This window comes from Nitrosomonas sp. sh817 (genome assembly GCF_030908545.1).
In the GTDB taxonomy this organism is placed as follows: domain Bacteria; phylum Pseudomonadota; class Gammaproteobacteria; order Burkholderiales; family Nitrosomonadaceae; genus Nitrosomonas.
In genome coordinates this window covers 1787045-2017730 of the sequence record NZ_CP133083.1, presented here as the reverse complement: position 1 = coordinate 2017730, position 230686 = coordinate 1787045, and the positions used below count along the sequence as shown (strand labels likewise).

The following is a 230686-nucleotide window of genomic DNA, read 5'->3' as shown; positions in this document are numbered from 1 at the left end:
GTGATTGCTTGGATTTTTCTGGCTGGCTTATTGATTGGTGAGAACAGAGAAGTGAGAATGCAAGTTGTTGTCGCTGTAGCATTTGCGACTGCAGGTGAACATTTTGCATCTATTTATATGGAAGGGTATACCTATCGGTTTGGCAATGTGCCTCTTTACGTCCCGCCTGGACATGGTATGGTATATTTAACGGCTGTGGCACTTTCGCGCTCACGTTTTTTCTTGATGAATGCCAAAAAACTGGCTATTTTGGTAATTATTGTTGGTGGACTGTGGTCGCTATGGGGCATTAGCGGTATACCGGAACAAGGTGATCAAGTTGGTGCTTTTTTATTTTGCATTTTTGTAATCTGTCTTTTTAAAGGCCGATCACCAATGGTTTATTTAGGAGCTTTTTTTATTTGTACATGGCTCGAGATTATTGGCACGGCGGCAGGTACATGGAAGTGGGCTTCAATTGAACCGGTGTTCAATTGGAGTCAAGGAAATCCTCCTAGTGGGGTTGCAGCTTGGTATTGCTTGGTTGATGCGGTTGCGATTGGATTTTCTCCTAAAATTCTGAGTGCTCTGCAAAAAATGAATAACTGGTATAAAGCGTCCATGATCAAATGATCGCATGACCAAGTGTTTTTTATGAAAATGTGGTTGGTGTTGAATTGTAATTTATTGTCGTAAACGTTTTGAAAGGATTAGTTGTGACTGTTGTTCGTTTACCTGATGGATCAGAACGTACTTATGATGAGCCCATAACAATCATGGATGTGGCGTCATCAATTGGTGCAGGGCTTGCCAGAGCAGCGATTGCCGGGAAAATTAATGGAAAATTGGTTGATGTTTCCAGTCCAATCAATGGAAATTGCGAGCTTTCGATTATTACGGAAAGAGATCCTGAAGGGATTGAAATCATACGTCATTCTTGCGCGCATTTGCTCGCACATGCTGTGAAGGAATTATTCCCCGAAGCGCAGGTTACGATTGGACCTGTCATCGATGATGGGTTTTATTATGATTTTTCATATAAACGGCCATTTACACCTGATGACCTTGCTGCAATTGAAAAACGGATGTCGGAAATCAGTCGACGTGATTTAAGAATTGAAAGAAAAATTATGGACCGCACAGAAGCCATTAATTTTTTTAAGCAACAAGGAGAGCACTATAAAGCACAGATAATTGAATCAATACCAGGAGATGAGCAGTTATCGCTTTATTCACAAGGCAACTTTACTGATCTCTGTCGAGGACCACATGTCCCAGCGACCTCGAAGATTAAAGTTTTTAAGTTGATGAAAGTAGCGGGTGCGTATTGGCGCGGTGATTCGAACAACGAAATGTTGCAGCGTATTTATGGTACTGCGTGGACCAATAAGGACGATCAGAAAGATTATCTGCACAGACTTGAAGAAGCTGAAAAAAGAGATCACCGAAAAATTGGAAAATTGCTCGATTTATTTCATACGCAAGACGAAGCGCCCGGAATGGTATTCTGGCATCCTAAAGGTTGGATTTTATGGCAACAGATTGAGCAGTATATGAGAAACATTCTGAATCAGAATGGTTATCAGGAGATTCGCACACCACAGATTTTGGACAAAGAGCTTTGGGTGAGATCCGGACATTGGGAGAATTTTCGTGAAAATATGTTTACAACAAATTCCGATGAACGGGATTTTGCTATTAAGCCGATGAATTGTCCTGGTCACGTACAAATATTTAATCAAGGTCTACGGAGTTACCGGGAGCTTCCGGTTCGACTGGCGGAGTTTGGTTCCTGTCATCGAAATGAAGCATCTGGCGCATTGCATGGCATTATGCGAGTCAGAGCTTTTACGCAAGATGACGCACATATCTTTTGTACTGAAGATCAAATTCAAGAAGAAGTAGTCCGGTTTATTGATTTATTGAAAATTGTTTATGCGGATTTCGGTTTTGTAGATATCATGGTGAAACTTTCAACTCGACCACTTAAGCGAGTTGGCTCAGACGAGCAGTGGGACAAATCAGAGGCGGCTCTTGAAGCCGCGTTAGCTGAGGCAAAGTTGAATTGGGAATTGCAACCGGGCGAAGGTGCGTTTTATGGTCCCAAAATTGAGTTTTCACTCAAAGATTGTATTGGAAGAGTGTGGCAGTGTGGAACGCTTCAACTGGATTTTTCTATGCCGGATCGTTTAGGCGCTGAATATGTCGCTGAAGATAACTCCCGCAGGATACCCGTTATGCTGCATAGAGCTATATTGGGTTCCTTGGAAAGATTTATCGGTATTTTAATAGAAAATTATGCGGGAGCCCTTCCATTATGGCTATCGCCAGAACAGGTCGTTGTATTGAACATTTCACGTTCGCAGGTTGATTATGCTGAGAAAGTAGCTGAACACTTGAAGCAACATGGCATTCGTGCAAGCTTGGACTTGAGAAATGAGAAGATAACCTATAAAATTCGGGAGCATAGCCTGCAGAAACTTCCTTATCAAATTATTGTTGGGGATGAAGAGGTTCAAGCAAATTTGATTTCCGTTCGAAACCGGGGCGGAGAGAATTTAGGTCAAATGACCGTTAATTCATTGCTTGAGCAACTCAAGAAAGAAATATCATTAAAGCGTTAAAGCGATAGATTGTTTAATAGAATTATCTTGGAGAATTTGCCATAGTTCAGGAAAAATCAGTGCGCATCAATGAAGAGATTGATGTGCCAGAAGTTCGGTTAATTGGGGTCGACGGAGAACAGGTTGGTATTGTTAAGCTTGCCGCTGCGAATGCAATGGCAGAGGAAGCAGGAGTCGATCTTGTTGAAATTGCACCAACAGCACAACCACCTGTTTGTCGTTTGATGGATTATGGCAAGTTCCGCTATCAGGAAAGTAAGAAGAAGCATGATGCAAAAATAAAGCAGAAACAGGTACAAATTAAAGAAATTAAATTTAGACCTAATACGGACGAGGGTGATTACAATATCAAATTGAAAAGTTTAATAAACTTCCTAAATGATGGTGATAAAGTTAAAGTGACCTTGCGTTTCCGAGGAAGGGAAATGGCTCACCAAGAGTTTGGGATGCGCTTATTAGAACGAATTAAACTTGATTTGGAATCTTGTGCCATAGTTGAACAATTTCCAAAAATGGAAGGTCGACAAATGGTCATGGTATTATCGCCCAAGCGCAAAGATATACGGATAGATAAACCTAAATCTGCTGCGAATGATTCGACAATCATTTCATAACTCCGCTTTTTGCTTTTAAATCTGTAAGTGATTTACCTGAAATAACAAGTGATTTTTAGGTCTGGAAAGCTTTCAATATTGAAACACCTAGAATCATATTAAATGAGGAGAATGTATGCCTAAAATGAAAACCAAAAGTGGCGCAGCAAAGCGCTTCAAATTTAGAGCCAATGGGAGTATCAAACGCTCGCAAGCCTTTAAACGTCACATATTGACAAAAAAGACGACCAAAAACAAACGCCAATTGCGTGGGGTTGCGGCTGTTCATGCTACGAATGAAGCTTCAATCCGTGCAATGATGCCTTACGCATAACGAGGAGCGATCATGCCTAGAGTAAAACGTGGTGTTACAGCGCATGCGCGCCATAAGAAAATTTTGGATTTGGCCAAAGGGTATCGTGGTCGACGTAAGAATGTTTACCGGATAGCAAAACAAGCTGTCATGAAAGCGGGGCAATATGCTTACCGGGATCGCCGCCAACGGAAAAGGCAATTCAGGGCGCTTTGGATCGCGCGGATTAATGCTGCGGCTCGCGAATTTGGTCTTTCCTATAGCGTATTTATGAATGGCTTAAAAAAAGCCAGTATTGAAGTCGACAGGAAAGTTTTGGCAGACTTGGCAGTATTCGATAAAAGTGCATTTGAGAAAATTGTGCAGCAAGCCAAGGCCAGTTTGGCTATATAAGTGATTTGCATTTATTTTTGAACATGGGAGGTCGGGTGAAGCCTGAACCTCCCTTTTTCTTGTAGGGCATAATGGAATTTTTACGATTGTTCTTTAATATTGAATTGCTATGAATAATCTGGAAGAAATAATCACAGAAGCATCAAATTTGATGAATAGTACTGAAGATGCGATTGAATTGGAAAATGTCAAAGCACGATATCTTGGCAAAAGTGGCATTTTGACTGATTTGCTAAAAGGTTTGGGCAAGTTACCCGCCGAGCAACGTCCCATGATGGGTAGCCTAATTAACGAAGCCAAGAACCGGCTAGAGACAACGCTAAAATTGCGACGCGAGGCAATTCAGGCCAAAGAGCTAGAAGCAAAACTTACTGAAGAAGCCCTCGATGTTACCTTGCCAGGGAGAGGAACCAGCTTTGGCAGTTTACATCCAGTAACACAAACATTATTGCGAATTGAAACATTATTTCATTCAATTGGATTTGATGTTGCCTCAGGCCCAGAAATAGAAACCGATTTTTACAACTTTACGGCGCTCAATATCCCTGAAAATCATCCTGCTAGGGCGATGCATGACACGTTTTATATAGACAAAAGCAATTTATTGCGTACCCATACCTCTCCCGTACAGATTCACTATATGCAGAACAACAAACCCCCGATTAAAGTCATTGCGCCAGGAAGAGTTTACCGATGTGATTCCGATGTGACGCATACTCCGATGTTTCATCAAGTTGAGGGTCTGTGGATCGATGAAAGTGCGAATTTTTCTTCTTTAAAAGGAGTTTTAGCGGATTTTATGGCGCATTTCTTCGAACAGGAAGATTTGGCCGTGAGGTTCAGGCCATCCTTCTTTCCGTTTACCGAACCATCCGCTGAAATGGATATTGGTTGTGTTATGTGCAATGGAAAAGGTTGCCGCGTATGTAGCCATACCGGATGGTTAGAAGTACTCGGTTGCGGCATGGTTCATCCAAATGTATTAAAGCATGTCGGAATTGATAGTGAACGCTATATTGGATTTGCTTTCGGAATGGGCGTCGAACGCTTGACGATGCTTCGATACGGCGTTAATGATTTGAGATTGTTTTTTGAAAATGATTTACGTTTTCTGAAACAATTCAATTAATCTATCGATTATTCAACAATTATTATCAATCTGAAAGTCTTATGAAATTTTCTGAAAACTGGTTACGCAGTTTTGTGAATCCTCCTTATAGTAGTGCCGAGTTGGCTCATGTGCTTACGATGGCAGGCATTGAAATTGAGAGCATTGTACCGGTAGCGGCTGTATTTAATAGTGTTGTGGTGGCCGAAGTTGTTTCGGTCGAAAAACATCCGACCGCAGATCGCCTAAAAGTTTGTCGCGTGAAGACCGGAAAATCCGATAAGGATTTCTTACAAATTGTTTGTGGCGCTCCCAATGTAGCTGTGGGAGTCAAGGTTCCTTGTGCGCTGGAGGGGGCGAATCTGCCCGGCTTTACTATCAAGCAAACAAAATTACGCGGGATAGAATCTTTTGGGATGCTGTGTTCCGCGAAGGAGCTAGGAATCAGTGAAGCGGCCGAAGGCTTGCTGCTGCTCCCGGAGGATGCGCCGGTAGGTGTTGATTTCCGTAACTATTATGGGCTTGATGATAATGTATTTGAGTTAAAGCTAACTCCCAATCGCGCTGACTGCTTAGGGATTGCGGGTGTGGCGCGAGAAGTTGCCGCTATTACGAATGCGGAGCTGAATTCGAATGCATTAGAACAGTGCCATACACCAGCTGAAATTGAAGAAACGTTAAAGGTGCAAGTGGTAGCGGCAGATGCTTGTCCGCTATATTGCGGGCGGATAATGCGAGAAATAAATCCGGATGTAGCTACGCCGATGTGGATGGCTCAAAGATTGGAACGAAGTGGTATCCGGTTGATTAATGCTATTGTCGATATTACCAACTACGTACTGTTGGAAACTGGGCAGCCGATGCATGCTTTTGATCTTGCTAAAGTATCGGATGCCATTCAGGTGCGATATGCGCACTCTCACGAGAAGATACAACTGCTCAATGGTAATCAGATTGATCTAACTCCTGAAATGTTGCTCATTGCTGATGCGCATAAGCCGCTGGCACTGGCAGGCATTATGGGGGGGATGGACAGTGGTGTGACACAAGGCACGGTTGACCTTTTTCTGGAAAGCGCTTTTTTTAGTCCGGGTGTGATCAGTGGCAAATCGTTTGTACTTGGATTTAGTTCGGATTCCGCTTATCGGTTTGAGCGCGGAGTTGATTTCTCAGTAACCAGGAATGCATTGGAACGCGCTACTTATCTCATACAATCCATTTGTGGCGGTAAAGCGGGCCCTATCACTGAAGTTAAACATCAATTACCGCTGCGGACAGCGGTTAATGTTCGCATTGATCGGATTAAGAGGGTGCTGGGTATTGAATTAAGTAAACATCAAGTTGCTGACTTTTTTGATCGTTTGGGTTTGAAATTTTCCGAGAAAGATAATGTTTTTGTAGTGATACCACCAAGTTATCGCTTTGATTTATCAATTGAGGAAGATTTCATTGAAGAATTGGCACGTATTTATGGATACGATCGTATTCCAAGTTTTAGTCCGCATGCCAATATGGTCATGTTGCCGGCTTCCGAGAAAAAGCTTCCGGTGTTGGAGATGAAGCGATTATTAACGGTTCGTGATTATCACGAGGTTATTAATTATGCTTTTGTAGATGAATCTTGGGAGCGTGAATTAGTCAATAATAGCGATCCTATTGAATTAATGAATCCCATTGCGAGTCAAATGAGCGTTATGCGCAGCACGTTGATTGGTGGTCTCATTTCGAATTTGCAATTTAATTTGAATCGAAAGCAAACCAGGGTGCGTTTGTTTGAAGTTGGCTGTTGTTTTGGCAGAACGGAAGATAACCATTATTGCCAGCTTGAGAAACTTGCGGGACTTAGTTACGGCGATGTTGTTGCAGAGCAATGGGGGATACCGGAAAAAAGTGTCGATTTCTATGATGTCAAAGCTGATGTTGAAATACTATTCAAAGGGCGAAACGTGCATTTCAGCAAATTTTCTCACCCCGCTTTGCATCCAGGGAAAACGGCACGAATCACGATTGATGGTCAATCTGTCGGGTGGCTAGGTGAGTTACACCCGCATTGGCAAAAAAAATATGGTTTGCAAAAAAATGCGGTACTGTTTGAAATCGATCTGGATAGCTTGCTACAAAGAACGATACCAACAGTAACTGAAGTTTCTAAATTTCCACCCATTCGGCGAGACGTAGCAGTTTTGGTTGATAATGATATTAATGTTCAAACGCTCCTTGACGGCATGTATGCAGAAAAATCAGAGATTGTTACCGATATTTCGCTATTCGATATTTATCGCGGGAAAGACATGGGAGATACCAAAAAAAGTCTTGCATTCCGTGTGTTGTTACAAGATACTGAGAAAACATTAACTGATGCGGAAGCGGATTCTGCAGTAACCCAGTTAATTGAAATTTTGAAAAATAAATTCGGCGCAACATTAAGAAATTAATTGTCGCCGGATAAAAAGATATTTCTATTTTTAGTGTCGTTGAATTTTCATCTTGAGCTAACAGGACCATCCTGCTTAAGGTATGAGGTCATTGATCTTTAATTTTAAAGATGTTTTAAATCTAAATGCTGCTATAAGCAAATAATAAAGGACTATAGGGAGTGGAGTATGGCATTAACAAAAGCTGAGCTAGCGGATTTGTTGTTTGAAAATGTTGGGCTAAACAAACGCGAAGCAAAAGATATGGTCGAATCGTTTTATGAAGAAGTGCGTGCCGCCCTACAGAGGGGAGAGGGAGTTAAGCTTTCTGGTTTTGGCAATTTCCAACTACGAGCAAAACCGCAGCGTCCTGGGAGAAATCCGAAAACTGGCGAGGAAATACCGATCACGGCACGACGTGTTGTTACTTTTCATGCCAGTCAGAAGTTAAAAGCATTAGTTGAGAAAAATTATCATGGAAAACAAAAAAACAATTAAAACATTACTTCCAATTCCTACAAAACGTTATTTCACGATTGGGGAAGTAGGTACGTTATGTGGTGTAAAACCCCATGTGTTACGTTATTGGGAGCAAGAATTTGCGCAATTGAGGCCCGTCAAACGAAGAGGGAATCGTCGCTATTATCAGCAACAAGAAGTATTATTAATCCATCGTATTAGAGAATTGCTTTATGAGCAAGGATTTACCATTAATGGTGCGAGGAATCACTTGGAGCAAAATGAAAGCAAACCCGTATTGACCAATGAAAGTATGAATACTTCATTGTTTCCAGTTTCAAGTTTCGGTCATATCAGGCAAGAAATAAATAACATAGTGTCACAATTACGTTCATAGCTGCCATTATCTGCTGGTGTCAGTCTGAGCTGTTTGTTTGTTATAATCCCGAATTCGGGGCGTAGCGCAGTCTGGTAGCGTACTTGCATGGGGTGCAAGTGGTCGGAGGTTCGAATCCTCTCGCCCCGACCATTTGATCAAAGAGTTGTAATTAAATGATAGGATGAATCGTCCCGGTTTTACCGGAGACTATTTGCCTTGTGTCAAACCGCATCGGCTGACTCCGTTAATTGTTTCGGCCAGCGCATTGTCATAAGAATCCCCGATACTATCAACCATTTATGCACCGGTATCGGATGCAACAGGCTAACTGGCTTATCTAGGAGTGCGCTGTTCAAGATGTTGTTGATAGAAATCTGGAATGGCGGTTTAAGCGATGAATCGGCGGAAGACATAGCGAACTCGAATCTGCATGTGATGCGATTCCTGGGTTCGTCGCTGGAAGACGATGTGCCGGATCATTCCGTGTATCGCGTTTCAGAACCCGGCTGACGGCAGCAGGCGCTTGGGATGGGTTGTTAGCCCAAGTGAATGCGCAAATACAAGCGCACGACATCATGGTCAGGCAAGGCTTGCCATGTCGATGCGGGTATTACGCAAAGTCCGCACAAGCCCAGAACCAAACCTGCTTACGAAATCGTGAGTGATTGGGAAGAACGGGACGATGAAGCGGATGCCCGGGCAGCGATGCAAGTCATTGAAGTGGTCCAGCCCGGTGTGGATACTGAAGCACGCTGGGTTAGAAAAGGTGGTCAACCGGTTTTGGCTATAAGCAGCATACGGTGGTCGATGATAATGGTTTAGTGCTGGCGGTTGCAACCACCCCGGCCAATTGCCATGACAGCAAGGCGCTGCTGGATCTGCTCGATAAAGCCGATATCCAGCCGGGAACTCGTGTTCATGCCGACAAGGCTTATAGCAGCCAAAAACATCGCGATGCTTTGAAATCACGTGGTATCAAAAACGGTGTTCAGGATAAGGCTGCCAGGAATAATCCTTTGACGCGGCGGCAGTTAGAAAGCCCGCTACGTCGTGGAGCGCACCTTCGGCAGCCAGGCACATTGGTCCAATGGCAAAACGCTGAGTTACTGCGGTTTGGAGAAAGCGCATGCCTGGCATTTGCTATTGGCGATGGCGTATAACTTAAAAAGACCATCCAAACTCTTTGCTGACCGCCGAATGATTACGCAAACATAGGGATATTACGCTTTCTTGACCGGAAATGCTCGGTTTAAAGTGATTATTCTTGGCTCATTTGCGAAAAAAATGACTACAACCAACCAAATTCCCTCACAGATTAATCCGAAATTACTCTGAAATGGGAAATTTGCGTCATTTTGCAAAGGTCTCGAAACATGTTTTCCAGCGCCATCGGCTGACAACCCCGCCGTCCAGTCTTGGGGTAATGTAGTTCAATTTGCGACAGCAACACTTGCCAGGGTATTACCCCTTCCATCTTGTTTCAGAAAACCTCCCGCCGTGTCCGGCGTTTCTTGTGACTGTAGTCAGGATCGGCAAAGCTCGATTGGTGTGACATGGCGTATCTATAGAGGAGTTGTCAGGAAATACTATTATCCCAAACCCTTCAGGATTTGTTCAGCGTTTCCCGAGGGAAACGCTGATTAATTGGCTATACGAGCGAATCATTTCGTTGCGCGGCACTTGCTTTATCGTCTATCTTGTTGATATATCTAGGTTACTTCGTTTCGTGCGCCTCGTGCTTCATCCCGTTCACCGAATTAATCAGATGGGATGAACACCGCCCTCCTGACAACGGTATTGCAATGTGCCACAGTTGAGATTCACTAAACAACATAAAACGAAGAGGGCACTATCCATGGATAAGATTAGCGTAGTTGGTTTGGATTTAGCAGAGAATGTTTTTCAGTTGCATGCTGCGAATGCAGAGGGGCGAGTGATGCAGAGCAAGCAACTGAAGCGAAGCCAGGTATTGGAGTGGTTTAGTAGGATCGAGCCGTGCACGATAGGGATGGAAGCGTGCGGTGGTATGCATTGTTGGGTGCGCAAATTAAGCGAGCAGGGTCATGCGGTGAAGCCGATGGCGGCGCGGTTCATCAAGCCGTATTTGCAGTCGAACAAATCGGATAAGTTGGATGCGCAAACGATATGTGAGGCCGTGCAACGGCCGTGATGCGTTTTGTTGCAATCAAGTCAGTGCAGCAACAAGCGGTACTGCACCTGCATCACAGCCGCAGGATGTTGCTGGAATTTGGGGGCGTGATTGCTATAGGGGCGAGCATGCTCAGGAAGCGCTTACCGGAGGTGTTGGAAGATGCTGGTAATGAATTGTCGCCGATGGCCCGAGGCCTGGTGGCTGAGTTGCAGGATCGGCTATCGCTACTGGATGAGCGGATAGTGGGGCTGGAGAGGCGGCTCCAGCAATGGCACAGCAATGATGAAGCCAGTCGCCACTTAGCCCGAGATACCTGGTTGGCGTGATGACGGCCACTGCGGTGATTGCGGCGGCAGGCAATCCTCGAACATTTACTAATGGGTGGCAGCCTGGCTAGGGTTGGTGCCAAAGCAAGCTTCCAGCGGAGGCAGGTCACGTCTGCTGGGAATCAGTAAACGGGGCGATCGTTATCTACGTATTTTGCTGATTCATGTGCGGGCGCTGCGATCCGGCATGTGCGCACCCGGCAACAGGCCGGCAAGCCACCGGGCAATACCTGGATTGCACAACTGCTCGAGAGCGATGTCATCCCAATGTCGCCACGGTGGCGCAGGCCAATCACAATGCCCGGGTAGTGTGGGCGTGCTGACTAAGAACGAAACCTACCGCCCAGGATAAGGCCACTTGGCAATGACCTGAACAGATTTGCAGTAACGAGAAAAGAAACGTCATTGACAGGGGGGGCTGCTAAAGATTGCCAGTGCTAATGATATGGAAAAACAGGTCGGACCGCGGCGGCCAAACCCGGGGAAGCGCTCGAAGCAAAGACTTCGCTATTCAGATTGGGACCTGTTAGCGAATATACCATAGGGGCTGGGAGCAAAATGCTCCGATCAAAAGGCCGGATGTAAGTGTGCAATCGAACCTCGTATTTCTATGCATCAGCACTTGCAAGACGGGCGGTGTCCATGTAAGTGCTTCCCTGACAAGCAGCTAACTGAATGTACCAACGACAAAACCAGATACTTTTTACATTGAGCACATTATGAGCTTTCCCATCGAAATCCGTGAAGCAGCCGGGGTACGCAGCCTGCACTTCGGTTCCGATTCGATCCAGGGCGCGATGCGTATTGCCCGCCCCTGGCATCTGGAACTCGATTACACCCGGGAAATGATGACCAGCCTGCTGCTACGAGACGATATTCACTTTCCGCGTAGCGTGTTGCTGATTGGCCTGGGTGCGGCATCGCTGACCAAGTTTCTTTATCGGCATTGCCCGCGAGCCAAATTGACTGTAGTTGAAATCGAACCGCGCGTGGTCGCTGCCGCAAGACAGTTTTTTAAACTGCCGGATGATCCGTTGCGTTTAAGCATCGTCATCGCGGATGGCGCGGAATATATCGCTGGATTCAATGGAACCTATGACCTGATTTTGGTCGACGGTTTCGATGCCAAAGATCGTTCCGGTGAGCTGAGCACGCTGCCGTTCTACCGGATGTGCCGCGCGCGATTGAGCAATGACGGCCTGTTTGCCGCAAATCTGCTGGGCCGCAGCCGCGGTTATCAGGCTAATCTGGAACGCATCAAAGCCGCATTCGACGAACGCGCACTGGCTTTCCCATCTTGCGACAGCGGCAATGTCATCGCACTGGCAGCCGGCGAGGATACAGTCCGGATAACACTGAGCGATCTCAAAGAGCGGATGCTCGAATTGAAAAAGCGAACCGGACTTAATCTGTTGCCGACGCTGACGCGCTTGGAGCAGGCAAAATTTTACCCAGGCGGAATCCTCGCATTTTAGCGAAAGCATAAGCCCCTAATATGAATGATAATTATGCACATTGTATACATCGCTTATCCTTTCAAAATTTCTACGGAAACCTTTTATTGACCCGGATGCAATATTTATGAAGAATCAATACGCTTATCATGTTATAGTTCTAAAGTGACGATCAGTTTCAGGGAATCACGCATTCATTCACTGCACGAGCGAATCGCTTTGTTGCGCATTACCCGCCCCTTCGTCTATCTGATGGATATACTTCGGTTGCTGTGTTCTGTGCGTCTCGCGCTTCATCGCGTTTGTCGAATTAATCAGCGTTTCCTTAACAAGGATTGAGTGTCACAAAAAATATTGGCAGTACTTTTTTAAAATTTTAAGGACATTCTTATAAATGAAACTTTCAGCATTCTTTGTTGCAGCATTTTTCGCATTATCATTAGTTGCATGTGGCAAACCTACAGCGCCGGAAAGCGCAAGTTCCGATAATTACGGTACAACGCATGAAGGCAAACCAGCTGAAGGCCGTAACGAGCTTCCAGCAGAAAAATAGTAATTCTGAAATATTATTTATTATCTTTATCGTTTAATGTCGTAAGACTGAGATGATAACCTTGCAGGAACAATATTTAAGTATATCGAGCCTGCAGGGTCTTAATTCTCCGCAAATAACCTACCCCGGCTAAGAAATACGATTTGTTCCGTTCTGTAATCAGGATTTCAAGCCAAGCTTCTGATCCACGTCACTGCTCACGCAACCTGAGGAAACGCTGATTTATTGGCTACACGAACGAATCACTGCGCGCTCACCTATCTTGTTGATATGCCCCGGTTGCTCGTTCCGTGCGCCTCGTGCTTCATCTCGTCCGTCGAATTAATCAGATGGAATGGACACCCCCCTCCTGACAACGGCATCGCAATGTGCCACAGTTGGCTTTCAATCATCAACTCAAAATTGGAGGGCAGCATCCATGGATAAGATTAGCGTAGTTGGTTTGGATTTGGCAAAGAATGTTTTTCAGGTACACGCTGTTAATGCACAAGGACGGGTGGTTGAGCGCAAGCAATTGAAGCGAAGCGAGGTACTGTCGTGGTTTGCGGAGATCGAACCTTGCCGTATTGGAATGCGCCAGACTTCAGGAATTTACTCCACGCAACAGTACAAATCAGCGGTTTAGAACATTGCAGTACGGTCTTAAACGCTTGGCCAAAGTTGAGCAAGCGATCCAGGATCGCCTCAAGCGTGAAGCAAAACGCTATAACAAAACTTATCCCGGTGAGCTGGTTCACTTTGATACCAAGCGCCTTCCCTTGCTGAAAGGACAATCTGCCAGCGAACCTCGCGAATACCTGTTTGTCGCCATCGATGACTTCTCAAGGGAGTTATATGCCGCGATTTTCCCTGATAAAACCCAATACAGCGCTGCGCATTTCCTCATAGAAACCGTCATCGCCCAGTGCCCTTATCAGATCGACTATACCTACTCCGATAACGGCAAGGAATTTAAGGGAACTGCCGGTCACGCTTTCGTCAAAGCATGCGCGCAACACGATATCGGTCAGAAGTTTACCCGCATCAATCGCCCTCAGACTAACGGCAAAGCCGAGCGCGTGATCCGCACGCTAATGGACATGTGGCACAACAAATTCTGAGACCTTTGCACGGTTACTACGCGGCACGATAATTGCATTAAAAATTCGCGAAAAATGCTCATTTACCCCGTGTAAACTCCGCTTTTTCGCAATTTTTTACCTTATTCTCGTACCGCTCATGACACCGTGCAAAGGTCTCATTCCGTTTTAAAGACACCGCTGACTGCCGTATTCAACTTGTCCGTTTCATTAACTTCTACAACACCGTCAAACCCCATAAGAGTTTGAATAACGCAACTCCTTATGAAATACTCAACGCTTATTTTAATCAACCTCTCTGTAAACAACCCTGGGAGTTCTTACAACTTATGAATTCTTTACTAATTCTTGTAATTTCTCGGGACTGATTATCTTGCTTCCCAATGCCTGGAAACCACCGGGGGTTTTCTTTAATTTTGCCAGAGTAGAGGGGAGAGGAAATAGAAAAGTATCTCCCACAGCAACATCAAATTTGGCATTTTCTGCTTTATTCGCGATTTCTTGATTCAATCCTTTGATCAGATCTCTTAATAGATGACTTAGATTCAGATCGAAAGCACTGGCATAGTAATCCATCAACGTTCTAATAGAAATTCTCTTTAAGCGGCTATTTGTCCAGGTAAGTATTTTCGCATTCTCCGTATTGCTCCATGTGCCGTGGGTAACGGCCGGCTCAACTTCACCGCCTTCCACATCTTGCAGATGAATTTCTGCCAACAGGTCACCCGGTCTGACCGGCGGTTGTAACGCAATTCCTTTCAGCAGCCCCCGGAGTGCTAGCAATTGCTGTCTGTGACCCGCCAATGGAATATTGGCGAACGGTCCTCCTTGCTGTTTTCTAAGATTTACAAGGGCAGCGATGGCTCCCGGTGTCAAATCGGGCAGTTGCTCCAAACTATTCGGATTGCCCAATTGCGGTAATACCAGAGAAATATGTCCGGGATAATTTTTTAGGATATTCTCAACTTCACCAGCTGTTGGCGGATCGTTAAAAGTTTCTGCCAAAGAAATCGCCATCTCTGCTTCCGTGCGGTTTTCCAAACCAAAACCTGAGAAAAGCTGCTCATTTTCTTCATTGTAGCCAACAAATAGCGCATTCTCGCCACCCCAGATTCCTTCTGAATGACGAATGTTATACAACGCATGGTTTTTGATGAAATACCAGCCGCCCAATTTAGCCGGTCTAAATCCCGGTGCGCTCACTGGAACTTCACCATCTTCCTCTTGCTGTAATCCTAAACCACCCATTTCTTCTTTGTCCATGGTGGCTTTCTCATCCGCAAGAAAATGCTTGAGCGGGTTTTTGCTGCTCATTTGAAATTCTATCAATAGCCGTTTTTCATCAGGGAGCGTTGCACCTGCCATGCCAAGTGTCTGATCAAAGCGTCTATCGCCAATCATATTGAGGATAGTATGATAAAAAATAGCTTGTATCGTCGTCTGGCATTCGGCAATAGTTATGCCTGGATTGGCATTCGAGGCATAAGTTGGATTCAGGAAAGCTCGAATCCCGGCCGATGCGCTGATATTCGGAAGCAAACGCCATGTGAATTTCTCTGGCTGCGCAAAAAAACGCGGATCTGCAAATCCAAGCTGCGGATTGACACCCGATCTGATCATATTCCGCAAAGTTTCTCTTCCAACATTATGCAAATATGCAACTTTTCCGGAATGATTTGCTTGTTCCATCAATTCTTGATTGGAATCGGCTATTTTTTCTTTTAATTTGTCTTTTCGAAGAAGCTCGGCCCGCTTATAAAAGAGTGCAGTTCGTTCCTCCTTGTCCAATTCCAAAGTACCTTTGCTTAGCATTTCCATGTAATTCAATACGATCCCAAGATATTGAATCTCCTCAATGTTAATTTCTTCATGTGTCACAGGATCCACAAAACGCTGAATAGGTAAAATAGACCCGCGAGCATCGAATACCGCCACGTTTTGTTGCTGCGATTTCGATTGAAGCGGTTTTTTAAGCGGTACAGCAGGGGTCAATGCACTATCCAAATGCACTTGAGTTTTTACTGCTTTTGATAAATCCAGCTTCGGCATAATCGTACGTTTACTACCGTTATCCAATTTTTCTGAGCCATTGAGCAATGCCTCATGTTGCATTCGTTGCGTTACCATGTGCGGACTGTGTTGTATGCGCTGGTTGATTGCTTTTTGTTGCAATACTCGAGAACTGTTATTGATGATTCCTGATTGCTTGCGCAATACGATTACTTCGGGGCGGTTGTCAGTGAAAGTGATGTTGCTCGTCACTCGTTGCAAACGATCGTCTTCAATGCGGGGATTTTGCAGGGACTGCTTGGCTGGAGCGGCTGAATGTACTTTCATGCGATACGTTTCTCTCGAAAATATGGCGTTGCGCGCTTAAATTTCGTTGTTTAATAAATCAATGTTATCAGTCATGTAGTAAATGATGGTCTTGCCAAATTGCAAGCTATGTTGCGTAGCAATGATCTTATTCACTTACTTTGATGCTTCTTAATGATCGGTTTATCAGTATATTCTTGCAAACCGGTTTCGCAAATCGTTTGCCGGTCATAAATACGCTCCCCGATCGGTACTTCGTAGCCTTTCTCTTTGATCAGAATCGCGCCGACCGGGCAGATAGTTGCCGCCAGGTCGGTAACGGCCATCGGCGTATCGGCCAGCTTGCCGCTGGGCGCATTGACGATCAAATGCGCATCCGTGCCGCGTCCGGCAATGGCGAATACATTCTTTTTATCCACGTCGCGGCTGGCGCGTACGCATAAATCGCACAGAATGCAGCGGCTGCGGTCGAGCAGAATCTCCGGGTGCGAGGCATCGATTTCGCGGCGCTGATAAAACTGCGGAAAATGATCGTCGAGCATGCCGAGGTGATACGCCATCGCTTGCAGCTTGCAATTACCGGTTTTTTCGCACGACGGGCAAATGTGGTTGCCTTCAACGAATAGCATTTGCGTGATGGCTTTACGCGTCGCGTTCAATTCCGGCGTGTCGCTGATAATTTGCTGCCCGGCGGCCGCTGGAGTGATACAAGCGGCAACGCTGCGGTTGCCGGTTTCCACCACGCACAGGCGACAGTTGCCGCTTGGCGGCAAGCCCGGGTAGTGGCACAGATGCGGGATGTAAACACCGGCCGCCAAGGCCGCATCCATGATGGTCTGCCCCGGCGTGAACGGAATCTCTTCGCCGTCGATGCGGATTGTGTCAACGCCGGTTGTCATCATTCATTATCCAAATGCGCGGCGGCATCGTCACGCCGGGTGACTTGCCGCGCGTCCGCCAGTGCTTGATCGAGGTCGAAGCGGGCGGTGAATTGCGATTGCAAACGGTTGGAGAATACTTGCGGAAATTGCCGCAAACCGTCCAGTACATGATTGGTGGCGGTGTGACCCAATCCGCAATGCGATTGGTGCTGCACGATTTGGCCGAGTTGCCGCAGTTCCTCAAGATCGTTTGGTGAACCGCGGCCGGCGGCGATATTATCCAGGTTATTTTTCAATAATTGCGTGCCGATCCGGCACGGTGTGCAAAAACCGCAGCTTTCATGCGCGAAAAACTGCGCGAAGTTACGGTGTATCGCGAGCAAATCGCGTTGTTGTCCAAATACCAATACCGATCCGCCGGTGGCAACATCTTCGAAGGCGATGCCGCGGTTAAATTCGGCCGGGCCGAGCAAAACACCGGCGGGACCGCCGATTTGCACCGCTTGCGCATCCGCAGCGCCGCAATCGTTCAGCACTTGCCGGATGGTTACGCCGAACGGGTATTCATAAATGCCCGATCTTTGGCAATCGCCGCTGATGCTGAGGAGCTTGCTGCCCGCTGATGATGCTGTACCCGAGGCTTTGAACCAACTAGCGCCGTGTAAGGCGATTTGCGCCGCAGCGATGAAGGTTTCGACGTTGTTGACCACGGTCGGTTGTCCCCAATAACCATGCGTCACCGGAAACGGCGGACGGATGCGCGGAATCCCGGGTTTGCCTTCGAGCGATTCGATCAAGGCCGATTCTTCGCCGCAAATATAGGCGCCGGCGCCAACGACAATTGCAATGTCAAAATCAAATCCGGCTTGTCCGAGGATGTTTGCGCCTAAAAGACCCAGTTTGCGGCGATGATTCAGCTCGGCTTGCAGATGTGGCAACAAATAGCGGTATTCACCGCGCAGATAAACAAAACCTTGTTGCGCGCCAATGACAAACGCGGACAGCGTCATGCCCTCGAACAAAGCATCGGCGTATTCGCGCAGCAAATACCGGTCCTTGAACGTGCCGGGTTCCCCTTCATCGGCGTTACAAACGACATAATGCGCATTGCCTGGCGCTTCGCGGCAGAATTGCCATTTCTTGCCGGTATCGAATCCCGCGCCGCCGCGCCCGCGCAATCCGGATTGCCGAATGACCGCCAAGGTTTCACTCGCACCCTGCTGCAAGGCTTGTCGCAGCGCGTTGCCGGGTATCAGCAGGTTGCTCAACAGCAGATCGCGGCGATGCACGGTATCGGACATTTCAAACCATGCGGCAGGCCACTGCGGAACCGGTATTTCGTCTGCTATAAGTTGTGCAATTTGCGTGAGTCTGGCTGCATTCAAGCCGGTCACGGGAGAGTCATTGATCAGCATCGACGGACCATGATCGCACATGCCGATGCACGACGTTTCACCGATGCTGACCAAACCGTCCGCGCGTGTTTTGCCGGGAACGGCTTGCAGTTGCTGGCATAGTAATTCAAGCAAATTTTCACCGCCGGCACGATAACCGCAACTGGTGCAGTTGCTGAGCAATAGATCGAAACGGCCGCGTGGTTGCGTGGAGAAAAACGAATAAAATTCAACCACCGCCGCAACCTGGCTGAGCGGTATATTGAATTCGGCGGCGGTCTGCTGCATTGCTTGCGGTGAAATATGCCGGTGCTGCTGTTGAATGGCGTGCAAGCGATGCAACAAATGCTGGCGCGGTAATGAGCCGAGGCAATTCATCATAATATCGAGTATAGCCGGATTGCCACCGGACCGGTAGCAGCGGCGGCGGGTCTGCGGATATTAGGCAAGCATCGCAGCGACAATGCCGGTAATGAAAATGCCGTCGAATGTGCCCGCGCCGCCAATCGAGGCAAACGGCGTGCCGAGCCGGGAAATATCCTTGATGCGTAACAGATCGGCGCCGATCAATACGCCCAAGGTACCGCTGATATAAGCCAGCGGCGCGCTTTGTTCCGGGCTGATCAGCAGACCCACCAATGCCGCGCTGATGGGTGCAACCAGTATTGGCATGGCAATGCCGAGTCTGGGAATCGGGCGGCTGAAAAAATAGCTGATGATGGTAATGATGGTGATGCCAAGCAATGCCGGGAAGATATCCAGTTCGCTGTGGGAAAACAAAAACATGGACAGGGTCACGGGTATCAGGCAACCGCCGAAGTTGATGCAAATCAGCGTTTCGTTCTGGAAGCGTCGCGCAGGTATTCTAAGGAAACACTGATCTATTCGATCAAATAGATAGACCTGCAAAGGTTAGATAAAATACCTTGCTATTGATAAACATGGAATAGAGCGATGCAATCAAGCTTTTCTGAGCTGGAATATGCGGCAAAGAAGAAACAAACCCGGCGTGATCGTTTTCTGGTTGAGATTGAAGCTGCAACACCGTGGACATCCCTGCTGAATGTTATAGCTCCGTATTATCCGGTTAGCGGTAGGCGAGGTCATCCACCGATTGGTTTGGAACGGATGCTGAGGATGTATATTGTGCAACAGTGCTTTGGTTTTTCGGATGAAGGCGCGGAAGATGCTGTATACGACAGTCAAGCAATCCGCTGCTTTGTTGGTATTGATCTGAATCGGGAAGCAGTACCGGATGCGACGACTCTGCTGAGATTTCGCCATTTGCTGGAAGCGCATCATCTGACGGAATCCATTTTTGATGCAATCAATGCACATTTGGCTGAACGCGGACTATTTCTTCGCGAAGGTACGATTGTTGATGCTACGCTGATCTCAGCGCCTCCTTCGACCAAGAATAGAGAAGGAAAACGCGATAGCGAAATGCATCAAACCAGGAAAGGCAAGCAGTGGCACTTCGGCATGAAGGTACACATCGGTGTCGATGCGCAATCAGGGCTTGTTCATACCCTGATCGGAACGGCAGCCAATGTCCACGATGTTACTCAGGCACAGGCGCTGCTGCATGGTGATGAAACCGATGTATTTGGTGATGCGGGCTATCTGGGCGTTGAGAAACGAGAAGAGAATCTTGAATTGCCCGTAACCTGGCATATCGCGATGCGCCCTTCCAAGCGCAAGGCATTGCCCAAAACAACAGCAGGCGAACTGATGGAGAAGCTTGAACATGCAAAAGCCAGCATTCGTGCCAAAGTTGAGCATCCCTTTCATGTCGTAAAGAATCTGTTCATGCATCGCAAAACTCGCTACAAAGGAATGGCCAAAAATAATGCTCAGATGTTTTCACTGTTTGGGCTTGCCAACTTGCTGCTGGCTCGCCGGTGGTTATGTAGCTCTGACAGCCAGATTGCGTCTTAAAGACAAGAAATGAGCGGAATAAGGCAAGAAATAACGCAATTCAACCCAGAATATGGCAAATTTTAACCCAATATCCCAGAACTGCTCGCTTTGCCCTTGGGGTGTGGCGAATTAATCAGCGTTTCCCTAAGTAACCCCCAGTAAGCCTGCGGCATTAATTCCTGCACCGGCACGTCGCTTTTAATCCGCGTGACCGGCAAGTTGATCGCGCTGCCGAACAGCGAAAGAAACAGCACGATCAAACCCAATTCCGGCGGCAGTCCCAGTTTTTCAAATGCATACGACAATAATTCCAGCTGAATCAGCACCATTAAGGCGCCGAGCAGAAAGACAAAAAGCAGCAAGTGGACCGGGGAATAAAAATTTTTCATTGATGCCTGAGAAATATAGTGAGCGCCGGAATTCTAGGGAAGCGCTTACATGGACACCGCCCGTTTTGCAAGCACTGATGTATAGAAACACAAGGTTCGATTGCACACTTACATTCGGCTTTTGATAAGAGCGTTTAGCTCAGAGCCCCTATGGTGTATTCGCCGGCGGGTCCCAATCTGAATAGCGAAGTCTGGTTGCTTCGAGAGCTTCCCCGGGTTTGGCCGCCGCGGTCCGACCTGTCTTCCCATCACATAAATGCAAGCAATCGTGAATGAATATCCTCCTGTTAACGATGCTTCTGTTTTTTATGAATCGCTCATATCATCATGCTTCAGCAGCGTATCTAGCACGATAGGTTTCATTTTTAGCCAGCAATGCCCAAGCTACCCGGGCATTGTGATTGGCCAGCGCCACTGTTGCGACATTGGGATGACACCGCGCCAGCAGTTGCGCAATCCAGGCATTGCCAGGCGGCTTACCGGCTTGTTGCCGCGCACGTAAATGCCGGATTACAGCACGCGCACCGTGGATCATCAAAGTGCGCAGATAACGATCACCTCGTTTGCTGATTCCCAGCAGACGTTGCCGCCCGCCGCTCGATACCTGGCGCGGCACCAGTCCTAGCCAAGCGGCAAATTGCCGTCCATTGGTAAATGCCCTTGCATCACCTATCGCTGCAGCAATCGCGGTAGCGCTTATGACGCCCACACCAGGAATCCCGGCCAAGCGTTGACTCGCTTCATTGCTGACGTGCCATTGCTGAATCCTGTGCTCCAGTAGCGCAATCCGCTCATCGAGTGCCGATAATTGATCCCGCAACACAGCGGCCAAATCCCGGCACATCGGCGGTAACTCATCGCCGGTATCTTCCAATAGCTCCGGCAATCGTTTTCTGAGCACGCTAGGGCACAGCAATCACAATACCAAATTCCAGCAGCATTCCACGTATGTGGTTGATTAGCGCGATACGCTGTTCAACCAATAGCCGCCGGCTATGATGCAAGTGCAATACTGCCTGTTGCTGCGCGGATTTAACCGAAACAAAGCGCATCCCCGGGCGTTGCACTGCTTCACAAATGACTTCCGCATCGAGCATATCCGATTTGTTCGACTTCAAATAGGGTTTGATGAACCTTGCCGCCATCGGCCGCACCGTATGCCCCAGCTCGCTCAGCTTGCGTGCCCAGTAATGCATGCCGCCACAGGCTTCCAGCCCAATCCGGCAAGGTTCGATCTTTGCAAACCACGACGAGTACCTCGCTTCGCCTCAATTGCTTGCGCTCAACCACCCGTCCTTGTGCATTAACAGCGTGTACCTGAAAAACATTCTTTGCCAAATCCAAACCAACTACGCTAATCTTATCCATGGATGCTGCCCTCCAATTTTGAGTTGATGATTGAAAGCCAACTGTGGCACATTGCGATGCCGTTGTCAGGAGGGCGGTGTCCATTCCATCTGATTAATTGACTATACGAGCGAATCACTTCGTTGCACGGTACTCGCTTTCCCGCCTATCTTGTTGATATGTCTCGGTCGCTTTGTGCCGTGCGCCTCGCCCTTCATCACGTTCGTTGAATTAATCAGCGCTTCCCCAGTGTGTGGCTGTTAAAGAGGAGCACTATAACCGCAGAAACAACGGACGCGCGGATGAAGAATTGCCGGGTTTATCCGCTCACGCAGCGGTTCGCTGCGTGGCCGTCGTTAGAAAGATTGCTTTAGAAATTTTATTTGGGCGGGAAGTGCTGTTTCGCTCTTTCAAATGCTTGCTCCATTGATTTGAAAGATTTTCTCAAGCCGGTTTGAATATCTTCCCATGCGCCTTCCGAGCTGTTTTCGAAGGCTTCCCATTTTTCCTTGGCTTGGCTTAATTCCTGCTCGAGTTCTTCCAAATGCGGCTGCAATTTATCCTGCAATTCCTTGGTGCCCAGATGCATTTGCAATTTGACTTCGTCAACGACTGATTGCAGGTTGGTCAGTTCTTCTTGTAATTTTTCAGGGATGGATTTGTCGGCCATTTTATTATCTCCTTGGTGGTGAAAATCGGATATCAATTACTATGCCATAGTATCAGCAAAAATACTGCATGTATTGTTGCTGATCAAGGAATCGCGATAATGATTGGCAACCGGATGCGCGGCTGTTGTTATGGCACCGGCCGGCGCGCTTCGCGGAACCATTCGCGGTATTGCGCCATCTTGGCGCGTTGTTCCGCAGGTGCTTGGCGGCGGCAAGTTGCATATTCTTCGGTATCCGGTTGCGCGCCCCAGCGTATCTCGGTGCAGTCGTTGGGATTATAAGCAATCTCGAAACCGGGTTTGCGCGCCAGCACCTCAGCGATGGTCAATTCCCATTCGCTGCCATCCGAGCGGATATAGCGAATACTGCGTTTCTGGGCGCGTTTGGCGTGATGTTGTTCAATCGCGGCTTTGGCTTGCTCCGGATTTTGGCCGTTCAGCACGAATAACTCCGGATGTCGCACGATTTTTTCCGGAAGACCGTTCAATACATTGATCGCGATGATCAAACGCATGTCTCGCGATGGCGTGGAATAATCCTCCCAAGGGCCGATCGTTTGAAAAATCGCCGCGCCGCCGGGCATTGCGATCACGCTACGCGGATTTTTGCGGAAATATGCTTCACCGTTTTGCACGGAATTGACGCGGGTTTCCACTTGCTCGACCAGCGCCGCCAGCATGGCTTCATACGCTTGCAACGGGTCCAATCCCTGCGGATTGATCAATTGCGTTAACCGTGCGTAAAAATCATCGGGTGTGAGATAGTCCTGCTCCAAAGAGAAGGGCATGAAATCAGGATGGTCGCTCAATTCCCGGTTTGACAGCATGCGCCCCTTATCCGGTGTGGATAAAACAACCGGGCGGAATGCTTTAAAACCAGGCCCGGCATTCTCCGTGTCGGCGAACAGCATCGTGCCTTCCCAAACGCGTTTACGCGCTACCGAATTATCCGGCTGGGCGTCGACCGCCAACAGCATGCCGGGACGATCGGCGGTTTGCGGCACCCATTCGGCTACTACCAAGATATGTCCATAGGGATCGGCATATACAGTGCCCGGCCAGAGCGTCTCGCGGCTGAGCGGAATCGGGTACCAGTCGGTGTTTTCAGCGGCAAGACCGGTTCGCACCGAGCCGGAATGCACAGTATCCGCCAGTTGCCGGTAGCGCTTGCGGAAATTGGTTTGCGACCGCACGCCGCGCGTGAATTCGCTGACAATGGTGGGCGCGCCGCAATTCGGCGGCGCTTTGGCCGAACCGCGTCCGCATGCGCGAAAAGCCACCGGCAAGCCGGTTTTCCAAGCGAAATAAGCGCGCAGCGTGTAGGGCAAATCGGCGCAATCGGGCGTCAGCGGCAGGTTGCTGTCTTCATTCAGACCGAGATAGTTATGCAGAAAATTGCGCTCGCTGTTGCGCAATACCGGTTCCAGCGAATTGAAACTAAGATTTTCTTCGGGCGGCGCGCCGAATAACTCCTCGATCCATGCGGCATAAAACGCTTCAGCCGCCCGGTTCCATGTGCGCGGATTCGCCGCCGCAACCGTTTGCCCCGCCACTAATTCCTGACAAGCGGTCTGTTTGCCGTCCTGATGCGCCACCGCTCGATACCGGCCGTCATTGAGGTTTGCAAGTTCGGCAGTCAAACTCCACGGCGGCCCGCCCCGCTGACGGGATTGCAACGGCGCGGGCTGACCTTGTTCGTCGATCAATACCAATTCCGCGATTGGTCCGTCAGTGGAAACCGCCATGATCTTGACTGGCTGGCCGGCCTTGGGATTCAGCGGCGAGACCCAGATGCGGGTTGTTCCGGTTTGCTCGCAAGTACTATCACTATCGACAGCCCATGCAGGCACTGCCTGCAATCCTATCCACAGACATACTATTAAATACTCGGATCGAAGCAGATTCATCGGTTGCTCCTGGAAGTTTTATCGGACGTTATCGATCAGCGTACACAGCGGATCAAGCAGCTTTGCTTGGTATTTCTTAAGCGGAAATCCTGCGTGAATGCCTATGCGGTTTTTGCATTGCAGGCAGGTTATCGAAGTAGAACTCATTTGGCGTTTTGCCGTCAAGCGCGGCGTGAGGTCTATTGGGGTTGCAGAGCCTGAAGTATTCCTCCAATCCATCTAAACCCCGCTGCGGGATTCTTTCTCGTTCTTCTCATGCGCTTGCTTCTTTGTTGACCGTCAATTACACGGTTTGAGTTGAGCAAGATTATCACTTAACGGATTGCCTGAATTTGCGAGACCACTTCCGGATGCAATGTCGATGAATTTATAAAATCCTGAAAAAACAGTTCAAACACATTTAATTTAAGCGGTAAGGAAAGCTTCCGTGAAAAAAACCGTTTTTTTTTAAGAAACCTTGATGACTATTTTTCTTAACCATTGCTCAAGGTGAATTTGATTAAATGTGCCCGTGTCAAACATTTGCATCATGTCAGCATAAATAACCATTGGTTTTGAATTGATTCGATAACCGTTAATGCGAAGAAAAATATCTGTTGCCGCGAAAGCGACCCGTTTGTTGCCGTCAATGAATGGATGATTAATTGCTAAACTTTCCATGAGTGCGGCAGCTTCTGCAATTATGTCAGTATAGTAGCCTGACTGAAGACGAAACAGAGCAGACTCAAGCGCGTGATGATCGCGGATACCGTGTGAACCGCCGTAACGTTTAATTAATATCGAATGGATTGCCAGTACATCGGTGACAGTTAAATGATCCCTCACTGCTACTTGGCTAACTCACGGTAAAGTTGATCAAATTCCTTTAAACTTTGAGAGAAAGCATCCAGGGTTTGATAGCGAGACACTCCTTTTTCTTTGCGCTCAATGTATTCTCGGAGCGCTTCATCAAATACAGCTTGCATGGATCGTCCTTCGGATTCAGCGATTTTTTGAAGTGCATTGAGTACTTCGGAGGCTGTTTGAGAAGCGAGGTTTTCATAAGTAATAGGGCACATAATTCTCACCGCATCCTGATATTTCAAAAGTTTTCATGATACACTAAGGTTTATTTTATCATCAATGTATTTGTAATCCCCCGTGTTACTTGAACGGGGGAAAACAAAATGATGCTATATCTAATAATTAGAGGGAAACGCTGATTAATTCGCCACACCCCAAGGGCAAAGCGAGCAGTTCTGGGATATTGGGTTAAAATTTGCCATATTCTGGGTTGAATTGCGTTATTTCTTGCCTTATTCCGCTCATTTCTTGTCTTTAAGACGCAATCTGGCTGTCAGAGCTACATAACCACCGGCGAGCCAGCAGCAAGTTGGCAAGCCCAAACAGTGAAAACATCTGAGCATTATTTTTGGCCATTCCTTTGTAGCGAGTTTTGCGATGCATGAACAGATTCTTTACGACATGAAAGGGATGCTCAACTTTGGCACGAATGCTGGCTTTTGCATGTTCAAGCTTCTCCATCAGTTCGCCTGCTGTTGTTTTGGGCAATGCCTTGCGCTTGGAAGGGCGCATCGCGATATGCCAGGTTACGGGCAATTCAAGATTCTCTTCTCGTTTCTCAACGCCCAGATAGCCCGCATCACCAAATACATCGGTTTCATCACCATGCAGCAGCGCCTGTGCCTGAGTAACATCGTGGACATTGGCTGCCGTTCCGATCAGGGTATGAACAAGCCCTGATTGCGCATCGACACCGATGTGTACCTTCATGCCGAAGTGCCACTGCTTGCCTTTCCTGGTTTGATGCATTTCGCTATCGCGTTTTCCTTCTCTATTCTTGGTCGAAGGAGGCGCTGAGATCAGCGTAGCATCAACAATCGTACCTTCGCGAAGAAATAGTCCGCGTTCAGCCAAATGTGCATTGATTGCATCAAAAATGGATTCCGTCAGATGATGCGCTTCCAGCAAATGGCGAAATCTCAGCAGAGTCGTCGCATCCGGTACTGCTTCCCGATTCAGATCAATACCAACAAAGCAGCGGATTGCTTGACTGTCGTATACAGCATCTTCCGCGCCTTCATCCGAAAAACCAAAGCACTGTTGCACAATATACATCCTCAGCATCCGTTCCAAACCAATCGGTGGATGACCTCGCCTACCGCTAACCGGATAATACGGAGCTATAACATTCAGCAGGGATGTCCACGGTGTTGCAGCTTCAATCTCAACCAGAAAACGATCACGCCGGGTTTGTTTCTTCTTTGCCGCATATTCCAGCTCAGAAAAGCTTGATTGCATCGCTCTATTCCATGTTTATCAATAGCAAGGTATTTTATCTAACCTTTGCAGGTCTATCTATTTGATCGAATAGATCAGTGTTTCCAGAGTTATTTTTTCTTAAGTTGATTAAGTAATAAGGGATTGGGAAGGCTTCACTGAGCCACATGACATTCCGTTCCAGATTATGAAACATTTTACTGGACGCTGCGCAATAAAGCCGCGCAGCGCTGATGACCTCTATGTTAGTCCACACCAAAACTATGAAGGAATAATTCGATGCAAATGATTTCTTATTGGAAAAATTGGGAAAAAATATATGAAGATGACGGATTGGCATTGATTATTGGTTGGTACGATCATAAAAACCAAGAAAATGGAGGAGAAAAGGCTCTCGGGATTCATTGGAATGATGACTACCCACAATCTCGAGGAGTCTTAAGTCCTTGCGTAATCCCATCTGCTACCAGAAATGCAATTCTCTCTGGGTTGTTACATCAAGCTGTTTCAAATAGCCAACCAGAACAAGTTGATAATATTCTCAAAGCAATTAAATTTTTTAATGAATAGAGGGTGCTAACCCATCGGTCAAGCAGGGCGCGCTACCAAGCGCCTCTTACCTCAAACGTTAGATTGCAAGGAGAAAAAATGGAGTGGTGGCAAACATTATTGACTCGGCACAATAATACTTGAAATTTATGAATCGCCCCCCATCTTGTTGAAATGGAAAAAGACGACGCAAGATATTCGACGCTGGAGCAACTGCATGAACGGCGCAAGCAAGTGGTGCGGTTGCATCGCAAGGGCTACGGCGTGATGCAAATTGTTGAGCTCAGTGGGCTTTCGTATCCGACAGTTCGGTTTGCGATAGATCGGTATGAAGAAGGCGGATTTTCCGCCCTGAAGCCAGGGATGCGAGGCAAGCGTACTGGTCAAGGGCGGTCACTGACAGAGGAGCAGGAACAAGCCATCCGCAAGATCATTTGTGACAAGCGTCCGGAGCAACTGAAGATGGAATTTGCGCTGTGGAATCGGGCGGCGGTCATGCAACTGATAGAGCGGGAGTACAGCATCAAGCTGTCGGTGCGCGGCGTAGGCAACTATCTGTCACGTTGGGGTTTCACTCCCCAGAAGCCGATCAAGAAGGCCTATGAGCAGCGGCCTGAAGCCGTACAAGCCTGGCTCAACGAGCAATACCCGGAAATTGAGAAGCGCGCCAAGGCGGAAGGCGGCGAGATTCACTGGGGCGATGAAACCGCCTTGGTCAATACCGATGTGCGCGGTCGTTGCTATGCTCCGGCAGGCAAGACGCCAGTCACCTACGCGGCTGGTGGTACGCGACAGAAGCTATCGATGATTGCCGCAGTGACGAATCAGGGCAAAACACGCTGGATGATTATCGACGAGGCCTTCAACGCCGACAGGCTGATCGAATTCCTCGAAGCGCTGATCAAGGATGCCGGGAAGAAGGTATTCTTGATTCTCGACAATCTGCGGGTTCATCACAGCAAACAGGTCAAGGCATGGGTCGCTGAACGACAAGACAAAATCGAGCTGTTCTACCTGCCCAGCTATAGCCCGGAACTGAATCCGGAGGAACGCCTCAATGCCGACCTCAAGCATGCCATCGGGACGAAAGTGCCGGTGCGCACCAAGGCCAAACTCAAACTCGCTGCCACCGAACACATGGTTAAACTTGAACAATCACCCGAACGGGTCAAAAGCTTCTTTCAAGATCCGAGGGTCAAATATGCCGCTTGAAACTTCAAACTTCATCTGGCCGGATCAATAGTGGTAGCGCTTTTTACTTATGGTTTTACCAAGACCATTGACCATCTGATATCAATCTCCAAAGAGAAGCGCGATTTCAAGAAAATCCGTCGAGAACGCATGCTTCAAGAAATTGAAGACCTGAAAGATGAAGTTGGACGTTATTATGAATTATCCGCAAATTGGAAGGCCCATGAAATGAAGGCAGATAAGTATAATGAAATAATGACTGAAGATGATCATTTAATTGGTAAATACAACAAATACCCAGAAGTTGTTAATGCAGCACGAGACGCAATTCATTGGTGCAAAATTGTAGCTCATGACGAAAGGGAGCATTCAACTCATGTAATAGAAAGTAAAAAGGAACTCTCTGAAAAATACAAAAAGTTCATCAAAGTTTGTGATGAGCAATTGAATAATGCGGTCTAACCAACCAAATCAAGTCGACGTCAAAAAGCGGCGCGGCTGATTTGTGGCATGAGATATCAAACTGAAATCTTAATAAATCAGTTACCAGATTTATCCGCACTGGTGAGCCATGAAGTACTGGAACTAGACTCTTTCATTCACAACTATAAATCATTATATGTAGGCTTTCGTGCTTACTCGCTCCGTCTCCTCCTTCGCCATCTTTTGTTGCAAAATACCAATAAATATTATGGCTTTGGACTATCTATGCCAATTCAACCGTATGAACTTCAATTCCAACGTTCAAACGTGTACGAATCGCATCAAAAATAGCGGCGAGGTTATCCATGCTGGGATTGCCTTTGGGCGATAACATGCGATGCAAGCTTTTGCTGGGCTTATCAGTCAGCATGGCTAGATGCTCAAATCCCACGGTGGCATTGACGAGATCGCGAAGGATAAGGCGTGCTGCTTCCGGTTCGCCACTTAAGAACAAGGTTGCCGCTTCATCAAGAAGCGCTTTTGCAAATTCAGGATCGCGCTCGATGCGCTCAATAACTGTCTGCTTGAAATTCCGGGTTAGTGCCATGTAATTTTACCTCTTCGATTTTTTAGTTTTACTGGCAGCAGGCTTGGCTTTTTTTCGCATCTTGTATTCCTGGAGTAAAGCCTTTGCTCTATCAATATCTTTCTGTTGCCCGCGCTTAGTGCCGCCACCAAATAAAATGATAAGTGTGTCGCCATCCTTGGCAAGGTAAATACGGTAGCCAGGCCCCCAGTTGATGACATATTCACCGATGCCGTCGAATCATTTCACGTTGGATGTATTTCCAAGCTCCAAACGCAACTTAGCTGTAACAATTTTGGCGGCAGCTTGCAGATCAAGGCTGTCAAACCATGCTTTGTGGGGAGTTGAACCATCCAAGCAAATATATTCTTCAGCCTTAATTTTCATTGCCAATGGTAACGTATAGGTGACTATCATTCAAGTGCAGGATAAGCGATCCTTGACATCTCTTACAAGTAATGTTGCCAATTCATCAATATCAAGCTGCGTGGCTTGCTGCGGCTTCGCCAAATCCCTGATAATTTCCCCCTGCCGCTGGCAAGCAACCCCGCCATAGCTCAAAAATGTCGTTAATACTTTTTTATGCCCAGGATTCTGGCTCCAAGCTTTGAATTGTTCAGGAGTTTTGCAGATTTCCTCACCTAGCCGGACGAGCGTATTTCTAAAGCTGTGCGGGTTGAAATAGGGCGGGCCAGCATTGTTAAAAGCTTTGCGAAATATCGTTCGTATCGGTGAGGCATTGCTTCAATGCTCGCGATCAAGCCCATCAGCCGCAAATTGCATGGATGAACCCGGTGCAACACGGGTCGCCGGAAATAGCGGATCGTCGTTACCCCGGAGTTTTTCTTCACGGAATTAAAACGCCGTCTCTAGGACGGCGTTGGATGTTACTGGGGGTATTATTGGTGGGACGGCGACAATCAAATAACTAACATAGAGTCATGTATATTATGTTATTTTAAATTTATAGTTTATTGGTTGCCCCCAAAGTTGCCCCTTGCAATGAAGTGGTACTTTGTCGATTCATAAGTTAAAAAATCATAATCAATCGAACTATAGTACGCATAAACTCTACCACTAGATTCTTTGCAGGCTAATAATGAATGAAAAGAGGTCGTGATTATAAATATATTGAGCTGCTTACCGGAGAAGTGATTTATTTGAAAAGAGACATGAGTTAATGGCGAGGTGGGGAGAATATATAGGTATATCACTCCAATTTTTTCGAAGATCAATGACCACACATTATTTGTATTACTCTCTTTAGATCACTTTGCGCCGTATCACAGCCTTGAAAACATTACCTTCACGATCATCAATGAATTCAATATCCGAATAAGCCTTAATGGCACGTAAAATACCGCTTCCAAGCCCCCGGTAGGGCAAAACGCGCGGTGCAAAAGAGGCTAGAATAGGGTTTCTTACATTGGAATTGCCTAGCTTGATGTTTTCAATAGTCAAGTTATTTGGCAAGTGGCCTGGACTAATAATTTCCACTCGATCAGAAAACACCAATACTTTAACGGGCGCTGAAACAAAATAATCTCTATGGATAAGGGCATTTGCTATTAGCTCCTCTAGGACAATTCTTGGTATTTCAGGTTCGCCTAAGGAATTTACCCCTTGTTCATTTTGTTGATAATGAATATTTCCCAGCACAAAACTTAATGTTTTTTGAAAAACATCAGATAGCTTGCCATTAATATCTTGGCTATCAATATAAGCTGTATCGGTAATATCCTGTCCAGGAAATGCCACTGCTTTAACAATAAACACAGGTAAACGAAGCTGCGGTCTTAAAGCAAATAACAGCGCACCACATCGATTCAGCTCACCCGCTTTCATTAAATTCATATTTTCCATCAGCTGAGCTAATGGGACATCCTGTTCCGCTAAAGTCTCACCAACAACTTCTTCAAAAAATGACTCAAAAAATTCTCTATCGACATCCGCGACAGAAGTACCGGGGACGGGCATTTCATCGGCGTGAACCAGTGCGGCCTCCTGGAACATGCGTTGTAACTCTTCACGAGCTGTTTCTCGACGTTTGTCTGAACCATTTTTTATCCAGATGAAGCCCTGAGTATCCATATAAGGTTTATTTAATCCGGGTTCAATCGTCAACACAAGCACCATTCCATTAGGCAAAACAACGTTTTGAGTAATTGGATTAATTGATGGCTTTATATTATTGGTTGCCGCGTTTGCAATGAGTTTGTTAATCTCAGCGATGTCATTATTGGTTAAACCAGCAATAGCCCCGTCATCATGGACTCCTATAAGTATCTGACCACCCCTTGAATTACTAAAGGCGGTCATTTCTGATGCAATAGCATTAGCATTATTTATATTCGCCTTAAACTGATGAGTACTATCCTCGCCGTTCGCGATAATGCTTAATAATTCTTGGGTTTCCATGCTTCATATACCTGTCTGCGTCTCTCGAAGGCTTCGGCACCGCCTTCCATAATGCCAACGATGCTTTTTTGAATGTCGACACAATCTATACTGCCACTAATGGTAGAAATCTGTTCATCAACATATCGGCACGCTACCACCTGCTCAGCATCACCCAGAACCGGAATATTGGCATTGTGGGTGGCGAAAATGAATTGTGTTTCCGGCTTAAGTGCCCGGATCAGCTTAATCACATCGTCATAAATGGTTTGGTTGTCCAGATCGTCTTCTGGCTGATCGATAATAACGACATCATTGTCTCGTTGACTCAACACAAACAACATCAGTGCCGAGGCTCGCTGACCAAGGGAGTGATGAGCCAAAGCCTTACCGTGAAATTCGATGGTAAACACATTGGGCACCTGCCACGTCAAAAAAGCTTCGATATTGCTATCGAAGTACTGAGAAAATGTTTCATAAGAACTGCCTAACTGGATAGCAATATTTGTTGAATCGCGCCACATTGCGCCAAAGTCACTGTAGTTATCAATTACCCCCTGAAGGGTAGCTTCTCTAATCCGACTACCACGAAAAAGGTCTTGCATATATTTACGCATGGCATCCTTATTCGCCTTGAACTGAGGTACAATTTTCAAAGGTGAATTGGGTCGATTAATACCCGCCAAAATCTGCTCAATGGCACGGTATTCCTCAAGCCAAAGATCATTTAATTTCACCAACTCCACTTCAAGCGTTTTTTTCAACTCGGCATACTGCTGTTCGCTCTTATCCAGCACACCCAACATTTGATCGGCTTGATCTAACAGCGTTTTTAATTGCCGAAATTCCTGCGGACTTATCGCCTGCGCACCCGCTTGTTTCAATTCGCCAGCCAGTTTCCGTTCAATGTCCGCAAACTCCTCCTTAAGCGCCTGTTTTTGCTGTTTAAACAACTCGAGTTTACGTTGTAGTGAAAAGCTTAAAGGCTGCCCTTGGGTTGCAACTTGTTTTATGGTGTCAAACCCTTGCAATACTTGTTTAAACGTTGCAAAAAAATCATCGAAAAAGGCCTGATTATTGGCCGATTTATATAAGAGCTGATTTTTTAGTTCATCTTCAAAGATGGCGACAAATCCAATAAGTTGTTCCAAGTAGTTCTGAGTCTCTTGAATCACTTGACTAGCTTTGCGTTCGTCGCGATCAAAATCAATTTGCTTTTGAAGCTTTTCTTCAACCCCATGCTGCTGATAAAACTTCAATTTGAACACAGCATCCTGCTTCTTTTGCGCCCATTCCTGCTTTTGCTCGGATGCACGCTTGAACCGTTTGATCTGGCCGATAGCATCACGAACAAACTGGCATCTGGCTTCGATTTTTTCCCTGACAGGCGATAACACTTCACCAACCAGCTTTTCGATCAAATCTTTTTCAAAGCCCGCGCCGGTGCTGGAAAGGTCTTTCTGCCCGAAATAAATCGGTTTATGCAAAACCGTTTCGCGAATGGACACGCCCGGCTGCAGTTGTTCATTTACATAAACATCGGGTCGCTCGTTTAAGATCCGACGTATTTGATAAGACTGCCCCCGGCGATCCACCGCATCAACGGTGACCTTGCCGCCACTGCGCAGCAGGTGTTTGACCAAGCCTTCCTTGTACTCCACATCTGAGGCTTTATCGCCAAACGGAATATTAAGGGCGTAGCGAATACCCTCTAAAACAGACGACTTGCCGCTGCCTCTAATGCCAATCAGGGTATTCAGTTCTGGCGATAGGTAAATTTCAGCACCACCTAACGCACCCGCACCCTCAAAACTAATTTTCGTAATATACGAGTGACCATATTTGGGCAGTTCATTGCACACTCGGTTATCGTAATCCTGCAAAGCAAACTTAACTGCTTCAAAACTGTAATCGCCCAGTTTTAAGTAACAAGCTTCCTTTCTGGAAACCATATCTTTGAACTGCTTGGCATCGCAACCTTCAACTTCGGCAGGATAAAGATTACCCAATGCTTGCTGAATTTTTATCCGCTCATCATAGGTTCGCACTTTTTGAAAACCCACAACTCTGCGCCGTACGGTCTCGTTTTCAAATAGCTCGCTAATCCGTCCTGGTTTCAACTCGTTCCATAATCCCTTAGGGGCTTCTACATGAGCAAAGATCAAGAAATAATCTTTGTGGAACTTGTCCAGTTCTCGAACGGTATCCACAATGTTGTGATTGGAAGATGCATTTTCCTGCTCAAAGCTAGCTTGTCCAGCAAACGTCACGCTTAAAAAACTTTGGATATAGTTTGCTTGTTCCTTGTTGCATATCCACTCATCGGAAAACACCACCAGCGTATGTACACCGGCTTGACCGTCATTTATTGACAACTCGACGCCGGGCAATAAACCAACGCCCGCCTTGCCCGCCTTTTTTCTAAGATTCTTAAATTCGCCCAGATCGAATTTATTGTGATTGGTAATCACGCCAAGCTGAATGCCCGCATTTACTAACGCATCGACATAATCGTTCACATAACTATTCTCTTCCCCTGGATAGCTAAACTCCTTGTCGGCGCGAGTATGCAGATGAAAATCCGTTTTCAACCAGCGGCTACCGTTCGAAAATACCTCATTACCCATTGACACATTCCTTTCTATCGTTTGCAGACAAGCTTGGCTTAGGTTTTATCAATCGAGTTTTCCCGGTCAGCAATTCCTGCATCATGCCATGTTTGATTTGGCGGTGGCGTTGTTATGCAGAATCATATTCATTCGTGCCACCGTGCTGGTGGCGTTATCCATTTCCTGATCAAAGATTGTCAATCCATGCGGTGCTTCGTCGTTGGCTTTTAATAACAACGAACCGGAGCCACAAGGTAGGATCGTAAACGGTAGTTTCTTGTGACGTATCCTGATTGATGACAATCACTTTAGATAGAATGCGCGAAACTTATGCCAGGATATAAAACTGACCTTTAGATTTAGCGAATTCCATCGCGAAGTGGCTCATCAGACATTCGTAATGCATCGCCCAACAATTCATCGCCATCAGCGCGGTTGGCAGATAAATCGATCCCTTCAAAAATACCGATTAGATTAGACAAACGGTCGATCATATCTTTGCCTGTACCGAGTTCATCTTCATCGTCAAAGTCGGTAACATCAGTGATGCCTTTCAGATCGTTCTCTTTGACTAAAGCACCGATGATCTTGTTGATCTTTTCACCGATTTCTTTATCGCCCTTTAATACCACCATGACTTCGAAGTTGACTCCGGTTGACACGACGATCATATCGCAAGGATTACCCTTGTACTTGTCGGACACGTATTTCATAAATAGCATCGCCAGTACGTAATTTTGTACTGGCTAGCATCCATTCCGCCGCGCAATTCGTCGCAACCTGCCAAAAAGGAAGAGTAAAGTTCGTTTTTTTAGCCATTTAGAGAGTACTTCGTTACGTTATATGCGTGTATTCCATTAAAGCAAGTCAGTATTTAGGCCTGCTGCCTTTAACCGCTGTGTAAGATTACGCATCTTGCTAAATTCGGTACCAAAGCTTTGGCGAAGACCAACTCCTTCGCAGAATTCTTTAGCTGTGATGTGTTTAAGCCCATCGGCATATTTAATTATTTGTAGATGCAACTCTGCTGTGTATTGATTACGCGGTGCTTCCGCCAAGGTTTTCTTTATGTGATTGTAAATTAAATTTTCATTCATTTTCTATTCCGAAGCGCCCAATTTTTTATATAATTTAGCTAAATTATATATGATAGTTTAAATTGTATGGATATTTTGATGTTTAGCTTGACGTTGCAAAAACTTTTATCTTATTGGTTTAAGCTGGATTCTATAATTTGTCGACATTCTTAATTTCTTAAACAATCATTGGGTTTCCGTATTCCGGCTAATTTTTTAACAATTCCCGAAAAGGCAGATGATCGATGGCTGGTGCGATCTGTATAGAACATAAAAGACTGATTGGCGTGGATGATGTTAAAGCCGTGCTTAATCCAATCTGGAAAGATAAGATGGAAACCGCATCAAGAGTAAGACAGCAGATAGAAGTGGTCTCAGTGGTACATTTTTACACCGCTATTTATATATATCTTCTACCAGACTGTTTTTTCTTCTTGCCATTGCTTTATCTATTACTATCAGATTAGCTCAAATTCTCGATCAATATAGAAAAAGTACATTTCACCTTTCTCTTGTATTAAATTGCTCTAATTGTATTGGTTTCGATCAAAAATATTAAAACTTGAATGACAATCTTTAGGCATTAAATGAATCCTTGATCGGGATTAGATCCTTTCCGCCATCCGCTGGATTTAAATTTACCAAAGCAGAAGCAAATTAGACTTGTCGCTTTTATTTCTACTAACAAGAGCGTAATCATGTCGACTCGCACCTAGCCACTATCTGCGATAAATCTGAAATTGGTGACTCTAAAGCTAATGGTTTCATAATTTATCTTTCTGTTTTTATAGACCAAGTTCTCTTCAATAGATTCTAATACTTAAAATTTCCTCTTAGTCCATCCAAAGTTATATTCTCCGCAATCACGTCATGTGGTATGAGCAGATAAACCCAAGGCTTTCCGCCATAAGTTTTTGCATGATCCGAGGCATTTTGACACCAACGTACCGCCGCGTCTTTCTTGGCGATAACATCGGGGGCTTCTAACTGGTTTCGCGCCTTTGGTTCCAGCATATAGATACAATCTGTCGTTTCGGCGACAAAATCAGGTTGATACTCTTGTTCACCCGTTCCCGTGCGATAATAAATCTGGAACTGCCCGCGCGCAGGCTTGAACCATTTATCGGCTTCACGATCCAGAATAATGGCTAGCTGCCGTTCAGCATCTGAGTCAAACTTCTGGACGGGATACAGGCAATTAGAAAACCCACCGAACAGATACTTCGCCATGTTCGTTTTATCAGTAGGAGATACTCTGAAATTCAATGGCTCTTGCCCTGATAGAGTGCTATATGCGCTTTCTTTCAAAGGCGAGAAACCAGAGCTGACCACCACGTCATAGCCTGATGTTTCTTCCCAATAATGTTCCAACATTTGGGCATGGACAAAACGGGAAATTTCACATTGATGAAAGTGTAAGACTTTTCCAATCTGCTCTTCGGGGAGGTAGAAGCGCATATGTTGGACAACTTGTCCTGCAAGGTCATAGAGCAAATCGGCATTATCATCGTAAGACACATCATCATAATCTATCAGGCCAGCAACCACATGGTTTTCAAGGCGATCTTCCTCGATGCCACCTTCGCCCACGCCCAATTCCATGCTTTTTCCCGTGCGAAGATATTGAACCCATAGTGTTTCTTCTGGGGGCTGAAAGCGCAAACTGTCCAATTTGAGCTGGAAGGGCTTGAAGCCAGACTTCACTTCCCCTTTTGGAACCACGGAAATACGCGGAATATCTATGGTTTGTTGAATAACCAAAGAGGTTGTTTTGGCGACAATCGCTGCAATGTCTGGTTTTTCGACAATGCCCTCTATTTCCAACTGCTGCGGACGATATTCCGCCTGCACCTCGCGCAAAACCTGCTTCCTAATATCTTCATTTTGAAGATAGGAGACACTTGGCAAAAGCGTTGCATCCCGCGCCATTCTCTGGATGGCTTTATGCGTGATCAGCGCAATTTTCTGCTCTTCTGGCGTAGCAAAAAACATTGGCGGCTGCGCGATTGGTGCGACATGAGTTCTAGGGCTTGCCTGCGCGGGAACCACCCCCAACATTTGCGCCAGATTTGATTGTGAAACAACCGTAGTTGTTTTTTGCTTCAAATCTGAATCACTGAGCACCACTTGTTTCAAGTGGATAGCGGAATCCGGTCTATTGGCTTCATCTATGATTTCCTGAAACTTATCGTGTGCCACAATGCTGAGGCGATCAACGGCATCAACACCCGTACGCTTGCCATAGGGCAAACGAAGGCCGCGTCCAATAGATTGCTCAATCAAAATCCGTGCATTTGCAGCGCGAAGCGGCACGATGGTATAAAGGTTAGTCACATCCCAACCTTCTTTCAGCATGTTGACGTGAATGACAATTTCCGTAGGTTCTTCCGTGCTTTCAACAGCCAGAAGACGCTGGATCATTTCGTCTTCTTTTTCACCCGTTTGGCTGGAATCTACTTGAATGACTTTATCTTTATAGCGTCCATCAAAGAAGGCATCAGACTTGATTAAATCCAGCAATTGCCCCGCATGAGTCGTATCCCGCGCAATGACAAGCAGGAAAGGCTTCACAATGCAATTCTCAGTCTCACGTGCATACGTTTCCAGCTCAACCTTTGTCCTTTCATGCAGGCGAATACCATCTTCCAACTTTAACAGTTCAATATCATCAGAAGTCATACCCGCAGGATTGAAGTCTTTACGCGTAACAACGGCGGGTTCTTTGATGAAACCATCATCCAGCGCTTTACCAAGGGCGTAATCAAAAATAATATTTTTAAAATCAACGGCACCACGCCCCGTTTCTACTTTTGGAGTAGCAGTCAACTCCAGTCCCAAAACAGGTTTTAATTCATTGATTGCGCGTACGCCCGCTGAAGCGCGGTAGCGGTGCGATTCATCCATCAGCAACACAAGGTCAGGCAATCCTGCTAGATAATCGAAATAGCTTTCGCCGATATACTCTGCCAGACGCTTGATCTTTGGCAGTTTCCCTCCGCGCACTTCCGAATTGATCTTGGAAATGTTGAAGATATTGATTTTGCAGCGCGCAATCTGGTCAAACATGTTACCGGCCAATAGCTGATAATCATCTCCTGTGATAATAGCAGGAGGGTTGATTGAAAATTCAGAAACTCCCTTGAACACATATTTAGGTGACGCGGGCTGGAAATCCCCAATCAGCTTATTGTAAATGGTTAGATTTGGGGCAAGAACGAAGAAGTTATTGATCCCATGTGCCAGATGCAGGTAGGAAATAAATGCTCCCATCAGACGAGTTTTTCCAACACCTGTAGCTATGGCAAAACAGAGCGAGGGAAATTCCCGTTCAAAATCTGTCACGGAAGGATATTCTGACTTGATAACCTCTAACGCGGCCGCAATATCGGTGTTTTTGCGTGGCGGAACAATTTCTGCAACCCGCGCAAGGATTTCCAGCGAATGTCGCTGTGGATCACGAAGGGAAAGACGACCAGAAATTGCATTTACAAATTTATTCATGGCTTATTCTTCCCCCTCATCAAACAACGTCGGTTGTTTGGATTTTTTTGATTTTGGCTTTTCTTCTTCTCGCTCTGCCATCGGTAGATTCTCGACGTTCAGAGAATAATCATCATGTCCCCATTCGCACTTGGACAGGACGGCGCGCGGGATTTTCTTGACGGTCAAGTTTGGGAAGCGGTCGGCATTGCCTTTGAACGCAGAACACAGGACAAGAAGGGATCTTTCAGACCCGACATCATCATTCAGGGCTTGCAATTGCTCTGTTGTCAGGCTTTGCGTAGTAATATAAATAAAATCTGTTTCGGTGGAATGACCTTGCATCCAATACAGCGTATCGGACGGGGCATAAGTAAAGCCTTCCAGTTTGCACAGGGCTTGCGAAAGCTGATTGGCGTTATACTCCTTGGAGATAACCCAATTACCCCATTTGTCCTTTTCAAGGAGGGACGGCGCAAGGGAATAATAACGGAACCCACCGCCGCCTTGCCAGCCAAGGCTTTCCGTCACGCCGCCTTTATCTTCACCATCAATCACTTTTTGCAGGCGCGGGATAATATGGGTATGGCAGTGTTCACCCAGTTCCACCATGATCCATCGCCGTCCCATTTTGTGCGCGACGGCTCCTGTTGTGCCTGAGCCTGCAAAAGAGTCGAGGACGAGGTCATTTGCATTTGAGGCTAAGGTCAGAACTTTTTGAAGAAGCTTTTCGGGTTTTGGTGTATCAAAAACAGATGTCTCATTAAATCCTTTAATTTCTTTTTTTGCATCTTGATTGTGTCCAACTTCATCATAGAGCCACACAGTCATAGAAACAGAGCCATCTTTTACTTCACTTAAAAACTTCTTCAGTGAAGGAACATTATTTCCAGTTTCTCCAAACCATATTCTATTATCTGCCACCAATTCCTTAAAACGAGTCTCAGAAGTAACCCAACATCTACTCTTAGGAGGATTTACGACACGCCCACTTGGGGTCTTAATCGGGAAATCGTTTGCAGCAGAGTATGTTTTAACTGAAAAATCAGCAGGCTTCCATACACCTCTTGGATCATTATCAGGATTCTTGTATCTGGCGTTCATATCATCTGAACGCGGAAGTAAATTCGGACGCCAAATATTTTTATTTTTTGCGTAAACAATGATATGGTCGTGGTTGTCGCTCATCCATTTTGCGTCATTTTGTGGTGAGTATTTCTTCTGCCAGATTGCATTGGTTACAAAATTCGCCCGACCAAAAATCTCATCGCACATAACCTTCAGGTAATGCGCTTCGTTATCATCAATCGTGATCCAGAGGGAGCCATCATCGGACATCAGGTTGCGGATGATTTCCAGACGGTCACGCATCAGGCCAAGCCAGATGGAATGTTCCAGCCCATCATCATAATGCTCAAACGCACTGCCCGTATTATAGGGCGGATCGATAAAGACGCACTTGACCTTACCCGCAAATTCCTGCTCCAACGCCTTAAGCGCAAGCAAATTATCACCAAAAATCAACCGATTGTCGAAAATATCATTATCCGTTACACGCTGCTTGGCGTGATATGACTTCGTAGGGTCTTCCAGCAAAATTCGCGGTTCCAGCCTCGGCCTTTGCTCCTTCCCAATCCATGTCAATTCTAGTTTTTGTTTTTTGCTCATAATCTTAACTTTTACCTGTTTATAATGTTGGAGGCGAGGAGGTATTGCTCGCCTTGTTTAGATTTGCAGCTTGACTGGGAAGAATGTTCTTTGCCGGGAGCTTTGCCACCACGCCGTCTGCAAGCTCCTGACACGTTCCTATATTCCTGAAAATTGAGAGGTACCCCTTATATGCATTCAAGCTTCTGGATTCTATGAAAATTAATTCGGAAAGCTCGTTAGCCATACGCGAAAAAGCAGTTTTATCGTCTGTCGATAAAACTGGCTCGGCCTTACGCATCAATTCAGGACAGTGATGTGCGATAGTCGCCACGATGAAATAGCGACCATGGCGGAAAAACATTCTGCGCTCGTAATGGCCGCGCTCGGACGCTTCAGATGCGGCCAGAATCAGATCCAGAAAACGGAATGTATTGACTATCCTGCAAAGCTTTATGCCGGAGAGTGTATCTGTGAATAGCTTGGAATAAAATGTACCCTCAGCTTCCCAAATACGACCAATTTCTTTCTTTGCAGCAGAGATATAATCAACCCCATTTTCCTTTTTTTGACCTTGTGTCTGAAGTCGCGCTAAATGATGCGAGTCATAGAGAGGGAATGACATGCAGGCCAAAGCTAGTGCAGCTTCCTCCACTTTAATAGAATCTGTCTTAATGCCTTTCGCTTCGGCAGAAGGGCGGTAGTGGTATCTTATCCCAATGCTGGCCAATTCCTGCCGCAACCGTTCCTGTTGCGGATCAAGTCCTGCAAAATCAATACCCCTAACCACATTCTGATAATTTCGTGCCTTGGTAATACGAATACCTATATCGTCAGAATTCTGCCCTATTTCTATTATGGTCATCATGACGAGGGCATCAGGCGACACATTATTGGATATGGCAATTGATCCTGCTGTTTGGGCGCCGTTTACAATCGAGAAGCCTTCAAGTTGGAATGTGCTTCCGTTACCAGAAACCACAATGCGGGTCGCTAAGGCGGTAATGCCGTTGTTGAGATAAAAAAAGTCTGCGGGACGACGCTGTACGGTTTCCTGAATAGAGGTGTTTACAGCCACCGAACCAAGGTAGTGACGTATATTGCGTTGGAATATCTTCGTACCGTGTTCCTGTACCAAGGCCGCTAAGTCTGATGCTTTAACTTGCCCATAAACTGCCTTTCGTGGGCTAAGTACAATCGAGTTATTGATGAGTGCGATTGTGACAGATGCCGACGCAATGGCCTGTTCTTCATCTAGAAACTGACATAATTTGGTAAGCGAGCAAAGCTCCCAATTCATTCTGTCATTCAGACGATTCAATTCTGCTTTAAGAGTGTTCAGGTCACTCGTTGCATGTGTGCCAAGCTGCTCACCCAAGCAACACATCACCAAATGAATTGTGACACCTGGTGTATCCAGTGCTTCCTCAATTTCATCAAACTTGTCCTGAAATTCACTGTTAAATCCGCTTAGGTCTTTATTTATAAGCTTACGGAGTCCATTAATCGTTTTGAGGGTTTCACCTTGATCGGGTGCGGAACCTCCTGACTTAAATTTAGCCTGCACAATCAATAGCCTTCCATTCCCTCTATCGTAGAAAATAGAATCAATCCCAAAATCATCAGGGGCATCGACAACCGCTGCCGCCCCAATGTCATCTGCAACACAGGCCATGCCAACTATAGTAAAGGCAGCTAAAGATCGAGAAAGTCTATTTTTTTTATGCTGCAAGTCTGTCCAGTTCTCTCTCCCTGCACGATCCACACGCGGAATATGCCTAAAAAAACGCTGCTCCAGTGCGGTGCAAACCCTTGCTTCTTGTTCTTCGCGTGTTGGCATTAGACAAGCCTCCAGCTTATACAGAAAACCGTTTTAATAGATACAATCTGCTGAAGTTTCCCTTCAATCTCAGCAATTAATTCGCCGCGCTTGCTGTCGATTTCATCTTGCGCGTCAAAAAGTCTGCGGCGTTTTTCATTGCGCTGGCTTTCAAGATTTTTGACCTGCTTTTGCCCCGCCAGCTTTTCTTCCAATGTCAGAGCAAGGGTGGCGGCGCGTTTGGCTTCCTTGATTGCTCGATCCATCTCCTTGATTTCACGTTCCAGCGTGACTTTCAAATCCTCCGCCCAGCCATCCAGTTTTTCGGCTTCGGCCTCAAAGAAATTGGCGTTGCGGGTGGAAATATCGCGCTGTATTCTGGCTTGCTCTTGCTCTGTTAGGTTTTTAAGGGTTGCTGCATCAAAACTCACACTCGTTTGCATGGTTTTTACAGGTAGCATGGATAGCCGTTTGGAAAGGTCAGGCTCCAAAATATCGCCATCATCCGTATGTGCGGTAAAAATCAGGTAATCCTCCACCTGATCCAACGCCTCTATGGTCAGCAGGGATAGCGAGAGCTTGCCTGTTTTATCGATATAAGGTTCAAGCGCAGAAACTTTTGGCTGTGCGCCGAAGGCATTGAAGGTGACTTCTGCGCTGTCCAGCGGGTCTGATTTTATGCGCTCCAGCAGCTTTTGCGCCAAGGGGTGGCCAAGACGGTATAAATGCGCATCACCTGTGCGGCGGGGTAGTTCATACAGGCCAAGGGGGATTGAGTCATTTGCACTTTCAAAAGGCTGGGTGTTGAGGTGGAATCTGTCTTTCTTTCCATCTATAAACACAGCATAGCCTTGTAAACCGTAGTGCGTGATATCCATCAGCATTCTCTCATAGCGGTTGAGATTGGCTTGGCTTTCTTCCTGATGGATTTTAAGTTTTTCGATCACCTCGGCATCAAAATTTTCAAGCAACTGCCTGCGTGTTTGTGTCATGGTGTCGCTGATTTGGGCGTTCAACTCAGATTGCAACTGATCAAAATGTCCTTTGATTTCCTCTGGTGTGCGACATTTTTGGTATATGTCCGCGATACGGCGTTCAAAATCTACGCCTGATTCAATAGCACCTAAAACTTCATCACTTGCACCAAACACACCTTCAAACAGGTGAAACTTTTCGGACAAAAGCTGGAAGACGCGCTGATCCGCTTCATTCTTGAGATTTACGAAATTGACGACTACGACATCGTGCTTTTGGCCGTAGCGGTGGCAACGGCCAATCCGCTGTTCGATTCTTTGCGGATTCCACGGCAGGTCGTAATTGACGACAAGAGCGCAGAATTGCAGGTTTATCCCTTCCGATCCCGCTTCGGTGGCGATCATAATCTGCCCTTTATTGCGGAAATAATCAACGAGTGCCGCGCGCATATCAGCGGTTCTTGACCCCGTAACCTTGTCTGTTCCTTCGTGACGCTCCAACCATTCTGCATAAATCGCTTTTGATTTTGGATCATTGTTGGAGCCGTTGAACAGAACAATACCATCTTTATATGTGCTGTCTGCCAGAAGGCGCATCAGATAGTCCTGTGTTTTACGGGACTCAGTAAACACAATCGCCTTGCGCGGGAGGTGTGGCGTGGCGAAAGCCTTATCCAGTGCTGTAATAAGGGCTTTCCCTTTGGCATTGTATGTAATGGATACCGCTAGATCACGGAAAGATTTCAGGTCTTCGATCTCTTTGGCCAGTGCTTTCTGGTCGGATTCGGATAAGATTTCTTCATCTTCGTCATCTTCCCATTCTTCTGCGGTTTCATCTAAGGCTTCGTAGTCTTGATCCAGCTCTTCTTCAAGCGAAACGGGAGGAACTTGCTTTGCCAGCTTTTTTTCAAGGCGGATGATAAGCGTATCCAATGCGCCTGCAATCGCAAATGTCGATGAAGCTAGAAGTTTTCTTAGAACCAGCGTCATTAAGGAACGCTGACTATTAGGCAAGGCCTGCAAATTATCGCGGCGCAGATACTCTGAGACTAGGCTGTAAAGCCTGTCTTCGCTTTCTTCCGGCGTAAACTGTTCCACCATCGGCAGGCGGTTGGTATAGGAAACAGATTTTACCTGCCTGCGAAGTGTCCGGTGGCAAACAGGTTTTAGCCTTGATTTCAATGTATGAAAGACTTGCTCTTCATTGAGATTGATAAATTGCTCCCGAAAACTTTTTAAGTCACCAAAAGTTTGTTCATCCACGAAACTAACAAGGCCAAACAGCTCCAATAAAGAATTTTGTAAAGGGGTTGCCGTCAGTAAAATCTTAGGAGCATCCCTCAACGCATTTTTAAGCGTATTGGCAATTACATTTGAAGTTTTGTAAACATTACGCAACCGATGCGCTTCATCAATAACCACTAAGTCCCAGGGTACTCTATGCACATCAGCCGCTTTGCTTTTGGCAAATTGATAAGAGCAAATAATTATATTTTCTTTTGTCTCAAAGGGTTGAAAGTTACCAGCTTTAATAGCATTGTTATAAACCTTTGCTTCCAAAATTGTGCACGGCAGAAAAAACTTTTCCTGCAATTCCTGATGCCACTGCTTTCTTAGATTGGAAGGTGTAATGATTAGTATTCGGCGTTTTCGTTCTGCCCATTTTTGCGACAGAACAAGCCCAGCCTCAATTGTTTTACCAAGGCCAACTTCATCTGCCAATAAGGCTCCTTTTGATAAAGGTGAGCGAAAGGCAAAAAGGGCGGCTTCAATTTGATGTGGATTTAGATCAACTTGAGCATCAACAAGTGCGCCTGCCAATTTTTCGTTGCTATCGGAAGCAAAGCGCTTTGTTAACTCATATGCATAATATTTTGCTTGGAAAGCTGTTATCACGCGTTATAACCTTCATTTTTACTCAACTCAAAAAAATCTACACTTATTTTCTTAATAAAAGTGCTTCTTCATTAGTCATGCAACAATAATATCGAAGCATTATGCCTTGGGATAAAAGAAAAGCAATTTTATCTCGCTAGCAAGAGCTGAACACAGAAGGATCTCCCTTCCTAAAACCTTTCAGTCACATATACTTTCTCTGAAGCCACGGCAAACATCGCTTTAAAGTGGTTTTGCCACAATCACCAGCTTCAATTCACACGGTTTAACTGATTCTCGTGCTTTCCTCTGATTTTCTGATTTCTCTCCCTATTTTTCGCTAATAAAGCCCTCTTTAAGCATTTTTCATCCATCGAGCATCATCAATGCTCTCTTTCTTGATATTTTTAAGGAGTTTCTATGGCTATTCATTGCCCCAAATGCAGTTCAACCTTGATCACAGCCCGCAGTATGGGCAAAAAAGTCTGTTGCGGCATCGGTATCGTCGCTGGCGGTGCTCAAGGTGTCTCGAATGCACTCAAAGGTGCAAAAATCGGCGGTGAAGTTGGCGCTTTCTTCGGCCCATCCGGTGCGTTCATGGGCCGATTTGCCGGTGCGCTGATCGGCGCCATGATCGGCGGAGTTTCCGGCGGTATGGCGGGCGCGCAAGTCGGCGAAATAATTGACGACCAAGTGCTGGATAACTACGAATGCCTGCAATGCGAGTATGTTTTCAGGATCGATTGACACGCAATCATCCGGTACATCTCGGTTTTAGTCGCTTTTTAGCTTTTCCACTTTTCTCTTTTATTCCCTTTTTCATCAACGCAAGTACCGGTCTATCGTTTTTTCGAAGCGATGGTCTCGTTACGTGCATTTTTATACTTACTCATAAGGAAAAACATACCATGTCACATCTCGTTCAAAATATAGCTTATTCCGGTGAAACACCCTGGCACCAATTAGGCAACCGCTTGCCCGCCAAACAATCGATTGAAGTCTGGGCCGAGAAAGCCGGAATGGATTGGAGTATCTGCGAAGCGCCAGTGCGCTACATGACCGAACAAATCGGATCATTGGGTTCATTGCGGTCGTTTGACGAACAAAAAGTGCTGTACCGCAGCGACACCAAAGCACCATTATCGGTAGTCAGTGAACGCTATCAAGTCGTCCAACCCAAGGCAATTCTGGAGTTTTATCGCGATCTCACCGAAGTATCCGGCTTCGAGCTTGAAACCGCCGGGGTTCTCAAGGAAGGCAAGAAATTCTGGGCTTTGGCTAGAACTGGCAAGGAAACCAGGCTCAAAGGCGACGATGCCGTCAATGGCTACATTCTGCTTGCCACTTCCTGCGATGGAACGCTGGCCACTACCGCAACACCTACCACCATTCGCGTGGTGTGCAACAACACATTATCCATCGCGCTCAATGGTGCTAGCAGCGCCATCAAAGTGCCGCACAGCACCAGCTTCGATGCGCAAGCCGTCAAAAAGCAACTCGGTATCGCCGTATCGCAGTGGGATAGCTTCATGTATCGCATGAAAACCCTATCGGAGCGCAAAGTCAAAAGCCACGAATCGCTGAATTACTTCCTCAAGGTGCTATGCCAAACCGATGATCACGACAATCAACCCTCCGGTCTCAAAAATGAACGAGCGTTGAAAGCCGTGCAATCGCTGTACGACGGTCACGGCAGAGGTGCGCAACTGGCATCCGCCAACGGCACGGCTTGGGGACTGCTCTGCGCAGTCACCGAGTTTGTCGATCACGAAAAAAGAGCCAGAAGCCAAGGGCACAGACTCGATAGCGCATGGTTCGGACAAGGTGCGAGTCTGAAACAACGCGCCCTCGATTACGCGCTGCAACTGGTGGAGTAAGTTCGCTATCGGTTCATCCATCCGGTATGAAGAAACAATAAAACTCAACTATTCAACTCAGCTCAAATATCCATCTCATCCACCCCAGTCAATAGTGCATTGGCTGGGTTTTTTTCATTTTTAAAGAAAGAAAACTATCCACCTGACAGGGAAAATTATGAGCAACTCTCCTAAACCCGAAAGAAAGATAAAAATCCAACCGGCATTAAAACTCATCAAAACCCGCGATCTCAACCGGGATCAGTGGTTGACCGTTCGCAAGAACGGTATTGGCAGTTCCGATGCGGCTGCGGCTGTTGGTCTCAATCCTTACAAATCACAACTGGAATTGTGGCTGGAAAAGACAGGCCGCGATGGCAATTTACCGAAAACCGACCCCAACGACGAATCCAGTCCGATGTACTGGGGGATTCTATTGGAACCATTCGTTGCCGCCCAATACACCAAGCGTACCGGAAACAAGGTCAGACGTATCAATGCAGTATTGCAGCATCCCATTGAACCTTGGATGCTGGCCAATATAGACAGGGAAGTGACCGGTGCGCCGGATGTGCAAATTCTGGAATGCAAAACTACCGGCATCAACGGCGTAAAACTGTGGAAAGAAGGCGTGCCGGAATATGTCCAGCTTCAGGTCATGCATCAACTGGCGGTCACTGGTAAACAAGCGGCTGATGTGGCAGTGCTGATTTGCGGCCAGGAACTACAAGTACACCGTATAGAGCGGGACGAGATGATGATCGAACAATTGATCGAGTTGGAGCGGCAATTCTGGCGTTTCGTGGAACTGGATCAAGCACCGCCTGCCGATGGTTCGGAATCCGCGGAGTTGGCTTTGCGATCCCTGTATCCGCACGATAACGGAAAAACGCTCGATTTGAGCCATGATCCGGAAATGTCACAAACATTCTCCGACTTGCTGGCAGTCAGGCAAACCTTGGCCAGCCATAGCCAGCTCGAATCCCAATTGAAGCAGAAAATCCAGCAACGTCTGGGTGAAGCAACCAAAGCGCTGTTTGAAACCGGCGAAGTCACCTGGAAACGTAGCAAAAACAAAACAGAATTGGATACTGACCGGTTGCTCAAAGATCAACCTGATTTGCTGCAACGCTATGGCTTTACCAAGCCCGGTTCACGGCGCTTTCTGATTCATGAATCAACCTGAATTCCCCTAAAACTAACTGCTATATTGTGCTATAGAAAGGAACCATCATGCTCAAAGGACTTGCATTAACACCGCCAGTGATTGGACGGATAACTATCGGTAAAGTCGTAGAAAAGAACGGTAAACGATTGCCTGAAAAAGACGATGAATTCACGATTACCAGCCAAATACAAAACAAGGACGGCTGGATCAATCATCCATTGAACGAAACCCTGCGTAAAGAACACGGTAACAAGTTGCGCAATATTCCGATAAGGCTGCTGTTTAATGATCCGGATCTCAATTTACGCGCCAATTACACGATGTTCGACCGGCAAACCGGCAGACCTGTCTGTGTTGGCAATGGTGATACATGCCGACGGGCAACTAATACGGGTATTCAATCATTTCCTTGTGCAGCGCCGGAATCGTGCGAGCTGGCTAAGAGCGGCAATTGCAAGCCTTATGGCCGGTTGAATGTTCGTATCGATGATGAGGATGAATTGGGCAGCTTTGTGTTTCGCACTACGGGATTTAACAGTATCCGCACGCTATCCACCCGATTGCGTTACTTTGCTGCGGCATCGGGCGATTTGCTTTCAACATTACCACTGGAACTTCGCCTGCGCGGAAAATCGACCACTCAATCGCACCGAGCACCGATCTATTATGTTGATCTGACGATCAGAACAGGCATGACTATGGCTGAGTCCATCGCCAAAGCCAGAACACTTGCCGATGAACGGAAAGCATCGGGTTTTAATCAAGTTGCTTTGGACGAAGCGGCTAAATTGGGGTTTGAGAATGGGGCATTCGAGGATTCTGAGGAAGAAGGCGTTGCTGTGGTTGAGGAGTTTTATTCTTACGACATTCCCGCAGATGATCGGGATAAATCGGAGAACAAGCGCGATTTGGCAACCAAATTAGGCAAAAAAATGGAGCAGCTCAATTTATCTGAAGCGTCAACATAGAAGTAAAACAGTAGAGCAAAGTATGTTTTGAAGCAACATCGGATTACAAAATCCGATGTTGGAATAGTGTAAAAGGTAATTTTTATTTAACCCCTAACTTATATAAAGTTTCTGTTCTGATTTCCCAAAATTTTAAAAATATGTGACTAATTTTCGATCAGTGATTTGCTTGGAATCCAATTTAATTGACATCTCATTTTTGTTATCAGTCAAAAGAAAAATCATGCTGATTTAATCTGATATACAAAAAAAGGGGATGTACAGCGTTAAGTGTTATTAGGGTATTATTGATGTGCAGAGTTGAGTGTTATTTACTGATTAGAATGTATTTTATTTTTTAAAGAATTTTCCTATTTTCAGCCAGAAAAACAAATAATGAAATCTGATTTCTGAGGTTATCATTGAATCAGAAATCAGGTTTTAATTTAGTGACAGATTACAAATTGAAGGTTAAGTTTAGATGTCATTAGTCGAACTGATTGTTAACTAAAACCCGCTCAAAATTCATTGACAGTAAATTGTATCTTTTGTAGAATTTAACATGTCATAGTTTTTAAAGGGTGTATCTATAGATAAACATATACATTACAAATTGCTTCATACAGAAATTGACTAAGGTTCGTCCTTCAAAAACGAACTACATATACCAGATACGTTGTGACAAAGAAAATCACAGCGATCCAAAATAGCAGTGATAAAAAAATCACAAGCTATCATCTACAAGTGCAAATAATGAAAAAGCTAAAAGCAGCATTCATTAGTTGCAACATCTTATCGGTAGTTTATTTGCATACTTAGCAAATTCTTCAGCTTACTACCCTATTACCCTATATATCGAATTTTTTAGATCTAATTAACTTATCAACTTGGCTCAAGAGCTTTCGTGCCTTGAACATAAATTAAGCTCTTAGCCTCTTTGGAGGATTCTTGATTTTATGATTGAAAAAAATACAAATAATATACTTTTACGACTTCCCGCCGTTTTGCATCGCACGGGACTTAGTAGAAGCACTGTATATCTAAAAATAAATAGCAAATCAAAATACTTTGACGCGTCTTTCCCAAGGCCGGTTCCTCTTTCTTCAGAAATTCGAGGTGGAGTGGCGTGGTCGCTATCTGAAATTGAGCAGTGGATATCATCGCGCATAAACGCACGCGAAAATAGACAAAACTAGCGCTGTAAATCCCACCAGCCTATCAAGGCTGATGGGATAACTCCGTACATTGCATCAATTTTTTTGATCTTGGTATTAAAGGAAATTGATTACATACAACACAGGAACGCTTAGGGATTTCTTAAGCTGAGGATTATGCATTTATATGTTATTAATTAGAGTGTTATAACTTAAGATAAGCTACTGCTCCATAGTATTGGAACAAGAACTACCAATCGATTGGTTACAGGTTGTTAAGCTCATACTTAATGACAAAACTTAATGAAAATCCAATGATTTATTCATAAAACTTAGAAAATAGAAAAACTAAAAATATATTCTATTGATTTTTATTGTGAATATCATTGAAATCTCTAAGCTCTATTAAAGTAAAAACAAATAGAGGTAATATGAAAAAACTAAGTGATGAAGATAAAGCAATACTGCTTAAAGGGCTCTTGAGATTTACAACAGATGAAGAGACACGCACAGTATCCGATTTTACTGGAGAGGATGTTAATCTGTTTTATTCATTGGAAAGCTTATTGGACATATTGGCTACCCAAAGAGATTGTCAGGAAGTAATAAAAAAATCCATTGTCGCAAAATGCAATGACAAGATAAAAAGTAGAAAAGCATATACTGAATATCAGAATTATGTCGACTCTTGGCAGGGAGATTTTGTAAGGATTTTTCCAGATTTTGCTTATCTGATGAGCCGACTTTCAAAAGAGTATGAATTCAGTATACATACAGAAATTTTTAGAGCGCTTTGTCGAGACCGTAGTTTTGGACTTGATGAGTTTTTCTTATCCGATTTTTGCGGTTTGCCTGGATTTTATTATGATCAATATGGTGAAGAAAACGGTGAACGAGCTCGAGTATTCATAAATGATTTTTTTAAAGATTTATGGTTACGGTTGCGGGAACCCAAAACCAGAAAGAAAGTTCTTGATGCAAGAAAAGCGGCAGAAAGAAATGTGAAAGAATATTGCAAGTATGTCAGAAGCCTTTTTGCTGCAAAAACACCGATCAACGCCATCAGAATTGATTTATCTTATAAAGACGACACTCAGGTTAGCCTAAAAGATCTAATTCAAGATCTTAAGCATCTTCATACCAATATGCGCCATAAACCAAAGTTGTTCAAGGGTCTACTTGGCCATGTGGAGAAAATTGAATATGGATTATGCAAAGGTTTTCACGTCCATGTATTATTTTTCTTCTCATCTGAGCGTAGAGCCAATGCCGATGTTTATTTGGCAGAACAGATTGGTCGATATTGGGTTGATCGGATTACGGACGGAAAAGGTCACTACTGGAACGTTAACGCCAACAAAAAGCAATATAAAGACATAGGCCAATTAGGAATTGGTGAAATTCACGCGCACGACGAAGAAACGATCAATCACTTATGCAACAAGGTTGTAACATATATGTGCAAAGTCGAGCAGTTTATTAAGCCCGTAGCTAACCCTAAAACAAAATTGCTTCGTAGAGGTGAAATGCCCAAATTGACTTTTCCTAAGCGAGGAAGGCCACGAAATATAGAGCAAAATACCAATTTACCTAGTGTTATTGAAAAAACACAGGAAATTCCAAATGGATCTGTCTCGAATCAATTGAGATCTCCAGTATCGCAAAGATTTAATAATTCAATTTAATTTTATATGGTGATTTTTTCTGTTGTAACTTTAAATGTAAGTTCTAAAGATTACTTCGGAAAGGATTAAGGCAGTCATTCCCCGGTTCTGCCGGGGAATTCTCGAAGATTTAACCAATGCGATTTGTGGTGATCAGCTAATTTTGGATACAAAGCTAGACTAATATTCTGCTTTGGCTGGAGGTATATCTTTCGTGTATAGTTTCGGTCGGTCTGGTTGTAATAATCTGTTGTATAGCGCATTAGGCATTTTTATGTATAGGAATTATTTCTGCTCCAACTTTTAGCTTGTCAAGATAATCTGCCCATTGCTGCATCATTTTTCTTCGTTCCGGTAAATGAGCTGTGCGATTATAAGCGCGCCCATTAGGGTCACGTACCGCATGAGCTAGTTGGTGTTCAATAAAATCAGGTCGTACACCCAAAACCTCATCAAGAATAGTTCGTGCAACTGCTCGAAAGCCATGTCCACTCATTTCTTCTTTATCAATACCAAGGCGACGCATAGCTGCAAGAATTGCGTTATCACTCATGGGGCGGTGGTGACTGCGTGCACTTGGGAAAACAAAACGACTATTGCCGGTAAGTGGTTGGAGTTCTAGTAATATTTCCACAGCTTGACGAGAAAGTGGGACGATATGTTGTGTACTAGTCTTAGTAACAAGGTAACGCCATTCTGCGGTTTCAAAATCGATATTAGCCCATTCAGCATTACGCAATTCACCAGGTCGGACAAAAACCAGTGGAGCAAGGCGTAAGGCGCAGCGAACCGTCAGAGTGCCCTCATAACCATCCATTGCACGCAAAATTTCAGCTACTCTTTTGGGTTCAGTGGTTGCAGCAAAGTGTGTGCCTTTGACTGGCGGTAATGCGCCACGAAGATCTCCAGACGGATCACGTTCGGCGCGTCCAGTTGCAACTGCATAGCGAAAAACTTGGCTGCAATTGCTCAATGCTCTATGTGCAGTTTCCAGCGCACCACGGCTTTCAATGCGACGAATTACGCTGAGTAGCTCGGGAGCGGTTATTTCTGCAATTGGTCTCCCGCCAATCCAGGGAAAAATATCTCGCTCAAAACGACGAATAATCCGATCGCCATGATTTGATACCCAAGTAGGCGAATATTTGACAAACCATTCTCGTCCTACTACTTCAAAGCTATTTGCTGCTCGATCCATTCTTGTGGATTTTATCGCTTTACGATTTTCACTTGGATCAACACCGTTAGCGAGTAGCTTGCGAGCTTCGTCTCGACGATCTCGAGCATCCTTCAAACTTATATCTGGATAAACACCCAGTGAAATTCTTTTTTCCTTATTATCGAAGCGATATTTTAGGCGCCACCATTTTCCACCTTTGGGAGAGACTTCTAAATATAATCCCCGTTCGTCAAATAACTTAATGGATTTAACGCCAGCCTTTATATTTCGAATTGCTGTATCGGTTAGAGGCATCTGGGGCAACTCCTTGTTGAGACAATTCAGTTATCCCCAATGTTGCCCCCACTTGCCCCTGGATGTCAATACACTTGGTTAGACTATTTTGGACAATTATTCAATGAAAAACCCGATATTACACGGGTTTATTAGATGCGATTGAATATTGTTGGATGGTAAAATGGTGGAGACGGCGGGAATCGAACCCGCGTCCGCAAGCCCTCTACAGGCAGTTCTACATACTTAGCCATGTTATTTAATTTGACCTGGCATCCGCCAACCGGCGGGCTGATGACAGGCGAGTCACCTTGCGTTTAACGTTTTATAAAGTGACCCTATAAAACGCGATCCTCGTTAGTGACTCTGCTGTCTGTTGCCAGACCCGGCGTTGAGGCCCACCGGTGCAGAGGCTAGCCGATTAAGCGGCTAAAGCGTAGTTTTCGTCGTTTGCGACTATAGTTTTCAGATGGATTTACGAGGTAATCTGATCCTCGGTATGCCCTACTCTGCTTTGCAACCCACGTCGAAACCAGATCGTCCCCGGTATTCGTTTTGGTAGTGCATAGATAGTGATGAAAATGAAAAGTTCAAGTCCTATGCGCCGGTTATTTTAACAGAAATAGCGTACGCTTCCTTAGAGATAAACCAGCAGTTCTTCGGGGTGGTCGATCAGATGGCGCGCGCCCCAAGCTTCCGGCGGTTGTTCGTTGCCAAGGTATCCATAGCGAGCCACGACCGGTTGCATGCCGGCGGCGAGGCTGGCTTGCACGTCGCGAATGTCGTCGCCCAGATAGATGCAGTGTGCGGGAGCGATATCGATTTTGCGGCTGGCGGTCAGCAGCGGTTCCGGGTGTGGCTTGGTGTTGGCTATTTCGTCGCCGCAAATGATACAGGCGACGCGTTGCGCTAGGCCAAGCTCATGAATGAGCGGATGCGCGAACCGTGCCGGTTTGTTGGTGACGATGCCCCATGGCAGGCTGCGTTTCTCCAATTGAATGAGCAGCGCATCGACGCCGGGAAACAGACAGGTGTCATGGCAGAGGCGTTCCGTATAAAAATCGAGGAATTCGTCACGCATCGATTCATAGCCATGGTCGCCCGGCTTGATGTTGAAACCCAGCCCCAGCAAGCCGCGGGATCCGGCGGAAGCCAGCGGGCGGATCTCGGCGATGGATAGCTCGGGCAAACCGCGCGCGGTACGCTGCCGGTTCAACGCATGACCGAGATCGAGTGCGGTATCGGCGAGGGTGCCGTCGAAATCGAAGAGTACGGCTTTAATCATAATCAGAGCAGGTTATTGCTAAATTAATGGGAGCCGGACGCGGATTAGCTGCGATACGCCATGATGTAGTTGACGTCGGTATCGTGTTCCAGCGCATAGATTTTGGTGATCGGGTTGTACGTCATGCCGATCAGTTGTTCACCGGTTAGACCGGCGTTGCGGGCCATGCGGGCGAGTTCGGACGGTTTGATGAATTTGGCGTATTCGTGCGTGCCGCGTGGCAACAGTTTAAGAATGTATTCGGCGCCGATGATAGCGAACAAATAGGCTTTCGGATTACGATTGATGGTCGAAAAGAAAATCCAGCCGCCAGGCTTCGCCAACTGCGCGCAGGAGCGGATCACGCTCATCGGGTCCGGCACATGTTCGAGCATCTCCATGCAAGTGACCACATCGTAATGTTGCGGTTGTTCTTTTGCCAGCGATTCCACGGTGATCTTGCGGTAATCAACGCGATGCCCGCTTTCGAGCAGATGCAATTTTGCGACTTTCAACGCCTTGTCGCTGAGGTCGATACCGGTGACATGCGCGCCCATCGAGGCCATGCCTTCGGATAAAATGCCGCCGCCGCAGCCGACATCCAATACGGTTTTGCCAGTCAATCCGCCAGCCAGGTCATTGATGTAGTTGAGACGCAACGGATTGATTTCATGCAGCGGTTTGAATTCGCTGTTGGGATCCCACCAGCGGTGCGCGAGTTGGCTGAATTTTTCCAGTTCGAGCGGATCTGCATTGATGCCGTCATTTTCCATAAATAGTTTCCTTTATTGTTTTTCTGAATTTGCGATACGCTCTTGCCAGAAAGTTGCGCGGTATTTGAGTTCCGATGGGCTGAGTGTCGTCAATTCGCCGTCGTCCAGCAGCATTTTACCATTTACCCAAACGTGACTCACGTGCTCGCGTCCTGCGGTGTAGATTAAATGGGAAACTGGATCGTAACAAGGGGTGAGGTTGAGATCGGAAAAATTGACGGCTGTGATATCGGCGGCTTTGCCGCTAACCAGCGATCCGGTGATGCTTTCCAGTCCGAGCGATCTTGCGCCATTCAAAGTGGCCATTCGCAAAACTTGGTGAGCGGGCAGGGTATCGGCCCGGCGATTGGTGATTTTTGCCAGCAATGCCGCTAGCCGCATTTCTTCAAACATATCCAAGCGATTGTTGCTGGCCGCGCCATCGGTGCCGAGGCCGACATTGATGTCCTGATTCAATAACGCGGCAACCGGGGAAAAGCCGCTGGCAAGCTTCATATTCGATGACGGGCAATGAACGATATTACAGTCATGTTGATGCATCAGCTTAATTTCATAGTCGGTCAGATGCGTCATGTGGACGGCAATCAAATTCGGGCCGAGCAGTCCGAGATGGCGCAGGCGTTCAATCGGCCGTATGCCGGTTGATTCCAGACTCATGCGGATCTCATCTTCGGTTTCGTGCAAATGCGTGTGAATTGGCGCATCCAATTGCTCGGCGTAGGTCAGGATGCGATTGAATGTTTTATCACTGACGGTATAGGGAGCATGGGGCGCAAAGCAGAAAGACAGCAGCGGGTGATTTTGATAATGATCACGCAGCTCAAGGCCTTTTGCGAGATAGTCGTCGGCATCGCTGGCATAGGCGGTTGGAAAATCGATGACCACCATGCCGATAGCCGCACGCATACCGGCATTAATAGCGGCTTCCGCGCTGGATTGCGGAAAAATGTACATATCGTTGAAGCAGGTAATGCCGCCCTTGATCATTTCAGCGCAGGCGAGCTGCGTGCCGTCCAGAACAAACTGTGCATTGACATGCTGATTTTCTGTTGGCCATATGTGCCGGTGTAACCATTCCATCAGCGGCAAATCGTCGGCAAGCCCGCGCATCAACGTCATGGCGGCGTGTGTGTGCAAATTGATTAATCCCGGGATAAGCACATGATCGGCGAGTGTTATCGTTTGCTGCGGCTGGTAACGTTGCTTGGCTTCAGGGAGCGGCAGAATATCCCGGATCATTCCTTGATGCACCGCGATGGCGTGGCGATTGAAGATTGTGTCTGCCGGTTCAACCGGGATAATCCATCGGGCAGAGATGAGGGTGTCGATTTCTATCCGATCATTCATGCAAACATTGCTAGCGAAAACAAAAAGCCCTGTATTTCAACAGGGCTTTAAAGTAAAAATATAAAAGGATATTTCGTGTAATAACCATTCAATCACACGAAGGTGATTGAAGCAGTCTGATTAATTACTGTCCTTAATCGTTCTTCTTGTTCCGGCAACCTCAATTTCAACACGGCGATCAGGCGCCAGGCAATCGATCAACGCTTTGGTTTTTCTGTCGCCGATGCAACTGTTGCCAGTGACTGGATTTGCTTCACCTTTACCGTCGACAAACACGCGATCCGGGCTGATGCCTCTTGAAACGAGGTGAGCTTTAACTGCTTCTGCACGGCGCAACGACAGGTTTCTGTTGTACTCTTCCGAACCAATGCGGTCAGCGTAACCCACTGCGATAATCAGATCATATTTGAGATCGCTGATGCCACCGACGAATTCGTTTAAAGATTGGGCGCCGGCTGGTTTGAGTTTTGCGCTATCAAAATCAAATAATGCATCGGCAGAGAAAGTTATTTTATCCGGAGCCGTGGTAGCAGCATCTGCAGCGGCAGCAGCGGCAGGAGCAGCTGCAACTTCATCCGGTTTTTTAACCAGATCCGGATCACATTCATGGATAGCCATGGCCGGAGTCCAGTAACCCGTCCGCCAGCACAGGCCGGTTGTGTTTCTGGCAACGATGCCGCGATCATCGATACCATACGCTTCCGCTTTTTTGACCGTGCTATCAGCCTCTGTTCCTTGTGCCAAAACAGCACCAGAAAACATTGCTGATGAGAGAATCATTCCGATTAGGGTATTTTTAGCTGATATTTTCTTCATGCTGTTGTCCTTTTAATGAAAACTCTGATTCATAGAGTTCTATTGATTATACAAAAATGTTTTGCAATCATATTCTAAAAGCCTTTTCAATTCTACTACTTCAAGTAAATTCGTGTGTAATATCTCGATTTGATTATTCGGATAACCGAATCAATGTGTTGTGTTAATGCAACAGCCGGGTGTTTAAAATTGCCGATAATATTCCAATGAGATCGAATGAGCCGCGATCGATTTGCATAAAAGAATCGTGATCATGACAATTAACGTTCGTCGCACAAACCCGGTTCCGGGTTAGTCGAGTCGAAACCGGTGAATTGTCGAGTGATCGGACGTATACTTGGATCAGGCCGGGTATTGTCAACTTTGATAAGCCTGGTTCATTGCTATCATGAAATTATTTAATTGCCGGAATGCCGCATGACTGAAACAGTAACCGAAATTACCTTGTCGGCTCGAAATTTATGCCGTGAATATGGTCGCTTTGTGGCGGTCGATCATGTGAATCTGGAGCTGCGCAGAGGTGAAGTGTTAGGATTGCTTGGGCCGAATGGTGCCGGAAAAAGTACGACCATGCGCATGCTCACCGGCATTTTGGCGCCCGGGAGCGGCAGCATACAGATTTGCGGTGTCGACTTATCGGAAGATCCGATAGCAGCTAAGGCGCATGTGGGCTTTTTACCGGAAATACCGCCGCTCTATCCGGATTTGACAGTTGATGAATATTTACGATTGGCGGCCAGGTTGCATCGCGTGCTTAAACAAGCGGTGCCCGCCGCGATGAAAAATGTTAAACAGCGCTGCGGATTGAATGATTGCGGTGATCGGTTAATTGGCGCCTTGTCGAAAGGATTTCAGCAACGTGTAGGTCTTGCGCAGGCCATCATCCATAATCCGGCTGTCATTATTCTGGATGAACCCAGCGTGGGGCTGGATCCGAATCAGATGCGCGAAATCCGTCAATTAATTCGTGATTTGGGCAAAACCAGCAGCGTTATTTTGTCGACCCATCTGTTACCGGAAGTTGAAAGTATTTGTGATCGTGTGCAAATCTTGCATAAAGGTCAAGTAGTCTTCAATCAAAGCATGCCGGAAATACAACAGCGCGATGTGCACCTGGAATCGGTATTCACACAGCTTACCCAATGAAATTAGGAATTGCCTCATGATTGCAATCATCATCCGGAAAGAATTAATGATGCTGTTTATTTCTCCGCTCGCATGGGTATTGCTAGCGGCGATTCAATTGATTCTGACTTGGTTCTTTCTGATCCGGCTCGATGCGTTTCTTGAAATTCAACCGCAGATGCTGCAAATCGCAAATCCCCCCGGCGTAACCGAAATGATCGTGTCGCCTGTTTTCGCCTTAGCGGCCATCGTCTTGATGATGATTGCCCCTATACTATCCATGCGTTTATTCGCGGAGGAACGGCGCAATCACACGCTTGGTTTTCTGCTCGCCGCACCGGTTTCCATTACTGCTATCGTTCTCGGAAAATTTTTCGCGCTCATGATTTTTTTTACCATCATTGCCATCCTGATCGCGTTATTATCCTTGTCCTTATTACTGGGTGGAGTACTGGACATGGGGTTGATCGCGAGTAATTTGCTGGGTTTGTTTTTTTTGACCGCTTGTTTTTCCGCGCTTGGGTTGTATTTCTCAAGCTTGACAGCCCAGCCGGCCATTGCCGCAGTTGCTTCATTAGCGGCGTTACTCGGGCTTTGGATGATCGATCTGGCTGCCAGTGAAACCGAAGGGTGGTTGCATTATTTTTCATTGTTGAAGTATTTCCGGTACTTCAATCAAGGTTTGATCGATACGCTGGCGATCAGCTATTTCCTATTGTTTATGGTTGCATTTCTGGTGCTGACAATCCGCCGTCTCGAAGGGGAACGATTACATGACTAATCTTGTTTGATCGTGAGCCATGACCGGAATTAACCATAAACTGCGCCAGCAACACCGGATTCGTCACGGTGTTTTCGTTATTCTGTTATTAGTGCTGATGGTTGTGCTGGGGTATCTTGCAACGCAATATCGAATGCAATGGGATATCAGCCAAAATCAACGAAACAGCCTCAATGAAGCCAGTATCGACATATTGCAAAAGTTGCCCGGGCCGGTGCAGGTAACTGCCTATGCGACCGAATATCAAGCGGAAATCGGGGACATCCGTAAAGTCATTGCCGATTTTATATCGTTATATCAACGGATTAAACCGGATCTTGTGCTGCAATTCATTGATCCAGTGGAACAACCGTTGCTCGCACAACAAGCAAATGTACAGATCAATGGTGAGATGGTGATTTCCTACCGGCATAAAACCGAGCATCTCGCGGTAATCAATGAGCAGACTTTTTCGAATGCGCTGATGCGATTGGCGCGGCTGGAAGATAAATTAATCATCGAATTAAGCGGACATGGCGAACGTAAGCTGGATGGCCATGCGAATTTTGACTTGGGAGAATTTGGAAAATCTTTGCAAAGATCCGGGTTTAGCAATCAATCGCTGAATCTGGCGATCGAACGGGATATTCCATTGAATGCGGATCTGTTGATCATTGCTTCGCCGCAAGTGGACTTGTTACCGGGTGAAGTGGATAAATTGCTGGAGTATATCGACCGGGGCGGCAATTTGTTATGGCTGGTCGATCAGGAATCGCTGCGCGGCCTATTGCCGCTGACTGAAAAATTACGTCTGACGCTAACGCCGGGTACTGTTGTGGATCCGCATGCCGAGCAGCTCAAAGCGCCGGTGACTTTTTCGCTGGGCGCGGTCTATGGTCAGCACCCGATAACCAGCGGTTTCCAATATATTACGGTGTTCCCTTATGCGCGCCAGATTACCATTGATGACAACGCCGACTGGAATAGTGTTTCGCTGGTTGAAGTGGCGCCGGATGGGTGGGTCGAAACCGGCGATTTGAATGCCGGGATCGCATTTGACGAAGCGGCCGATGTCCCCGGTCCCATCAGTGTCGCCGCGGCACTTTCCCGTAATATCAACGACCGCGAACAGCGTGTCGTGATAGTCGGCAGCGGCCATTTTCTGGCCAATACTTATCTGGGCAATGGTAATAATCTGGATTTCGGCATTAATCTGGTCAATTGGCTGACTGGTGATGAAGAGATGATGGTCATTCAACCCCGCGCAACGATCGATAACAATCTGATGTTGAATCAATCGCAACTGACACTGATGGCAGCGGGGCAGATGGTGGTATTGCCTCTGCTGTTTCTGGCAACCGGGATCAGTATCTGGTGGTATCGCAGGAGAAAAGCAACACCATGACACATCATGCGCGTCTCAATTGGATCATGTTTGCCACCATCGCGGGTTTGCTGGTGTTTCTATATTTCAGGCCGCCGTCACAAGAACTATTGGAATATCCGGTTTTCAATAAACCCGAGGCGCTTGTGCACAGCTTGCGCATCATCCGGCGTCATCAGGAAGAAATCGCGCTTGAACGTTCCGGCGCTCATTGGCGCATGATCAAGCCGGTGGACGCTGCGGTGGATCAGCGAAAGGTTGAAGCAATATTGGAAATTTTGAATGCGCGTAGCGAGCATCAGCTTCCCGCGGCCGACTTGGGTCGTTTTGGTCTGCTGCAACCCAGCATCCGGCTTTTTATAGACGATCAATCGATTGGATTTGGCGGTTTCGCCCCGGTCAAGCATCAGCAATATGTTCAGACGGAGCAACATGTTTATTTGATTTCGCCGCGCTACGGCTTGTTATTGCCGCACAGCGCGGCAGAATTGATCAATCCGGTGATGTTGCAACCGGGTGAAAATCCGAGCAAGTTTGTTTTGCCGCAATTCGAAATTGCGATGCAAGATGATCAATGGCAGGTCGCTTCGCAAAATCAAAGTGAGTCAATCGAGCATGAAACGATTGTGCAATGGATAGAACGCTGGCAATCGTTACCGGCTGCCGAATTGACAATCGGCGGTCCCGCTGAAGCCGGTTCGACTGAAAAAAGTAAAATCGGAATTGAATTACAAGATGGGCGAACCATTGATTTTGAAGTATTGCAAAATGAATCATCCATCATTTTGCTGAGACCGGGCAATGGCATCGGTTATCATTTTTCAATTGAAGCCGGCCGGCAATTGCTTGATCCGCATGCTATCCAGCCGCAATTATCAACACCCGGTCACTGATGCCGGAACTGCCGGAAGTCGAAACAACACGGCGCGGCATTGCGCCTTACTTGCAGGGACAAACCATTGCAAAGGTCATCGTCCGCAATGCAAAACTGCGTTGGCCGGTACCGGATAATCTGCCGTCGCTGGTTAGTGGATTGACCATTCAAGAAATTCGCAGACGGGCAAAATATTTGCTGCTGGATTGCGGGGACGGCACACTAATCATTCATCTGGGCATGTCGGGCAGTTTGCGGGTTTATCCGCTGACGGACGCCGGAAAAGCCGGATTACCCCATCAGCATGATCACTTTGACTTGGTGCTGCGCAATGAAACGGTATTGAGATTGCGGGATCCGCGCCGTTTTGGCGCGGTATTATGGCATGCGGGCGATGCATTGCTTCATCCCTTGCTGGTCAATCTGGGGCCGGAACCGTTGACGCTGGAATTCAATGCCAGCGGATTGTTTGATCAAACCCGCGGCCGCGTTGCCAGCATCAAGCAGACGCTGATGAATCAACAAATCGTCGTGGGTGTCGGGAACATTTACGCCAATGAAGCTTTGTTTACCGCTGGAATACATCCTAAAACCGCAAGCGGCAAAATCAGCAAAATCCGCTATGAAAAATTGGTTCATGCGGTTAAACAGACGTTGCAGCAAGCGATTGAGGCGGGAGGGAGCAGCTTGCGCGATTTCGTCCATAGCGACGGAACGCCGGGGTATTTTCAGCAGCACTATTGGGTTTATGGACGGGAAGGGCAGCATTGTAAAAAATGTGGAAGCATTATTAAACAAATCAGGCAGAATCAGCGCTCCAGCTTTTATTGTCCGGTCTGCCAGCGCTGATGATTGGGTTAAGAGCATCTCTAGAAATTCAAAGTTTTAAACAAAACGAGGCGCGAGCAAAACATATTGACGCGGCATATGATTGATATGTAAGGAAATTTTTTTGCTAGCAACAAAGTGTTGTGACAAAATCTGGATTTTTAGAGGTGCCCTTGAGTTGATGACACGATAAAAGGGTTACTATGAAAATTACGTTTGTTGGCGGCGGGAATATGGCGTCCGCATTAATCAGCGGGTTGTTGAAACAGGGTTTCTCCGCCCGGCAATTGCAGGTGGTTGAAATCAATCCCGGAAGCCGTGAACAATTAAAACTGGATTTCGGCATTGCCGTTTATGAGAGTCTTGCGGATGGCGTTACCGGCAGCGATGTCATCGTATTATCCGTGAAACCGCAGCAATTTCCTGATCTCACAAAAGATCTTGCGCCGTTGTTGAATAATCAATTAGTCATATCGATTGCCGCCGGCATATGCGCCACGGATATCGTGCGCTGGTTAAATGGCCATGATAGGGTCATTCGCGCCATGCCGAATACGCCTTCACTGGTGGGAAGCGGCGTGGCCGGTTTATACGCGGCGCCGGGAATCGATGAGCAAGACAAGAAAAATGCCGAGTCGATTCTGGCAGCGGTTGGTTCGACGCTTTGGGTGGACGGCGAAGAATTATTGCACGCCGTTACCGCGATTTCTGGCAGCGGACCGGCTTATGTTTTCTATTTCATGGAAGCCATGCAGCAAGCGGGCGTAGAGTTGGGTTTAACAACTGAGCAAGCCAGGCGTTTAAGTTTGCTGACTTTTACAGGCGCCAGCAAGTTAGCGGGTTCGAGCGATGATGATGTGACGCTTTTGCGAGCGCGCGTGACCTCCAAAGGTGGTACCACCGAACAGGCAATTCAAACAATGGAAAAAAATGAGATTAAGTGTAAGATCATAGCCGCTATTCATGCGGCGAATGATCGTTCCCGTGAAATGAGCGATGAATACGGCAAGATATAAGCGTGATGTTGTCAGTGAGTCATTGCATTAACTAACAATTCGTTTTCTGGAAAATTACTATGTCTAATCAGATCCTGGTTTTTCTTATTGATACCCTGCTGGGCTTGCTTTCTTTAGCATTGTTATTGCGGTTTTATTTTCAACTGCTGCGAGTGCCTTATTACAATTCAGTTTCGCAGTTTTTAATTGCGGTTACTGATTTTATGGTCAGACCGGCGCGCCGATTCATCCCAGGATGGGGCGGCATGGACATGTCAACTTTGGTGCTTGCCTGGCTGCTGGAAAGCATCATTTTGACCAGTGTCTATGTCATGCAAGGTTATGACTTCGATGCCAATATTATTTTTTCGCTGGGCGTGATGGGGCTGCTGGGGATGGTTTCCATTGTCAAAACGACGCTCTATATCATTTTGGTCATGATCATCATGCAAGCGGTATTGTCTTGGGTTAATCCGAATAGTCCGCTGGCGCCGTTACTCGACAGTTTTACCCGTCCATTTCTGATGATTTTCCGCAAACGCATTGCGCCGATTGCGAATGTCGATTTATCACCGTTATTCGTGCTCATTGTGATTCAAGTACTGCTCATGATTGTGGCGAGTTTCCACATGGAGATTTCGGCACTGCTGCATTAAACGCTTGCTCGAATGGCTCCCTGGTATCACTATGATAAAGTGAATAATCTGGTGTTGACACTGCATATTCAACCGGGTGCGAAAATGACCGGAATAACCGGACTATACGGCGATGCATTGAAAATCAGGCTTGCAGCCCCACCGGTCGACGGTAAAGCCAACACGGTGTTGCTGAACTATCTGGCGGATCGGTTTAATGTGCCGTTGAGCCAAGTGATTCTGAAACAAGGTGAAAAATCACGCCGCAAGGTGGTGGTGATTCAGCAACCAATACAGAACCCGGAGCAACGATTGAACGAACTACAACATTTTTTGTAAAACGTCAGGAAGATCAAAATACCATGGAATTAATTTTATGGCGGCATGCCGATGCTGAAAATAGTTACCCGGATGCGCCGCGCAAATTGACAAGCAAAGGGTTGGATCAAGCGCAACGGATGGCTGATTGGCTGCGAGCGAAGCTTCCGGAGCACACCCGAGTGATTGTCAGCCCGGCCGTGCGGACACAGCAAACAGCGATCGCCTTGACTGAACATTTCACAACCGTTGATAGCATCGGGCCGGGTGCAAACGTGCAAGCGGTGCTTAATGCGGCCGGCTGGCCGGCTGCATCCGGCGCAGTCGTGGTTGTCGGACATCAGCCGACGATCGGCGAGATTGTCCGTTATCTGATTCCGGTCGTGCCGGCGGGACTGAGTGTGAGAAAAGGATCGGTTTGGTGGATCCGCTGCCAGGAAAAGGATAACGGGATCGAACCGGTATTGCATACCGTCATGTATCCAGACATGCTATGAAGATTCGCATGGATGGTTTTAGCTATTTTGGTTGATTTAGAGTAATTCTGAAATATTTTAGCTTTTATTCAAGCATTTATCCCAATAAGGCAAACCTTCGAACCGTTTAACCATAAAATCCACGAATGCCCGGACGCGCTGTGACAAATGGCGAGTTTGCGGGTAGATGGCATAGGCGGAGAGCGGCGGGCAGTGGTAATCGGTTAATAGCGGCACCAGCGCGCCGCGTTCGATTTCTTTGTAGACAATAAACGTCGGTATCAGCACGATACCCAATCCCGCAACGGCGGCATCGCGCAGGAATTCGCCGTTGCCGGCTTTCAGGTAGGGTCTGGTACTAATTTTGATCAATTGCCCGCCGACATCGTAAACCTGCCACTGTTCAATCGGGTTGGTCAGGTTATACGCCAGGCAACGATGTTGGCGCAGCGCTTCCAGCTCGTGTGGAATGCCATTCCGTTCCAGATAATCCGGGCTGGCGCACAGGATCGTTTGGATAGGCGCGAGGCGGCGCGCGATTAAGCTTGAGTCAGCCAGGCTGGCAATGCGGATGGCGAGATCGAAACCTTCCGTCAGCAAATCGACTTGACGGTCGTTGAAATCCAGATCGAATTCAATGTCCGGGTGTTGCTGCAAAAATTCATTGATGGCCGACCCCAGGTGCATCAAGCCGAAACTCAGCGGCACCGTCACTTTCAGGGCGCCTTTTAATGCGCCATGCGATTGCGACGTGGCCAGTTCGGCTTCGAGAACGTCGGCGAGAATGCGCACCGCTTGCTGATAAAATCCCCGGCCGCTGTCGGTCAGATTCATTTGCCGCGTGGTGCGGTGAAACAATTCCACACCCAGGTGCGTTTCGAGTTCCTTCAAGCGACGGCTTACGACGGATTTGGCGACATCCATGCGATCCGCAGCGGCGCTGATGCTGCCGGTTTCGACCACGCGCACAAACGTGTTCATATTTTCATATCGATCCATAAAAATATCCTATTGTTGCTAATATAAGAACAGTTATTTCTATTAAAGGCTGTTTATTCTTATTATAACAACGATGATAATGCTTCCCGACGGTTAAATGAACATGATGATTAAAAGGAGGGAATCATGGATACAATGACAATCAATGCAGCACGGATCATCCCGGCAGTAGCCGTGCCGGAAGGCGCAGGCGTGACAGTGTACCGTACCATCGGCACACCGGTGATACGCAATTTCGATCCGTTTTTGTTGCTGGATCATATCAGCAGCGACAAACCGGAGGATTATCTGGCCGGCTTCCCGTCACACCCGCATCGTGGCTTCGTCACATTCACTTATATGATCGACGGTCATATGCAACATCAGGACAGCATGGGCAACCGCGGCGATTTAGGGCCGGGTTCGGCGCAATGGATGAAAGCCGCGAGCGGGGTGATTCATTCGGAAATGCCGCAACAGCAAAATGGTTTGATGCGCGGTTTTCAGCTGTGGATCAACTTGCCGGCGGCGCATAAGATGGATCATCCGGAATACCAGGAATATGCCGCAGAAGCCTTTCCGGTCATCAATACGCCCGATTACCAGATCAAAGTATTGATCGGCCGCTTTGCCGATGCGCAGTCGCCTATCGCCGACCCTGTTACCGATGTTTCATATTTTGATGTCCGGATACAACCCGGCAAGCGTTTTCAACACCGCTTTTCAGCGCAGCGCCATAGTTTTTTGTATGTATTTGAAGGTGATGGGCAATTGCGTGATCAGACCGTGACGTTGCATTCCCTGGCGGCGTTGAGTAGTGCTGATGAGACTTTTGATTTTACCGCAGGAAGCAAGGGAGCCCGTCTGCTGGTGGTCAGCGGTAAACCGGTCGGCGAACCGGTGGTGCAGTACGGGCCGTTTGTGATGAATACCCGGGAAGAAATCGACCAGGCGTTGCAGGATTTTCAGACTAACAGTTTTGTGCGCAACCGCGCATGGATTAAACGTAAATAATTGCTTTACTCATTACATTCGAAGGAGACTCAAAATGGGAAAAACCGGTCAATTGATTGCACGCATATTTCTGGCGCAAATATTCTTGTTGTCGGGAATATTTAAAATCGGCGGTTATGCAGGCACGCAAGGTTATATGGAAGCGATGGGCGTGCCGGGAATGCTATTGCCGCTGGTGATCGCATTGGAAATCGGCGGCGGCTTGGCGCTTATTGCCGGTTGGCAGACAAAATGGATATCGCTGGCATTGGCTGGGTTTACTTTGGCGGCTGCGGTGATTTTCCACAGTAATCTGGCGGATCAGATGCAGCAGATCATGTTCATGAAAAACATTGCGATTACGGGCGGATTATTGCTGCTGGCGATACACGGTGCAGGTGCCTTGAGCGTCGATGGCCGCCGTGCGGCGTAACCGGAAACCGCCGGCCTTGAAAGCCCGGTTGAAGCAGACCGGGCTTTCGCACGATAGCCAGTTAATGCTTGTATCACGCAGCATAACCGACTAAACTTGGCTGCAAGGTTGGTGACAAAATTTTCTACACTAGAATTTCCCGCATGGCAGCGAAAATACATCCTAAACGTCCCAAGCATCTGAATCTTTTCAAGATCAAGCAACCGTTACCCGCGGTGGTTTCCATTCTGCACCGGATCAGCGGTGCCTTGCTGTTTTTCCCAGGCATACCCCTTATGTTGTGCGGCTTGCAATTACTGCTGCAATCCCAGGAAAGTTTCGAGGTATTAGCCGGTTATTGGCAATTACCGGTTATCAAAGGCTTACTGTTATTGTCTTTGTGGTTTTTGCTGCACCACGTGTGCGCCGGAATTCGCCATCTGCTGCTGGATTTGCATATCGGTGTGGCATTGCCGCAAGCGCGTGCCAGCAGCAAACTGGTGCTGATTGCCGGATTTCTCTTGACCGTTTTTGCGGGGGTGTTGCTATGGTAAGACCTGCAAAATTGGCGGTAACCGGTGCGCATTATGGCTTGAAAGATTGGCTGGCGCAACGCATCACGGCAGTGTTGATGACGGTTTATCTCATCGTCATGGCGTGTGTTTTATGCGTCGCGGCACCGCAGGATTACGCTGCGTGGAAAATCTTATTCGGGCAGCATTGGTTGCGCATCGCGACGCTGGTGTTTTTCATTTGCCTGTTTTGGCATGCTTGGATCGGGATGCGCAATATTCTGATGGATTACGTGCACCCGGTGGCAATCCGTTTGTCCGCGCAAATTGCGGTGATTACTGCATTGCTGTTTTATCTGGTATGGGCAGTGGATATTTTATGGGGTTGATGTGGCGATAACCAAAAGAAAATTCGATGTGGTCATTGTCGGCGCGGGTGGCGCCGGTATGCGCGCGGCATTGCAATTGTCCGAAGCGGGGTTGAAAGTGGCCGTGTTGTCCAAAGTTTTTCCCACGCGATCGCACACGGTGTCGGCGCAAGGCGGCATAGCCGCGGCGCTGGGCAATGTGACCGAAGACAATTGGCACTGGCACATGTACGACACTGTCAAAGGCTCGGACTATCTCGGCGATCAGGATGCCATCGAGTTCATGTGCCGTCACGCCAACGAAGTGGTGTACGAGCTGGAGCATTTCGGCATGCCGTTCGACCGGCTGGAAAACGGCAAGATTTATCAGCGCCCGTTCGGCGGGCAATCGCAAAATTTCGGCGGGGCGCAAGCGACGCGTTCGTGCGCGGCGGCGGATCGTACTGGTCATGCGTTATTGCACACGTTGTATCAACGCAATGTCAGCGCCAATACGCAGTTTTTTATCGAATGGATGGCGCTGGATTTGCTGCGTGACGCGCAAGGTGACGTGCTGGGTGTAACCGCGTTGGAGATGGAAACCGGCGAAGTGTCGATCCTGCAAGCGCGAGCGACATTATTTGCTACCGGCGGCGGCGGACGGATTTTTCAGGCCAGCACCAACGCGTTGATTAATACCGGCGACGGGCTGGGGATGGCGGCGCGCGCCGGGATTCCGCTGGAAGACATGGAATTCTGGCAATTCCATCCGACCGGCGTATACGGTGTCGGCGTGTTGATCAGCGAGGCGGTGCGCGGCGAAGGCGGGTATTTGCTGAACCGTAACGGCGAACGCTTCATGGAGCGTTACGCACCGAACTCCAAGGATCTGGCGAGCCGCGACGTGGTATCCCGGGCGATGACGACGGAAATGAAAGACGGCCGCGGTTGCGGCGAAGAAAGCGACCACCTGCTATTGAAATTGGATCATCTCGGCGCGGAAATCATCAAAACCCGCCTGCCGGGGATCCGCGAACTGGCGATCAAATTTGCGCATGTCGATCCGATCAACGAACCGATCCCGGTGGTGCCGACCGCGCATTACATGATGGGCGGCATTCCGACCAATTACTTCGGGCAAGTGGTGGCGCCCTATAAAACCGGCCCGGAAGAAATCGTGTCCGGTTTCTACGCTGTCGGAGAATGCGCGTGCGTCTCGGTGCACGGCGCCAACCGGCTCGGAACTAATTCGCTGCTCGATCTGGTGGTATTCGGACGTGCCGCTGCCAATCAGATTCTCGAGGATCTGAAAGTTCAGCCGCACCATAAACCGCTGCCGGAAAACGCCGCCGATCGTACCTTGGCGCGCCTGGCGCGTCTGGAAACTCAGAAAGACGGTGAAAACGTCGCGCAAGTGCATGCGGCGCTGGCCAAAACCATGCAAACTTATTGCGGAGTATTCCGCTTCGAAGATATGCTGATGCAAGGCGTCGAGAAGATCCTCGAAGTCGGTCAGCGCATCGGACAAACGGAAATCAAGGATAAAAGCAAGGTTTTCAATACCGCTCGCATCGAAGCACTGGAGCTGGATAACTTGAAAGAAGTTGCCACCGCCACCATGATCTCCGCCGAAGCCCGCCGCGAAAGTCGCGGCGCCCATGCCCGCAACGATTTCCCCGAACGCGACGACGTCAAATGGTTAAAACACACATTATTTTTCAGTGAAGGCAACCGTCTGGATTATAAGCCGGTGCGGTTGAAACCGATTACGGTGGAATCGTTTCCGCCGAAGGCCAGAACCTACTGAGGTGATTGATCGCTTCGCGCTTTAAGCCGTAAGCGGATTTGTTTTTCGATTTCGATAACGACCAATAACGCAATGCCGCAGCCAATCACCAATAATCCGTCGAGAAACGGTACTGCGGCAGTGCCGAATAAGGCTTGCATCGGCGGTAAATAGGTAATGGCTAATTGTCCGGCAGTGACGATCGCAAGCGTAAGCCATATGACCTTGGTACCGCGAATGGCTTTCCAGGTGAACGAAGTGCCGTAGATATTGCGGATAAAAAATAAGGTGGATTCAAAATTGAAGTGCAACTTTTGTAAGGAAGGGTGGATTCAAAATTGAAGTGCAACTTTTGTAAGGAAGTTTAGGAAGCAAGCTGCGGTAGTATCGGAGCTTCTTAAACGACCAAGTAGAAGGAGCACAGATGAAGCACTACAAGCAGCTCACCAGCGAGCAACGATACCAGATTTCCGGCTTGAAGAAGGCGGGTTTGAACCAATCGCGAATAGCGGATGCAGTGGGCGTGAGCAAGTCGACGATTTCGCGGGAATTCAGGCGGAACAAGGGTCGGCGTGACTGGTATCCCAAGCAGGCGCAGGAATTACGGAACGAGCGCCGAAAACAATGCGCCAACGCCCAGCGTTTATCAATGTCGGACTGGACGGAAGTTGAGCGATTGGTTCGGCTGGACATGAGTCCGGAGCAAGCGGCCCGTCGACTTGCTTTGGAAAGTGTGTTGCAGATCAGTCACGAGACGATCTACTTGCACATATATGCAGACAAGCGTCGAGGTGGCGACCTGTGGCGGCATTTGCGTTGCCAGAAGCCCCGCAGGAAGCGTTATGCGAGCGGTCAAGAGCGCCGGGGCACGATCAAGAACCGGATCGGCATTGATGAGCGTCCGGGGATCGTGGATCAGAAGAACCGCATAGGCGACTGGGAGGGCGACACCGTAATCGGCAAGAACCATCAAGGCGCATTGGTTACGCTGGCCGAGAGGAAGTCGCGCTACATTCTGGCAGCCCAAGTGCCCGGCAAACATGCATCGGGCGTAACGGCGGCGGTAACGCGATTGCTGCGCCCCCATAAACGCAAGTGCCACACCATGACATTCGACAACGGGAAAGAATTTGCGGAGCATGAAACCATTGCTGCGAAACTCAATGTGGATATCTACTTCGCTCATCCTTATCATTCATGGGAGCGCGGCTTGAACGAGAACAGCAATGGTCTGCTGCGGCAGTATTTCCCCAAGGGAATGGAATTGATTAAGGTGACCCAGGAACAAGTACAATGGGCGGTGGATAGACTCAACCATCGACCGCGCAAGGTGCTTGGATTCAGAACCCCGTTTGAGGTGTTCTTCGGAAAGACGGTGCGCTATATCAAGCCACCGCTAGGTGTTGCACTTCGAAGTTGAATCCGCGTAAGTAGAAAATTTCCAGCACCACTATCGTATTTACAGCGAGTGTCCGTGCCAGTTCAATAGGATGTCCTTGGGCGATGGCGTAAGTGTAAATGCCATAAATGCTGCAAAGGAATAAAATGGATACCATGATAATTTGCCATATGAGTTCGCCGTTAAGCAGCGGTTCTCCCCGAGCGCGCGGCGGGCGATGCATGGTGTTTTCTTCGGTCGGTTCAAAAGCGAGCGCGATACCTAAGGTTATAGCGGTGATCAAATTGATCCATAAAATTTGAATGGGGGTGATCGGCAGTACCAAACCGAACAGCAATGCCACAATGATCGTCATCGCTTCCCCGGCATTGGTCGGCAGAGTCCAAGTAATGACCTTTTTGATGTTATCGTAAACAGTCCGGCCTTCGCGCACCGCGTTGGCGATGGAGGCGAAATTATCATCAGCCAGCACCAGTTCGGCAGCTTCCTTGGCAGCCTCGTTGCCTTTTTTGCCCATTGTAATACCTGCATCGGCGCGCTTGAGCGCCGGCGCGTCGTTAACGCCGTCGCCGGTCATGGCGACAGACAAGCCGTGAGATTGTAACGCCATCACCAGGCGCAGCTTGTGTTCCGGGCTGGTGCGGGCAAAAATATCGCAAGTCATTACTGCGGCTTTTAATGCATCATCGCTCATCTTATCCAAGTCCGCACCGGTCAAAACCATCACCGGGTTTTGCAATCCGATTTGCGCACCAATGGCGGCGGCTGTTTTTGCGTGATCGCCGGTTATCATCTTGACGCGAATGCCTGCGGTATGGCAATCCGCAACGGCAGTGATTGCTTCGGCGCTAGGCGGATCGATCATACCCGTCATACCGAGCAATACAAAATCGCTTTCAGTATCGGAAAACTCAAGGATGGTATGTTCCGGCTTGACTATCTTGGTCGCGAATGCCAGTACCCGCTGACCAAGCGCGGCAATGTTGTCGGCTTGCTCCAGCCAATAATCTTTATTCAGCGGTTCCGTGCCGTGACTTGTACTTTGCTGTGAGCACATGGTAAGAATTTGTTCGGGAGCGCCTTTTATTGTCCATCATAAGGTTAAAACCACCGGCTTCAGCCGGTCAGCTTTAGCTGCGAGAATATGCCACACAGGAGGTGTGGCATGGATTATAGATATGGAAGTCATACGGTTTATCAGATTGAATATCATTTTGTATGGGTAACGAAGTATAGATATAAGATTCTGAAGGGAGAAGTAGCAGAACGAGTACGAGAGTTGGTTCGTCAGACGTGTGAAGCATTTGAAATGAGAATTGTACAGGGTGTAGTAAGTAAGGATCATGTGCATATTCTGGTGAGTTGTCCGCCGGAGATGGCTCCGAGTGAGATCATGAGGCGGCTAAAAGGACGAACATCGAGCTATCTGTTTGAAGAATTTCCTCACTTGAAGAAGCGGTACTGGGGAAGGCATTTTTGGGCGCGAGGGTATTTCTGCGTGACAGTAGGTCAGATGACAGAAGAGATGATCAAACAATACTTGGAGCATCATTTTGAGCCAAATCCAAACGACAATTTTAAAATGGAGCCGGAATAAGACGCGTCGTTTAGTCGACGCGTATCCGGACTTTCAGTCCGTAACTCAAACCCACCGGCTTTAGCCGGTGGTTGTTTAGAAAAATGCAAGCATGGCGCTCGTGATCATGATTCAGGGTCGCCATGAAACGATGTTTGGCGTCGAACGGGATTGCATCGGTGCGAATCCATGTAGTTTGCGTCTGATAAATATCGATACCGAGTTTGCACGCGAATGCCAGCAAAGCACCTTCCATGGGGTCGCCTTCGACGGTCCATGTGCCGCTATGGCTATGCAGCGATGCATCGTTGCATAACGAAGCAGCGCGGGCGAGTTCATCTAAAACAGCGTATTCGTCTGGTGAGACTTCGGTGTTTTCCAGCAACAAAGCGCCTTGCGGCTCATAACCGTTGCCTTGCAGCGTGAACAGATGTTGCTGAGTCAGCACCGATGCGACCACCATTTCATTGCGGGTTAAAGTACCGGTCTTATCGGTACAGATGACCGATACCGAACCGATGGTTTCAATCGCAGGCAAGCGCCGCACGATGGCATTGCGTCTCGCCATCGACTGCACGCCCACCGCCAGGGTGATGGTCAGCACTGCAGGCAAACCTTCGGGAATGGCTGCAACCGACAAACCGACAACGGCCATGAACAATTCTGAGAATTCATGATGTCCGGAAAAATAGCCATAAGTCAGCAAGAATGCCGCAATGACTAAAATAAAAATGGTGATCCATTGGGAAAATACGCCCATCTGCTTAACCAGCGGCGTGGTCAAAACTTCGACTCCAGATAACAGATTGCTGATGCGGCCGATTTCAGTCGCAGCGCCGGTAGCGACTACGATTCCTTTACCTTGACCGGATGTCACCAAGGTTCCCGAATAAACCATGCAAGTGCGATCTCCGAGCAACGCATTGCTGGCAACTACCGAAGTTTGCTTTTGCACCGGCATGGATTCACCGGTGAGGATTGCTTCTTGCAGTTGGAGTCCGTGCGCTTTCAGTAAGCGCATATCGGCGGGTACCTTGTCGCCCGCTTCCAGTATCACGATATCGCCGGGCACCAGCTTTTCTCCGGCGATGCTGCGGCGTACGCCATTGCGCACTACGGCTGCAGTCGGCGCCAGCATCTGCCGGATGGCATCCATTGCTTTTTCCGCTTTGCCTTCCTGCACAAAGCCAATGACGGCATTGGCCAATACCACCGCCAGAATTACCGCGGTATCCGCCCAGTGTGCCAGCAATAAGGTAATTAATGCGCAGCCGAGCAGAACATAAATCAGAATATTGTGGAATTGCGATAGAAAACGGACGAAGGCGCTGCGTTTGGGAGGGTCCGGCAGCCGGTTGGCGCCGTAGGTATGCAGGCGCGCTCCGGCTTCCTGATCGCTTAAGCCCGACGGCGTGGTGTTGAGGAATTCCAGTACCTGGCCGATCGCGGAATGGTGCCATGCGGATGGGTTATTTTCAGCGGCTGCGGTTATATTCTCATTCTGCATAGGCGTAGGATTTTTATGAGGGTAAATTGCTGTGATTGATCCGAAAGCAATGATAAAAGTTTCGTAAACAATCAACCTGCAAACAAGAGAGGCGAGGTAATAGCAGTATACTACAGGCTTATTGTGGTACTAATGCGCTCGGATGCTGTATCAACATGGTGTAATTGTCTTTCTTGCGCGATACCCAGCCGCGGATTTCCAGCAACTTTCCGACGTAGCTATCCAGCGGCGGAAATTGATCGAGATTGGCATTGGAAACACGGATATCGATCTTGTCATCGAAGATTAATCGCGTGTATTTGCGGTTTTTCTTGATACGTGCGGGGATTCCGGTAAATCGCTGCCAGCCCTTGTTATGATTGGCGATTTGCGTAATCGGACGAGGCTGATATTCCGGCATCGACCAAATACCCAATTTTTGCTTTTCGGCTTTCTGCTGCGCACGGATCAGTTTCTCGGAGTAGCGGCCGTTGGGTGGAATGATGCTAACCGCCGCTAAGCCGTTTTCCAGCAACATCAAATTCAGATGCTTGCCGTCCGGGGTGAACACATGCGCGAGCAAACGCTTATATTTATCGCGCCGTACTTGATCGAATTCCAAATAGACTTTTTTATCCTGTAATTGTTTTTGCAGCCACTGCTTAGCTTCAATGCCGCCGGGCTCCTGATCCCGCACGCGGCTTTGAATTTCCGGGGTGTTGATACCGAGTAAGCGGACTTGCTTGCGATCTTCCAGGATGATGGTGTCGCCGTCGTAAACCCTGGCGACGTTATATAAATGCCGGCTCGGCTGGTTGGAGATGGCGAGTTGCTGCGCGCCGTCCGAAGGCTGGTCTGAGTAGGTGACGCGTCCTTGACTATCGACACTGCGGTAAATCTCGCTGGCATCGATTGTTGTCGAGAACAATGCGAAGATGATGCACGGCAGCCAGGCAAGTTTGTTACAAAAGATCATGCCGGCGCCTTTGTAATCGCAAGCCGGGATGAATGACGCGGCTTAATAGCCGTTTGCAGGATATGCGCATTGCCGGGAATTATGGCAAAATGAAAAAATTTGTTGTTGGGCGGTTGCGGCATGGTAAGAAATTAGACGTCAGCGGAAAATGAAATACTATCAGCTAAATGAATGCCTGAATAAATAGGATTAAACGGTATTATGATTCCTATTTCACAACCTTAATCGTATTTGAACTTAATCCGGTTGCATAAATTATTGCACGAACCGTGCCGGGGCATTGGCAGTTTTTGTAATAGGAGAATGCTTTAACCCATGGAAATTGATAAGTTAATTGATGCTGCGTTTGAACCTGTTTCGAATGCGGTCGCCTCCGTAATTTTTTACAGCGTTCAGTTATTGGATCTTGAGATCAAATTGATCTTGATCTGGCTGGTGATCGCCGCGGTGTTTTTTACCTTTTACTTGGGGTTCATTAACATCCGCTGCTTCGGTCATGCCATAGAAGTATTGCGCGGAAAACACGATAACGGCGATTTAACCGGTCAGATCAGCCGGTTCCAAGCTTTGATGACCTCTTTGTCGGCGACGGTGGGCCTGGGCAATATCGCCGGCGTGGCAGTGGCTATCTCCGTCGGCGGGCCGGGCGCAGCGTTTTGGATGGCAGTCATGGGTATTTTCAGCATGTCGACCAAATTTGTCGAAGTCACGCTCGGTATCAAATATCGTCAGTGCGACAACAAAAACAAGATTTCCGGCGGCCCGATGCACTATTTGTTCAGCGCTTTTGAGCGCCTGAAAAAACCGCAAATGGGCAAATTCATGGCCGGCTTGTTTGCATTGTGCTGCATCGGCGGCACCATCGGAGCCGGTGGCTTGTTCCAGGCCAATCAAGCGTACCAGCAAGCGTTGATTGTAACCGGCGGCGATGCCGGGCTGCTAGCCGACAGAGGCTGGCTGTTCGGTTTGTTCATGGCGGTTCTGGTGGGAATGGTGATTATCGGCGGCATTCGCTGGATAGCCGCGGTAGCGGGGCGGGTTGTGCCGCTGATGGCCATTATTTATATTGTGGCCGGTGTTATTGTAATCGGGATACATCACCAGGCGATACCCGGCGCGCTTGCGACCATTTTTGAAATGGCGCTATACCCCGAAGCTGGATTAGGCGCTTTAATGGGAGCCTTGTTGATGGGCGTGCAGCGCGCTACGTTTTCCAATGAAGCCGGACTCGGATCTTCGGCCATCGCGCATTGCGCGGTAAAAACACACGAGCCGGTCAGTCAGGGGATGGTGGGTATGCTGGGGCCGTTTATCGACACCGTGATTATTTGCATGGTCACGGCTTTGGTGATTGTCATTTCCGGTTCCTATGCCGAAGGCAGCGGGATCGAAGGCGTGGAATTGACTTCGCGCGCCTTTGCATCCGGTATTTCGTGGTTTCCCTACGTGTTGTCGCTGACGGTATTTCTTTTTGCCTATTCGACTATGATTTCGTGGTCTTACTACGGATTGGTGTGCACGGCTTACTTATTCGGGGAGCATTTGATTATCGAGTGGGTTTACAAGCTGCTGTTTTGCATGTTCATTGTTGTCGGGGCTTCGGCGCAGTTGTCGAATATCATTCTATTTACCGATGCGATGGTATTTGCGATGGCGGTCCCGAATATTATCGGGTTATACATGCTGGCGCCGGAAATCAAAAACGATCTGAGAATCTATTTACAGCAATTGAAGCAAAAAACACAAAAATCGTCCGGAGGGTAAATATAGCCCGATATTCTCGATGAAACTGGATTAAAATTGGCATTCGCGGCATTTTGCGTATTTTTCTGCAAAACCTATCGAGATATTTCAAAGACTGATTTTAAATTCAAAGCAATCGCATCAATAACCCGCATCTTCCAAACCATCCATTTTATTGTGCAGTCTCATGGCATCTGAAAACTTAATCGAGATTAAAGGCTTGAATTTTTCCTACGATACCCGCCCGATTCTGAAAGGCATCAATATGACCATGAAGCGAGGGCAAGTGGTTGCCATCATGGGCGGCAGCGGATCGGGGAAAACCACCGTGTTGCGGTTGATCGGCGGCGTGATGCAGCCATCTTCGGGATATGTCAATTTTGCCGGGCAAGTGGTGCACGAGCTGGATCGCGATGCGCTGTTTAAACTGCGCCGCAAGATGGGTATGTTGTTTCAGTTCGGCGCATTGTTCACCGATTTGTCGGTGTTCGATAATGTCGCTTTCCAGATGCGTGAACATACCGATTTACCGGAATCGATGATTCGTGATTTGGTATTGATGAAGCTGAACGCAGTCGGTTTGCGCGGCGCGCACCATTTAATGCCGAACGAATTGTCGGGCGGCATGGCGCGGCGGGTGGCGCTGGCGCGTTCGATCGCATTGGATCCGATGCTGATCATGTACGATGAACCGTTTACCGGACTGGATCCGATCTCGCTGAGCGTGATCGGTAATCTGATCCGGCGCTTGACCGATGCGCTGGGGATGACTTCGATCGTGGTGACGCACGATGTGCAGGAATCGCTGAAAATCGTCGATTATGTCTATTTCATTGCGGACGGCGTGATCGCAGCGGAAGGCACGCCGGAAGAAGTGCGCGAATCGGTCGCGCCGTTCGTGCATCAGTTTGTGCACGGCGAGGAAGACGGACCGGTGCCGTTTCATTATCCGGCGCGGTCTTACCGGAGCGACCTGAATCTGGAGAATGCTCTTGCCTAGACGGATTGTTACCGGTATCCGCAATATCGGTCACCGCACCATTGAAAGCTTGTGGCGCCTTGGCGTTGCCAGCCGTTTCTTCTTGCTGGTATTGCTCAAATCCGGCACCAGTTTCCGCCGCTTCAATTTGGTGATCCGCGAGTTGTATTTTACCGGGGTACTGTCGCTCATCATCATCGTCGTATCCGGTTTGTTTGTCGGCATGGTATTGGGGTTACAGGGCTACGAGACGTTACAGAAGTACGGCTCGGAATCCGCGGTCGGCACCTTGGTGGCGTTGTCGCTGGTGCGGGAGCTGGGGCCGGTGGTGGCCGCATTGCTATTCGCCAGCCGCGCGGGTTCTGCGATCACTGCCGAAATCGGCCTGATGAAAGCCACCGAGCAGTTGGCCGCGATGGGCATGATGGCGGTCGACCCGGTTGCGCGGGTGGTAGCGCCGCGGTTCTGGGCAGGGGTGATTTCAATGCCGTTTCTGGCGGCTATTTTTTCGGTGATGGGGGTCTACGGCGGTTATTTGGTCACTGTCGTTTTCATCGGTGTCGATGAAGGTTCTTATTGGTCGCAAATGCAAAGCGCGGTCGATTTCCGCATCGATATTCTGAACGGTTTTATTAAAAGCTGTTTTTTCGGTGTTGCGGTGACGGCCATTGCGGTATTCGAAGGTTACGACGCGCCGCCGACAGCCGAAGGCGTATCCGGAGCGACTACGCGCACGGTGGTGACATCATCACTGGTAATTTTAGGACTTGATTTTATATTGACCGCTTTCATGTTTAGAGGAGTTAGTTAATGCAGCGGACAACCATGGATTTATGGGTGGGTTTGTTTGTCGTGATGGGTATTGTCGCGTTGATGATTTTGAGCCTTAAGGTTGGCAATCTGAATGTCTATAATCCATCGCACAGCTATACGATTTCCGGAAATTTTGAAAACATCGGCGGCCTGAAAGTGCGCGCGCCGGTGAAAAGCGCCGGTGTCGTGGTCGGACGTGTCACCGATATTCAATTCAGCACGCAAACCTATGATGCGGTAGTAACCATGAGTATGGACAGCCGCTTTCAATTTCCCAAAGACACATTTGCCAGCATTTTGACCTCGGGGCTACTGGGGGAGCAATATATCGGCCTGGCAGCGGGCGGCGACGAAGCGATGCTCAAAGAAGGTGATAAAATTATGAAAACTAATTCAGCCATGGTGCTGGAGGAATTAATCGGACGTTTTCTGTTTAACAAAGCAGCGGAAGACGATTCTTTCTGACCGTCCGGCAAACGAACGGATATTTGTTATTTTCTTTCTGATTGGTTTAGTATTGCAGCAAACAACTTTTAACTTGGTGAGGGGACAATGAAAAGAATAATTGGAGCGATTGGATTGATTTTTTCCTGCCTGCTGATTTCTCCGGCATGGGCGATGGAAATGGCGCCGGATAGACTGGTCGATCAGACTGTGAAAGAAGTCATCGATATCATTAATAAAGATGCGGAGTTGAAAAACGGCAACAAAGAAAAAATGCTCGATCTGATCGAGACCAAGATTCTGCCGCATTTCAATTTTTCGCGCATGACGCAACTGGCGATGGGACAGCACTGGACCAAGGCCGCGCCGGAACAGCAAACCAAACTGGTGGATGAATTCCGCACGTTGCTGGTACGCACTTATTCCAACGCATTGACGAGTTATCATGATGAGATCATCAAAGTTAAACCGTTGCCCGCGTTAGGCGATAAAACCGAAACGATGGTGCGTACAGTGGTCATGCAAGGCAAAGGCAAAGAACCGGTGCCGATCGATTACAGCATGGAGAAAAAACCCGATGGCTGGAAAGTGTACGATGTAACGGTTGCCGGCGTGAGTCTGGTGACCAATTACCGCGGCACGTTTAATAGCCAGGTTCGCAAGGGCGGCGTTGAAGGATTGTTAAAGGCGCTCTCCGATAAGAACAAATCGCTGGAAGGCAAAAAATAAATTCATATAGCGATGAACGATCCGAAAATGCCGGTTCCTGTTATCTTGCGCGAAGGTGACCGCATTGTGTTGCAAGGGCCGGTAACGATCGATCATGTCGCGGATCTGACGCGCCGGGGGATTGCATTGTTTGACAATCAATCCCTGACAGTCGACTTGGCAGGCGTGACCGAGGTCGATTCCACGATTATCAGCATGCTGCTGGAATGGTTGCGCACCGCTCAGAAAACCAATCGATCCTTACAGTTTATTCATCTGCCCGGGAATCTCAGAAGCCTCATTCAATTATACGGGGTTGCGGAACTGATCCCGGTGATCTCCGCCGAAACGCCGGTACCTGCTAGCGCTTGAACCGGTAACGGCTGTCCATGGTTACCGTCAAAGCGATTCTTATCTAGTCTTTTCTCATGTTACCTGCTCTTGAAGTCCGGCGCGTCAGTAAGCATTTTGGACAAGTCCAAGCGCTATCCGGCGTTGATCTAAGCATCTATCCCGGGGAGTTTTTCGCATTGCTGGGGCCGAATGGCGCCGGGAAAACGACGCTGATCAGCATCATTGCCGGGTTGACGCTGGCGGATAGCGGCACCGTGCAAATCATGAGGCATGATGTTTTAACCGGTTATCAGCAAGCGCGGTTGAATTTGGGCATCGTGCCGCAGGAATTGGTGTTCGATCCGTTTTTCACGGTGCGCGAAATCCTGCTGATCCAGTCCGGGTATTATGGCATCCGCAACAACGGCCGCTGGGTCGATGAAATCATCGAGCGCCTCGATCTGAGTGACAAAGCCCATGCCAATATGCGTTCGCTATCCGGCGGCATGAAACGCCGCGTGCTGGTGGCGCAAGCATTGGTACACAGACCGCCACTGATCATCTTGGACGAACCGACCGCCGGGGTCGATGTGGAATTACGCCAGACACTGTGGGAATTCATCAAGCAGCTCAATAAGGATGGGCATACCATCGTATTGACCACGCATTATTTGGAAGAAGCGGAAACACTGTGTAACCGGGTGGCGATGCTGAAGCAGGGCCGCATCGTCGCGCTCGATAACACGCACAATCTGATTGGTAAAATGACGGCCGGCAACTCGCTGCGGCTGCGATTGTCGCCCGACACCCTGCCGGAAGGGTTGCGCGATCGCTTACTTAAGCACGAAGACGGCGTACATGAGCTGCGCATCGGCCAATACGCGCACATCGAAGCTGTGCTGGCGGCATTACGAGCCGCGAATATCGAAATCGTCGAAATGCACTTGCAACAGCCGGATCTCGAGGATGTGTTTATCAACATCATGAGAGAAAATAAGAATTAGTGAAATGACAGGATTTTTCACATTGTTTTACAAGGAATTGCTGCGCTTCTGGAAAGTCGGTTTCCAAACCATCGTTGCGCCGATGGTATCGACGCTGTTGTATTTATTAGTGTTCTTTCACGTGCTGGAAACGCATGTGGAAATTTATCCGGGCATTGCCTACACGGATTTTCTGATTCCCGGGCTGGTGATGATGGCGATCATCCAAAATGCTTTCGCCAATTCGTCGTCCAGCATGATTCAATCGAAAATCAGCGGCAACATCGTGTTTATCCTGCTATCGCCGTTGCCGTATCACACGATTTTCCTGGCGTATGTCCTCGCTTCGGTGGTCAGGGGTATTCTGGTCGGGCTGGGTGTGTATGCCGTTACCTGGGCTTTTTTTGATATCCCGCTGCAATTGCCGGTCTGGTCGATTGTTTTCATGCTGCTCGGCAGCGGCATTCTGGGCGTTTTAGGATTGATCGCCGGAATCTGGGCGGATAAATTCGATCAATTGGCCGCTTTTCAAAACTTCATCATCATGCCGCTGACGTTTCTGTCGGGCGTGTTTTATACCATCCATTCGCTGCCGGGCGGCTGGCAGGTGCTGTCGCATCTCAATCCGTTCTTTTACATGATCGATGGCTTCCGTTACGGCTTTTTGGGCATTTCGGATATTTCGCCTTATATTAGCCTGGCGATTGTGGCATCATGCTTGATCGCCATTTCCCTACTGGCGATACGGATGCTCAAAACCGGCTACAAATTACGGCATTAACCGGACGATACAATTTTGTCTCAAACCACATTATAAGGAGAACAGCCATGCTGACCGCAGAGAATTTAAAAACCTATATCGAATCGTCATTACCGTGTGAACATGTACAGGTCGAAGGCGACGACGGCCGTCATTTTCAGGCGCTGATCGTCAGCGCGCAATTTCAAGGGAAAAGTATAGTTCAGCAGCATCAATTGGTTTACAAGTCATTGGGAGACCGGATGAAGCAGGAAATTCACGCGCTGTCGATGAAAACGCTGACCCCGGAACAATGGGCCAAACAATCGTAAACCGGATCTGCGGTTATCAAACGCGCAAGCCGCGTCGGTTTTACAACCGGTTCGTTATCATCGTTTTACCGTTAGTCTGAAATAGTCATGTTCAAGATATTGGGCGCCATTTCCGGTTTTCTGGTGTTGGGTTTTATCGGATTGATTCTCGGCCTGATCGGCGGCAGTTTCATTGACAGGCTAGTGGCTTATGGCCCCGGCGGCGTCAATCCGTTCAGCGCTACGCGCCGCCAATCGGTTTTTCTGGAAACCGTATTTATCCTGATGGGAAAATTGGCCAAGGCCGATGGGCGTGTTTCCGAAAGCGAGATCGCCCACGTCGAACAATTCATGCAAAAGCTGCGCATGACCCAGGAGCACCGGCTCAAAGCGATTGCTTTGTTCAAGCAGGGTGCAGTCAAAGATTACGATATTCATCCGCAACTCAGCGTATTTCTGACGGCTTGCGGTTACTCGCCGGATCTGAAACAGATGCTGCTGGTGTATCTGATTATCATGGGGTTATCCGACGGTCACTTGAATGCCGCGGAAGAAGAGTTGCTGCAAGCCATCGCCGGCCGTTTGGGCTATCACCCGGCGGCATTCGAGCAATTGCTCGATATGGTAATGAATCAAATGCACTTTGCCGCTGGCGGCGCCAGTTCCGCGAACGCGCTGGACGATGCCTACCGGGCGCTGGGTGTTGACAAAGACAGCAGCGATGCGGAAATCAAACGCGCCTACCGCAAGTTGATGAGCCAATACCACCCGGATAAATTGATGGGGCAGGGCGTGCCGGAAGACATGATCGCGGTAGCCACCGAACAAGCCAAGGAAGTCCAGATCGCCTACGACTTAATCAAGAAAAGCCGGAATTTAAAGTAACTGGCGGTTTGATCAATAGCGATCATCGAAATGGCGCATCGCAGGTAAGCATTGGAATCAATTTGATGTTTGTTGATCTATGTCAATAAATTCAATCCGAATTCCATTCAGAATACAACCTCCACTAAAACTCATTATTGGAGGAAATCATGAACATGTTAGACGAAGTTGATGTTGTTACCTTTAAAAATCTGGGTGTCAATTTGGCAATCATCGGTGGCGTAGCCGCTGCTTTGATTTTTGTGTCGATGTACTTTTCCTAGGCAATTGAAGCGATCGCTTCATTTCTTTTAAGCCCCGGGGAAACACTGATTAATTCAACGAATGAGATGAAGCACGAGGCGCACGGAACGCAGCAACCGAAGCATATCAACAAGATAAGCGAGGATGCGAGTACCGCGTAACGAAGTGATTCGCTCGTGCAGTCAATTAATCAGCGTTTCCCTAGTATTTCAGAACCGCCTCGCGCCAAGGCGAGGCAATAAAATTCAAATCGTTGGTTCCTGCTACTCATCTGTGAACTCACCGTACGTTGCTTTTCCATTTTTCCAGGGTTGTTCAGGTTAAAAAATTTTGAAGCTGGCGCAGCTTGCCTGGAAACTCAGCAAACCCGCGACAGCTCCTCCATTTCGACTCGCCCTAAACCGCCGCTCTCGACAGCACGAACGCGCGAACCGCGCTGGCATCGTAACCGAGTTCATTGGTCCAGCCGTCCGTTGCCATCGCATCCACGTACAGATTTTCGCTGAATCCGGCGACCGGGCAGCCGTCTAATGCGCAACCCGGAGGCAAGTTGTCGTTCAGCAAATTCGATACCGCGCGGCTGGTTGAGAACGAGCCGGTACCGACCGGATCCCAGCCGCCGGGAGAAGGCAATTGCAGCACGGAATTAGCGCCACGAACCACACCGAAGTGATATTTCGCAAATCCGTGGGGATGCTTGGCCTGCCATGTCATCGTCACGGAATCCTTGGCGGCATAATTCAGCACGCCGCAGCAAGGATCCGCTGCCAAGGCTCCGATGGTTGGCGCATCGATACCGGCAAAGCAGTGATTATTGTCGACGTGCAGCGTCACAATCATGCTGTTGCCGGAAACCAAGCCGAGCGGCGCGGCAGCGGTGGTATAAATTGTGCCGGTCAGGTCGGGAACATCCGGCACCACATACTGGATGCCTGATGCCGCGATGTTGACCGGCTGGCCGGTAGCATTGAACAAATCCAGCTTGAGTTGATACTTACCGCTGTTATCCGTTCCGACGGTATTGCCATTGGCATCGTACGTCATGCCCGCAGCCAATTCCTGTGTCGGGAATTTCGCATTGCTGAAATGCTCAACGATCTCGCTGATATGCGGCGGCGCATCCCAAACCCCTTCGGGTGCGACCGACGGGTAGGGAATCTCGAACAGATCGGGCACCATGTGGCCGGCGCCGTCGTCGGCGTTCTTAGGACCGAGTAAATACGGTGTCCATGCCGGCATCGGTCCGGTCGGCGTATTCACATCGTGGCGGTAATAGTGATAAACCGCGCTACTCAGCGGTGCGAAATCACCGCTGTCGCCCTTGCGCCAGGAAATCCGGTAATACTTCACGCCGAGCGCTTCCAATGCATTGGAAAACTCCAGGCGCGGACGCAGCAAGCCGCCCCACGGTGCGCCGCTATCGGTCAAACCGCGATTGTCGTCGTCGGTGCTGCCTTGTAGCGACGGCGCGGTTCCGTAGATGTGGCTTAATGCATGCGCGCCGATGGCAAGAAACGCGACCCAATTAGCGGGGCCGATCACCGGCGGGCAAGGTGAGCAGATTTGCGCCAGCGGATGCTTGGTGTACAACGTGACCTCGGTGCCGCAGACGTAATCCCAATGCGTATGGCACGAAACCGGCTTGGGTTCGTAAATCGTCACATCCAGGAAACCGAACAAACGCTGGCGCGCTTTGAAATAAAGATCGGGAATGTCGGTATCGTTGCAGCTGCGGAAAAACACCGTCTGAAATTTTCCGCAAGCATCGGTGGTCGTGGTCGCGACTTTTTGCTTGGTCACCAGCAGCGGGAAGAAACGGCAGAGCAACGGACGGATAATGAACGCGTGGTCGATCAACGCCTGCTGGAATTGCAACCGGCTGCCGGCTTTGGCGATGTATTTCAATTCCGTCGCGTTCGCGATTTCGTCGAACGCATCCGCGGCATCTTCTGGCGCAACGGCTTCCTGCATGGAGCCGGAAGCCGCCATCATCATGCGCCGTTCAAATGGCGCCGGATCGGGTCCCGGGCCGGGCCAAGGAAACGGTTCGGGGATTCGCGGGAGATCGACGACCGACGGCCAGGGGCGCGGATGCACAATCACATCGCGCAGCCGGTCGATGATGGAATCCGGCAGCTTCGGAATCAGGATATGCAGCGGATCGACTTCGAAGACCTCGACCGTCGCATTGCACACCGGATACTCGACCGCCGTGCCGCCGACGGTAATCCGTTTCATCAGCTTTCCGCGCACGAAACACGCGCGGAAAAACCAGCAATGCCAAATATCCGGGAACACGCGGAACCGCAATTCCTTGACCGGAGTTCTGGGGTCGGCCAGCAAAAACTGCTGCTGCGCGCCGCGGCGGATTAGATCGTCATACCCGGCGTCTTTCTCTTCGGATGCCGGACCGACCAGAATACGCAGCCGCTCTTTGCTGGCCGTTACAGGCACGCGCAACGCCGCTTTGCCGCCATCTTTCGCCGACGCGGACGTCAGCATGCGCCCATCGGCTGAAAATGCATACACAAAAACTTCCGGTGGTTTGGTGTCGCTTTTAACGTCAACCAGCTAAGTGACGACGACGAACTCGTAAAACCTAGGATTGTCTTTTATGGCCATGATGTTCTCCTTATCGGAATAATATGAGCAGGCTATCGGTTAACAGCCTGTAGAGAAACAGAATTTGGAGCAAACGACAGATTTAAACGCTGCTGGCCGGTTTCGCCAATTGCAGCAAAAATAGCCTAACAGAATTAACCGCGCGCGAATGTGACATTTCGCACTCCGGTTAAAGAATTCTATCAAACTAATCTGATAGGACTTTGATGCAGCGCAATATTTTAGTGTTAATGGCTACGGCAGGTAATGGAAAATTCTCCCCGGCCGTCAAGTAGATCGAAACAAAGCATGGCAAATGGATACATTGATATTTCTATCAACATGAGCAGGCTTTTGACAAGAGCTGTTGTCCTGTCAAAAGCCTGCTGTGTCAATCCGGTTGAATCTTTTCTAATTTAATGGGCATTTTCCTGTTTGAACTGGTATGCCAAGCCGGCAAGCAGTTTGACTTTTTGTGACATTGCTTCACTGGCAGCGGCTGATTCTTCGACCAGCGCGGCATTTTGCTGCGTGGTTTCGTCGATCTGCGATACCGCCTGGTTGATTTGCTCGATGCCGTTGGCTTGTTCCTGGCAGGATTCGGAGATTTCGGCCACGATGCTGGAAATTTTCTTGACGCTCTCGGTGATCTTTCTGAGCGCTTCACCGGATTCGTTGACCAGGCTGGTACCTTTTTCCACTTTGGCCACGCTGTCGTTAATCAATGTCTTGATCTGTTTGGCGGAATCCGCGCTGCGGCCAGCCAGGTTACGCACTTCATTCGCGACTACCGCGAATCCGCGCCCTTGTTCACCCGCCCGGGCCGCTTCAACGGCTGCATTGAGCGCCAGCAGATTGGTTTGGAACGCAATGCTGTCGATAACATTGATGATCTCTGCAATTTCTTTGCTGCTGTCGTGGATTTCAGCCATTGCATGCATGGCGCTGGTAACCACCGCGCCGCTTTTTTCCGCATAACGTTGCGAGTCATGTACGAGTTGATTGGCTTGGCGCGCATTGTCGGCATTCTGCTGTACGGTGGAGGTGATTTCTTCCATGCTGGATGCTGTTTCTTCCAGACTCGATGCCTGATTCTCGGTGCGTTCGGATAAGTACAGGTTGCCGGTTGCGATTTCCGACGCTGAATGATCTAGCACCGATGATGATTCTTTGACGCGTCCGATTGCGGTGCGCAGTTTAGCGTTCATAAAGATCAGCGCGTATTCGATTTGGCCGATTTCGTCGGTTCTGCCGGTATAGATATAGCGTGTTAACGCATCGTTGGCGATTTTTTCGGAACGTGCGGCCATTTTGCGCAGTCCGGACAATAAAGTGTATACGGTGGCATAACTGACTCCCGCTCCCGTGACGGCGCCCGCCAATGCTGGTATCCACGCGATTTGCCCGGCAGCGGCCAGGATCGTGAACAGTATGATGAACAGGCTCGATACGCTCAGACCCACCCGGGTGGTAAACGACAGCGGGAAACGTGTCAGTTTTAAGCTGCTCAGCGTCGAACGGCGTTTGTCGGAATCCGTTTTTTTCGACATGATTTTTGCGTACAGCGCCTCAGCGCGGTCGACCCATTCTTGTTTCGGTTTGACCCGCACCGATTGGTAGCCGATCACTTGGCCGTCTTCGTATTGCGCGCTGGCGAAAGCATCCACCCAGTAATGGTCGCCGCATTTGTTGCGGTTTTTAACGATGCCCATCCACGGCTTGCCGCCCTTCAAAGTTTCCCACAGGTTGGCATATGCTTCGGGCGGCATGTCGGGATGACGGATGATGTTATGATTCTTGCCGCTCAGTTCATCCCAGGTAAAGCCGCTCATGCGGATGAAGTCGTCGTTGGCGGATGTCAGAATGCCCTTCAGATTGGTAGTTGAAATGATTTCGGTTTCATTGTTCATGCCCATGTCACGCTGGGTTACGGGTTCGTTGGTTCTCATGATGATGGCTTCCTTGTCAAATCCTATAAATGCTCAGTTCAAATAATCCGCTGCGGTGTTAAAAACAGGCTAGAAATGCTTATTTATTAGACATAAACTGCGCTTTCTCACCTGTTTTTGCCTTGCATCGGCTGCCTCGAAAACGTTTCTCAACGGGCCTGTTAAGCCAGGCTCATGTACAACCAGCGATGGCTGTCGTCGTCGTTCTGGGATGTAGTATTGTCGCTGGCGCAATCGAGTTTGATGTTGGCGAAATCAGCTAAAGTAAGTCTGCGCTGGACACTTGTCAGAATAAAATTGTAAGTGCGGATGAAACTGTGGCCGATGCCATAACGTGCGACTGCATCACCGGCACCGTGCGTGCCTGTCGCAGCAGCCGATTCGCTGCTGACATACTGGACATTGGAATCTTCGTTGACTCTGAGGGTATTGAGGAGGGATTTATCAGCCACATCGAAATAAACGCCGTACAGTTGGTTGATTGAAAAACCATGCTGTTTGACTTCAAAGAACAGTGCGCCGTCCTGCCGCTCGGTCACATCAACGCGTACTTTGGATTGTTTGTCTGCTGCGGTGTTGCCTTTAACGATAAAAGTGATGGTCGTCATGATTGTCTCCTTAATATTTCATTCAAATTTGTTTAAGTTTCACTGGATCGCCGGGTAAAGCTTCGATGGTGAAACTATAAAATAACAATCACCCGCAATTGTTGAGACAATGTAAAGTCTTTGTGAAATGTAATGAATAGATTTTCCGAGTAATCTAAGGAAGCGCTGATTAATTCAACGAACGTGATGAAGGGTGAGGCGCACGGAACGCAACAGCCGAGACCTATCAATCTGATAGGCGAGGGAGTGAGTACCGCGCAACGAAGCAATTCGCTCGTGCAGTCAATTAATCAGCGCTTCCCTTACGTAAAGTTGAGGGAAACACCGCTTTTGGCGCGTCCCTCTCACACGCCATGTTAGGCATGAACAACACTGACTACCCAACTGACAACAACCCATGCCACGACAAACCATATCGCCACGAAGAATGCTGCGGCGGTATAACTGATGGGCTTGTTGGCGGCTTGCTTCGCTTGCGCCCGAGCGGACTCTAAAACCTCTGGTGGAGTAAGCCGGACAACCAAGGCCAAACCAAGCGGGATCAACAATAGATCATCAAGGTAGCCAATGACCGGGATGAAATCTGGAATGAGGTCAATGGGGCTGAGGGCATATGCAGCCACGAATACCGCTAGAGCGCGAACAAGAAGGGGCGTGCGTGGATCACGCGCAGCGAAATACACCGTGAGGGTGTGCTGCTTAAGTTGCTTGGCCTGAGCCTTCAATGAAGAGAACATGCTCATAAGCGTCTAACGTAAATTGAAAAAAACTGAATGTAATTTTCAATCTTGATTCATTTCGGTTTTACTAACAAACTCATTCCTGTTCAGTTGCAGCTGAATTTGATACTGCTGAAGTTTTATCGTAAGCATCGACATAGCTATCGATCAGGTTTCGAATCATGCGCTGATATTGCGTATGGTGTTTCGCTGCTTCCGCTTTGAAAAATTTAACGCTTTTCTTGCTGAGCGCAATCGTCACTTTCACGCCCTCTTCCCGGAAAGCAAGCTGCTCGGGCGAGGGCAGAAAATCCTCAATGATTTTGGCTTCAATCGGCTCATCCTGATACTTGATTTTTTTGCTCATAAATTACTTTTCCTTTTCGCCAATAACCGGCGCCGAATATACGAATCACTCCGCCACGATAAGTGAAGCGGACGGTAAGAATGCCGCCTTCAACCGCACCGAAACAAAAATAACGCTTTTCCGTTTCGCTATGCGCAATATCCTCGGCGATAACACGATTAGGATCAGCAAAAGCATATTGCGCCAAGGAAAAAGCAACGCCGTGTTTCTGCTGATTCTCGGCATCCTTATCCGCATTCCACTCAAACCGCGCTTTCTTCATAGAATCAGCTTAGCATATCGATATGTCAGATTCCATATAAAAATATGGCTTCCAATTAAATCACGGTTTGAAGGATCGCGACAAACGGCGAAAGCACACTTGCACTATGTCATTGTTGCTTCTTTATGGTACGTTCAATGCACGGGACTGTTGTGAAAAATCTCTGGAAAAATTCAGGAATATGCTGGGGTTCATTGCATTCACTCCAACCTACGATCCTTGAATGCAAGTTTCTTGCAGTAATTGCGCTGCTATATGCCGGTAGCGTGCATTTTCCAAGGCTTGCTTGAGTGCTCTGACAATGAGCTCCGGCTCTGTCAGTGGGCAATAGTGCGTAATGAACGCAGCTATTTCCTCCTTTGATAACTCCAGCAATCCTTCAAAAAAACACTGGCTGTTGTTGATCAGAATTTCCTCAGTATCGGTGACAAGACCCTCAGCCATTTCTCCATCAGTGCTGCCAGACCATAGGCGCAAGAAAAGCGTAACATCCTTGAAATTTTCGCATGTCTTGGCTTTGGCTGCGGCGTGATGGTAAATTTTCCACCATTGCTCAAAATCCTCTTGATACAACGGAATCGAATTTTTTACCAAACATTCGTAATCTGAAACTTCCGGGCATGTGCTGGATGTTGAGAAGGCAAAGCTTGAATGAAATACAAAAACCAAGAGAAAAATACCGGAATATCGCATGAGGTTAACGTGGAGCTAAGGGGCGGGAGCGATAGCGACCGTCCCTCTTGAGCGCTGGGTTAGGCATTCGTGCTTTTGGGATCGGTATCAGAGATAAGATGCACATCAATAAAACCATCGGTCATAAACTCTGCAACCAACTCGTTACATTTCGGGCAATAGCCTTGCTCTTTTTCTTTTCCACCAGGAACACCCATCGGACGCTCTGCGACTCTAACTCTTGCTCCACAAGCCTTGCATTCTGTATCGTAGTTCCAACCCATTTTCACTCCTATTTTGTAAATGGTAACTGATGCCTAACGTTTGAATTGAGGGGTGCGCGCAGTTTGCGCGTCCCGCCCGCGCTAGCTCACACGACCTGTGCTGCACCGGTCGTGTCTCCTTATGCGGCACAGGTCGGGTGGAGCGTATGGTTAGGCACTTTAGTCACCATGGTGGTCACGGATATGTTGGGGTTCATTGCATTCACCCCAACCTACGGTCCTGGAATGAAGGGTTAGCCAACTTATGGTTTTCCATATTTGTGAGCGAATCGTACCTCTACAATAGTAGCAACAAGCCAAGCACTGCATGCTGGTGCTAGCCATAGAAGCAATACGGGGATGGCGAAACTTGAGCAATACAATTTAAAGAGAATAAATGCTAGGATAAGTTCAAATACCAATATCAGCATGGCGTTTCCGTGCTCGCGTAGATGACGAAACGACTCCACTACTTCTTTGACTGCGTAATCAGGTTTCTCGCCCTTTCCCTTTGCGCGCGCTGTTGATAGATGCTCGTAAAAGATTTCGACTTCACGGAAGTTTGTAGAAAATGTACAAAGTAATGGAAATACTTGAAGGGTAAGTATGCCAGCTAGCACTAACGCTGGCAGCGTAGGTGCCAGATATAGCGAAGGTGTGACAGAAACTATGATTGAGATGGCGAGACAAAGGAAAAAATTACGTGGGTGATTGTATAGCTGTGTGAGACGCAAGTGTTCTCGTGCGGAGTGTAGCGCTAAAACTGGCGCGCTTGCAATGTAGCAGAAGGCGAACCCGATAGCTCCAAATAGTGCTAGGTCTTTAAAAGAGGCATCCTTAAAATGCGTAAGAGAAGAAAGCAGTGACACATATGGGGAGCCTGGAATTTGATTAAGGGCTGCGACAACACCAGCCCCGACTACCGTGCCGACTAAGTACCGTACTGCGTAATATTCCCACCATCTGTTGTCGTTATCGCTCATATAACCTCGATTATTTATGATGACTGGCTAACGTAATATATACGACATTTTGCCTAATAATCCTGTCGATAATGTCGTGTAATCACAGTGAATATTATCTATCATCATGTTTTTAATATCAATTAATAAATTGAACAAGGCAGTTCATAGAAGCAAATGCGATCAATTAAAAATTTGCTCGATCTCTTCTCGAAAAAAATAGCGAGCACGATCGTTTACATGGAAAAAATATTTTATAGGATAACACTCTATTATTTTTGACGGCAAACTTCATTCGGCGATTCGGTTGTTGTTCCAGCAATCGAAGCGATCTGGAATCAGCAATCATAGTGTTACCGTTCCACCAATACCACTTCAGCCACCATCACCGCATCATCCCTCCGATATCGCAATTCCACTTTCTCCCCCGCCTTCAACGACCGCAAAATAGCCGCATAAGACGCCAAGTCGCTAACCGGTTGCCCGGCCAGTTGAAACAGAATGTCGCCCGGTTGCAGTCCTGCTTGTTGCGCCGGGGAGCCGGGGAGGGTGTTGTCGATACGTACGCCTTCGCCCTGATATGAGAAATCCGGCACTGTGCCGAGGCTGGCGGTTCGTTTTTCCCTGGGCTCGGTGGATTCAGCAGGAGCAGGGGCTGACGACAGTGTGACCGTCAGCGGTTCGATGCGGTTGGCGAGGTATTCGGTGGCTTCCTTCAGGATCGCGGCGACTTTGACCAACCCGGCGGTGTCGATTTTGTCGGCGGTGTCGCCGGGGGCATGGTAGTCCTCGTGCGCGCTGGCGAACAGTTGGATGGCGGGGATACCGGCTTGGATGAACGCGGCTTGGTCGCTGGAGCCGAAGTCGTCTTGCACGGCGTTGACCGGGATACCGGTGACGAAGCTTGCGCCGCGGAAAATATGCACCAGTTCGCGTGCGGTGCCGGTGCCAAATACCGTGACTGGGTTGTTTTCCAGCCGTCCGACGGTGTCCAGATTCAACATCGCGATGATTTTTGCAACCGGGAATTTTTCGCTGCTGCGGACATAATGTTGGGAACCGAGCAGATTGGCTTCTTCGCCGGTGAATGCGACGAAAATAACGGTGCGCTCCGGCTGCCATTTCGGTACGATCTGGCGCGCGAGTTCCAGCATCACCGCGATGCCGCTGGCGTTGTCGTCCGCGCCGTGGTGGATTTTGCCTTGATGCGCGGCGCGCACGTCGGGCCAGCCGGTTCCGAGATGATCGTAATGCGCGCCGATCACTAAGCTTTGTCCGGCGAGTTGCGGGTTGGTGCCGGGTAGAATGCCGACGACGTTACGCAAGGTGATGTTGCCTTTCGGCAATCCGACATCCTGTTGCCAGGTCTGGAAAAAACTGCCGCTGTCGCCGCCCGGCAGCAGGCCGATTTGCTGAAATTGCTTGGCGATATAAGTCGCGGCTTCGTCCAGTTCCGGCGTGCCGAGCTCGCGGCCTTTGTACGATTCGTGCGCCAAGTGATTGATATCGTCCATCATGCGGCTTTCGGAAAATACCGGCGGCAGTTCCGCCAATGCCCGGCGCGGCTTAGTGATGCCGGCATGCGCCGCATGGGCGGCATCAATCGTAAATCCGTCTTTTTGTGACACCGGCTGCGATAGTGGTGACTGCAAAACCGGCCATTGGCCTTTGTCGATATTGGTCAGTTCACCGCCTTTGAACACCAAATAACTGTATTTGCGGTAATGCGGCAGTTTGTTGGCGAGTTCGGTGACTGCTTGCGGCGTGTCGGCGGCGACCCACAGCAAGGTTTTATCGGGATTGGCGGATTGCCGTGCGCTTAACACAATCGCATGACCGTTTTGCGGGTAGCGTTTATGATTGAGTTGTAATTGGCCGGATTGATACGAAACATCGCGCTCGGCAAGGTTTTTCAAGATGTTGTTCGCAAACCGGTTTTGCCAACCGAGAATCCAGACGGTACGATTATCGGGGAGCTTTTTTAATTGATCATCGGTGACGATTTCCAGCGGGCTCGATTGGGTTTTCTGCCAATTGGCCGCCAACGCGCGGTACGCTTCCAGCACGGCTTTCTGCTCCCGTGCCGGTAAGATCAGCAGCGGTTTTTCCGCACCGAAGCCTTGCGATAGCGCCGAGGGAATCTCGCGGCTGTCCGGGCGGCGGAACACGTCGAAATGCGGATCAAGATCGATGCGCACCGGGCGGTTGGCGAATTCCAGTTCGAACGTTTGTATTTTCTGTTCGAGGCCGATGCGCGATTCGACGACCATATCTTCGCCGTGCACTGTGATGGCTAATGGTATTTGCAAGCGATACGGTTCACCCGCTTGGGTTTGCTCGACGGTCAGCGTGAGTTTATAACCATCGCCGTGCGGTTCGGTCTCGGCGTTCCGCAAGACAAGATCCGGCGCACCGGTGCGCTGCACCCATTGCTCGAAGCGTTGTGTCAGATCCTTGTCGGTGACGGCGTTGAACGTGGCGAGCAAATCGGCAAACGTCGCTTGCTGGAATTTGAATTGCTGATAGAAGCGCCGCAGCGTTTTGGTGAAGGCTTCGTCGCCCAGTTCCAGCCGCAGCATGTGGAAAAACATCATCGTCTTGCCGTAACCGACCGCTTCCGAACTGGCGCTGTGGCGCGAGACGAAGCGGATAATCGGGAAATCCTTCTCCTTGCCAACGAAATCCGCGTATTTTTGCAGCACGTCGCGGCGGTATTCCTCGCCTTTGCCGCGCTGCTCATTGATCAGATGGTCGGCGAGATACGCGGTCAAGCCTTCCGCCCAATTGCCCTTGGTATAATCGACGAACACGCCGTTGCCCCAGTAGTTGTGCAAAATTTCATGCGGGTACGACGAATGCAAAATGAACGGCAGGCGGATCACCTTGGAGCCGAGCAGCGTGAACGACGGCATGCCGTAACCGGTTTCCCAGAAATTTTCGACTAGCGCGAACTTGCTGTACGGGTAGGGGCCGATCAGCTTGTTGTACATCGCGATGTACTGCGCGGTGGCGTCTAGGTACCGCTGCGCCAGCGGTTGATCGGCGCTGCGCAGATACACCAGTGCTTTCACCGCTCCGGCGGATTGCGTATACCGATGGAATTTCGCCGCGATCAAGTAGATATCGTCCTGCGGCTGTTTTTCCTCCCAAACGATATGCTGTGCTTCACTGGTTCCGTTTTCGCGCACGAGCGATCCCTGACTGACTACATCCCAACCGGCAGGCACCTGAATATCCAACTGGAACGACACCAGCGCATCGCCAAATTGCGGATACCACGCGCTGGCGCTCGCCAGAAACACGCCTTCCGGCGAAATCACGCCCGGCGTCGAGCCGAAACTGCGCGAATATTCCTGCCCCGGGCCTTGCACTGCATGATGGATCTGACCGCCGTATTGCAGCGTGAATGCTTTCTGGCCGGGCGGCAGCGTGACCGCGTATTGCCGCACCGAAATCGGACGGGATTTCAGTGCAATCTCTTCGTCATCCACTTCGAGTGTCGCATCCTGCACGCCGGTAACCGTTAGCGCGGCATGCAAATAAAAAGCCAGTTTTACCGGTTCGCCAACATTATGTACCTGCTCAGGAATTTGAATCCGATCCTTGACGCGGATTTCAGAGCTATCCGGTGACAACTGGATTTGCATGGTGTGGTGGAAGGTGGAGGTGTTGTAGGCAAATGTATTTTTATGTGGAAGCAAGCTAAAAATAGCTAAAAACCAAATCAAAACATATGCAAGAGAAACCTTTTCTGGAAATGCTAAGTTCATCCGATTGACCATTGAAAATTTTTATGAAGTGGTTTAGTCATGTGGTTTTTCTCACAGGAATGTACAGATGTTGTAACTATAATAAATTGAATACTTATGCTCAATTTATAAGTAATAAGGGATATAGTTGATAAGAGATTGAGTTAAGATTTTGTTACTTAAATTTAATCAGCTATTTTTTAAATTATGTTACATACAAGATCAGTATCAAGCTTCATTTGACTAGAAGAAATTTTAACTTGTAAAAAGTTGTATCAAATAAACTATCGTCATCAAAAGGAGCATTAACTTGAATCAGCACAATTTACTTAGCAATTTACCGATTAACGTAGTTGCGCTGGTTTTACTCGTCTTAACAGCATCAGGTCAAATATTTCTTCCTTTAAGTAGCGCTCGTCCAGAGAATACAGATGTTGCCAAAGATTGGAAAGATAATAGTTTTACAGAAATTCGGTTATGGCAGGATCCTCTGGATAAGTTCAAATTTGGTGAGAGAAACAGTGACACATCGTTTCTGTTGGCTGACAATCTGTTGAATGAACTGGATGCTCGAAAGAAAGTAATTGTCGCTGCAATTAGTATTCCTGGTAGTTCATACTCAGAAATGGCAGAAATGCGACGGCGAGCTCGATTCGCGGTGGTTTCTGCACTTGATACGGAACAATATTATCCGGAACAATCGAACCACATAAAATTATTTCGGTATAAACCAGAAATATTAAAGGATTGGTGCAGCCTGGAAAATCCTGTGGAAATACCGTACGAGTGGTTTTCTACTGCAGATTTGGCTTCCAATGTTTTAATACTCTGGCTTAATGAACATATGATCAAGCTAACTGAGCTTGAATATGCAACATTTGTTCAATGTTTAGCTAAGCAATTAGATCATACCTGGAAGTCGGCAGAAAATATTAATAGAGCACCATTTTCTTTTAAATTAATTGGACCTAGTAATACTGATTTACTTATGGAACTCCTCCGCGTTCCAGATATTCAAGAATCCCAACAAAGTACGACAGTGAGTACAAATCTGTTTTCTGGCGGAAGTTTTTTTGAAACATACATTTATAACGCAACCGTTCCAGATGCAAGTATTGTTGATAGACTAAGGTATCAAGAATGCCAAGATGGTAGCACTCCCGAAAATGGAGGGAGAAAGTACTGGTATTGTAACAGATACGATAAGGAGGAAGCGCTTAAAGAAGCTTTAGCTGTAAGAAAGATTTATCGATTCATTGGAACTGATGATAAGTTGGCAACAGCAATTTTTTGGGAGCTTTATCAAAGAGGGGTTAATAAAACTACAACAATTACTGATTTTGTCACAAACAGTAGTAAACCGGATTGCAACGATGGGATTGTGCTCATAGCGGAGCTAGATACCTTTTATTCACGTACTCTGGTTAATCAAATGAGGAATAATGATTTCTGGAAACATTGTGGCAATAAACGGGGCAAGAATATAGACAAAGATAAAGATGCTACAGTTAAAAATGACAATCTCATAACCAGTTTTTCATATTTACGCGGCATTGATGGAAAGCTTTCATCCGATTCGTACCAAATTAAAAAGAACACCGATGTCAATTTTAATAATAATCCAGTCACGCAGTGGGATGATGCGCCTCCCGAGCATGCAGAAGGACGAAATCAATATGACTACTTGCGTCGGCTAACAGAATCCATTGCTGCGCTTGATGATGATCCGAATTTTGCAAAAAACGGCGTTAAAGCGATCGGCGTAATAGGTTCCGACGTATACGATAAGCTGATTGTTTTGCAAGCTTTGCGCGAAAAATTCACGAACAAAATTTTGTTCACTACCGATTTGGACGCACGTTATCTCCACAAGGATCAGCAGAAATGGACTAGGAATCTGGTGGTCGCTTCCAATTTTGACTTTAAGCTTGATCATGAGTTACAGGGAAATAGCATGCCTTTTCGGGACAGCTTCCAAACTGCGTTGTACTATGCGACATGGTCAGCGGTGTGTAAAGAAGTTGAAGAATGTAAGAAACCCGCGATTAAAAAAGAATTTCTTGATCGTTCTGGTCGGCCAATAGTATCCAATCCTCAAGTCTTCGAAATCGGGAAAACGCGTGCAATCCATCTTGATTCGTTGTCGGTTAACTATCTTAAAGATTGGGTTGAATGCATAAATCTTGATACTAGAAGAGCTGAACAGCAAAGTGAAAAAAGAAAGTGCGTTGTGGAATTGCTAGACCAGTACGATGATCGCGAAAATAATCTGATCGATTCAGATAGAATCTGGAGGAATTACAAGCATTCATCAATAGAGTCAAAACATTCTTGGGAACGGGAAAGAACGACAATAATAGCGGATAAAATTCTCCAACTGATTGTAACTGCTATTGTTATTGTTTTTCTATATCACTTTTTATTATTGAAATGGGTGGGGTTATCGCCTGTACGGTCATTTAATAATGGAATGCTGGTAATTTCCATTACCACTGTATTAGTATTAGGTTTTATTTTGCTGCCTTTTACCATTATTGAAGCTTACCAAGATGCGGATATTTCAGAACCGGTCTACTGGCTGGAAGGCGTGAGTGTTTGGCCTAATCTATTCATTCGCTATTTTGGATTGATTACTATCATCTTGCTCTTCATCACATTTTTTAATTGGCTACGTGAATGTAATAAGCAAAATAGTAAGAATCTGGCTAGTGTTGTACGTGTGGAATTTTGGGTGAGCTACTTCAGTGATACTTATCAAAAAAAAATGTGGCGTGGGATTGGTATTGTTTCGCTCTGCTTTACCATATTGTCTTATTTTGTCTTAGCCGGAAAGACTGATATGTTTGAAGAAGCACTCAATTTCCCTTATCGCGGAGCAATCGTGAATTCCGTACATACATGGCTTTTTGTGATTCAAATGTTTTGCCTTTTTGTGCTAGTCTTTTGGACTGCTTTCGAAACAATTTCATGTAAAAAAATGATTGAGGAGATGCGCACAGAAAAACAAGATGATTCCCGAGATCAACTATGGAGCAACGAAGCTATGCAACTAGCAGAAGTTCGTACCGGTGTTCCTCATCACTTGTTGCATCGATACTTGCAATTTCAGTTAATCGTTGATCATGCCAAATGTATTAGCCGGTTAATTTATTTGCCGCTTGGTATGATTTTTTTTATTTTAATAGGACGAAGTAAGATATTTGATCAGTTTGGAATGCCATGGTCATTGATTATTATTCTGATTGTATCGATTGTTTACGTAATAATAGTAACTTATCATTTGCGTGTAGCGGCTGAGAAATTCCGCATGGATTTGATGGATCAATATGAAGCAAAAAAAATTCAATCAAATAATAATACGATACAGATCGATCGACTGGTTTCTCTGATACGGCAGGAAAATCAAGGTGTTTATGCAAGTTTGGGACATCAAGCAGCATTAACTGCACTGCTAATTCCCTTTGGTGGTATGAGTGGTGTGCAGATTCTTGAATATTTGTTTAATATTTAGATTTAATTTTCAGGTAATTTTTTAGATTGGGAATGCCGGTGAAATTTTGTTTTGGTAATTTAGTAATGAAATTATTCTCATCAGCGTTGTTGCTTGCATATTTGGCTGCTGGCATCGGAAATGCATCTGCCAGTGATTTCATTACCGATGAACATCAGCTCTCCGTCAAGGAAAAACGCGCGGGGGAGGCGTATTACCGGGCGGATTCGAAGTGGATGATTTATCAGGCGGAAGTGGCGGACGACAATCCGTTTTACCAGATTTTCCTGAAAAACATCGAATCCGGCGCGGTGACGCAGGTATCGCCGGGCAGCGGTAAGACCACGTGCGCGTGGGTGCATCCGGCGCAGGAAAAAGTGCTGTTTTCCTCGACCCACGACGATGCGCAGGCCAAAGCTAAAATGATCGAGGAAATCGAACGGCGCAAAGCGGGGGAGCAGAAGTCGTATGCGTGGGATTACGATGAGTATTACGATATTTTTGAGACCGGTTTCGATGGCAAAAACATGCGGAATCTAACCAATACGCTGGGTTACGATGCAGAAGCCTCATGGTCGCCGGACGGTAAATTGATCGCGTTTGCTTCCAATCGCCGCGCGTACAACGGTGAATTATCCGAAGAAGAACAAGCGCTGTTCAAAGCCAACCCGGCTTCGATGATCGATATTTACATCATGGACGCGGATGGTTCCAACGTGAAGCGATTGACGCACACTAAAAGTTACGACGGTGGTCCATTTTTTAGCCCCGACGGCAAACGCATCGTATGGCGGCGTTTCTCGGACAGCGGACGGGAAGCGGAAATTTTCACGATGAATATCGACGGCAGCGATCAGAAGCAGGTTACCCGCTTGAACGTGATGTCCTGGGCGCCGTTTTATCATCCATCCGGCAAATACGTCATTTTCGCTACCAATTTGCACGGTCATCGCAATTTTGAACTGTACATCGTCGATACCGACGGCACCAAAGAGCCGGTGCGCGTGACCGACAAAGACGGCTTCGACGGTTTGCCGGTTTTCACGCCGGACGGCAATTACATCACTTGGACCAGCGACCGCACGCCGGGCAAGAAAGGGCTGTTATTTCACGGCAAGTGGAATCACCAGAAAGCGCTGGAGAGTCTTTCATTGCAATAGCGCAAGCTTCGATGCACTGATTGATGGGATGTTTTATTCAGCCGCCGATGCGTCCGAGAAAAACTTTTCCTTACGTTTTTGCTCGTCAAAATAAAGCGGTTCGCTGGGTTCCAGTTTGTTACCCAAGCTTTGGATTTGCATCCAGATATCTGGATATTGGTTGAGGCGTTTGAAGCGGCGCGCGTTTTTCTTGAAATCCCGCTTATTGTTGGCTTTATAGAGCAATTCAAATAATAGCAGCCAGCCTGGAATATTCTGCTGGTTGGTTGCCAATTGTTTTTGCAGCGTCTGAACGGCTTCGTCGGTTTTATCCTGCGCGATTAAGGCGCGTGCTTCCGCTATGATCTGATCATCCGGAGCGGGCGGGTTTTCCGGTGCTTGTCCGGCATTTTCGTCCTGACGCAGAAAAAGCGCTTCATAACGCCGGCGCTCATCGGTATCGAGGATGGTAACGATATCCGAAGCATGCGCGTGCCTTTCCTTGATTTTGCGGTAACTTCGCAACATGATGAGAACAATCAGCATGGTCAGCAGGATTCCAATGAGTAAGATGTTATCCGCGGAAATCAGATCTTCCAAAGAAGTGTCGGGAGCTTCATCCGTGCTGATATCCGGTGCAGGCTGCGCGCTGCCGGCTTGTTGAAGTGGTGCAATGGCTTCCTGCGCGATGCTTTGCTGTTGCTCGGCTTCCGTCGCAATGACCGGTTCCGCTGCGGGCGGTACCGTTTCCGCTAGCAATTCACTTTCAGTTTGAGGCGCTACATTTTCCGGCGGTGGGCTGGATTGTTCGAGCGGCGGCGCATTTTCATGGGTTGTTACTGCGGTTTCCTGAACGGGTTCAGAGCTTTTGTCGTGCATTGTCACGGGTGTCGTGACTGCCGGTGGTTTGCCGGTGTGCTGGTTTTTTGCTTCCAGCAGGGTTTGGAATTCGTTTAATCGAGTTTCCAGTAATCCTATCTGCTGAATTAACGTGTTCAGTTCGAGCGATTCCGTTCCGGCTTCATGATCGAGTTGCGCAATCAATCGCGTGACCTGCGGGTCATTGCCTGATCTGGCAAGCTTTGCGGGCGGCGTGATTTGCGGCTGGCTCTGCGGTGTTTTTTTCACGGCGGGCGCTTTGTGCGATTGTTTTGCGGTTTTCGCATAAGCGCCAATGGTTCTTAAATCCGGAAAGTGAATGATGGCACCGGCAGCCAGAAACTGATAACCGCCGCCGGGAAAATGCTGCGGATTGGTCTGGATGATGGCGCGAATCAGGTTGTCGCGGGCTGCGGGGTTTTGCGGATAAACCAGCCGGGCGGTTTCTCGAATATCTTCACCGGGTAATATCTGCCACATCATTCCCGGTCTGGCGGGATTTTGCGCGGAAGCGCTTCGTGTATCGGTTGCGATGCGGGTATTGTCAGGATCGGAAAGCGCTGTTCCGGCACCGAGGCCCGTGAGTAAAAGGATTGCGGCCAATAGCAATTTGCCGGTGGGAGCGGTCATCTAGTCAGTTGTTACCGGTTTATTGTCCATCATAAGGTTAAAACCACCGGCTTCAGCCGGTCAGCTTTAGCTGCGAGAATATGCCACACAGGAGGTGTGGCATGGATTATAGATATGGAAGTCATACGGTTTATCAGATTGAATATCATTTTGTATGGGTAACGAAGTATAGATATAAGATTCTGAAGGGAGAAGTAGCAGAACGAGTACGAGAGTTGGTTCGTCAGACGTGTGAAGCATTTGAAATGAGAATTGTACAGGGTGTAGTAAGTAAGGATCATGTGCATATTCTGGTGAGTTGTCCGCCGGAGATGGCTCCGAGTGAGATCATGAGGCGGCTAAAAGGACGAACATCGAGCTATCTGTTTGAAGAATTTCCTCACTTGAAGAAGCGGTACTGGGGAAGGCATTTTTGGGCGCGAGGGTATTTCTGCGTGACAGTAGGTCAGATGACAGAAGAGATGATCAAACAATACTTGGAGCATCATTTTGAGCCAAATCCAAACGACAATTTTAAAATGGAGCCGGAATAAGACGCGTCGTTTAGTCGACGCGTATCCGGACTTTCAGTCCGTAACTCAAACCCACCGGCTTTAGCCGGTGGTTGTTTAGTTACAATACTTTTTGATTGCTTTGTTGGCATCGTCAATTTTTCTTTGCCGCAGATCATCATCGACATAAACAACGCCGCCGGCGCCATCGGGGATCGTCAAACGGGGGGAATCCGCGTACATTCTGAGTTGCGTTTGGGCTTCAATGCACTTCTTTTTGTTTTCTTCAGACTTGGCTTGCAGCTTGGCGTCTTCTTCCCGCCGCTCTTGCCGGCGCTTGTCAAATTCTTCTCTTTGATCGGATACATCTTTGGTTGGGCCATGCCCGCCGGCAACCGGTGAAGATTTGATATTCAAACGTTTACCTTCAGCTTTCACGTCGGGCGGCGGCGGCCGGTCGGTATATTGCGTTTTGCCGTGTTCATCGATCCATTTATAAATTTGCGCGCTGGCGGTCGAGGCATTTAACAATATTATAAATCCTAACCACGCGAAAACTTTCATTGCACGCTCCAAAAATGAATAATCCGGGTACATCGGTATTGCATTTATGCAACTTAAAGAATTTGCACATTTAATCATAGTCTGCGGAAATATGCTGTATTCTTAGCCGATTTGACGCTAAATTCGCCGTCGAATTTGGCTATAATGTCACTTTGCCAAGGATTGTTGTCATGCAATTGATTCAAAAAGCGCTTACCTTTGATGATGTTCTGTTGATTCCAGCCCATTCGACGGTTTTACCTCGTGATGTCAGTCTGGCGACGCAATTGACCCGCACTATCACGCTGGATATTCCGGTAGTATCCGCCGCCATGGATACCGTTACCGAGGCGCCGCTGGCGATCGCTCTGGCGCAGGAAGGCGGTATCGGCATCATTCATAAAAATATGTCGATCGAGGCTCAAGCGGCGCATGTGGCGCAAGTCAAGCGGTTCGAGAGCGGCGTCGTGAAAGATCCGGTTACGATTCATCCGAATATGACCGTGCGTGAAGTGCTTGAACTGATCCGGCGGCACAAAATCTCCGGATTGCCGGTTGTCAATGGAAATAAGGTTGTCGGCATCGTGACTAACCGTGACTTGCGCTTTGAAACCAATTTGGACCAAGCGATCAAGCACATCATGACGCCCAAGAAGCGGCTGGTTACGGTCAAGGAAGACACGCCGCGCGATGCGGTATTGGCGTTGCTGCATCGGCACCGCCTGGAACGGGTGCTGGTGGTCAACGATCAGTTCGAGTTATGCGGATTGATAACGGTTAAAGACATCATTAAAACTTCGGAATATCCACTGGCGTGTAAGGATGAACAGGGGCAACTGCGTGTCGGCGCCGCGGTCGGCGTCGGTGAAGGCAGTGAAGAACGTGCGCTGGCGCTGGCGGAAGCAGGGGTCGATGTGATTGTAGTCGATACCGCGCATGGTCATTCGCAAAGCGTGCTCGACCGGGTGGCTTGGGTCAAAAAAAATCTGCCGTCGGTGCAAGTGATCGGCGGGAATGTGGCCACGGCAGCCGCTGCCAGAGCGCTGGTCGATCATGGCGCGGATGCGGTGAAAGTCGGCATCGGTCCCGGTTCGATTTGCACCACACGTATTGTCGCCGGAGTCGGTATTCCGCAAATCACCGCTATCCATGACGTTTCCGAAGCATTAAAAGGATCCGGCGTGCCGATGATCGCCGACGGCGGCATCCGCTATTCCGGAGATATCGCCAAAGCGCTGGCGGCTGGCGCTAATTCCGTAATGCTCGGCGGTTTGTTTGCTGGAACGACAGAGGCACCGGGCGAGATCGAATTGTTTCAAGGACGTTCGTACAAAAGCTATCGTGGCATGGGGTCGTTGTCTGCGATGCAGCAAGGTTCCAGCGATCGTTATTTCCAGGACAAGGAACAAAAGAATAACGACAAGTTGGTTCCCGAAGGCGTGGAAGGCCGGGTGCCGTTCAAGGGCAATATGTCGGCTGTGATCCATCAATTGATGGGCGGCGTGCGCTCCAGCATGGGATATCTGGGTTGCGAATCGATTGCCGCTATGCACGAACGCGCCGAATTTGTGGAAATTACTTCCGCCGGTATCCGCGAATCGCACGTGCACGACGTGCAGATCACCAAAGAAGCACCGAATTATCACGTCAAATAATCACTGAACATCATGCATCAGAAAATCCTAATTCTGGATTTCGGCTCCCAGTACACGCAGCTGATTGCCCGCCGGGTACGCGAAACCAATGTGTATTGCGAACTGCATCCGTATGATACCGATCCCGAGTGGATTAAAGCTTTCGCGCCGCAAGGCATTATCCTATCCGGCGGTCCTGCATCAGTCTTCGAAGAGGAAACACCGCGAGCGCCGCAAATTGTCTTTGAACTCGGAGTGCCGGTGCTGGGCATTTGTTACGGCATGCAAACAATGGCCGCGCAATTGGGGGGCACGGTTGAAAGCGCCCGGGTGCGCGAATTTGGTTATGCCGAATTGCAAACGACGGCGTCCGGCGCGCTCTTCCGGGATATTCGAGACCGCACCAATCAGGACGGCGAAGGCATTCTGGAAGTGTGGATGAGTCACGGCGATTCGGTGGTTTCTTTGCCGGCCGGGTTTGATGTCATGGCGTTTAACGCCGCTACCCCGATAGCGGCAATGGCCGATGACCGGCGCCGGTTTTGCGGCATCCAGTTCCATCCCGAAGTGACGCATACGTTGCAAGGCAAGGCTATAATCGAGCGTTTTGTGCACGACATTTGCGGCTTGGGTCGCGATTGGAACATGCCGGATTATGTTGCGGAAGCGATCGGAAAAATTCGTGCGATGGTTGGGAGCGATCAAGTAATTCTGGGTTTATCCGGCGGTGTGGATTCATCGGTTGCAGCGGCGTTGATTCATCGCGCCATCGGCGATCAATTGACGTGCGTATTCGTCGACAACGGTTTGTTGCGCGCCAACGAAGCGAAGCAGGTGATGGAAACCTTCGCCAACAATCTCGCGGTTAAAGTCATTCATGTTGATGCCAGTTATGATTTCTTCTTGAATCTCAAAGGCATTAGCGATCCGGAGATGAAGCGCAAGATTATCGGGCGGGAATTTGTCGAAGTTTTTCAGCGCGAGTCGGCAAAAATCAGCGATGCGAAATGGCTTGCGCAAGGCACGATATATCCCGACGTGATCGAATCCGCAGGCGGCAAGACCAAAAAAGCGCACACGATCAAGTCGCATCATAACGTCGGCGGTCTGCCGGAAACATTGCACCTGAAATTACTCGAGCCGCTGCGTGAATTATTCAAGGATGAAGTGCGCGAATTAGGATTGGTGCTTGGCTTGCCGCGCGAGATGGTTTTCCGCCACCCGTTCCCGGGGCCCGGATTGGGGGTGCGCATCTTGGGCGAAGTGAAATTCGAGTACGCTGAATTGTTGCGCCATGCCGATCAGATTTTTATCGAGGAACTGCAGCGTTCCGGCTGGTATGAAAAAACTTCGCAAGCATTCGCGGTATTTTTGCCGGTGAAATCGGTCGGTGTGATGGGGGATGGGCGCACATATGAGTATGTCATCGCTTTGAGGGCGGTGCAAACCCAGGATTTCATGACCGCCAATTGGGCGGAACTGCCCTATTCACTGTTAAGCAAAGTTTCCAACCGCATCATCAACGAAATCCGCGGAATCAATCGCGTGGTTTACGATATCTCCGGTAAGCCGCCGGCAACGATTGAGTGGGAATAACGCAATAAAAAGGGTCTTAGCACCGCCAGCTTGCCGAGACCCTGAAATTCTATTGCAGGCAAAAGCTTACGCCATCAATTCCCTCAACACATAAGGCAGAATGCCGCCGTGTTTAAAATAATCGACTTCAATGGCGGTATCAATGCGGCACAATAACTGAACCGGTTGCGTGCTGCCGTCTTTGCGGCGGATAACCAGCGTGACATCCTGTTGCGGTTGGATGTTGTCGAGTCCCAATATGTCAAATTGCTCATTACCTTTGATGCCGAGTGTCTCAATGCTGTCGTTTTCCTTGAATTGCAGCGGCAGGACACCCATGCCAATCAAATTGCTGCGATGAATGCGTTCGAAGCTGGTGGCGATGACGGCTTTGACGCCTAATAATTGCGTGCCTTTTGCAGCCCAATCGCGGCTGGAACCGGTGCCGTACTCTTTACCGCCGAAAACCACAGTCGGAATATCGTTTGCCTGGTATTTCATTGCAGCGTCGTAAATGCTCATTTGTTCCGGTGGAGTGCCGGTTGTGCCTTGATAGAGCGTGATACCGCCTTCGCTGCCGGGAATCATCAAATTTTTGATGCGAACGTTGGCGAAGGTGCCGCGCATCATCACTTCATGGTGGCCGCGGCGAGCGCCGTAGCTATTGAAGTCCGCTTTGGCGACATGGTATTCCAGCAGATAGCGGCCAGCCGGGGAGGTTTCCTTGATCGAACCGGCCGGACTGATGTGATCGGTCGTTACGGAGTCACCGAAAACGCCTAAGGCATGAGCACCGCGAATGTCATTGCTGCTGGACGCGACCGGTTGCAGCGAGAAGCCCTGGAAAAACGGCGGCTCGGCAATATAAGTCGAAGGCGGCCAGTTGTAAGTTTGTCCGGTTACCGATGTGACGCGATTCCACAGTTCATGATCCTTGGTGAGGTGGCTGTACAAGCTGCGGAATGTATCGGCGTTGGTGGCATATTTCATCAAGGCGTGAATTTCCGCGCTACTCGGCCAAATGTCTTTTAGCCAGACAGGCTGATTGTTTTTGCCGATGCCCAGCGGTTCGGTGGTCAGATCTTTCAGAATGGTGCCGGCAATGGCATAAGCGACAACCAGCGGTGGCGACGCCAGGAAGTTGGCCCGGATATTCGAATGGATGCGGGCTTCGAAATTGCGGTTGCCGGATAACACTGCGGCACATACCAAATCGTTCTTAACGACGGCTTCTTCGATCGGTTCGGCCAAAGGTCCAGCATTGCCGATGCAGGTGGTGCATCCGTAACCGACCAGATTAAAACCTAACTGTTCCAGATAAGGCAGCAATCCGGTAACGGTTAAATAATCGGTAACTACGCGCGATCCGGGCGCTAATGATGTCTTGATGTGTTGTTTGACCGATAAGCCTTTATCAACCGCTTTTTTAGCAAGTAATCCGGCGGCCAGTAACACGCTGGGATTGGATGTATTGGTGCAGGAAGTGATTGCCGCAATCAGCACATCGCCATGGCCCAGTTCGATGGAAGAATTGTAGATTTCAGTATCGCAGTGGTCGGTGGAATTTATGCTAGGCCGGTTGCTGCTCATTTCCGCAATGTGGCGGGAGACCATGCGACGCTCGACGCTTCCAACACCCGGTACACTGGCGGCTTCCGAGGCTCCCGAACGCTTTTCGTCAGGGTTGCTGGAATTGAGCTGGATGGATTCACCGGAATCCTGGGTGTGGCGATTGCGCACTGGATAGCGTTGATTGATTTCATCTTGCTGTTTGCCATAGCCGCTTTCTTTAACCGGCTTGGTGAAGAGTTCTGTGAATTTGGCTTTAATGGCTGCGAGTTCAATCCGATCCTGCGGTCGTTTAGGGCCGGCCAGGGAGGGGACGATCGATCCCAGATCCAGTGTCAATTCGCTGCTATAGTCGATGTCGCCTTTGCGCGGAATTCCAAATAATCCCTGTGCGTTAAAATAAGCCTGGAATGCGGCGATTTCGTCAGTGCTGCGTCCGGTGCCTCTGAAATAATCTATGGTTACATCATCAACCGGGAAAAAACCCATCGTGGCACCATATTCCGGTGCCATATTGGCGATTGTTGCGCGATCCGGCAGGGAGAGCGAAGCTGTTCCGTCGCCAAAAAATTCGACGAATTTGCCGACAACATTCGCTTGGCGCAGCATTTCCGTGATCGTCAGTACCAAGTCGGTTGCAGTGACACCTTCACGCAACTGACCGGTGAGATTCACACCCACGACATCCGGCGTTAGAAAGTAAACCGGCTGCCCCAACATGCCGGCTTCTGCTTCGATGCCTCCGACACCCCAGCCGACAACGCCGATGCCGTTAATCATGGTGGTATGAGAATCGGTGCCAACCAGCGTATCAGGATAAATCAATCCATCTTTGCGGTGCACGCCGCGGGCAAGATATTCGAGATTGACTTGATGCACGATACCGATCCCGGGAGGGATGACTTTAAACGTATCGAAGGCTTGCATACCCCATTTGATAAATTGATAGCGTTCGTTATTCCGGGAAAATTCTATTTCCATATTGCGCTGAATCGCATCACTCGTGCCGTAGTGGTCAACTTGAATGGAATGATCGACTACCAGATCAACGGGGACCAATGGTTCGATCAGCTTAGGATTTTTTCCTAATTTGACGGCAGCGCTGCGCATGGCCGCCAGATCGACTAATAAAGGTACGCCGGTAAAATCTTGTAAAACGATGCGCGATACGACAAATGGTATTTCATCGGTTCTCGCAGCATTCGGTTTCCAATTGGCTAATTGACGAATATGGATTTCGGTAATTTTCTTGTTGTCGTAATTGCGTAATACCGATTCGAGTATGATGCGGATCGATACCGGTAAGCGGGATATGACGCCAACGCCATTTTGTTCCAACATTGGAAGCGAGTAATAAGTTGCTGTGTTGCCAGGTGCAATAGATAATTCTTGCAAACTGCCGAATAAATTGTGATTCATCGATAAAATTTCCTAATTCCAGAGAGAAATGCTGTGATGCGAATCAACGTGTGAATATGCGTTTGCGAATACTATATATTTTTGAGCAAACAAAGTCACGTCTAGGCTGAATGCGATTGAGAAGCTTGAGGAATTTGAATTGATTTGCTGATGTATGGCCCGAAACCGCTGTCAGCAGATGGGGTGGCTGATGGGACTCGAACCCACGACAACCGGAATCACAATCCGGGACTCTACCAACTGAGCTACAGCCACCATAAGACCAATGAGACCAAAGCGATGCGTTCTATTGTTCCGCTAAAGAAATATTCATGGCGTGCCCGACAGGAATCGAACCTGTAACCCCCAGCTTAGAAGGCTGGTGCTCTATCCGATTGAGCTACGGGCACCAAGTCGGGCTTACCGTTAAATATTAGAGCTGAAATTGGTCGGGGTGGAGAGATTTGAACTCCCGACATCCTGGTCCCAAACCAGGCGCGCTACCAGGCTACGCTACACCCCGGAAAAGGCGACACTATACCTTCTTAGCTTTGAAACGTCAATTTCTTCGTGGCATATCACAGCGCAGTTTTTATTTTTCATTAAACTCGTGTTCCATTGCTCTCAATAGATGTTGTTAACAAACGAGAAAGATTTGTAGAGTCTCATGCTATTGTGAATTCGAATCGGTAATAAGCTGGTAAAATATCTTGTTGTAAAATGCATTTTCTGGTAATAGTACAAATTTATACACGAACGAGCGGGATTCGGAATTAATTAGGAGCCTTATAGATGCCACAAGAGCTACATAGCAAAGATGTAACTCCCTATGAACCAAAAGCAGGCGAGGATTACATGAGTCCTGGCCAATTGATGCATTTTCGCAAGATACTGGAAGGTATGAAAATTGAGTTAAGCCAGGATATCGATCGCGCAGTTCACACGATGCAAGACGAGGCAACGGTTTTTGCTGATCCTAACGATCGCGCCAGCCAGGAATCTGATATGACACTTGAATTGCGAAACCGCGATCGCGAACGGAAACTTATTAAGAAGATTGATGAAATTATCGCCAAAATTGATTCTGGCGATTATGGCTATTGTGAAAGTTGCGGTGTTGAGATCGGATTGAAACGGCTTGAAGCGAGACCAACAGCAACTTTATGTATTGATTGCAAAACGCTGGACGAGATGCGTGAAAGGCAAATTGCAAAATAGATCAAGTGACAATTTAGCAACTAGAAATTTGAAATCGCAGAGATTCAGTCTGACTGCTTATTTATTAGTTGTGTAGATTATCCCCTGTATGTATTGGACTTCCAGGGGATCTTCGAGATTTAAGATTCTTCTTCTGTTGAAGGGTTAGAATTATCAGTATTTGTACTGCCCCCATCTGGCAGTACAGCTTTCATGCTCAGGCGCAACCTTCCTTTATCGTCAGCCTCAAGTACCTTGACGCGCACCTGCTGGCCTTCCGCCAGATGATCATTCACGTTATTGACGCGTTCGTTTGCAATTTGCGAGATATGCAATAAGCCGTCTTTTCCGGGAAGAACACTGACAATTGCCCCAAAATCGAGCAATTTGAGAACTACACCATCGTAAATTTTACCCACTTCGACTTCTGCAGTAATGTCTTCAATGCGTTTCTTGGCAAGCTCCCCGCCTTCAGCACTGACGCAAGCAATGGTCACTTGACCATCATCGGTGATGTCAATTGTTGTGCCTGTTTCTTCTGTGAGTGTGCGTATGACTGCGCCACCTTTTCCGATTACATCACGAATTTTTTCCGGATTAATTTTGAGTTTGATAATCCGTGGTGCGTGAACAGAGATGTCTTCACGCGTCGATGGCATGGCTTGTTTCATGATTTGAAGGATGTGCATCCGGCCTTCGTGCGCTTGTATCAGCGCGGCATGCATGATTTCCTTGGTAATGCCTTGAATTTTGATATCCATTTGCAATGCGGTAATACCTTTTTCGGTACCGGCGACTTTAAAGTCCATGTCGCCCAAATGATCTTCGTCACCCAGGATATCGGTAAGTACCGCGAAGCGGTTTCCATCTTTGATCAGACCCATGGCAATACCGGCAACATGTGCTTTCAATGGCACACCGGCGTCCATCAATGCGAGACAGCCGCCACAAACCGACGCCATGGAGCTGGAACCATTGGATTCAGTTATTTCAGATACTACACGCAAGGAATAACCGAATTCTTCGGGTGAAGGTAAAACAGCGGCAAGGGCGCGTTTTGCAAGGCGGCCATGTCCAATTTCACGGCGCTTAGGCGTGCCGACACGGCCGATTTCGCCGGTTGCATAAGGCGGCATATTATAATGCAGCATAAATCGCTCATTATAATCTCCTTGCAGCGAATCAATTTTTTGCTCATCTCTTGCCGTGCCCAATGTTGCAACAGCCAACGCTTGAGTTTCACCCCGGGTGAATAATGCGGAGCCGTGGGTGCGCGGCAGTACACCATTACGGATCGTTATCGGTCTGACGGTTCTGGTGCCGCGACCATCGATTCGTGGTTCGCCATCCAAAATTTGATTCCGTACTATTTTGGATTCTAATGAAAAAAACGCTTCTGAGAATTTTTGTAAATCGATGTCTTCTTCAGAATTGATGCCAAGCTCTGCGGACACACGTTGACTAATGGCTGCGATGGCTTCAGTCCGTGCTTGTTTTTGCTTAATTTTGTAGGCCTGCCGTAACTCGGCTTCCGCCAAGCCGGCAATTTTTTCTTCAAATGCGACATCTTTTTCAGGGGGTGACCAATCCCATGCAGTTACCCCGGCTTCATCGGCAAATTCATTGATTGCAGTGATTACAGTTTGCATTTGTTCATGACCGAAAGTCACTGCGCCAAGCATCACTTCTTCCGATAATTCCATGGCCTCGGATTCAACCATTAGAACAGCCTGTTGAGTTCCAGCTACCACCAAATTTAATTGCGTGTCTTTTAGCTCGGAAGTGGTTGGGTTTAAAACATATTCATTATTGATATAACCGACCCTGGCTGCACCCAGCGGTCCATCAAAAGGTATGCCCGATAATATCAGCGCTGCAGAAGTACCGATAATCGAGGGGATGTCCGGATCAATTTCATTGTCCGCAGACATTACCGTTGCGACAATTTGTACCTCGTTATAAAAGCCTTCCGGGAAAAGTGGGCGGATAGGGCGATCAATGAGGCGGGAAGTTAGCGTTTCCTTTTCTGAAGGGCGGCCTTCCCGCTTGAAGAAACTACCGGGTATTCTACCTGCAGCGTATGATTTTTCTTGATAATCAACAGTAAGCGGAAAAAAATCCTGCCCTGGTTTGGTGCTCTTGGCGCCAACAACGGTAACAAGAACTACTGTATCGTCCATTGTGACCATTACGGCACCATGCGCTTGTCTTGCAATTTCTCCAGTTTCTAGTGTTAGTTGATGTCGTCCGTAGGTAATGCTCTTCTTAATAGGCTTCAATTAACAATCCCTTTTTCCTTTTGATCAATATTTTCAGTCTCGAATAACACATTGAAAATGTGATGTGCGAAATTTCTATGAAAAATAAAAACTTCGCATTGATGTCAATGTCATCGCGTAATTTTTATTTACGTAAACCAAGACGTTCGATCAATTTTTGATACGCATCATTATTTCGGTGTTTCAAATAATCAAGGAGCTTGCGACGACGACTCACCATTCGAAGAAGACCGCGACGGGAGTGATGATCTTTCACATGAGTTTTGAAGTGACCGATCAAATCATTGATTCGTGTTGTTAAAAGCGCAATTTGAACTTCAGGCGAACCTGTGTCCCCTTCGGCTCTTTGATAGTCTTGCACTATCTTTGCTTTTTGTTCGATTGTGACAGACATAAGTTTCTCCAGACAATAAAATTACCCAATGCAAAAGCCCGGGATTTTACTCTTTTATGATGTGCTTGTCCAAAACAGAACAAATAGTGGTGACATCAATCGTTATAAAGATTGAAGGAATTCACATGCATTTTGCAAAATTTATATGCATATAAGTAATACTTAATGTCCGTGCTATCCAATTTCATTGGAAATAACCAGAGATTAGGGGGACTAAGTCGGGTTTGACCACGACTAAAATTACAACAGCGAATAAAATCAGCACGGGAAATTCATTAAACCAGCGATAAAAAATATGGCCGTGGCTGTTCTTATCATTTTTAAAGGCTGAGACGAATTTTCCACAGTAATAGTGATAAACCAGTAGCACGATAACTAATGCCAGCTTAGCGTAGAGCCAACTGCCGGAGAAACCGTAGCCTAGCCACAGCCATACGCCAAAAACGACTGTGAGAACTGCGCCCGGCGTCATGATGCCATAAAATAATTTTCTCTCCATTATCTTGAAACGCTCTTTGCCAGGCTGATCGTCGCACATCGCGTGATACACAAACAGGCGAGGCAAATAAAATAGCCCAGCAAACCAAGTTACCATGAAAATAATATGAAATGATTTTATCCAGAGCATAGCGGCAAGAAAGTTTACGATTAAACTGTAATAATACCGGCCTTGTAATTTTAGCGCTATCTTTTGAAGACAGGGATGGCATTGAATTCGTCAAGAAAAGAGCGATCAATGATTATGAATCAGCACTATATAAATTTAGTTCAAAGACTGGAAGAAATTGCGCATCTAAATGGCGTGATGAGCAACCTTGGCTGGGATCAGGAAGTCATGATGCCGGCCGGCGCCAGCGAGTCGCGCGCTAAACAAATAGCGGCACTGGCCGGGGTTATTCACGAGCGTGCGACTGATCCGGCATTAGGAGATTGCTTGAAGGAACTGCAGGAAACCAGTAAAGCGGGCGCTTGGGGAGCAATAGAACAATGTAATATACAAGAAGCGTTGCGCAATTATGAAATGGAAATCCGGATACCGAAGCGCTTGGTACAGGAAATCGCCGAATTGAGCTCGCGCGGCCAAGTTATCTGGGTAGCGGCGCGGCAACATAATAAATTTTCTGATTTTGCTCCAGTGCTTAAGCGTTTTTTAAAACTCAAAATCGAGTGGGCGCAGTGTGTTTTGCCAAATTTGCAGCCGTACGATGCGAATATTGATTTATTCGAACGCGGAACAACGATGGCTATGATCACACCGGTTTTTGAGCGCTTAAAGCAGGAGCTGATACCGCTGATCAACGCCATTCAGAGCCATTCGTATCATCCTGATACAACCTTTTTGCGAGGTACATTCGCCACGGAAAAGCAGGAATTCCTTGCACGTAAGTTGAGCCGGGATATCGGTTTTGATTTTGACCGGGGCCGTATGGATGTTTCAGTTCATCCTTTTTGTGGCGGCAGCCACCCCACGGATGTGCGGATTACAACGCGCTACAGTGAGAGCAATTTCATTGAATCGTTATATTCCATCATCCATGAGACAGGTCATGCTTTGTATGAGCAAGGCCGCCCGCATCAATTGGGGGATCTGCCGGTTACGGAGTCATCTACGATGGGCATTCATGAATCGCAATCGTTATTCTGGGAACGCATGATCGCACAGAGTAAATCTTTTTGTAGTCATTACTTCAAAGATTTTCGTGAAACTTTCCCTGATAATCTGCGAGCGGTCAGCTTGGAGGAATTTTATCGTGCAATTAACAATTGCACGCCCGGTTTTATCAGGGTGGAAGCGGATGAGGTTACATACCCGTTGCATGTTATTTTACGGTATGAAATTGAGCGAGGTCTATTCGATGACACTCTATCGGTTGATGATTTGCCGGGAATATGGAATGAATCCATGCAAAAATACCTTGGGATTACACCGCCGACTGATACATTAGGGGTGTTGCAAGATTCTCATTGGAGCGGGGGTGCATTCGGTTATTTTCCTTCCTATACATTGGGAGCATTGTATGCCTGTCAGTTTTATCAAAAATTAGTCCAAGAACAACCCGATACGGAACAAAATATTGCATTGGGTAATTTTAAGCCGATCAAGCAGTGGCTGAATGAGAAAATCCATTGCCATGGCAAGCTCTATTCTCCACAGGAGTTAATAAAGAATGTGACGGGTGCGCACTTAAATCCTGATTATTTTATTACCTATCTCAAGACAAAATACAGTGAGATTTATCAATTGTCTTAAATCGGAAAGACTTAGGCTTGTTTGCGTCGTTGATGATTCTCGAGCCATTTTTTAACGCGATTGGCATCACCGATACGCGTATTCTTTCCCCATGAATTGAGCAATACAATGACGACCGGCTGATCAGCAATCTTTGCTTGCATGACTAAGCAACGGCCGGCTTCGCTTAAATAACCGGTTTTCGAAACATCGATTTCCCAATTCTGGCCGCGTACCAAGCTATTGGAATTGACAAATTGTAACTGTTTGTGCCTTTCTAAGGGGGTTACGACGTGTTGCGGGGTGGTGGAGAATTTCCGGATCGTCAGATAGTTGTGGGATGCAGCAACAAGGTTGGACAGATCACGAGCCGTTGCCGCATTGTCGCTACTCAATCCGGTAGGGTCAACAAAGCGGCTATTCAACATTCCGATTTTTTTTGCCTTGCTATTCATAGCGTTGATGAAAGCTTGAGCCCCGCCTGGATAAGTTCTGGCCAGCGCTGCAGCGGCTCGGTTTTCTGATGACATCAAAGCTAATCTGAGGAGTTCGTGACGTGCATAGCTACTGCCAACGGGTAATCGTGAGGAAGTGTTTTTAAGTTTATCGATGTCTGCTTTTTCTATGGTGATAACTTCATCAGCTGGTAAGCGCGCATCCAGTATGACCATCGCAGTCATTAACTTGGTGATTGAAGCTATCGGCATTACTTTATCAGCATTTTTATCATAAACAATTTGGCCCGTTTGCATATTTACCACTAAAGCCGCGTGCGATTTGATGCCTGGATCACTTTGTTGGGCTGAGACATAATCTGTTAAAAGAAATAAAAAACAAAATAAAACGATTTTCCGCTTCATGCTTTTTCTTTCCTATAGTAAATCGCGCTGATTTTTATTGATATAAAAGCCTATTAGGGCCTGACAAAAGCTTTACTATAACAATATTGTTGCAAAAACCAATTGGCAATATCTGTTTCAGAAACCACAGAAAAGATCGAAACAAAGAGACTGAAATGTGAAGGTAATTTTGTGTGGAATTTCAGAGAATAGGCCAAGCAGTTAACAATTTACTTTTGATCTGCTTAGAAGACTAAGGATCCAGTGACAGAAAATCTTGAGAATTCAGCTTGGCCTATTGAATGGTCAGTTACTCGCGAGTAACCGGATTATTACTTACCAAAATTGGGTTGTTTTACTTTGGCCGGACAGGTAATCATTTCACCGTCGGTACGATCTCTAATTTTCTCGCCATCTTTTTTGCCTTCGCAAGACCATTGGTTCAGAATATCTTGTGCAGACATCGGCGGCATTTTAGATTCTTTATTTCCACTAGCCATGGTTACTGACGATCCAAACAAAAAGACTAAGCTAATTGCAGCAATAATAAATTTATTCATACTTAACTCCTATAATTAACGTTATTAAGGAAGCCATATTTTTTACTTGACTTGCCGAGTCATGAATTTATCACAATCCTGGTAGTTATGGCCATTTCTTTTTGATCTAATGTGTCATGGAATATAGATGTCGCAACATTTTCATTCCATTTTATTCAGTGTCTTACCATAAAATCTGGGCCAATTAGCATCACCATCATAACTGCACTAATACAGCGGCAGCGATATGGCGCCCTTCTTCAGCAAGAATGTTAAAAGTGCGGCAAGCGGCTCCGGTATCCATTATTTCGATTCCAATTCCAGTTTTGGTTATCTGAGAGAGCAAAGATTGGTTTGGAAAAATGTGCTTGGGACCGGTACCAAGAAGAATTATTTCCGGTGATAGAGTTATTAACGCATCAAAATGATGAAATTGCAATTCTGCTATCGATAAAACTGGCCAATTTTCAATTAATTGATTGGGTAAAACGATCAAACTCTGCTTGTATCGAATCTGGTTTATTAAAACATATCCTTCGCCATATCCGGTAAAAATATATTGATGAGCAAAATTGGCTGGATGAAGTTTCACTGTATTCACCTTATTGAGTTTTAATAGTACATGTTTGTTGAATTTTCAGGAAAAGATCAGAACCATGGAAGTGGAAAATCACGAAACTAAGTTGTCTTGATGGCAACATTCTGTTTTTATACTGTTTTTTGAAATAAAATCAACCAAATTTCCGAATGTTTCGAATGTTCTTGCACTGATTTCATCATCTTTTATCGTCATTGAAAATCTTTTTTCTATCTCGAGTAAAATTGCTACGACAGCAACAGAATCTAGTTCAGGAATATTGCCGAGCAAGATAGTGTCTTGTTCTATCGAGTTTACTCGTTCATTCAAACCTAGTACCTCTGCGAGAATTTTTTTTGTCTCAATTGTAATTTGATCAGAATTAGCCACTGTAGAAGAAAATATTAAATAAGTTGAAGCTGAGGTTTATTATAAATCGTTTAAACTTTGTAAATACCGACTTGTGTTGCAAATTTCAGATGCCCCGAAAAACCGGCCTCGATATTTCTATGGTTGTATTTCAACAATTGAATTGATGCGCGCCAGGCCGCGAATAATTTTTCCTGATTTATTCCGGACCTGCACCACTTGTCCTTCGGCGGCATCGGTTAATGCTTGACCTTCTGAACGAATGCTGAAGCCGCGGCCTTGAACAACAAGATTGACGGTTTGTCCACGCAATATGACAAAGGGTGCGCGAAGCATCTGCGGACGAATCGGTTGTCCTGCAGAGAGATTGCTGGTTGCTACTTTACCAACTACTTGAGCGGCATCGGTAAGAATCCCTTCAGGCATCTGAACGAGATTAACATTCTGCAGGGCAATATCTTCATAAGAAAGTGTTTGTCCATTCGAAACAGGGCGGGCGATATGAAGAACATCTGTCATAACATTTACTTCCGCTTGAACATAAATAGTCCAGGAATCCGGCTGATTGTCACAACGGATACCAATCGAAGTTTTTCCCCATAAGCGGCCACCCGCAGGAATAAAAGGTTCTAGGTTCGAGCACTGCGGTAAAACAAGTTGCCGGTCGATTTGGCCGACATTCACGATTACCTGTCCGGGTAAGTTCGCAGTGTTGCTATATAAGAAATGTTCAACTGTATTTCTGATAAGAGAAATATCTTGGTGCTGGCCTCGCTTGTTGTGAGGGGCTGCAAAGGTCTGAACTGAGAAAACAGTGAGTAGTAGAAAGCATTGCAATAATACCAAGCGTGGTCTGATTGTTTTGATGATCTGTTCTTTTTTGCCGCAATCGGAAAATATTGCCGTTTCTGCCAGCAACCGGGAACTGTTTTTCGTTGCCGGTCGAGAAAGCATATTCAAAGGATAACATCCATTTCTTGTTTTAATCAGAGAATGATTCATCAATTACAGCATTTATGATAGTTGGCATATTAAATGCTAACAGAAGAATGGAAAAAATAAACTGCTAGGTTAATCAGAACATGATCAACAAACTTGACAAAGAGCTAAATTACCATCATCAAGCCTTGAGCTTGCGAGTCGCACGGCAAGAATTGCTTTCAAGCAATGTAGCAAATGCCGATACCCCAAATTTTAAAGCAAAAGATATTGATTTTGCCAATTTACTTAACCAGAAATTGGCGGCAACTTCTAATTTGCAAGGTAAGTTAGCTCTAAATACGACATCTTCAATGCACATAAATTCAGGTGCATCTGGAATCTTGGGTGACAACATCTTGTACCGGGTTCCATTGCAACCGAGTGCGGACGGAAATACCGTCGATATGGATATGGAACGGACTAGATTTGCAGATAACGCGATCAAATATGATGCGAGTATTACATTTCTAAACAACGAATTTAGAAACTTGGTTTCAGCAATGCAGGAGAGATAGAAAATGTCTTTATTTAATGTATTCGGTATTGCAAGTTCGGCCATGTCGGCACAATCACAACGGTTAAATGTCGTTGCCAGTAATCTTTCCAATGCCGACAGTGTGACCAGTTCCACTGGAGAGCCATATCGCGGACGTCAGGTGGTATTCAGTACATTACCGTCGGACGGAAACGGTGCCAGCGGCGTTAAAGTGGCAGGGATTGTTCATGACGCATCACCAATGCGCCAAATTTTCGACCCAAAACATCCGATGGCCGATAAAAGTGGCTATGTAACAATGCCGAATGTCAATGTTGTCGATGAAATGGTGAATATGATGTCGGCATCGCGTTCATATCAGAATAGTGTCGACATGATGAATACAACTAAATCATTGCTGCAGAAAACATTGACGATTGGTCAATAAAGGAGAAGGTAATGGAATCAGTTCAGCCAGTTAACTTGCAAACAATTGCATCGGGTGTAACGACAGGAATTACGAATAAAAAAGATGCCGAGAATCCGCAAGATCGGTTTTTAAAGCTTTTAGTTACCCAGATGAAGAATCAAGATCCCTTGAAGCCGCTTGATAATGCCGAAGTAACCAGTCAAATAGCACAAATCAGCACAGTCTCGGGTATTGATAAATTGAATTCCACCTTGCAGAAATTGGTTTCAAGTTCGGAAGAGAATCGATCTGTCGAAGCATTGGGGATGATTGGCCATCATGCATTTGTTCCCGGCAAATTAATCACGTTGGACAAAGATGGCGCGATTGCTGGCGTCAATTTGGAACAAGCGGTTGATCAACTCAATGTAACGATTCTCGATAGCGCAGGAATCGCGGTTCGCAAAATGGAATTGGGTGTACAGCCATCAGGAATCAGTACGATCGCATGGGACGGTATGACCGATAGCGGCTCGAAGGCGGCGGATGGCGATTACACCTTTGCGGTGACCGCAAAGCAGGGTGGCAAGGACGTTAAAGTCGATACGCTTGCATTCGGGCTCGTGCAAAGTGTGACGCCTGGCAAAGATGACACCCTTCTGGATATGGGGGATGAATTGGGAATGGTTAGCTTGGCAAACATTAAACAGGTATTTTGATAGGAGAATACAATGGGCTTTCAACACGGTTTAAGCGGACTGAATGCGGCATCGACGAATTTGGATGTGATCGGCAATAATATTGCCAATGCGAACACCGCAGGGTTTAAGCAATCCATTGCACAATTTTCCGACATTTTTGCGAATTCGATGGAGGGAACCGACAATGCGCAAATCGGTATCGGTGCAAAGATATCTTCAATCGCTCAGCAATTCGGCCAAGGAAACATCACGCCAACCAGTAACCCGTTGGATATTGCGATTCAAAGTCAGGGGTTTTTCCGGATGAGCGATAATGGAGCGATCAGCTACAGCAGAAACGGACAATTCCATATCGATGATTCGGGCTTTATTGTAGATGCCTCCGGCGCCAATCTAACCGGTTATATGGCAGATGAGAACGGCGATATTCAAGCTGGGAGTATTCCGACAAACTTAAAATTCAGCACTGCCGATTTGGCGCCGCAAGCAACCACCGCGTTCGATGTTGGATTTAATTTGGATGCTCGTAAGACCGGAGTTGCAACCGCCTTTAGTGCGACCGATCCAAAAACCTATGAAAGTACCACTTCCGGTACCGTCATTGATAGTCTCGGTAATTCCCATGTTCTATCTTTATTTTTCAAGAAATCCGATACAGTAGCGAATACCTGGACCGCCTATGCAACTGTCGATGGAGAAGTCACCACCGCTGGTTTGCCCGTAGGCGTTACCATTGATGGAAATCCTTCTCAGTCAATGGAGTTTGATGGCGAAGGTGTTCTTCAAAATATCACTGATAAGTTGGATGTTGAAATCGACTTCAGTGCAATTGATCCACTTTTCGGCGGCGTATCGCCACAGACCATCACGCTGGACCTCACTACGGCGACGCAATTCGGTTCTCCTTTTGGCGTTAATGCATTAACGCAAGATGGTTATACGTCCGGTCGTATGTCAGGCTTTACCATCAGTGCCGATGGTATCATTCTGGGCAATTATAGTAGCGGCCAAACCAAAACACTGGCTCAAATCGTTCTGGCAAACTTTGTCAATCCTCAAGGGCTGGTGCCGATTGGAGATGGTCATTGGGCTGAATCACCAGCATCCGGTGAACCTCTGGTAGGTGTGCCAAAAACCGGAAATTTAGGATCCTTGCAATCGAATGCCATCGAAGAATCTAACGTTGATCTTACAGCCGAGCTAGTAAAAATGATTTCAGCACAGCGCATGTATCAGGCCAGTGCTAAACAAATTGAAACACAAGATCAGATTATTCAAACCATTACTCAGATTTAGTGTTGATTTTGTGATGCAAACATCAGAATCACTTGGAGTTGCATAAAAAATGGATCGGCTAATTTATACCTCAATGACTGGCGCTAACCATACGCTGAATCAACAAGCGACGGTGGCTCATAACCTCGCGAATGCTTCGACAACAGGGTTTCGCTCTGAAACAAACGCTTTCCGGGCGGTACCCATATTTGGTGATGGCTTGCCAACACGTGCTTTTGTGGTGGATACGACGACGGGCGCCGATTTCGCATCGGGACCGCTGGAGACAACTGGGCGTGATCTCGATGTTGCAGTTCGTGGTTCCGGTTGGATTACCGTGCAACTCGATAATGGCGAAGAGGCCTATACGAGGAATGGCAGCTTGCAGGTGAGTCCCAATGGCTTGTTATTAACGCACAATGGTTTAAAAGTAAAAGGAGCGACCGGTGGTTTTATTACAGTTCCACCGGATTCACGCATCACGATAGGTGTGGATGGGACAGTATCAACAGTACCATTGAACGCACTACCGAATACCGTTGCGACGGTTGGACGCATTAAGTTGGTTGACCCGGCGGATGGCGATCTTGTCAAAGGGAACGATGGATTATTTCGCCTTAAAGATGGCAAAGAAGCGCCAGCTGAAGCGAGAGTCCGTTTGATCGACGGTACACTGGAGGGGAGTAACGTGAATGTTGTCAACGAGATGGTGAGTATGATCGCTTTAGCACGGCAGTTCGATATGCAGATGAAGATGCTTGATAACGCAGAGAAGAATGCGCAGCAGGCAAGCCAGATTATGTTGGTAAGAGTTTAAGTCAATAAAATTGAGGTTTATCATCAATGATACGTTCGTTATGGATTTCTAAAACCGGGTTGGAAGCGCAACAAACCAAGCTGGATGTAATTGCCAATAATTTGGCCAACGTCAGTACCAACGGTTTTAAACGATCTCGCGCAGTATTTGAAGATTTGCTGTATCAGACGATACGGCAACCAGGCGCGCAATCGTCACAGCAGACACAATTGCCATCAGGTTTGCAGATTGGTACCGGCGTCAAGCCGGTAGCGACAGAAACCATTTTTACCCAGGGTGTGCCGCAACATACAGATAATCAAAGAGATGTTGCAATCCGAGGCGTTGGTTTTTTCCAAGTTCTGATGCCTGACGGTACAACGGCTTATACCCGGGACGGAGCCTTTCAACTTGATCTCAATGGGCAGCTTGTTACTTCCAGCGGGTATCCGGTTCAACCGGCTATCGTTGTTCCTCCTAATGCTTTGGGTATCACAATCGCGCGAGACGGGACGGTATCAGCCACGGTTCCTGGCGGTACCGGGACACAACAGATTCAATTGGGAAATTTCCAGTTAGCGAGTTTCATTAATCCGTCTGGTTTACAAAGGGTCGGAGAAAATTTGTATTTGGAAACCGCATCTAGCGGCACACCGAACCAGAATGCACCTGGAACCAATGGGTTAGGCGTATTGGATCAGAATTATGTCGAAACATCAAATGTCAATGTTGTAGAAGAACTGGTCAATATGATCCAAACACAGCGTGCCTACGAGCTGAATTCAAAGTCGGTAGAAACATCGGATCAGATGCTGCAAAGACTAGCTCAGTTATGATGGGGTTAACGATCATGATGGATAAGTGTATTCAAGTGGTAGCTCGTAACGGTTCTTTTGTATTGCTAATAGCCATCATATTGCTATCAGGTTGCGCTATGACGCCGGCAACTTCTACTCATCAACCCAATACATTGCGTCCATTTCATCAAAGTTTGGCAGTTACCCAACCGAATGGATCAATTCTTCAAGCGATCAATAGCACCACAGGTGGGGTTCGTTATACACCGTTATTTGAAGATAGGAGAGCGCGCGGTGTTGGCGATACGATCATTGTTACATTGAATGAAAGAACCAATGCCAGCAAAAGTTCCGGAAGCAATGTTGATCGTTCGGGCAGCATAGATTTTTCAGTTCCGAGTTTGCTAGGAGTTCCGTTGAAGCTATTGACGAAACATGCAACGATGGAAGCAAAAAATAACAATAAATTTGATGGTGGTGGTGAAAGTTCGAGTAAAAATGATTTCAAAGGCACGATTACGGTCACAGTCATCGAAGCATTGCCGAACGGAAATCTCGTAGTAAGTGGAGAAAAGCAAATCGGTATTAACCAAGGACAAGAATTTATAAGACTCTCCGGAGTAGTCAACCCGATTCATATCATGGCGAATACCATTTCTTCAACCCAGATTGCGGATGCGCGCATTGAGTATCGCGGTAATGGGTATATCGATGAGGCTCAAACGATGGGCTGGTTGTCGCGTTTCTTTCTTAATGTATCGCCATTCTAATCTCGTACGAATGCTTATCGACTTGAGCGAAATTTGATTATGAGAAGAGTTAATAAAGTCTTCGTTTGGATCTTGACGATCGGTTTATTGCTGCCAAGTATCAGTAGCGCTGATCGCATTAAGGATCTGGCGTCCATCCAAGGGGTTCGTAACAACCAGTTAATTGGATACGGTCTGGTTGTCGGTTTGGATGGCAGCGGTGACATGACAACGCAAACGCCCTTTACCGTTCAAAGTGTGATTAGCATGCTGGGTCAGCTTGGTATTAATTTACCTCCCGGAACAAATTTGCAGTTACGGAATGTGGCAGCAGTTATGGTGACAGCGACATTACCGGCTTTTGCAAAACCTGGGCAGCAGATCGATGTGACGGTATCTTCGATGGGCAATGCGAAAAGCCTGCGCGGAGGAACATTGCTGATGACGCCATTGAAGGGGGCAGATAATCAGGTATACGCGATGGCGCAAGGAAGTGTTTTAGTAGGGGGTATCGGAGCCGCGGCTGGAGGAAGCAGCGTCCAGGTCAATCATCTCAGTGTGGGTAGGATTTCAGGTGGTGGAATCGTTGAGCGAGAAATACAAACATCGGTTGGACAAGGAGATTTTATCAATCTGGAATTGAATGCAACGGATTTCTCTACAGTGAATCGTATCGTTGAAGCTATCAACAAATTATATCCAACAGCGGCAGCTGCAGTCGATGGGCGTGTCATACAAGTAAAGGCCCCGGCTGACAATAGTCAGCGAATCAATTTTATTTCTCAGATTGAAAGTATCGATGTGATTCCGGCGAAGGCACCAGCAAAGGTCATTGTTAATTCCAGAACCGGTTCGGTGGTGATGAATCAGTCCGTAACCCTTGAAACGAGTGCAATCGCACATGGGAATTTATCGATTATTATTAATACAGAACCAGTTATCAGCCAGCCCGGGCCGTTTGCGCAACGGGGAGAAACAGTTGTCACTCAGCGCTCTCAGGTTGAGATTCGCACGGACGAGGGAAATTTAATGTTGCTTCCAAATGGCGCGGATTTGGGTGAAGTTGTGAAAGCTCTAACGGCAATCGGCGCAACCACGCAAGATCTTTTGTCTATCTTGCAAGCATTAAAAGCCGCGGGTTCCCTCCGTGCCGATTTGGAAATTATTTAACTTACCGATTGGTTTCTTATGATTATTTCACCGGATCTCTCAAGTAAACTTGCGATCGACACCAAAGGCCTTGATGATTTACATGGCTTGGTCAAGCGGGACCCGGACCAGGCTTTACACAAGGCTGCGCAACAATTTGAAGCTTTATTTATGAATATGCTTCTTAAAAGTATGCGTGAGGCTACTCCAAAAGATGGATTGTTTGAGAGCCGGCAGACGCAATTCTTTACGCAGATGTATGACCAGCAACTTGCACAGCAATTGTCGACGCGAGGGATCGGTATTGCCAATATCATGGTCAAACAATTGGCCAGGAGTGCAGATTCGGTTCCAGTTCAGTCGATAAGCCAAACGGATGCGATTTTGTCATCCCTTCAAACTATTCATCAATCGGCACTGACAAAGAGCGGGCATTCGAATGACAAATCAGAAGAGTTATGGCCGGGCGCCCCAAGTTCGATGAAATCGATGACATCGGTAGATAACATAAATCATACAAATGAAATTTTTGTTAATCCTGTCAAAAGAGATCGACAATCGGGTGGTTTACCAAATTCCTCTGCTAATTTTATTGAAATGCTTCTCCCCCATGCAAAAACTGCCGCCCAATCGACAGGAATTCCTCCTCATTTCATGCTAGCACAAGCTGCGCTTGAGAGCGGCTGGGGTAAGCATGAGATACGACATGCTGATAACAGTCCTAGCTATAATTTATTCGGAATCAAAGCCGGGGCGAATTGGAAGGGGGACGTAGTGGAGACAATGACCACTGAATATATTAATGGTGTGCCACAAAAGACTGTCGAAAAATTTCGCGCTTATAACTCATATGCCGAAGGGTTTCATGACTACGCGAGATTACTAGCCGATAACCCACGTTATGCAAAAGTCTTGCAATCAACAGATCCAGCGTCATTTGCAAACGGCCTGCAACGTGCAGGTTATGCGACAGATCCTCAATATGCCGAGAAATTGCTTCGGATACTTAATAGCGAAAGATTACAAAATCGGGAATTCATTTAACAGACGAAATTTTTAATTCTTTTATGATTTTGCCGATATCATCTCCATATTAATTAATTTAAAGAACTAGTTATAAATTATGGGAAACAGTATTCTTGATGTTGGATATTCTGGACTATTGACGTCACAAAATCAGTTATTGACGACGAGTCATAATATCAGCAATGCTAACACGCCCGGTTTTAATCGGCAGAAACTGATATTAACTACGAATACTTCTCAATCTACTGGTGCTGGTTTTGTCGGGCGTGGTGTCAGCGCAGCCACTGTTCATCGCATTTTTAATCAGTTTCTGGTTAGTCAGTCATTGCAAATCCAATCGCAGAGTCAAGCGCTGGATAGCAATTATAATGAAATAAAGCAATTGGATAATATGTTAGCTGAATCCACATCCGGGCTTTCTCCAACGCTGCAAAAATTTTTCACTGCCATACAGGATGTTGCTACCAATTCATCGGTCATACCTTCGCGGCAATCAATGCTAAGCAATGCTGAAGCGCTTGTCTCGCGTTTTCACAGCATGGATCAACGCATCACGCAAATCAAAGATGGCGTCAATACGCAGATAACCAGTGCGGTTGCAGAGATCAATTCCTTAGCCGGGCAGATTTCCCAGATTAATCAACAAATAATTTGGGCGGAGGGCGCCGCCGGCGGACACCCAGCTAATGATATGCTGGACCAGCGGGATGATCTTATCAATCAATTAAATAAAATAATTAATACCGATACAGTCCGGCAAACCGACGGCACAGTAAATGTTTATGTCGGATCAGGTCAGGCGCTGGTCGTGGGTGCTCAAACATTATCGCTCCAAGCAATGAAATCTCCCGATGCTCCTGAGAAATTAACAATCGGGCTGATGAATGGCTCAAGCGTCATTCAGCTACCGGAGAAACAGATTTCTGGCGGAACTTTGGGCGGACTTTTGGCTTTTCGTAACGAGTCCCTTGATAATGCGCATAATGCGCTGGGGAGAATTGCAATCAATTTGGCACAAACATTCAATGCACAGCATCAGTTAGGGATGGATCTCAATGGCGATATGGGAGAAGCGTTTTTTAATTTACCATCTCCCAAAGTAATTTCTGCATCAACCAATAATATTGCTTCGAATATCACCTCGCAGATAACCGACTATAGCGCTTTAACGACCAGCAATTACCAATTTTCTTATGATGGTACAAATTACACATTGACGAGATTATCGGATAATACTTCTACGACTCCTTCGAATGTATTTCCAATAACACTTGATGGGATAACTGTATCCTTTGCTTCGATGCAAGCAAATGAAAGATTTCAGATACAACCCACCGTCAATGGCGCCAAAGATATTGCGGTCAATATTACCGATACCACTAAAATTGCAGCGGCTGCCCCTAATCGTACCAGTGCTGCTTTGACGAATACTGGTACTGGAACAATTAGTGCTGGATCGGTCAATCCATTACCGCTGGATACTAATCTCCAGCAACCGCTCACAATAACATTTACTGGAACTCCACCGGGTACCTTTGATGTAGCAGGTATTGGTACTGGACTACCGGTGACTGGTCAAGCGTATTCTTCTGGTACTGACATCAGTTTTAATGGCTTTACCTTCCAAATTAGCGGAAGTCCAGCGGTGGGAGATGTTTTTACAATAACACCAAATAACAGTGGCGTTTCAGATAATCGCAATATCCTGCAACTAGGGGCATTGCAATCCACTAATACTATTCAGAATGGTACAGCAACTTACCAATCTGCCTATGGGCAATTAGTCAGCGAGATAGGTAATAAAACGCGTGAATTGGAAGTTACGAGTAAAGCACAGGCCAATTTATTGACACAGACACAAAATTCCATTCAGTCGATATCAGGTGTTAATTTGGATGAAGAAGCCGCAAACCTGCTGCGATTTCAGCAAGTTTACCAAGCTTCGAGCAAAGTCATTGAATTGAGTAAAACTTTGTTTGATTCGATCCTTCGATTTGGTTAAATTTTTAAGTGGAAGGCGGAAAAATGCGTATCAGTACTAATACGATGTATGAAAGCGGTACTAACATGATGCTTCAGCAGCAGGAGAAGCTGATTAAAACACAACAACAGCTTTCCACTGGCAGAAGAATTCTGACACCCTCTGATGATCCTATTTCAGCCGCTCAAGTATTAAATATCGCGCAATCGGCATCACTTAATGAGCAATATTCCGTTAATCGCACCAGCGCTAATTCGTCATTGTCATTAGAAGAAAATGTATTGAGAAAAGTCACGACATTGTTGCAGGACCTTCACAGTACAGCGGTCTATGCCGGGAATTCATCGTTAACCGATAATGAGCGCAAAATTCTGGCGACGGAATTACGCAGCCATCTTGAATCTCTCGTTGGTTTGTCAAACACAACGGATGAAAAGGGGCAGTATCTATTTTCAGGATATCAAGCACATACGAAACCCTTTGTCCAGACCGGACTCACTGTTACATACGCGGGAGACCAAGGGCAGCGATTGAATCAAGTCGGCTCTGCACGCCAGCTTGCTGTTAGTGATTCCGGGACAGATATTTTTGAGCGTATTAAGAATGGTAATGGTGTTTTTTCAACCGCCGCCGATTCTTTAAATACCGGTACTGGCGTTATTGATGTGGGTTCGGTAATAACTCCAGCAAGCCTGACTGGCGATGATTACGAAATAACTTTTAATGTATCTGCCGGTGTGACGACTTATGATATTGTGAATATCACAACTTCCGCGACTGTTTCATCAGGAAATCCTTATTCAAGTAACGGCGTCATTAGCTTTGATGGCATGCAGTTAAGTGTCAAGGGTAATCCAGCTAATGGCGATAAATTTACAGTATCGCCAAGTCAGAATCACAGTATTTTTAATACGGTGAGCGATTTGATTACAGCGCTTGAAACACCGGCAAGCGGTCAGCCCGGAGGAACACGGCTGTCAAATAGTCTGAACTCAGTACTGCAAAATGTTAATAATAGTTTGGAGCATGTACTTGCCAAGCAAGCATCAATTGGTGCTCGATTGCAAGAAATCGAAACACTCGAGAGTGTTGGCGATGATCAAAATATTCAGTTTGAGCAATTACTATCGAGTCTGCAGGATGTGGATTTTGCAAAGGCTATATCGGATCTGAAAAGACAGCAACTTTATTTGGAAGCAGCGCAACAATCCTATGTTAAGGTATCGGGTTTATCGCTGTTTAACTACATTTAACAATGCAGCATTTTATTTAAATGCTTTTCCGTTGATAGTTAATTCCTTGGTATCCGATATCATGGCGGGCTTGGGAGCCGTCAAAGTGGATCTTTTCAATAAGTTTATAAGCGGATTGTTGGGCAAGTTTAATATTTTCCCCTAACGCCGTCACACATAATACGCGGCCGCCGGCCGTAACAATTTCATCACCGCTTTGCCCTCCCAAGGCAGTTCCGGCCTGAAAGATATGAAAGTCATCAGTCTGTTCTTGCGCTGTAATTAACTCCCTTAGACCGGTGATGGCATCATTCTTTCTCGGGTTTTCTGGGTAACCTGCGGCAGCCATGACAATTCCAAGCGCGGTGCGGCGATCCCATTCGATAGCGGCTTTGTCCAATGTGCCATTAACAGCATGCTCAATTAGCGTTACCAGATCACTTCTTAAACGTAGCAGGATTGGTTGAGTCTCGGGATCACCCAGGCGGCAATTAAACTCTAATACTTTAACTTGATTTTCCGGGGTAATCATTAGTCCCGCATATAGAAAGCCGGTATAGCCAACGCCCTCCTTACTCATTCCATTGATTACCGGATCGATGATATTGCGCATGATCTGGGCATGCAAGCTCGGTGTTACAAAAGGCGTGGGTGAATAGGCGCCCATGCCACCCGTATTGGGTCCAAGGTTTCCGTCTAAAAGACGTTTATGATCCTGGCTGGTTGCTAAAGGTAGAATGTGAACGCCGTCGGTGATGACGATAAAGCTGACTTCCGTTCCTTCAATATATTCCTCAATAATAATCTCGTTACCGGCAGCGCCAAGATTATTCTCAACGAGGAGTGCATTAACCGCAGCATGGGCTTGTTCATTGGTATCGGCTATGATCACGCCTTTTCCCGCCGCCAAGCCGTCAGCCTTTATAACCAACGGCGCGCCATGCTGATCAATGTAAGCATGTGCAAGATCCGGTTGATTAAAACTACAGTAGGCAGCCGTTGGAATGTGATGCCGCATCATGAAGTCTTTTGCAAAGGTCTTTGATGTTTCAAGCTGCGCCGCTTGTTGTGTCGGGCCAAAAATTTTTAAACCGGCGGCCCGGAACTCATCAACGATTCCAGCGGCTAGCGGGATTTCCGGCCCTACTATTGTTAACGCAATTTGTTCTTTTTTCGCGAATTCGATTAACTCGGGAAACGAAGTTATTGGGAGGTTCTCGAGTCCTTGCTCCAACCTGGTGCCGGCATTTCCCGGAGCAACAAAAACTTTGTGAACCCGTGGAGATAAGCTGAGCTTCCACGCTAACGCGTGTTCTCTGCCACCATTGCCAATAACTAATAATTTCATGAGCTTAATGTTAACTAATGTCTAAAATGCCGAATGCCGGTGAGAACCATTGTGACGCCGTGTTCATCGGCAGCGGCGATGACCTCATCGTCGCGGATACTGCCGCCTGGTTGAATAATTGCTGTGGCGCCGGAGTTAATCACAACATCGAGACCATCCCGAAACGGGAAAAACGCATCCGATGCAACGACGGATCCTGAGAGTGAGAGCCCGACCTGTTGTGCTTTGATTGCTGCGATGCGAGCACTATCAACGCGACTCATTTGGCCTGCACCGATGCCGATGGTTTGGCCATCGCGGCAAAAAACAATGGCATTTGATTTAACAAACTTCGCGGCACGCCACGCAAACAATAGATCGTCCAATTGCTGCTGAGAAGGTTTAATTTTGGTAACGATACGCAGATCGGATGCAGCGATGTTGTGGGTATCCGGCGTTTGAACCAGCAGGCCGCCGCCGACCTTCTTTAAATCGTAATTATGATGTCCAGCATGGAGCGGCACTATCAGCAGTCGGATGTTGTTCTTTTGCGCTAGGATTTGTTGCGCCTCCGGTGATATCTCGGGCGCGATAATCACTTCGACAAATTGTTTTAAAATGGCTTCAGCGGTGACGGCATCGATCATTCTGTTAAACGCGATAATGCCCCCAAAGGCGGATACCGGGTCTGTGGCGAAAGCAAGCTGATAGGCGCGCAATGCAGTTTCGGCGATGGCTATTCCGCACGGATTGGCGTGTTTTACAATCACACATGCCGTTTTATCAAAAGTCTTCACACATTCCCATGCCGCGTCGGTATCAGCGATATTGTTATAGGATAATTCTTTTCCTTGCAATTGACGGTAATTGGCCAGACTGCCCGGGGTCATTGCTTCGTCGCGGTAAAATGCTGCTTTTTGGTGAGGATTCTCACCATAACGCAGATGCTGAGCGACCCTGAAGTTTAAATTCAGAGAGTCAGGAAAGTCTTTGCGGTGATGGTTACTATCCAAAGCGGTTAGATAGTTACTGATGGCGCTATCGTAAGAGGCTGTGTGAGTGAAGGCTTTCTGTGCCAGCATGAAACGCGTTGCGAGACTGGTCGAACCTTGGTTGGCTTCCAATTCCCGGCATAACAAGGAATAGTCCTGCGGGTCGGTTACGATAGTTACTTTTTGATAATTTTTTGCAGCAGCGCGCACCATAGTAGGACCGCCGATATCAATATTCTCAATGGCTTCTTCCAGGGTGCAACCGGGCTTCGAGGTTGCTTGTTTAAAAGGATAAAGATTGACCACAACCAAATCGATATTGGGAATCGACCTTGCTTGAAGTGTTTCTTGGTGTTCCGGAATATCAAACCGCGCTAGAATCCCGGCATGAATTTTAGGATGCAGTGTTTTGACCCGGCCATCCAGCATTTCCGGAAACTCTGTATATTGGCTGACTTCAAGCACACGCAATCCGGCCTCAAGCAACATTTTTGCTGTGCCGCCGGTAGACAGCAGTGTAATATCATGAGCGATCAGCTGCTGCGCGAGCGGGATCAGTCCGGTTTTGTCTGAGACGCTGATAAGTGCATATTTTATAGTCATTTAATTTGATATTGTTTCATTTTTTGACGTAGCGTATTACGATTGATTCCTAGTAATTCAGCGGCCCGTGTTTGGTTTCCCTCAGTATGTTGCATCGCGATTTCAATCAACGGTTTTTCAACACTGTGAATGACCATGTTATAGAGATGTCCAGGTTTCTCACCATCGAGATCTCTGAGATAACTAGCAATGGCCTTACGTATACAAGATGCAATTTCATTTTCTTTGATTGCATTCATTAACTGGTCACTCCTCCTCTTTGATGTATCTCAATCTGTGCCCGGTCTCAGCCAATTTCGAGAAAAATCCATTGGTTTCCGAGATTTGCTGATTACTCGTTTGCAATTGGTTCATCGATTGACGGAAATGTGCGGAGCCCATCAATCCTTTGGTATACCACGATATATGTTTCCGGGCGATGCGAACCCCCGAATACTCACCGTAGAATTCGTAAAGGTCGTACAAGTGTTTAATTAGCACTTCATGTATCTCGGCCACTTCAGGGGGCGGTAACTTTTGCCCGGTTGCAAGATAGTGGTCAATCTCACGAAATATCCAAGGCCTGCCTTGTGCGGCGCGGCCAATCATCACTGCATCAGCTTTTGTATACGCCAGTATTTCTTCTGCCTTTTCGGGGGTGGTAATGTCGCCGTTTGCGATAACCGGGATACTAATGGCTGCTTTAACCGCTGCGATAGTGTCGTACTCGGCAGTGCCGGTATAAGCGCAAGCACGGGTACGGCCATGAATTGCCAGTGCTTGCACACCGGAACTTTCGGCAATGCGGGCAACGGATAATGCATTTTTGTGCTGTTTATCCCAGCCGGTGCGTATTTTAAGTGTTACCGGCACGTCAACAGCGTTCACGACGGAATCCAGAATGCGTCCCACCAATTTTTCATCTTGTAATAGTGCAGATCCCGCCATTACATTACATATTTTTTTTGCGGGGCAACCCATATTGATATCAATAATTTGCGCACCGTTGTCGACATTATATCGAGCCGCGGTTGCCAGCATCTGCGGGTCAGCGCCCGCAATCTGAACTGAAATAGGGGATACTTCACCATCGTGATTGGCGCGCCGTTGTGTTTTTGCCGAACCCCAGAGTAACGAGTTGCTGGAAACCATCTCCGATACGGCCATACCTGCTCCCATTTTCTTGCATAGCTGCCTGAAAGGGCGATCGGTCACACCCGCCATGGGAGCGACAATCAGTTTATTTTTCAATAAGTGAGGACCAATCTGCATAAGAAAGTTATATCGAAAAAGATTGTAACATTATGATTAGTATTTAATTATCTCTGAAAACAGTTTGAATTGTTGAAGACTGTATTTTATTGCCGCTTCAATTACAGTTTTTGCCAAAACGGCAGGTGGAGGCTGGATATCAAGTTAGCCACGCACCCCAAATATCATTCGACGAGCCACGAAATGTTTAAGCGAAGGGATGCAGTCCAGAGTGCTGAGTCCTAGGCCGCATGCTTGCTGTAATAGTTTGTTATTATTTGAGAAAATCTTGATTAGAGAATCCGTGAAGATGCGGCTGGCGCCGCTATCTATTTTTCTGTTCTGACGATATTTACTTAACATAGCGGATGAGCCGATATCCAGCGACTGGCTCGGCGCGTTAATGATTTCTCTGGCTAATTCATAAGCATCACGCAAGCCCAAGTTAAATCCTTGTCCTGCCACAGGATGAAGGGTTTGTGCCGCATTACCGATCAAAACGGCTCTTTGCGCAGTTGTTGTGGTCGCGTATTTTAGTGATAGCGGAAACGCCGAGCGTTTTCCTGCATGAACTAGTTTTCCGAGCCTGTCGCCAAAATGCTGATGTAAATTGGTTAAAAAAGTTTGCTCGTCCTGGGCAATGATTTCTTTGACCGCTGACGGTGAGACCGTCCATACCAAAGCGAAATTATCAGCGTTGGGGAGCATGGCAACCGGCCCATCGGATGTGAAGCGTTCGTAAGCGATCCCCGCTTGCTTTTGAGCAGCTTGAATATTCGCTACAATGGCCCACTGCTGATAATCATGGACTGTGTAGGTAAAATCAGGAATTTGTTTTGCCAATTGACCGCCATCTGCGAGAACAACAAGTTTTGCGTGAATGGTCCTTTCCTGATCTTGATAGGTAAAAAAAACTTTGCCTTGGTTTTTAGTGGTTTCAAGCCGGGTAACCGCTGCTCCTGCAATATAATCGGAATCATTTTCTATCAAGTGCTGATGCATCGCGCAAAAGAGATCATGATAATTTACGACGAAGCCAAGCGCAGGAACATCGGCGTCGTCAGATGTTAATACCGTTTCGCCGAAAACACCGCGATTGGATATATGAATTGTTTTAATCGCCGTGATTCGTGACAGGTTGCGCCATACACCGAGTTTTTCCAGTATCAATTGACTTCCGTATGATAATGCCAAAGGCCTCGGATCTTCATCGTTCTCAGGGATACCGCGCGCTTCGAGTAGGATACTGGAGACATTTGTTTGCCGAAGCGCCAACGACAAAGCCATGCCCACCGGACCACCGCCAATAATAACGACATCGTAATGATCAGCGATCATGAGTTTGCGCTTTTGAAAAAATTAACAACGTATAAACGACATACAAACGTCAGAAGGTGCCATCCGGAGAAATCAAGGAAACTGCTTATCAACATCGTGTGAATAATATCTGCAAACAAGCTTATCGTATAAGTTGCAAGGATAACATAGAGCTATTATTGTTGGAATCGAGACCTATCGTATTGCCGGACGATTCATGAGACGGTAATGTCATTAAGATTGTATAATTCTGCGACTCAATCATGAATCCGGAGTGCTAACTTTCGTAACATTGTTGCATAAATTCATTGAGGTATTGTTTGCAAGACATTTATTGTTTCAAAAGCTGAAAGGGTATTGCATGTTGAAGTTGTTAAATTACAAATTGTTGCGCTGGCCGGTATTAATGGTTTTGATTGCAGCGGGGAACGCCTGGTCGCAAAATGCGGAAACTGAGTTTATCCAAGCGGTTGATAAATCGAATTTTTCTCGAGTAAAAACGATATTAGAATCCAAGAGTTTTGATAAGGAACAACTCAATCAAGCGCTTCATCTCGCGGTTAAAAGAGGAAATGCTGAGATCGTCGGGCATTTCTTACAGCTGGGTGTTGATATCGACAGCCGGGCCGATGAAGGTTACACGCCGCTGCTGCAAGCGGCGCGAGATGGCCGTGAGCAAATAGTGCAACAGTTATTAACAGCTGGGGCCGACGCCCATGCCGTATCCGATGATGGCAGCACGGCAATAATACTGGCTGCGGAGAAAGACCGGAGAAAAGTGATCGGTTTGTTGCTGGAAGCAAAAGTTGATGTCAATGCCAGAAGAAACGACGGGATGACGGCGCTGCTGCTGGCTGCGCAAGAAGGTCACAAACAAACCATACAAACATTGGTTGATGCAAACGCGAATGTCAATTATCAACTGGAAAACGGTGCTACGGCGTTAATGATGGCTGCGCAACATGGTAGTCTTGGCGCAACTTACGCACTCGTGGCAGCGAAAGCGGATCTTAATCTGAAAGCTAACAACGGCGTAACGGCGCTGTCACTTGCCAGCCGCTATGGCCATCGGGAAATTTCGGAATTGCTGAAAAAAGCGGGCGCAAGATAATAATTAATTAGTTATTAATAAAATTTTGGAAATTGGCAAGCGGCACAGTATATGTCTGAAATCATAAAGGAAAGAATGCACATGAGATTTTTGTTTGTTTTATTGCTGGTAGCAGTAATTACGGTAATTGCAGGTTGCGGTGAATCATCGAAGAATGATAAGCAGGAAGCCGGTGAGCAATCGATGCCGCAGAGTGAAGTTACCAAACTGGGTGAAATTCCGTCTTTTATGAGTGAAGGATTATCCGAGGAAGAAAAATCGGAATTGAAACAGCAAATCATGCCGCACGGTATCGACGATGTCAGTGTGGCTGAAGAAAAGTTTAAGACGCTGACGGAAAATGCAAAAGCCGGGGATCCGGTTGCGCAAACGAATCTAGGCGTCATGTATTACACCGGTGAGGCGGTATCTAAAACTGCAAGCGGTCAGATTATGAATAATGATCCGGAGCTGGCGGCGGGATGGTTTTACCGGGCTGCTGAACAGGGTTATGCCGATGCGCAATTCAATTTAGGGTTGATGTACGTCAATGGTGAAGGTGTGCCGCAAGATCTTGAACAAGCGGTCGAACTATTCCGGAAAGCCGCTGCGCAGGGTCATGTCGATGCCCAAAATAATTTGGGAGCGATGTATTTCATCGGGGAAGGTGTGGAACGGAATGTCGATAAAGCCATTGAATGGTTTGAGAAAGCTGCAGCCCAGGGCAATGAAGAAGCCCGGGCTAATTTGGAAGCAATTAAAGCGGCTGGAAAGTAATTTATTTATCTGATAAGAATTAAGGAATTAACTAGGGAAACGCTGATTAATTGACCGCGCAAGCGAATCGTTTTGTTGCGCGGTACTCGCATTCTCGCCTATCGTGTTGATATGTCTCGATTGCTGCGTCTCGTGCTTCATCCCGTTCGCTGAATTAATCAGCGCTTCCCCAGAACCGCCTCGGTTGCCGGTGCAGCAACTTCAGGCGATTGTTACTTCATCGGATAAGTATACATCCTGAATGGCATGGAGCAGTTTGACACCCTCCGCAAATGGTTTCTGAAAGGCTTTCCGCCCGGAAATTAACCCCATGCCGCCAGCGCGTTTGTTAATCACCGCGGTTCTGATTGCCTGATGTAAGTCATCGCTGCCTGACTCGCCGCCGGAATTGATCATGCCGATTCGCCCCATGAAGCAATTAGCAACTTGGTAACGGACTAAATCAATGGGGTGTTCCGTTGTAAGCTCGCTATAGACTTTAGGGCTGGTTTTCCCGAATTTAAGTGCAGTATAGCCGCCGTTGTTCGTTGCCATTTTTTGTTTCACGATATCGGCGCCGATAGTGACCGCCAGATGATTCGCTTGCCCCGTCAGGTCGGCGCTGACATGAAAATCTTTTTCAGCGGTTTTAAATGCCGGGTTACGAGTATAAGCCCATAAAATGGTGACCATTCCTAAGTTGTGCGCGTGCTCGAAAGCTTCCGAGACTTCCAGAATTTGGCGGCGGGATTCATCAGATCCGAAAAAGACCGTAGCACCTACGGCGCAAGCACCCATATCAAAAGCTTGGTCGATACTGGCAAAGAGCGTTTGGTCGAATTTATTCGGGTAAGTGAGCAGCTCGTTATGGTTGATTTTCAAGATCATCGGAATTTTATGGGCGTATTGGCGCGATATGATCCCCAATACACCTAATGTCGATGCAACGCCATTGCAGCCGCCTTCGATCGCGAGTTCCACAATATTTTTGGGATCAAAAAACATGGGGTTTGGCGCAAAGGAGGCGCCCGCCGAATGTTCAACACCTTGATCGACCGGAAGCAAGGATAAGTACCCGGTGCCGGTCAGCCGGCCATGATCATAGAGCGCCTGAAGATTACGCAATACCCCGGATTTCCGGTTGCTGAGACTCATTACCCGGTCAATGAAATCGGCACCGGGCAGTTCCAGATTATTCTTGGGAATGGTGTGGCAAATATGATTCAGCAGTAAGTCGCTTTCTTTGCCAAGGGCATCTGCAATGTTTGTCATTTCTGCTCCTTCGTTGCGATAAAGGCTTAATAACCTGAAGTGAGATGATATTACGCTAAGTTGTGCCGTAAGAAAATAAAATCTACTCTCACTCAGTAGAATCCAGATATTTACTCACACAAAGGTTTAACCTCCCCCAATCAAACCAAGGCCCCGGGTCGGTTTTGCGTCCGGGGGCGATATCCGAGTGTCCGGCGATACTCTGAATCGGATACTGCTCGCACAAACACTGAGTCAAAGCGGTCAAGACTTCATATTGCGCATCGGTAAACGGCGTGGTGTCGCTGCCTTCGAGTTCGATGCCGATCGAGAAATCGTTGCAGCGTTCGCGGCCTTGCCAGCTCGAAACACCAGCGTGCCAGGCGCGTTGGCTGCACGGTACGAATTGAATCAGGGTGCCGTCGCGGCGGATGAAAAAATGCGCGGATACTTTCAAACCCTGTAGCGATTGATAATAAGGATGCGCGGCCGGGTCGATACGGTTGGTGAACAGTTCGATTACACCGTCGCCGCCGAATTCATCCGGCGGCAGGCTGATGTTGTGGATTACCAATAAGTTGATGTCCACGCCCGGCGGACGTTCGTCGCAGTTGGGCGAAGCGATAAATTCGGCAGCATCGAGCAAACCGGTGACGTCCAGGCGCATGTTAAAATCAGTAAAATAAACGGTCGCACATGGTAACTGACTGCAACTGCACTTGAAAACCGGAAAAACATGAAATCAGGCAAATTCATCACGCTCGAAGGTATCGACGGCGCGGGCAAATCGACGCAACTGGCGTGGATCGTCGAACTGTTGCAGCAAGCCGGATTGCAGCCGGTGGTGACACGCGAACCGGGCGGCACGACGCTGGGCGAGCGGGTTCGCGCATTGCTGCTGGATAAATCGATGACTATGCACGCCGAGACCGAAGCATTGCTGATGTTCGCCGCGCGGCGCGAGCATTTGGATAAAGTGATTCTGCCCGCGCTGCAACAAGGCCAATGGGTGATTTCCGACCGTTTCACCGATGCCAGTTTTGCGTATCAAGGCGGCGGGCGGGGATTGGATCAAGCCAAGCTCGGCATTCTGGAACATTGGGTGCAGGGCGGATTGCAGCCCGATTTGACGCTGTATTTCGATGTGCCGGTGGAAATCGGGCAGCAGCGAGTCCGTCAAGTCAAGGATGCCGACCGTTTCGAGCAGGAACAAGCCGGTTTCTTTCAACGCGTGCGAAACGCTTACCTCGACCGGGTGCGGCAATTTCCCAATCGCATTCAAATCATCGACAGCAGTCAGCCGCTGACGGAAGTCAAAGCGGCGGTCGAGCAAACTGTTCAGCGGTTGTTGCACGATGCGTGAACTTTATCCCTGGCAGCAGGTATTTTGGCGGCAACTGCTGCACAGCCGCCGGTTCTGGGGGCATGCGCTGCTATTTAAGGGCAAAAAAGGCACCGGCAAGTACGATTTTGCCCGTCAACTGGCCAAATCGTTATTGTGCAGCGCACCGGCAGCCGGTCAGCAAGCGTGCGGCCAGTGCGCGAGTTGCGGCTGGTTCGAACAGGAAGGTCATCCGAATTTTTATCAAGTGGTGCCGGAAGCATTCGCCGCCGCGAATGAGTCTGCGGAGAAAGAAGAAAGCGACGAAAAGTCCGGAGCAACCGCTAAGAAAAGCGCCAGTCAGCAAATTGGTGTCGAACAAATCCGTAAACTCAACGATTTCGTCTATCTGACCGGCCATCAAAGCGGTTTCAAGATCGTCCTGATTTATCCGGCGGAAGCGATGAATACCGCTGCTGCCAATGCATTGCTGAAAAAACTCGAGGAACCGCCGCCGGGGCTGTTGTTCATTTTGGTGACGCACCAGCCGCAGCATTTGCTGCCGACTATCCGCAGCCGCTGCCAGCAGTTGGCAATGCCGCAGCCGGATGTGGCGGCATCGGTCGCCTGGCTGCGGCAGCAGGGTATTAACGATCCCGAGGAGTGCCTCGCTGCCGCCGGTTACGCGCCGTTATCCGCGCTGCAGCTTGCGAAAGGCGGCGACGCGCAATCGCTCGAGCAGTTCATCCGCCAGGTTGCCGATCCCAAGCGGCTCGATCCGTTGCAATTGGCGGAAGCGTTACAGCAAAGCAGCTTGCCGGTGGTCGTCAATTGGTTGCAAAAATGGTGTTATGACTTGATCAGTTATCGCACCACCGGGCAAGTGCGCTATTTTTTGAAACAACTGCCGGTGATTCAAGCGCTCAGCAATCAACTGGACCCGCTCGTGTGCGGGGCTTTTGCCCGGGAATTGAACAATAAGCAGAAATTGGCGCATCATCCGTTGAATCCGCGCCTGTTTCTGGAAGATTTGTTTATCGCCTACGCTGCGATGATGCAGCAGTCTTAATCACTTGCGCTCGAAGGTATCGTCGGCTTTCAGAACCTTCAACGCCGCGCTGGCGCAGACTTCGTCAAACTCGATGCCGGGCGCGCCGCCGACGCCGATACCACCGACCACTTCACCGCCGATCTTGACCGGAAAACCGCCGCCCAGCAGCAAAATGTTTTCATTCAAGCGCGTCAGGCTTTGCAATTCCGGCTTTTGCGCGACCAATACCGCGTATTTATGCGTCGAATCGCGCAAGCTGTTGGCGGTGTAGGCTTTACGGCGGCTGCTATCGAGCGTGTGCGGACCGGCGCCGTCGGCTTTCAATTGCACCTTGAGTAAACCGGATTGGTCGACAATCGCCACGCTGACTTTGAAACCGTCGTCGTGGCATTTTTTGATTGCCGCCATCGCCGCCTGGGTTGATAATTCCAGCGGCAGCACTTTTTGCGTGGGGAAATCCTGCGCGGAAACGTGACCGGACAATGCCCATAGCGATAGCGCCGCAACTGCGCTAGTAACTGATTTGCGTGAATAGTTCATGGGTATGACTCCTTTGGTTTCATGAAATCAAAATAATAGCTACACGGTGAGATTATCACGGCTAACAACAAAAGGTGACAACATGATTACTCAAACAATCGATTATCACGACGGCAGCACGATTCTGGAAGGTTATCTGGCGTATCACGACACCGGCACACCGAAGCCTGCGGTGCTGGTGTCGCACGACTGGAGCGGGCGGCGCGAGTTTGCGTGCAAAGGCGCGGAACGCGTCGCGGACATGGGGTATGTGGGGTTTGCTTTGGATATGTACGGCAAAGGCATATTCGGCGCCGATGGCGATGCGGATAGAAATGGCGCATTGATGGCGCCGTTCGCGCAAGACCGCGCGCTGCTGCGCCGCCGCATCAACGCTGCCGTGCAAGCCGTGCGGCAATTGCCTCAAGTCGACGCGACCAAAGTCGCGGCGATGGGTTATTGCTTCGGCGGCCTATGCGTGCTGGAACTGGCGCGCTCCGGAGCGGACGTCAAAGGCGTGGTCAGCATCCACGGCATTTTCGCGCCGGGCGATGTGCCCAACGAAATCATCACCGCCAAAGTATTATGCCTTCACGGCCACGACGACCCCATGGTGCCGCCGGAGCAAGTACTCGCATTCGAAACCGAAATGACCCGGGGCAACGTTGATTGGCAGGTGCATGTCTACGGCGGCACCATGCATGCTTTTACCAATCCGAAAGCCAACAATCCGGGTTTCGGCACGGTTTATAATGAAATCGCGGCGAACCGCGCGTACCGGTCGGTTGAGAATTTTTGGGGTGAGGTGTTCGCTTAAGCCTGGGTGAACAAGTTATGGCTGAACCGGTTCGAAGCGCTGAATCCGGTTCAGCGCGTCGCGTAAATTTTCCCGCGCAATCGCCATATCGTCATCGGTTTGCAGCCCCAAATTGGCATGACGGAAAGTATCCGGCAGTTATTTCGCAAGGGTTCGATGAAGAATATCAAAAACTGCATTGTCGCCGATTATTTGAGCTTGGCCGGGTTGAGCCATCATGACGATTCATAACCCGAGGAGCGCCAGCCATCCATGAGATAAATGCATCGAGAATTCCAGGCTCAGGCCGCGAATAAAGAATTTTACCGCTATTGAAAGACCGGCGAACCGGTACAATGTACAATCAAGTATTCCGGGCAGCGTCTTCAAATCCGGTTTTAACACAGCGGATAGTTCTTCAGCGATTCCCTAAAATGACCATCAAAATATACGCATCGTATTTACATCATGAAAACCCCGAAACGAATTGAACCCCTGATCCAGGATGGCTTTGTCGATGAAGTGATCCGGCAATTAATGAGCGGTAAGGAAGCTTCGGTTTTTGTGGTTCGCTGTGGAGAAGAGATACGTTGCGCGAAAGTTTACAAAGAGGCCAACAAGCGCAGTTTTCGCCAGAGCACGGATTACACCGAAGGCCGCAAGGTAAAAAACAGCCGTCGCGCACGCGCTATGGAGAAAGGCACCCGCTACGGACGCAAAGCCCAGGAAGAATCCTGGCAGAGTGCCGAGGTGGATGCGCTGTACCGGCTCGCTGCCGCGGGGGTGCGTGTGCCCAAACCGCATCATTTTCATGAAGGTGTATTGTTGATGGATCTGGTCACTGACAGCAATGGCCACGCAGCCCCGCGGCTCAACGAACTGGTGCTGACTGCCGAGTTAGCGCGTGAATATCACCGCGCACTAATAACGCAGGTGGTTCGCATGCTTTGCGCGGGGATTATTCACGGCGATCTGTCCGAATATAACGTGCTGGTCGACAGCAGCGGGCCTGTGATCATCGATTTGCCGCAAGCGATCGACGCATCTGCCAATAACCAAGCGTGCAAAATGCTGCTACGCGATGTCGAGAACTTGGCGGTTTATTTCGGCCAATTTGCGCCTGAATTGCTCACGACGAGTTACGGCATGGAGATATGGTCACTCTACCAAAGCGGGCAACTCCATCCGGACAGTGTTTTGACTGGGCACTTCGAGCGTATTGAAAAACCAGTCGACCTGCAAAGCGTTCTGCGTGAAATTGATGACACGCTGAAGGAAGAAGAAGCAAGGAAGCTGTACCGGGTATTGCATGCCCATCAATGATGCGCGGATTTAGGGAAACGCTGATTAATTGACTGCACGAGCGAATCACTTCGTTGCGCGGTACTCGCGCCTTCGCCTATCTTATGGATTTGGATTTGCCGGAAGGAGCAATTCGCGCTTTCCTGCATGCCGGTCTCGATAAAATCGCATCCAAATACCGCGCCACATGGTGATAGGGCGAAAAATCCAATTCGCCGCCCAGCGCATAGGACAAAACACCCGCCATATTGATATCCGCGACGGTAAATTTTCCAGCCACCAGAAAATCTTTACCGGCGAGATGGTTGTTCAAGACTTCAAGCGGTTTTTTCAGTTTCTTCTCAGCCGCCTGGACGATATCCGGATTTCTAACTTTCGCATCCAAAACCTTGCGGTGTAGAATCAGATCCACGCAGGCGGTTTCCATTTGAGTGACGGCGAAAAGACTCCATTTGTAGATCTGCGCTTCATCCTCCAGCCGATCTGCCCACAGCTTCCCGGCACCGTATTTTCTCGCCAGATAAAAATTAATCGCCATCGCTTCGGTCAGCACCAGATCGCCATCGATCAGCGTGGGTACCTGCGCCAGCGGGTTCAGCTTTAAATACTCAGGCGCGTACTTTTCTTTCTCGAATGGGTTGATCCGGACATGCTGGAAATCCAGGCCAAGCTCCGCCAGCGTGAACAAACCATATTTCGCCCGTGACCATTCAATGCCATATAAAGTAATCATGTTTTCACTTTTGAGCCTTCCTAATGCTTGTAATTGCATCGTGGATTCATTATTGCATTTTAGCGGGGTTGTTATGGTGAGCGTTAATCCACGATTTTGTGATTAATTGCACGAAACAGTAGTTGGCGGGTATGCTTCGCTGGTATGGAATTTTGGGGGAGGGATTTAATACCTTCAAACAATGAAAATTAAATCAGCGGCAACTCTATAAAAATAATGAGATGGAAATCCTGCTACAGGATTAGCTATTACGCTTGATGTAAAATATCAATTCATTTAGGGCGTCTAATTGTTGTTATATTTATGAGGGTTGGCTTTTTGAGGTGAATGGGTATCGAGGATTCGAGTTATGAACAAAGGAATAATTCCAATCAGTTTTTCGCAAATGGTCAGTCTCACAGATGGCGAGAAGAAAGAGCTTTCTAATAAAAGGAGTGCGTTAATATCGGAGCTTCGCTGCATAACAGGTTTTCCCGAGGTCGTTTCCAATCTTAATCAAGATACGGTTTACGATCTCGTATTGAAACCGGAAGGAGCGAAACTATACAAGGATGCCAAGGGAAACTTGGGCGGCGTTTTCTATAAGGATGGAAAGATTGTTGAGCATGCTAAGTTTCAAGAGATTGGGCCTTCCATGCTAAAAGCAGTAAAGGCTGCGGGGACTCAGGTTCTTATGGTCAGCATAGCTATGCAGTTAAATCGAATTGAGGAGCAAGTATCTAAAATTTTCAGAGAACTCCATGGGGACCGCCTTGCTGAAATTGAAGCTGGGAGATCTCTATTCTGGCAAGCATGTGGCATGCAAAATTCAGAGAATAGAGAGCAATTAGCTTTGAATGCCATAACAGTATTGACGTGTGGTTTTGAGAAAACAGTAAGTGCACTGGCAAGGCAGATCGCCGATCTTCCAGAAGAAAATCTATCGTTTTTTGATAATTGGATTGGCGATAAATCTAAAGAGGCCCAGGAGAAACATCGAACTGCAGCGGAATCTTTTTCAGCCTGCCTAAATGCTCTGCAAATTATGGCTCGATGCCATTTGTTCCTAGAAGAGCGGAATGTTGCTTTAAAGTTGGTCGATGAAGGTTTTTCTAAAATAGAAAAGGCTGGTGTAGAAGTGGCCTATATGCGGTCTAGGTTGGCACCCAAGGTTAATGGCTCATTCCCCGAAAAAAGCTGGAAACAGTTCATTGAATATCGAAAATCCTTTGATTCCAATCAAATCGCTAACTTGATTCATCCTAAAGAAGATATTGTTGCAATTGAAATTAAGCCATCAGAAATTATGGGGGAAGGCTATGCAAAAGTGTAAGAGCTGCGAAAGAGAGCTTCAAGCAGGAGAGGTCGAGTATTGCCCTGCTTGCGCCTCCAGTAAATCTCATGAGATTAAGAAGATTATTGAAGTTGCGGCTCCAATTGTGATCGGAGTGGCTGTGTTTGTTTTTAAACTCCTTCGCAAGAAATAAGTTGCAATCTATATGGGTCAGTAAAACATAGCCTACGTAATCCGCGTAAGGCGGAAGCTGAAAGCGTTCCGTCAAATAAAAATGTTCTCTCGTATGATCCCGCCGAATGAGCGTGATGATGGCATTGCATAATCGGTTACCGCTGGTTCCGATTTGACGGATCGCCCTTCGGTCATTCGCCCCACTAGCCGAAAACAAACTGCCAAAACGATCAATCTAGCGCAACTTCACCGGTTCGGATTCCGGCTCAGCTTGTAGCTGATCTGATACTCTGCGCCTTCCGCTTCGATGATGAGCGATGATTCCCGGCTGTTTTCACCATTCTTCAATGCGGGAATCGTGGCGGTGAACGGGCCGTCGTCGTCATCGCCGCCGTCGAGTTCGAACACGGTGATGTTGAGCCGGTCGCTAAATGCAGTATTTTTAGGGTAATAAGAATTGAGCATGCGCCGTTCGTCGTCGTCGAAGTCTTCGTCAGTGAAGTCGAGGAAGTTGGCGGCCATGTCGTCGGCGGTCATGGTGAGGTGAATTTCGTCCGCGCCGAGGCCGCTTTGGTCTTCGATGCTGTAGATTTCCAGGTGATTCAGGTAGGAAATACTGTAGCGATAGCCCGCCAGGAATTCATAGTCCGTTATCTGGCTGCGTTCCAGCAGCATGTAAATATCCTTGATGTCGGCGGCGCGGTCATAGCCGATCAGCGTGAGCGCGTCTTCGTTCGATACTCGCTCAAAAGGCGCGGGTGCGGCGATGCCTTCGAACAAACTGAGCTGGATTTTCCGGCTGAAATCGTTTTGGATGTAAAACTCCACCCGGTAAGGATTGCCGCTCAACAATTGCTCGGCCAGCGGCGCGCGGAACCAGCATTCGTCGTTTTTGCCGTTTTTCTGACCCACCGGCAGGCGCGGATCTTTGGGATCGTCGTTCGGTAATAAGCCAATGGCGAGGAAACGGTTCTCGCCAGTGTGCTTGATAAAGGAAAAAGCGATATTGCCAGTGAATTGATCGTCTCTTTCAGTGGCTTTCAGGCGGATGAACATCGGTTTATGCACATCGACCTGATCGCCCGTTTCGGAAAGCTGGAATTCGTGTTGCAGACCGTTTAACCAATCGAGGTCGAGTCCTAATTCCGCCCATTTGACTTGATTGAACGGGTCCACTTTTGTGGACATAGCGTTTTCATAATAAAACGCGGCTTCCAGATTGGGCGAGTAAGTGAAGGTGTAGGTACCCGGTTCGCGGATATAAATCCACTGGAACACGCCGGGAGAAGGGATCTTCAGGTCATTGGCGATGTTGACTTTGACCGGTGAATTCGGCGCTTGAAAATGCGCGAAGTCGCCCTGCCGTTTGGCTTGATTCGGGGTGTTGTACGGAAACTGCCAATGCACTTGCGCCAGAATACCTTTGTGGTCGCTTTGGATTCGTTCGAATGCCATATCCAGCGCGGAGAAATTCGATGGCAGAATGCGCATGTGCTGCGCGACCAGGCGGCGAGGCGTTTCGCCCACGGCATCGGTGCGTTGCTTCGGAAAGCAGATGTAATCCAGCCGCTCTTTCAATCCCGCCGGCAAATGCTCGCCTTCCTTCAGATTGGTGTTGGTCAAGCCGGGATCGGCTTCCATGAAAGCGCCCGGCGGCGTCATGAACGTGCGCCAGCCGTCGATCAGTTGCCCGGTGAAAATCAGCTGGTTTTGCCTGACGTTGATACCTTGAGAGGCATTGTTGTACGGGCCGCCGTTGTTGATAAACACGTTGGTCCATTCGCCGTATCCGTCGGTGGAATAGGGCGGTGTATCGCCGCGGATGTTCAAATCGCCCAGCACGATGACTTTATCCCAGTTGGCGTTGTCTTCGGGCGCGCCAATGAGGTCGATCAACGCGCCTTCGATGACTTTCAATTGCCGCAAGCGGATGGTGTGGTGTTCGCCGACTTCTTCGTAAAACGCCTGCAAGTGTGTCAAGGCGATGGTCACGGCTTCAAAGTGTAAGCCGGTGCTGATTTGCACGATGGCCACGCCTTTTTCCGCCAAGCCATCATCATTGGCGCTCATCGGGAAAAAAAAGCCGGGAATACCGGCGCTGTCGTAGGGATAAAACCGGCTGAGGTTACCGGAAAAGTTTTTGTCCGAAGGCGGCAACACGAAGAACTCGAATTTGCTGAATATCGCCAGCCCGCCGTCGTTCAGATCGCCGCTGCCGCCGTCGAACGACACAATGTGATGCGGATACAGATGCTTCAACCCATCCCTCAAAATCTCTTTCGCATCTTCATTGTCCGCCTCGTTGAACACCACTACATCGGGATGCTCGTCAAACGCAAAATTACCGGGATCGAGTGCTTTGACCGCCGCTTTCGCGCGCCATTCGGCGTCGCTGTGAGGGCCTGCAGGCCAAGCCTGCGCTTGGATGTTCATGGTTAAGATTCTGAAATTTCTCATGATGGAAGTTCTCCCTGCGGTGGATGTTAATGATGCTGGCCGGATGGATATCGGTATCGTATTAAGGGTTAATTGCCGTGCGATGCGATACCGTTTCCAGGAAATTATGCAAGTGCGGTAACAGCAGCGATGGCTTTTCTTCTTGCACAGCGTGACCGACGTCGCTCATGATGACGAGTTTTGAATTCGGCAGATTTTCATGTAAGCGTTTGCCAACCGCCAGAGGCACGATTTCATCTTCCCGGCTCCAGATAATCAGCGTGGGAATGGTGAGGCTGGTGTAGTTGTCCGAAAATTGCTGCAAATCGATCGGCAGCATTTGCCGCACCGATGTGAGTAGCGCGTATTTGGCATCCGGTTTGCCGAGATCGGCGGCATAGTGGTCGATGGCTTCTTGTGGAATTAAGTCATCATTAAAATACACTTTCTGCAGCAGATTTCTCACCTGAAAAGCATTGGGCAAGGCGTAAGTTAGCAACGGCCCCAATACCGGGGTGGCCAGTATTTTGACGAAACCGGGCAGTTCCTGCGGATAGGCGATGCTGTCGATGAGCACCAAGCCTTTCTGCAATCCCGGATTCGATGCCGACAGATAAATCGATGCCGCCAATGCCACGCCGCCGCCATAGGAATGGCCGATGATGTGAAGATTCTGCAAATCGTTTTCGAGAATAAAGTTCCGGATCAGTCTGGCCTGATCGTATACGGAATAGGCATCATCGCGCGGCTTGGGTGAATCGCCGAAGCCTTTCAAGTCGATGGTGATGACCCGGTTTTTTTGCGCCAGCGGTTCGACGATATGCCGCCAGCTATAACTGCTCGCGCCAAAACCATGGATCAGCAATACCGGTTCACCGGCGCCGGTGCTCCGGGATGCCAGTTCCAGTGCGTTGGTTTTGTCCAGGTTCCGGTATTGTGTCCAGCCGGGAATGTTTTTATCCATGACAGCACAGCCGCCGAAAGTTGAAACCGTCAGTAGCAGTGCGAGTGTAAGCAGGAGATTTTTCTTCATTTCAAAGCGCGAATCAGCATTACCAAATCGAATACGGCGCCCCCACAAAAAGCGAGTGCGCCAAAAATAGGCAATACCGCAATGTAATTGCAGGCTGTCTTTAGCCGCTTGGCCTCTTCATCATTTCCAATCTTCATGTGCCGTGGAATGGATAAAATGACATAACTAATCAAGTAGAGAAAAATGATGTTTCCGACCGCAAGCGGCAAGAGATTGGTCAGATAAATTTCTACCGGACCGAGCGATTGCTCAGGGCAATAACCGCACTTATCGATCAATTCAAACATCATGTCGCGTCTAGCGTTGATGAATTGAAAAAAACTCAATGTCGTATTAACAGCACCCCATAAAGCCGCCATTAAAACAATCGGAAGTCCCAATTTATCCATTTGATTGCTTTCCCTGATCATCCCTTGTTAAAGGTTATCACGGTGAGATTTAAAACGAAATGAATAGTTAGGGAAACGCGGATTAATTGACTGCGCGAGCGATTGGCTGCGTTGGGTAGTGCTCAGAAGCTCGCCTATCATTTCGATATGTCTCGCTTCCTGCGCTCCATCCGCTTTACCTGTCATCCAGCTCGGCGAATTAATCAGCGCTCCCCAGCAGCAAGCGCGAGAATGGGCAAAGTCGCAAATTGACGGGCGTATTTTAATGCGCTTGACCGGTTTTTAGTGCTGTTGCTTTTTGCGATGCCGCTCCTGGAATCAAGTATCCACCTTGTTTGCTGGTTTCTTGATTAATCCTATAGATATAGTGTTTCTTGCCTGTCGCCGGATCAATCCAATAGACATGGCTTTTACCGGCTTTAATGTAACCTTCAAGCGCTTGAGGCAGGGATGTGCAAGCCGGCAAGAAAACTGCTGCGGAAATTGCGCCCAACAGTGCATAAAGTTTTAGTTTCATTTTTTTTCTCTCCGTAAATCGTATTTAGTTAAATTTTCGTAAGTTTTTGAAAATATTGATTCATGACAAGATCTACATGAACCAATCAATTTCTTATTGTTAATTCATAATTTTTTAGCGTCGATTCGACGGGGGCTGCAATGCTATTTATTTCCATAAATTTGGTAAAAACCACCGTCTTTAGACGGTGACTTTGACTTTAAATGTGTTGATTCATGCGCGTTTAGCTTGGTGCGGGTAGACGACTTTAGTCGTCTGCACCCAAGCTGCGCTAACCCACCTACTTTCAGTGGGTGGTAGTTTAGTAACAACCCGGAAGCGAGTGCATTTCTTGAATGTGGAACTCCCCAGGGACGTTTAAGTTGATGAAGTTTGAACATATCGTTTTCCTCGCAATGAATATAAAGATAACTTGCAACATGCAAGTTATACTAAACCACAAACTTGTATAATGCAAGTCACAAATTTCATTTTATTGCTATCCGGCAAATTAACCCCATTACACAAGCGAGCCGAGCGGGCTTAAAGACCTAGCGTACGTGTCGTAAGCGTACAAACGAGAGTGATATGGGATTGCGTAATGCTGATCTTAGCCGCGATATCGATCTGACGGAGATGGGTATTGCACGGGTGAGCAAGAGGGGATTAGGCGGAGAGTGCTGAAATAATTCTTGATTCGCGGCTTGCTTCTGTTATGTGCGATGGTAAAAGGCTCTGATATTGCTCATGGCGGGAACATTTGCGTGCTGGGTGATGGATGCCGATTGCCGGTTGGCAATGGATACGCACAGTGATTGTTGATTTTATCGCTTATGCAGATAATTATTCAGCGCTTTCCGGGCGCGCTTGACCGGCTTTTACAGGGTTCAATCCGATTGCGGCGATCAACAATCCAAGCGCCGCCAGTCCGGCGACAACCGGAAATGCATGCAAGTAGCTACCGGTGATGTCCTTGATGCTGCCGGACAGTAATGTTCCGAGGATGGCACCGGCGCCGTAGGCGGTGAACATCAATCCGTAGTTTTGCGCGTAATAGCGTTTGCCGAAGAAAATGCCGGTCGCGGTGGGCGCCAGCGCCAGCCATCCGCCCAGGCACATCCACAGTACGCAGAACGCCAACAGATACAGCATGGCATTGTCTTGCCCGAAAAAGAACAGCAGCAACGATGCGCCCATGATCATCGCGAATGAAACCATCGCAGCCTGTTTCGGACCCAGCCGGTCGGTTAAAGCGCCGAACAGCGGCCGTCCCAGCCCGTTGAATACCGCAAACAACGATACCGCAAGCGCTGCGGTGGGCGCGTCCAGTTGCGCCACTTCGGTGCCAACCGGTGATGCGATACCAATCGCCATTAATCCGGCCAGGCAGCCGATGGTGTATGTTGCCCAGAGCGCATAGAAGAGGGTAGTTTTTAACATGGCTTGCCGGTCAAGATTGATGGCGGACGGTGCGGCGGCTTCAGCAGCAGGGGTATTGGGTGCGGCGAGTAGCCACCCGGCAGGCGGAAAACGCAATAGCTGCGCCAGCAATGCCGTGACAATCGTAAATGCGATTCCCAAGTACAGAAAGGTATGCAGGATGCCAATATCCGGTTGCAGAATCATCGCTTTCATCAATGGCGCGACGGCCAATGCCGACACACCGAAACCCATGACGGTCAATCCGATCGCCAGCCCGCTGTGGCGTGGAAACCATTTTGCCACCACCGCAATCGGGCAACCGTACACAATGCCGACCCCAGCGCCGCCGATAACGCCGTACAACAGCGTCAAGGTGGTGATATCTCCGGAAAAACTCGCCGCGATCCATCCGCTTCCCGCCAGTAAGCCGCCCAGTGTGGCTGTCATTCGCGGCCCCCAGCGCTCGATCAAATTACCCGCCAGCGGCATCGTAACCGCAAATACCGCCAGAAACACCATGAACGGATATCCGCTCTGGCTCGACGAAATCCCCCACAAAGCTTCCAACGGCTTGCGGAAAACGCTGAAGGCATAAATCGATCCCAGGCACACATTGATCAATAATCCGATCGCCACAAACACCCAGCGGCCTTTTGCCGCTTCCATGCCGAATAATTTCAAATCGTGTTGGATCATTTCAGTTTCTTTATTCATTTGTTGTTTTTCAATGGATGGTTTTTGCTGATGCTAAACCGGTTTTGATGATCTTAACGGTTATTGGGCTTTGCAGGGAGTTAATCCGGGCGATAGCTGCGATCGCTGTTACGGGTAATTGCAATGTTTTCCGGTAAGATGGTTGATTGGATCGCGTGAAACATTGTTGTTGATGATCGAATCTGCTCGCCGTGCTGGATCAAATAGAATTTGCTATGATGAACCTCAAATTAATAGTTTAGCAGGAGTACTTTGCATGAAATTGGCACAAATTGAAGCTGAAGCACTTAGTCTGCCTGAGACAGAGAGAGCGAAATTGGCTCAGAAGTTGTTGCTCAGCTTGGACAACTCATCCGAAAGTGAAATAGCCGAAAGTTGGTTGGATACAGTGCAAGGCCGGGCTAGAGAGTTGGATGAAGGTATCGTCGAACCCATATCAGCAGACGAGGTAAGGCGCAAAGCCCAGGCTCTCTTGCGGTGAGCTATATATTCCATCCAGTCGCAGAAGCTGAACATCTTGAGTCGGTTGGTTACTTTGAATCTAAACGGCCCGGACTTGGCGCTTTGTATCTGGTTGAATTTGAGAAAGCTCTGATTTTAGTGTGTCAATCACCGCGTCGGTATCCGATTGAAAGGGAACCTGATATACGGCGAGCTCGGATGAATCGGTTTCCCTATATGGTGCTTTATCGTGAAGTTTCCGGCACCGTTCAAATATTGGCTATTGCTCATCATCGCAGACGTCCTCAGTATTGGCTGGGAAGGCTCTAACATTCAAATAGTGTACACAGGTCAGGGTGTACACTATTTTTGTTCAACAGTCAGTTTTGGTGTGCGTGGACGGCCGCCGTTTGGGATTCCGCCGGTTGATTCATCGCTTCCAGCGCCAATTCCAATACCGGCGTTTGCTTGCTGATCCGGCGGATTTGCAGCGAATCCGTCAAGGCATTGAGCGGTGCGCCGCCTTGATAACTGAAGCGGATGGCGATGTGATCGCCTTTGGAAACCTGGATGGATTCCGGCAGCGGAAGTACAATGTACTGCGTGTGCCAGTCGATGGTGCTGCACGTTGTCACATTGATCGCCAGTAAATTTTTGGTGATGAGCCGCAAGGCGTTCAGTTGACCGTCTCCGGTAATGAGAATTTCACCATCCCATTGACAGGTCTGGCTATAGGATTCAGCATACGCCAACAATTGGAATACCTCTGGGTCTCCCAGGCCCTTGCTTCGTTCCTGGATGACATAGGGGTTCTGGAATTGAATCGTCGGCGCGTAAAAGCCTGCGAAATGAAAGTCATGCTCCAGCGGTTGAATCGCTTGAATACTGGCTTCCGGTATAAAGACCGGCAGCGTTCCGCCAAATTTCTTCAGATAGCGTTGCTTGAACGAATCGATCACCGGCATTTGTTTTTCGCGCAACAATCCGGTGTGCAGCATTTCACAGATCACCACATCGACCGGTTCCGGCGGCAGGTAATGCATGGCGTCGGCTTGGATAATCTCGACCTTGCCGCCGTTTTGGTTTTGCGCCAGCAGACTGCGCGCCGCGCCGATAAGCTCCGGGTTGCGTTCGACGCAATAGACCTTCCGCGCTTTTTGCGCGGCAAAGAACGATTGCACGCCGGTGCCGCCGCCAAGCTCTAGCACTGTAGCGCCGGGTTTGACCAGTAAATCGATCGCATCCTTAAATCCTTGCATGCGGACTGTGTCGTTCAGCATATTGTGATGATAATGCAGCGGAATGAATTGACCGAGTTCCAAACTTTCATATTTATTTTTCATAACGGTTCCTGAAGGTTACGTACTGCCGGTTTATAATGAGTTGCTGACATAGCTGACAGCAATGATCATGCCAGACGGCTGCAAGCAAATAGTGACGGGACTTGGCGTTTCTAAGCCGGGTTTTTAGAGGCGCATTGCCGGCAAGACCGGCAAATGTTGCCGCATTCATAGGAAGAATTGTGATGACTGAACCGACGATTATCTGCCCGAACTGTAAAACCGAAATCAAGCTGACCGAATCGCTGGCGGCGCCTTTGATCGAATCGACCCGGCAGCAATTCGAGCAACGGCTGGCGCAGAAGGATAGTGAAATCAGCCAGCGCGAACAGGCGATGCGCGACCGGGAAAAACAACTGGCGGAGGAAAAGCGCAAGCTCGACGATCAGGTGGCTAACCAAGTGACAGAGCAGTTGAAAGCGGAACGCGCGCGGGTGATCGCCGAAGAATCGCGCAAAGCGAAGCTGGCCAGCGCCGCCGAGCTGGAAAGCAAGGCGCGGGAACTGGCCGAGTTGCACGAAGTTCTCAAATCCCGTGACGAGAAACTGGCGCAAGCGCAGCAGGCGCAAGCCGAATTGATCAAGAAACAGCGCGAACTCGACGATGCCAAGCGCGAATTGGAACTGACGGTCGCCAAGCGGGTGCAGGACGGATTGACGGAAGCACGGCAATTGGCCAGAAAGGAAGCCGAAGACGAGCAAAAACTCAAGGTGCTGGAAAAGGAGCAAACCATCGCTGCGATGCAGAAACAGATCGAAGACCTGAAACGCCGCGCCGAGCAAGGTTCGCAGCAACTGCAAGGGGAAGTGCAGGAGCTCGAACTGGAAAATCTGCTGCGACTGAAATTTCCGTTTGATGCCATCGAACCGGTGCCGAAAGGCGAATTCGGCGGCGACGTATTGCATCGCGTAATCGGGTCGGGCGGTCAAATTGGCGGTACCTTGTTATGGGAATTCAAACGCACCAAAAACTGGAGCGATGCCTGGCTGGTGAAACTGCGCGACGATCAACGCGCCGCCAAAGCGGAAGTGGCGGTCATCGTCAGCCACACCTTGCCGAAAGGCGTAGAAACCTTTGAATTGATCGAAGGCGTCTGGGTCACTCACCCGCGCGCCGCGTTGCCGGTCGCCATGATCCTGCGCCAATCGTTGCTGGAGATCGCGCTGGCGCGTCAATCTTCCGAAGGCCAGCAAAGCAAAACCGAAATGGTCTACCAATACCTCACCGGTCCGCGCTTCCGCCAACGCGTCGAAGCCATTGTCGAAGCGTTTTCCACCATGCAGGAAGATCTCGATAAGGAACGCAAAGCGATCATGAAACAATGGGCCAAACGCGAAGAACAGATCGAACGCGTGATGACGGCAACGGTCGGCATGTATGGAGATTTGCAGGGCATTGCCGGGAAGTCGTTGCAGGAGATTGAGGGGTTGGGATTTCCTGCTCTTGAAGACAACAAAAACTTATAAAATTGGGGGCTATGAGACTCAGGTAATGAGCCTGTCAGTAGAGTAGAATTACGAAACTTGGGGGAGGATTATTATGGCGAGCGCTAAAGTGCTACGGCAACTAATTAGGGCAGGAAGTGACGGGGATATTGCGGCATTCAAGGCCGCATCGAAGTCCATTATTGAAGAAGAACGGCAGAAGCAGCACCACTTGCTTGCCAACGATCTGGAGCAGATTCTATACGGCGAATCAAAACCTGTTACTTCAAGCTCGCTCTCGCGCCTGCTACCAAGCTTGCCAACAGACAAGGAACGTGGATTGCCATTGCTGGACATTCGGCAGTCACAGCGTTCGCTGGAAGAGCTTGTTCTCTCCAAGGTGGCGCTTGCAGCCATAGAAGATGTGTTAGAAGAGCATCGTCGAGCAGATATTCTTAGGACTTATGGATTGCAGCCTTCATCCAAGGTGCTTTTCTTTGGCCCTCCTGGGTGTGGCAAGACCATGGCAGCCGAAGTAATCGCATATGAATTGGACTTGCCTCTTGCTATTGTGCGGATCGACACATTGGTTTCATCCTATCTTGGTGAGACTGCAGCCAATTTGCGCAAGGTCTTTGATTTCATCGAGCAGAATGCAGTAGTCGCCCTGTTTGATGAGTTTGATGCTTTGGGTAAAGAGCGTGCCGACAATAGTGAGCATGGCGAATTACGGCGTGTAGTCAATGCCGTGTTGCAAATGATGGATGCCTATCGAGGGAAAAGCCTTCTAATCGCTGCCACCAATCATGAACAGATATTGGATAGCGCAGTATGGCGGCGATTCGATGATACACTGAAATTCCCTTTACCTTCTGCCGAATTGCTGCCCAAGATATTGCAACTGAAACTTCGAGGCGTGAGACGAGAGTTTGAAGTTGCTGTGCCGGAGTTGGCCAAGATGTTTAAAGGGCTAAGCCCAGCAGACATCGAGCGGATTGTGCGGCGCGCTATAAAACGCATGATTCTTCGCAATCAAGAATTCCTTACCGTGAAAGATTTGTCTCAAGCAAAAGAAAGGGAAACACGGTCTGCTCGTTAATCAAATCTGGGAGAATACATGGCTGGTGTCTATGAGCATATTCGCATTGAGAAAGAGCCACTTATCAATGATCGACGCACAGCGAAGCAGAGAAGTATTAAAGGAATTGTTCGCCCTGATCCGGCAGCCCATGGACGATTTCTAGGCACGGCATTACGCGGGGCAGCCCAAGTTGCCAAAGCGCAGCCAGGAGCAGAAGACGGAAATCTCGTTCTCAAATTGAGTTATTCCGGCAGCCTTGATCTCGGTAAGCTCAATAAGCATGGTGTCGAGTTCATCAGCCAGGAAGACAAAACTGTTTGCATTGTCTTCACATCAGAACAAGGCTTGGCTGAATTTGCCGATCATCTTGCCCGATTGGGTCTTCCTGAAGGTCAGGATCTAAGCTATCAGAATTTGTTGCTTGCTCTTGATGGCATCGGCAATTGGTGTCGAGAAGACAGGGAAAGCTGGGCGATCAAACATTTTGGCATTCCTGATTCGGCCACGTTCAAGCTAGATGTTGAGCTATGGCCGTTGGGTGGTGTGCATAGCCCGGAGCGGACATCAACCGTGCATCGGTTTGAGGAATGGATCAAAACTCATGGTATTTATCAGATTGACCGGATTAACCGGGATAGCCTTTTATTGTATCGGCTTGATGTAACGAAAGAACAAGCCGCGCATCTTTTGGAACATAGAGATGTTCGTCTGGTGGACTTGCCGCCACGCACCGGAATTACCTACCAGCAAATGGATGTACCTGTTACGCCTCGTATTGATGGGATCAGCTCACCTCCATCTGGTGCAGCAAAAGTATGTATCCTCGACAGCGGTATCAACAGCAATCACCCTCTGCTGCGAGCAGCATTCGGTGAGGCCGAAAGTTACATAGCAGGCCAAGACGCTGAAGACGAAGTCGGGCACGGTACTGCTGTGGCTGGGATTGTCTTGTACGGAAATATCGAGGAGTGCCTTGCCGCAGATCAATGGAAGCCTGAGCTAGTACTGTGTAGCGGCAAGATTATGACCAAAGCTGCCGACACGAACGAAGCGGTATTTGATGAGAAAACTATCGAACAGACCATCGAAAAGGCTGTCGCGTATTTCGCGGGAGAATTGGGATGCAGGATTTTTAATCTTTCCCTTGGAAACGAGAACGTTCCCTATGATGGCCGACATATTCGGGGGATTGCCTATACGCTAGACAGGCTGGCGCGCGAATACGATATCCTGTTTGTTGTCTCGGCTGGCAACTTTCGCGGTACCGAAACGATACCTCAGTCCGATTGGCGGGCAGAGTATCCAGAATACCTGTTAGCCCCGGATTCATTCATTATTGACCCGGCACCAGCATTGAATGTGTTGACCATCGGCGCGTTGGCAAACCACACCGCAAATTTGGACGAACAGAGATACGGAAACAGGGATGTCAATGCGTTAAGCCCAGCAGCGGAGGATCAGCCCGCCCCATTTACACGCCACGGCCCTTCTATCAAGGGTGCAATCAAACCAGATCTGGTTGCGCATGGTGGGAACTTGGCATCGCCGATGCGACAAGAAGGGCAGCAGATTCGCAAAGATAATCGTCGCCTTGGCGTTCTGGTTCCGAATCATAACTTCATCGGCGCTACTCTGCTCAAGGATATTTCTGGCACGAGCTTTTCTGCACCCTATGTCACTCATTTGGCAGGGCGCCTACTGAACAGTTTTCCACGTGCATCGGCAAATCTGCTGAGGGCATTGCTGGTCAATCACGCCGATGTTCCACTCGCTTGCATTTCTGCTTTCCCTGATCAGATGAAAGAACACGTGCGCCAAGTTGTTGGCTACGGCAAGGTGAATACCGACACGCTGTTCCGCTCTACCGATGACAAGGTAGTACTCCTTACAGAATCAGCCATCGAGAACGATAGCCATCAATTTTACGAACTGCCATTGCCTGATGAGTTTTTGCGCAGTAACCGCGCCACACGCCAGATCAGGGTGACACTGGCTTATTGCCCACCGGTAAAAACTACGCGAATGGAATATCTAGCTACCAAAATAAGCTATCGCTTGGTCAAAGGAAACTCCCTTGATGAGGTGCAGCGGCATTTCAATCAGGCATTGAAAAAGGAAGAAGATTCCATTGGCGATGCCGCGGCAAGCAATCGAACTATTACGTCACAAGAACGCGAGCGATGCACGGTACAGTCCTCAATCTGGACATTGAAACAGCTATCACCAAAGCAGAAATGGTTCGTCGTGGTTACCCGCCAGGATAAAGAGTGGGGGCGCGCAATTTGTCTGGATGAAGAGAACTACGCCCTAGTGGTCTCGGTCAGCGACCGAGAAAATCTTGAAGCTCGTCTGTATGCTCAAATTCAAGCCCGTGTTCGTGTGCAGGTGCAGACTAGAGTGCGTCTTGGCGCTTGATTGAAAGAACTTTATGCAGAAGTTTGAAATTATTGCAGAAGACCGACAAGTTAGAATTCACCGTTTTGCAATAGGCTGGTCGTAAGAATATGAAGGAATGAGTGATGTCCGCCACAAACTTTAAAACCGAAAACAATACCTACCGGAAGCTGATCGGTAACGGGCTGACCTATCGCATTCCGCGTTTTCAGCGTGACTACAGTTGGACGGAAGACGAATGGGAAGATTTGTGGCTGGATATTCTCGGTACCATTCAGACCGGCGGTGAGCCGGCGCATTACATGGGCTATCTGGTGTTGCAATCGCAGGATGATAAGAATTTTGATGTCATTGACGGTCAGCAGCGCTTGACGACATTGACGCTGATTGTTTTGGCGATACTCAAGAATCTCAAGCGGCTGGTCGACGAAAAAAATAATCCTGAGCATAATCAGCAACGCATCGAGCAAATACGCCAAACCTATATCGGCTATTTGGATCCGGTGACATTGGTGTCGCGCAGCAAACTAACGCTGAACCGTAATAACGATCATTATTTTCAAACATACCTGGTGCCGCTGGGGCATTTGCCGCAGCGCGGTTTTCGTGCTTCCGAGCACGGCTTACGCAAGGCGTTTGAATGGTTTGATAAACGTGTACGTGAGCACGGCAAAAAAGCAGGCGGTGACGAAGGTGTCGCATTGGCTAGTCTGGTTGAGACGATGAGTGATCGATTATTTTTCACTGTCATCAGTGTGACGGATGAGCTTAATGCTTACAAAGTGTTTGAGACGCTCAATGCACGTGGAGTGCGTCTTTCATCCACGGATCTGCTGAAAAATTACCTGTTTTCCGTGTTGCACCGGGATGGTGAGCGTGCGCATGAAATGAAAGCGTTGGAAGATCGCTGGGAAGCGATGATAAGCCGGCTTGGCAGTGAGAGTTTTCCGGATTTTCTCAGAGTGCATTGGATCAGCCGGAAAACTTCGGTGCGTCAGTCCGAGTTATTCAAGACCATCCGTGCTCAGATTATTGACCGTGAATCCGTGTTTGAATTGCTGCGCGGCATGGAAGAAGATATGGATACTTATTTGGCGTTGACCAATCCGGAAGTGTCGTTATGGGCGCCGAATCTCAAAGGATTTGTGCAGAATTTGCGGATGTTCAGCGTGCGTCAACCGTTTTCTCTGTTACTGGCGGCGCATCGCAGATTTTCATCGGAAGATTTTGAGAGCTTGTTGCGCAGTTGCGTGATGATTTCGTTTCGATACAATGTTATCGGCAGTTTGCCAACGCATGAACAAGAACATGTCTATCATAGCGTAGCGCAGAAAATTTCCAATGGTGGCTTAACAACAGCCCCTGAAACGCTGGATGTTATGAAGCCGATTTATCCAAACGATGACAAGTTTCGTGGCGATTTCTCGGAAAAAATATTGCGTACTACCAATTCCCGTAACTCGCGCATTGTCCGTTACATCTTATGTGCTCTGGAGTCTCAGTTGAACGGCCAAGATTATGATTTTGAGAGTGACAGCATCACGATTGAGCATATTCTGCCGCAAAATCCGGCGTCAGGCTGGTCCGCTTTTAACGAAGAGGAGGCGGATGCCATGGTTTACCGTCTTGGTAATATGACTTTGCTTGCTAAAGGCCAGAACCGTGATTTGGGTAATGCGGAATTTACTATTAAAAAGCCGGTGCTGGCTGCCAGCAATTTTGAGCTTACTCGCAAAGTGGCTGATGAAAACTTGGAATGGACGCCTGAGCGTATTGCTGCGCGCCAGAAATCAATGGCTAAGATCGCTACAAGTGTTTGGCGTATCGCCCAGCTTTCGTGAGATCAGATTAATCAGCGATCGGCACTCGTTACGGAATCAGCTTCAGTTCTTCTAACAACACCTTCGTTTCCGCGCCAGGCGATGTCCGTCCGCCGTCATCACCGTGAAGGCGGTTTTGGTGGCTCCAAACGCATTGATATACTTGCTGTTATAGGCTTATACAAATACCGGTCAGTTTTTACGATTCAGCATACCGAACAGCATTTTTGACAAAACAATGAGCCTTAGCTTTGGTAGCATCGGTGACATGATGAGTAGCAGAAGAAGTGCCGGAAAAGCAAATGTCATAAAAAGTTCTGCGGCTTTTGCGACATAGCGCCAGAAAGATGTTGTTTCAGTTCCCAAGCCGACATTGAATCGGATTTTTAAAATATCATCTTCTAATGCCGATTTCTCGTCTCCGATGATCAGATATAAAGCATAGTGACCGATTTTATCAATAACAGCATGCGTTTCAATGGTACCTTGAGAGTAGATTTTCGGCATAACTTCTGAAATTATTCGAACATCTTCATAGTCTGCGGAAGAATCTTTATTGTTGCCGGTTAACTCCTGCTCAACCAGCCTCAGGCTGATCGGGGTTTCTCTCAAATCCTCATCTACCAGATCAGCAGTAAAATAAACGTTCCCGGTATAAGGAATATTGATGCAATGAGATTTGAATAACGATTCGTTTACTTTAGTTGAGTCGTCGCTCATCTTGTCAGGTTCAACATAGGTACTGAAATACACTGCGTAGAAATCATTGGCGACAATGCAACCGACATTGGTATTGTAATGATGTTGTACAGGGCTGATGCGATTGCATGCTGTCAGAATCAGAATTGCAATGAACAGTAGCAGAAGTGGTTTTACGGCCTGGAATATTTTCATGGTTCGCTCCTGATATTTAATCTCTTCGGGTTCAATTCCCCGCCCCTTGGGGCGAAAGCTGGTTGAAAACCAGCAGATTGAAAGTGCAGTTAATACCCGCTGCTTGCGGCGGGGTGGTTTATTTGGCAGGGATTTCGGCTTTTCCTGGAGAAGCAACGGTAAAGGTGAATTTGCCGGTAATGATGTGCGTGTCCGCAGACATCACACGATAGCGAACCGTATAAGTGTCGGGCGGCAGCTTCGGGACGGTGGCATAAATGTGTGAACGATCCAGGGTTGCCTGTTTGACGTCATTATTGTCGACACGCTTTCCGGCGCTGTTGATTACCGCCAGCGATTTGAATTCGCTGGCAACGTTTTCGTTGAACCAGATTTTGATCTGATCGGGAGGGGTATCCACAATGCTTTCGGCCTTGGGTTCCGACTCAACGAGGATTGCATGTGCAAATGTTACCGATGGCATGCCGGCCATTATCAGTATGATCAGAATCGGCAGCAGCAGTTTGATGGAAATAACACGTTGATTATTAATAGACTTCTCCTTCATGGGTTAACTTTCTTTCCAGCTCTATCAGTTTCCACGCCAGTTGACTGGTTTGTTTCGCTGGCTTTTCGGTCCATACGGCCAGTATGCCGCTTGCGGTTGTTGTAAGCCGCGGTTGTGTTGCCGCGTTGTCACCGGGTGTCAGCTGGATCGGTTCACTCCAAGCGTTGCCGTTATCCTTTGCCACGGCAAGAGCGATGCTCATGCCCGTAGGGTTTATTTCGTTCCATGCGGCAACGATGTGTCGGCCATAATGCGCAATATCGCCATTTATTCCGGTGGCGCTTAGCCGCAGGGGTTCGGACCAGGTTAATCCATGATCAGAAGAAGCCAAGTGATATAAGCCAGCTTTTTCCGGTATGCCGGTCCAGACAAGGCTGTGCAACCGATGCGCTGCTTCGCTGGAGACATAATCCACGCTGCCGCCGACGTGCGGGCAGCCATTCAACTGCCATTTGAAATCGCCGACCGACCCGAGTGGTTGCCAGGTTAAGCCTTGATCGGTTGAGCGAACCATCGCCATGTCCCTGGGCGACATATTGCGGTAAAGCACATTCAAGTGATCAAGCGGGGAATTCACGATCGTATTCCAGCAGCAGGAACAGGTTGAATCGTCGATCGTTTTGAGTTGATTCCAGCTTTTTCCGCCATCTTCTGAGCGGGAATAACGCAAACTTTGATAACCGTTTTCTTCCGGATCTTCGAGCCAGACCGCATGAAAAACGCCTGCTTTGTCGGCTATCAGATCGATGTGCGCCTGGCTGCCGTCATTATCTTGTGCCGGATTAGCGCCATGTTTCCAGGTTATGCCGCTGTCTTCAGAGTACAGACAAATCATCGGGCCGATCCCCGGCAGGCTGGTTTTTGCTTGCATGAGCGCGACAATACGATCGCCATGAACTGCCAGTTGAACGTCATTGCCGCGTTTGGCGTTGATAGCAGGTATTGGTGCGGAGACGGTCACTGGGAGTGTCCAATTGCGTCCGCCATCCGTTGACCGTTTATATCGCAGCGTGAAGGCGGCATCATTTTGCGATTGCCTGCCGCCTGCGAGGATGTGGATAGTCTGTTGATTCGTATAAACATCGAATGTGGCGATGTCATACAAACCCAGCGTTGATTTCACATAATTTTCTTCGAGTTGATCACTGGCTTGGGTAGAGTAAACCAGCAGTGCGAGAACGAGGGCGAATGCATGAATTAACGAAAATGCCGTTCGTTGCGGTTTTTCTTTGCGGTGAACCATAAATCGGGTTGCGGGTGGATAATTAATTGGCGAGTGCATAGAAAATGGCTTGGTAATCTTCGTACGATAAAGCACCGCTGATGCCTTCGCGCTGATGCTTACTATCCAGGAAATAGGTGCGCGGCAATTCGCCGAACCATTGCGGGTCAATTTCATAGCGCAGGCGTTGCGCGTTTTCATCGGCGAAAATCCAGTTTTCCAGGTCGGTCAATCCATGTCTGGTCAATATGGTTTGCACCTGCTTCGTATCTGCTAGCTCATCGACGGAGAGCAGGATGATTTTGACATCCGGTTGATCTTCTTTAAGTTTATTTAACATGGGCATTTTTTTCATGCAGGTCGAACATGTCGTCGCCCAGATCACCAGCATGACCGGCCGGCCGGTATGCTTTTCAAGTAATTGCGGGTAACTTCCGGAGACGAAATGCTTCAGCACGGCTTCTCCCGCTTGCGCCGGAGTCGTAAGCCAGATTGACAGAAGTAACGCAATCAACAGTGATTTAAACAGTCGCATGATTTTTCTCCTGATATTTATTTAGGAAATTTAATTGGTTGTATCCAATCGATTAATAATTAAGAACAAACCCGACCCGGAAACTCACCGGCTCGACGGGGTGGAAGTGAAAGTCGTTCACACCGGTGAGAGGTTCTCCCGGCAGGCGGGACGTGTAGAAATAAGTGATCGCATCATCCTTGCGGTCGAGCATGTTGAACACTTCGGCCTGGATGCGGAACGACCGGTTGAATTCATACCCGAGCATCGCGGATAACAAAATAGTGCCGTCCGAGCGCTTGGAGTTGTCTTCATTCAACGCTCGCGGCCCAAGATAGCGCAATCTCGGGCCGCCGTAGAAACCGCCGGAAACATCATGAAAGGTCGCGCCCGTGGCAATGACCGCTTCCACGGCATTGGGCACATGATTGCCTTCATCCGGCACGGAGTTGCGAAAGCGCGCATGCGAGAAACTGAAATCCGCGTCAAAAGTCAGCCAATGCACCGGCTGGTAATAGTTGGTGAATTCGATTCCGTAGCGGCGGCTGGGGCGGCTTGCTTCGGTCGTACCTGCATCCCCGACAAAAACCAGTTCCGATTGCAGATCCATCCACCAGGCAGTCAAGGTGCTGTGCAAGCCCGGGATCCAGGTTGAGCGGATACCGGTTTCAGCACTGTAGGTGCGGGCAAGGGGATCGGCGCGATCCACGGGACTGCCGCTGGCCGGATCGATGCGGGTATTGATCCCGCGGGCATCGTTGCTGTGAAAGCCCAATCCGCCGTTCAAGTAAAGCTCGGTATTCGCCCAGGGACCGAAGACGATACCTAATTTCGGACTGGCCAATCCGTCATAGCGCGTGCCGTTGTTTTGCTGGATATTGCTTTGGTTGACGGCAAAGCGGAAGCCATCGAAACGCACGCCCATGCTGGTGCGCAGCCAGCTTTGCCACTGTGTCTTGTTTTGCAGAAAAGGACTGACGCTGGTAACCCAGACGGAGTCCTGGCGGGTAATGCCGTACACCCGCTGCGCATGCGCTTTTGTCAGGGCATTCTGAATATTATCGTTGCGCACTTGTATTCCCAGCGTCGTTTCGGAATCGAACCGGCCGATTTTATGAAATACCGTGTGGCTGGCCGCCAGGCCGGTTGTCCAGCGGTCGTCGGGCTGACCGAACTGATCGCCGCAGGTCTGGAATATGCTCGTGGAAATCCGGTTGGCGGACTGTAAACCGTTTAACCCCGAGCATCCCACCGGATTGGTCGTTTCATTATTATCCAGAAGAAAAGAGAAATTCGAATAAAGGTCCAGTTTGGAGTAAATGCCGTACGCCATGACCGACGTCAGGCTGTTTTCCGAGCGCCGGTTCCATTCGCCCGTCAGGCTGTAGCGATGACTTTTTCCGCCATCGGTCGGGTCGATCGCGTCGAACCGGCGGATAGTGTCCATCCCGATAGCCCGCCTCGGGATTTGATCGGTCGCGCGCCAATCCGAATGCGTTCCCATCGCGGTGATACGCCAGTCCTGGTTGCCGTTGCTGCCGCTGTACCGGATCAGGCCGTTGAACTTCAGATAATTATTTCCGGTAGTCCACGGGCCGTCGTTGTGCACGATCTCGCCGGCATACAACACATTGCCTTGTGATAGCCGACGTGATCCGGCGATCAATCCCCGGTAATAATCAAAACTGCCGCCGGTGAAGCGCAGCATATTTTGGGGCAGACGGTTGAAGTAGCGGATGTTGGCTGATCCGGCGCTGGAGAAATCCCCGGTGTCGGCGTAATAATTTCCTTTTCTGAATTCGATCGATTCGATTAATTCCGGGATCAGGAAATTGATATCCGTCCAGCCCTGCCCGTGGGCATGAGAAAGCTGATTGACCGGCACGCCTTCGATCTGCGTGAGAAAATCGGTGCCATGATCCAGATTGAAGCCACGCAAAAAAAACTGATTCGCTTTACCTTCGCCGCTGTGCTGGGTAGCGATGAGTCCCGGCACCGTTTCCAGAATTTCTCCGGGACGAGTCATCGGCCGGTACCGGATTTGATCCTGCCCGACTTTGCCTTGTGAAGCGGCGTCGGCGATGCCGGTCAGTTCATCGGCACGGCCGGTAACACGCACTTCATCCAGAGTCGCATGGGCAAGTTTATTGGTCTGTGAACCACGTTCAGCAGTATTTGCATAAGCTGGCAGGTCTTTTCCCTGGGCATGAATACTGGTGCTGAAAAAGAAAGTAAACGCTAGCACGATCAGCCATGAAATCAGAATCCCGACGCCATGTAGTAGTAGTGTGGCGGACACAAAACCTGCAATGTAAAAACCAAGGCTGGTGGAGGCCGAGATTTCCTGTCCGTGCACATAACCATGAAAAAATGCAAACAGGGAAATAATAATGATATTGGCCGGTGCGCTGAATCGTACCCCGCATATGATCAAGGCGCTGATCATGAAACAGGATAAAAGAACCATGGCTTCCGCGCCTGGAACAGCATAGCTGGCAGCACCCGTCAGGCCGCCAAGACTCATGATACCGACAAATACAGCAGGCAATATCCACAGGGCCTGTCCTCGTATCTGAGCAGCCCAGATGCCCACCGCCACCATCACGAGAATATGATCCCAGCCCATTAGCGGATGCTCGAATCCTTCACTCCAGGCGTTATCGATATGTAATTGCGAGAAAGCGGTCGGCAGCAGCGCAATTGCAGTGCATGACCAGAATGCCGTGATTTTTAGGTACGCGATGCCGCGTTCCGAATGTAAGTGCGAAATTGATAAGGCTCCGTTGAATAGTTCACCGCTCCGGATCATCCGCAAGTTTGAACCATAAAGTTTTTCTGCTACCTGTAATAGAAGTAGTTTCATTCTTTGCTGCTGTTAATTTTGTTAGGCCCTGAAGATAGGATTTATTGTGAATCGCGCTTGAATCAGATTTGTTGTGAATTACATACGCGTAATCATTATGTGCGCGCCAGAAAAAAAGTAAATGTGACAAATTGACGCAGGCTACTGATAAATCAGATGTATTCAGGTATGTGCAGGTTGAGGGATTGATTGCCTGTAAAACTTCAAAGCGATGAAAATAGGGTAAATGAGATAAACGGGTCTAAGAGGTTGTTTTTTCTGATTGATGAATAAATCATCAATATCATTTTTATGATTGGATTCTGAAGCTTTTCTATTTTTTTGACAGTATTACATTAAGTATGTTTGAATAATGTTACTTATATCGAAAAGGAGAATGTCAATCATGTCGAATCGAGGCGGAAAGCGCGAGAACGCGGGCAGACCGCGAGGTCAGGGTAAATTCGGGGAACCGACGGAAGTCATGCGTATACCGCAGAGCCAGACGGCGACAATCAGAAATTTCCTGGAAGTCTTGCAACGCAAAAAGGCAGAGGGCGGCAGCGAGAATGGTGTGACTGAAATGGAAGTGGATGAGTTTTTCACGCCAGCGATCAATGAGCAGCCCACATTGCTGCCGCTTTTTTCCACCAAAGTTGCAGCCGGTCTTCCCAGTCCGGCCGACGATCATGTCGAAAAGCAGCTCGATGTCAGCGAATTTCTGATCGATCATGCAGCATCGACATTCTTTGTCACGATCCGGGGAGAATCCATGATCGATGTCGGCTTGCTGCCGGGCGATAAAGTGGTTGTAGATCGCTCCAGAACTGCCAATATCGGCGATATTGTCTTGGCTGTGGTGGATCGGGAATTCACCATCAAAATTCTTGATTATGGCGCAAACAAAATGCCGCGGCTGTTGCCCGCCAATGCTTCCGGAACTTACCGCCCGATCTATATTCGCCCGGACACGCAGTTTGAAATTTTCGGAGTTGTGACCGGGTCATTCCGCCGGTTTAAATGAGCAACATTGCCGCCGGTCCATTCATCGAGCCATTGCGATATTTAATTCCGGTGTTTTTTTGCGTGTTTCGGTGCATTACGGAATCAATTTCAAGTCGTCCAGCCAGACTTTCGCTTCCGCATCCGATGGCGCGCGCCAGTCGCCGCGCGGCGATAATGAGCCGCCGGAGCCGACTTTCGGTGCGTTGGGAATGCACGACCGTTTGAATTGGCTGGTTTGAAAAAAACGCGCTAGAAATACGCCAAGCCAATGCTTGATGGCGGCGAGATCGTATTCGTTGCGCGATGCTTCATTGATGCCGTCCGGCCAATGCCCCGACAGACGGCTTCCCCAGGCATGGTGCGCGAGAAATGCGATTTTCGCCGGACGGAAGCCGAAGCGGGTGACGTAATACAAATTAAAATCCTGCAGTTCGTAGGGGCCGATAATTTGCTGCGTGCTTTGCAACGGCTTTTCCGGTGATTGAGCGGGAATCAGTTCCGGTGAAATTTCAGTATCCAGAATGGCTGCCAGCGCTTCGTGAGCGGCGTCATTGAATTGGCGGGTATCAATGGTCCAGCGGATCAAATGCTGGATCAGGGTTTTCGGCACGGACGCATTAATGCTGTAGTGCGACATGTGATCGCCGACGCCGTAGGTGCACCAGCCGAGCGCGAGTTCGCTGAGATCGCCGGTTCCCAGCACCAGCGCGTGATGCAGATTGGCAAGACGGAACAGATGCGAAGTCCGTTCACCGGCTTGCACGTTTTCAAAAGCGATATCGTATTGCGGTTTGCCGCCGGTAAACGGATGTCCGATATCTTTCAACATTTGCAGGCACGATGGGCGGATATCGATTTCCTGACTGGTGACGCCGAGCGCGGCCATTAAACGGTGCGCGTTGTTTTTAGTGGTGTCGCTGGTAGCAAATCCCGGCATGGTATAAGCCAGGATATTGGCGCGCGGCAAATTTAAACGCTCCATCGCATGTGCGGCGGCAATCAGCGCATGGGCCGAATCCAAGCCGCCGGAAACACCGATCACGACGCGCTCGGTTTTGGTGAAAGTCAATCGTTTCATCAAGCCTTGAACCTGGATTTGGTACGCTTCACGGCAATGCTCGTCGCGCTTTTCCAGATTGTCGGGAACGTATGGAAAACGTGCCACGGAACGGTGTAATGGCACTGTGTCTTCCGGCACGGCAAACTCGAATTCAATCCGGCGCAGGCTTCTCAGTTGCTCCCGGTGCATCTGCACCGCATCGTTGAAGCTGGTGGTGCGCAGACGGTCTTGAATCAGCCGTTCGAGATCGATATCGGCGGTGATGATTTGCTGCTGATCGGAAAAACGTTGAGATTCCGCGAGCAGTTGGTGATTCTCATAAATCATCGCATGGCCGTCCCACGCCAGGTCGGTGGTCGATTCTCCGGGACCGGCGGCGGTGTACAAATAAGCCGCCAGACACTTGCTCGATTGCATCGCGCAGAGATGGCGCCGGTAATCAGCCTTGCCAATGGTGATATTACTGGCCGACAAATTGACAAGCACGGCAGCGCCCGCGAGGGCGGCAAAGGTGCTCGGTGGAAGCGGCGCCCATAGATCCTCGCAGATTTCAGTATGTAAGGAAAAGTGGTCGACATTCACGGCGCTGAAAATCAAATCGTTGCCAAAAGGTACGGTATGATCCAGGAAACGCACGTCCCGGGCGAGTGCGGCATGTCCTGCTGTAAACTGCCGTTTCTCATAAAATTCCCGGTAATTCGGCAAATAAGTTTTGGGAACGATGCCGAGAATACGTCCGCGATAAATCACGACTGCGCAATTGAATAATTTGCCTTCCAACTGTAACGGCGCGCCAATCAGCAGAACCGGTGTGAGTTCGCGGCTGGCTTCAATGATGCGGGCGATGCCGTCAACCACCGCATTGAGCAAGGATTGCTGATGAAATAGATCATCAGCGGAGTAGGAAGAGATGCTTAATTCCGGAAACAATGCGACGGCTGATTTAAGTCCGGATGCATGCGTTGCCAGTTCGAGAATGCGATCGACGTTGTATACCGGGTCGGCAACCCTGAGATGCGGAATGCAAGCGGATGCCCGGATAAAATGGTGTGAATAGATCGAGTGGAAGTTTTTCACGAATATCTCCATTGAGTCGCTATTCTGAACTTGCGCGTGGATAAGAAAACAAATGTTACACGTATCACGATTGATCTGGCAAAACGATCATTCCGGTTGGAAATATCCGAGTGAGTAGACGGATGCTAAGGAAATGCTGATTAATTGACTGCATGAGCGAATCACTTCGTTACGCGGTACTCGCATCCTCGCCTATCTTATTGATATGTCCCGGTTGCTGCGTTCCGTGCGCCTCGTGCTTCATTTCATCCGTTGAATTAATCAGCATCTCCCTAAGTAAGAGTTATGTGGATGCGTCATTTTGTCGGATTGAAATTTGTTTTACAGATCGATAATAATGACCGTCGAAATAAATATCGACAGGAACTGTTGATTAGGATCAACATGACTGGTTCATTCGTAGCGATAATGGCAGGCAGGTAGTAAAAAATGGTTTTAGCAAGTTTATCGTTGCAAGGCCGACCGATTGAGGTTGGCGAGATAACGGAATATATACGGCTCAGATCATTATGCGCATGCAATGTAGAGGGAATTAGGTATATACTGAAACCGTGTTGGTAGGGAAGAAGGAATGGAATGCAATAGTTTCTTCACCCGCTGTTATCCAGCCGCTGAGATTTTTCAGAAGTAATTGTGTTTTTAATACCATTTAAATAGGAGAAATCATCATGAGAGCATTATCAACCGTAGTTGCAATCAGCGCATTGGCATTAATCATGAATGCTCAAGCATGGGCAGCCGACGCAGGGCATACCTCCGAAGCGATGGAACATGCCGGAAAAGCGCAGGCGCATGGCGAAATGGGGCACGCCAAGGAATCGTTGGCGCATGCTAAAGATAGTTTGGCGCACGCTAAAGCGGCAAGGGACGATCACGCTGCATCCCATAAACACATGGATGAAGCAATCAAGCACCTGGAAGAAGCAATCAAACATGCGGATATGGGACATGGCGCAGAAGCTGCCAAACATTCGGAAGAAGCGATGAAACATATGCGCCAATCCGGTCATTAATGATTTCAATCATTCCCCCTCGAAATGAGGGGGAATTTGCTGAGTTATTCTTTCGCACCCAGCGCCAGTGCGCGTTCTTTCGATAGTTGTGCCGCTTCTTTAGAAACTTCCTGATCCAGCCATCCTTGCAAATGCGTGCTGGCAATATCCGCTAACGCTTCAATCCAATCAGAACGTTCGTTGAGGCAAGGTATGTAATGAAATTCCTGCCCGCCAGCCTGGATGAATGTATGCTTGGCTTCAATCGCGATTTCTTCCAGCGTTTCCAGGCAATCCGAAACGAAACCGGGGCAAACGATATCCACGCGGCGTGTCTGCGCCTTGCCCAGTTGTTCCAGCGTAACTGCGGTATACGGTGTCAGCCATTGCGCTTTGCCAAAACGCGATTGAAAGCATACGGCGTACTGTCCGGTTTGCAATGTCAGTGCTTCGGCCAGTAAGCGCCCGGTTTTCTGGCAATAACAGTGATAAGGATCCCCCTTGTCCAGGCTGGACCGCGGGGTGCCATGAAAGCTGATGATCAGTTTGTCGGGCCGGCCATGAATTTCCCAATAGTCGCGCACATTCTGCGCCAATGCCGCGATATAGCCCGGGTGATCGTGATAGTGCTTGACGGTCCGGATGGCCGGTTGATTGCGGATTTTTCCCAATACCGCAAAAACATTGTCCATGGCAGCCGCGGTACTGCTAGCGGCGTATTGGGGAAACAGCGGAATAACCAGAATGCGGTCGCAACCCTGCGCCTGCATATCGGCCAAAACAGTTGCAACGGAAGGTTTGCCGATGTTCATCGCGTATTCGACAACTGGCGGATTGTTTGACTTGGCTTGCAACGCTTCGCGCAGCAGTTTGGTTTGCCGCTCGGTGTGCACTTTTAACGGAGATCCTTCCGGCATCCAGATTTTGGCGTATTTTTCTGCCGATTCCTTGGGCCGGAACGGCAAAATGAATCCATGCAAAATCGGCCACCAGATCAGCCGCGGTATTTCGATGACGCGCCGGTTGCTAAGAAACTCCTTGAGATAGGGGCGTAATGCCTGGGCTGTGGGTGCATCCGGTGTGCCTAAGTTAATGAGTAGCACGCCGGTTCTACTTGATGAACCGTGTTGGTAATTTGATTGAATTGGCATTTGAAATGAGTTGATTTGATTACAGAAATATCGGTTATTGCTGTGATAAGCCGCTTGAAAGCAGTTTTGCGGTTATATCCACGATCGGAATAATGCGTTCATAGGCCATGCGCCTGGGACCGATCACGCCGACCGTGCCAACCACCTCGCCTTCCATTTCATAGGGTGCGGTTATGACACTGAATTCCTCCAGCGAAGCGACATCGGATTCTCCACCTATGAAAATTTTCACGCCATGCGCTTGCCGGCTTAGTTCGAGTAATTGCAGGAGTTTTGTTTTACGCTCGAATAACTCAAACAAATTTTTCAAACCGGTTAAATTTTCGGATAGATCATCAATTTGCAACAAGTTATGTTCGCCGGCAAGCACTACGGCTTCGCTGCTTTCATTGATGGCATTGCCGCCAACTTCAATTGCGGCGTTCATGAGATCGACCATCTTGCTGCGCAGTTGTTTTAATTCGGTACTCAGGCGGCTGCGGATTTCTTCCAGCGTACAGCCGGCATAATGCTGATTGATGAAATTGCCTGCTTCGATCAAATCGGATTGGCTGTACGGCGTATCGGTAAAGATAATACGGTTCTGCACATCACCTTCGGGGGTGACGATGATCAGCAAAATGCGTTTTTCCGAAAGCGCCATGAATTCGACGTAGCGGAAAATTGCGCCAGTGCGCTTCGGTGTCACTACAACACCTGTAAAACGGGTCAGTTCCGAGAGCAATTGCGAAGCAGCGCTGATTAAACGCGAAGGATTGTCAGGATGCAACTGGTTTTCCAGATGATGCAATTCGGTCTTGTCGAGCTTCTTGACTACTAGCAGGGTATCCACAAAAAAACGATAGCCTTTGGGAGTTGGAACTCTTCCGGCGGAAGTGTGCGGGCTCGCGACCAGTCCCATTTCTTCAAGGTCTGCCATGACATTGCGGATTGTGGCTGGACTCAAATCCAGGCCGGAGAATTTGGATAACGCGCGAGAACCCACCGGTTGTCCTTCGTGGATATAACGTTCTACCAGAGTTTTTAATAAAATTTGGGCGCGTTCGTTCAACATGGTTTTATTCTACACGAGTCAGCTGGTTTTATATGTGAATGCAAGTAATCATTAGTGATGAGTCTAATTATGGGTATGCTAAACTTCATTGGTGCTCATGCTTTACTCATGAAAACAGAATCGAGTTCGCTACACTTGGGTGTTTCCTCAAGAAATTGTTTTTCCCGGTTATGTATGTACAAGCTGCGATTTTACAATGCTAGATGAAGCATTATTGATTAACTTGTTTTATTTTAACGGTAATTCCGGCATTAATATTTAATCCGGTCCAGCGCGATAAAGTTAAGGAAATGCTGAATAATTCGACGAACGAAATGAAGCGCAAGGCGCACGTAACGCAACAGCCGAGACCTATCAACCCAATAGGGGAGAATGTGCGTGCCGCGCAACAAAGCGATTCGTTCGTGCGGTCAATCAATCGGCGTTTCCTTAATCATAATTTTCAGTCATGAATTCATCATTTTCAACCATTGCCTTGATTGGTAAGCACAAAAACCCCGAGATCGCAGTTCCGCTGCTCAATCTGGCGGAATATTTGACCGCTCGTAAATACAGCGTGTTATTTGATCATCTCACAGCCGCGCATATATGTGCCGATCAATACCCGGCGCTGTCTTTGGAGGAGATCGGCGCACAGGCAGACTTGGCAGTGGTAATGGGCGGCGATGGCACCATGCTGAACATCGCTCGCATGCTGGTTGCCTATGACGTGCCGCTAATCGGCATTAATCAAGGCAGGCTGGGTTTCTTGACCGACTTATCCATTGATACCATGTTTGAAACGCTGGATGAAATACTGGCGGGAAACTACATCACGGAAAAACGCATGCTGTTGTATACCGAGATCTTTCGCGCGGACACCAATGTTTTTAATAGCTTGGCGTTTAACGATGTGGTGCTGTACCGCGGCATGAGCAGCGGCATGATTGAGTTTGAGGTCAAGGTTAACGGTGAATATGTGAATACCTTGCGTTCCGACGGATTGATTGTTAATACCCCGACGGGATCCACCGCATACGCATTGTCTTCTGGCGGTCCGATTTTGCATCCTAATTTGGATTTAATAGCGCTGGTGCCGGTTTGTCCGCATACTCTGAGTAATCGCCCGATCGTGATCGGCCCGGATGCCGTTGTTGAAATCCGCATGATCAGTTGCCAGCAAGTCAGGATAAATTGCGACAGTCATTCCGGCTTCGATCTCGAACCCACCGACAAGATCTTGGTGCGGCGTTTTCCTCAATCGGTGCGGCTGCTCCATTCCGTGCATCACAGTTATTACCGCATGTTGCGAGAAAAACTGGGCTGGAGTGAATTGCCTTGACCGCATTGCAAATCGCATTCTTATGCTGAGACAGATAAGTATCAGAAACTTTGTCATCGTCGACCAGATCGATCTTGGCGTGTTGCCGGGTTTCACAGTGCTCACCGGTGAAACCGGGGCTGGAAAATCAATGATGATCGATGCACTGACTCTGGTATTGGGCGAGCGTGGCGACGCCAATCTAATCCGGTTAGGCTGTGAACGGGCCGAGATCAGCGCTGATTTCGATATCAGCCGCTTGGCGCCGCTGGTGCAATGGCTGAACGACAATGACCTGCAGGGTGAGCCGGATAGTTGTTTGCTACGCCGCATTATTGAAAGCAATGGCCGGTCGCGCAACTATATCAATGGACATGCGGTGACCTTGCAACAAATGCGCATGGTGGGAGAATACTTGATCGCGATTCATAGCCAGCATGCCCATCAGCAGCTGCTGCAAAAAGATGCGCAACGGGAATTGCTGGATGCGTTTGCAGGTTGCGGCGAGCTTGCGAAGGCGGTTGAATCGGCTTATCAGCATTGGAAAAACTGCCAGCAGCTTAGAATCAACATGGAAGAGCGCGCGGCGGAATTGCTGGATAAGCGTGATCAGCTTGAGTCGCAGTTGACCGAATTATCCGCATTGAATTTTTCGCTGACAGAATGGCAACAACTGCAAACCGATCATAGCCGCTTGTCGCACTTGGCGGCGTTGATGGAAACGGCGGAAATGGCGATCAATGCGTTATCCGACTGTGAATCGCCGGTGCTGGGGCAACTGAATGCCGTTGTTACGCAACTGCAAAACATGCAGGAGTATGATCAGCAATTGCAGCCCATCGCCGATTTGCTCGAATCGGGGCATATTCAGGTACGTGAAAGCTTATACGAGCTGAAGCATTATCGCCAGAATTTGGAATTGGACCCGCAAGCCTTACAGCAAATCGAACAACGGATGTCAGCCATTTATGCGGCTGCCAGGAAATTCCGCGTCAATCCGGAACAACTACCCGTGCTGATGGAATCACTATCGCAGCAATTGGAAGCGCTCGGTGCGGATGCCGATATTGATCGGTTGCGAGCGCATGAAACCGCCGCGTGGTCTGCATATCGTCAGCATGCCGGCGAGTTGACGGCCATCCGCCAGCAAGCCGGGGGGGCGTTATCGCGGCGGGTGACCGGAATGATGCAAACCTTGGCGATGGAAGGCGGTCAATTTTCGGTAGCATTGGTTGCGTTGGAGCAAGGCAGCGCCAATGGCTTGGAACACATTGAATTTCAAGTGGCAGCGCATCAAGGATTGCCGCTACGGCCGTTGACTAAGGTTGCTTCGGGCGGCGAGTTATCAAGAATCAGCCTGGCCATTCAGGTGGTAACCAGTAAAATCGGCGTTGTGCCCACGCTGGTTTTTGATGAGGTCGATGTCGGTATCGGCGGAAAGGTTGCTGAAATCGTCGGTCAGCTATTGAAAAAATTAGGACAAGAACGGCAAGTATTGTGCATCACGCATTTGCCGCAAGTAGCTGCGGCAGGCGATCAGCAATGGCAAGTGGTTAAAACTGCCGGATCCGGCGAAGGTACGCCGGTTGTAAGTCAAATCTCGACCCTGGATCCGCAGCAACGCGTTGAAGAAATCGCGCGGATGCTCGGGGGCGCGCATATTACTGAAACTACGCGGCGGCATGCTGCTGAAATGTTGCAAAGCGGAGCTAAGCGATCATGATGGATGCAGAACTTTCTTAGAAAAGCTCTGAAAAAGGTCGCGAGCGAAAGCTAGGCAAGGCGAAATCCACTGAGAAAGCGCAGTTTACATGGAGTAAATGAGCATTTTGAAGGGGATTTCAACGCAGCATAGTCGAGCGCAGCAGTTTTGCAGAGCTTTCTTAACGGATGAAGTGACGAGTCCCCACCATATCGACGATCATGCGCCGGTAGGTTTCGGACTTGCGGATTTGCAGCAACTCGAGATTGCTGAGGTTGTCAGTCAGAATCATGCCATTCGATTGATCTATCGCCAACAAACGGTCTTTAAGCCAAGCGCGTTGCATCTGCGGAATTGAATCATCGTTCAAATCGAGTGCGTGATTAGTGGCGAGAAAAATAAAATCATTGAAATTTTCGTTGGGGTCAGATATGAACACCCGCTGATGTGGAAAAACTTGCGTCAGCGTTTTCGCAACGGATGCCAACGCAGGGTTTCGCCCATTGTCGTAAAATGCGACGAAATTCAGCGCCAGTATTCCTTGATCCGTCAGCAAATCGCGTAATTGCGCAATCGCTTCAACCGTCAGCAAATGAGTGGGTTCCGATCCGCCGGTGAAGACATCCAAAATGATCAAATCATAGGAGCCTTTCAGTTGGCGAACTTCGTAGCGTGCATCGCCGATGATCCGCCGGCCGGTCGGGATGAAACCGAAATGTTCGCTGGCAGCCTCGGCCACCGCCGGATCAATCTCCAGCGTATCCGTCACAATCCCGAATTCCTTCAAAGTCGCGACCATGTGCCCGGCACCCTGACCGATCAATAAGGCATTGCGCATCGACGGCGCCAATGCCGGGATCATGGTCACAATTTTCTGATAGGTCAGAAGATTTTCGCCGTGACTGAGACTGGCGGCGCCGATGGTTGAGGCATCGGAGGTGAGCAATCGCATATTCTCTTGTGGTTGATCAATGACGCGAACCCAGCCGTATAAGCTTTCACGTTCAAATACGGTTTGAAAGGCATCACCGGATTCCGATTTGCCGGAGCTGGCGATCTGCGGATACAGCGCCAAACCGATTATCACAAGCAGCGTGGTAGGCGCCAAGGCGCTGGTGGATTTCAGGTATTTCCGCTCGATCACCGCAACGATCATTGCGAGAATAAATAAGGCAATTCCCAAACCGATGAAAATTTCGCGAGAGCCGATCAATGGAAATAAATAAAAACCCAGAAACAGTGTTCCGATGACACTGCCGACGGTACTGACCGCGTAGATCGATCCGGTGCTGGCGCCTACGCTCGCTAACGTCGAAGTCGACAATTTCACGGCAAATGGTCCGACCATGCCGAGCATGATCAAGCTGGGAGAAAATAATATTAACGTGCTCATGAAGCTGCCCAGGCGCAACCCTAAAGAATCCGTCGCCAATAAGACCGGTCCGGTGAGCCAGGGGATAATGAGCGTTAAGAATCCGGCCGCCGCGATGATAAACGACAAGCCGGAACGAGTCCGGTCAGCCCAAATGCCGCCCCAGTAATAGCCTAGCGCCAGTGCGATCAACGTGACAGAGATCAGCGAAGTCCAAACATAAAGACTGGCGCCGTAAAACGGTGCAATCAATCGCGTTCCGAGCAGTTCGACTACCATGACGGCGGCGCCGGTTAAAAAAACAGTGCAATAAAGCCAAATACGGTTGAGCAAACTGGCAGAAAAATTTGATTTCATGATGTGGCGTGTTACAGAAAAGGGGAGAGTGAAAAAACAGCGATTAGCTGGAGATCCATTATTGTAAAGAGTGGGTTCCGATTATGAAATGCGACAAATTGCCGCATTTCAATTTTTAACTGACATGCCTGATAAAAAGTTCTAAAAATCAGTGATTTTCATGAGGTGCGACAATTTGTCACATTGTCATTCCGCTGTTTCGGAAATATGATCGGAATAGAAAGCTATGCATGTTCAATTCCGAATGATCTGAAAATTCTTTTTTAGTTTATTGATTGATCGAATGCACAAAATGTTTTCACAAAAATATAAACAAGGCAAAAATATTAAATTAATGGATCGACATGAATAAAATTAAACAGCTCAATTCAATTTCCCGGTGCGTATTAATAGCTGCCATTTTCGCAGGAACAACGCAATTGGCGACGGCGCACACCCGGCTGGAAACGGCAACTGTGGCGGAGAATACCCGGATAACCAATAACGTCATTATTGGTCATGGATGCGGCGAGAAAAATGTGATTGGCACAAGTGTCGTATTTCCTGATGGTGTTGATTCCACTATTTTGGTTGATGGCGCAGCTCACACTGGTCCGTTGACCGACTTTGTGCAAAACTGGGGAAATCTCATGCAACAAAATTACAGCAAAGCTGTGTTTAGCTTCCAAGATGAAAAAACCAATTCACTTGGGAATGTTGTCGGTTTCTGGGCAGGCGGTGGAGATTCATTGCCGCATAATTTGAATGGCTATATTCCATTCAGAGCGGGCGCTGTTGTCATCGAACCGACTTCCTGCGCCAAGAGCGTTAAATTCTATATTTCTATTGCTGATATTTGCGAGATTACCGATACGGCAGGATTCAGTGAGGCAACAGTTAATTTCTGGACGCACAACAATTTGGGAACCGCTTACGATCGCGTAAGCACTACCGACGATGGTCCTGCATCATATACCGTTACCCGTACCAGCGCGCTGCCGACATCTTGCGGTGCAGGCGTGGCGGTTGAGGTAAAACCTTCGGCTGCGCAGATAAACCGTGACATGCCGATCAAGTTGAATGGTACGCAAGTTTGGCCTAGGTAATCAGCCGGTTCACTTTACTAAATCTCACTCATCCTTCCCTCCTGTTCCATTTTGAGTGAGATTTAATTTGAAGATCAATCAAAAAACTGAATACAGATCCAGGAGTATTAAATTGTTGAAATCATCAATCTTTAACTATCGCGTTTACGCTTTAATGGGAATCGTTGGGCTTACCGGAGTCTGGCAATCCGCGCATGCGCACACACGCTTGAAAACACCGGTTATCCAGGAAAATGCAGCGAACCATGGCAGTAATTATAACGACGTCGTAATTGCACATGGTTGTCAGAATACCACCGACGGTGCTTCAACAATTAGCACACTGGGTACGGTGGTCGTGTTTCCGGATGGCAAGGATTCGATCATAACTACCGGTACTGTTGATGGTACAGCGCACACCGGCACCTTGTCGGATTTCGTGACTAACTGGGGTAGTCCGGTTACTATCGTTCAAGACAAAAGCGTTTTTTCAAACCAGGAATACATTACTGATTCGCTGGGTAACAAACTGGGATTTTGGTCAGGTGGCGGTAATGTATTAAAAGCCGGATACCGGGCGCTTGTCCCTTTTGCCACTGCAGGCGTGGTGATTGAGCCAACCTCTTGCGCCAAGAGTGTGACATTTGTCGTCAGCATTGCGGATATTTGCGAAATTACCGATCCAAGCGGATTCAGCAATGCAACGGTGCAAATGTGGACGCCTGCGGTGGGTTCCATTTACGATGGTGAAGGATTGCATGGTTATAACTCTCCAGCGACCTTGAAAGTGACACGTTCGATTGCGCCATTGCCTTCTTCATGCGGTGATGGTGTGGATGTGTTTGTGAAACCTTCGGCGGCACAATTGAATCGTGACCTGAGAATTAAATTGGACGGCACGCAGATTTGGCCAAAATAATATCAATTTTGACGTGGTGAAGGTGGCGGACTCATCTGCAGCGATGTGGATGAGTCCGGTTTTCTTTTTCGATGAACAAGAAACTGAAAGAAATCTGTTTTGTTTTATGGCGGTAAAATTATATTTTTCGCGTTATTTGCAAGGACTAAAATCATGTCTCATATTTTCTTAAAAAAAACATTAGCGGGTATCGTCTCTACGATGATGCTCGGGTATGCCGGCTTAAGTAGTGCACATGATGCCGGCGCGACGATGGATCCGAGCGGCACGGTGGCGGCTTTTACCGGTTACGCGCTGGTAACGTGTTTTGACGACGGCAATGGCCCGGCGGATCATTTGATTGCCAGTGTCAAAGATTTATCGCCGCCGCAAGACAAATTGCTGGTTAATTTACAAATTATTAAAGGCAACCGCGCGATTAATACGACCGATCCGGTTTCGGGCGATGCGAATTACAGTCCCGAGGTTAAGGTTCATGGCGGCAATGGTGTTTATTTACTGCTGGTTAACAAAACCAAAGCGGGATTACGATCATTCGCGGTTTCGTATCATTGCATGACGGCAAACAATACCCATACCGGAACGGATATTGTGGTTCAGCAATTTGAGTGATGATGGCGGAGGTGCAAACTATGTTTGGAACTTTCACGAAGAAAATAAGAGCGAAGTTGTTTTGCACAATGTTGCTGGGTTACACCGGCTTATGCAATGCGCATGATGCCGGTACCGTCATGGACTCCAGCGGCACGGTGGCGGCTTTCACCGGTTATGCGCTGGTAACTTGTTTTGATAATGGCAATGGCCCGGCGGATCATTTACTGGCCAGCGTGAAAGATTTATCCCGGGCGCAAGATGGATTGTTGGTCAATTTGCAAATCATCAAAGGTAACCGGGCGACCAGCACCACCGATCCGGTATCGGGCGATGCGAATTTTAGTCCTGAAGTTAAGATTCATGGCGGAAATGGCACTTATTTATTGCTGGTCAACAAAACCAAAGCGGGGGCGCGATCGTTCGCCGTTTCGTATCATTGTATAACGGCGGACAATCGGCACACCGGTACGGATATCGAAGTGCAGCAATTTGAATAGTGATGTAGGAATTGAATTTTGCGATAATGCAATCAACTCGATAATCGGATTGAACAAATGAAAAAAATAAAGTTATCTGTGATGGGCTTAGTGTGGTTGTTTGGCAGCAGCAATTTATCTGCAGAACATTTAGATCAGGTTTCTTCAGCTTGCGGATTGACGACACTCGACGGCAAGCCGGCAGTGGAATTGCAAGAGCTGAAAGGCAAAGTGGTTTATATGGATTTTTGGGCTTCCTGGTGCCCGCCTTGCGTCAAGTCTTTTGCGTTTCTGAACCAGCTTGAACAAGAATTGGGCGATCAGGGGGTACATGTTATCGGCGTTAATCTCGACGAGAAAGTAAAAGATGCGCAAGATTTTCTGGCAAAGTATCCGGCCAATTTTTCAATCGTTGCCGATCCGACTAAAGAATGCGCCAAGGTATTTGAAGTGATGGCGATGCCGACTTCCTATATAATCGACAAGAAAGGAAATATTCGTCATGTGCACCAAGGATTTCGTCCGGGCGAAACCGAAGGGTTACGCGCATTAGTAACGCAATTGGTCAGTGAACATCCATAGTATTGCGATGTTACGCAGGATTAGAAAGGATATCGTTCAGAATACCGCTTCGATTTTGTTTATTGTAATGTCGGTTTCATTAACCGGTTGTGCTCATGTATCCGCTTGGGAACGTGGCAATCTTGCAAAATCTCAAATGGACGTTGATCCGTTTCCGCTACAAAGCGAAATACAAGCCCACAATTACAGCAGCCGCGAGGCGGCGCCAAGTCATAAATCATCTTCCGGGGGCGGTGGTTGTGGATGTTATTAAGTTACGCTGGTCGAGGCTGATTTAAAGGCAATCAATTTGCAGCGAAAAAAAAAACCTAAAAGCCAAACCAATCATTATCGATCCGCATCTCCTGATTCACTATCGGTAAAGCCACGCAGTACTGCTTTACAAGCATTGACATCCGCCGCATTGGTGTTGCCGGGATTGTTGATGTCATCGGGGCATGCGGCCGGGCCGGATCGGATTAATTTTCAATACAGCCGCTATCAAGAGGGCGAGCGCAATCTGTATGGTGTCCCGCAAAGTTTAAAACCCATTACTGCCGATGTCTTGCACGGTAGTGGAATTTTTTCGCTCACAGATCGTACGCGATTCACTTTCGGCTATACGCAAGATACCTGGTCTGGTGCAACACCGGTAACCATTGCTCCTTTAGCCGCCAACAGCAATAATCCGATTTTCCGCAATACCGATTCCGGGTCGGTGATTGCCGGTGCATCCCCGCTGATCAATAGTAAATTTCTGTTACTGGATCATGACTTAAATCCGGTTAGCCGCGATCCGCTCACGGGGCAGCCGCAAGGAATTGATAACCGATCAGTCATGGTAATGTCGTCGGCATCGCCGGAAACGCGGAATCAAGCCAATTTCGGCTTGAGCCGTGAATGGAACGAGGCAGCTTTCAATATCAGCGGCGGTTTTTCCAGAGAACGGGACTATCAATCTTCTTTCGGTAATGTCGGCGGTCGCGTGGATTTTAACCAGAAACTGACCAGCTTCAAGTATGGCGGAGGCTATACCGATAGTGAAATCGGCGCAATTCTGGATCACGACGCGTCACCGTATATCACCAAAAACGCTTTTGCCGGTAACATTGAAAGACGGGGCGGCTCTGAAATTCTGAAGGGTAAGCGCCATGACTGGATAGGGAATTTGGGTATCACTCAGGTATTGAACAAGAATGCTTTGATCGATGCCAACTTCAGTTATACGCATAGCAGCGGATATCTGGAAAATCCCTACAAAGTCATGACAACCATCTTTGTCGACCCAGCCGAATTGAATAATAACCAGAAAACTTTCATTAACGGAGACGTGCGCGCATTGCTGGAACAACGTCCCGATAATCGTAATCAGTTCGCTTTCAACGCCAAATATATTCAATATATCAATACATTTGACGCAGCGTTGCACTTAGGATACCGGGTGTCGTCGGACGATTGGGGCATCAATACCCACACCTTTGATGCGAGCTGGGTGCAGCCATTGGGTAGCGGCTGGATGCTGACGCCGCGGATCCGTTATTATTCGCAAGATTCCGCGAGTTTTTATCGGCCTTATTTATTTTCATTACAAAGCTATTCAAAGCAGGAAATTGACAGTTTTGGCCGGAAAATGTGGGTCGACGCCAATAATCCGGACCGGCAGTATTTCGGGGATTCCATCTTTAATCTCGTTGACCGGAGCGGCAATCCGGTTGATGCGATAACAGCCAATCCGATACCGAAAAACATTGCCTATGATGCCGGACAACTGCCTGATAATTTCTCCAGCGATCACCGGCTGGCAGGCTTTGGCGCACTGAGCGGCGGTGTTACGCTGAGCAAGCTGATTAGCCGGGGCATCGCTTTGGAAGCGGGTTTCGAATACTATACACGCGCCAGCTCAATGCAAATCGGCAGCGGCAATAACAGTTTTGCCGATTTTGACTATTATGTGGCAAACGCTGCATTAAAATTCGATTTGGAGCCGAGCAATTTGCCGCTTGCCGGCGGTCAATCCTCGCATCAGCATCATGACGCATCGTCGCATCATCACAAGTTACCGCCGGCCGGTATCATGTTCGGCCATATGCTCGACAAACCCGGCGATTTTATGGCGGGTTACCGGTATATGCACAATTGGACGAACGGCAGCATGATGCATGGTGACCATAAGGTAAGCGATCAGACGATTGTTGCGCAAGGGTGCAGCGACACCGCACAATGCCGTTTCGCTCCCACCTTCATGAATATGAGCATGCACATGCTCGATTTGATGTATGCGCCGGCAAAATGGCTGAATGTCATGCTGATGCCGACGTTTATGACCATGGATATGAATTTACGCGAGTTGACCGGCCGTCCGCCGCCTGTTCCCGGAACGCATGAACATAGCGGCATCTCGGGTCATCAGACCGGGGCGATCGGCGATACTTATCTGTCGGCAATGGTAAAGTTGTTGGATATTCCCGGTCACCGCATGCACGTCAATATCGGCTTGAGCGCGCCGACCGGTAAGGTGGATATCGAATTACGGCGCATGTTCCGGATCGACGGCGGTTTGATTCATTTTGGCATGCAGCAAGGTAGCGGTACCTGGGATTTCATGCCGAGCTTGACGTATGCCGGGGATTACAACCGCTGGTCGTGGGGCGCGCAATTGGGCGGTATCAAGCGCCTGGAGGATCAAAACAAATCCGGTTACCGGTTAGGCGATGTGATTCAAGCGACGGCCTGGATGGGTTTCGATATTAACCGCTGGCTAACCGCATCAGTCCGCGGTGCCTATACCTGGCAGGATGCCATTCATCGGGATTTCAACCAGTTTAATGCGCGCATCGGTCCGATGGATTTCCCAGCCAATTACGGCGGGCAATTCTGGGATGCCGGATTTGGCTTGAATGCGGTGATTCCTCGCGGACGCTTTGCCGGCAATCGCCTCGGTTTCGAGTGGATACAGCCGGTTGGTAACGATTTCAATGGCTTCCAACTGGACCGCAAAGGCGCCTTGGCGGCGACCTGGAGCTACCAGTTTTAGGTCAGGATAGGACACATTTCGCAATGCCGCTGATACTTTGACTGTGATCGCATGGCGCGCCTCAATTATTTTCATTTTGATTTTAATGCCATGGGTTCACCGTGTTCGATGCAGCTTTATGCTCGCAATGCCAAAGTTGCGCAGCAAGCCGCCAAGATTACGATGGACGATGTCTACCGGCTGGAAGCGAAATATTCCCGTTACCGGGAAGACAGCTATCTATCCGCGATCAATCGTATTGCTGCGGGCGGCGGGCAGCTTACAGTCGATGATGAAACAGCGGGTTTGCTGGATTATGCATCGGCTTGTTACCAGCAAAGCGATGGTTTGTTTGATGTCACTTCGGGAATTCTGCGGCGCGCCTGGAATTTTAAATCCGGCAAGATACCGGCGCCGGAGGCTATTCGAGAATTATTGAACTTGGTGGGTTGGGATAAAGTCGATTGGCAGCGGCCGGTGTTATCGTTTACCGTTTCCGGCATGGAAATCGATTTTGGCGGTGTCGTCAAGGAATACGCGGTCGACCGCGCAGCTTCACTGTGCCATGAAATTGGCATTCGCCATGGCATTATTAATCTGGGCGGCGATATTAAAGTGATCGGTCCGCACGCGGATGGTGCTTCTTGGCGTGTTGCAATTCGTCATCCGCGCATTCCCGGCGGTATTTTGCAAACGCTATGGTTGCATTCCGGTGCGTTGGCAAGCAGCGGCGACTATGAGCGGTGCATTACGCTCAATGGTATCCGCTATGGTCATGTGCTCAATCCTAAAACCGGCTGGCCGGTTCGCAACATGGCTGCGGTAAGTGTAATCGGAGAATTCTGTGTGGTTGCCGGCAGCGCATCGACCATCGCTATGCTGAAAGGTGAGGATGGGCCAGCTTGGTTGCAGGCGCTGGGTTTGCCGCACTTATGGGTGAACGTCTCGGGAGAGTCGGGCGGTTCTTTGATGGAATAAAAACCATCGCTGAAAAAGTTAATCAATGTTCTTCTGCGACCCAGCGCGTTGCATAGCGGATTAGATCCGCGCCATCCTTTAGATTTAATTTGACTCGGATGTTAAAGCGGTGTGTTTCAATGGTTTTAATACTGCGGCATAGCAATTTGGCAATTTCTTGACTGCTATGTCCTTGCCCGATTAAGTGAAGCACTTCAAATTCGCTGGGGGTCAACGTATTAATCAATTGTTCGGGTTCCGAGCCGCCGGCTGCAATTTTTTTGAGCAACTTCTCTTGCATGTTTTTGCTTAAATAGATGTTTCCTTTGAGAACTTCTCGGATCGCGGTGAGCAATGTCTCACCCGCTTCTTGTTTCATCACATAACCGCGAGCACCAGCCCGTAATGCGCGTTCCGCATAGACCGATTCGTCGTGCATGGAGACAAAAAGCACAGGAAGCGCCGGAAGCAAGGCGTGCATGCTCTTAATCACTTCAAAACCGGAAACGGTTTTAAGCGTGACATCCAATAGCACAATATCCACCGGCCCGGATTTCTTGAGAATCCGCAATGCTTCATCACCATCGCCGGCTTCGGCAAATATCTCGAGATCCGGCTCCATATTGATCATCATCGCCATACCGTGCCGGAGCATGGCATGATCATCGATTAACATGACTTTTGCTTTCATAGATGTAATTTATCCTATTTGCATTTCCAAACGTACCTCGATGCCGCCCCCGGCGCGTGTGAGGAAGTCCAGTTTGGCACCCAGTTGTCTTGCACGATATTGCATAATTTTTATTCCCATTCCTGAAGTCGAGATGGTGTCGGGCGTGAGATTCTCGACCGGGAATCCGCTGCCGTCATCCGCGATGGATAGTTTTAGTATGCCGCTATCCAGCGCTATTGTGATTGCTATATGCTGCGCTTTTCCATGACGAATGGCATTATTGGTTGCTTCTTGTGCAATCCGGTAAAGGTTGAGAGCCATTATTTCATCATTGATACTGGGATCATTGTGGCTTGAGAAATCGCATACGATGTTGTAGGTTGTTGCAATCCGGTTCGCAAGTTTTTGCAGCGCGGAGATCAAACCGTTGGTTTCTAATTCAAATGGCAGCAACCCCTGTGCAAGTTGTTTAATCTGGATGACTGCGATTTGCGCCTGTGAAGCAATTGCTGCGGCAACTTCTGCCATACTTAAGTTCCCCACGGTTACAATCTGCTTTTCCAAAGCTCTTGCTTGATAACTGATTGCGGCAATTTGCTGACCGAGATTGTCATGCAATTCTTGACCGATAGTATGCGACTGCTCTTCAGCGATGAGTACAATCGCTTGCTCCAGCCGTTTGCGTTCCAGCCAGCTTTCCAAATCGCTGGCAATCGCATTGACCAGTTTTTGCTCTTCCAGCATGAGATAAGGCTTGTCGCCTGGATAGAATACTCGCAGTTGGCCCCTCACGTTGCCGTTGACAGTGATCGAGGACCAGCAGGTACAAGCCGGATCTCGCTCCGCGCGCCAAAAACCTTGTTCTCTGCGGACAATTTTGGTTTTTGAAGGAAATTGCCGGTGTATTGCCTGGTCAAAATTTCCAGAGGAAAATCGCCAGCCGTCGAGTTCGATCACGGCGTTTGCAATTTCCGGAAATTGCAAAGCGGGTATCAAGTGTTCAAATACGTTATGGCAAACGTTATCAATCGAAGATTCCATTCCGATGCCCCGTCGAATTTCATAAAGACAGGTGATCTCTTTCAAGCGTTCGCGCAATAGCTCATCGACCTGTTTCCGTTCCAGCCATATAGAGAGATCATTGGTGATGGCATCGATCAATTTCTGTTCTTCCTGATGGAATGATGGCTTGTCGTTCGAGAATAAAACAGTCAGTTGACCGCATACTTTACCAATCACCCAAATTTTCGATTCTAATCCATGGGTGAAATTTTCAGTCTGCGCATGGGATACGATGCGTTTACCATTTAATTCGATAATGATTGCCGTATGCTCCGGATATTGCATGGCTGGAATCAGATGCCCGATGATTTGCTGGCAAACCTTTTCTTCCGACAGATTTAAGGTGAAACCGCGCCGTATCTCATAAAGACAAGTAATTTCTTTCAAGCGCTCGCGAAGTTCTGTTTCCTTTTGGCCGAGCTCAAGGGAGATTTGTTCGGCAATTTCCTTGGCGCCGCGCGCTTCGCGTTCTGATTTGATTAATTTTTGGACAAACCAATTCAACAGCAGAATTTCAGCGATAATCAAACCGGCCAGGTAAAGAATAATGATTTTCAGTTGTTCATTGATCGGTTTGAATAATTCTTCTTCATCCAGCTTCAGGATCATGCCGAGACCGATCTGACGCAAAGGGGCATAAGCTTCAATGACAGGTACATTACGATAATCCTTGACCGCAATAACACCGCTTTTTCCATCGAGTGCAAGGCTAACGGGTAGCGTACCGGCTTCGGTGATATGCATGAGTTGTGTAAATTTCACGCCATCGATTTGGCTGATCAAACAGGCCATTTCGTGCTTGCCCGATGCTGGAGGGGCGCACAAAATAAATTCACCGGTTTTTCCGATGGATCTTATCTCGCTGAATCTACGAGTCAATTGCGGTAATTTTATTTCGGTGGTGATACTGCCGATCCGTTGTTTGTTGTTGTCAAGGAAATCCATTGTAGTACGCAAAATAAACTGCTTGTCCCAGATAATATCGGTATCCGGAAACTTATTGAGCGAAATGGATTGGTTGTGCCGTTCGGAAAAACGGCCGACTTGTGATAGCACATTGCCATGCAGATCACGAACAACTACCGCCGAGAAACCGGCTTCTGGCAAGGCGCTGACATTTCGTTCGAGATCGTGCAACGCATGGTCATTTTCTGGCTGCGCATTCAGTTGCTGTATTGATTGGATCAGGAATGGACGAAGAGTCAACGTGCGGGTATTCTCAAGTCCTTTCTGGATCTGATTTTCGATCAATAATGCTTTGCCTTGCAACGCTACACTCAATCCCCGGCCAAGCACGGATTCAATTTGCTGCCGCATCGCACTATATACTGCGATGCCGGTCGTGAGTGTGAGACCCAACAATAATAACCCGCCAATGATACTGATCTTGCGGTTGTCGCGAATGAATAGCAAGATTCCTCCCTTGATGTTTCTGTCCCTATCGACTGAACGCATGCATTACGTTATGTGAGAAGATAAAGTCACTTGGTTGAATTTTGACTACTGCCTCGTAGATCTTCAATGCTATGAGCTTCATCGATACGGTATAATAACCTTTTATTTCATCGACTGATTAAAATCATGTTGCAAGGGATTAACCTCGCTTGCGTTCGCGGGGATCGTGAGTTGTTTAGAGAAATTAACTTTTCTGTTGAAGCAGGTTGTCTAATGCAAGTGAGTGGTCCTAATGGCAGTGGAAAAACCAGTTTGCTGCGGATGCTCTGCGGCTTATCCAATCCAGCCGCAGGTGAGATTCGCTGGCGCAACACGCCAATCCGGGAACTGGAAGGCGAGTATTATGCTGATATGACTTATATCGGTCATTTGAGTGGTACCAAAGATGATCTTACTGTCAGTGAAAATCTACGGATATCAAGCGCCTTGACCGGTGTTGAAATAAGTATTTCGCAAGCTGCCGAAGCGCTTAATTTTATTGGCTTGGGCGGTAGGGATCATTTACCTGCCAAAGTCTTGTCGCAAGGCCAGCGGCGTCGCGTAGCTTTAGCACGCTTGCTTGTTTGTAAAACGGCATTATGGATTTTAGACGAACCGCTGGTTGCGTTGGACGTGACTGCAGTACAGATGATAAAGGAAATATTGGAGCGGCATTTGCAGCAGGGAGGTGTTATTGTGATGACGACTCATCAGGAAATCGACATCACGGCTTCTTCAAAAATGCAATTACATCTGGCTTGATAAATTTATGTTTATTTGGATCATTAAGCGCGACCTGTTGTTGGCTGTCAGACGGCAATCCGATGTGCTGGTAACGCTATTTTTCTTTATCATTGTGGTAAGTTTATTTCCGCTAAGTGTCGGACCGGAGATGAACTTGCTCCGGACAATGGCTCCCGGGGTGGTGTGGGTAGCGGCTTTGCTAGCGTCGATGCTGTCGCTTGGCAGAATGTTTTCTAACGATTACCTGGATGGAACATTGGAGCAAATGCTGCTATCACCGCAATCGTTGTCAATTCTCGTTCTCGGTAAAGCCTTTGCGCATTGGCTAGTATCCGGTGTGCCGCTGGTGCTGATGGCGCCTGTGCTGGGTATTCAATATGATTTGCCGGCTGACGCATTGTTTGTATTGACGGGTGCATTATTGCTGGGAACGCCTGTGTTGAGTTTGATCGGAGCGATAGGGGCGGCATTGACGCTTGGATTGAGGGGTGGTGGTGTATTGGTATCTCTCTTGGTGCTGCCTTTATATATTCCAGTCTTAATTTTTGGAGCAGGCGCGGTTGAAGCCAACATGGCCGGCATTGCGTTCGATGCGCATCTGTCGTTAATTGGCGCATTCTTGCTGGCATCACTGGTTTTTGCGCCATGGGCGGCGGCTTCGTCTCTACGTGTCTCTCTTGAATAGAATGAGAAAGGGTAAATTCTTTTGATTGGCTTATCAGAGAGTTGTTTTATTCATTATGTATTCTTTTTTTGTCTGCGTTTTTCTTGGATACTCCATTTGCAAGGCTTCAAGTAAAGAAAGCAATTTTTGATTTTTACTTTTTGGTATAGAATGAGCCGCTGCAAAATCAGGGTAAGAAATAGACATAATTAAAATTTATTATAAAGGTTTTTAATATATAAAATGGCGATTAATTGGTTCAAATATTCGTCCCCTGCCAGTTTTTATTCACTTGCAGGAAAAATGATCCCAATCTTTGTCATAGCTGCGGTGATTTTTTTAGTTGCGGGGCTTTATATTGGTTTCTTTGTGGCGCCGACAGATTTTCAGCAAGGCGAAGCCTACCGGATTATATTTATTCATGTACCGGCTGCTTGGATGTCGATGTTTCTTTATGTGGTAATGGCTTTCTGGGCTGCAATCGGATTGGCCTTTAATACGAGATTGTCTTCCATGTTTGCGACTGCGATCGCACCCACTGGTGCTATGTTCACTTTTCTTGCATTATGGACAGGTGCTTTGTGGGGCAAACCTATGTGGGGTACGTGGTGGGTTTGGGACGCACGATTGACTTCAGAATTGATTTTATTTTTTCTGTATATCGGTTTCATGTCACTGCAGGCAGCTATTGATGATCCTCGCCGAGCTGATAAAGCAGGTGCGATTATTGCGATTGTCGGCGTGGTTAATATTCCGATTATTTATTTCTCGGTTCAATGGTGGAATACCTTGCATCAGGGAGCATCGGTTAGTATTAATCAAGCACCCGCGATGGCAACAACAATGTTGACTGGCATGCTGGTTATGGTGCTGGCAAGCTGGATGTATTCCATTGCAGTCATTTTAAAGAGAGTGCGCTTAATAATTTTGGAAAGAGAAGGCCATACAGCTTGGGTAACGGAATTACAAAAGAAGGGAGCAATTTAATGAATTGGTCAAGCTGGTCGGAATTTTTTTCAATGGGTGGATATGGGCTTTATGTCTGGGGTTCCTATGCTGTGGCAGTTCTATGTATCGTAGCTGAAGTATTGCTAATTTCAAATCGGCGCAGAACTTTGGAAAAACAATATGGTCAGATTCACGACTTAAATATGGTAGAGACTAAAAATGAAACCCCGTCATAAAAAACTTGTAATTATCGCCTCTAGTGTTACTGCATTGGGATTTGCAGCGGTTTTAGTGTTAAACGCATTTCAAAGTAATTTGGTTTTTTTCTTTAGCCCGACACAAGTTGTTGCTAAAGAGGCACCGATAGGTAAGAGTTTTCGTATCGGCGGTCTTGTTGCGGAAGGCAGTGTACAGCGTGAAGATGGCTCAACAACAGTGCATTTTGCAATTACTGACACTGCAGAAACTATACCAGTTGTCTATACCGGCATATTGCCCGACTTGTTTCGAGAGGGTAAAGGCGTTGTTGCGCAAGGTAAAATCTCGGATCAAGGAGTGTTTCGCGCGGATGAAGTTCTTGCAAAACATGATGAGAACTATATGCCTCCTGAGGCTGCGGAAGCTTTAGAGAAAGCAGCCAAAGCACAAAAAGCATCTCTCATGCAATAATTCTTCAAGGTAGGCTATTCCCTTCGGGAATTGCTTTTTTAATCCTGAAAAATTTTCAATTGGTACAAAATCATGATTCCAGAAATAGGTAACTTTTCATTAATTCTCGCTCTTTTGTTAGCTACTATACAAGGCACACTTCCTTTAATTGGCGCAACGCGGGGTATTCCTTCCTGGATTGCTCTTGCTAGGCCGGTTGTACAAGGGCAATTTGTATTCGTGTTGATTGCATTCTTATGCTTGGGTTATTCATTTGTTAGTAGCGACTTTTCAGTGTTGAATGTGGCTAAGAATTCAAATACGGAATTACCGCTTCATTTTCGAATTGCAGCTACTTGGGGATCGCATGAAGGTTCTTTATTGCTATGGGTATTGATGCTGGCGAGCTGGTCGGTTGCCGTCAGTGTTTTTAGTAAGCAGTTGCCGGATGATGTTGTGGCGCGAGTGCTGGGTGTATTAGGGCTTGTTGCGATTGGCTTTTATGTGTTCATGCTATTTACTTCAAATCCATTTGATCGGTTGTTACCCGCAGCGCTTGAAGGAAGTGACTTGAATCCTCTATTGCAGGATGTAGGTATGGTCGTTCACCCACCCATGCTTTATATGGGGTATGTCGGTTTTTCAGTTGCTTTTGCATTTGCGATCGCGGCTTTATTAAGTGGAAGGCTAGATGCAGCTTGGGCTCGATGGTCTCGTCCTTGGACTATAGTGGCTTGGATATTTTTGACTTTTGGCATCATGCTGGGAAGCTGGTGGGCTTATTATGAACTCGGTTGGGGAGGTTGGTGGTTCTGGGATCCGGTTGAGAATGCATCATTTATGCCATGGTTGGTTGGTACCGCCTTGCTTCACTCATTGGCCGTGACAGAAAAACGAGGTAGCTTTAAAAGCTGGACGGTTTTGTTAGCTATTAGCGCATTTGCACTGAGCTTGTTGGGTACCTTTTTGGTGCGCTCGGGAGTGTTGACTTCTGTACATGCATTTGCAACTGATCCTGCACGCGGAATTTTTATTTTGGTTTTCTTGGTTATTGTTATCAGCTGCTCACTGATATTGTTCGCTTGGCGTGCGCCTAAAGTCGGATTGGGCGGCAAGTTTGACTTGCTTTCCCGTGAATCAATGCTGTTGACAAACAATATATTACTATTAGTTGCAGCTGCCAGTGTGCTACTAGGAACACTGTATCCTCTCATTATTGATGCACTAGGTCTGGGTAAGTTGTCAGTAGGACCTCCTTATTTCGAAGCGGTTTTTGTTCCGGTTATGACACCCGCAATCTTTCTCATTGGTGTTGGTCCTATTTCAAGATGGAAGCAAATGAGCCTGCCGACACTGATTGTGCGTTTGCGTTGGGCGTTTGCAGTGAGTGTTGTTTCTGCATTGATTACACCTTACTTCATGGGTGAATGGCGACCAATGATCAGTTTCGGATTATTGCTGGCGTTCTGGATTATTGTTTGTATATTTGTGAGTATTAAGCATCGGGTGAGCAATAGCGGCGAAGGTAATGTACTAACTAAACTAGTAAAGCAATCCCGGAGTTTTTATGGCATGCACTTGGCACATTTAGGGGTTGCGGTATTTATCATCGGTGTAACATTGGTAAATGGCTACGAGACTGAAAAAGATGTGCGAATGGAAATCGGAAGTAAGGTAACCGTGGGAGGTTATACTTTCCAGTTTAATGGAACCAGTGATGTGGTAGGACCCAACTATAAGGCAGTACGTGGAGATATCGCTGTTATAAAAGATGATCAATTTATTCGTAATTTATATCCCGAAAAACGCACCTATAATGCATCAGGTATGGCGATGACTGAAGCGGCAATTGACACCGGATTATTCCGGGATCTGTATGTCGCCTTGGGAGAGCCGCTTACGAACGGAGCCTGGGTTGTTCGTGCCTATCATAAGCCGTTCGTTGATTGGATATGGCTTGGATGTTTATTAATGGCAATCGGGGGAGTTACCTCGATTACTGATCGGCGTTATCGTCTGAAGATAACTAAAAAGAATCTGGTGGTTACTAAAAATGAGGAAACTGAAGAGCCGGTAGAAGAAACTCCATCTGCTGTACCGTCTGCTAGTAAAGTCAGTTTGGTAACGGAGTCAAGCAAAGTATGATGCGTTATTTGATTCCGCTGTTTGCGTTTATGGTGCTGGCAGTTTTTCTGATGATTGGTCTTACATTAAATCCGCGACAAGTTCCATCGCCGTTGATAGATAAGCCGGCACCAAAATTTCAATTAAATCAGCTTCATGATTCCGATAAAGTGATGTCATCGGATGATAATCTCGGAAAGGTTTGGATGTTGAATGTGTGGGCCTCTTGGTGCGTGGCTTGTCGTGATGAACATCCCTTATTGGTGCAGTTGGCAAAAGCCGGCATTGTGCCAATCTACGGTTTGAATTATAAAGATGATCGTGATACTGCGTTGCAATGGTTAAGACGTTATGGAGATCCTTATCAAATCAGCATCGTTGATTCCGATGGTAAAGTGGGGATTAATTACGGTGTTTATGGAGTTCCGGAAACTTATGTAATTGATAAAGAAGGAATTATTAGGCATAAACATATTGGGCCGGTGACTGTCGATTCTTTGGAAAAAACAATCCTTCCTTTAATAAAAGAATTGCAAAATCAAGCATAGATTTTTCTGGAGAGGATTGTTTCTATCATGACGTACCTTGTACATTGTAAATTCACGACAATAAGTTTTACTTTTTTGCTACTGCTTCTGATTTCATCGATTGGCTGGGCAAAAGAAGCCACACCGGTTGCGGAAGACCCAGAGATTGAAAAGCGCATGCTAGCACTCACCATGGATTTGCGATGCTTGGTTTGTCAAAATGAGCCAATTTCAGATTCACGCGCTGAATTTTCAAATGACATCCGACGTGAAATCCGCGAGCAGATCAAAGCTAATAAAACCGATGACGAGATAATCCAATTTCTGGTGGATCGATATGGGGATTTCATTCTTTACAATCCTCCCATGAAACCAACCACATTACTGTTATGGTTTGGCCCGGTTGTACTTTTTTTGATCAGCCTCGGTTCATTAGTATTTTACTTGAGACGACGTCGAATCCAAATTGAAGAAATATCACTGTCACAAGTGCAACGTGAGAAAGCGGAAGCATTGCTAAAAGAAGATAATAAAGGTAAAGACGTATGACTGCTTTCTGGACTATTTCTGGAATTTTTATTGTTACAGCGTTGTTGTTCGTTATTCCGACGCTATTAAGAAATAAAAAGAGCCTCGCTAGGGATATTGAACACGATGCTGTTAATATTACGGTATATCGGGATCAGATTGCCGAGCTTGATAAGGATCTGCAGAACGATATTTTAAGCCAAGAACAATATGATAAAAGTAAGCAGGAACTGCAACAGCGAATGCTTCAGGATGTTGTTGAGCAAGATAAATCTATTATTCAGAAAAATAAAAAGTATCAAAATATACTTGTATCCATCCTTATTGTGCTTGGATTCCCGTTAGCGGCGGTTTTTTTGTATTTGAATATTGGCGATACTCGAGGTCTGTTGCCGCAAGCGCAACTTGCCAGTGCTACCAATATGAATCATGGTGGCGGCGGTAATAATCCTACCGACATGGGAGGACATGATTTTTCTGCTGCGTTGGAAAACCTTATTTCCAGGTTAAGCAATAATCCTGAAGACATTGAAGGATGGATAATGCTTGCGCGTACCTATACTGCTATGGAACGGTATAACGAAGCAAGTAATACCTACGCTAAATTAAACGAACTTGTTCCCGATAATCCTCAAATTTTAAGCGATTATGCACGGGCATTGGCACTTAAGAATCAAGGTACTTTAGCTGGAAAACCAACGGAATTACTACACGAAGCGCTGAAAATAGATCCGTTATTTCCCCCGGCACTGGCGCTAGCCGGACATGCAGAATTTGAGCAAGAGCATTATGAAAATGCTTCCGCGCATTGGGAGAAGTTATTAACTACCATTCCCCCGGATTCTCCGCTTGCTAAATCCGTAAAGGATAGTATCGCTGAAGCTAAGTTGCTTTCTTTTGAAGGAAAAGCCACGACTCACGATCAATCGAAACAATCACTCGATGTAGCGGAATCAAAAGATGCGGCCACTATTCAACCTGAGAATATTGTTAATGACAACAAAGAAGCAAAAGTGATCGGTGCGGTTTCAGTATCCGGTCAGGTGACGATTCGGCCTGAATTATCAACAAAAGCCTCTCCAAACGATACTTTGTTCATTTTCGCTCGAGCCAAATCCGGACCAAAAATGCCGCTTGCAATTTTGCGCCTCAAAGCAAGTGATCTACCAGCAACATTTACGCTGACGGACGATATGGCAATGACACCTGCAATGCGGATGTCTAGTTTTCCTGAAGTTATTATAGAAGCAAGAATTTCAAAATCCGGTCAGGCTGTTCCTGCCAGTGGCGATCTTCAGGGATTTAGTGAACCTGTGCAATTAGGCTTCAATAACATCGCCATTGTGATTGATACACAAATTCCGTAATCATCGAATGGTAAATATTGGCCAAAATGTAGAAAATTTTGTATTGCCGTCGACAGGCGGGCGGGATTTCAATTTATCCGAGCATCTGGGAAAAAATGTAATTATTTATTTCTATCCTAAAGATGATACTCCGGGATGCACAACCGAAGGACAGGATTTTCGGGACAATTGGGATGCATTTAATCGGAAAAATTCTGTCATCGTTGGTATTTCGCGGGACAATATCAAATCGCACGAAAATTTTAAATCCAAAATGCAATTTCCTTTCGAGTTATTAAGTGACAGCGATGAAACGATCTGCAATCTTTTTGGTGTCATGAAGATGAAAAATATGTACGGTAAGCAGGTTAGAGGTATTGAGCGCAGTACATTTATTATCGATGGTCAGGGAATTTTAATAAAAGAATGGCGCGCGGTTAAAGTGCCCGGGCATGTTCTGGAGATTTTAGATTATCTTACCGAGCGAAATCAGAACTAATCAATTCTCTTGTTTTTTTAGACTCAAGCTTAATAGCATAAGTTTTCTCAAGAGCTGTGTTACTTTATGGTTCCTTTTCAATCAAGCGCGAAATAGCAAAGAAATGCCTTCTGGGTAGCGTTTGACAGAATGCTGCCAAATACAAGGTAAGCTTGGCTGTGATGTGCGTTCAGCTTGGAAATATATTTTAAGCTTCAAAGCATTGTGGCGATGTCACTCGACTCTCACGTACGGCTCTTTCACTAAGGCTTGTTAACACAATCTGAGTGCTTCGACAATGAGGGCGAAGTGAATAAAGTAGATAGAGACGAGATCAAGCTTATCGAATCTGGAGAAGATGCGGCGAAATCCCTTGAGTGTTCGGAACAATCGTTCAATCGCGTTGCTCTTTCTGTACATGGCACGGTCATTCCGCCCAAGGCGAATCTTTTGTCACCTTGAGCAGAACAACCGAAATGTAATCCAAATACATGGCTCAGGGGCGCGGCTGGCTTATTTGTTACTCGTTAACGCAAGAACAACCGAAATGTAATCCAAATACATGGCTCAGGACACCACTCTTTGCCCAGCGATTCATGAGAGTATAGGTAGTATGTCAGTTGCCGAAGCGCTTGGTTAGTCCTCGCCACTTGCAGTCATGCTTAGCAACGTAAAGAATGGCATTGAGAACTTGCAAGTTAGAATGGCTGATGCTGCCACCCTGACGCGGCATGCAGTGTTCGATCTGTTGATATCGAGTTTCGGTGATCTCCATCTCCAAATATATCAAATAGCGTTAACAGACCTTAATACAGAAATTAATATTTCTTTTCCACATAGTGTAGTATAGAATTTTATTCCAAAATAATAAGCCTAAGATGTTCAGTGTTAAATATAGAGTTTTAAGAATTTATAGTGCAGGGTAAGCAATTTAATTTGCTTTTATTTGTCAGATCTGTAAATTGCAGATCTTTAAAAGGATGATAATTATATGATTTCTGATTTTCTCACATTGATTTCGGGTGTGATTGTTATGCCATGGTGGGGATATGTTGTTGTAACATTGATTTTAACGCATATCACGATTGCTTCTATCACAATTTATCTTCATCGCCATTCTGCGCATCGTGCTTTGGAATTGCATCCGTTACCAAGTCATTTTTTTCGTTTTTGGTTGTGGCTTACAACAGGGATGGTTACAAAAGAATGGACGGCGATACACCGCAAGCATCATGCAAAATGTGAAACCAGCGATGATCCGCATAGCCCTATAATTTACGGCATTGGAAAAGTATTGGCCGAAGGCTCTGAACTTTATCGTAAAGAAGCGAAAAATATAGAAACGCTCAAACGCTATGGATATGGAACACCGGATGATTGGATAGAGCGTAATGTTTACAGCAAGCATAGCGCCAAAGGAGTCGCATTGATGCTAATTATCAATGTCATCTTGTTTGGACCTATCGGTATTACCATTTGGGCGATACAAATGCTATGGGCGCCAGTTTTTGCTGCTGGCATTATCAATGGGGTAGGTCATTATTGGGGTTATCGCAATTTCCAAGCGGAAGACGCCAGTAAAAATATCGTACCATGGGGTATTTTGATCGGTGGTGAAGAATTGCATAATAATCATCATGCTTATGCAACATCTGCACGACTATCCAATAAATGGTATGAATTCGATATCGGTTGGCTTTACATACGAATCTTGGAAATGGCGGGGCTTGCAAAGGTGAAGAAAGTTGCTCCTAAGCTGCGTATCGATAGTGCCAAGACTGAATGTGACTCGGATACCTTGCAGGCGGTTATTTCTCATCGTTATGAAGTGCTGGCAAAATACACAAAATCACTTAAATCTACTTTCTCTCAAGAAATTATTCACTTAAAAGAAGCCACTGCACAGTACGGAATTGATAATTCAACTTTGAAGCGCTGGATTCTGGCAGATTCTAGAACGTTACAAGAGCATGAACGCGAGAAGCTGAATCAAGTCCTGAGTAATACGAAGACTCTTGATAAAGTTTATACAATGCGTGAAGAATTAGCTGAAATCTGGCAACGCTCAACAGCCTCGACTGAGGAGCTTGTAAAAAAATTGGAAGATTGGTGTCGCCGTGCAGAAGAGAGTGGGATTGAAGTTCTTCAAACGTTTTCTCAGCGGCTTCGTTGCTACGCTTAGTTTTTTGTTGATATTAATAAGCGGCTAGACTTGCAATTTTTTCAAGTGTGTCTAGCAAAATGCTTGAGGCAGTAGAAAGCAGTAGGGGGTGTAAAAATTTTGTGTAAATGGTATTTCTTACTACACAAAATTTTACACCCCCTAATTTATTTCAATGCTGATGAGTCAGCCCCTGATTCCATGTAATCGCCGGCAATTACTTCTACTTTACAATGAAAATCGGAAACATCAGATCCCGATAGCAATATCCGACCAGATTACTATAGGTCTATTACCATGCCGAAGGCAGGCTGATGGTTCGAGAAAACTCCTAAGGCACTTGTCCAGAAAATCGGATCCACCCCTGTTTTCTTTGAATGAGGAGAATCAACTTTTTACAGAGTAATGCACAGCTCTTTGTTTTGAAGAAAGCACCTTGAGAAACATAAGACAACGGTTGCCGGGGTTTAGTAAGTATGTGCGATCGCTCAAATTCTAACTAATTCAAATAGACATGCAAATAATCCAGCAACATCGGAGTGATGACAAAAATAAAAAATGCTTGAGATAAATGCGATCATTGATGACACCAGCACGATCGCAGGTGTTTTTAAGCTTTTTTGCTCATATTTGGCTTTAATCGTATTGGCGATGTCATCAAACGATTTTTCCGAAGTATCGATTTTTATTGCGGAAATATCTTGTATTACATCGTTGATTATCTCGCTTTTATGTTCAATCTTTCTTGCTGCAATAGTTGATGGTTGATTTTCAACGGGAATGATTGCTGGAGCCACTGCAACTTCAGAGACAGTATCAGCATTTTCAGTCTGAGACTCTTGTTTTTTTCGCTCTTGGTTGTTAAGCATAATGATGTAATGAAATACATCGGTAACCAAGCCCATTCGTTGCGTTGCTTCATAAATATCTTGCGCATCGACGATGGGTTTATTGCGCTCGTAGGCGACGTTAAATGATCGATCGCATAGCGAATTAATAGTGCGGGGCGTTCCACCGCCACCGAATGCAATCGATAGCGCTTCCCAGCCGGTATTTGAAATCAGATCGGGTGTGCCGCCCGCAATGTGAATGCGATGCTTTATGTATCTCAGGACGCCATCAACATTCATTTTACCGAGTGTTTCGAGGGCAGCGATGCGTTGTTTAAAAGGCGCCATTTCAGGACGATTAATTTTTTCCATTAACTCATCTTGGCCTAGCAATAATAATTGAATGAGCTTTAAGGATCCTTCTTCGAGGTTGTTTAATAGCCGGATGCCATTAATAACATCTTCGGTCATCAAATGAGATTCGTCGACAATGACCAGGCATTTCTTCCCCTCCGCGTTGATTCGGAGGAGCGCATTTCTGATGTCTCTCATGACGAAGGTTTTTTCGGATGAGGATGGTTGAATCCCAAGCTCTTGTGCTAAAAACAAATAGAGATCGGAGCTGCTCGCAGGTGGCTCGGCCATCCAAATGAGTTTTATATTGTCAGGAAAGTCGGCTTTTATCATTTGGCTCAGCGTAGTTTTTCCGGAACCGATGGGACCGGTTACGACGATGAGACCGCGACCGCTTTGCAGAGAGCCGGATATCTGTTTCCGAATGCGTGCATGATCGCCTTGATCATAAAAGAATAGTGGATCCGGTACATTCTCGAAGGGAAGTAAATTGAGGTTGAAGTGTTGCACGTACATGCTCATTAAATGTTTCCCTCCCTGGGTATCAGTTTTACTTCGACTCGACGGTTTTTCGCCCGGCCTTCTTCAGTGTTATTGGAATCAATCGGACGGGTATCTCCATAACCTTTAATTGATATCCGTTGCGATGGAATGCCATGAAGCATCAGGATATTGGCGATGGCTTTGGCGCGCCGGGACGATAGCTCCGCATTATCACTGTCAATTTTTCCAGTCGGAATATTGTCGGTATGACCTTCGATCAGGATCAGACTTCCCGGAGATGCGTTGATTTCTTTAACAAGTTTTTCTATTGTGGTATAGGCAACGTCTTGAATGACATCCTGTCCGGAGCGAAATGTTTTACCGCTGAACACTATCAACGTTCGAGATTGCGATTCTGCTTTGCTATCGATTACATCTTGCGTCACTGCTTCGGGAGCGTTGGATTGATTCTCCTGCTGGGTGTCAGCAATTCTCGCTTCGTTGTTAGGAGCAGAGGTGTGATGGTCAAGTATGGACGATTCATGATTCGCGAGATCCGGGAATGGAGGCGGAGGCGCCGGTGGCGAATAGGCTGGTTCCGGTGTCAATGCGAGTTCCGACGGCAAATTGATGGGCGAGGAATGATCCCCGGGATTTTTAACAGCTTTGTAGATTATTAAAATTGCCAGTGAGAAAAATATCACTGAAAGACCATAAAAAATTGAGCGTATCATAAGTTACTCGAAATAGAATTGCTGAAGTGATTATTCACGAACTCAATTGCCAATATTTTAGCGTATCCCATCGGTTTTGTTATTCAGTGGCTCCAAACGGCCATTGAGGACGGATAAAACTTAAAAAACCTAACTGCAAGAACAGTTGAGAGCGAGAAGTTGAAACGAATCTTTGGGATGGTCGCGCTAATTGACACGTAGTTCAACGGACATCTCCGTTATTATAAATATTTATTTTCATATGGATATATCAATTTCTTGTATTTTTTTCTAGGAAAATAAGATTAGTCTATAAATCTCAAATAGAACAATACCATAAGATGTTCAATATCATTTTTGATGATCTGAGATCTTGATGCTTTCAGCAGCATTCTTTGCGTTTCTCATAAATGGTGATTCGAAACTAATAACGTAATACCTGAATGATAATTCTTTTTTTCAATAAGCTAATGAGGAAATAAGCAATTTTGCGGCTTCTTATTCGGTTTGACAGTATCTTTTCTAGCCATTACCTTATTCTTAATACACATCGTTGTAAGTTATAGGAGGGACTATCTTGGAAAAAAGATCTGGCAGCAAGGCGATCGGAACCGACGAACAAATTATTTCGGGCACCAATGGATGGTTGATGCTGGTGTTATTGATTGCCGCATTGCTAGTGGGAATTTTTCTTGTGGCGACACCGGGTATGCCGGTCAAGATTATTGCTGGTGGCGTGTTACTGTCCATTGCACTGTTTTTTTGTAAAGGTTTATTCACCTTAGAACCGAATCAGGCTGCTGTAATGATTTTTTTTGGCAACTATGTTGGCACCGTTAATGCCAGCGGTTTTTTCTGGGTTAATCCTTTTTATAGCAGAACCAAAGTATCGCTGCGCATCAATAACTGGAATACGCCGGTACTAAAGGTCAATGATGAACGCGGTAGCCCCATCGAAATTGCTGCAGTCATTGCTTGGCGCATTCATGATACCGCTCGGGCGGTTTTCGATGTGGAAAGCGCGATGAATTATCTGCAAATACAGAGTGAATCCGCTGTTCGCCAAGTGGCCAGCAGCCATGCCTATGACGATGCCGAAGGGGGGCAACGCAAGAGCTTGCGTACCGATCTGGATGCAATTGCGGCGGTGTTACGCGAATCGATTCAACAACATGTGGATGTGGCCGGCATTGTGATCGAAGAAGCCAAAATCGCCCATCTTGCTTACGCGCCGGAAATCGCCAACGCGATGTTGCGGCGTCAACAGGCGGAAGCAGTAGTAATGGCGCGCCAAAAGCTGGTTGATGGAGCAGTCGGGATGGTCGAGGTGGCGTTAAAAAGATTGGAAGATCAGCAGATTGTGTCACTAACCTCGGATCAGCGCGCGGTGCTGGTCACCAATATGATGACCGTTTTATTATCGGAATCAGGCGCACAACCGGTGATTCAAATGGCGCAAACTAATCAATGAGAGAATGACTTGGCTCGATCCGGCGATCACCGGCCAATGACCGGTGATCGCGCTGTTTCAATAAATCGTCAGCTCAATTTAATTTCTGCAATTGCTCTTTGAGATTTTTAAGTTTCGTCTCAAAAGCCGCCAAGCGTTCTCTTTCCTGTTCGACGACATGCGCCGGCGCGCGCGCGACAAAACCCGGATTCGATAGTTTGGCTTGCGCTTTGGCGATCTCTGCGTCAATACGTGCAATTTCCTTCGACAAACGCTCGCGTTCGGCGGCGGCATCCACCTCGATCTTGAGCATCAGCTTGAAATCGCGCACGATTGCAACCGGTGCGTCGGCATCCGGCAATTCTTCCGGCAGGATTTCCATATCGGATAACTTTGCCAATGCCAACAGATACGGCCGGCATTGCTTTAGTGTGTGCGCATCTCCGGTTGCAAGCAGCGGCACTTTCAATGCGGGCGATAAATTCATTTCGCCGCGCAAGGTGCGGCAGGCGTTGACTAATTCTTTCAGTAACAGAATATATTCGATCGCGGATTGGTCAATCCTGTGCGGATCCGCAACCGGATAAGGCTGGCACATGATGCTGGCGCCTGATTTTCCGGCCAATGGCGCCGCTTTTTGCCACAATTCCTCGGTAATGAAAGGAATAATCGGATGAGCAAGCCGCAGCATTGCTTCCAGCACACGCACCAAAGTCCGGCGCGTTGCCCGTTGTATCGCATCCTGATCGGAGATGAGCTGTACTTTTGCTAATTCCACATACCAATCACAATACTCATCCCAGACCAATTCATAGACTTCCCGTGCAGCCAAATCAAAGCGATAATTGCCAAATGCTTGGGCAATTGCCAGCTCCGCTTGTTGCAAGCGGCCGATAATCCACAGATCGGCGGCGGAATAGGTCAGAGGGATGGCCTCGTCCACACCGGTGTCTTTGCCATCGCAATTCATCAGCACATAGCGCGTTGCATTCCACAACTTGTTACAGAAATTACGGTAACCTTCACAGCGCTGCATATCAAATTTAATATCGCGGCCGTGTGACGCCAGGCTGGCAAAGGTAAAGCGCAAGGCATCGGTGCCAAAGGCAGGAATGCCATCGGGAAAGTGCTTGCGGGTAGTTTTTTCAATCGCATCGGCTTGCTTAGGATTCATCAGCCCGGTGGTGCGCTTCGCAATCAAATCGGGCAAGGCAATGCCGTCGATCAGATCCAGCGGATCGAGCACGTTGCCTTTGGATTTGCTCATCTTCTGGCCCTCGGAGTCGCGGATCAGGCCGGTGATATACACTTCCTTGAACGGTACCTTGCCGGTGAAATGCAGCGACATCATCACCATTCGTGCAACCCAGAAGAAAATGATGTCAAATCCGGTGATCAGCACCGAAGTCGGCAGAAAGGTTTTGAGTTCCGCAGTATCGTGGGGCCATCCGAGTGTGGAAAACGGCCAAAGCGCCGAAGAGAACCAGGTATCGAGCACATCTTCGTCTTGGGTAAGATCGGTTTTTCCGGATAATTTTTGCGCTTCAACCAGATCATACGCAACCGTGACATTCCCATCCTCGTCATACCAAGCGGGGATGCGATGTCCCCACCATAATTGCCGGGAGATGCACCAGTCCTGAATGTTTTCCAGCCACTGGTTATAAACATGAGTCCAGTTGTCCGGTGTAAAAGTAATTTCGCCACCGGCAACAACTTGCAACCCACGCTTGGCTAGCCCTTCCATGGCGACATACCATTGGTCGGTCAACATCGGTTCGATGATGGTGTTGGTGCGATCGCCGCGCGGCGCCATTAATTTGTGCGGTTTTGTTTCGACCAGGAATCCCTGATTTTCGAGGTCTGCAACAATTTTTTTCCGGGCCTCGAAACGATCCATGCCTTGATAGTCAATTGGCGCCAGGTCGTTGATTTTTCCATCCAGTGTGAAAATATTGAGGGCTGCCAAATGATGCCGCTGGCCCACTTGATAATCATTAAAATCATGAGCGGGCGTGATTTTTACACAACCGGTTCCGAATTCCCGGTCGACATAGGTATCGGCAATAATAGGGATTGTGCGCTCGCATAACGGCAACCGGACATGCCGTCCGATCAGATGCTGATAACGCGGATCTTCCGGGTGGACGGCGACTGCAACGTCGCCGAGCATGGTTTCCGGGCGTGTCGTGGCAACAATCAAGGCTTCATTTGGTTCGGTATGAATACCATCCATCTGTTCCAGCGGATAGCGGACGAGCCACAAGAAGCCATTTTCTTCAGTGGAAATAACTTCGAGATCGGAGACCGCAGTCTGCAGCACGGGATCCCAATTTACCAGACGTTTGCCGCGATAAATCAATCCTTCGCGGTAGAGCCGGACAAACACTTCAGTGACGGCGCGAGATAATTCCGCATCCATGGTAAACCGTTCGCGAGTCCAATCGCAGGAGGAACCCAAACGCCGCATTTGCCGGGTGATCGTGGAGCCGGATTCGTCTTTCCACTGCCAAACGCGCTGTAAAAAGGCTTCACGCCCCATTTCCCGGCGATTCAATTGCTGCTGATCCAATTGCCGCTCGACCACGATCTGCGTTGCAATACCGGCGTGATCGGTACCCGGTTGCCATAAGGTATTGTCGCCAAGCATGCGGTGATAGCGTGTCAAAGCATCCATTAAAGTATGCTGGAATGCATGGCCCATGTGTAGCGTACCCGTAACATTGGGCGGCGGCAGCATGATGCAATATGGGGGATGTTCGCTGGCGGTTGCCGGCTTGAAATAGCCGCCCGATTCCCAAGTGGAATACCAGCGGCTTTCTATCGTTTTAGGATCAAAACTTTTATCGAGTTCCATGGAAGAGTTCTATGTTTTTGTTGAGTGATGCAAAAGCCTGCATTATAGCGGAAGGCATTTGACCCGCATAACAAGTCCGGTCAGCCTTTAGACAATGAAAATTTATTTCAGAAGACGAGCCAATCGAATTTCCAGTGCGCTTGCGAGCGCTTTACGATCCGTGGCATTCATGTCGATCAGGCATTCCGCTAATGCCGAATCCAATATTTGGCGGATCGGCGTCAGACGCGCAGGTTGAGGATGGATAACGGTTGGGTGCAGTATCACGACATCGGTCAATAGCGGGATTTCACTGGATTTATCAGCATCTGGCCGATTGTCAGATGATGGCGCCGTGATGGAGTGCGAAAACTCGCTGGCTGAAATGAGTTTGCCATGATGCTGATACTTGTTCAGTAGATTCCTGAATTTCTCCAGTATTTCAGAGTCATCAAGGTCCGATGAAGCATTATTCTCATTCATAAGATAATCGACTATTCATTAAGCTGGAAATGTTGTATCGCATAACCGGCTTCTTTATAAAAACGGTATCGAACACGAGCTTCCGCTTTATCGTCCGGAGCATTATCCGCAATCTCGATAACCCGCTTAAATCCACCAATCGCAGGCGGATGCTGCCGATCCAGATTGAGTAATACATCGAAATGCGCATCAGCAGGGATGCGGTTGCTTAAAATTACCGGCGTTACATCGATCAGGCTAGGCTCATCGCGCAGGTTGCAGTGGGGAACAAAGCTGATGGAAGAAAACGTCCAGAGTAATTCATTAAATCGCTCAATTAAGGACTCATCCAGGGCATAGACAAGCACTCTCATCTGTTGTTGAACCGCCTTGGTACACAACCGGCAAGCCGTAATAAGTTTGTCGTCGGATCCGGAATAGAAAAAAATCTGAGCCTTGCTTGTTTCCATGCTATTTCATCAAGGGTTCTCTATTATTGGAGGTACCCAATGGCGTTTAACGTTACTTCGCCTGGCTGATCAGGAACTGCATTAATAGCGGAACAGGCCGGCCCGTCGATCCTTTATCTTTTCCGGATTTCCAGGCAGTACCGGCGATATCCAAATGCGCCCAACGGTATTTTTTAGTAAAACGGGAAAGGAAACAGGCCGCGGTAATGGTGCCTGCCGCTCTGCCGCCGATATTCGCGATGTCGGCAAAGTTGCTTTTCAATAATTCTTGATAATCATCTCCCAGTGGCAGTTGCCATGCCTTATCAACCGCTTGTTCTCCCGCCGCAATCAGTTCCTGCGCAAGCTGTTCATCATTACTTAACAAGCCGGTCGTAAAATTTCCGAGCGCAATTACGCATGCACCCGTCAGCGTGGCAATGTCAATCACCAGTTTCGGATTGTAACGCTCGGCATAGGTTAGCGCATCGCAAAGAATCAACCGGCCTTCCGCGTCGGTATTGAGAATTTCAATGGTCTGTCCCGACATGCTGGTGACGACATCGCCTGGTTTGGTGGCTTTGCCGCTGGGCATATTTTCGGTTGCCGGGATGATTCCTATTAAATTAATGGGTAATTTCAACTCCGCTGTTGCCAGCATAGCCCCCAATACACTAGCGGCGCCGCTCATGTCGAATTTCATCTCATCCATTTCCGCAGCGGGTTTGAGTGAGATGCCACCGGTATCAAAAGTAACGCCTTTGCCGACCAGAACCACCGGATTATCTTTCTTGGTTAAGCCCTGATATTCGAGCACAATTAACTTGGCGGGCTGATCACTGCCGCGAGCGACGGCTAACAGCGAACCCATGCCAAGTTTTTCCATATCTTTCTCTTCAAGCACGGTCGCTTTAAGTTTGTGTGTTTTTGCGAGATCTTTGGCTTGTTTGGCAAGATAGGTAGGTGTGCAAATATTCGGCGCTTGATTTCCCAGGTCTTTGGTTAAATTCATGCCTTTCGCGATGGCCAGACCTTGTTGCAACGCGTTCTCGCAACCTGGTAGCTCGGCGCGGTCGTTTATGCATAAAACAACTTTCCGTAACTGACTGCGATCGTTGTCCGGCTTGCTTTTGAGCTGATCAAAGCGATATAAGCTGGTTGAAACCGCGATGGCGGTTTGTGTGACTTTCCAATCGCTGTTTTTTTGTTTGAGCGGAAAATCCGGTAAGGACAGCGTAACATCGGTCACTGCGGTTTTTTGCAGCGTATTTAGAATCGAACCGATCGCCGACAAGAACGTTTTTTCCTTGAATTCCTGTTCCTTTCCCAAACCGATCAGCAGGATCCTTTTGAATTGTGTATTGGGTACATTGTGCAACAGCAGTGAGGTATTCGCCTTTCCTTCCATGTCTCCGGAAGCAAGGATGTTCTTGATATAACCTTCGGTCGCTTTATCCAGAATTTTTGCCGTTTCCGACATTTTTCTCGATTCAAAGATACCGGCAACCACACATGCGCCACGTTGTTTATCCGATGTTCCTACTTTTATTGCGAAATCCACATCCAGCTCCTTTATTGCACGATGAGTCATTAGATACGAAGTTTTCTTTTATTGACCTGCTATATTAAAAAAGAAAAAAGCAGATTCTGTCAAAAAATGAAAAAGAAAATAATACTGCATAGTAGCAGTTTGCTCGAAAAAATGGACGGCGATCGTCAAATTCGACATATCGATGTTCATTCCAGCGTTATTCCATAAATACCGCCTACAGATTCAGGTTAATATGCTATCTTAATATTATTGGAGATTAATCAGTATATTATTCAGTAATATATAGATGTTACATGAAAATAAGGGTAATAAGTGATTGATGATTCACTGAGAAGCCGATTAAATATTTGCGAGACTTTGCCGACTTTACCTGCGGTTGCTGTAAAGATAATCGAATTGGCCAATGATCCGAATGCAGATATCGGAACTATTTGCCAATATATTTCCATGGATCCGGTGTTGTCTGCAAAATTGCTGCGGACAGCGAATACACCTTTGTATAAATCCCGGCGGATTGCAACCAATATTCGCCAAGCGGTCAGCATCCTGGGTACACATACCGTACTTGTCATTGCTTTATCTTTTTCCTTGTCGCATACATTGATGAAAGCATCATTGTCTGTTGAGGACAAGGTATTTGATGGTCATGTGTTTTGGCGCCGGTCGATTGCTTCCGCGCTTGCTTGCAGAGCACTTGGCGAAAAGTTGGGCTTAAGCTACTTGGATGACTTGTTTTTAGCAGGTTTGATCCAAGAAATCGGGATCATTGCTTTTTGGGCCTTGATGCCGGAAGCGTATGAAAAAATTTTTATCACAACGACCGATCACGATACGCTGCTGAAAACCGAACGTGAAACATTCGGTTGCGGTCACGATGAGCTTGGTTATGCCTTGCTCAAGAAGTGGCATATACCGGATTACATTGCATTATCGTGTATTAACAGTCATTGCCAACCGGAGCCTAGGCATCTGGGACCCACTTTGCAATCATGCTTGGCGGTTTCCCGGTATCTGGCGGATTATTTCATTTATCCGCAGGAAGCCGAGAAAATGATTGCGTTGAATGATGCGGCACAGAACTGGCTTGGATTTGATGCCAATGCATTGATCGAAGTCATTAAAATTATGGAAGTTGGTTTAAATGCGGTTGAAGATTTGTTTGAACTGAAGATCCATCATTCGTCGCAAGTCACTGGAATTCTGGCTGAAGCTAAAGAGTTATTGCTGATATATAGCTTATCCCGAATGAAAGACCTGGAAGACAAATCGCAGCGCGATGGTTTAACAGGCGCCTATAACCGCACTTATTTCGATGAGACATTACAACGGGAGTTTTATCTGGCCTCGCAATATCATTTACCGTTAACCATTGCCATTATTGACCTCGATCATTTCAAAAATGTTAACGATACCTATGGGCATGTCGCTGGAGATTCCATATTGGCGGCTGTGGTCAAAACAATTTTTGATCAGATCCGTCAAGATGACACGTTGAGCCGCTACGGAGGGGAAGAATTTGCTTTGATTCTTCCGGGCACTTCATTGGTTGCTGCGCGGAATTTAATTTCCCGATTAAAGGATGCGATTGCAGCAATCGCCTATAAATTCGATGGCGCTACCACGATTCGTGTTACTGCATCGATTGGCGTGGCGGCGTATCAAGAGAGCGATGTCAATTTTTTTGAACCCAAAGACATGGTCAAGGCTGCCGATTCCGCGCTCTATGCCGCCAAGAATGCTGGCCGGAATCAAATAGTCGAATGGTGCGTGTGAGAAGTCTTATAATTGCCGCTTCATTGATATCTTAATTTTAGTGATAATGAATCTGATTATTCAGGGTCTGGAGATTAATAACAGTGATCTGCGTGATTTGGCAAAGTTATCACAGGCGGATGGTATTGAACGGATAACCGGGCAGGCTTTTCGTCTGACAAGAGCCAATGTCTCTGAGGGAATAATGGAACATTGCGCTCAAGCGGAATTGGATTTTGCATTTGTTAATCCGGATATTAAGCTATCGGACTTCAAGCTGATTGCAATGGATATGGATTCGACATTATTGGCGATCGAATCCATTGACGAGATTGCCGACATGCTGAACATCAAAGCGCAGGTTGCGGAAATCACACAGCAAACCATGCAAGGCAAAATGAATTTTGAAGAAAGTCTGATGCGGCGCACCGCATTGTTGCAGGGTTTACATCAAGATGCGTTGCAGCGAGTGTACGACGAGCGCGTGAAATTGAATCCTGGTGCCGAAATCATGTTGCAGAAGGCCAAGCGCGCCGGGTTAAAAACGATGGTGATATCCGGTGGTTTCACGTTCTTTACAGAACGCATTAAAGCTAAGCTGGGATTGGATTTTGCCGCGGCCAACGTGCTGGATATCCATGACAATAAATTAACCGGACAGGTGCGAGGAGAAATCATCGGCAGGCAAGGTAAGGCGCAAGTTCTCCGGCAGGTTTGCGAGGCATTGAATCTAAAACACGAACAAGTGATTACCGTCGGGGATGGTGCCAACGATATGGATATGATGTCCGAATCGGGTGTCAGTATTGCTTATCATGCGAAACCTATCGTTCAGAATCATGCCACCTATTCGATTAATTATGTGGGATTGGACGGGATCACCAATTTATTCCAGCAAAATTGATGCGCTGCGGTAAATTTCTTTTTTTGACGGATAAGTCTTTTCAGGCTGTCGAGCTTAGTTCTCCTAGGGAAGCGCTTACATGGACACCGCCCGTCTTGCAAGCACTGATGTATAGAAACACAAGGTTCGATTGCACACTTACATTCGGCTTTTGATAAGAGCGTTTAGCTCAGAGCCCCTATGGTGTATTCGCCGGCGGGTCCCAATCTGAATAGCGAAGTCTGGTTGCTTCGAGAGCTTCCCCGGGTTTGGCCGCCGCGGTCCGACCTGTCTTCCCATCACATAAATGCAAGCAATCGTGAATGAATATCCTCCTGTTAACGATGCTTCTGTTTTTTATGAATCGCTCATATCATCATGCTTCAGCAGCGTATCTAGCACGATAGGTTTCATTTTTAGCCAGCAATGCCCAAGCTGCCCGGGCATTGTGATTGGCCAGCGCCACTGTTGCGACATTGGGATGACACCGCGCCAGCAGTTGCGCAATCCAGGCATTGCCAGGCGGCTTACCGGCTTGTTGCCGCGCACGTAAATGCCGGATTACAGCACGCGCACCGTGGATCATCAAAGTGCGCAGATAACGATCACCTCGTTTACTGATTCCCAGCAGACGTTGCCGCCCGCCGCTCGATGCCTGGCGTGGCACCAGTCCTAGCCAAGCGGCAAATTGCCGTCCATTGGTAAATGCCCTTGCATCACCTATCGCTGCAGCAATCGCGGTAGCGCTTATGACGCCCACACCAGGAATCCCGGCCAAGCGTTGACTCGCTTCATTGCTGACGTGCCATTGCTGAATCCTGTGCTCCAGTAGCGCAATCCGCTCATCGAGTGCCGATAATTGATCCCGCAACACAGCGGCCAAATCCCGGCACATCGGCGGCAACTCATCGCCGGTATCTTCCTGCGCGGACTTAACCGAAACAAAGCGCATTCCCGGGCGTTGCACTGCTTCACAAATGGCTTCCGCATCGAGCATATCCGACTTGTTCGACTTCAAATAGGGTTTGATGAACCTTGCCGCCATCGGCCGCACCGTATGCCCCAGCTCGCTCAGCTTGCGTGCCCAATAATGCATGCCGCCACAGGCTTCCAGCCCAATCCGGCAAGGTTCGATCTTTGCAAACCACGACAGTACCTCGCTTCGCCTCAATTGCTTGCGCTCAACCACCCGTCCTTGTGCATTAACAGCGTGTACCTGAAAAACATTCTTTGCCAAATCCAAACCAACTACGCTAATCTTATCCATGGATGCTGCCCTCCAATTTTGAGTTGATGATTGAAAGCCAACTGTGGCACATTGCGATGCCGTTGTCAGGAGGGCGGTGTCCATTCCATCTGATTAATTGACTATACGAGCGAATCAAATCGTTGCGCGGTACTCGCTTCCTCGCCTATCTTTTCGATATGTCTCGGTTGCTGCGTTCCGTGCGCCTCGTGCTTCCTCTCGTTCACTGAATTAATCAGGGCTTCCCTAAAAGGCAAGCGGAATTCTAGTAGAATCGCGGTTTTCAAGGAATCCGGCAAGTTTTTCGATTGATTGCAAGCCGCTTCCCGGGTTTAATGCCGGCATCGTGCCGGGTAATTTTTCTAAATCATGTGGTTATCAGCTTTCGCATAACATTTATGCCGACACTTCCCTATTGGCGCTTATCCGGTTTTTATTTTTTCTATTTTGCTTTCATTGGAGCTTTTTCGCCGTACTGGAGCTTGTATTTGCAATCGCTGCATTTTAACGCGCTGCAAATCGGCGTGCTGATGTCATTATTACTGGTAACCCGGATCTTTTCTCCCGCAGCCTGGGGATGGCTGGCGGATCATACCGGAAAGCGCGTGCGCGTGGTGCAATTGGCCGCTGTCTGCGGTTTGATCAGTTATTGCGGTTTTTTCTGGGGTGAATCATTCGTCTGGATTTTTTTCGTGACGTTGTTGATGAGCTTTTTTTGGAGTGCGTCGCTGCCTTTGATGGAAGCCATTACATTGTCGCATCTGGGCGATTCGACCGACCGTTACGGCCGGATCCGTTCCTGGGGGTCGGTAGGGTTTGTGGTATCGGTTGTGGGCATTGGTTATTTGCTGGAAATCGTTGAGATCATTTGGCTGCTTTGGGTCGTGCTGGGATTGAAGGTGGGTATCGTGCTATTTTCGTACCAGATACCGGAAAAGGAAATCATCAGTCATGTCAGCGGATTTCATTCGATCCGGCAAATTTGCAGGCGCCCCGAAGTCATAGCTTTTCTATTTTCCAGCCTGTTGATGTTGTTTGCGCACGGCGCCTACTACACTTTTTTCTCGATTTATCTGGTTGAGCATGGCTATGACAAGGGATTTGTCGGATGGCTATGGGCGATCGGCGTGATCTGTGAAATCGGCATTTTTTTCATCATGCCTTGGCTGATGCGGCATTTCCGCCTCAAGCAGATTTTGATGTTCAGTTTCGCTTGCGCCACGCTCCGTTTTGCGCTGATAGGCAGTTGGGTTGATTGGCCGGCCATATTGATTCTGGCGCAAATATTGCATGCGGCGACTTACGGGGCGCATCATGTCGCGGCAATGATGGTGATCCATTATTTTTTCAAAGGGCGTAATCAAGCGAAAGGACAAGCGCTTTATACCAGCATTGCCTACGGTCTCGGCGGCGCCTTGGGGGCGGTTTCGAGCGGTTATACCTGGGATTGGCTGGGAGCGGAGGTCACTTTTTTTATCAGCGCGGTCACGGCTTTGTTAGGGTTGCTGGTCATTGCGTGGAAGATGCATTCGTTCAATCATTAGCTGCGGATTGTTCAATTTGTTGAACCGGTAAACTTTATGGGATAATTATCAATTAATTGTTTTTTCTTTTTTGTTTTTTTATTTTCACCAGATCAGATGCAAACGTTATACGACAAACTTTGGAACCAGCACGTGGTTCATACCGAATCCGCCGATCCGCATAGCATGACATTGATCTATATTGATCGTCATCTCGTGCATGAGGTGACGAGTCCGCAGGCGTTTGAAAGTTTGAAATTGGCGGGGCGGAAGCCTTGGCGGTTGAATTCGATTCTTGCGGTTGCGGATCACAATGTGCCGACGACTGATCGAAGTCATGGCATTCATGATCCCATTTCCCGTTTACAGGTTGATACGCTCGATCAGAATTGCGATGAATTAGGGATTACCGAATTCAAAATGAGCGATTTGCGTCAGGGCATCGTTCATGTGATCGGGCCGGAGCAAGGCGCGACGTTACCCGGTATGACAGTTGTGTGCGGGGATTCGCATACCAGCACGCACGGCGCGTTCGGATGCCTGGCGTTCGGCATCGGCACATCGGAGGTTGAACATGTGCTGGCGACGCAGTGTTTGCTGATGAAAAAATCGAAAACCATGCGTATTTCCGTGGAAGGTGTTTTGGGTTTCGGTATGACCGCGAAAGATATCGCTCTGGCGGTTATCGGTGAAATTGGCACCGCCGGCGGCACCGGGTATGCCATCGAGTTCAGCGGCAGCGCGATTCGCGCGTTATCGATGGAAGGGCGTATGACGCTATGCAATATGGCGATCGAGGCAGGCGCGCGCGCCGGAATGGTGGCTGTGGATGATACCACCATCGATTACATCAAAGGGCGTCCGTTCGCGCCGCAAGGCGAGCGATGGGATAATGCCGTCAAGTATTGGCGCACGCTTCATAGCGATGAAGGCGCGCAGTTTGATAAGACGGTCAGACTGGATGCCGCGCAAATTAAACCGCAAGTGACCTGGGGCACATCCCCGGAAATGGTCACTACGATTGATGGTACCGTGCCTGACCCGATGCAGGTCAACGATGAAGTGAAACGTCATGATATGCAGCAAGCGCTCAAGTACATGGGGCTGATTGCCAACACGCCGATTCAGCAAATTATGATCGACAAGGTATTTATCGGGTCGTGTACCAATTCTCGCATCGAGGATTTGCGGGCAGCGGCGCAAATCGTTAAGGGTAAGCATATTGCGGCGAACATTAAGCAAGCGCTGGTGGTTCCGGGTTCCGGTTTGGTTAAGCAACAAGCGGAACAGGAAGGCCTGGATCAAATTTTCAGGGCGGCGGGTTTTGAGTGGCGCGAACCCGGTTGCTCGATGTGTCTGGCGATGAATGATGACCGGCTGTTACCCGGCGAGCGATGCGCCTCGACTTCCAACCGCAATTTTGAAGGCCGGCAAGGTCCCGGCGGGCGGACGCATCTGGTGAGTCCGGCGATGGCGGCGGCGGCGGCGGTGGCAGGGCATTTTGTCGACGTGCGCAAGCTGCAGTAAAACAATAACCTGTTCTATTCATATAAAGTTCAATGGAAAAATTTCATACGCTGACCGGTTTGGCGGCTCCGATGGATCGCGCCAATGTCGATACCGATGCCATTATCCCGAAACAATTCTTAAAATCGATCAAGCGTTCCGGTTTCGGCCAGAATCTATTCGACGAATGGCGGTTTCTTGATCATGGCGAACCTGGCATGGATCCGGCGAAGCGCCAGCCCAATCCGGATTTTGTGCTGAATCAGCCGCGTTATCAGGGGGCGCAGGTTTTGCTGGCGCGCGCCAATTTCGGCTGCGGTTCGAGCCGCGAGCATGCGCCGTGGGCGTTGCAGGATTATGGGTTCCGGGTGATTATTGCGCCCAGTTTCGCGGATATTTTTTTTAATAATTGCTTCAAGATAGGTCTGTTACCGGTCATTTTGAGCGAGACGGCGATGGATCGGTTGTTTGATGAAGTTAAATCAACCATTGGTTATCAATTGACGGTTGATCTGCAAAATCAAAATGTATCGACTCCCGGTCACGAAGCGTATCCGTTTGAGATCGATCCGTTTCGCAAGCACTGCTTGCTGAATGGGCTTGATGAGATCGGCCTGACCTTGCAACACGCCGAAAAAATAAAGCAATTTGAGCAAAAACGGCGCGAACAGCAGCCTTGGCTGTTTGTGTAAGCTTTAATATTTTTAGATAATTGAATAATGATGAAAATTGCAGTTTTGGCAGGTGATGGGATCGGGCCTGAAATTGTCGCGCAAGCGGTACGAGTTCTGGATCATCTTAAAAATGACGGCCTTGAGATTGAGTTGGAGCATGGTTTGATCGGCGGTTGTGCGGTGGATGCAACCGGAGAACCGTACCCTGAAGCGACGCACCGTCTGGCAAGCGAAGCGGATGCAGTGCTTCTGGGCGCTGTGGGGGGGCCGCAATACGATGCGTTGCCGCGTCATCAGCGTCCTGAAAGAGGTCTTTTGGCAATCCGCAAGGCGCTCAATCTGTTTGCGAATCTGCGTCCTGCTATTTTATATCCGGAACTTGCCAATGCTTCGAGCCTGAAATATGACGTTGTTGCCGGACTCGATATCATGATTGTGCGTGAACTGACCGGAGATATCTATTTCGGCGAGCCGCGTGGTATCGAGACGCGCGATGGGCAACGTGTCGGTTTTAACACAATGATTTATAGTGAATCCGAAATAAGAAGAATCGCGCATGTGGCATTTCAAGCAGCGGCCAAACGGCAAGGAAAATTATGCTCAGTGGATAAAATGAATGTGCTGGAATGCACACAGTTGTGGCGTGATGTCGTATCGGAAGTGGCGCAACAATACCCGCAAGTAACACTATCCCATATGCTGGTTGATAACGCCGCGATGCAACTGGTGCGTAATCCCAAACAATTTGACGTGATCGTCACCGGTAATATGTTCGGTGATATTTTGTCGGACGAAGCATCAATGCTGACCGGTTCGATCGGCATGCTGCCATCGGCTTCACTGGATGAAAACAATAAAGGGCTGTATGAACCGATTCATGGGTCGGCGCCGGATATTGCGGGTAAAGATCTGGCCAATCCATTGGCGACTATTTTGTCGGTGGCGATGATGTTGCGTTACACCTTCAATCAAGAAGAGGCTGCGCAACGGATTGAGAATGCAGTTAAAAAGGTGCTGGCATCAGGCTACCGGACAAAAGATATCGATGAGCCTGGAATGAAGTCCGTTGGCACAAAAGCGATGGGTGATGCGGTATTGCAGTTGATGTGAGGTTTTTTCGCGGTGATTCAATAATTGAAGTGAAATAGATGCGCTAATTAATTGTTATCTATTGGCAAAGTAAGCTAATATGATGATTCGTATTTAATAGGTTGTATTTTTTGAATAAGAGATTTGCAATGAAACAAGTCGGTTTTGTCGGTTGGCGTGGCATGGTGGGTTCGGTATTAATGCAAAGAATGCGGGAAGAAGAGGATTTTTCTCTGATCGATCCCGTTTTTTTTACAACTTCGCAGAAGGGTGGCGCGGGTCCCGACATAGGTAAGGAAATACCCGCGCTTAAAGATGCATTCGACGTCGATCAACTGAGTGCGATGGATATCATCATTTCTTGCCAAGGCGGCGATTATACCAATCAAGTCTTCAAACAGTTGCGCCAAGCGGGCTGGCAAGGCTACTGGATCGATGCAGCTTCGGCCTTGCGGATGGATAAAGACGCCGTGATTATTTTGGATCCGGTCAACAAGCCGGTGATCGAGCAAGCGCTGCATGACGGGGTGAAAAATTACATCGGTGGAAATTGTACGGTCAGTCTGATGCTGATGGCTGTCGGCGGTCTTTTCGAAAAAGGCATGGTGGAATGGATGAGCGCGATGACCTACCAAGCGGCTTCCGGCGCCGGCGCAAAGAACATGCGTGAATTATTGCAGCAAATGGGTGAAGCGCATCGTGTCGCAAAGGATTTGCTGGATAACCCTGCCTCCAGCATTCTGGATATTGACCGGGAAGTTGCCGGTACCTTGCGCGATAAAAACTTTCCCAAAGAAAATTTCGGGGTGCCATTGGCCGGCAGCTTGATACCCTGGATTGACAAAGAAGTCGCCAACGGGCAAAGCCGTGAAGAATGGAAAGGTCAGGCCGAAACCAACAAGATTCTTGGAAGAAGCAACCGGCAAATCCCCGTCGATGGAATCTGTGTGCGCGTCGGCGCGATGCGCTGCCATAGCCAGGCTTTAACGATCAAATTAAAACAGGATGTGCCGCTGGATGAGATTGAAGACGTTATCGCACACTCCAACGATTGGGTGCATGTGGTACCTAACGAACGAGAAGCAACGACTGCGAGTTTAACGCCGGCGGCAGTAACCGGCACGCTATCCATTCCAGTCGGCCGGTTGCGCAAGCTGGCGATGGGTAATGAATATTTGTCGGTATTCACGGTCGGTGATCAGTTGCTGTGGGGAGCAGCCGAACCGTTACGAAGAATGTTGCGAATATTGATTGAGCATTAAATTGCTGTAATCAGTTAATAATCCTTGAATATTGAATAACTTTCAGAGTTTGCATAAAAGAAATTAGCCTATTATTTAACGCATAATTCCGGCTTGTATGATTACGCCGCAATGCTAGCCTTCCGATATTAATTTTCAAAAACTTGAGAGGGTACTTCAGTGTATAAAACATCTTTTAGAGTAAGCTTGTTTGTAATCATCCTGATGTTACCGGCTGCCATTTATGCCGCAGGACTTGGCAAGCTGACGCTTAATTCGGCATTAGGGCAGCCTTTAAATGCCGAAATTGACATAGTCACGGCCAGTAGTGATGAGGTTCCAACTCTAAAAGCCAGTATCGCAACCCGGGAAGCGTTTGCTCAAGCGGGCATCAGCTACGAATCGGTCCTATCGACTGTCAGGGTGTCGGTGGAATCGAGGATTAATGGCAATCCTTACGTCAAGCTAACTTCTCCGCAAGCCGTGAATGATCCATTTTTAATGGTTCTGATTGAATTAAGCTGGTCATCCGGCAAGATTCTGCGTGAATACACTGTATTGCTTGATCCGGTTGAATCAACCACGCAAAATTTTGCCGCTGCATCGGCGAGTCCCGCGACGCAAATTACTACATCCAGACTGGAAGCGGATAAAGCGACGGAAACCAAAGGCGATTTCAAACCGGCTGCGCGAACCAGAGGGCGTGATAGCGCTAAAACTTACGGGCCGGTTAGCCGAGGAGATACGCTATCGTCGATAGCACGCCGGGTATTGCCGCCGGGAGTCAACCTGAACCAAATGCTGGTAGCGCTCCATCGCGCCAATCGCGACGCATTTATTGCCAACAATATGAATTTGCTCAAGGCCGGCGCGATTCTGAATATTCCGGATCAAGATGAAATTGCTGCAATCGATACCGCGACCGCAAGCGCCGAAATCAAGATGCAGACTAATGATTGGCGGCAATATCAGGCAAAATTGGCGACTGCCAGCAGAGAATCATCGACAACGCATACGGTTAGTCAATCGGATCAAGGGCAAATCACGACTACTATTGATAAGAAATCAATGGCCGCCGATGCGCCTAAAGAAGTACTGAAGTTATCGAGTGGTACGCAGCTGGATAAGGATGACCAGGCTGCGGATTCGAGTTTGGTTGACCGTTTGCGCATGATGGAAGAGGATGCGATTGCAAGAAATCTGGCATTAAAAGAAGCTAACGAACGCGTCGCCATGCTAGAAAAAAGCATTGCGAACCTCAAACATTTGCTGGAATTGAAAGATTCGGTTCTGGCGCAAGCCCAGGTGAACGCAGAATCGTTGCCTGCCGGTACTTTAAAACCGGAAGCGCAACCGCCTATTGCGATTGATTTACCTGCAGAAACAAAAATGGAGCCGGAGACCCATTCTCTACCTCCGCAACCGGAACATGGCGAGCTAGCACAGCCCCCTCAGGAAGCAATGACGACTGTCAGTCCCGTGCCTCTTCCGGTTGAGGAAGAACAATCGCCGGGCTTGATCGAATTGCTGTTCGAATATATGGAATATATCGCCGGCGCATCGATTCTGTTGCTGTTATTGATGCTTCTGATTATTAGAAGACGCAAAAAACAATTCGAGGGAGATGACGAAGAAGATATTGAAAAACAAGGATTTTCTTCCACCATGCGCTCTAGAATGGCAGGGATGGCCGGTGCATCCGCCGCTACAGCGGCAGCGTCAGCGGCTGCAGATGACGATGATCCGCTCACTGCTTCGGATTCCGGCGACGAAGAACTGACTTACGAAAATATCAGTTCTTTCCCGGAACCGGCTGACCGGGAGGATGATTTCGATCATGGCGATACCGGCTTTGTGGAACATGAAGCAAGCGATGAAGGAACGGCCGGTCTGATCGCCGAAGCAACTGACGATGAATCCGGCGCGGAGCCGCTGCTGGAGGAACAGCCGCTGGATTCCGCATTAGTCGAGGAAACTCCTGAAGATGATAGTGAGCCGATAGAATCCGCTTCAGTTGCCTCAGCTACGGATTTCTCCAATGAAATTGATTTCGATCTCGATACCGGATCCGAAGAAGAAACAAAACGAGCGCTATCTCAATCATCCGAAGAAGATGAAGTCAGCCAATTAGCTGAAGATACCGGGAGCTTGGACTATTCACTCGACGTTGTTGCTGCCGATGCAGCGTCTGATGATGATTCAATGCGTGCTGCAACCACTGATGCGGATACGAACCAGGATGAGATTATTCTGGAGTTTGATTCTGCAAGCTTGGATTTGGACGGCGATAATTCCACGATCAGTAAAGCAGATTCGCTGCAAAGTGATGAATCGAATTTGATAAGCGACGCAATTGACTTTGAGCAGCCGGAGACCGCAAGTGAATCTGCGCCTGAGATTCCGGCTGTTGACCTTGCTGATATCAGCTTGGATCTCGAAGAACCCAATCAGACTGAGTCAGTGGAACAAGCGGCAGACTTGGAAACCAATAGCGAGCAATGGCAGGAAGTTGAAACAAAACTTGATCTGGCAAAAGCTTACCAAGAAATGGATGACAAAGAAGGCGCTCGGGAAATGCTGGAAGAAGTCATTCGCGATGGCGATGCGAAACAGATAAAAATTGCCAAAAAAATGTTGAAGAGCTTGTAGGGATATAAACGAGAAGACTGATCACGGATCGTGGTCAATTGGTAAAAATAATCTTTCAATTGTGCGTATCGTATTAGTCTTGGAATATGACGGCAGTAACTATTGTGGCTGGCAAAGTCAATCAGAGTCTTGCGCAATTCAAGATGCGGTTGAAAAGGCACTGTCTGCAATAGCGAAGGAAGATATCCGGATTGTTACGGCAGGCAGGACAGATGCCGGTGTTCATGCGTTTTATCAAGTCGTGCATTTTGATACATTGACCAGCCGCCCCCTGAGTGCCTGGGTGCGGGGTGTTAATGCTTTCCTGCCCGAGGATATTTCGATCTTGTGGGCCGGCGAAGTTCCTGATGATTTTCATGCGCGCTATAGTGCGGTTGAAAGGCGATATCTGTATTTTTTATTGAACCAATCGGCCAGACCTGGGGTTCATCACAATAAAGTTGGCTGGTTTCATGTGCCGCTGGAATTGGAGACAATGCAAGCGGCAGGGAAACTTCTAGTCGGGGAGCATGATTTTTCATCTTTCAGGGCCGCCGAGTGCCAAGCGAAATCTCCGGTAAGAACCATTACCCATTTGAACATCGTCCGCCAAGGAAATCTTGTAGTTTTTGATTTGCGGGCGAATTCTTTCCTTCATCATATGGTACGAAATATTATCGGTTGCCTTGTTTATATCGGAAAAGGAAAGTATTCTGCCGACTGGATCGACGAACTTCTTCAACACAAAAACCGGACGTTTGCGGCGCCAACTTTTTCCGCCGCTGGTTTGTATTTAGCCGGTGTAAGATACGACCCAAGTTGGTTGATTCCGGAATTTTCCGACTTTCCAATTATTTCAAATGGCGTACTCCGGTAGCATTAATTAAAAAACGACCTTCGATTCTCATGTCAGTGCGTGTAAAAGTATGTGGAATAACCCGGATTGAAGATGCTGAGGCAGCAATTCAATCGGGGGTGGATGCAATTGGCTTTGTTTTTTGGCATAAGAGCGCGCGCAATATTGATCCTGAATCAGCCGGACGGATTAGTGCGTTGATTCCACCTTTTGTATGTACCGTCGGCGTGTACGTCGATCCCGATGCCGCTTGGGTCAAAGAAACTGCACGGGCAGCTAAACTCAATCTGTTGCAATTTCATGGCAACGAATCGCCGGATTTTTGCAATCAATTTTCTCAACCCTATATCAAAGCAATTCGAGTCAAATCAGACACAGATTTGCTACAATACGCAGAGCGTTACCGTACTGCAAAGGGTTTATTGCTGGATACTTTTACCGAAGGCATGCCGGGTGGTACCGGGCACGTGTTTGATTGGCACCTCATTCCAGAGAATCTGTCCGTTCCGTTCATTCTGTCCGGTGGTTTGAATCCAGATAATGTTGCGATGGCGATTAAGCAAACGAAACCTTGGGCAGTGGATGTCTCAAGCGGCGTTGAAGCAGCTAAAGGTATCAAAGACAAGAATAAAATTATTGCTTTCATGCAAGGAGTAAAGAACTGTGAATGCTTATGATCTTCCTAGTAGAGATGGTCATTTTGGTCCGTATGGAGGCATCTTTGTTGCTGAAACGCTCATTTCAGCATTGGAAGATTTGCGGAAACAGTACGAATTTTACCGTGACGACCCTGATTTTCAGGCAGAGTTCGCTTATGAATTAAAGCATTACGTAGGCCGCCCCAGTCCGATCTATCATGCCAAGCGCTGGTCCGAACATTTAGGCGGCGCGCAAATCCTGTTAAAGCGCGAAGATTTGAATCACACCGGGGCGCATAAAATTAACAACACCATCGGGCAGGCGCTATTAGCCCGGCGCATGGGCAAGAAACGCGTGATCGCTGAGACCGGCGCGGGGCAGCACGGCGTCGCCAGCGCCACTGTAGCAGCACGTTATGGTATGGAATGCGTGGTTTACATGGGTTCCGAAGATGTCAAACGGCAAGCGACGAATGTGTACCGCATGAAATTGCTGGGTGCGACCGTGGTGCCGGTCGAATCGGGATCCCGGACATTGAAAGATGCGCTGAATGAAGCGATGCGGGATTGGGTCACCAATGTTGAAAATACCTTTTATATTATCGGTACCGTCGCCGGACCTCATCCTTATCCGATGATGGTCAGGGATTTCCAGGCTGTGATTGGAACAGAGGCTAAAGTGCAAATGCAGGAAGATTTTCAACGCCAGCCGGATGCGTTGATAGCCTGTGTTGGCGGCGGTTCCAACGCGATCGGTCTGTTTTATCCGTATATTAACGATGCCAGTGTCCGCTTGATCGGTGTCGAGGCAGCCGGAAAAGGCATCGAAACCAACCTGCATGCAGCGACGTTATCGACCGGGAAGCCTGGTGTATTGCATGGCAATCGCACTTACTTGATTCAAGATGAAAACGGTCAGATTATCGAAACACATTCAATCTCGGCCGGTTTGGATTATCCGGGCGTGGGTCCCGAACATGCTTGGCTCAAGGATTGTGGCCGCGCCGAATATGTCGCGATTACCGATGATGAAGCTTTGGAAGCATTTCATACCTTATGCCGCTACGAAGGCATTATGCCGGCGCTGGAATCCAGTCATGCGCTGGCCTATGCCGCCAAATACGCGCCGACATTATCCAAGGACAAGCTATTGCTGGTTAATCTCTCCGGAAGGGGCGATAAGGACATGGCGACAGTTGCGCAAATGTCAGGTTTGACGCTTTAATGAAGACATTCGTATTTTCAATTTTAATCTTCTGGAAAGAATTCCAATCGGATTACTAAATGAGTTTTATTAACAGCTTGCTGAATTATTTCAATGGCAGTAGCGATACTGAGAAGTCAAATCGTATCGCGCAAACATTCAATACCTTAAAAAGGCAAAATCGTAAGGCGCTGATCCCGTTTGTCACGGCGGGCGATCCCAATCCGCAAGTAACGGTGCCGCTCATGCACCAATTAGTTCACTCGGGTGCGGATATCATCGAATTGGGAATTCCTTTTTCGGATCCAATGGCCGACGGACCCACTATTCAGAGATCGTCAGAGCGTGCGCTGAAACACCATGTCAGTTTAAACGACGTACTCAGCATGGTCAGTGAATTCAGACAAACGAATTCGGATACGCCGGTTGTCCTGATGGGATATGCCAATCCTGTGGAGGCGATGGGTTACGAATTCTTTGCCGCCAGAGCCAAACAGTGCGGTGTCGATGGTATTCTGATCGTGGATTATCCGCCGGAAGAATCGGAGAAATGGGTGGAATGTCTCGACCAGCAAGGAATCGACGCGATCTTTTTGTTGTCGCCCACGACACCGCAACAGCGTATTGAACAAGTGGCAAAAATGGCTCGCGGTTATGTTTATTATGTGTCGCTTAAAGGTGTTACCGGCGCATCGCATCTTGATTTGCAAGATGTCAGCAACATGCTGACAACGCTGCGGCAATATATTTCGCTACCGATCGGGGTAGGGTTTGGTATTCGCGATGGCGCAACCGCAAAGGCAGTTGCAGGGTTGGCGGATGCTGTCGTGGTCGGTAGCCGGATTATCGAAGAAATTGAGAAGTCAACAGAAGCGGAAATATTGGATAAAGTTGGTCATCTGCTAAATACACTGCGTAAAGCAATTGATGAGAATTGAAGTAATCAAACACTCGCGCGTTAGGATACATTCGTTATGAGCTGGTTCCAGAATATCATTCCTCCAAAAATCAAAAGAAAAGAAGCCGGTGAGAAGAAAATCGTACCCGAAGGATTATGGAGTAAATGCAACAATTGTGAGGCGGTCCTGTACTATACCGATTTGGCCAAGAATCTGAATGTTTGCCCAAAATGTGACTACCATAATCGTATTTCTGCCAGAGACAGGCTGGATTTCTTGCTCGATCCGGAAGGCCGGCGTGAAATCGGTGCTGAAGTGATTGCAACGGATATTCTGAAGTTTAAAGACAGTAAGCGCTATGTCGATCGGCTGACACAAGCCCAGGAAAGTACCGATGAAAATGATTCTTTAGTGGTCATGCAGGGTGCTATCAAAACCATGCCGGTCGTTGTCGCGGTATTCGAATTCGGTTTTATGGGCGGTTCCATGGGGTCGGTCGTGGGGGAGCGGTTTGTGCGTGGCGTTAAAACCTGTATCGATCACCATCTTCCTTTTATTTGCTTTAGTGCCAGCGGCGGTGCGCGGATGCAGGAAGGATTGTTTTCCCTGATGCAAATGGCGAAAACAACGGCGGCTTTGACACGTCTGAGCCACAACAAATTACCTTTTATTTCGGTATTGACGGATCCGACGATGGGCGGCGTGTCTGCCAGTTTTGCCTTTATCGGGGATGTCGTAATCGCCGAACCGGGCGCACTGATCGGATTCGCCGGGCCGCGCGTCATTGAGCAGACTGTCCGGCAAACGCTGCCTGATGGTTTTCAACGTGCGGAATTTCTGCTGCAACACGGAGCGGTCGACATGATTGTCGATCGCCGCCAAATGGGCGACAAGCTCGTCAATCTCTGTACGCAACTGATGCGTATTCCCGTTCCGTTAAGATAACTTTTCTTATAGATTCATGCATATGGATGTTCCGGGTGTAACGGCGGAATCACTCGAGGATTGGTTGCGTTACCTCGAATCGCTGCATCCGAGCGTCATCGAAATGGGGCTGGAACGGGTAGCCAATGTCCGGTCCGAGCTGGGGTTAATTCCTCAATTTCCGGTCATTACAGTCGGTGGCACCAATGGCAAAGGCTCCGTTTGCGCGATGCTTGAAGCGATTCTCCAGAGCGCGGGTTATAAAACCGGATGTTATACTTCTCCCCATTTGATTCGATTCAACGAACGGATTCGAATCGATGGGCAAGATATCGAAAACGCGAGTCTTTGTCAGGCTTTTGCGCAAGTGGAAGCCGCGCGGCGGAACTGCCACACATCGTTAACTTTCTTTGAGTTCGGTACCCTCGCTGCGATGTATTTGTTTGTTCAAGCGCGCGTCGATGTGGCGGTTCTTGAGATTGGCTTAGGCGGACGTCTCGATGCGGTTAACATTTTTGATCCGGATTGCGCCATTCTAACCAGTATCGATCTGGATCACATCGAGTATCTGGGTGACACGCGGGAAAAAATCGGATTCGAGAAAGCTGCGATTTTCCGGCATGGCAAGCCGGCCATTTGTGCGGATACCGATGTGCCGGACTCTGTGTATCAGCATGCCACAAAAATTGGCGCGCAATTGAGTAGATTTTCAAAAGAATTCGGCTTTCAATCCAAGGATAAGCAATGGGATTTTTGGGGAACCAAGGGATGGCGTTATTCATTACCCGTTCCCGCTTTGCGGGGCAGTAAGCAGCTCCAAAATGCAAGCGCGTGCCTAGCGGCTCTGGATGCGATTCATGAGTTGTTGCCGGTTAATATGAATGCTATCCGCCAAGGATTGATCAAAGCGACTGTGCCGGGTAGATTTCAAGTTGTTTCAACCCAACCGATGATCATCCTGGATGTCGCGCATAATCCTGCCGCTGCTGCAGTCCTGGCGCAAAATTTGGCTGCGACCCCGTGTGCCGGGCGGACTTACGCAGTGTTTTCGATGCTGCAGGATAAAGATATTCAGGGTGTCGTACAAAAGCTGAAAGACGAAATCGATGTCTGGTTGCTCTTTCCCATTCAATCGCCGCGTGCTGCGTCCGTCGAATATATCGAACAAGAGATCCGCAATACCGGTTTTCCAGGCGGGGACCTGCCAATATACCGCTTTTCTGATGGCGTTGAAGCTTATGCTTTTGCCTGTGAACAAGCGTCCAAAAATGATAGAATTTGCATATTTGGATCTTTCTACGCGGTTGGTGATGTGCTGAATCATCTGCATATGCCATCCCGAGCGTAGTAACCGGATATTTCAAATGAACAAAAATATCAGCGAAGAAGAATTATTACTGCGAAAACGCGCGAGAAGGCGGTTAGTCGGCGCTATCGTTCTGGTTCTGATTTCTATTATCGTGTTGCCTGCAATCTTCGACGAGCCCAAGCCGGAAACGGAAAAGCACGAGATCGCAATTAATTTGCCGGAAGCGAACAGAAATGCAAGCAAAGCTGTATCGTTACCAAAAGAAGATTCTGCAATCAACATTGAATCGTTGAATGCGATGGATCCAGCGGAACTGCAAGAAAAATCCACGATTACATTGCCGGGCAGGGATGAACAGGTTGAATCAGCGAATCTGCAAAAACGTATCCCGATTCCCGGAATCAAACCAAAATTCGAACGGCAAGCAGTTCCGGTCAGAATTACATCACCCCCTCCTGCGGCGGCAACGACTACAAATGTTAGTATAGTGACACCGAGTACGCCGCCGCCAAGCGCACCAAGTGTGCCGGCAACCACTATTGCGCCGATTCAAGCTCCTGATGCGGCCAAAGGATTTGTGGTTCAGCTAGGCGCATTTTCGGATCCGGAAAAAGCCAAATTGCAGCAAGCGCTGCTGTTGGCGAACGGTTTCAAGGCATATACCGAATCATTGGTTATCAATGGCAATCAAGTGACGCGTGTGCGAACAGGCCCGTTTCCCACTCGAAGCGCTGCGGATGGGGAAATAAAAAAATTGAAAGCACTTGGTCTGGATGGCGTCGTGGTGCCAAGATGAGCCGGTATCGCAATTATTTATGCTAATCAATTAACAAGATAGTATTTATCACGACTGATGACCGTTTTTGATTATGTTGTTTCCGCTATTTTTTTAGTATCGATTGTATTGAGTATTCTGCGTGGATTTGTCCGTGAAGGATTGTCCATTGCCGGTTGGATTGTTGCTTTTATTGCGGCTAGCTCCTACTCTTCGTTAACGGAGCAGTTTTTACCCGGCGAGATTGTCGGTGAAACCTTGCGTTATGCCATTGCTTTTGTTGTAACGTTTCTTGCAGTCTTGTTGATCACGGCGCTCGCGACGATGTTGCTGTCCGCCTTGATTAAGGGCATCGGATTGGGGTTTATTGATCGGTTGCTTGGTTCGGTTTTCGGGTTTATCCGGGCGTTGGCGATAGTAATTTTACTGGTTTTGATGGCAGGTCTGACGACAATTCCAAACCAGGTTTTCTGGCATCAAGCCTTATTAAGCGGTCCTTTGGAATCGATCGCGACCCAAGTGCTGCCATGGCTGCCCGATGATTTATCAAAACGTATTAGTTTTGAAAGAAAAGAAAATTTTTAGGCGCTTGTGTGCGTGATGGCCGGATTTCATTTTGTTTTTTAAAAAAGCAACAGTAGCGCGGCAATTAAGTTTACTAATTCCAAATTTAATTCTGATTTAAGCAAAACCAACGGAGCATCTCTATGTGCGGAATTCTCGGTATTGTTGCAAAATCTCCGGCGAATCAACTTCTGTATGATGGGTTGTTAATGCTGCAGCATCGCGGGCAAGATGCAAGCGGCATTGTGACTGCGCAAGGTAATACATTTCATATGCACAAAGGGCTGGGCTTAGTCCGTGACGTGTTTCGTACCAGAAATATGCGCGCCTTATCGGGGAATATCGGTATCGGTCATGTGCGTTATCCGACCGCAGGGTCTGCTAATTCGCCCGCCGAAGCACAGCCGTTTTATGTCAATTCTCCCTTTGGAATCGTATTGAGTCACAATGGCAATCTAACCAATGCTGAGCAGCTCAATCAGGAACTTTTTAAAACGGATCTGCGGCATGTCAATACGAACTCGGATTCGGAGGTTTTGCTGAATGTTCTGGCGCACGAACTGCAGGAGAGCACCAAAAATTGCCAGCTTGATCCGGCGGCAATTTTCGCAGCGGTTGCCGGCGTGCATAAACGATGCAGAGGCGCCTATGCGGTCATAGCCATGATCGCCGGCTATGGGTTATTAGCTTTTCGCGATCCTTATGGCATCCGGCCGCTGGTCTTCGGCACTGCGGAAAATGAGCTGGGTGATGAATATCTGATCGCATCGGAGAGTGTTGCACTGGATACCTTGGGTTTTAAATTGATTCGGGATGTTGCGCCGGGTGAAGCGATTTTTATCGATGAAGACGGTAATTTTTATAATAAGCAATGCGCAACCCAGTTTTCTCTGAATCCGTGCATATTCGAATACGTTTATTTAGCCCGCCCCGATTCTGTCATGGATGGGATTTCCGTCTACGAAACCCGCTTGAATATGGGCGAACAGCTCGCGGAAAAAATTAAGAAAACCATGCATCATCTGGACATTGACGTTGTTATTCCAATTCCGGACTCCAGCCGCCCCAGTGCGCTGCAGCTTGCCAATCACTTAGGCATCGAATTCCGGGAAGGTTTTATCAAGAATCGATATGTCGGACGTACTTTCATCATGCCAGGGCAGCAACAAAGGCGTAAATCGGTGCGACAGAAATTGAACGCCATGAATATTGAATTTCGCGGCAAGAATGTTTTACTGATCGACGATTCGATTGTGCGGGGCACTACCAGCCGGGAAATCGTTCAAATGGCGCGGGATGCGGGTGCCAACAAGATCTTTTTTGCTTCCGCCGCTCCGCCGGTGCGATATCCCAATGTGTACGGTATCGACATGCCGACCCGGCAAGAATTGATCGCTACAGACCGGACAGCGGAAGAAATATGCGAAGAGATTGGTGCGGATTACCTGATATTCCAGGATTTGGAAGCTCTGACGCATGCGGTATCCAAGGTGTCGCCTGTGGTGCAGAACTTTGAAACATCATGTTTCAATGGTGTTTATATTACCGGCGATGTGACGCATGAATATCTCAAAACTTTGGAATTGCAAAGAAATTCCAATCAACCGCTATCGCTCGCGCAGTCGAAAACGCAATTGGATTTGAGTTTGGTTTTTTCCGATTAGAATCAATGCAGTAACTATCTAAGAAATGTGTTTTCCCAAACAAGTGTAACAATCTAATGTAATTTCCATTTAATTTTCAAAGCCTCAAATATATATGTCAGATAATTTGCAACCAGAAACGCTCGCATTACATACCGGCATTCATCGCAGTCAATTCCATGAGCATTCTGAAGCAATGTATTTGACTTCCAGTTTTGTGTTTGATAGTGCAGCTCAAGCGGCCGCCCGTTTTTCCGGCAGCGAGCCAGGCAATATTTACTCACGATTTACCAATCCAACCGTAACCGCATTTGAAGAACGCCTGGCAGTGTTGGAGGGAGCGGAAACCTGCATTGCAACATCATCGGGCATGTCGGCGATTTTAGCCTGCACCATGGGATTACTATCCGCCGGAGATCATATCGTCGCTTCGCAAAGCTTATTTGGCGCAACCGTCAATTTATTTAACAACATTCTGAAGAAGTTTAATATTGATACGACTTTTGTGTCCGCGACGGATGTTGATGCCTGGCGAAGCGCGATACGGCCGAATACCAAGCTTTTTTTCATGGAAACGCCCTCCAATCCATTAACGGAAATTTCAGATATCGCGGAATTGGCCCGTATCGCGAGAATGGCTGGTGCCTGGCTGGTTGTGGATAACTGCTTCTGTACGCCGATCTTACAAAAACCGCTTGAATTGGGAGCGGATATTGTTATTCATTCCGCCACCAAATATCTCGATGGGCAAGGGAGAGTTTTGGGTGGTGCGGTACTCGGAAAACGGGAGTTATTGATGGATGGTGGTGTGTTCGGTTTCTTGCGAACTGCCGGTCCGACATTGAGCGCCTTCAATGCTTGGGTCATTCTGAAAGGATTGGAGACACTTAAAATCCGTGTAGAGGCACATTCCGAAAATGCCTTGAAAATGGCGCAATGGCTCGAGAAGCACTCGAATGTGACACGCATATTTTATCCCGGCTTGGAATCGCATCCGCAGCACGATTTGGCAAAACGCCAACAAAAATCGGGAGGCGGGATTGTTTCGTTCGAAGTTAAAGGAGGGCGGGAGGCCGCGTGGCGTGTCATTGATTCAACCCAATTGATTTCTATCACCGCAAACTTGGGGGATGCAAAAAGTACGTTGACGCATCCAGCAACCACGACGCATGCACGGATTAGCCAGGAAGCCCGGGACGCCGCCGGGATAACCGACGGGCTGCTGCGCATTGCGGTCGGATTAGAGTCCGTTCAGGATTTGCAAACCGATTTGGCGCGGGGATTGGGCTGAATCTCAAGTCGTCAGCGACTGACGCCATTAACTATCCGGGGTTTGAGAAAGCTTGCTTTGCTTTTCCCGTGATTAAATCACTTCGGCTTTCTCAATAATGACATCTTCCAACGGGACATTCTGATGCCCGGCATAATCACCAGTTTTGACTTTTTTAATTTTATCCACGACATCTTGACCCTCGACGACTTTGCCGAAAACGCAATAACCATACCCTTGCGGTGATGGCGATTTATAGTTGAGGAAACCGTTGCTGGTTACATTGATAAAAAACTGCGCGGTTGCAGAATGAACATCGGCCGTTCTTGCCATGGCAATCGTATAGGCGTCGTTGCGTAAACCATTGGCAGCTTCATTGTGGATGGGCGGCTGGGTCGGTTTTTGTTTCATTCCGGGCGCAAAACCGCCACCCTGAATCATGAAATCGTCAATGACACGATGGAACAATGTATTGTCGTAAAATCCGCTGGAGACATAATTGAGGAAATTTTGTACGGTTTCCGGCGCTTTTTCACTGTCGAGTTCGAGAGTTATCGCGCCAAAATTAGTTTGCAGTTTAACCATATCAGTCCTAAATTGATTGATGAATGTGCTATTGAGTATTGCCGTTTTTTGACGAAGGCAATTTGACAATATCCTCAAT

General features: G+C 47.8%; 215 protein-coding genes, 4 tRNA genes, 1 other RNA gene and 4 pseudogenes (2 of these 224 cut by a window edge). 130 read left to right on the top strand and 94 right to left on the bottom strand.

Annotated elements, in window-relative coordinates:
* The 20 genes and pseudogenes from RBH92_RS09465 to RBH92_RS14990 form a co-directional block, all read left to right on the top strand.
* On the top strand, positions 1-612 hold the 3' portion of the coding sequence (locus tag RBH92_RS09465) for a hypothetical protein (protein WP_307931832.1). Its footprint begins 144 nt before the window's first position; 612 of the gene's 756 nt are visible here — the last part of the coding sequence; its start codon lies off the left edge, out of view; the stop codon is at positions 610-612.
* Positions 613-695: 83 nt separating this feature from the next.
* A complete protein-coding gene (thrS, locus tag RBH92_RS09460) occupies positions 696-2603 on the top strand; it encodes a threonine--tRNA ligase (protein ID WP_307933953.1) in 1908 nt (635 codons plus the stop codon).
* Positions 2604-2662: 59 nt separating this feature from the next.
* On the top strand, positions 2663-3217 hold the full coding sequence (gene infC, locus RBH92_RS09455; protein ID WP_307931831.1) for a translation initiation factor IF-3: 555 nt from the start codon (positions 2663-2665) through the stop codon (positions 3215-3217).
* A 115-nt stretch (positions 3218-3332) separates the two neighbouring features.
* On the top strand, positions 3333-3530 hold the full coding sequence (gene rpmI / locus RBH92_RS09450; RefSeq protein WP_292925626.1) for a 50S ribosomal protein L35: 198 nt from the start codon (positions 3333-3335) through the stop codon (positions 3528-3530).
* Positions 3531-3542: 12 nt separating this feature from the next.
* The gene (gene rplT / locus RBH92_RS09445; RefSeq protein ID WP_292925627.1) at positions 3543-3902 is read left to right on the top strand and encodes a 50S ribosomal protein L20; all 360 of its coding nucleotides are present in this window, start codon (positions 3543-3545) and stop codon (positions 3900-3902) included.
* Between the two features lie 109 nt (positions 3903-4011).
* Positions 4012-5031, top strand: a complete 1020-nt coding sequence (gene pheS / locus RBH92_RS09440; protein ID WP_307931830.1) for a phenylalanine--tRNA ligase subunit alpha — start codon at positions 4012-4014, stop codon at positions 5029-5031.
* Positions 5032-5072: 41 nt separating this feature from the next.
* Positions 5073-7445, top strand: coding sequence for a phenylalanine--tRNA ligase subunit beta (gene pheT / locus RBH92_RS09435; protein ID WP_307931829.1), 2373 nt, complete (start codon positions 5073-5075; stop codon positions 7443-7445).
* Between the two features lie 168 nt (positions 7446-7613).
* On the top strand, positions 7614-7922 hold the full coding sequence (locus RBH92_RS09430) for an integration host factor subunit alpha (RefSeq protein WP_292925630.1): 309 nt from the start codon (positions 7614-7616) through the stop codon (positions 7920-7922).
* On the top strand, positions 7900-8280 hold the full coding sequence (locus RBH92_RS09425; RefSeq protein ID WP_307931828.1) for a MerR family transcriptional regulator: 381 nt from the start codon (positions 7900-7902) through the stop codon (positions 8278-8280). Before RBH92_RS09430 ends, RBH92_RS09425 begins: the two co-directional genes overlap by 23 nt.
* Before the next feature lie 55 nt (positions 8281-8335).
* Positions 8336-8412 (top strand) — tRNA-Pro (locus RBH92_RS09420).
* 207 nt (positions 8413-8619) lie between these two features.
* Positions 8620-8772 (top strand): transposase, encoded by a 153-nt coding sequence (locus RBH92_RS09415; RefSeq protein WP_307931827.1) that lies wholly within the window; start codon positions 8620-8622, stop codon positions 8770-8772.
* Between the two features lie 39 nt (positions 8773-8811).
* Positions 8812-9084 carry a hypothetical protein gene (locus tag RBH92_RS09410; protein WP_307931826.1) on the top strand — a complete coding sequence of 91 codons (273 nt, stop codon included), beginning with the start codon at positions 8812-8814 and terminating at the stop codon, positions 9082-9084.
* Positions 9063-9239, top strand: a pseudogene (locus RBH92_RS15000) (transposase); the annotation flags it as partial. The gene RBH92_RS09410 and the pseudogene RBH92_RS15000, both read left to right, overlap by 22 nt.
* Positions 9240-9312: 73 nt before the next feature.
* On the top strand, positions 9313-9477 hold the full coding sequence (locus RBH92_RS14995; protein WP_374049932.1) for a transposase: 165 nt from the start codon (positions 9313-9315) through the stop codon (positions 9475-9477).
* Positions 9478-10117: 640 nt separating this feature from the next.
* A pseudogene (locus RBH92_RS09400) lies at positions 10118-11092 on the top strand (IS110 family RNA-guided transposase).
* A gap of 367 nt (positions 11093-11459) precedes the next feature.
* Positions 11460-12215: a fused MFS/spermidine synthase gene (locus tag RBH92_RS09395; RefSeq protein ID WP_307931824.1), complete on the top strand. Its 756-nt coding sequence runs from the start codon at positions 11460-11462 to the stop codon at positions 12213-12215.
* Between the two features lie 373 nt (positions 12216-12588).
* The gene (locus RBH92_RS09390) at positions 12589-12747 is read left to right on the top strand and encodes a hypothetical protein (RefSeq protein ID WP_292923435.1); all 159 of its coding nucleotides are present in this window, start codon (positions 12589-12591) and stop codon (positions 12745-12747) included.
* A gap of 418 nt (positions 12748-13165) precedes the next feature.
* Positions 13166-13372 carry a hypothetical protein gene (locus RBH92_RS09385; protein WP_307931823.1) on the top strand — a complete coding sequence of 69 codons (207 nt, stop codon included), beginning with the start codon at positions 13166-13168 and terminating at the stop codon, positions 13370-13372.
* Positions 13373-13376: 4 nt separating this feature from the next.
* Complete coding sequence (locus RBH92_RS09380; RefSeq protein ID WP_307931822.1) at positions 13377-13847, top strand: DDE-type integrase/transposase/recombinase; 471 nt, start codon at positions 13377-13379, stop codon at positions 13845-13847.
* A gap of 170 nt (positions 13848-14017) precedes the next feature.
* A complete protein-coding gene (locus RBH92_RS14990; protein WP_374049968.1) occupies positions 14018-14194 on the top strand; it encodes a hypothetical protein in 177 nt (58 codons plus the stop codon).
* Here RBH92_RS14990 and RBH92_RS09375 read toward each other — a convergent pair.
* The 4 genes from RBH92_RS09375 to RBH92_RS09360 all read right to left on the bottom strand — a co-directional run bounded on the left by RBH92_RS09375 (position 14154) and on the right by RBH92_RS09360 (position 19326).
* The gene (locus RBH92_RS09375) at positions 14154-15875 is read right to left on the bottom strand and encodes a hypothetical protein (protein ID WP_307931821.1); all 1722 of its coding nucleotides are present in this window, start codon (positions 15873-15875) and stop codon (positions 14154-14156) included. The two genes, RBH92_RS14990 and RBH92_RS09375, sit on opposite strands and share 41 nt — an antisense overlap.
* A gap of 419 nt (positions 15876-16294) precedes the next feature.
* On the bottom strand, positions 16295-17044 hold the full coding sequence (locus RBH92_RS09370) for a 2Fe-2S iron-sulfur cluster-binding protein (protein WP_307931820.1): 750 nt from the start codon (positions 17042-17044) through the stop codon (positions 16295-16297).
* Positions 17041-18798, bottom strand: a complete 1758-nt coding sequence (locus RBH92_RS09365) for an NAD(P)H-dependent oxidoreductase subunit E (RefSeq protein WP_307931819.1) — start codon at positions 18796-18798, stop codon at positions 17041-17043. The genes RBH92_RS09370 and RBH92_RS09365 overlap by 4 nt, the downstream gene beginning before the upstream one ends.
* A 60-nt stretch (positions 18799-18858) precedes the next feature.
* Positions 18859-19326, bottom strand: coding sequence for a DUF1614 domain-containing protein (locus RBH92_RS09360; RefSeq protein ID WP_307931818.1), 468 nt, complete (start codon positions 19324-19326; stop codon positions 18859-18861).
* Positions 19327-19371: 45 nt separating this feature from the next.
* Between RBH92_RS09360 and RBH92_RS09355 the strand changes: the two genes are divergently transcribed.
* A complete protein-coding gene (locus RBH92_RS09355) occupies positions 19372-20355 on the top strand; it encodes an IS5 family transposase (protein WP_307931813.1) in 984 nt (327 codons plus the stop codon).
* A 62-nt stretch (positions 20356-20417) separates the two neighbouring features.
* On the opposite strand, the gene RBH92_RS09350 is transcribed toward RBH92_RS09355, so the two are convergent.
* From RBH92_RS09350 to RBH92_RS09320, 7 genes and pseudogenes are all read right to left on the bottom strand, one after another.
* Positions 20418-20726, bottom strand: a complete 309-nt coding sequence (locus RBH92_RS09350) for a hypothetical protein (protein ID WP_307931817.1) — start codon at positions 20724-20726, stop codon at positions 20418-20420.
* 325 nt (positions 20727-21051) lie between these two features.
* Positions 21052-22094, bottom strand: a pseudogene (locus RBH92_RS09345) (IS110 family RNA-guided transposase).
* 358 nt (positions 22095-22452) lie between these two features.
* Positions 22453-22743, bottom strand: a complete 291-nt coding sequence (locus RBH92_RS09340; RefSeq protein ID WP_292923429.1) for a sll1863 family stress response protein — start codon at positions 22741-22743, stop codon at positions 22453-22455.
* Between the two features lie 128 nt (positions 22744-22871).
* Positions 22872-24650 (bottom strand): hypothetical protein, encoded by a 1779-nt coding sequence (locus RBH92_RS09335; RefSeq protein WP_307931816.1) that lies wholly within the window; start codon positions 24648-24650, stop codon positions 22872-22874.
* A gap of 447 nt (positions 24651-25097) precedes the next feature.
* On the bottom strand, positions 25098-25475 hold the full coding sequence (locus RBH92_RS09330; RefSeq protein ID WP_307931815.1) for a type II toxin-antitoxin system death-on-curing family toxin: 378 nt from the start codon (positions 25473-25475) through the stop codon (positions 25098-25100).
* A 2-nt stretch (positions 25476-25477) separates the two neighbouring features.
* The gene (locus RBH92_RS09325; RefSeq protein ID WP_307931814.1) at positions 25478-25735 is read right to left on the bottom strand and encodes a hypothetical protein; all 258 of its coding nucleotides are present in this window, start codon (positions 25733-25735) and stop codon (positions 25478-25480) included.
* A 232-nt stretch (positions 25736-25967) separates the two neighbouring features.
* The gene (locus tag RBH92_RS09320) at positions 25968-26951 is read right to left on the bottom strand and encodes an IS5 family transposase (protein WP_307931813.1); all 984 of its coding nucleotides are present in this window, start codon (positions 26949-26951) and stop codon (positions 25968-25970) included.
* 258 nt (positions 26952-27209) lie between these two features.
* On the opposite strand from RBH92_RS09320, the gene RBH92_RS09315 reads away from it, so the two are divergent.
* The 3 genes from RBH92_RS09315 (at position 27210) to RBH92_RS09305 (ending at position 29132) form a co-directional block, all read left to right on the top strand.
* Positions 27210-27500 carry a hypothetical protein gene (locus RBH92_RS09315; protein ID WP_307931812.1) on the top strand — a complete coding sequence of 97 codons (291 nt, stop codon included), beginning with the start codon at positions 27210-27212 and terminating at the stop codon, positions 27498-27500.
* A 153-nt stretch (positions 27501-27653) separates the two neighbouring features.
* Positions 27654-28691, top strand: coding sequence for an IS630 family transposase (locus tag RBH92_RS09310; RefSeq protein ID WP_307931811.1), 1038 nt, complete (start codon positions 27654-27656; stop codon positions 28689-28691).
* A 30-nt stretch (positions 28692-28721) separates the two neighbouring features.
* The gene (locus RBH92_RS09305) at positions 28722-29132 is read left to right on the top strand and encodes a hypothetical protein (protein ID WP_307931810.1); all 411 of its coding nucleotides are present in this window, start codon (positions 28722-28724) and stop codon (positions 29130-29132) included.
* A gap of 244 nt (positions 29133-29376) precedes the next feature.
* Here RBH92_RS09305 and RBH92_RS09300 read toward each other — a convergent pair whose 3' ends face one another.
* The 11 genes from RBH92_RS09300 to RBH92_RS09250 all read right to left on the bottom strand — a co-directional run bounded on the left by RBH92_RS09300 (position 29377) and on the right by RBH92_RS09250 (position 45577).
* Positions 29377-29700 carry a helix-turn-helix domain-containing transcriptional regulator gene (locus RBH92_RS09300; protein ID WP_307931809.1) on the bottom strand — a complete coding sequence of 108 codons (324 nt, stop codon included), beginning with the start codon at positions 29698-29700 and terminating at the stop codon, positions 29377-29379.
* 219 nt (positions 29701-29919) lie between these two features.
* Positions 29920-30096: a hypothetical protein gene (locus tag RBH92_RS09295; RefSeq protein ID WP_307931808.1), complete on the bottom strand. Its 177-nt coding sequence runs from the start codon at positions 30094-30096 to the stop codon at positions 29920-29922.
* 846 nt (positions 30097-30942) lie between these two features.
* The gene (locus RBH92_RS09290; RefSeq protein WP_307931807.1) at positions 30943-32097 is read right to left on the bottom strand and encodes an RNA-binding domain-containing protein; all 1155 of its coding nucleotides are present in this window, start codon (positions 32095-32097) and stop codon (positions 30943-30945) included.
* Positions 32076-34703, bottom strand: a complete 2628-nt coding sequence (locus tag RBH92_RS09285; RefSeq protein WP_307931806.1) for a TrlF family AAA-like ATPase — start codon at positions 34701-34703, stop codon at positions 32076-32078. Before RBH92_RS09285 ends, RBH92_RS09290 begins: the two co-directional genes overlap by 22 nt.
* An 81-nt stretch (positions 34704-34784) precedes the next feature.
* Entirely contained in the window at positions 34785-34988 is a 204-nt protein-coding gene (locus tag RBH92_RS09280; RefSeq protein WP_307931805.1) for an N-6 DNA methylase, read from the bottom strand.
* A gap of 56 nt (positions 34989-35044) precedes the next feature.
* Positions 35045-35398 (bottom strand): hypothetical protein, encoded by a 354-nt coding sequence (locus tag RBH92_RS09275; protein WP_307931804.1) that lies wholly within the window; start codon positions 35396-35398, stop codon positions 35045-35047.
* A 144-nt stretch (positions 35399-35542) separates the two neighbouring features.
* Positions 35543-35782: an HTH-like domain-containing protein gene (locus tag RBH92_RS09270; RefSeq protein ID WP_307931803.1), complete on the bottom strand. Its 240-nt coding sequence runs from the start codon at positions 35780-35782 to the stop codon at positions 35543-35545.
* Positions 35783-36574: 792 nt separating this feature from the next.
* On the bottom strand, positions 36575-39262 hold the full coding sequence (locus RBH92_RS09265) for a DEAD/DEAH box helicase (protein ID WP_307931802.1): 2688 nt from the start codon (positions 39260-39262) through the stop codon (positions 36575-36577).
* Positions 39263-39265: 3 nt separating this feature from the next.
* A complete protein-coding gene (locus RBH92_RS09260) occupies positions 39266-40909 on the bottom strand; it encodes a site-specific DNA-methyltransferase (RefSeq protein ID WP_307931801.1) in 1644 nt (547 codons plus the stop codon).
* Between the two features lie 19 nt (positions 40910-40928).
* Entirely contained in the window at positions 40929-42728 is a 1800-nt protein-coding gene (locus tag RBH92_RS09255; protein WP_307931800.1) for an AIPR family protein, read from the bottom strand.
* Entirely contained in the window at positions 42728-45577 is a 2850-nt protein-coding gene (locus RBH92_RS09250; protein ID WP_307931799.1) for an SNF2-related protein, read from the bottom strand. Before RBH92_RS09250 ends, RBH92_RS09255 begins: the two co-directional genes overlap by 1 nt.
* Positions 45578-45976: 399 nt before the next feature.
* On the opposite strand from RBH92_RS09250, the gene RBH92_RS09245 reads away from it, so the two are divergent.
* The 6 genes from RBH92_RS09245 to RBH92_RS09225 all read left to right on the top strand — a co-directional run bounded on the left by RBH92_RS09245 (position 45977) and on the right by RBH92_RS09225 (position 52366).
* A complete protein-coding gene (locus RBH92_RS09245) occupies positions 45977-46303 on the top strand; it encodes a hypothetical protein (RefSeq protein ID WP_307931798.1) in 327 nt (108 codons plus the stop codon).
* 161 nt (positions 46304-46464) lie between these two features.
* Complete coding sequence (locus RBH92_RS09240; RefSeq protein WP_307931797.1) at positions 46465-47433, top strand: DUF932 domain-containing protein; 969 nt, start codon at positions 46465-46467, stop codon at positions 47431-47433.
* A 157-nt stretch (positions 47434-47590) separates the two neighbouring features.
* The gene (locus tag RBH92_RS09235) at positions 47591-48598 is read left to right on the top strand and encodes a YqaJ viral recombinase family nuclease (protein ID WP_307931796.1); all 1008 of its coding nucleotides are present in this window, start codon (positions 47591-47593) and stop codon (positions 48596-48598) included.
* A 47-nt stretch (positions 48599-48645) separates the two neighbouring features.
* Entirely contained in the window at positions 48646-49548 is a 903-nt protein-coding gene (locus RBH92_RS09230) for a recombination directionality factor (RefSeq protein ID WP_307931795.1), read from the top strand.
* Between the two features lie 935 nt (positions 49549-50483).
* A complete protein-coding gene (locus tag RBH92_RS14985; RefSeq protein WP_374049931.1) occupies positions 50484-50723 on the top strand; it encodes a helix-turn-helix transcriptional regulator in 240 nt (79 codons plus the stop codon).
* Positions 50724-51112: 389 nt separating this feature from the next.
* The gene (locus tag RBH92_RS09225) at positions 51113-52366 is read left to right on the top strand and encodes a YagK/YfjJ domain-containing protein (RefSeq protein ID WP_307931794.1); all 1254 of its coding nucleotides are present in this window, start codon (positions 51113-51115) and stop codon (positions 52364-52366) included.
* Positions 52367-52607: 241 nt separating this feature from the next.
* Here RBH92_RS09225 and RBH92_RS09220 read toward each other — a convergent pair whose 3' ends face one another.
* From RBH92_RS09220 to RBH92_RS09195, 6 genes are all read right to left on the bottom strand, one after another.
* On the bottom strand, positions 52608-53819 hold the full coding sequence (locus RBH92_RS09220; RefSeq protein WP_307931793.1) for a tyrosine-type recombinase/integrase: 1212 nt from the start codon (positions 53817-53819) through the stop codon (positions 52608-52610).
* A 164-nt stretch (positions 53820-53983) separates the two neighbouring features.
* Positions 53984-54343: a transfer-messenger RNA gene (gene ssrA, locus RBH92_RS09215) on the bottom strand.
* 92 nt (positions 54344-54435) lie between these two features.
* Complete coding sequence (locus tag RBH92_RS09210; RefSeq protein WP_307931792.1) at positions 54436-55083, bottom strand: HAD family hydrolase; 648 nt, start codon at positions 55081-55083, stop codon at positions 54436-54438.
* Between the two features lie 44 nt (positions 55084-55127).
* Positions 55128-55835, bottom strand: a complete 708-nt coding sequence (gene ubiG / locus RBH92_RS09205; RefSeq protein ID WP_307931791.1) for a bifunctional 2-polyprenyl-6-hydroxyphenol methylase/3-demethylubiquinol 3-O-methyltransferase UbiG — start codon at positions 55833-55835, stop codon at positions 55128-55130.
* Positions 55836-55847: 12 nt separating this feature from the next.
* Positions 55848-57182, bottom strand: a complete 1335-nt coding sequence (locus tag RBH92_RS09200) for a TRZ/ATZ family hydrolase (RefSeq protein WP_307931790.1) — start codon at positions 57180-57182, stop codon at positions 55848-55850.
* A 120-nt stretch (positions 57183-57302) separates the two neighbouring features.
* Positions 57303-57998, bottom strand: coding sequence for an OmpA family protein (locus RBH92_RS09195; RefSeq protein ID WP_307931789.1), 696 nt, complete (start codon positions 57996-57998; stop codon positions 57303-57305).
* A gap of 417 nt (positions 57999-58415) precedes the next feature.
* On the opposite strand from RBH92_RS09195, the gene RBH92_RS09190 reads away from it, so the two are divergent.
* From RBH92_RS09190 to sixA, 9 genes are all read left to right on the top strand, one after another.
* Positions 58416-59144, top strand: coding sequence for an ABC transporter ATP-binding protein (locus RBH92_RS09190; protein WP_307931788.1), 729 nt, complete (start codon positions 58416-58418; stop codon positions 59142-59144).
* A 16-nt stretch (positions 59145-59160) separates the two neighbouring features.
* Positions 59161-59904, top strand: a complete 744-nt coding sequence (locus tag RBH92_RS09185) for an ABC transporter permease (protein WP_307931787.1) — start codon at positions 59161-59163, stop codon at positions 59902-59904.
* 19 nt (positions 59905-59923) lie between these two features.
* Positions 59924-61288 (top strand): GldG family protein, encoded by a 1365-nt coding sequence (locus RBH92_RS09180; RefSeq protein ID WP_307931786.1) that lies wholly within the window; start codon positions 59924-59926, stop codon positions 61286-61288.
* Complete coding sequence (locus tag RBH92_RS09175) at positions 61285-62160, top strand: DUF4340 domain-containing protein (RefSeq protein ID WP_307931785.1); 876 nt, start codon at positions 61285-61287, stop codon at positions 62158-62160. Before RBH92_RS09180 ends, RBH92_RS09175 begins: the two co-directional genes overlap by 4 nt.
* Entirely contained in the window at positions 62160-62990 is an 831-nt protein-coding gene (gene mutM / locus RBH92_RS09170; protein ID WP_307931784.1) for a bifunctional DNA-formamidopyrimidine glycosylase/DNA-(apurinic or apyrimidinic site) lyase, read from the top strand. The genes RBH92_RS09175 and mutM overlap by 1 nt, the downstream gene beginning before the upstream one ends.
* 182 nt (positions 62991-63172) lie before the next feature.
* Positions 63173-63985: a pyrroline-5-carboxylate reductase gene (gene proC / locus RBH92_RS09165; protein ID WP_307931783.1), complete on the top strand. Its 813-nt coding sequence runs from the start codon at positions 63173-63175 to the stop codon at positions 63983-63985.
* A 59-nt stretch (positions 63986-64044) separates the two neighbouring features.
* The gene (locus tag RBH92_RS09160) at positions 64045-64620 is read left to right on the top strand and encodes a YggT family protein (RefSeq protein ID WP_307931782.1); all 576 of its coding nucleotides are present in this window, start codon (positions 64045-64047) and stop codon (positions 64618-64620) included.
* A gap of 12 nt (positions 64621-64632) precedes the next feature.
* On the top strand, positions 64633-64938 hold the full coding sequence (locus tag RBH92_RS09155; RefSeq protein WP_307931781.1) for a DUF167 domain-containing protein: 306 nt from the start codon (positions 64633-64635) through the stop codon (positions 64936-64938).
* Between the two features lie 23 nt (positions 64939-64961).
* Entirely contained in the window at positions 64962-65414 is a 453-nt protein-coding gene (sixA, locus tag RBH92_RS09150) for a phosphohistidine phosphatase SixA (protein ID WP_307931780.1), read from the top strand.
* 57 nt (positions 65415-65471) lie between these two features.
* Here the strand turns inward: sixA and RBH92_RS09145 are convergent, their stop codons facing one another.
* Complete coding sequence (locus RBH92_RS09145; RefSeq protein WP_307931779.1) at positions 65472-66392, bottom strand: LysR family transcriptional regulator; 921 nt, start codon at positions 66390-66392, stop codon at positions 65472-65474.
* A gap of 126 nt (positions 66393-66518) precedes the next feature.
* Between RBH92_RS09145 and RBH92_RS09140 the strand changes: the two genes are divergently transcribed.
* The 5 genes from RBH92_RS09140 to sdhA all read left to right on the top strand — a co-directional run bounded on the left by RBH92_RS09140 (position 66519) and on the right by sdhA (position 70442).
* The gene (locus RBH92_RS09140; protein WP_307931778.1) at positions 66519-67385 is read left to right on the top strand and encodes a pirin family protein; all 867 of its coding nucleotides are present in this window, start codon (positions 66519-66521) and stop codon (positions 67383-67385) included.
* 34 nt (positions 67386-67419) lie between these two features.
* Positions 67420-67797: a DoxX family protein gene (locus tag RBH92_RS09135; protein ID WP_307931777.1), complete on the top strand. Its 378-nt coding sequence runs from the start codon at positions 67420-67422 to the stop codon at positions 67795-67797.
* A 143-nt stretch (positions 67798-67940) separates the two neighbouring features.
* Entirely contained in the window at positions 67941-68330 is a 390-nt protein-coding gene (gene sdhC, locus RBH92_RS09130; RefSeq protein ID WP_307931776.1) for a succinate dehydrogenase, cytochrome b556 subunit, read from the top strand.
* A complete protein-coding gene (gene sdhD, locus RBH92_RS09125) occupies positions 68324-68677 on the top strand; it encodes a succinate dehydrogenase, hydrophobic membrane anchor protein (RefSeq protein ID WP_307931775.1) in 354 nt (117 codons plus the stop codon). Before sdhC ends, sdhD begins: the two co-directional genes overlap by 7 nt.
* A gap of 1 nt (position 68678) precedes the next feature.
* Positions 68679-70442, top strand: coding sequence for a succinate dehydrogenase flavoprotein subunit (sdhA, locus tag RBH92_RS09120; RefSeq protein ID WP_307931774.1), 1764 nt, complete (start codon positions 68679-68681; stop codon positions 70440-70442).
* Here the strand turns inward: sdhA and RBH92_RS09115 are convergent.
* Positions 70436-70732, bottom strand: coding sequence for a cation transporting ATPase C-terminal domain-containing protein (locus RBH92_RS09115; RefSeq protein WP_307931773.1), 297 nt, complete (start codon positions 70730-70732; stop codon positions 70436-70438). The two genes, sdhA and RBH92_RS09115, sit on opposite strands and share 7 nt — an antisense overlap.
* A 113-nt stretch (positions 70733-70845) precedes the next feature.
* Between RBH92_RS09115 and RBH92_RS09110 the strand changes: the two genes are divergently transcribed.
* The gene (locus tag RBH92_RS09110; RefSeq protein WP_307931772.1) at positions 70846-71841 is read left to right on the top strand and encodes an IS30 family transposase; all 996 of its coding nucleotides are present in this window, start codon (positions 70846-70848) and stop codon (positions 71839-71841) included.
* On the opposite strand, the gene RBH92_RS09105 is transcribed toward RBH92_RS09110, so the two are convergent.
* The gene (locus RBH92_RS09105; protein ID WP_307931771.1) at positions 71807-72877 is read right to left on the bottom strand and encodes an HAD-IC family P-type ATPase; all 1071 of its coding nucleotides are present in this window, start codon (positions 72875-72877) and stop codon (positions 71807-71809) included. The genes RBH92_RS09110 and RBH92_RS09105 overlap by 35 nt on opposite strands.
* Before the next feature lie 108 nt (positions 72878-72985).
* On the opposite strand from RBH92_RS09105, the gene tnpA (RBH92_RS09100) reads away from it, so the two are divergent.
* Complete coding sequence (gene tnpA, locus RBH92_RS09100; protein ID WP_307931618.1) at positions 72986-73417, top strand: IS200/IS605 family transposase; 432 nt, start codon at positions 72986-72988, stop codon at positions 73415-73417.
* 10 nt (positions 73418-73427) lie between these two features.
* Here tnpA (RBH92_RS09100) and RBH92_RS09095 read toward each other — a convergent pair whose 3' ends face one another.
* Both RBH92_RS09095 and RBH92_RS09090 read right to left on the bottom strand, forming a co-directional pair.
* Positions 73428-74903 (bottom strand): cation-translocating P-type ATPase, encoded by a 1476-nt coding sequence (locus RBH92_RS09095; RefSeq protein WP_307931770.1) that lies wholly within the window; start codon positions 74901-74903, stop codon positions 73428-73430.
* A 118-nt stretch (positions 74904-75021) separates the two neighbouring features.
* On the bottom strand, positions 75022-75858 hold the full coding sequence (locus RBH92_RS09090) for a thermonuclease family protein (protein ID WP_307931769.1): 837 nt from the start codon (positions 75856-75858) through the stop codon (positions 75022-75024).
* A 315-nt stretch (positions 75859-76173) separates the two neighbouring features.
* Between RBH92_RS09090 and RBH92_RS09085 the strand changes: the two genes are divergently transcribed.
* The 10 genes from RBH92_RS09085 (at position 76174) to djlA (ending at position 83796) form a co-directional block, all read left to right on the top strand.
* Complete coding sequence (locus tag RBH92_RS09085) at positions 76174-77622, top strand: alanine/glycine:cation symporter family protein (protein ID WP_307931768.1); 1449 nt, start codon at positions 76174-76176, stop codon at positions 77620-77622.
* A 166-nt stretch (positions 77623-77788) separates the two neighbouring features.
* Positions 77789-78601 (top strand): ABC transporter ATP-binding protein, encoded by an 813-nt coding sequence (locus RBH92_RS09080; RefSeq protein ID WP_307931767.1) that lies wholly within the window; start codon positions 77789-77791, stop codon positions 78599-78601.
* Positions 78594-79391, top strand: a complete 798-nt coding sequence (gene mlaE, locus RBH92_RS09075) for a lipid asymmetry maintenance ABC transporter permease subunit MlaE (protein ID WP_307931766.1) — start codon at positions 78594-78596, stop codon at positions 79389-79391. The genes RBH92_RS09080 and mlaE overlap by 8 nt, the downstream gene beginning before the upstream one ends.
* Entirely contained in the window at positions 79391-79858 is a 468-nt protein-coding gene (gene mlaD / locus RBH92_RS09070; protein WP_307931765.1) for an outer membrane lipid asymmetry maintenance protein MlaD, read from the top strand. The genes mlaE and mlaD overlap by 1 nt, the downstream gene beginning before the upstream one ends.
* Positions 79859-79945: 87 nt before the next feature.
* On the top strand, positions 79946-80566 hold the full coding sequence (locus tag RBH92_RS09065; RefSeq protein WP_307931764.1) for an MlaC/ttg2D family ABC transporter substrate-binding protein: 621 nt from the start codon (positions 79946-79948) through the stop codon (positions 80564-80566).
* 12 nt (positions 80567-80578) lie between these two features.
* Entirely contained in the window at positions 80579-80917 is a 339-nt protein-coding gene (locus RBH92_RS09060; RefSeq protein WP_307931763.1) for an STAS domain-containing protein, read from the top strand.
* 56 nt (positions 80918-80973) lie between these two features.
* Positions 80974-81882, top strand: coding sequence for an ABC transporter ATP-binding protein (locus RBH92_RS09055; RefSeq protein ID WP_307931762.1), 909 nt, complete (start codon positions 80974-80976; stop codon positions 81880-81882).
* Positions 81883-81886: 4 nt separating this feature from the next.
* A complete protein-coding gene (locus RBH92_RS09050; RefSeq protein WP_307931761.1) occupies positions 81887-82642 on the top strand; it encodes an ABC transporter permease in 756 nt (251 codons plus the stop codon).
* Between the two features lie 47 nt (positions 82643-82689).
* Positions 82690-82932 carry a BolA family protein gene (locus RBH92_RS09045; RefSeq protein WP_307931760.1) on the top strand — a complete coding sequence of 81 codons (243 nt, stop codon included), beginning with the start codon at positions 82690-82692 and terminating at the stop codon, positions 82930-82932.
* Between the two features lie 87 nt (positions 82933-83019).
* Entirely contained in the window at positions 83020-83796 is a 777-nt protein-coding gene (gene djlA / locus RBH92_RS09040; RefSeq protein ID WP_307931759.1) for a co-chaperone DjlA, read from the top strand.
* A gap of 639 nt (positions 83797-84435) precedes the next feature.
* On the opposite strand, the gene RBH92_RS09035 is transcribed toward djlA, so the two are convergent.
* The 10 genes from RBH92_RS09035 to RBH92_RS08990 form a co-directional block, all read right to left on the bottom strand.
* The gene (locus tag RBH92_RS09035; RefSeq protein WP_307931758.1) at positions 84436-86568 is read right to left on the bottom strand and encodes a hypothetical protein; all 2133 of its coding nucleotides are present in this window, start codon (positions 86566-86568) and stop codon (positions 84436-84438) included.
* A gap of 488 nt (positions 86569-87056) precedes the next feature.
* Positions 87057-88589, bottom strand: coding sequence for a methyl-accepting chemotaxis protein (locus tag RBH92_RS09030; RefSeq protein WP_307931757.1), 1533 nt, complete (start codon positions 88587-88589; stop codon positions 87057-87059).
* A 161-nt stretch (positions 88590-88750) separates the two neighbouring features.
* Positions 88751-89197: a hypothetical protein gene (locus tag RBH92_RS09025; protein WP_307931756.1), complete on the bottom strand. Its 447-nt coding sequence runs from the start codon at positions 89195-89197 to the stop codon at positions 88751-88753.
* Positions 89198-89553: 356 nt separating this feature from the next.
* Positions 89554-89940 carry a YkvA family protein gene (locus tag RBH92_RS09020; RefSeq protein ID WP_307931755.1) on the bottom strand — a complete coding sequence of 129 codons (387 nt, stop codon included), beginning with the start codon at positions 89938-89940 and terminating at the stop codon, positions 89554-89556.
* Between the two features lie 73 nt (positions 89941-90013).
* Positions 90014-90283 (bottom strand): hypothetical protein, encoded by a 270-nt coding sequence (locus RBH92_RS09015; RefSeq protein WP_307931754.1) that lies wholly within the window; start codon positions 90281-90283, stop codon positions 90014-90016.
* Positions 90255-90545: a BrnT family toxin gene (locus RBH92_RS09010; RefSeq protein WP_307931753.1), complete on the bottom strand. Its 291-nt coding sequence runs from the start codon at positions 90543-90545 to the stop codon at positions 90255-90257. The genes RBH92_RS09015 and RBH92_RS09010 overlap by 29 nt, the downstream gene beginning before the upstream one ends.
* Before the next feature lie 210 nt (positions 90546-90755).
* On the bottom strand, positions 90756-91139 hold the full coding sequence (locus RBH92_RS09005; RefSeq protein ID WP_307931752.1) for a hypothetical protein: 384 nt from the start codon (positions 91137-91139) through the stop codon (positions 90756-90758).
* A gap of 158 nt (positions 91140-91297) precedes the next feature.
* On the bottom strand, positions 91298-91501 hold the full coding sequence (locus tag RBH92_RS09000; protein ID WP_307931751.1) for a hypothetical protein: 204 nt from the start codon (positions 91499-91501) through the stop codon (positions 91298-91300).
* 242 nt (positions 91502-91743) lie between these two features.
* Positions 91744-92463: a hypothetical protein gene (locus RBH92_RS08995; protein ID WP_307931750.1), complete on the bottom strand. Its 720-nt coding sequence runs from the start codon at positions 92461-92463 to the stop codon at positions 91744-91746.
* 332 nt (positions 92464-92795) lie between these two features.
* Complete coding sequence (locus tag RBH92_RS08990) at positions 92796-96143, bottom strand: M20/M25/M40 family metallo-hydrolase (protein WP_307931749.1); 3348 nt, start codon at positions 96141-96143, stop codon at positions 92796-92798.
* Between the two features lie 358 nt (positions 96144-96501).
* On the opposite strand from RBH92_RS08990, the gene RBH92_RS08985 reads away from it, so the two are divergent.
* The gene (locus RBH92_RS08985; protein ID WP_307931748.1) at positions 96502-99702 is read left to right on the top strand and encodes a hypothetical protein; all 3201 of its coding nucleotides are present in this window, start codon (positions 96502-96504) and stop codon (positions 99700-99702) included.
* Positions 99703-99767: 65 nt separating this feature from the next.
* The gene (locus RBH92_RS08980; protein WP_307931747.1) at positions 99768-100841 is read left to right on the top strand and encodes a TolB family protein; all 1074 of its coding nucleotides are present in this window, start codon (positions 99768-99770) and stop codon (positions 100839-100841) included.
* A 33-nt stretch (positions 100842-100874) separates the two neighbouring features.
* On the opposite strand, the gene RBH92_RS08975 is transcribed toward RBH92_RS08980, so the two are convergent.
* Positions 100875-102329 (bottom strand): type IV pilus assembly protein FimV, encoded by a 1455-nt coding sequence (locus RBH92_RS08975; protein WP_307931746.1) that lies wholly within the window; start codon positions 102327-102329, stop codon positions 100875-100877.
* A gap of 101 nt (positions 102330-102430) precedes the next feature.
* Between RBH92_RS08975 and tnpA (RBH92_RS08970) the strand changes: the two genes are divergently transcribed.
* Positions 102431-102862, top strand: coding sequence for an IS200/IS605 family transposase (gene tnpA, locus RBH92_RS08970; protein WP_307931618.1), 432 nt, complete (start codon positions 102431-102433; stop codon positions 102860-102862).
* 75 nt (positions 102863-102937) lie between these two features.
* Here the strand turns inward: tnpA (RBH92_RS08970) and RBH92_RS08965 are convergent, their stop codons facing one another.
* A complete protein-coding gene (locus tag RBH92_RS08965) occupies positions 102938-103384 on the bottom strand; it encodes a DUF4124 domain-containing protein (RefSeq protein WP_307931745.1) in 447 nt (148 codons plus the stop codon).
* A 170-nt stretch (positions 103385-103554) separates the two neighbouring features.
* Between RBH92_RS08965 and guaB the strand changes: the two genes are divergently transcribed.
* Together guaB and guaA are read left to right on the top strand one after the other, a co-directional pair.
* Positions 103555-105018, top strand: a complete 1464-nt coding sequence (gene guaB / locus RBH92_RS08960) for an IMP dehydrogenase (protein WP_307931744.1) — start codon at positions 103555-103557, stop codon at positions 105016-105018.
* Positions 105019-105030: 12 nt separating this feature from the next.
* Positions 105031-106593 (top strand): glutamine-hydrolyzing GMP synthase, encoded by a 1563-nt coding sequence (gene guaA / locus RBH92_RS08955; protein ID WP_307931743.1) that lies wholly within the window; start codon positions 105031-105033, stop codon positions 106591-106593.
* A 66-nt stretch (positions 106594-106659) separates the two neighbouring features.
* On the opposite strand, the gene RBH92_RS08950 is transcribed toward guaA, so the two are convergent.
* The 4 genes from RBH92_RS08950 to RBH92_RS08935 form a co-directional block, all read right to left on the bottom strand.
* Positions 106660-109560, bottom strand: a complete 2901-nt coding sequence (locus RBH92_RS08950; protein ID WP_307931742.1) for an aconitate hydratase — start codon at positions 109558-109560, stop codon at positions 106660-106662.
* 179 nt (positions 109561-109739) lie between these two features.
* Positions 109740-109815 (bottom strand) — tRNA-His (locus RBH92_RS08945).
* Positions 109816-109872: 57 nt separating this feature from the next.
* A tRNA-Arg gene (locus RBH92_RS08940) sits at positions 109873-109949 on the bottom strand.
* A 36-nt stretch (positions 109950-109985) separates the two neighbouring features.
* A tRNA-Pro gene (locus RBH92_RS08935) sits at positions 109986-110062 on the bottom strand.
* A gap of 269 nt (positions 110063-110331) precedes the next feature.
* Between RBH92_RS08935 and dksA the strand changes: the two genes are divergently transcribed.
* Positions 110332-110757 (top strand): RNA polymerase-binding protein DksA, encoded by a 426-nt coding sequence (dksA, locus tag RBH92_RS08930; protein WP_307931741.1) that lies wholly within the window; start codon positions 110332-110334, stop codon positions 110755-110757.
* 119 nt (positions 110758-110876) lie between these two features.
* Here dksA and pnp read toward each other — a convergent pair whose 3' ends face one another.
* The 3 genes from pnp to hemJ all read right to left on the bottom strand — a co-directional run bounded on the left by pnp (position 110877) and on the right by hemJ (position 114037).
* Complete coding sequence (gene pnp, locus RBH92_RS08925) at positions 110877-113015, bottom strand: polyribonucleotide nucleotidyltransferase (RefSeq protein ID WP_292923640.1); 2139 nt, start codon at positions 113013-113015, stop codon at positions 110877-110879.
* 124 nt (positions 113016-113139) lie between these two features.
* Entirely contained in the window at positions 113140-113409 is a 270-nt protein-coding gene (gene rpsO, locus RBH92_RS08920; protein WP_292923642.1) for a 30S ribosomal protein S15, read from the bottom strand.
* A gap of 184 nt (positions 113410-113593) precedes the next feature.
* Positions 113594-114037, bottom strand: coding sequence for a protoporphyrinogen oxidase HemJ (hemJ, locus tag RBH92_RS08915; protein WP_307931740.1), 444 nt, complete (start codon positions 114035-114037; stop codon positions 113594-113596).
* 108 nt (positions 114038-114145) lie between these two features.
* Here hemJ and RBH92_RS08910 point away from each other — a divergent pair, with 108 nt between their 5' ends.
* Positions 114146-115660 (top strand): carboxypeptidase M32, encoded by a 1515-nt coding sequence (locus RBH92_RS08910; protein WP_307931739.1) that lies wholly within the window; start codon positions 114146-114148, stop codon positions 115658-115660.
* Between the two features lie 11 nt (positions 115661-115671).
* Here the strand turns inward: RBH92_RS08910 and pbpG are convergent, their stop codons facing one another.
* From pbpG to flgA, 5 genes are all read right to left on the bottom strand, one after another.
* On the bottom strand, positions 115672-116499 hold the full coding sequence (gene pbpG / locus RBH92_RS08905) for a D-alanyl-D-alanine endopeptidase (protein WP_307931738.1): 828 nt from the start codon (positions 116497-116499) through the stop codon (positions 115672-115674).
* A gap of 311 nt (positions 116500-116810) precedes the next feature.
* Positions 116811-117038, bottom strand: coding sequence for a hypothetical protein (locus RBH92_RS08900; RefSeq protein WP_307931737.1), 228 nt, complete (start codon positions 117036-117038; stop codon positions 116811-116813).
* Positions 117039-117234: 196 nt separating this feature from the next.
* The gene (locus RBH92_RS08895) at positions 117235-117609 is read right to left on the bottom strand and encodes an Mth938-like domain-containing protein (protein ID WP_307931736.1); all 375 of its coding nucleotides are present in this window, start codon (positions 117607-117609) and stop codon (positions 117235-117237) included.
* Between the two features lie 78 nt (positions 117610-117687).
* Positions 117688-117984: an acyl carrier protein gene (locus RBH92_RS08890; protein ID WP_307931735.1), complete on the bottom strand. Its 297-nt coding sequence runs from the start codon at positions 117982-117984 to the stop codon at positions 117688-117690.
* Positions 117985-118101: 117 nt separating this feature from the next.
* Positions 118102-118965, bottom strand: coding sequence for a flagellar basal body P-ring formation chaperone FlgA (gene flgA, locus RBH92_RS08885; protein ID WP_307933952.1), 864 nt, complete (start codon positions 118963-118965; stop codon positions 118102-118104).
* An 80-nt stretch (positions 118966-119045) separates the two neighbouring features.
* Here flgA and flgB point away from each other — a divergent pair, with 80 nt between their 5' ends.
* The 11 genes from flgB to flgL all read left to right on the top strand — a co-directional run bounded on the left by flgB (position 119046) and on the right by flgL (position 129555).
* A complete protein-coding gene (flgB, locus tag RBH92_RS08880; RefSeq protein ID WP_307931734.1) occupies positions 119046-119459 on the top strand; it encodes a flagellar basal body rod protein FlgB in 414 nt (137 codons plus the stop codon).
* A 3-nt stretch (positions 119460-119462) separates the two neighbouring features.
* Positions 119463-119867 carry a flagellar basal body rod protein FlgC gene (gene flgC / locus RBH92_RS08875; RefSeq protein ID WP_292923652.1) on the top strand — a complete coding sequence of 135 codons (405 nt, stop codon included), beginning with the start codon at positions 119463-119465 and terminating at the stop codon, positions 119865-119867.
* 11 nt (positions 119868-119878) lie between these two features.
* A complete protein-coding gene (locus tag RBH92_RS08870) occupies positions 119879-120547 on the top strand; it encodes a flagellar hook assembly protein FlgD (protein WP_307931733.1) in 669 nt (222 codons plus the stop codon).
* A gap of 60 nt (positions 120548-120607) precedes the next feature.
* On the top strand, positions 120608-121825 hold the full coding sequence (flgE, locus tag RBH92_RS08865; protein WP_374049930.1) for a flagellar hook protein FlgE: 1218 nt from the start codon (positions 120608-120610) through the stop codon (positions 121823-121825).
* Positions 121826-121874: 49 nt separating this feature from the next.
* A complete protein-coding gene (gene flgF, locus RBH92_RS08860; RefSeq protein WP_307931732.1) occupies positions 121875-122621 on the top strand; it encodes a flagellar basal-body rod protein FlgF in 747 nt (248 codons plus the stop codon).
* A 26-nt stretch (positions 122622-122647) separates the two neighbouring features.
* Complete coding sequence (gene flgG / locus RBH92_RS08855) at positions 122648-123436, top strand: flagellar basal-body rod protein FlgG (RefSeq protein ID WP_307931731.1); 789 nt, start codon at positions 122648-122650, stop codon at positions 123434-123436.
* A 14-nt stretch (positions 123437-123450) separates the two neighbouring features.
* The gene (locus tag RBH92_RS08850) at positions 123451-124167 is read left to right on the top strand and encodes a flagellar basal body L-ring protein FlgH (protein WP_292923658.1); all 717 of its coding nucleotides are present in this window, start codon (positions 123451-123453) and stop codon (positions 124165-124167) included.
* Positions 124168-124206: 39 nt separating this feature from the next.
* Positions 124207-125316, top strand: coding sequence for a flagellar basal body P-ring protein FlgI (locus tag RBH92_RS08845; RefSeq protein WP_307931730.1), 1110 nt, complete (start codon positions 124207-124209; stop codon positions 125314-125316).
* An 18-nt stretch (positions 125317-125334) separates the two neighbouring features.
* Positions 125335-126339, top strand: coding sequence for a flagellar assembly peptidoglycan hydrolase FlgJ (flgJ, locus tag RBH92_RS08840; protein ID WP_307931729.1), 1005 nt, complete (start codon positions 125335-125337; stop codon positions 126337-126339).
* A gap of 79 nt (positions 126340-126418) precedes the next feature.
* Positions 126419-128323 carry a flagellar hook-associated protein FlgK gene (gene flgK / locus RBH92_RS08835; protein ID WP_307931728.1) on the top strand — a complete coding sequence of 635 codons (1905 nt, stop codon included), beginning with the start codon at positions 126419-126421 and terminating at the stop codon, positions 128321-128323.
* Between the two features lie 23 nt (positions 128324-128346).
* Positions 128347-129555, top strand: a complete 1209-nt coding sequence (gene flgL / locus RBH92_RS08830) for a flagellar hook-associated protein FlgL (protein ID WP_307931727.1) — start codon at positions 128347-128349, stop codon at positions 129553-129555.
* A gap of 16 nt (positions 129556-129571) precedes the next feature.
* Here flgL and purD read toward each other — a convergent pair whose 3' ends face one another.
* The 5 genes from purD to RBH92_RS08805 form a co-directional block, all read right to left on the bottom strand.
* Positions 129572-130882, bottom strand: coding sequence for a phosphoribosylamine--glycine ligase (purD, locus tag RBH92_RS08825; RefSeq protein ID WP_307931726.1), 1311 nt, complete (start codon positions 130880-130882; stop codon positions 129572-129574).
* A 14-nt stretch (positions 130883-130896) separates the two neighbouring features.
* Positions 130897-132456, bottom strand: a complete 1560-nt coding sequence (purH, locus tag RBH92_RS08820) for a bifunctional phosphoribosylaminoimidazolecarboxamide formyltransferase/IMP cyclohydrolase (RefSeq protein ID WP_307931725.1) — start codon at positions 132454-132456, stop codon at positions 130897-130899.
* Positions 132453-132695 carry a helix-turn-helix domain-containing protein gene (locus tag RBH92_RS08815; protein ID WP_292923666.1) on the bottom strand — a complete coding sequence of 81 codons (243 nt, stop codon included), beginning with the start codon at positions 132693-132695 and terminating at the stop codon, positions 132453-132455. Before RBH92_RS08815 ends, purH begins: the two co-directional genes overlap by 4 nt.
* Before the next feature lie 7 nt (positions 132696-132702).
* On the bottom strand, positions 132703-133707 hold the full coding sequence (gene dusB, locus RBH92_RS08810; protein ID WP_307931724.1) for a tRNA dihydrouridine synthase DusB: 1005 nt from the start codon (positions 133705-133707) through the stop codon (positions 132703-132705).
* Positions 133708-133851: 144 nt separating this feature from the next.
* Positions 133852-135024 carry an FAD-dependent monooxygenase gene (locus RBH92_RS08805; RefSeq protein ID WP_307931723.1) on the bottom strand — a complete coding sequence of 391 codons (1173 nt, stop codon included), beginning with the start codon at positions 135022-135024 and terminating at the stop codon, positions 133852-133854.
* 340 nt (positions 135025-135364) lie between these two features.
* On the opposite strand from RBH92_RS08805, the gene RBH92_RS08800 reads away from it, so the two are divergent.
* Positions 135365-136114: an ankyrin repeat domain-containing protein gene (locus tag RBH92_RS08800; protein ID WP_307931722.1), complete on the top strand. Its 750-nt coding sequence runs from the start codon at positions 135365-135367 to the stop codon at positions 136112-136114.
* Between the two features lie 81 nt (positions 136115-136195).
* Positions 136196-136870, top strand: coding sequence for a tetratricopeptide repeat protein (locus RBH92_RS08795; protein WP_307931721.1), 675 nt, complete (start codon positions 136196-136198; stop codon positions 136868-136870).
* 201 nt (positions 136871-137071) lie between these two features.
* Here the strand turns inward: RBH92_RS08795 and RBH92_RS08790 are convergent, their stop codons facing one another.
* Together RBH92_RS08790 and ampD are read right to left on the bottom strand one after the other, a co-directional pair.
* A complete protein-coding gene (locus RBH92_RS08790) occupies positions 137072-138121 on the bottom strand; it encodes a class I fructose-bisphosphate aldolase (protein ID WP_307931720.1) in 1050 nt (349 codons plus the stop codon).
* Positions 138122-138209: 88 nt separating this feature from the next.
* Complete coding sequence (gene ampD, locus RBH92_RS08785; RefSeq protein ID WP_307931719.1) at positions 138210-138767, bottom strand: 1,6-anhydro-N-acetylmuramyl-L-alanine amidase AmpD; 558 nt, start codon at positions 138765-138767, stop codon at positions 138210-138212.
* Between the two features lie 69 nt (positions 138768-138836).
* Here ampD and tmk point away from each other — a divergent pair, with 69 nt between their 5' ends.
* Both tmk and holB read left to right on the top strand, forming a co-directional pair.
* The gene (gene tmk, locus RBH92_RS08780; RefSeq protein WP_307931718.1) at positions 138837-139463 is read left to right on the top strand and encodes a dTMP kinase; all 627 of its coding nucleotides are present in this window, start codon (positions 138837-138839) and stop codon (positions 139461-139463) included.
* Positions 139456-140490, top strand: a complete 1035-nt coding sequence (gene holB / locus RBH92_RS08775; RefSeq protein ID WP_307931717.1) for a DNA polymerase III subunit delta' — start codon at positions 139456-139458, stop codon at positions 140488-140490. The genes tmk and holB overlap by 8 nt, the downstream gene beginning before the upstream one ends.
* On the opposite strand, the gene RBH92_RS08770 is transcribed toward holB, so the two are convergent.
* Positions 140491-141012 carry a GlcG/HbpS family heme-binding protein gene (locus RBH92_RS08770; protein ID WP_307931716.1) on the bottom strand — a complete coding sequence of 174 codons (522 nt, stop codon included), beginning with the start codon at positions 141010-141012 and terminating at the stop codon, positions 140491-140493.
* Between the two features lie 82 nt (positions 141013-141094).
* Here RBH92_RS08770 and RBH92_RS08765 point away from each other — a divergent pair, with 82 nt between their 5' ends.
* A complete protein-coding gene (locus tag RBH92_RS08765; protein ID WP_307931715.1) occupies positions 141095-141808 on the top strand; it encodes a dienelactone hydrolase family protein in 714 nt (237 codons plus the stop codon).
* Between the two features lie 447 nt (positions 141809-142255).
* Complete coding sequence (locus RBH92_RS08760; protein WP_307931714.1) at positions 142256-143110, top strand: PA4780 family RIO1-like protein kinase; 855 nt, start codon at positions 142256-142258, stop codon at positions 143108-143110.
* 76 nt (positions 143111-143186) lie between these two features.
* On the opposite strand, the gene RBH92_RS08755 is transcribed toward RBH92_RS08760, so the two are convergent.
* Entirely contained in the window at positions 143187-143861 is a 675-nt protein-coding gene (locus RBH92_RS08755) for a glutathione S-transferase family protein (protein ID WP_307931713.1), read from the bottom strand.
* Between the two features lie 310 nt (positions 143862-144171).
* On the opposite strand from RBH92_RS08755, the gene RBH92_RS08750 reads away from it, so the two are divergent.
* Positions 144172-145134, top strand: a complete 963-nt coding sequence (locus RBH92_RS08750) for a hypothetical protein (RefSeq protein ID WP_307931712.1) — start codon at positions 144172-144174, stop codon at positions 145132-145134.
* A gap of 381 nt (positions 145135-145515) precedes the next feature.
* On the opposite strand, the gene RBH92_RS08745 is transcribed toward RBH92_RS08750, so the two are convergent.
* From RBH92_RS08745 to RBH92_RS08725, 5 genes are all read right to left on the bottom strand, one after another.
* Positions 145516-147726, bottom strand: a complete 2211-nt coding sequence (locus tag RBH92_RS08745; RefSeq protein WP_307931711.1) for an endonuclease/exonuclease/phosphatase family protein — start codon at positions 147724-147726, stop codon at positions 145516-145518.
* A 61-nt stretch (positions 147727-147787) separates the two neighbouring features.
* Positions 147788-148738, bottom strand: a complete 951-nt coding sequence (locus tag RBH92_RS08740) for an alpha/beta fold hydrolase (RefSeq protein WP_307931710.1) — start codon at positions 148736-148738, stop codon at positions 147788-147790.
* Positions 148735-149127, bottom strand: coding sequence for a hypothetical protein (locus RBH92_RS08735; RefSeq protein WP_307931709.1), 393 nt, complete (start codon positions 149125-149127; stop codon positions 148735-148737). The genes RBH92_RS08740 and RBH92_RS08735 overlap by 4 nt, the downstream gene beginning before the upstream one ends.
* Before the next feature lie 262 nt (positions 149128-149389).
* Positions 149390-149644, bottom strand: a complete 255-nt coding sequence (locus RBH92_RS08730) for a hypothetical protein (RefSeq protein ID WP_307931708.1) — start codon at positions 149642-149644, stop codon at positions 149390-149392.
* Between the two features lie 822 nt (positions 149645-150466).
* Positions 150467-151759 carry an L-lactate MFS transporter gene (locus tag RBH92_RS08725; RefSeq protein WP_307931707.1) on the bottom strand — a complete coding sequence of 431 codons (1293 nt, stop codon included), beginning with the start codon at positions 151757-151759 and terminating at the stop codon, positions 150467-150469.
* 256 nt (positions 151760-152015) lie between these two features.
* Between RBH92_RS08725 and RBH92_RS08720 the strand changes: the two genes are divergently transcribed.
* Together RBH92_RS08720 and RBH92_RS14980 are read left to right on the top strand one after the other, a co-directional pair.
* Complete coding sequence (locus tag RBH92_RS08720; RefSeq protein WP_307931706.1) at positions 152016-152240, top strand: addiction module protein; 225 nt, start codon at positions 152016-152018, stop codon at positions 152238-152240.
* Complete coding sequence (locus RBH92_RS14980) at positions 152237-152530, top strand: type II toxin-antitoxin system RelE/ParE family toxin (protein WP_374049929.1); 294 nt, start codon at positions 152237-152239, stop codon at positions 152528-152530. Before RBH92_RS08720 ends, RBH92_RS14980 begins: the two co-directional genes overlap by 4 nt.
* 50 nt (positions 152531-152580) lie before the next feature.
* Here RBH92_RS14980 and RBH92_RS08715 read toward each other — a convergent pair whose 3' ends face one another.
* Positions 152581-153543 (bottom strand): class I SAM-dependent methyltransferase, encoded by a 963-nt coding sequence (locus RBH92_RS08715; RefSeq protein WP_307931705.1) that lies wholly within the window; start codon positions 153541-153543, stop codon positions 152581-152583.
* Between the two features lie 182 nt (positions 153544-153725).
* Between RBH92_RS08715 and RBH92_RS08710 the strand changes: the two genes are divergently transcribed.
* The 4 genes from RBH92_RS08710 (at position 153726) to RBH92_RS08695 (ending at position 160280) form a co-directional block, all read left to right on the top strand.
* Positions 153726-155006: a DUF2130 domain-containing protein gene (locus tag RBH92_RS08710; RefSeq protein WP_307931704.1), complete on the top strand. Its 1281-nt coding sequence runs from the start codon at positions 153726-153728 to the stop codon at positions 155004-155006.
* Positions 155007-155079: 73 nt separating this feature from the next.
* A complete protein-coding gene (locus RBH92_RS08705; protein WP_292917317.1) occupies positions 155080-156063 on the top strand; it encodes an AAA family ATPase in 984 nt (327 codons plus the stop codon).
* Positions 156064-156081: 18 nt separating this feature from the next.
* Entirely contained in the window at positions 156082-158460 is a 2379-nt protein-coding gene (locus RBH92_RS08700; protein WP_307931703.1) for a S8 family peptidase, read from the top strand.
* Positions 158461-158564: 104 nt separating this feature from the next.
* Complete coding sequence (locus RBH92_RS08695; RefSeq protein ID WP_307931702.1) at positions 158565-160280, top strand: DUF262 domain-containing protein; 1716 nt, start codon at positions 158565-158567, stop codon at positions 160278-160280.
* Between the two features lie 171 nt (positions 160281-160451).
* On the opposite strand, the gene RBH92_RS08690 is transcribed toward RBH92_RS08695, so the two are convergent.
* The 5 genes from RBH92_RS08690 to RBH92_RS08670 all read right to left on the bottom strand — a co-directional run bounded on the left by RBH92_RS08690 (position 160452) and on the right by RBH92_RS08670 (position 166299).
* Positions 160452-161153 carry a hypothetical protein gene (locus RBH92_RS08690; RefSeq protein ID WP_307931701.1) on the bottom strand — a complete coding sequence of 234 codons (702 nt, stop codon included), beginning with the start codon at positions 161151-161153 and terminating at the stop codon, positions 160452-160454.
* Between the two features lie 118 nt (positions 161154-161271).
* Positions 161272-161700: a copper resistance CopC family protein gene (locus tag RBH92_RS08685; protein WP_307931700.1), complete on the bottom strand. Its 429-nt coding sequence runs from the start codon at positions 161698-161700 to the stop codon at positions 161272-161274.
* Positions 161681-162943 (bottom strand): sialidase family protein, encoded by a 1263-nt coding sequence (locus RBH92_RS08680; protein WP_307931699.1) that lies wholly within the window; start codon positions 162941-162943, stop codon positions 161681-161683. Before RBH92_RS08680 ends, RBH92_RS08685 begins: the two co-directional genes overlap by 20 nt.
* Positions 162944-162965: 22 nt before the next feature.
* Entirely contained in the window at positions 162966-163457 is a 492-nt protein-coding gene (locus RBH92_RS08675) for a TlpA family protein disulfide reductase (protein ID WP_307931698.1), read from the bottom strand.
* A 52-nt stretch (positions 163458-163509) separates the two neighbouring features.
* A complete protein-coding gene (locus tag RBH92_RS08670) occupies positions 163510-166299 on the bottom strand; it encodes a TonB-dependent receptor domain-containing protein (protein ID WP_307931697.1) in 2790 nt (929 codons plus the stop codon).
* A gap of 385 nt (positions 166300-166684) precedes the next feature.
* Between RBH92_RS08670 and RBH92_RS08665 the strand changes: the two genes are divergently transcribed.
* Complete coding sequence (locus tag RBH92_RS08665) at positions 166685-167302, top strand: LexA family protein (protein WP_307931696.1); 618 nt, start codon at positions 166685-166687, stop codon at positions 167300-167302.
* Positions 167303-167377: 75 nt separating this feature from the next.
* On the opposite strand, the gene RBH92_RS08660 is transcribed toward RBH92_RS08665, so the two are convergent.
* Entirely contained in the window at positions 167378-169420 is a 2043-nt protein-coding gene (locus RBH92_RS08660) for an NAD(+) synthase (protein WP_307931695.1), read from the bottom strand.
* 668 nt (positions 169421-170088) lie between these two features.
* On the opposite strand from RBH92_RS08660, the gene smbP reads away from it, so the two are divergent.
* A complete protein-coding gene (gene smbP / locus RBH92_RS08655) occupies positions 170089-170433 on the top strand; it encodes a small metal-binding protein SmbP (RefSeq protein ID WP_307931694.1) in 345 nt (114 codons plus the stop codon).
* 44 nt (positions 170434-170477) lie between these two features.
* Here the strand turns inward: smbP and hemH are convergent, their stop codons facing one another.
* Positions 170478-171563 carry a ferrochelatase gene (gene hemH / locus RBH92_RS08650; protein WP_307931693.1) on the bottom strand — a complete coding sequence of 362 codons (1086 nt, stop codon included), beginning with the start codon at positions 171561-171563 and terminating at the stop codon, positions 170478-170480.
* 34 nt (positions 171564-171597) lie between these two features.
* A complete protein-coding gene (gene hrcA / locus RBH92_RS08645; RefSeq protein ID WP_292923195.1) occupies positions 171598-172617 on the bottom strand; it encodes a heat-inducible transcriptional repressor HrcA in 1020 nt (339 codons plus the stop codon).
* 448 nt (positions 172618-173065) lie between these two features.
* Between hrcA and RBH92_RS08640 the strand changes: the two genes are divergently transcribed.
* A complete protein-coding gene (locus RBH92_RS08640; RefSeq protein WP_307931692.1) occupies positions 173066-173938 on the top strand; it encodes an NAD kinase in 873 nt (290 codons plus the stop codon).
* A 22-nt stretch (positions 173939-173960) separates the two neighbouring features.
* Complete coding sequence (gene recN, locus RBH92_RS08635) at positions 173961-175640, top strand: DNA repair protein RecN (RefSeq protein ID WP_307931691.1); 1680 nt, start codon at positions 173961-173963, stop codon at positions 175638-175640.
* 160 nt (positions 175641-175800) lie between these two features.
* Here the strand turns inward: recN and RBH92_RS08630 are convergent, their stop codons facing one another.
* Positions 175801-177348, bottom strand: coding sequence for a fused MFS/spermidine synthase (locus tag RBH92_RS08630; RefSeq protein WP_307931690.1), 1548 nt, complete (start codon positions 177346-177348; stop codon positions 175801-175803).
* 344 nt (positions 177349-177692) lie between these two features.
* Between RBH92_RS08630 and RBH92_RS08625 the strand changes: the two genes are divergently transcribed.
* The 8 genes from RBH92_RS08625 to RBH92_RS08590 all read left to right on the top strand — a co-directional run bounded on the left by RBH92_RS08625 (position 177693) and on the right by RBH92_RS08590 (position 184953).
* Positions 177693-178433: a hypothetical protein gene (locus RBH92_RS08625; protein WP_307931689.1), complete on the top strand. Its 741-nt coding sequence runs from the start codon at positions 177693-177695 to the stop codon at positions 178431-178433.
* A 112-nt stretch (positions 178434-178545) separates the two neighbouring features.
* A complete protein-coding gene (locus RBH92_RS08620) occupies positions 178546-179331 on the top strand; it encodes a hypothetical protein (protein WP_307931688.1) in 786 nt (261 codons plus the stop codon).
* 153 nt (positions 179332-179484) lie between these two features.
* A complete protein-coding gene (locus tag RBH92_RS08615) occupies positions 179485-179943 on the top strand; it encodes a hypothetical protein (RefSeq protein ID WP_307931687.1) in 459 nt (152 codons plus the stop codon).
* Between the two features lie 20 nt (positions 179944-179963).
* A complete protein-coding gene (locus RBH92_RS08610; RefSeq protein ID WP_307931686.1) occupies positions 179964-180422 on the top strand; it encodes a hypothetical protein in 459 nt (152 codons plus the stop codon).
* A 57-nt stretch (positions 180423-180479) separates the two neighbouring features.
* On the top strand, positions 180480-180983 hold the full coding sequence (locus RBH92_RS08605) for a TlpA disulfide reductase family protein (RefSeq protein WP_307931685.1): 504 nt from the start codon (positions 180480-180482) through the stop codon (positions 180981-180983).
* 7 nt (positions 180984-180990) lie between these two features.
* The gene (locus tag RBH92_RS08600) at positions 180991-181236 is read left to right on the top strand and encodes a DUF4266 domain-containing protein (protein ID WP_307931684.1); all 246 of its coding nucleotides are present in this window, start codon (positions 180991-180993) and stop codon (positions 181234-181236) included.
* Positions 181237-181272: 36 nt separating this feature from the next.
* A complete protein-coding gene (locus tag RBH92_RS08595) occupies positions 181273-183996 on the top strand; it encodes a DUF3570 domain-containing protein (RefSeq protein ID WP_307931683.1) in 2724 nt (907 codons plus the stop codon).
* Between the two features lie 51 nt (positions 183997-184047).
* On the top strand, positions 184048-184953 hold the full coding sequence (locus tag RBH92_RS08590) for an FAD:protein FMN transferase (RefSeq protein WP_307931682.1): 906 nt from the start codon (positions 184048-184050) through the stop codon (positions 184951-184953).
* A 22-nt stretch (positions 184954-184975) separates the two neighbouring features.
* Here the strand turns inward: RBH92_RS08590 and RBH92_RS08585 are convergent, their stop codons facing one another.
* Complete coding sequence (locus tag RBH92_RS08585; protein ID WP_374049928.1) at positions 184976-185623, bottom strand: response regulator; 648 nt, start codon at positions 185621-185623, stop codon at positions 184976-184978.
* Between the two features lie 9 nt (positions 185624-185632).
* Complete coding sequence (locus RBH92_RS08580; RefSeq protein ID WP_307931681.1) at positions 185633-188122, bottom strand: ATP-binding protein; 2490 nt, start codon at positions 188120-188122, stop codon at positions 185633-185635.
* A 126-nt stretch (positions 188123-188248) separates the two neighbouring features.
* Here RBH92_RS08580 and ccmA point away from each other — a divergent pair, with 126 nt between their 5' ends.
* Together ccmA and ccmB are read left to right on the top strand one after the other, a co-directional pair.
* On the top strand, positions 188249-188863 hold the full coding sequence (gene ccmA, locus RBH92_RS08575; RefSeq protein ID WP_307931680.1) for a cytochrome c biogenesis heme-transporting ATPase CcmA: 615 nt from the start codon (positions 188249-188251) through the stop codon (positions 188861-188863).
* Between the two features lie 7 nt (positions 188864-188870).
* Entirely contained in the window at positions 188871-189530 is a 660-nt protein-coding gene (gene ccmB, locus RBH92_RS08570) for a heme exporter protein CcmB (protein WP_307931679.1), read from the top strand.
* Positions 189531-189563: 33 nt separating this feature from the next.
* On the opposite strand, the gene RBH92_RS08565 is transcribed toward ccmB, so the two are convergent.
* Positions 189564-189716, bottom strand: coding sequence for a hypothetical protein (locus RBH92_RS08565; protein WP_307931678.1), 153 nt, complete (start codon positions 189714-189716; stop codon positions 189564-189566).
* Between the two features lie 36 nt (positions 189717-189752).
* Between RBH92_RS08565 and ccmC the strand changes: the two genes are divergently transcribed.
* The 9 genes from ccmC to RBH92_RS15020 all read left to right on the top strand — a co-directional run bounded on the left by ccmC (position 189753) and on the right by RBH92_RS15020 (position 196570).
* Complete coding sequence (gene ccmC, locus RBH92_RS08560; RefSeq protein ID WP_292923214.1) at positions 189753-190496, top strand: heme ABC transporter permease CcmC; 744 nt, start codon at positions 189753-189755, stop codon at positions 190494-190496.
* The gene (gene ccmD / locus RBH92_RS08555) at positions 190496-190693 is read left to right on the top strand and encodes a heme exporter protein CcmD (protein ID WP_292923215.1); all 198 of its coding nucleotides are present in this window, start codon (positions 190496-190498) and stop codon (positions 190691-190693) included. The genes ccmC and ccmD overlap by 1 nt, the downstream gene beginning before the upstream one ends.
* Positions 190677-191126 carry a cytochrome c maturation protein CcmE gene (gene ccmE, locus RBH92_RS08550; RefSeq protein ID WP_292923217.1) on the top strand — a complete coding sequence of 150 codons (450 nt, stop codon included), beginning with the start codon at positions 190677-190679 and terminating at the stop codon, positions 191124-191126. The genes ccmD and ccmE overlap by 17 nt, the downstream gene beginning before the upstream one ends.
* Before the next feature lie 72 nt (positions 191127-191198).
* On the top strand, positions 191199-193250 hold the full coding sequence (locus tag RBH92_RS08545; protein ID WP_307931677.1) for a heme lyase CcmF/NrfE family subunit: 2052 nt from the start codon (positions 191199-191201) through the stop codon (positions 193248-193250).
* Positions 193247-193777, top strand: a complete 531-nt coding sequence (locus RBH92_RS08540; RefSeq protein WP_307931676.1) for a DsbE family thiol:disulfide interchange protein — start codon at positions 193247-193249, stop codon at positions 193775-193777. Before RBH92_RS08545 ends, RBH92_RS08540 begins: the two co-directional genes overlap by 4 nt.
* Positions 193778-193804: 27 nt before the next feature.
* The gene (locus RBH92_RS08535) at positions 193805-194305 is read left to right on the top strand and encodes a cytochrome c-type biogenesis protein (RefSeq protein ID WP_307931675.1); all 501 of its coding nucleotides are present in this window, start codon (positions 193805-193807) and stop codon (positions 194303-194305) included.
* Positions 194302-195651, top strand: coding sequence for a c-type cytochrome biogenesis protein CcmI (gene ccmI, locus RBH92_RS08530; protein WP_307931674.1), 1350 nt, complete (start codon positions 194302-194304; stop codon positions 195649-195651). Before RBH92_RS08535 ends, ccmI begins: the two co-directional genes overlap by 4 nt.
* A gap of 7 nt (positions 195652-195658) precedes the next feature.
* Positions 195659-196129, top strand: a complete 471-nt coding sequence (locus RBH92_RS08525; RefSeq protein ID WP_307931673.1) for a peroxiredoxin — start codon at positions 195659-195661, stop codon at positions 196127-196129.
* A gap of 288 nt (positions 196130-196417) precedes the next feature.
* The gene (locus RBH92_RS15020; protein ID WP_489684532.1) at positions 196418-196570 is read left to right on the top strand and encodes a hypothetical protein; all 153 of its coding nucleotides are present in this window, start codon (positions 196418-196420) and stop codon (positions 196568-196570) included.
* Between the two features lie 94 nt (positions 196571-196664).
* On the opposite strand, the pseudogene RBH92_RS15015 reads toward RBH92_RS15020, so the two are convergent.
* Positions 196665-196883, bottom strand: a pseudogene (locus tag RBH92_RS15015) (transposase); the annotation flags it as partial.
* Between the two features lie 216 nt (positions 196884-197099).
* On the opposite strand from RBH92_RS15015, the gene RBH92_RS08510 reads away from it, so the two are divergent.
* Positions 197100-198290, top strand: a complete 1191-nt coding sequence (locus RBH92_RS08510) for a DesA family fatty acid desaturase (protein ID WP_307931672.1) — start codon at positions 197100-197102, stop codon at positions 198288-198290.
* Between the two features lie 467 nt (positions 198291-198757).
* On the opposite strand, the gene RBH92_RS08505 is transcribed toward RBH92_RS08510, so the two are convergent.
* On the bottom strand, positions 198758-199975 hold the full coding sequence (locus RBH92_RS08505; RefSeq protein ID WP_307931671.1) for an ExeA family protein: 1218 nt from the start codon (positions 199973-199975) through the stop codon (positions 198758-198760).
* On the bottom strand, positions 199975-200670 hold the full coding sequence (locus tag RBH92_RS08500) for an OmpA family protein (RefSeq protein ID WP_307931670.1): 696 nt from the start codon (positions 200668-200670) through the stop codon (positions 199975-199977). Before RBH92_RS08500 ends, RBH92_RS08505 begins: the two co-directional genes overlap by 1 nt.
* A gap of 556 nt (positions 200671-201226) precedes the next feature.
* On the opposite strand from RBH92_RS08500, the gene RBH92_RS08495 reads away from it, so the two are divergent.
* Positions 201227-202120, top strand: coding sequence for an SPFH domain-containing protein (locus RBH92_RS08495; protein ID WP_307931669.1), 894 nt, complete (start codon positions 201227-201229; stop codon positions 202118-202120).
* 73 nt (positions 202121-202193) lie between these two features.
* Here RBH92_RS08495 and RBH92_RS08490 read toward each other — a convergent pair whose 3' ends face one another.
* The 4 genes from RBH92_RS08490 to RBH92_RS08475 form a co-directional block, all read right to left on the bottom strand.
* Complete coding sequence (locus tag RBH92_RS08490; RefSeq protein WP_307931668.1) at positions 202194-204956, bottom strand: valine--tRNA ligase; 2763 nt, start codon at positions 204954-204956, stop codon at positions 202194-202196.
* 102 nt (positions 204957-205058) lie between these two features.
* Positions 205059-205418 (bottom strand): hypothetical protein, encoded by a 360-nt coding sequence (locus tag RBH92_RS08485; RefSeq protein WP_307931667.1) that lies wholly within the window; start codon positions 205416-205418, stop codon positions 205059-205061.
* Positions 205419-205429: 11 nt separating this feature from the next.
* Positions 205430-205867 carry a DNA polymerase III subunit chi gene (locus RBH92_RS08480; RefSeq protein ID WP_307931666.1) on the bottom strand — a complete coding sequence of 146 codons (438 nt, stop codon included), beginning with the start codon at positions 205865-205867 and terminating at the stop codon, positions 205430-205432.
* Positions 205868-205919: 52 nt separating this feature from the next.
* A complete protein-coding gene (locus RBH92_RS08475) occupies positions 205920-207407 on the bottom strand; it encodes a leucyl aminopeptidase (RefSeq protein WP_307931665.1) in 1488 nt (495 codons plus the stop codon).
* Between the two features lie 348 nt (positions 207408-207755).
* Here RBH92_RS08475 and RBH92_RS08470 point away from each other — a divergent pair, with 348 nt between their 5' ends.
* Entirely contained in the window at positions 207756-209171 is a 1416-nt protein-coding gene (locus RBH92_RS08470) for a sensor domain-containing diguanylate cyclase (RefSeq protein ID WP_307931664.1), read from the top strand.
* 46 nt (positions 209172-209217) lie between these two features.
* Positions 209218-210054 (top strand): phosphoserine phosphatase SerB, encoded by an 837-nt coding sequence (gene serB / locus RBH92_RS08465; protein WP_307931663.1) that lies wholly within the window; start codon positions 209218-209220, stop codon positions 210052-210054.
* Between the two features lie 355 nt (positions 210055-210409).
* Here the strand turns inward: serB and RBH92_RS08460 are convergent, their stop codons facing one another.
* The gene (locus RBH92_RS08460) at positions 210410-211300 is read right to left on the bottom strand and encodes an IS110 family RNA-guided transposase (RefSeq protein ID WP_307931662.1); all 891 of its coding nucleotides are present in this window, start codon (positions 211298-211300) and stop codon (positions 210410-210412) included.
* Positions 211301-211677: 377 nt separating this feature from the next.
* Here RBH92_RS08460 and RBH92_RS08455 point away from each other — a divergent pair, with 377 nt between their 5' ends.
* The 16 genes from RBH92_RS08455 to RBH92_RS08380 all read left to right on the top strand — a co-directional run bounded on the left by RBH92_RS08455 (position 211678) and on the right by RBH92_RS08380 (position 230043).
* Complete coding sequence (locus RBH92_RS08455; protein ID WP_307931661.1) at positions 211678-212823, top strand: MFS transporter; 1146 nt, start codon at positions 211678-211680, stop codon at positions 212821-212823.
* Between the two features lie 96 nt (positions 212824-212919).
* Entirely contained in the window at positions 212920-214329 is a 1410-nt protein-coding gene (gene leuC / locus RBH92_RS08450) for a 3-isopropylmalate dehydratase large subunit (protein WP_307931660.1), read from the top strand.
* A gap of 32 nt (positions 214330-214361) precedes the next feature.
* The gene (gene leuD / locus RBH92_RS08445) at positions 214362-215000 is read left to right on the top strand and encodes a 3-isopropylmalate dehydratase small subunit (protein ID WP_307931659.1); all 639 of its coding nucleotides are present in this window, start codon (positions 214362-214364) and stop codon (positions 214998-215000) included.
* 30 nt (positions 215001-215030) lie between these two features.
* Positions 215031-216092 carry a 3-isopropylmalate dehydrogenase gene (leuB, locus tag RBH92_RS08440; RefSeq protein ID WP_307933949.1) on the top strand — a complete coding sequence of 354 codons (1062 nt, stop codon included), beginning with the start codon at positions 215031-215033 and terminating at the stop codon, positions 216090-216092.
* Between the two features lie 128 nt (positions 216093-216220).
* Positions 216221-217333 (top strand): aspartate-semialdehyde dehydrogenase, encoded by a 1113-nt coding sequence (asd, locus tag RBH92_RS08435; protein WP_292923759.1) that lies wholly within the window; start codon positions 216221-216223, stop codon positions 217331-217333.
* A gap of 186 nt (positions 217334-217519) precedes the next feature.
* A complete protein-coding gene (locus RBH92_RS08430) occupies positions 217520-219961 on the top strand; it encodes a FimV/HubP family polar landmark protein (protein ID WP_307931658.1) in 2442 nt (813 codons plus the stop codon).
* 61 nt (positions 219962-220022) lie between these two features.
* Positions 220023-220817: a tRNA pseudouridine(38-40) synthase TruA gene (gene truA / locus RBH92_RS08425; RefSeq protein ID WP_307931657.1), complete on the top strand. Its 795-nt coding sequence runs from the start codon at positions 220023-220025 to the stop codon at positions 220815-220817.
* A gap of 29 nt (positions 220818-220846) precedes the next feature.
* On the top strand, positions 220847-221473 hold the full coding sequence (locus RBH92_RS08420) for a phosphoribosylanthranilate isomerase (protein WP_307931656.1): 627 nt from the start codon (positions 220847-220849) through the stop codon (positions 221471-221473).
* Positions 221460-222659, top strand: coding sequence for a tryptophan synthase subunit beta (gene trpB, locus RBH92_RS08415; protein WP_307931655.1), 1200 nt, complete (start codon positions 221460-221462; stop codon positions 222657-222659). Before RBH92_RS08420 ends, trpB begins: the two co-directional genes overlap by 14 nt.
* A gap of 59 nt (positions 222660-222718) precedes the next feature.
* A complete protein-coding gene (gene trpA, locus RBH92_RS08410; protein WP_307931654.1) occupies positions 222719-223576 on the top strand; it encodes a tryptophan synthase subunit alpha in 858 nt (285 codons plus the stop codon).
* Between the two features lie 36 nt (positions 223577-223612).
* Positions 223613-224482: an acetyl-CoA carboxylase, carboxyltransferase subunit beta gene (gene accD / locus RBH92_RS08405; RefSeq protein ID WP_307931653.1), complete on the top strand. Its 870-nt coding sequence runs from the start codon at positions 223613-223615 to the stop codon at positions 224480-224482.
* Positions 224483-224498: 16 nt separating this feature from the next.
* A complete protein-coding gene (folC, locus tag RBH92_RS08400; RefSeq protein ID WP_307931652.1) occupies positions 224499-225809 on the top strand; it encodes a bifunctional tetrahydrofolate synthase/dihydrofolate synthase in 1311 nt (436 codons plus the stop codon).
* Positions 225810-225825: 16 nt separating this feature from the next.
* A complete protein-coding gene (locus RBH92_RS08395) occupies positions 225826-226566 on the top strand; it encodes an SPOR domain-containing protein (RefSeq protein ID WP_307931651.1) in 741 nt (246 codons plus the stop codon).
* A 57-nt stretch (positions 226567-226623) separates the two neighbouring features.
* Positions 226624-227130, top strand: coding sequence for a CvpA family protein (locus tag RBH92_RS08390; protein WP_292923769.1), 507 nt, complete (start codon positions 226624-226626; stop codon positions 227128-227130).
* Positions 227131-227252: 122 nt separating this feature from the next.
* Entirely contained in the window at positions 227253-228773 is a 1521-nt protein-coding gene (gene purF / locus RBH92_RS08385) for an amidophosphoribosyltransferase (protein WP_307931650.1), read from the top strand.
* A gap of 94 nt (positions 228774-228867) precedes the next feature.
* Positions 228868-230043 carry an O-succinylhomoserine sulfhydrylase gene (locus RBH92_RS08380; RefSeq protein ID WP_307931649.1) on the top strand — a complete coding sequence of 392 codons (1176 nt, stop codon included), beginning with the start codon at positions 228868-228870 and terminating at the stop codon, positions 230041-230043.
* A gap of 72 nt (positions 230044-230115) precedes the next feature.
* Here the strand turns inward: RBH92_RS08380 and RBH92_RS08375 are convergent, their stop codons facing one another.
* On the bottom strand, positions 230116-230607 hold the full coding sequence (locus RBH92_RS08375) for a peptidylprolyl isomerase (protein ID WP_307931648.1): 492 nt from the start codon (positions 230605-230607) through the stop codon (positions 230116-230118).
* Between the two features lie 28 nt (positions 230608-230635).
* Positions 230636-230686, bottom strand: the end of a protein-coding gene (locus tag RBH92_RS08370) for a peptidylprolyl isomerase (protein ID WP_307931647.1). 543 nt of this gene lie beyond the right edge of the window; only the last 51 of its 594 coding nucleotides appear in the window; its start codon lies off the right edge, out of view; its stop codon occupies positions 230636-230638.

What these genes read in the sequence shown, in the direction of transcription:
- RBH92_RS08995 (WP_307931750.1), bottom strand. Translation starts at nt 92,463, where the DNA reads ATGAGCGATAACGACAACAGATGGTGGGAATATTACGCAGTACGGTAC.
- RBH92_RS09260 (WP_307931801.1), bottom strand. Translation starts at nt 40,909, where the DNA reads ATGAGCAAAAAACAAAAACTAGAATTGACATGGATTGGGAAGGAGCAA.
- recN (WP_307931691.1), top strand. Translation starts at nt 173,961, where the DNA reads ATGCTGAGACAGATAAGTATCAGAAACTTTGTCATCGTCGACCAGATC.
- RBH92_RS08730 (WP_307931708.1), bottom strand. Translation starts at nt 149,644, where the DNA reads ATGAAACTAAAACTTTATGCACTGTTGGGCGCAATTTCCGCAGCAGTT.
- RBH92_RS08715 (WP_307931705.1), bottom strand. Translation starts at nt 153,543, where the DNA reads ATGAAAAATAAATATGAAAGTTTGGAACTCGGTCAATTCATTCCGCTG.
- RBH92_RS08745 (WP_307931711.1), bottom strand. Translation starts at nt 147,726, where the DNA reads ATGAGAAATTTCAGAATCTTAACCATGAACATCCAAGCGCAGGCTTGG.
- flgG (WP_307931731.1), top strand. Translation starts at nt 122,648, where the DNA reads ATGATACGTTCGTTATGGATTTCTAAAACCGGGTTGGAAGCGCAACAA.
- RBH92_RS08765 (WP_307931715.1), top strand. Translation starts at nt 141,095, where the DNA reads ATGATTACTCAAACAATCGATTATCACGACGGCAGCACGATTCTGGAA.
- RBH92_RS08380 (WP_307931649.1), top strand. Translation starts at nt 228,868, where the DNA reads ATGTCAGATAATTTGCAACCAGAAACGCTCGCATTACATACCGGCATT.
- RBH92_RS09050 (WP_307931761.1), top strand. Translation starts at nt 81,887, where the DNA reads ATGACAGGATTTTTCACATTGTTTTACAAGGAATTGCTGCGCTTCTGG.
- RBH92_RS09320 (WP_307931813.1), bottom strand. Translation starts at nt 26,951, where the DNA reads ATGCAATCAAGCTTTTCTGAGCTGGAATATGCGGCAAAGAAGAAACAA.
- RBH92_RS08565 (WP_307931678.1), bottom strand. Translation starts at nt 189,716, where the DNA reads ATGTCTATTTCTTACCCTGATTTTGCAGCGGCTCATTCTATACCAAAA.
- RBH92_RS09065 (WP_307931764.1), top strand. Translation starts at nt 79,946, where the DNA reads ATGAAAAGAATAATTGGAGCGATTGGATTGATTTTTTCCTGCCTGCTG.
- RBH92_RS09105 (WP_307931771.1), bottom strand. Translation starts at nt 72,877, where the DNA reads ATGTGCTCACAGCAAAGTACAAGTCACGGCACGGAACCGCTGAATAAA.
- RBH92_RS08585 (WP_374049928.1), bottom strand. Translation starts at nt 185,623, where the DNA reads ATGAAAGCAAAAGTCATGTTAATCGATGATCATGCCATGCTCCGGCAC.
- RBH92_RS09020 (WP_307931755.1), bottom strand. Translation starts at nt 89,940, where the DNA reads ATGAGCATGTTCTCTTCATTGAAGGCTCAGGCCAAGCAACTTAAGCAG.
- flgC (WP_292923652.1), top strand. Translation starts at nt 119,463, where the DNA reads ATGTCTTTATTTAATGTATTCGGTATTGCAAGTTCGGCCATGTCGGCA.
- leuC (WP_307931660.1), top strand. Translation starts at nt 212,920, where the DNA reads ATGCAAACGTTATACGACAAACTTTGGAACCAGCACGTGGTTCATACC.
- RBH92_RS09210 (WP_307931792.1), bottom strand. Translation starts at nt 55,083, where the DNA reads ATGATTAAAGCCGTACTCTTCGATTTCGACGGCACCCTCGCCGATACC.
- ampD (WP_307931719.1), bottom strand. Translation starts at nt 138,767, where the DNA reads ATGCGCCTGGACGTCACCGGTTTGCTCGATGCTGCCGAATTTATCGCT.
- RBH92_RS08485 (WP_307931667.1), bottom strand. Translation starts at nt 205,418, where the DNA reads ATGAATGAGAATAATGCTTCATCGGACCTTGATGACTCTGAAATACTG.
- RBH92_RS09300 (WP_307931809.1), bottom strand. Translation starts at nt 29,700, where the DNA reads ATGGCACTAACCCGGAATTTCAAGCAGACAGTTATTGAGCGCATCGAG.
- RBH92_RS09295 (WP_307931808.1), bottom strand. Translation starts at nt 30,096, where the DNA reads ATGATAGTCACCTATACGTTACCATTGGCAATGAAAATTAAGGCTGAA.
- flgK (WP_307931728.1), top strand. Translation starts at nt 126,419, where the DNA reads ATGGGAAACAGTATTCTTGATGTTGGATATTCTGGACTATTGACGTCA.
- ccmB (WP_307931679.1), top strand. Translation starts at nt 188,871, where the DNA reads ATGTTTATTTGGATCATTAAGCGCGACCTGTTGTTGGCTGTCAGACGG.
- RBH92_RS08760 (WP_307931714.1), top strand. Translation starts at nt 142,256, where the DNA reads ATGAAAACCCCGAAACGAATTGAACCCCTGATCCAGGATGGCTTTGTC.
- RBH92_RS08680 (WP_307931699.1), bottom strand. Translation starts at nt 162,943, where the DNA reads ATGGTTCACCGCAAAGAAAAACCGCAACGAACGGCATTTTCGTTAATT.
- RBH92_RS08375 (WP_307931648.1), bottom strand. Translation starts at nt 230,607, where the DNA reads ATGGTTAAACTGCAAACTAATTTTGGCGCGATAACTCTCGAACTCGAC.
- RBH92_RS08975 (WP_307931746.1), bottom strand. Translation starts at nt 102,329, where the DNA reads ATGACCGCTCCCACCGGCAAATTGCTATTGGCCGCAATCCTTTTACTC.
- RBH92_RS09395 (WP_307931824.1), top strand. Translation starts at nt 11,460, where the DNA reads ATGAGCTTTCCCATCGAAATCCGTGAAGCAGCCGGGGTACGCAGCCTG.
- rpsO (WP_292923642.1), bottom strand. Translation starts at nt 113,409, where the DNA reads ATGTCTGTCACAATCGAACAAAAAGCAAAGATAGTGCAAGACTATCAA.
- RBH92_RS08690 (WP_307931701.1), bottom strand. Translation starts at nt 161,153, where the DNA reads ATGAAAATATTCCAGGCCGTAAAACCACTTCTGCTACTGTTCATTGCA.
- RBH92_RS08675 (WP_307931698.1), bottom strand. Translation starts at nt 163,457, where the DNA reads ATGCGACTGTTTAAATCACTGTTGATTGCGTTACTTCTGTCAATCTGG.
- RBH92_RS14985 (WP_374049931.1), top strand. Translation starts at nt 50,484, where the DNA reads ATGATTGAAAAAAATACAAATAATATACTTTTACGACTTCCCGCCGTT.
- RBH92_RS08770 (WP_307931716.1), bottom strand. Translation starts at nt 141,012, where the DNA reads ATGAACTATTCACGCAAATCAGTTACTAGCGCAGTTGCGGCGCTATCG.
- dksA (WP_307931741.1), top strand. Translation starts at nt 110,332, where the DNA reads ATGCCACAAGAGCTACATAGCAAAGATGTAACTCCCTATGAACCAAAA.
- RBH92_RS08815 (WP_292923666.1), bottom strand. Translation starts at nt 132,695, where the DNA reads ATGAATGCAATCAAAGAAAATGAAATTGCATCTTGTATACGTAAGGCC.
- RBH92_RS08455 (WP_307931661.1), top strand. Translation starts at nt 211,678, where the DNA reads ATGCCGACACTTCCCTATTGGCGCTTATCCGGTTTTTATTTTTTCTAT.
- RBH92_RS09160 (WP_307931782.1), top strand. Translation starts at nt 64,045, where the DNA reads ATGTCTAATCAGATCCTGGTTTTTCTTATTGATACCCTGCTGGGCTTG.
- RBH92_RS09140 (WP_307931778.1), top strand. Translation starts at nt 66,519, where the DNA reads ATGGATACAATGACAATCAATGCAGCACGGATCATCCCGGCAGTAGCC.
- asd (WP_292923759.1), top strand. Translation starts at nt 216,221, where the DNA reads ATGAAACAAGTCGGTTTTGTCGGTTGGCGTGGCATGGTGGGTTCGGTA.
- RBH92_RS08910 (WP_307931739.1), top strand. Translation starts at nt 114,146, where the DNA reads ATGATTATGAATCAGCACTATATAAATTTAGTTCAAAGACTGGAAGAA.
- RBH92_RS09155 (WP_307931781.1), top strand. Translation starts at nt 64,633, where the DNA reads ATGGCTCCCTGGTATCACTATGATAAAGTGAATAATCTGGTGTTGACA.
- RBH92_RS08800 (WP_307931722.1), top strand. Translation starts at nt 135,365, where the DNA reads ATGTTGAAGTTGTTAAATTACAAATTGTTGCGCTGGCCGGTATTAATG.
- RBH92_RS08720 (WP_307931706.1), top strand. Translation starts at nt 152,016, where the DNA reads ATGAAATTGGCACAAATTGAAGCTGAAGCACTTAGTCTGCCTGAGACA.
- RBH92_RS08480 (WP_307931666.1), bottom strand. Translation starts at nt 205,867, where the DNA reads ATGGAAACAAGCAAGGCTCAGATTTTTTTCTATTCCGGATCCGACGAC.
- RBH92_RS08630 (WP_307931690.1), bottom strand. Translation starts at nt 177,348, where the DNA reads ATGAAATCAAATTTTTCTGCCAGTTTGCTCAACCGTATTTGGCTTTAT.
- RBH92_RS09285 (WP_307931806.1), bottom strand. Translation starts at nt 34,703, where the DNA reads ATGGGTAATGAGGTATTTTCGAACGGTAGCCGCTGGTTGAAAACGGAT.
- RBH92_RS08545 (WP_307931677.1), top strand. Translation starts at nt 191,199, where the DNA reads ATGATTCCAGAAATAGGTAACTTTTCATTAATTCTCGCTCTTTTGTTA.
- sdhC (WP_307931776.1), top strand. Translation starts at nt 67,941, where the DNA reads ATGGCAGCGAAAATACATCCTAAACGTCCCAAGCATCTGAATCTTTTC.
- RBH92_RS08850 (WP_292923658.1), top strand. Translation starts at nt 123,451, where the DNA reads ATGATGGATAAGTGTATTCAAGTGGTAGCTCGTAACGGTTCTTTTGTA.
- mutM (WP_307931784.1), top strand. Translation starts at nt 62,160, where the DNA reads ATGCCGGAACTGCCGGAAGTCGAAACAACACGGCGCGGCATTGCGCCT.
- RBH92_RS09025 (WP_307931756.1), bottom strand. Translation starts at nt 89,197, where the DNA reads ATGACGACCATCACTTTTATCGTTAAAGGCAACACCGCAGCAGACAAA.
- rpmI (WP_292925626.1), top strand. Translation starts at nt 3,333, where the DNA reads ATGCCTAAAATGAAAACCAAAAGTGGCGCAGCAAAGCGCTTCAAATTT.
- RBH92_RS09090 (WP_307931769.1), bottom strand. Translation starts at nt 75,858, where the DNA reads ATGATCTTTTGTAACAAACTTGCCTGGCTGCCGTGCATCATCTTCGCA.
- RBH92_RS09015 (WP_307931754.1), bottom strand. Translation starts at nt 90,283, where the DNA reads ATGAGCAAAAAAATCAAGTATCAGGATGAGCCGATTGAAGCCAAAATC.
- RBH92_RS08950 (WP_307931742.1), bottom strand. Translation starts at nt 109,560, where the DNA reads ATGAATCACAATTTATTCGGCAGTTTGCAAGAATTATCTATTGCACCT.
- RBH92_RS08525 (WP_307931673.1), top strand. Translation starts at nt 195,659, where the DNA reads ATGGTAAATATTGGCCAAAATGTAGAAAATTTTGTATTGCCGTCGACA.
- RBH92_RS08725 (WP_307931707.1), bottom strand. Translation starts at nt 151,759, where the DNA reads ATGAATAAAGAAACTGAAATGATCCAACACGATTTGAAATTATTCGGC.
- RBH92_RS08845 (WP_307931730.1), top strand. Translation starts at nt 124,207, where the DNA reads ATGAGAAGAGTTAATAAAGTCTTCGTTTGGATCTTGACGATCGGTTTA.
- RBH92_RS09110 (WP_307931772.1), top strand. Translation starts at nt 70,846, where the DNA reads ATGAAGCACTACAAGCAGCTCACCAGCGAGCAACGATACCAGATTTCC.
- RBH92_RS09375 (WP_307931821.1), bottom strand. Translation starts at nt 15,875, where the DNA reads ATGCCGAAGCTGGATTTATCAAAAGCAGTAAAAACTCAAGTGCATTTG.
- RBH92_RS09080 (WP_307931767.1), top strand. Translation starts at nt 77,789, where the DNA reads ATGGCATCTGAAAACTTAATCGAGATTAAAGGCTTGAATTTTTCCTAC.
- flgA (WP_307933952.1), bottom strand. Translation starts at nt 118,965, where the DNA reads ATGAATCATTCTCTGATTAAAACAAGAAATGGATGTTATCCTTTGAAT.
- RBH92_RS08705 (WP_292917317.1), top strand. Translation starts at nt 155,080, where the DNA reads ATGGCGAGCGCTAAAGTGCTACGGCAACTAATTAGGGCAGGAAGTGAC.
- RBH92_RS09235 (WP_307931796.1), top strand. Translation starts at nt 47,591, where the DNA reads ATGAGCAACTCTCCTAAACCCGAAAGAAAGATAAAAATCCAACCGGCA.
- RBH92_RS09430 (WP_292925630.1), top strand. Translation starts at nt 7,614, where the DNA reads ATGGCATTAACAAAAGCTGAGCTAGCGGATTTGTTGTTTGAAAATGTT.
- RBH92_RS09135 (WP_307931777.1), top strand. Translation starts at nt 67,420, where the DNA reads ATGGGAAAAACCGGTCAATTGATTGCACGCATATTTCTGGCGCAAATA.
- ccmE (WP_292923217.1), top strand. Translation starts at nt 190,677, where the DNA reads ATGAAACCCCGTCATAAAAAACTTGTAATTATCGCCTCTAGTGTTACT.
- RBH92_RS09055 (WP_307931762.1), top strand. Translation starts at nt 80,974, where the DNA reads ATGTTACCTGCTCTTGAAGTCCGGCGCGTCAGTAAGCATTTTGGACAA.
- RBH92_RS09195 (WP_307931789.1), bottom strand. Translation starts at nt 57,998, where the DNA reads ATGAAGAAAATATCAGCTAAAAATACCCTAATCGGAATGATTCTCTCA.
- RBH92_RS09385 (WP_307931823.1), top strand. Translation starts at nt 13,166, where the DNA reads ATGGATAAGATTAGCGTAGTTGGTTTGGATTTGGCAAAGAATGTTTTT.
- holB (WP_307931717.1), top strand. Translation starts at nt 139,456, where the DNA reads ATGCGTGAACTTTATCCCTGGCAGCAGGTATTTTGGCGGCAACTGCTG.
- RBH92_RS08640 (WP_307931692.1), top strand. Translation starts at nt 173,066, where the DNA reads ATGAATTCATCATTTTCAACCATTGCCTTGATTGGTAAGCACAAAAAC.
- guaB (WP_307931744.1), top strand. Translation starts at nt 103,555, where the DNA reads ATGCAATTGATTCAAAAAGCGCTTACCTTTGATGATGTTCTGTTGATT.
- RBH92_RS08590 (WP_307931682.1), top strand. Translation starts at nt 184,048, where the DNA reads ATGGCGCGCCTCAATTATTTTCATTTTGATTTTAATGCCATGGGTTCA.
- rplT (WP_292925627.1), top strand. Translation starts at nt 3,543, where the DNA reads ATGCCTAGAGTAAAACGTGGTGTTACAGCGCATGCGCGCCATAAGAAA.
- trpA (WP_307931654.1), top strand. Translation starts at nt 222,719, where the DNA reads ATGAGTTTTATTAACAGCTTGCTGAATTATTTCAATGGCAGTAGCGAT.
- RBH92_RS09095 (WP_307931770.1), bottom strand. Translation starts at nt 74,903, where the DNA reads ATGCAGAATGAGAATATAACCGCAGCCGCTGAAAATAACCCATCCGCA.
- hemH (WP_307931693.1), bottom strand. Translation starts at nt 171,563, where the DNA reads ATGCCAATTCAATCAAATTACCAACACGGTTCATCAAGTAGAACCGGC.
- RBH92_RS09180 (WP_307931786.1), top strand. Translation starts at nt 59,924, where the DNA reads ATGACCGGAATTAACCATAAACTGCGCCAGCAACACCGGATTCGTCAC.
- djlA (WP_307931759.1), top strand. Translation starts at nt 83,020, where the DNA reads ATGTTCAAGATATTGGGCGCCATTTCCGGTTTTCTGGTGTTGGGTTTT.
- serB (WP_307931663.1), top strand. Translation starts at nt 209,218, where the DNA reads ATGAATCTGATTATTCAGGGTCTGGAGATTAATAACAGTGATCTGCGT.
- flgB (WP_307931734.1), top strand. Translation starts at nt 119,046, where the DNA reads ATGATCAACAAACTTGACAAAGAGCTAAATTACCATCATCAAGCCTTG.
- RBH92_RS08700 (WP_307931703.1), top strand. Translation starts at nt 156,082, where the DNA reads ATGGCTGGTGTCTATGAGCATATTCGCATTGAGAAAGAGCCACTTATC.
- RBH92_RS08695 (WP_307931702.1), top strand. Translation starts at nt 158,565, where the DNA reads ATGTCCGCCACAAACTTTAAAACCGAAAACAATACCTACCGGAAGCTG.
- sdhD (WP_307931775.1), top strand. Translation starts at nt 68,324, where the DNA reads ATGGTAAGACCTGCAAAATTGGCGGTAACCGGTGCGCATTATGGCTTG.
- RBH92_RS09290 (WP_307931807.1), bottom strand. Translation starts at nt 32,097, where the DNA reads ATGGAAACCCAAGAATTATTAAGCATTATCGCGAACGGCGAGGATAGT.
- RBH92_RS09185 (WP_307931787.1), top strand. Translation starts at nt 59,161, where the DNA reads ATGATTGCAATCATCATCCGGAAAGAATTAATGATGCTGTTTATTTCT.
- RBH92_RS08615 (WP_307931687.1), top strand. Translation starts at nt 179,485, where the DNA reads ATGTCTCATATTTTCTTAAAAAAAACATTAGCGGGTATCGTCTCTACG.
- RBH92_RS08490 (WP_307931668.1), bottom strand. Translation starts at nt 204,956, where the DNA reads ATGGAACTCGATAAAAGTTTTGATCCTAAAACGATAGAAAGCCGCTGG.
- RBH92_RS08805 (WP_307931723.1), bottom strand. Translation starts at nt 135,024, where the DNA reads ATGATCGCTGATCATTACGATGTCGTTATTATTGGCGGTGGTCCGGTG.
- leuD (WP_307931659.1), top strand. Translation starts at nt 214,362, where the DNA reads ATGGAAAAATTTCATACGCTGACCGGTTTGGCGGCTCCGATGGATCGC.
- RBH92_RS09310 (WP_307931811.1), top strand. Translation starts at nt 27,654, where the DNA reads ATGGAAAAAGACGACGCAAGATATTCGACGCTGGAGCAACTGCATGAA.
- RBH92_RS09240 (WP_307931797.1), top strand. Translation starts at nt 46,465, where the DNA reads ATGTCACATCTCGTTCAAAATATAGCTTATTCCGGTGAAACACCCTGG.
- pheT (WP_307931829.1), top strand. Translation starts at nt 5,073, where the DNA reads ATGAAATTTTCTGAAAACTGGTTACGCAGTTTTGTGAATCCTCCTTAT.
- RBH92_RS08790 (WP_307931720.1), bottom strand. Translation starts at nt 138,121, where the DNA reads ATGACAAACATTGCAGATGCCCTTGGCAAAGAAAGCGACTTACTGCTG.
- RBH92_RS08395 (WP_307931651.1), top strand. Translation starts at nt 225,826, where the DNA reads ATGAACAAAAATATCAGCGAAGAAGAATTATTACTGCGAAAACGCGCG.
- dusB (WP_307931724.1), bottom strand. Translation starts at nt 133,707, where the DNA reads ATGCAGATTGGTCCTCACTTATTGAAAAATAAACTGATTGTCGCTCCC.
- RBH92_RS09355 (WP_307931813.1), top strand. Translation starts at nt 19,372, where the DNA reads ATGCAATCAAGCTTTTCTGAGCTGGAATATGCGGCAAAGAAGAAACAA.
- RBH92_RS09045 (WP_307931760.1), top strand. Translation starts at nt 82,690, where the DNA reads ATGCTGACCGCAGAGAATTTAAAAACCTATATCGAATCGTCATTACCG.
- ccmD (WP_292923215.1), top strand. Translation starts at nt 190,496, where the DNA reads ATGAATTGGTCAAGCTGGTCGGAATTTTTTTCAATGGGTGGATATGGG.
- RBH92_RS09410 (WP_307931826.1), top strand. Translation starts at nt 8,812, where the DNA reads ATGCGCAAATACAAGCGCACGACATCATGGTCAGGCAAGGCTTGCCAT.
- RBH92_RS08580 (WP_307931681.1), bottom strand. Translation starts at nt 188,122, where the DNA reads ATGCGTTCAGTCGATAGGGACAGAAACATCAAGGGAGGAATCTTGCTA.
- RBH92_RS09230 (WP_307931795.1), top strand. Translation starts at nt 48,646, where the DNA reads ATGCTCAAAGGACTTGCATTAACACCGCCAGTGATTGGACGGATAACT.
- RBH92_RS08735 (WP_307931709.1), bottom strand. Translation starts at nt 149,127, where the DNA reads ATGGATAAATTGGGACTTCCGATTGTTTTAATGGCGGCTTTATGGGGT.
- pheS (WP_307931830.1), top strand. Translation starts at nt 4,012, where the DNA reads ATGAATAATCTGGAAGAAATAATCACAGAAGCATCAAATTTGATGAAT.
- RBH92_RS09010 (WP_307931753.1), bottom strand. Translation starts at nt 90,545, where the DNA reads ATGAAGAAAGCGCGGTTTGAGTGGAATGCGGATAAGGATGCCGAGAAT.
- RBH92_RS09190 (WP_307931788.1), top strand. Translation starts at nt 58,416, where the DNA reads ATGACTGAAACAGTAACCGAAATTACCTTGTCGGCTCGAAATTTATGC.
- RBH92_RS09085 (WP_307931768.1), top strand. Translation starts at nt 76,174, where the DNA reads ATGGAAATTGATAAGTTAATTGATGCTGCGTTTGAACCTGTTTCGAAT.
- RBH92_RS09265 (WP_307931802.1), bottom strand. Translation starts at nt 39,262, where the DNA reads ATGAATAAATTTGTAAATGCAATTTCTGGTCGTCTTTCCCTTCGTGAT.
- RBH92_RS08600 (WP_307931684.1), top strand. Translation starts at nt 180,991, where the DNA reads ATGTTACGCAGGATTAGAAAGGATATCGTTCAGAATACCGCTTCGATT.
- flgF (WP_307931732.1), top strand. Translation starts at nt 121,875, where the DNA reads ATGGATCGGCTAATTTATACCTCAATGACTGGCGCTAACCATACGCTG.
- mlaD (WP_307931765.1), top strand. Translation starts at nt 79,391, where the DNA reads ATGCAGCGGACAACCATGGATTTATGGGTGGGTTTGTTTGTCGTGATG.
- RBH92_RS08605 (WP_307931685.1), top strand. Translation starts at nt 180,480, where the DNA reads ATGAAAAAAATAAAGTTATCTGTGATGGGCTTAGTGTGGTTGTTTGGC.
- RBH92_RS08795 (WP_307931721.1), top strand. Translation starts at nt 136,196, where the DNA reads ATGAGATTTTTGTTTGTTTTATTGCTGGTAGCAGTAATTACGGTAATT.
- RBH92_RS09350 (WP_307931817.1), bottom strand. Translation starts at nt 20,726, where the DNA reads ATGAAAAATTTTTATTCCCCGGTCCACTTGCTGCTTTTTGTCTTTCTG.
- RBH92_RS08685 (WP_307931700.1), bottom strand. Translation starts at nt 161,700, where the DNA reads ATGAAGGAGAAGTCTATTAATAATCAACGTGTTATTTCCATCAAACTG.
- RBH92_RS09270 (WP_307931803.1), bottom strand. Translation starts at nt 35,782, where the DNA reads ATGAATGAAAATTTAATTTACAATCACATAAAGAAAACCTTGGCGGAA.
- RBH92_RS09425 (WP_307931828.1), top strand. Translation starts at nt 7,900, where the DNA reads ATGGAAAACAAAAAAACAATTAAAACATTACTTCCAATTCCTACAAAA.
- RBH92_RS09370 (WP_307931820.1), bottom strand. Translation starts at nt 17,044, where the DNA reads ATGATGACAACCGGCGTTGACACAATCCGCATCGACGGCGAAGAGATT.
- RBH92_RS09220 (WP_307931793.1), bottom strand. Translation starts at nt 53,819, where the DNA reads ATGCCTCTAACCGATACAGCAATTCGAAATATAAAGGCTGGCGTTAAA.
- tnpA (WP_307931618.1), top strand. Translation starts at nt 72,986, where the DNA reads ATGGATTATAGATATGGAAGTCATACGGTTTATCAGATTGAATATCAT.
- RBH92_RS08625 (WP_307931689.1), top strand. Translation starts at nt 177,693, where the DNA reads ATGAATAAAATTAAACAGCTCAATTCAATTTCCCGGTGCGTATTAATA.
- RBH92_RS09275 (WP_307931804.1), bottom strand. Translation starts at nt 35,398, where the DNA reads ATGAAATACGTGTCCGACAAGTACAAGGGTAATCCTTGCGATATGATC.
- RBH92_RS08665 (WP_307931696.1), top strand. Translation starts at nt 166,685, where the DNA reads ATGTCGAATCGAGGCGGAAAGCGCGAGAACGCGGGCAGACCGCGAGGT.
- RBH92_RS08740 (WP_307931710.1), bottom strand. Translation starts at nt 148,738, where the DNA reads ATGAAGAAAAATCTCCTGCTTACACTCGCACTGCTACTGACGGTTTCA.
- RBH92_RS08420 (WP_307931656.1), top strand. Translation starts at nt 220,847, where the DNA reads ATGTCAGTGCGTGTAAAAGTATGTGGAATAACCCGGATTGAAGATGCT.
- accD (WP_307931653.1), top strand. Translation starts at nt 223,613, where the DNA reads ATGAGCTGGTTCCAGAATATCATTCCTCCAAAAATCAAAAGAAAAGAA.
- RBH92_RS08710 (WP_307931704.1), top strand. Translation starts at nt 153,726, where the DNA reads ATGACTGAACCGACGATTATCTGCCCGAACTGTAAAACCGAAATCAAG.
- RBH92_RS09175 (WP_307931785.1), top strand. Translation starts at nt 61,285, where the DNA reads ATGACACATCATGCGCGTCTCAATTGGATCATGTTTGCCACCATCGCG.
- smbP (WP_307931694.1), top strand. Translation starts at nt 170,089, where the DNA reads ATGAGAGCATTATCAACCGTAGTTGCAATCAGCGCATTGGCATTAATC.
- folC (WP_307931652.1), top strand. Translation starts at nt 224,499, where the DNA reads ATGCATATGGATGTTCCGGGTGTAACGGCGGAATCACTCGAGGATTGG.
- proC (WP_307931783.1), top strand. Translation starts at nt 63,173, where the DNA reads ATGAAAATTACGTTTGTTGGCGGCGGGAATATGGCGTCCGCATTAATC.
- RBH92_RS09340 (WP_292923429.1), bottom strand. Translation starts at nt 22,743, where the DNA reads ATGGCCGACAAATCCATCCCTGAAAAATTACAAGAAGAACTGACCAAC.
- RBH92_RS08500 (WP_307931670.1), bottom strand. Translation starts at nt 200,670, where the DNA reads ATGATACGCTCAATTTTTTATGGTCTTTCAGTGATATTTTTCTCACTG.
- flgJ (WP_307931729.1), top strand. Translation starts at nt 125,335, where the DNA reads ATGATTATTTCACCGGATCTCTCAAGTAAACTTGCGATCGACACCAAA.
- tnpA (WP_307931618.1), top strand. Translation starts at nt 102,431, where the DNA reads ATGGATTATAGATATGGAAGTCATACGGTTTATCAGATTGAATATCAT.
- RBH92_RS08670 (WP_307931697.1), bottom strand. Translation starts at nt 166,299, where the DNA reads ATGAAACTACTTCTATTACAGGTAGCAGAAAAACTTTATGGTTCAAAC.
- RBH92_RS08870 (WP_307931733.1), top strand. Translation starts at nt 119,879, where the DNA reads ATGGAATCAGTTCAGCCAGTTAACTTGCAAACAATTGCATCGGGTGTA.
- RBH92_RS08460 (WP_307931662.1), bottom strand. Translation starts at nt 211,300, where the DNA reads ATGGATAAGATTAGCGTAGTTGGTTTGGATTTGGCAAAGAATGTTTTT.
- RBH92_RS09245 (WP_307931798.1), top strand. Translation starts at nt 45,977, where the DNA reads ATGGCTATTCATTGCCCCAAATGCAGTTCAACCTTGATCACAGCCCGC.
- hemJ (WP_307931740.1), bottom strand. Translation starts at nt 114,037, where the DNA reads ATGCTCTGGATAAAATCATTTCATATTATTTTCATGGTAACTTGGTTT.
- RBH92_RS08390 (WP_292923769.1), top strand. Translation starts at nt 226,624, where the DNA reads ATGACCGTTTTTGATTATGTTGTTTCCGCTATTTTTTTAGTATCGATT.
- RBH92_RS09415 (WP_307931827.1), top strand. Translation starts at nt 8,620, where the DNA reads ATGTTGTTGATAGAAATCTGGAATGGCGGTTTAAGCGATGAATCGGCG.
- RBH92_RS08755 (WP_307931713.1), bottom strand. Translation starts at nt 143,861, where the DNA reads ATGCAATTACAAGCATTAGGAAGGCTCAAAAGTGAAAACATGATTACT.
- RBH92_RS08535 (WP_307931675.1), top strand. Translation starts at nt 193,805, where the DNA reads ATGACGTACCTTGTACATTGTAAATTCACGACAATAAGTTTTACTTTT.
- flgL (WP_307931727.1), top strand. Translation starts at nt 128,347, where the DNA reads ATGCGTATCAGTACTAATACGATGTATGAAAGCGGTACTAACATGATG.
- RBH92_RS09030 (WP_307931757.1), bottom strand. Translation starts at nt 88,589, where the DNA reads ATGAGAACCAACGAACCCGTAACCCAGCGTGACATGGGCATGAACAAT.
- RBH92_RS09000 (WP_307931751.1), bottom strand. Translation starts at nt 91,501, where the DNA reads ATGGGTTGGAACTACGATACAGAATGCAAGGCTTGTGGAGCAAGAGTT.
- leuB (WP_307933949.1), top strand. Translation starts at nt 215,031, where the DNA reads ATGAAAATTGCAGTTTTGGCAGGTGATGGGATCGGGCCTGAAATTGTC.
- ccmC (WP_292923214.1), top strand. Translation starts at nt 189,753, where the DNA reads ATGGCGATTAATTGGTTCAAATATTCGTCCCCTGCCAGTTTTTATTCA.
- RBH92_RS09365 (WP_307931819.1), bottom strand. Translation starts at nt 18,798, where the DNA reads ATGATGAATTGCCTCGGCTCATTACCGCGCCAGCATTTGTTGCATCGC.
- pbpG (WP_307931738.1), bottom strand. Translation starts at nt 116,499, where the DNA reads ATGAAGCGGAAAATCGTTTTATTTTGTTTTTTATTTCTTTTAACAGAT.
- RBH92_RS09200 (WP_307931790.1), bottom strand. Translation starts at nt 57,182, where the DNA reads ATGAATGATCGGATAGAAATCGACACCCTCATCTCTGCCCGATGGATT.
- RBH92_RS08980 (WP_307931747.1), top strand. Translation starts at nt 99,768, where the DNA reads ATGAAATTATTCTCATCAGCGTTGTTGCTTGCATATTTGGCTGCTGGC.
- guaA (WP_307931743.1), top strand. Translation starts at nt 105,031, where the DNA reads ATGCATCAGAAAATCCTAATTCTGGATTTCGGCTCCCAGTACACGCAG.
- RBH92_RS09335 (WP_307931816.1), bottom strand. Translation starts at nt 24,650, where the DNA reads ATGAATCTGCTTCGATCCGAGTATTTAATAGTATGTCTGTGGATAGGA.
- sixA (WP_307931780.1), top strand. Translation starts at nt 64,962, where the DNA reads ATGGAATTAATTTTATGGCGGCATGCCGATGCTGAAAATAGTTACCCG.
- RBH92_RS09060 (WP_307931763.1), top strand. Translation starts at nt 80,579, where the DNA reads ATGAACGATCCGAAAATGCCGGTTCCTGTTATCTTGCGCGAAGGTGAC.
- tmk (WP_307931718.1), top strand. Translation starts at nt 138,837, where the DNA reads ATGAAATCAGGCAAATTCATCACGCTCGAAGGTATCGACGGCGCGGGC.
- purD (WP_307931726.1), bottom strand. Translation starts at nt 130,882, where the DNA reads ATGAAATTATTAGTTATTGGCAATGGTGGCAGAGAACACGCGTTAGCG.
- RBH92_RS08505 (WP_307931671.1), bottom strand. Translation starts at nt 199,975, where the DNA reads ATGAGCATGTACGTGCAACACTTCAACCTCAATTTACTTCCCTTCGAG.
- purF (WP_307931650.1), top strand. Translation starts at nt 227,253, where the DNA reads ATGTGCGGAATTCTCGGTATTGTTGCAAAATCTCCGGCGAATCAACTT.
- RBH92_RS09145 (WP_307931779.1), bottom strand. Translation starts at nt 66,392, where the DNA reads ATGGATCGATATGAAAATATGAACACGTTTGTGCGCGTGGTCGAAACC.
- ubiG (WP_307931791.1), bottom strand. Translation starts at nt 55,835, where the DNA reads ATGGAAAATGACGGCATCAATGCAGATCCGCTCGAACTGGAAAAATTC.
- RBH92_RS08610 (WP_307931686.1), top strand. Translation starts at nt 179,964, where the DNA reads ATGTTTGGAACTTTCACGAAGAAAATAAGAGCGAAGTTGTTTTGCACA.
- RBH92_RS08900 (WP_307931737.1), bottom strand. Translation starts at nt 117,038, where the DNA reads ATGAATAAATTTATTATTGCTGCAATTAGCTTAGTCTTTTTGTTTGGA.
- hrcA (WP_292923195.1), bottom strand. Translation starts at nt 172,617, where the DNA reads ATGTTGAACGAACGCGCCCAAATTTTATTAAAAACTCTGGTAGAACGT.
- RBH92_RS09390 (WP_292923435.1), top strand. Translation starts at nt 12,589, where the DNA reads ATGAAACTTTCAGCATTCTTTGTTGCAGCATTTTTCGCATTATCATTA.
- ccmA (WP_307931680.1), top strand. Translation starts at nt 188,249, where the DNA reads ATGTTGCAAGGGATTAACCTCGCTTGCGTTCGCGGGGATCGTGAGTTG.
- RBH92_RS08750 (WP_307931712.1), top strand. Translation starts at nt 144,172, where the DNA reads ATGAACAAAGGAATAATTCCAATCAGTTTTTCGCAAATGGTCAGTCTC.
- ccmI (WP_307931674.1), top strand. Translation starts at nt 194,302, where the DNA reads ATGACTGCTTTCTGGACTATTTCTGGAATTTTTATTGTTACAGCGTTG.
- RBH92_RS09225 (WP_307931794.1), top strand. Translation starts at nt 51,113, where the DNA reads ATGAAAAAACTAAGTGATGAAGATAAAGCAATACTGCTTAAAGGGCTC.
- RBH92_RS08510 (WP_307931672.1), top strand. Translation starts at nt 197,100, where the DNA reads ATGATTTCTGATTTTCTCACATTGATTTCGGGTGTGATTGTTATGCCA.
- purH (WP_307931725.1), bottom strand. Translation starts at nt 132,456, where the DNA reads ATGACTATAAAATATGCACTTATCAGCGTCTCAGACAAAACCGGACTG.
- RBH92_RS08540 (WP_307931676.1), top strand. Translation starts at nt 193,247, where the DNA reads ATGATGCGTTATTTGATTCCGCTGTTTGCGTTTATGGTGCTGGCAGTT.
- RBH92_RS09255 (WP_307931800.1), bottom strand. Translation starts at nt 42,728, where the DNA reads ATGCCAACACGCGAAGAACAAGAAGCAAGGGTTTGCACCGCACTGGAG.
- RBH92_RS08965 (WP_307931745.1), bottom strand. Translation starts at nt 103,384, where the DNA reads ATGAAAGTTTTCGCGTGGTTAGGATTTATAATATTGTTAAATGCCTCG.
- RBH92_RS09315 (WP_307931812.1), top strand. Translation starts at nt 27,210, where the DNA reads ATGCAAATGATTTCTTATTGGAAAAATTGGGAAAAAATATATGAAGAT.